The sequence below is a fragment of the Phycisphaerales bacterium genome (assembly GCA_035627955.1).
In the GTDB taxonomy this organism is placed as follows: Bacteria; Planctomycetota; Phycisphaerae; order Phycisphaerales; family UBA1924; genus JAEYTB01.
In genome coordinates, this window is sequence record DASPKU010000001.1 from 345,396 (window position 1) to 538,975 (window position 193,580).

A 193,580-nucleotide genomic window follows, 5' to 3' on the forward strand; every position below is an offset into this window, starting at 1 on the left:
CAGCGGAGCGGGATGGCGTGCTGCGTGGAGGCGGTGCCGTTCGGGCCGCGGGAGGGCGGCGGGATCCTGCCGCACGAGGAGACGTTCAGCGGGCCCAAGGAGGACCGCTTCGCGCTGATGAAGGCGACCAGGGCGCAGCTGTCGCCGATCTTCGGGCTGCACGCGGACGAGCGCGGGGCCGCGACCAAGCTGCTGCAGAGCGTGATGGGCAAGGGCAAGCCCGATATCACCGCGGACATGGGCGACGGCGTGCTGCACGAGGTGTGGACCGTCACGGATGAACAGACCATCCGCGCGTACCAGCAGGCGCTGGCGGGCGAGGACGTGTTCATTGCTGACGGGCACCACCGGTACAACACGGCGCTGAACTACATCAAGCACATGGAGGGTCAGGGCGCGGTGCCGGCGGACCATCCGGCGCGCCGCTGCATGATGGTGCTGATCGGGATGAGCGATCCGGGGCTGGTGATTTGGCCCACGCACCGGGTGCTGGGCGGGATGAAGGACTACTCGTGGGATGCGCTGCTCAAGAGCGGCGCCGCCCATCTGAAGCTGGAGCCCGTCGCCGGCACCCTCGCGGACCTGGAGAAAGCGCTGCTGACGAAGGGCAGCGGCGGTGAGCCGCGGGTTGGGCTGTACGACTTCAAGAGCGGCAAGATGGCGGTCGCGAATCCCGCGACGCCCGATCCGCTGAAGGCGCGGTTCGGGAGCAAGCCCGAGGCGTGGCGGAAGCTCGATGTGGCGTTCACGCAGTATGTGATCGTGGAAGAAGTCTGCCAGAAGGCGCTGAATGGTGGAGCCGCGGTGAAGTGGGCGTTCCCCCACACGCTGCGGGAGGTTGAGGAGATTGGGCGCGGGGCGGAGACCGGGGCCGGTGGCGGCGCGGGGTTCGCGCAGCTGGCGGTCATCGTGCGGCCGACGCCGCTGGAGGCCGTGCGGGATGTGAGCCGTGCCAACGAGCTGATGCCGCAGAAGAGCACGTTCTTCTACCCGAAGATCGCGACGGGGTTGTTTGTGAATCCGTTGGAGTGAGGGGGAAGGGTCGCTCGCGGAGACGCGGAGACGCGGAGGGGAGTCGTCGTGGAGAGGCCGCCCCGTGCGCTGATCGAGCGGGAGGTGCTCCGGCTGTTGCACGCCGTGGGATGCGAGTTCCCCGCTGACCTCGGAATGGAATCGGAATGGGGGGCTGTCTGGGACAGCCTTGACGAGATTGACTTTGTCCTGCGTGTCGAACTGGAGTTCGACATCAGCCTGCCGGATTTTCCCAGCAGCGGGGTGCAGCGCGAGATCTGGGAGCGGCGGCCGTTCCGTCTGCGCGACTTCGTCGACCTGATCGAGGTGCAGTGGGGGACGGGGTGCCCCGGGGAGCCGCGGTGCGGTGAGTGTGGGTATGGCCTCGCCGGCGTTCCGCCGGGGCGTTGCCCGGAGTGCGGTGCGGCGTTCCGGCGGTTGTTCGTTCAAGGGGAGTGAGCGCGCCGCGGGCGGCGTTCCATGCGAGGACCTACGGCGCGGTGGATCGAGTTCGCGGAGCAGGCGTGTGCAGGCGCGGAGTTGGTCGGCCCCGGATTTGGCGGTGGCGATGTCGTCGTCGAAGCGGCGGCGGGCGAACTGGATGCGCGCGTGCTCGGCGTCGAGGCGCTGAAAGCGCTCGGCGAGGGCTTCGAGATTGGCCAGGGCGGAGGGCACGAGCGGAATGTACGGGAGATATAAGGGGTGTGCAAGAGGATTTGCGGGAAATGTTCGGTAGTTGGTGTAAGGCGTTGGGTGGAGGGTGGTTGCGGCGTCCGCGATCGGGCGCAGTGAGGGTCCCGGGTCGCGATTGGAGGGAGGGGCGCCCCTTCGGGGGCTCCGGTTGCATGCGTCCTCAACCCAGGGTTGCGCTCGCGGACTCGCTTCACCCTGGGCTACTTCAAGGCGCCCCTGGCGGGGCTCAGGGAAAGAAGCCCGGAGCAGCACGGGACACAGCAGCCCCTAAGTTGCACAACATTCAGCATCAGTCCGCATGAGTTGCACAGAAGTCGGGGACCGACAGGCGTCGCGGTCTACCTGTTGCGGGCGGCTGGGGCTGCGCGGGTGGTGAGTGGTTAAGGGCGTGGAAATCGGGGGGTGTGGGGGGCAATGGGGCGGATCGGTTGTATGGTCTGGCCTGAGAGATGGCCGGGGCCCGAGAGGGACCTGGCCTGAGTGGTTCGAGGGAGCGTCCCATGCATATCGCGGTGGCCGCGGACAGGCGGTTTGATCTTGGGCTGGTGGTGACGGTGCACACGCTGCTGCAGCGGACGCGTGGGCCATTCACGCTGTCGGTGCTGACGGGGGAGGACGGGCTGTTGCCGCGGGCGCAGGCGTTCGTGGAGCGGCGGTGCCGCGAGGCGGGCGTGACGCTGGTGATCCACAGCATCCCGCGGAGCTTCGGGGCCAGTTACCGGGCGCCGTGGGCGCACCACTCGACGGCGAACTTGTTCCGGCTCATGCTGCCGGAACTGCTGGCGGACCACGAGCGGGTGCTGTACCTGGACTGCGACCTGGTGGTCGCGGATGACGTGCGGGCGCTGTGGGATTGGGACCTCAAGGGGCACGCTGTGGGTGCGGTGCGGGACCTGTGGTTCCCGACGATGGAAGAGGCGGACGCGGGTGTGGCGGCGCGGCGGGAGCTGGGCTTCCGCGGGTCCACGGCGTACTTCAACAGCGGCGTGCTGGTGATGGACCTGGACGTGTGGCGGCGCGAGCAGGTGGCGCAGCGGACGTGCGAGCTGCTGTGGGCGCACATGGACGTGTTCGACATGGCGGACCAGGATGCGCTGAACCTGGTGCTGCAGGGGGAGTTCGCCGAGGTTGAGCCGCGGTGGAACGTGCAGATCGCGGCGATGCGGGCGCTGAAGACGCTGAAGCACCCGTTCCACCGGGAGCTGGAGCGGATGCCGGAGGTGCGGCGGTCTCCGGGGATTGTGCACTTCACGGGGCCGCACAAGCCGTGGAACGCGCCGGGGGGCCTTAGGAATCTGGAGCGGTCGCGGTACTCGCGGGCGCTGGTGTCGTGCGGGTATCTGTCCGCGGGGGAGAATGCGCGGCGGGCGCTGCGGACGTGCGCGGCGTATGCGCGGATTGTAGGGGGGAAGGTGGTGCCGTCGCTGCGGCCGGTGGAGTCGCACATGAGACGGCGGGAGGCGGTTGGGGTTGGGGTGGGGGCGAAGTCGTGATCATCAGGTCAGGCAGGTGATGATCGCTGTGATTGTGTGATCGCCGCGGGAGTTGAGCGATTCCATAGCGACGAAGACGTCGCCGTGGCACGCGGTGACAGTTGGTCGTTACACGACGATTTCGCCCAATCCGGGACTTCGCCCAGAGCGGCTCAGTCCCGGCGTCGTTTCAATCTGTGGTGAGCTCTTTGAGTTTGCGGAGTTGGTCGAACGCCTGGAGGGGGGTGAGGGCGTCGAGCTTCACTTCCTTGAGGGCGTCGATGGCGGGGTGCTGGAGGTACTGGGTGAAGAGGGGGAGCTGGCCGTCTTCGTCGATGGGGCGGGGCTTGGGCACTCGCTTGGTATCGGGTTTCGCCGTGGTGCTCGAGGGGGCGTTGATAGGTAGCGAGCTTGAGGTGCCGGCAGTGTGGACGGCGAGGGAGGCGAGGACTTCGCGGCCGCGGGAGACGACGGTGGCGGGGATGCCGGCGAGCCGGGCGACATGCAGGCCGTAGGACTGGTCGGTGCGGCCGGGGAGGATGCGGTGGAGGAAGACGATCTGCGCGTGGTCGTCGCCGCCGGGCCACTCGCGGACGGCGACGTGGAGGTTGGTGACGCGGCCGGGGAGGCGTTCTTCGAGGTCGGTGAGCTCGTGGTAGTGGGTGGCGAAGAGGGTGCGGGGGCCCGACGAAGTCGGAAGTCGGAAGTCGGAAGCCGGAAGTGAAGGCGATGTGGGATGTGGGATGTCGGATGTCGGATGTGAAGGCGAAGCCAAGTGCTCCACGATGGCCCAGGCGAGGGAGAGGCCGTCGAGGGTGCTGGTGCCGCGGCCTATTTCGTCGAGGACGACGAGGGAGTGGGGCGTGGCGTGGTTGAGGATGTTGGCGGTCTCGATCATCTCGACCATGAAGGTCGACTGGCCCGCGTGGAGGGCGTCGTCGGCGCCGATGCGGGTGAAGACGCGGTCAACGAGGCCAATGGTGGCGCGGTCGGCGGGGATGTAGCTGCCGGTGTGGGCGAGGAGGGTGAGGAGGGCGGTCTGGCGGATGTAGGTGCTTTTACCGGCCATGTTGGGGCCGGTGATGAGGGCGAGAGCGGGGAAGTGGGAAGTGGGAAGTCGGAAGTCGGAGCCGGAGGGGAAGGCGAACGCGCTGCGGTCGCCGAGTTCGATGTCGTTGGGGACGAAGTCGCCGCCGAGGGATTCGTCGAGAACCGGATGGCGACCGGCGTGAATCTGGAGGGCGGGCTGCTGGACGATGGTGGGGCGGGTCCAGCCTCGGCGCTGGGCCTTGTCGGCGAAGCCCAGGAGGACATCGAGCTCGGCGACGGTGTCGGAGAAGAGGGAGATGGCGGGGAGGGCGGTGGTGGCCTGCTCGCAGAGCCTGGTGAAGATGTCGCGCTCGCGGTCGAGGGCTCTTGCCTCGGCGCTGGTGACCTTGGTCTCGTACTCGCGGAGCTCGGGGGTGGTGTAGCGCTCGGCGTTCTTGAGGGTCTGCTTGCGGGTGAGCTCGGGCGGGGCATTGCGGGACTGGGCCTGTGGGAGCTCGATGTAGTAGCCGGAGACCTTGTTGAAGCCGACCTTGAGGCCGGGGAGCTTGTGGCGAGAGGCGAGGGTGCCCTGGTAATCGGCGAGCCAGGAGGTGGAGTCCTTCTGGAGGGCGCGGGCTTCGTCGAGGGCGGCGTCGTAGCCGTCGCGGATGAGGCCTCCCTCGCGGAGGTGGGCGGGTGGCTCTTCGATGCACGCGGCGAGGATGGCGCTGGCGATTGGCGTGATGGTGTTGCGCGACTGGCGGAGGCGCTGCTCGATGGTGGCGAGGGCGGGGACGCCTTCGAGGGCTTCGAGCAGGGCGTCGGCCTTGTCGAGGGAGCGGGCGAGGCCGACGAGGTCGCGGGGGGTGGCGCGGCCGAGGGAGACGCGCCCGGCGATGCGGGCGATGTCCTGGACATTGCTCAGGGTTTCGCCGAGCTGCGCGGCGAGGGTGCGGTCGTCGATGAGGGTGGCGACGGCGTGCTGGCGGGCCTCGATGGCGGCGAGGTCGCGGAGGGGGCGGCAGAGCCAGTCGCGGAGGAGGCGCTTGCCCATCGCGGTGCGGACGACGGAGCGCGGGCCGGTGACGGCGGCGAGGAAGACGCCGAGGAGCGAGCCCTCGAGGCTGCCGGAGGAGGCGGAGGTCTGGCCGCGGATGGTGCGTTCGATCTCGAGGGAGCGGAGGGAGACGGCGTCGATGGTGACGAAGTTGTGGGGGTCCTCGCGGCGTGGGGGGCGGAGGTGTTTTAAGCTCGCGCGGCTCGCGGCGAGGCCGGCGGTGGCGGCGGTCTTGGCGTCCTCTTCGCTGAGGGTCTGGGTTTCCTGGAGGTAGCGGATGATGGCGCCGGCGGCGGGGATGGCGGGGTCGTCCTCACGGAGGCCGAAGCCGGCGAGGGTGCTGACCTGGAAGTGGTTGGTGAGGGCCTCGAGGGCCTCGCTGACGCGGAACTGCCAGCTCGCGCGAGGGGTGCCGGAGAGGCCGAGGCGGTCGAGGACCTTCTTGACGCGCGGGGCGGGCTTGAGGTCGGCGGCGGCGTAGAGGAGCTCGCGGACGCCACGGCGGGCGAGCTCGTCGGCGATGGTGGCGTGGCTGCAATCGATCAGCGTGAACAGGCCGGTGGCGACCTCGACCACGGCGAGAGAAGCGGGGGAGTCGTCGCCGTCGCCGGTGAAGACGATGGCGGCGAGGGTGGTAGGGGCCTCGGACTCGAGGAGCGATTCGTCGACGAGCGTGCCGGGGGTGAGCACGCGGGTGACGGCGCGGGGGACCAGACCCTTGGGCGCCTGCGAGGCTTCCATGAGCTGCTCGCACACGGCCACCCTGAAACCCTGGGCAATGAGGCGCTTGAGGTAGGTGTCGAGCTGGTGGTAGGGCATGCCGCACATGGGCACGCCCTCGGTGCGCTGGGTGAGGGTGAGGCCGATGGCGCGGGAGACGGTGACAGCGTCGTCGTCGAAGAGCTCGTAGAAGTCGCCGATGCGGAACAGGAGCACGCAGTCGGGGTGCCGCTTCTTGAAGCGGTAGTACTGCTGCATCGCGGGTGTTTCGCGGGGGTCGGACGCCATGGGAGGAACAGGGTACCGCGCGATGTCGGATGTGGGATGTCGGATGGCGGATGTGACAGGAACCGACAGGCGGAATCAGCCGTGCGGTCCCCTGAGAAGCTGGGCGATTTCGTGGGCCATTGCCTTGGCGGCGTGGGCGCGGTGGGAGAGGGCGTTCTTCTGGTCCTTGGGGAGCTCGGCGGAGGTGAGGTGAAAGTCGGGGGCGACGAGGAAGAGGGGGTCGTAGCCGAAGCCGTTGTGGCCGCGGGGGACGTGGGGGGGCGTGCCGATGCGGCCCTCGAAGGTGCCGCGGGTGAGGGCTGCTGGGATAGGGGAGTTGGGGAGGGCCAGGGCCATGACGCAGACGAACCGCGCTGAGCGCTGCTCGGGGGGCACACCTTCCAGTTCGCGGAGGATGCGGGCGTTGTTGAGGCCGTCTCGCTGTTCGCGGGGTTTGCCGTCGTCGTGGCCCTCGTTGTAGTAGTGGCTGCTGATGACGCCGGGACGGCCTTGCAGAGCGTCGATCTCGAGGCCGGAGTCGTCGGCGAGTGCGGGTAGGCCGGTCTGCTGGGCGTAGCTGAGGGCCTTGATGGTGGCGTTGTCGGCGAAGGTACTGCCGGTTTCGTGGGGCTCGACCGTGTGGGCGGGGACATCCTTGAGGCCAAGAAAGCGGACGCCTTTGATGCCCGCGTCGGCGAAGATCGCGCGGAGCTCATCGACCTTGTGGGGATTGCCGGTCGCGAGGACGATCGTGGAGAGGTGGGCGTAGGCGGGCATGCTGACATTGTTGTCATACTCTCGCGGCATGAGAGAAAGGCAGCAGATTGCGGGTGCGGCGGCGGACGCGCTGGAGGGGCTGGCACGCGAGGGCAAGTTCAGGCCTGCGCTGATCGGGTTCGATGGGTTTATCGATGCGATCACCGAGGCGGTGGACACGCGGCACGATATGACCCCGCGCGGGTACACGCGGATGCGAACGATCACGCAGTTCGCTGCGCGGGCCGCGGCGGCCGCGGGGAAGAGCACGAACATTGAGCTGGTGGTGACGGAGGAGCGGTTCGGGGGGAATGGGCCGCTGATGGCGGGGGCCCTTGGCAGAGTGGGTGTGCCGGTGACGTATGTGGGGGGCGTGGGGGCTGGGGCAGGGGAGGGAGAACGGAGAGCGGAAAACGGGGGGAAGGCAAGCCCCGCTCTCGGCTCTCCGCTCTCCCTGCCTTTGCATCCCGTCTTCCGGCCCTTCGCGCGGCGCTGCCGTGCGGTGTACCCGATCTGCCCGCCAGCGCACACCGATGCGCTGGAGTTCGATGACGGCAAGATCATGTTCAACCGGCCGGCGAACGCGCAGGCGGTGACGTGGGAGCGGATCGTGGAGGTGCTGGGGCTCGACGTGCTGGTGCGGCTGGTGGGCGAGGCTTCGCTGCTGGGGATCGTGAACTGGTCGCTGCTGGGGGGTGTGGAGGGGATCTGGCGCGGGCTGATGCGGGACGTGCTGCCGAGGGTGCAGGACGCCAGGAGCAAGCGGGTGTACATTGACCTGTCGGACCCTGCGAAGCGCACGGATGAGGATGTGCGGCGGGCGATGGGGCTGCTGCGCGAGTTGAACGAGCACGTGCCGGTGACGCTGGGGCTGAACCTGGCGGAGGCGGAGCGGATGGCAAGGGTGTTCGGGCTTGGAATCAGAGAGGGTGGGAGCGGGGGGGCGGGCTTTCAGCCCGCAGCGGAGGTTCTTGGAGACCTCGGAATGCGTGTGAGGCGGACGGAAGAAGAGGAAGATTGCGGGCTGAAAGCCCGCCTCCCCGGCCTGAAGGTGTTGGTGCCGGAACTCGCGGCGGCGCTGCGGGGCTCCATGCGGCTGGACACCATCGTGGTCCACCCGCGCGAGGGCGCGGCCGCCGCGAGCGAGGACGGCGCCGCGTGGTTCGATGGCCCCTTCACCAGCACGCCGCGGCTGTCCACGGGGGCGGGCGATCACTTCAACGCGGGGTTCGCACTGGCGCAGGTGCACGGGTTGCCTCTGGCGCAGTGCCTGGCGGTGGGCTGTGCGGTGAGCGGGGCGTACGTGCGGGACGCGGAGTCGCCCTCGCTGGAGCGGCTGGTGGGGTTCATGCGATCACTGCCAGCGGCGGAGTGATCGGCTTGATCGTGAGGGATCACTCCACGTTGAGGCCCGCGACGTAGTTGTTCAGGTCCGCCTCAGCCTTGCGGAGGGCTTCGCGGGCTTTGTCGAGGTCGTTGGCGAGCTGCTCGACCCTGGTTTCCTGCTCGGTGAGCTTCTTGAGGTAGTTGGCGTACAAGGTGGAGGTGCGGTCGATCGCGGCCATGTTCTGCCGAATACGGTTCTGGTCGGTGTCGATCGCCTGCCGCTGGGACTCGAGGTCTGCGATGCGCTGCTGGGCCTGGCTGACCAGCGACTGGAGGCGCTGTGCCTCGCGGAAGGCCTGGATCACGGCGTCGCTCACGACGCCGTTGCCCTGCTGCTGGTAGGCGAGCAGCGTGGGCAGGTCGATCGAGAGCACGCCGATGGTGCGGCTGCTGATGAGCTCCTGGGCGATCTTGATCGTGCTCGCCTTGGTGGCCTCGACGGGCACCTCGAAGCGGTAGAGGGTGTCGGTCTGCTCGGCGGGCTGCTTGGGCTGAGCGAGCGTCCAGCCGCCGCCCAGGCGGGGCTGCTCCACGACGACGAGGCGGTCGCGGGCCTTGTCCTTGTTGGTGAAGGTGTACGACACGGCGTTCTGGTAGAGGCTGGTGATGTCGAAGGCGCCGCGCACGAGCTTGACGCGGCGGATGCGCTCGTGGCTCTCGTCCTTGCGGAGGACGTTGACGTCGAGGTCAACGGAGTACGCGAGCAGGCGCTTGTCACCCGCGGGGACGTGGCCGATCTGGGCGTCGCCCGCGTAGGCGCCGCCGTCGAAGACGCTGATAGGGCCGGGCATGAACTGGAGGTTTGATGTGTTGCGGATCTCCAGGCCGCGCATCGGGTGCTCGCCGCCGTCGGAGGGGTTGAAGATGCTCACGCGGCGGCCGTCGATGCCGGCGTTGAGCAGCGGGATCATGGCGGAGCGCTGCCGTTCGACGGTGACGGGGTGGTCGACCTGGTACATGAAGACCTCGCCGGCCTCGACGGCCCCGCCCTGGGCGCGGGCGGCGTAGCCGGTCATGTCTTCGGCGGACAACGGCTCGGCGACTTCGGCGACAGCGTTGTTATCACGGAAGGGTGACTGTCCGCCCGCGGCCTTCGAGGCGGGAGCCGGTGCCGGGGCCTCGCGGCGAGCACGGTCGCCCGGTCGACCGAGCGTGCGCTGCAGGTCCATCTCTGGCGCGTTGGTGTAATCGGTGCCCGCCGCGTACTGCCGCGGCAGCACGCCCGGCACCATGGGCACGGGGATCTCGGGGCGGAAGACGTAGAGCGGCTCGTACAGGTCCATGCGGAAGCTGACCGGGCGGCCCGCGACGAGCGAGAGCGTGACGTCCTTCCAGTCCTCGTCGGTGGTGTTCTCGACGATGGCCCAGGCCTGCATGGTGAAGCGGTCGTCGTTCTTCACCGGCTCAGCCTTGTCCTTGCTCTTCTGGGCGTCGGGCAGGACCAGGCGGTAGCTGGTCTTCCACATGGGGGCTTCCTGCACGTACGCGACGACGCACTCGCGGGCGCCCTCACCTGCGAAGTGGACATCCACGGTCTTGGTGCGGTCGGCGCGGTACTCGGCGACGGCGGCGAGGGCGCGGCCGAGCTCGGCGTTGAGGGCCTGGTCCTTCAACTCGACGGAGTTGGCCAGCGAGAGCTTGATGGAGCGGATGCCGGCGCTGGTGACGATGTTGAGGTACTCGACGGGGACGGGCGGGGCGTCCTTGGTGACCGGCTCCATCTTGGTCTCGACGCCCAGGATCACGCCCTCAACGGTGGCGTCGGCGAAGGTAACGCGGACCTCGGTGCCGCGGAGCGCGGCGAGCAGCTGGCCGAGCGTGGGGTTGTTGGAGATGTCGACGCCGAAGCTGGCGAGGCGGCGGCTGAGCGGTTCCTTGCTGCCGTAGCTGATGCCGTCCACCGTGCCCTGGCGGGAGAGGTCGAGCGCGACCATGGACTTGAGGATGTCGTTGATCTGCTCGGTCTTGAAGCGGAGCTGCACGGCGGCGTTGCCCTGCACGAGGCCGCGGCGCTCGAAGGAGCCGACGCCGGAGCGGTAGAGGGTGATGCGGCGGATGGGAAGCTCGTCCTGGCCTTGCGACACGAGGGGGCGGCCCTCGGTGCGCAGCTCGTTGCGGCCGCCGTCGGCACTGTCGCGCTGGGCGAGGGCGGTGGGGGCGGCGAGGGCCAGCCCGGCGACGGCGGCGAGCACGGCAGTGCGGGTGAGGCGGAGGGCACGGGTGGCGAGGGCGGTCGAGGGCATGAGGGCTCCTTGGAGGTGTCGGGGTGTGCAACTCAGTGGTGCTTGGCGGCGGGCTCATCGGCCCGCGTTCGCCGCGTCTGTTTAGATCGCGGCGAGTGTGTTTGGTTCGCGCCACCAATGTATCCGTGCGGCGTGATCTTCGTGCCGGTTACATGGGTGTGACAGTCCGGCGTGCTCCCGAACGGAGTGCTTATCATCGGCCCGATGCCGCAGTTGCCCGTTCTTTCGACAGGTTCTCGAGGCTACGAGCTGGAGGGGCTCGCGCGCGAGCTGGCCAACAGCATCGAGGGTGAGGTGCGGTTTGACCTGCACAACCGCATGCTGTACGCGACCGACGCGTCGCTGTACCAGGTCGAGCCGCTGGGGGTGGTGATCCCCGCGGATGTCGAGGACGCGGTACGGGCGGTGCAGTTCTGCGGGCGGAATGAGCTGCCGATCCTGCCGCGGGGCGGGGGGACGAGCCTGGCGGGGCAGTGCACGAACCGGGCCGTGGTCATCGATCTTTCAAACCGGTGCAACCGGCTGCTGTCGGTGGATGTGGCGGGGCAATCGTGTCTGGTGGAGCCGGGGATCACGGTGGATGACCTCAATGATCAGCTCGGGGCGACGGGGCTGTTCTTCGCGCCCGACCCCGCGACGAGCCGGCACGCGAACATTGGCGGGTGCATCGGGAATAACGCGGCGGGGGCGCGGTCGATCCGCTACGGGCGGACGAGCGAGAGCGTGCTGGGCGTCGAGGTGTGCCTGGCGTCGGGCGAGCGGGTAACGCTCGACCAGGGCGCGGCGCTGCGGGATCCGCGTGTTCGCGCGATCACCGAGCGGGTGGTTGAGATCGTTCAGCGGCACGAGCGGCTGATACGCGAGCGGTTCCCCAAGACCATCCGTCGCAACGCGGGGTATGGGCTCGACATGGTGCTCAAGCAGCTGGACCTCGCCGCGAAGGAGGGCGTGGACCCGCTCGCGAAGGTGAACCTCGCGCACCTGCTGTGCGGGAGCGAGGGCACTCTGGCGGTGACGCTCGGGGCGAAGCTGAAGCTGCATCCGAAGCCGCAGGCGCGCGGGCTGGCGGTGCTGGGGTTCGAGTCGCTGGACGCGGCCATCGACGCGGTGCTGCCGATCCTGGTGACGAACCCGACGGCGGTGGAACTGCTCGACGATACGGTGATTGACCTCGCGCGGGCGAACATGGAGTACCGCAGGTACGTGGACCTGATGCCGCAGCCGGCGGCGGGCAAGACGTTGAAGGCCGTGCTGTACGTGGAGTACTTCGAGCTGACGGCGGACCGCGTCGCGGCGAGCTTCGACGCGCTGCGGGCGGTCGCGGCGGGAATCCCGCTGCAGGCCCACACGGACGCCGCGGCAATGCTGAACGCGTGGAAGCTGCGGAAGGCGGGCGAGCCGCTGCTGCACGGCATCCCGGGGCACAGGAAGCCGATCACGTTCATCGAGGACAACGCGATCCCGGTCGAGCGGCTGGCGGAGTTCGTCAAGCGGCTGCGCGGCATTGTCGCGGAGCACGGCACGCGGGCGGCGTTCTATGCGCACGCGAGCGTGGGTGTGCTGCACGTGCGGCCGCTGCTGGATGTGCACGAGGCGGACGACCGCGAGCGGATGAAGGCGATCGCGGTGGCGACGGCGGACCTCGCGAAGGAGCTGGGCGGCGTGATGTCCGGCGAGCACGGCGACGGGCGGGTGCGCTCGCCGCTGCTCGAGCGGTTCTATGGGCCCGAGCTCATGGCGGCGTTCCGCGAGGTGAAGCGGGTGTTTGACCCCAGGAACCTGCTGAACCCGGGGAACATCGTGGACCTGGACGGCGCGAACCCGCGACCGATCGCGTCGATGGCGGAGTCGCTGCGCGTGGAGCCCAAGCCCGGGCGGCCGGTGCACGTGCCCCCCGAGGTGCAGACGTACTTCAGCTACGACGATCAGCACGGCTTCGACGGGGCCGTGGAGATGTGCAACGGCGCGGGGGTGTGCCGCAAAAAGCAGGGCGGCACGATGTGCCCGTCGTACATGGCGACGCTGGACGAGCGGCACGCGACGCGCGGGCGCGGGAATGCGCTGCGGCTGGCGATCACGGGGCAGCTGAACGCGGACGGGAACGGCGGCACGAACACGCCGCTGTGGGACGACCCGGGCACGCTGGAGACGCTGAGGCTGTGCCTGTCGTGCAAGGCGTGCAAGACGGAGTGCCCGAGCAACGTGGACATTGCGCGGCTGAAGGCAGAGTACCACGCGCAGCGGTACAAGCAGGAGGGCGTGCCGCTGCGGGCGCGGCTGTTCGGGGCGGTACGGGAGCTGAACCGGGCGGGAGCAGTGATGCCGTGGCTGGCGAACGCGGTGGCAGCGAGCGGGCTGGGGAAGCTGGGCGCGAAGTGGCTGATGAATGTTGATCCGCGTCGGACGCTGCCGCCGTTCGCGAAGCCGCTGGCGAAGCAGTGGGGCACGGACGAGCCGGGTTCGGACAGGCGGATCGGCGGCGGTACTGACGCGACTGCAAAGCCACGGGTGGTGCTGTTCGGTGATTGCTTCACGTCGTACAGCGAGCCCCGGATCGGGCTGGCGACGCGGCGGGTGCTCGGTGCGTTCGGGTACGAGGTCGAGCTCGCGGACGCGGGGTGCTGCGGGCGTGCGAAGATCTCGATGGGGCTGCTGGAGTCCGTGATCGAGGAGGCGGACGCGACGCTCGCGCGTTTGCAGCCGTTCATTGAGGACGAGGGCGTGCGGGCGATCCTGTTCATGGAGCCGTCGTGCCTGTCGGCTATCAAGGACGACTGGCTCACGCTCAAGCTACGGACGCCGCACTCAACGCGCCAGAAGCTCGCGGTCAAGTCGTACCTCGCCGAGGACTTCCTCGATCGGCAGTGGGAGGCACATCCGCGAAGGCCGCAGTTCCGCGCGCCCAAAGACGGCGTGATCCTGCACGGGCACTGCCACCAGAAGGCGCTGTGGGGTGCGGAGACATCGGCGCGGATGCTCAAGCGGGCCGCGGGCGACTGCGTGAAGACGCTGGACACGGGCTGCTGCGGGATGGCTGGGTCGTTCGGGTTCACGCGCGACAAGTACGAGGTATCCATGAAGATCGGCGAGCTGTCGCTGTTCCCGGCGGTGCGGGCGGCCCAGGGCGCGTGCGTTGCCGCGCCGGGGACGAGCTGCCGGCATCAGATCCACGACGGCACAGGCGTCACGGCCAAGCACCCGATGGAGTGGCTGAGCGAGTGGCTGGAGGGAGCATGAGTCTGAACGTGCGGGCCGCGACACCGGGCGATGTGCCCACGATCCTGCGTTTTATCAAGGAACTCGCCGACTACGAGCGTGCCCCCGATGAGGTGATCGCCACGCCCACGCTGCTGAATGAGGCGCTGTTCGCGGCAAGGCCCGCGTGCGAGGCGTTCATCGGGGAGATCGACGGGCGGCCGGAGGGCTTCGCGCTCTTCTTCCACAACTTCTCGACGTGGAAGGGGCGACGCGGGGTGTACCTCGAGGACCTGTACGTCACGCCCGCCGCGCGCGGGAAGGGGCTCGGCAAGGCGCTGCTGTCGCGCGTGGCGCAGGTGGCGGTGGAGCGCGGGTGCCCGCGGCTGGAGTGGGCGGTGCTTGATTGGAACACGCCGGCGCTGGAGTTTTACCACGCGGTGGGCGCGGTGCCTATGACTGAGTGGACCGTGCATCGGGTCACCGGGGACGCGCTCACGAGATTAGCGGCAGGCACCTGACACCGGCGGGTTCGACGCGAAGGAAGACTCCGGCCCGCTCGCTTCGTTCGGGGCTCGTTTCGAACGGCGCTGAAGACCTCGGCCACTACTGCCCCTGCGCGAGCGAGTAGCCGCGCACGCCATCAAACGTCCGCAGCAGCTCGTAGCTGCACACCGTGAAGCGCGTCGCGACCTTGTCCATGAGGGCCACGGCCGCGGCCTGGTTCTCAAGGCCGCCGGGCTGCTTGAGCTCGAAGCGGACGCGGTAGTAGTCCACGCACTCGGTGTAGACGCTGCCGGTGGGCCAGATCTGCGTGCCGCGGTTGCTGATGATCGAAAGCTTGAAGGGCGTGCCCTCGGCGACCTCGGACATCGCACCCGCGAGGGCGGTGGGGGAGAGCTCGGTGTCGAGGTAGAGGTCGCAGCCGACGACCTGCGTCTTGACGCCGCGGAAGGTGTGGATGATCTGCTGCTGGCTGGGTCGCTGGGCCTTGGGCGCGGTGATGGTGTTCGCGGCTGGGACGGGCACGGCCGGAACGGTCTTGGGCGCGCTGCCAAGGCGATCGATGATGCCGCGGGTGAACTCGGCGGTGCCGACCGGGCCCTTGTAGCCGGGCATGGAGGGGTCGCCGAAGTCGCCGGTGTGAACGCCGCTCTCGAGGGCTGATAGCAGGGCGTTCTCGATGACCGCGGGCTGCCTGAGCAGGCCGATGTGTCGGAGCATCATGAGGCCGCTGAGGATGAGCGACGTGGGGTTCGCGAGGCCCTTGCCCGCGATGTCGGGCGCGGTGCCGTGCACGGCCTCGAAGATCGAGATGTGGCGTCCGATGTTGGCGCTGGGCGCGAAGCCCAGGCCGCCGACGAGGCCGGCCGCGAGGTCGCTGACGATGTCGCCCTGCAGGTTGGGCAGCACGACCATCTGGTACTGGAGCGGCTTGAGCACCATGTTCATGCACAGCGCATCGACGATCACGTCGGCGAGCTCGATGCCCTGGTATTCGGCGCCGATGGTCTTGAAGCGCTCGAGGAACAAGCCGTCGGTCATCTTCATGATGTTGGCCTTGTGGCCGCAGTGCACGCGCGTGACGCCGAGCTTCCTGGCCATCTCGAACGCGTAGCGGTGGACCTGATCGGAGCCGGGGGCGGAGATCAGGCGCTTGCACTGCACGACGTCGCTGGAGAGGCGGTGCTCGATGCCGCCGTAGGTGTCCTCGATGTTCTCGCGGACGATGGAAAAGTTGAGCTGGATGCCGGCCTTGCTGTAGACAGTGGGGACGCCGGGGAGTGAGCGGAAGTGTCGGAAGTTGGCGTAGGTGTTGAAGAGCTTGCGGAGAGTCACGTTGATGGACTTGCCGCCGCCGCCCTTGGGCGTCTCCATCGGGCCTTTGAAGAGGATGCCCGCGTCCTCGACGGCGCGGATGGCGGCGTCGGTCATGCCGCGGGAGTCGCCCTTGTCGAACACCGTCTTGCCCATCTCAACGGGCACGAAGTCGACGTGGTCCATCACACCGGCGGCGCGGAAGAGTTCCAGGGCCGCGGACATGATCTCCGGGCCGATGCCGTCGCCGGGCGCCTGCGCGATAACCACACGTGACATGCTCGAGTGCTCCTGGTGTGACCTGGCCGATGAGGGCCGAAGTGGGGCCGAAGGATAGACGCGCGAGCCCGAACATCGGCCTGAATGCGTTTGCACTGAACGTGCGGGTTCACCTACCTTGGCGGCCCAAGGAGGTCAGCGTCATGCCAGAGTTGTCACAAGTGTCGCAGCGCCAGCGTTCTCTCGAGTCGCTCAGGTTTGCCCACTCGATGACGGAGAGCCTGCTCAAGGACTTCCCCGAGGCGAAGGCGTGCCACCAGCCCAGCCCGACCGATAACCACCTGCTGTGGAGCCTGGGGCACCTTGCGGCCACGTACGCCTGGATGCTGTCCCTGATCGGGAAGCCCTCGAGCCTGCCGGAGTCGTACTCGAAGTTGTTCGGCTGGGGAAGCAAGCCGACGCCGGATGCCACCGCCTACCCGCCGCTGGCCAGCGTGCGGGAGGCGATGGAGTCGGAGCTCGCGGCCTTCCTGCGGGCGATCGCTGAGATGCCGGAAGCGCAGCTGTCGCAGCCACTTGCGAAGGACGTTGGCAAGTTCGCGAAGGACGCGATCGAGCTTGTTGATCGCGCCGCATGGCACGAGGGGTGGCATTCGGGGCAGATCAGCTCCCTGCGCCGGTCGCTCGGGCTTCCGTACCTGATGGGCTGATTTGGGGGTGGGCTAACTCTGGCCGAACTGTGAACTTAGGGTGTTTTTGTCATGCGAATGCGATTTCGCGCTTCCAAATGGCACCTCACTGTGCTCTAATAGGGGTGTCCACGGGCTCCGTATCGGGGAGGATCCCCCGCGCGAGCGCCGTGGATCCGCGCCACCAGCGCGGGGTGTTGGTGAAGGGAAGAGAATGAACCGCCTTGCTCTGATTGCATCCACGGCTGTGCTCGCCGCGTCCGCCGCGCACGCCGCGTCAGTGAACGTCGAGCTCACGCTGCTCGTTGACGTGTCGATCAGCATCGACTCGACGGAGTACGCGCGTCAGCGCGTCGGGTACCGGAACGCGTTCCAGAACCTGAACTTCGAGGCCATCGTCGGCGCGGGCAACTCGGTCGCCGTGAACTACATCGAGTGGTCGGGCACCGGGCAGCAGAGCATCCGCAGCATCAATGCGGCGCACCCGGACGGCTGGTGGCTGCTGACGAGCCAGGCGGACTGCAATGCGTTCGCCGCGCACCTCAACACGCTGACGCACAACCCCGGCACGACGACGGCGCCCCAGAGCGCCCTGCAGTACGCGGTGACCAGCGGCGGGATGTTCACGAACTCCTACACCAGCGCTCGCCAGATCATCGACGTGTCCGGCGACGGCCCAGCGAACTCGGGCCTCACGGGCACGCTGGGGCGTGACGCCGCGATTGCGGCCGGCGTTGATCAGATCAACGGCCTGGTGATCGGCAACGAGGACAACGTCCTCAACTACTACCTGAACAACGTGCAGGCCGGCGAAGGCTCGTTCACCATGCAGGCGAACAGCTTCGACGTGTTCCACAAAGCGATCCTCGACAAGCTGCGGATGGAACTGGGTCAGTCGATCCCGCTGCCTGGCGCGGCGGCGATGGGCTTCCTGGGCATCGGCGCGATCGCTTGCCGGCGGACGCGCGACCGCCGCTGAGTGGTTGCTGCTGGCGGGTTGGAATCGAACCTAAGACGCCGCTCCTTCTGGGCGGCGTTTTTTATTGTGTGGGGGGCGTCGAGGCGCGGGTAAGGCGATCAACGATCGCGCTCCAGAGGCTGGCGTCTTCGGGTGACGCTCCGTGCGGGGCGGGGCTGATGACAATGATGCGGTCGGCGCCGGAGGTGTCGGCCTGGCGGAGGGCGCTGTAGAGCTCGCGGGCGTAAGCGTGCGGGTCCGTCGGCATGCGGAAGAGTGTGTGCGGCGGCTGCACGTGAAGGTCCGTGGTTGAGAGGACGGCGGCGCGGGTGCTGTTGTGGAGTGCGCGGGAGAGATCACTCGCGGGGATGAGGCGTGTGGGGGTGAGCGGGGCGTAGTGGCTGGCGAGCTGGCCGGGGCTTTCGGGCGTCGCAGTCAAAGGCGAGCCGGTGAGGACCGGGCGGTTGAGGACGCGGGCGATGGCCTCGGGCGTGATGAGGCCCGCCCGCAGCACGCGTATTTCATCCCCGAGTTTCACCACGGTGGACTCGATGCCGCCGGTGCAGGGGCCGCCGTCGAGGACGTAGACCTGCGCGGGCGTGAAGGACTCACGCACGTGGGCCGCGGTGGTGGGGGAGATGCGTCCCGACGGGTTCGCGCTCGGGCCGACCAGCGGGCCATCGAGGGCGCGGAGCAGGGCGAGCGTGAGGGGGTGATCGGGGCAGCGCACGGCGACGTTGGGCCCATCGGCAGTGACGACCGACGGCACTCCGCTGGCCTTTGGCAGGATGATCGAGAGCGGCCCCGGCCAGAAGCAGTCGGCGAGCAACTGAGCATCCCGTGGCCATTCTGCGACCACACGCCTTGCCATCGCGGGGCCGCTGACGTGCACGATGAGCGGGTTGTTCGACGGGCGTCCCTTGGTCTTGAACACGCGGCGCACGGCCGCCTCGTCGAGGGCATCGGCGCCCAGGCCGTAGACCGTCTCGGTGGGGAAGGCCACCAGCCCTCCCGCACGGAGGCGCTCCACGGCGTGCGCGATGTCGCGTTCACGATCGTCCACGGGCAAGCGTAGGTGCGGCGTGCGCGATCACTTCACACGGCCACGGTCGTGCTCGACCTTGAGCGCGGGCTCGCCCGCCCAGCCGCGGGTGCCGCGGGCGCCCTCGAGGGCGTCGTCGACAGTGGGGACGACGAACTGGATGTTGTTGCGCTCCAGCGTGGTGCCCATCGCCTGGAAGAGGGCGGAAATCGCGGTGTTGTAACGCACCAGGGCATCAACGGCGCCTCGCTCGGCGGCGGCCAGCCGCTCCTGCTGCTGGAACTCGAGGTTGAGCCGCTCGACCGTGTAGCCTGGGCCGATCTCCTTCTCAACCTGAAGGACGCGGAGAGCCTCGGCGGTCGCGAGCACGTTGGTGCGAGATGACTCGATGCGCTTGTAGAACAGCTGCACCTGGAGCAGGGCGCCGAGCACCTCTTCCACGGTGGTCCGCACGGTGTTCTGGTACGCGAGCACGCTCTGCATCCGCTCCAGCACGCGCCGGCGGTACTCGCCCTCCGCCCTGCGGTTGCCGATGGGTGCCTCGAAGGTGAGGCCAATGACGTAGCTGGCGAAGTTGGTCGCGAAAACGTCGTTGTAGGTCTCGTGGATCTGGTCGTTGAGGCCGCTGTACTTGGACTGGAGTCGCAGGCTCAGGTCGGGCAGGCGGGCGTTGCGTGCGACCGTCTGGCGGATCGAAGCGTCGTCGATGCCGATGATCGCGGACTGGATTTCGGGACGGTAGCGCAGGGCCGAACGGATGGACTCCGACAGGCTGTACTGCACCGGCTGGTCGATGGGGAAGTCCGCCGGGATCAGCAGCACCGTGGAGCCCACCGAGAACTCAGGGTCATTGACGAGGGACTTGATCTGGTTGCTGATCAGGGCGAGCTGCGTCTGGGCCGCGAGCAGGTCGTCCTGACGCGTGGTGACGCGGGACATCGCGTCAGCGATCTGCGCGGCGTTGGCGTCGAGGGGTGCGCGCTGGATGAGCTGGTCGCGGACGCGGATGCCGCGCTCCAGCAGCCGCTGCAGGACAAGCACGTCCTGGTGCGCCTGCACCAGCTGCCAGTAGCGTTCTTCCGTGTCGCTCACCACGCGCATGAGGTCGCGCCGCAGCGTCTCCACCGCGTTGCGCTCGGCGTTCCGCAGGACACGGATTTCCGCCTGTGTCACCTCGGTGCCGAAGTTTCGCAGCAGCGGCTGGTCCCACTGGAACGTCACCGCCGAGGGGAACACCGCCTGATTCGTGGTGGTTGCTCCCGTCGGCTTGCTCTCGAAGTAGCTCAGCTCATTCTGGATGGTGAGCCGGCCGCCGCTGACCAGCGTGCGTCGGAGGCCGAAGCTGGATTGATAGGTCTGGCTCTGCGAGGCCGCGCTGCCGATGTTGGGCTCGTTGGTGTTCTGGAAGCTGAGGTTGGAGAAGAAGGTCCAGTCGAAGCTGCCCTCGGCGGCGAGCACCTGCGCGGAGCTGACGGCGGGCCCCAGGCGGGCGAACTGCACGGCGATGTTGCGCTCCACCGCCGACTTCACCAGCCGCTCGAGGCTCACGTGCACGGTCTGCGCCGGGGCGCCGGTCAGGTCCTCGGGCAGCGGCAGCGGCACGCCTGTGTACGACTCGATGCCTGCCATCTTCCGAAGCTCTTCGATCTGCTCGGGCGTCATGCCCAGGGCTGACTGCCCATCAGCACGGGTGGTGGTGACCGGCTGCGGGTGCTGGTCGGCCTGGCGCAGCTCGCGGCGCGCGGCGTCGATCATCGAGCGGCGGAGGTCGGACTGGAGCTTGTCCTGGAACGGGGAATGGCGCGGGGAGGCGCAGCCGGCGAGCATGCAGGCCACCCCCGCCGCGGCGATGAGGGCGGGGGCCAAGGCCGGTGCAAGCGACAACTTTTGGACAAACCCTTCGGATCGGGGGCGTGGCATGGACCCTCAACGTAGCGGTGGGGGGGCGGTTGGTCAAAGGAAGGGCGCGGCCGGGACCCCGTGGGGGGCTTGCGTGGACGAGCGGCGGTGCGCCCTAAACCGGGGCAAACCTGTCGCTTGCAGTACGGTTTTTTGTGTTCCGCGGTTGCGGATTGTGCCGATGCGCAACCTTTGCCACTCCTGTTTACACTCGCCCCGCGCCGGCCTTGGCGGGGGGCTGCACGGAAGCGGTCGGCCGCTGGATTGGCCGTGACATGCCTTGACACGCGTAGACAAGCGCACTTTTTACGAGGAGCTGCCTCCCATGCCTGGAGACAGAGTGACCACCGGAGGGTTCGTGTTCGCCATGCTGTCCCGTCTCTCGCCCGTCGCCGCCCTGGCGTTCCTGACCCCCGCGGCCATCGTCGCCACCGCCCATGGGCAGGTGCAGACCGTGACGCCCTACTACGCCTCGGTCACGGTCGACAAGGCAACGGTGCGGTGCGGCGACAACGACCGGTTCTACAAGGTCGGCGAGCTCGCCACCGGCGACATCGTGATGGTGGACGGCGAGGGCAGCTCGTGGTCGCGGATCTCCTACCCATCGAACCTCTACGCATTCGTGAAGGTGGAGGACGTGAAGGTGGACGGGGGCAACGCGACGCTGACCACCGCAAGCAAGCTAAAGGCGGCGAACGTCACCGCCGGCTTCCAGCCCTCGTGGAAGTCGCTGCTGGATGTGCCGCTCGCGCAGGGCGCGACGCTGAAGGTGCTGGAGCCCGTGAAGGAGGGCGAGTCGGTCGTCGGGTACAAGGTCGCGGCGCCGGAGTCGGCGCGGGCCTTCGTCGAGACGCGCGTTCTGCGGCGGGCCACCGATGCGGAAGTCGCGGCGTTCAAGACCAAGGGCGGCGTGCCGGCGCTGCCGGCGGGCACTCCCTCCAACCCCGGCACGACGACGCCAGCCAAGCCCACGACGGACGTGGTGCCTGGGCCCGGCAGCCCGGTGAACGCGCCCAACGGCAACCCCGGCGTGGTGCCATCGAGCACGCCCGTGAAGCCCGTGATCCAAGATGGCCAGGGCGTGACGCCAGTGGTCAGCCAGCCCGTCGATGCCACCGGCGAGAACAAGCCGATCGCCGCGACCGAGCCAAAGGAACGGCCGGTGAGTTCGCTCGAAGCCCTCGATGCCCGTTTCAAGGAGGTCTGGAAGCAGGCGCAGGTCTCGTCCGAAGTTGGCGAGATGCTGGCCGAGTTCCAGCGCACGCTGGACGAGACGCCCGCCGATCAGGTGGGGCGTCGGCGCGTGCTCCAGAGCCGCATCACGGCCTTGCAGACGCGCCTGGACCTCAACAACCGCATCCGCGAGCAGGAGGAGGCCCGGGCAAAGCTCGACTCCACCAAGACCGAGCTGCAGAAGCAGATGGAGGTGTGGGAACGCGGGCGGGTGTACACCATCGTTGGCGAGCTGCGTCCCAGCACGGTGTACGACGGCAAGAACCTGCCGCTGATGTACCGCGTGGTGTCGGTGGGCAGCACGAACGTCAAGACGCTGGGCTACCTCAAGCCCACGAAGGACATGGACCTCACCCGCATGCTCGGGCAGGTGGTGGGCGTGATCGGTGACGCGACGCTCGACCGCTCGCTCAAGCTGAACATCATCTCGCCGGTCAAGGTCGAGGTGCTGCGGTCCTCGCCGACTACTGAGACCGCCGCGCCCGCGACGGCCGCCACGCCTGAGAAGACCGAGAAGACCACCCCGGCCAAGACCGCCAACGTCGAGGAGGGTGGCGACACCCCCTCGATGGACAAGTAAACCGCTCGATGGACCGAGCGACTGGGGCACGCTCCGGCGTGCCCTTTTTTCTGCGCCCGATTCCTACACTCCCCCCCGTGCAAGCCACACCACCCAAACTCGAGCTTCGCATGGGCGCCGGGCTATCCACGGCCGCGGATTCAACGCGGGCCGCGGAGAACGCGTGCGACCAGTGCCTGGATGCCCTCGGAGGCGGGTCGGTGGACACCGCGTTCCTGCACTTCTCGACGCAGCACGTTGAGCACGCGGCCGACATCGCGGCCGTGGTGCTGCGGCGGCTGGGTGTCAAGAACCTCGTGGGCATCTCCACCGTCGCGGCGATCGGCGGCGTGAGCGAGTTGGAGGGCACGCCGGGGCTGTCGATCCTCGCGGGCTCGATGCCGGGGGTGACGGCCAAGACCTTCACCTTCGAGGAGCTGCCGGCGCTGCCGGATGATGAGGCCGCGGGACGGGAGGAGACCCTCGCGGCGATCGGCGAGGTGATGGGCGCGGGGCCGGACCTGCGGATGACGCTTCTGCTGGTGGACCCCTTCAGCGTGCCGCTGGTGCGGATGCTGCCGGCGATGAACCGGGCGCGGGGGGCGAGCAAAGCGCCGATCTTCGGCGGCATGGCCTCGGCGTCGACCTCGCCGGGCGGCAACGTGCTGGTGCTGAACGACCGCGTATTCCGCTCGGGGGCGGTGGGCCTGTCGCTGCGCGGCAGCCTGCATGTGGACACGGTGCTCAGCCAGGGGTGCCGGCCCTTCGGCCCCACGATGGTGGTGACGAAGGCCAAGGGCAACATGATCTTCGAGCTGGGCGGGCGGCAGGCGCTGGAAGTGGCGCAGGAGACCGTGCTGGACCTTGGCGAGGGTTACACGGAGAAGCTCGCGGGCGGGCTCTTCATCGGGCGCGTGATCGACGAGTACAAGGGGCGGTTCGGGCGCAACGACTTCCTCATCCGCAACGTGGTGGGGGTGGACCAGAACCGCGGCGCGCTGGCGGTGGCGGACCGCGTGCGCGTGGGGCAGACGATCCGGCTGCACTGCCGCGACGCGGTGACGGCGCACGAGGACCTCGCGTTGCTGCTGGACGCGCAGAAGCTGTACGACAAGCCCAAGGGTGTCATGCTGATCACCTGCAACGGGCGCGGACGGCGGATGTTCAGCGCGACCGACACGCCCAACGACCACGACGCGCTGGCGGTGGCGCGGGCATTCTCACAAACCCAGGGCGGCGAGTTCCTCAGCAAGCCCGGCAAGCCCTTCGAGCCGCAGATCGAGGTGCCGGTGCCGCTCGCCGGGTTCTTCGCTAACGGGGAGATCGGGCCGGTGGGGGACGAGAGCTTCGTGCACGGGCACACGGCGTGCCTGGCGCTGTTCCGCGATCCATGAGTTGCCGCAACAGTCAATGAATCCTGTGGAATGGCTTCTTGCGGGACCTCAGCGTCGCTTCCTACGGGATGTGCGGACGCTGATCGCGCGTGAGCTCGAGGCGGTCGCGCCAACAAGGATGCGAACGAGGTACTCCGTCTGCGGTGCGTGGGCCTTTATCGATTGCGGCTCCGTCACCATCGAGGTGAGCTACGAGATGGAGTTCCGAGACGGGGTGTATGTAGCGGCGTGGCCGTGCGACGACTCCGTCGAAGGCGACCGACCTGAAAGCGCGACCATTCTGGGCGACAGCGGGCTCGATGCGTTCAACATTGAGGAGCGGCGCAGGTTCTTTGCATGGCTGGGGCGTCGCCTCGCAATGGATCTTCCAGAAGTACTCGCGTCGCGGAGTGGCCTCGGGCAACTCGCGGGGCTCGGCACGGCCTATACGGGTTGGAAGCGGGAACTCCATCCATAAGCGTTCATGCCGGTTTTGCACGGTTGCTGGCCCGCGGGTGCACTGTGTGGCATGCGCCAGTTCATATCTCTCATTGGGTTGCTGCTTGTGCTGGCCGCGGCGGTGCTGGTGCCGGGGTGCACCGCGGCCGATCGCGACCTGGGCACCGAGGACGAGGGCGACCGCATCGCGGATACCGCGCCCGGACAAGACAACCGCTCGCATGCGAAGCGGTGGTGACCTTGATGATTGAGCTGGAGTGAGTCAGCTGGTGACCCGGTGATCCCCGTGGTTCCTTTGTGCTGGACGGGAGCGGTCGGGTTTTGCTACCCTTCCCCTCCGCACAGGGGTGATCTACAGGGGAACAACGCTCGTGAAGTCCATGACAACCCGTTCGCTTTCGTACGCGGCCTGCCTGAGCCTCCTTGCCGGCCTGGCCGCGCCGGTTTCGGCGCAGAACAACCAGCCCAAGCAGGATGAGCCCGTGGGTGCGATGCTGCGGCTCCCGGATGTGAGCAAGGACCGCATCTGCTTCGTGTACGCCAATGACATCTGGACCGCGCCCAAGGCGGGCGGCGAGGCCACGCCGCTGGCGAGCCCGCCGGGGACCGAGTCGTTCCCGCGCTTCAGCCCCGACGGGAAGAGCATCGCGTTCGTGGGCAACTACGACGGCGGGCGCGACCTGTACACGCTGCCCTTGAGCGGCGGTCTGCCGACGCGCGTGTCGCACCACCCCGGCGGCGAGACGCTGTCGGACTGGACCGCCGACGGCAAGCTCATCTACCTGATGAGCGGCATGGCGGGCCTGGGGCGGCAGTCGCAGCTGTTCACGGTCGGCAGCACCGGCGGCCTGCCCGAGCGGCTGCCCGTGCCCTACGCGGGCTTCGGGTCGATCTCGCCCGACGGCACATGGCTCGCGTACACGCCGCACTCGACCGACACGCGCACGTGGAAGCGCTACCGCGGCGGCATGGCGACCGACATCTGGCTGTTCAGCCTCAAGGACAAGTCCAGCAAGAAGATCACCGACTGGGAGGGCACGGACACGATCCCGATGTGGGTGCCCAGGAGCGAGGACGGCAAGCGCAACGGCAGCACGGACGTCGTGTACTACCTGAGCGATGCTGGCCCGGAGCACCGGCTCAACGTGTGGAGCTACGACGTCAAGAGCGGCAAGAAGGAGCAGATCACCAAGTACACGGACAACGACGTGCGCTGGCCGAGCATCGGGCCAGGTGACGGCGGCAAGGGCGAGATCGTGTACCAGCTGGGCAGCGAGCTGCGGCTGCTGGACCTTGGCAGCAAGAAGGACCGCGCCATCAAGGTGACGATCCCCGGCGCCAAGCCGATGATCAAGCCGCGCCTGGTGGATGCGTCGAAGAACATCACCAGCGCGAGCATCAGCCCCACGGGCAAGCGCGTGGTGATCGAGGGGCGCGGCGACGTGTGGTCGGCCCCCGCCAAGGAGGGCGTGACGCGGAACATGACCCGGAGCGACGGCGTGTTCGAGCGCAGCCCCGCGTGGTCGCCCGATGGCAAGTGGATCGCGTACCTGTCGGACGAAAGCGGGGAGTACGAGCTGTACATCCGCCCCAGCGACGGGCGCACGGCGGCGGAGAAGAAGGCGGACAAGGACGCCGGTGATGAAGCGGAGAAGGTTGAGCCGTCGGCGCTGACGCGCAACGGCGAGCCGCGGAAGCTGACCAGCTTCGGCGCGGGGTTCCGCTTCAACCCCACGTGGAGCCCCGACAGCAAGCACATCGTGCTGACCGACCGCGCCGGCAAGGCGTTCCTGGTCGAGGTGACCACCGAGGGTGAGCCCAAGGAGGTCAAGGAGATCGACCAGGACCCGGTGGGCGAGCGGCTGAACCCCACGTGGTCGCACGATTCCAACTGGCTGGTGTACAGCCGCGGGGACGAGGAGTCGCGGCTCAGCTGCATCTGGGTGTACAACGTCAAGAGCGGCGAGAAGACCCGGCTCACGAGCCCGATGTTCAGCAGCCAGAACCCGGCGTTTGACCGCAAGGGCGACTACCTGTACTTCACGAGCAACCGCGCGATCGAGAACCCGACGTACGCGGATATCGATACGACCTTCGCGTACACGGGCACCGAGCTGCTGTACGTCGTGCCGCTGCGGGACTCGATGAAGAGCCCGTTCCTCCCGAAGAGCGACGAGGAGGAGTACAAGAAGGACGAGCCCAAGAAGGACGAGAAGAAGGAAGACAAGAAGGACGAGAACGGCGACGCCGAGAAGAAGGACAACGGCAAGGACGAAAAGGAGGACAAGCCTTCCGAGAAGGCCGCGGCTCCGGACGACGGCGTCTCCGGCACCTGGGAGGGCAAGGCGACGGGCGGGGGCGAGGGCTTCCCGCCCGAGGGCATCGCGTTCTCGATGAAGGTGACGCTGCACGCGGACGGCAAGGTCACCGGCAGCGTGACCAGCCAGATGGGCACCGGCAACGGCGAGGGCACGTTCGACAAGGGCAGCGGCGCATTCACGCTCACCTTCACGGTCAAAGAGGCGACGATCACGCTGACCGGCACCATCAAGGGCGAGGAACTGAGCGGCGACTGGAGCGACGCCCAGGGCGGCGTGTCCGGCAAGTGGACCTGCAAGCGCACGGCCAAGGGCGGCGAGGGCGGCGGCAAGCCCGAGGGCGACAAGGCCGGTGATAAGGCCAAGGACAAGGAGAAGAAGCCGCTCAAGATCGACCTCGAGAACTTCGAGCGGCGCGCGATCCAGGTCCCCGTGCCCGCGGGCGCCTTTGGCAACCTCATGGTCACGCACGATGGCAAGCTGATTTACCTCAAGTCGAGCGGCCGTCGCGGCGGCGAGACCGCCATCAAGATCTTCGACATCAACTCCGACGAGAAGGACGAGAAGAACGTCATCGCCGGCGGCGGCGGGTTCGAGCTTTCCGCCGACGGCAAGAAGCTGCTGCTGATCCGCGGCAGCAACATCCAGGTCATGGACCCCGTCGCCGGTGGCGGCAAGCCCACCACCGTGCCCACCAGCGGCATGAAGACCACCATCAACCCGCGCAACGAGTGGAAGCAGATCCTCGCCGACGTGTGGCGCCTCAACCGCGACTACTTCTACGAGCCCACGCTCCACGGCGTGGACTGGCCGAAGATGCGCGAGCACTACGGCAAGATGGTGGACGACGCCACCAGCCGCGAGGACGTCAACTGGATCATCGCCGAGCTCATCAGCGAGCTGAACATCGGGCACGCGTACGTGACCAGCCCAGGCGATGTCGAGCAGCAGCCCTCGCTGTCGGTGGGCATGCTCGGGTGCGACTATGAGCTTGTGAAGGACGGCGACAAGAGCGCATACAAGATCACGAAGATCCACGAGGGCGGCGCGTGGGATGTGGATGGGCGCGGGCCGTGCAGCCAGCCGGGCGTGAACATCAAGGAGGGCGAGTACCTGCTCGCGGTCAACGGCGTGCCCGTGGACACGAGCAAGGACCCGTGGGCGGCGTTCATCGACACCGCCGACCGCGCGACCATCGTCACGATCGGCAAGAACCCGGTTATCGACGACCAGTCCCGCGACGTGCTGCTCAAGCCCATGGGCGGGGAGCAGGGGCTGCGCACCCGCGCGTGGATCGAGAAGAACCGCAAGTACGTTGAGGAGAAGTCGGGCGGCAAGATCGGCTACATCTACGTGCCCAACACGGGCGTCGATGGGCAGAACGAGCTGTTCCGCCAGTTCGTGGGCCAGCGCGGCAAGGCGGCTCTCGTCATCGACGAGCGCTGGAATGGCGGCGGGCAGATTCCCACCCGCTTCATCGAGCTGCTCAACCGCCCGGTGACGAACTACTGGGCGATCCGCGACGGCAAGGACTGGGTGTGGCCGCCCGACAGCCACCAGGGCCCCAAGGCGATGCTGATCAATGGCCTCGCGGGCTCGGGCGGCGACGCGTTCCCGTACTACTTCAAGCAGGCCAAGATCGGCAAGACCATCGGCACCCGCACCTGGGGCGGCCTGGTCGGTATCCAGGGCTACCCGGGCCTCATCGACGGCGGCGGGATCAGCGTGCCGTCCTTCGCCTTCTACAAGCTGGACGGCACGTGGGGCGTCGAGGGCCACGGCGTCGACCCCGACATCGAGGTCGTGGACGACCCGGCCAAGATGACCGACGGCGGCGACCCGCAGCTGGACGCCGCGATCGCGCACCTGACCGAGGAGCTCAAGACCAAGGCGTTCAACCCGCCCAAGCGGCCGACGAGCCCGAACCGTGCGGGGATGGGCATTCCGCCCGAGCAGCGGTAAGCCGGTAGGACGAGCAACAAGCAACCCGGGCCTGCAGGTCACACGTGGCCTGCAGGCCCTTTGCATTACGCGGCCAAGCTTGACCGAACCTTCACGATGCGCGGATAGACGGAGCGGCGGGTTTGTGGGATACTCAAGCGCAGGCACTGAGAGCACCGCGTCCCAGGGGGTTCACCATGGACGAGCGTCAGGCCAATCTTTGGGTTCAACTGGAAGCGTTTGAGATCGGCGGGCGCGACGCCGCGCTCACCTTTGAGCGCCGGCTCGCCCGCGAGAACGGCTGGTCCGAGGCGTTCGCACAGCGAGTCACCGCGGAGTACAAGCGGTTCCTGTTCCTGATTGCGGAGGCTGGACACCCGGTCACGCCTTCGGAGCAGGTGGACCAGGCGTGGCACCTGCACATGGTCTACACGCGGTCGTACTGGACCGACCTGTGCCAGGGCGTCGTCGGCCGCCCACTGCACCACACGCCTACGGAGGGCGGGCCCGGCGAGGACCGAAAGTTCGAGCAGTGGTACACCCGCACGCTGGAGAGCTACCGACGCCTCTTCGGCGAGGAGCCGCCCGCGGACGTCTGGCCGCCGGTCGAGGTGCGGTTCGGCACCCCGCCTGCCCGGTGGGTGAGCACCGGCTATCACTGGATCATCCCGAAGCCAAAGGTGAAGCGGTGGGGCCTGTTCGGCGCGGGCGCGGTGTGCGCGATCGCCCTTGGCGGGTGCACCCTGCTGGCGGAATCTGAGAACGACGCACTGGTTGCGTTCGCCGCGATCGGAGTGCTCCTGGTCATCGCGGCGATCGCGCTCTGGGCAAGGCGCGGCCGCTCCGGGAGCGGGTGCGGCGCCGGTGGGTGCGGGGCCACCGGCTGCGGCGCGAGCACCGGGTGCGGCAGCAGTGGCTGCGCAAGCGGCGGGTGTGGGGGTGGCGGCTGCGGTGGCGGCGGAGACTGACCTAAGTTCCCGCTCGTCACCCCCGCATCGTCTTCAGCGCCGCCGCCCACTTGTGCGTTTCCTCGAGCAGCGCGGCCGCGCCCTTCTCGTGGTGCTCGTTGGCCTTGAACACCTTGGCGCCGCCCTCGTCCGCGAGCAGCCCGTTGACATTGGGGATGGGCACGCCCTCGTACATCGGCATCATCTTGAGGGTGGTGACGAGGAGCTTGGTCTGCTGAACGCTGCGCAGGCCGCCACTGATGCCGCCGTAGCTCACGAAGCCGCAGGGCTTGTAGCACCACTCCTTGTACAGGTAGTTGAGGGCGTTGGTCAGGGCGGGCGTGGGTCCGAAGTTGTACTCGGGCATCACGAAGACGTACGCGTCGAACTTCGCGACCGCCGCGGCCCACTTCTTGGTCGGCTCATGCTGGTACTGCTGCATGACCGGGTGGTTGGGCTCGTTGTAGACCGGGAGGTTGAACTCCGCGAGGTCCACGAGCTGGGCGTCGAACTTGCCGTGCTTCTGGGCGGCGCCGTGGAACCAGTTGGCGACGGCGGGGCACACGCGCCCGGGGCGGGTGGAGCAGATCAGCGTCATCAGTTTGAGTTTGTCCATGGGCCAAGCGTATCGCCCTGGCCCCGGGGAGGTCAGGGCCCAAGGTGTCGCTGGTTGGAAGTGGGGGAGGTACGCTTGCGGCATGCCCGACCAGCCTTCCCCGCCCGCCCGCACGCTCGCGCTCCGCATTGCCACGCTGCCGCGGGACACCAACCACTACGGCACGATCTTCGGCGGCGTGGTGCTGTCGTACATCGACCAGGCGGGGTTCGTGGAGGCGAGGCGGCACGGCACGCACCGCTGGGTCACGGCCGCGATCGACCGCGTCGAGTTCAAGGCCCCGATCCACGTGGGCGACGTCGTCAACCTCTACGCGACCTGCACGCGCTTCGGCACGAAGTCGGTCACGATCCTGATCGAGGTGCAGGCCGAGCGGTTCACGACCGGCGAGACGGTGCCGGTGACGGCGGCGACGATGACGATGGTCTCGGTGGATGCAGCGGGCAAGCCGATCCCGTTCCGCTCGCCGCCGACGGTGTGATTCAACCCGGTGAGCCCCTGTTTGCTCCATGTTCGACCCACGTCCACGCGGGCGGGTTCATACTCCACGTGCAACCACACACGGAGCGACGCATGGCACGCGGCACACAGCGATCCACCCCGTCCACCGACGGCACCAACGTCATCAAGGCGACCGGCGCCAGCAAGGGCAAGGCCCAGAAGATGTCCGACCACGCCCGCCCACGCGGCGTCGCCCGGCCGGCCCGCATGACCGACACGCGCCAGGGCGGCAGCCCCAAGGGCTATGCCCGCGGCGATATGGGCAACACCGACACTGCCCACCCCAGCCAGCGCGGCGGCGCCAACGCCCTGGGCAACACGCTCGCGAACCCCAACATCCGCAAGGGCAAGCAGGCCGGCAAGGGCCGCTCCGACCGCGGGCTCACCAAGGCCTCCAAGGAGAGCACGAGCCGGCCCGGCACATCGCGCTCGGGCTCACGCTCGCGCCGCGGCGTTCGGAACTCCGACGGCACCCGCCAGCGCCGCTCGCCGGGGCGATAGGACAAGGGCATTACCGCGGAGTTTCGCGGAGTCGGCAGAGTTGCGCGGAGTTTGATGCAGGAATGGGCGCGGGCGTCGAGCACTCTCCAGCCACGTGATCGGTGAATCCGCGTTCCGTTTCCCGCTTCGCCCGTTCCCTGGCCTTTCTCCGCGGAAATCCGCCCGCTCCGCGCAACTCCGCGGTAGACGCCTTTCCCGCAAACCGCAGGCTCCTACCCTGATCTCCCCGCCCACGCGGGAGCACGACCAAAGGAGCCGGCATGGCCGCGAACACGACGAACGACAATATCGACCTCCTCAAGCGCCTGTGCGAGACCCCCGGCCTGCCGGGGCGTGAGGAGCGGGTGCGGGCGCTGATCGAGAAGGAAGTGAAGGGGCTCTTCGACTCGGTGGTGACCGACGCCCTGGGCAACCTCATCTGCCGCCGCAACCCCCGTGGTGGGAGCAGCAACAACGGCAAGCCGAGTAATGCCCCCGGCAAGGACCGGCCCACCCGCGTCATGCTGCTGTCACACATGGACGAGATCGGCTTCTACGTCACGCACGTGGACAGCAAGGGCTGGCTGTGGATGAACCCCGCGGGCGGCTTCGACCCGCGCACGCTCTTCGCCCGGCGAGTCACCGTCGTCACCGACAACGGCGACCTCAAGGGCGTCATGAACCCAGGCGGGCGCCCGCTGCACATCTCGCTCCCCAAGGACCGCGAGAAGATCCCGGAAGTGAAGGAGTTCTACGTCGATATCGGCCTGCCCGCGGACGAGGTCAAGAAGAAGGTCAAGGTCGGCGACTACGTCGTGCCCGATGAGCCGCTGGTCGAGGTCGGCAACAAGATCGTGAGCAAGGCCCTGGACAACCGCGTCGCGTGCTGGCTGGGCATCGAGGCCGTGCGCAGGCTCGACGCCGCCGGCACCGGCCACAGCTGCGAGATCGTCGTCGCCTTCACCACGCAGGAGGAGGTCGGCCTGCGCGGCGCCAAGAACGCCAGCTTCCAGGTGCAGCCCGACATCGGCATCGGCCTGGACGTCACGCTCAGCTGCGACACCCCCGGCGTGCCCGAGGAGGAGGCCGTGACGCGCAACGGCGAGGGCTTCGGCCTGCACATCAAGGACGGCTCCTTCATCAGCGACCACACGCTGGTCCGCGAGTTCGAGGAGCTGGCCAAGAAGAAGGAAATCCCCTACCAGCGCTCGATCCTCGCCGCCGGCGGCCAGGACGGCGCGGCCGCGCAGCAGTCCGCCGCGGGCGCCCGCGCCATCGGTATCACCGTGGGCACTCGCTACATCCACACGATCACCGAGATGATCGACCGCAAGGACCTATTTGCGGCCCGCGACATCCTGGTGGCGTACCTGGGACAGGTGCAGTAAGCCGTCCGCTGCGTCCGATCACGGATGCTGGGTGCCACATTGGACAGCCCGTTGTCGCCGGTGTTCGAGGAACATTCGGACCGGTAACGTATAAACACGTGTGTGCGCGCCCCATGCGCCCGGCGCGCACTCCATGACACGAGCGGCCCACCCGGCCACGACGAGGGCACCTGTTCACACGTGTGGCGCACAGGGTTACACCGCGCGCGCACCCGGCGGCTGGTGTGGCGGCCCCTCTCACACGGCGCGCGCACTCTGTGGCATGAGTGGCCGAGTGCGCGCGGGGCGTCGTGGAGTGCGCGCGGGGAGTGCGAGCCTGCGCTCACCGTCAATAGGGGTGCGCTCAGGGGCGCGGCGGGGGCGCGCCCGTCGCCCCAGCAAGACCCCCCCGGCCCCCGTGCGGTTACACTGCCCGCATGCCCGTGGACACCTCGAAGATCGACCGCCGCAAGGTCCGCTACGCCTCGCCCGCCGACCTGCACGCCGACGTCGCGAAGCTCGTGGCCGCCGACCGCGCGGGCACGCTCACAGCCTGCGGCAACTGGACGCTGGGCCAGGCCCTCGGGCACCTCGCGACGTGGATCAACTTCGCGTATGACGGCTACCCCATCAAGCCGCCGTTCTTCGTCAAGTGGATCCTCAAGGGCCGCAAGGACAAGTACCTCCACGGCAGCCTCCCCGCGGGCGTTCGCATCCCGCGGGTGAAGGACGGGACGCTCGGCATCGATGTGCTGCCAACGGACGAAGGCCTGCGTCGCTTGAACGCCGCGTGGTCGCGCCTCGAGGCCGCCGCGCCCACGATCGAGAACCCCATCTTCGGCCCGCTCAGGCACGATGAATGGCAGAAGATGCACCTGCGGCATGCGGAGCTGCACCTGGGGTGCTTCAGTGCGGAAACGCGCGGAATCTAACGCGAAGGTCGCGAAGGAAGCGCGAAGGCGCGAAGTGGGGAAAAGTGACCAATCTCCTCTTCGCGGCTTCGTTCCTCTCTTCGCGATCTTCGCGTTCAACCTGATAGGCTTCCCGACGAGGACCCGCCATGAGCACCACACTTGCCCCCGCCCAGCCCCATGACCACGCCGCCGTCTCGCGCCTGATCTCGCTCGCCTTCGGCAGCCCGATGGACGGCGTGTCCACGTGGCTGGAGAACGCGGGGCTGCACAACTTCCGCGTGATGCGCGCCAACTCTGAGGCGAGTGGGGGGGCAATGCCGATTGCCTGCGCACTGCGGGTGCCCATGGGCCACTTCTTCGGCGGGCGCTCCATCAGGAACATGGGCGTCGCCGGCGTAGCCGTGGCGCCCGAGGCCCGCGGCGGGGGGCTTGCCACAACGCTGATGGCCGAGTTCCTGCGCGAAGCGCGCAGCGAGGGCTATCCGCTCGCCTCGCTCTACCCCGCGACGCTGCCGCTGTACCGGCGCGTGGGCTTCGAGCAGGCGGGCTACTGGTGCGAGTACCGCATCAACCTGAAGCTGCTCAAGCTCGACCCGTCGCTCGAGTGCGGCGGCGACCGCGACCTCAAGGTGCGTGCCTTTGACCGCGAGCGCGACCTCGACGCCGTGCACGTGTGCTACCGTGCGTTCGCAATGCAGCACGAGGGCATGCTCGACCGCGGCGACTACATCTGGGGCCGCATCTTCAAGCCCCGCCAGGGCGAGGCGACTGGCCTGGTTGTTGAGCAGCAGGGGGGTGACGGCACGAAGAGCGTGGTCGGCTACATCTTCTTCCGCCAGGAACGCACCCCCGCCCTCGACCACGATGTCATTGTGAGCGACATGGCCGCGACCACGCCCGCCGCGGCCCGCCGCTTGCTCGACATGCTCAGCGACTTCCGCAGCGTCGGCGCCGAGCTCAGCTTCAACGGCGGGCCCAACCACCCTTTCGTTTCGCTGCTCGCCGAGCAGAAGCTCACGATGAAGCTGCGCGAGTACTGGATGCTGCGCGTGCTGGACGTGGAGGCCGCGCTCACGCAGCGCGGCTACAACCCGCACGTGTCCTGCACGTTCACGCTCGACGTCCGCGACGCGACGTTCCCCGAGAACGCGGGCCCCTGGCGCGTCGAGGTCCACAACGGCAAGGCCGGCGTGAGCAGGGGGGCTGCGGCTGGTGGGTCACGTGCGAGCAGCGATGACACGCTCACCCTCGACGCCCGCACCCTCGCCGCGATGTACTCCGGCTTCCACACGCCCCAGCAGCTACGCTCCGTCGGGAAGCTGCGGGGGGGTGACAGGGGCGTGCTCGCCGCCGCCGCGGCCTTTGCCGGCGCAACACCCTCGCTGCAGGACATGTTCTGATCCCTGGGTACCCCGTCGCTCCGCGGCGGTGCTTTTGCCAGCGTTCGTGCGATCAGCACCAGTCGCGTCCGTGAATCAGCGAGGTCACACCAAGGCCGCCGCGGAGCGGCGGGGTACCCAGGCTACAGCCCGTTCGGCTGCCAGCTCTCGTACTTCGCGAACGGCGTCAAGCGCGTGGGCACCTCATCGCGCTGCTCGGGTGTCAGCACCGCGTCGATCTGGCGGCGGAAGTCGCGGTCGATCTCCAGCCGCTCGCGCCGCGTGGCGTTGATTGGGTGCGACTCGGGCAGCCACGAGCCGTTGTACTGGTTGTGGCGGTCGGTCCTGTCCTTGGTGATCGCTTCCTCCAGCTGCACGCGCCGGTGCTCGGTCTCGAACTCGCGCCATGCCTTCGCGGCCACCTGCCGGTGCTGCCACACGCGCTCCTCGTACCTGCCCGCGATCGCCTTGAGCTGCGACTTCTGCTCGCCGGTGAGGCTCTGCAGCTGCTGGGCGTCCTTGAGGTATTCGTCGAGGCGCGTCGGGCGGCACACCATCGGGTAGCAGCGCTCGAACCACGCCCGCTCGAACGCCTGCTTCTTCTCCGGCGGAACCTGGGCGGCGATCAGGCGTGCATAGCGGTCGTTGAGCGCCTGCACCGCGAGGCGGGCGTCGTTCACCGCCTTCCACGCCTTGCGGGCCTGCTCCGGGTCCTCCTTGAGGCCCTTGCTGTAGAGCTCGGTGTTCTCGTCCTTCGCCTTCTTGCGGGCGACAAGGGCGTGGTCGAGCTCGTCGCTGTAGCGGTTGAGCAGCTCGGCCAACTCCCCTGTCGCTCCCGCCTCTCCGACGACATCCTCTGTCAGCCGCACGAGGTCCACGTTCTCGCCGGTCAGGAGACCCGCGCTCACGTGCCGGATCCGCCGCAGCTCGCGCTCGACGATCGGCCAGCGCGACTCCTCCTCGCGCGTCAGCAGGCTCTTGAGGTCGTCCAGGAACGTCTTCTTGATCTGCTCGGACCGCTTGTTCCACTGCTCGATCCGCTCGTTGGCGGGCTTGAGCAGGTCGACGTTCTGCAGGATTTCGGACTTCTCGATCACCTCCGCCACATACTCCCGCACGGCCGCGCCCTCGCTCGCCAGCGTGCCCGCGTAGCCGTCGTACAGGTTCTGGAGCGCCGTCAGCGACTCCCCTTTCAGGCCCAGGACCCGGATGATCACCTTCAGGTCCCGCTGGGTAAGGTCGGGGCGGAAGCTGTTGGTGCCGCCCAGGAGCGCCATCGACATCGAGCCGTTCTGTGCGAGCGATGGCGTGCTGATTCCGCCCACCGCCAGGAGCGTCGAGACCGCGAGAGTGAGAAGCGTTGATCGCATGCGAGTCCCCATTGAGATTGCCGCCCGAGCGCCGGGCTCACCACGCATGGATGCAGCACGCGCGACTTTCGGGCAGTGGATCAGACGCCGTGGTCCCGTCGGGCTGGCGCGTGAACGGCGCGTCGCCCAGAGGTTTGTCAGCAGGCAAAATCTTGTGTGCTCGCTTCCTGGGCGTGGAGGACGTCACACCGCTACACCGCTCGCTCAATCGCTCCGCACCTGCCTAGGACCAGTCCGATACCGCAGCTCGGCACCTCGCCCACCACGCCAAGCCTCCCGCGAACACCTTCCCAGCAGTGCAGTTTTACATAACCTATCTTATAGGACCTTGGATTGATCGGTCAGATTCCACCCTTAAGGCTCAAAAACAAGAGCACGCGGCCATCCATGCCGCGTGCTCTGACCCTCACGTTCTCTCCGCCAGCATGCGGCGGTGTGGTTGGTTAGCGGGTGGCCTTGGGGTTCATCGCGCCCGCAGAGGCCTCCGCGCTCAGTCGCCGGTTCGCCGCGGTGCGGGTGTCGACATTGGCCATCGAGTTACCGACCCAGCCTGCGATGCGGTCGGACTGCCCGGGCAGGAAGTAGAAGAGCAGGCAGTGGCCGCCGAGCATGGTGACCTTGTCGGGGTTGTTGAGCCGCTCGCTCAGCACGCGGCCCGACTCGGCCGGGACCCACTTGTCCCACTGACCCCAGTACTGGAGCACGGGCTTGTTGGCGAGCACGGTGGCCGTGCGGTAGGGGTCCAGACGCGAGTGCTTGAGGTACGCCCGCTTAAGGCGCTCACGGTCGGCCTTACCCCCCCTGCCCGGGCCCCACTTGAACTTGATGCCGCCGTCGGAGAGGTCGCTCTCCATGGCGATCTCCAGCAGGTTGGCCCCGCCGGCAATCAGCACGGCCGACTCCACGTCATCGCCCAGGCGGGCGGCCGCGGGCGGCACCACCAGCGAGCCGGCGCTGAAGCCGATCACGCAGACCTTGTCGGTGGGCAGGTCGGGGCGGTGCTTGCGGCAGTACTCCAGGGCCGCCTCGGCCGCGTACGCATGATCCGCGAGCACGTCGTCGATGCGGCGGGCGATGGACTGGGCCGCGGTGTCCAGGTCGGTGTCGTTGTTGATCTCGTAGGAGCGCCCGCCACCGATGACCCGGGGGTTGGAATCGATGTCGATGATGGCCCAGCCCTCGCTGCGGAGGCGGTCAACCACCTTGGTCTCGTACTCGTTGCCCATCATGGCGACGAAGTGGATCAGCAGGCCGCGGGGCTCGGTCTTCTGCACGGGCGGGAACCCCATAGGGATTCCCTCGCGCATGGCGGTGTCCAGGTCGGTGTTGTTCCACTTGACGCCGGCCGTGGGGTTGCCGGCCTCGTCCGCGGCTCGGCGCATGCGAGAGCGGGCCATGTAGCCGGGGCGGCGGGGGTCGCTCAGTGACAGCGAGGAGAGGAACCACGCGTTGGGGCGGAACCCCTGCTTCTTGTCGTACTCGCTCTTGAGCACCGCGGGGTCGTTGCCATCGGGGAAGTCCACGATCCGGAGGAGCCCCTGCCCGACGATGTCGTTGAAGACGACCTTCATCATCGGCTCGGTCACCAGGGCCTGGTGCCGCTTGCTGAGCTGCTCGAGCGGCTTCTCGCCGGTCATGTCGAGGCGGCGGTACACATTCGGGGTGGCGTCACGGAGACGCTCCATCTGCGCGAGGTCGCGGGCGGGCCAGTCCCCGGGGGTCATCTCGGCGATCTTGACGTTCTTCTGGGCCGTGCGGTGGCCGGCCTTGTAGGACATGCAGCCGCCCAGGCCGCTCGTGCCCACGGCCGCGCCAACGATGAGGGCCGCGACGGCCGCCCGGCGCAGAACCCCCCTACCCAAGGCCCCGGTTGTTGCTCCGTCCGCTTTCTGGAACACTCCGCTCATGACCGCTCCTGTCCAGGCCCTCATCCTCGAGCCCAAGCCACTGACCATCGGCGACGTGGTTGCTGTCGCCCGACACGCACGACGTGTTGAGGTCGGCCGCTCCGCCCTTGCCGCTCTCGCGGCCTCGCGTGCCGTTGTCGAGCACGCGCTGGGCGACGGTCTCCCCCATTACGGCCTTAATACAGGATTCGGTTCCCTCTCACGCCAGAGCATTCCTACCCATGCCGTCGCGGAACTGCAGCGGAACCTCGTCCGCTCGCACGCGTGCGGCGTAAGTGAGCCGCTGCCAACCGATGTCGTGCGGGCGATGATGCTCCTGCTCGCCGCCAGCCTCTGCCGCGGCATGAGCGGCGTTCGTGCTGTGATTCCAGAGCAAATCGTGAGGCTGCTCAACGCGGGGCTGACGCCGCTGGTCCCCTCGGTAGGGTCCGTCGGCGCGTCGGGCGACCTCGCGCCGCTGGCGCACGTTGCCCTCGCGCTCATCGGCGAGGGGTTCATTACCCAGCACGGAAAAACCATCCCCGCTTCGGAGGCATTGGCAAACGCCAACATTTCACCCGTGGCGCTCGAAGCCAAGGAAGGGCTCGCGCTCATCAACGGCACGCACCTCATGGCCGCCCAGGGCGCCCTGCTCTGCCACGACGCGGACCTCACCTTCGACGCGGCCCTGGTCGCTGCCGCCATGTCGATCGACGCTAGCCGCGGCACCGACGCGTTCCTGGACCCCCGCGTGCACGAGGCCCGCCAGCAGTCGGGCCAGCAACTCGTCGCGTCGCGCCTGCGCTCCCTGCTCGAGGGGAGCGAGGTGATCCCCAGCCACCGCGAGAACGACCCCCGCGTGCAGGACCCATACTCCCTCCGCTGCACGCCGCAGGTGCTGGGCGGGGCCTTGGACTGCATGCTCTATGTCGAGCAGTCGATCAGCGACGAGCTGGGGGCCGTCACCGACAACCCGCTGGTTTTCGCCCCCGAACCCGGGCAGGCGCCCGACCCCCACTCATCGATTGTGTCGGCGGGCAACTTCCACGGCATGCCCCTCGCTATCCCGCTGGACGCCATGACGATCGCACTCGCGCACGTCGCGGGGATCTCCGAGCGCCGCACGTTCTGGATGCTCAGCAACTTTGACCCCGAGGCCCACTTAAAACCCTACCTCACGCCCAAGCCGGGGCTCAACAGCGGCCTCATGATCGTGCAGTACACGGCCGCCGCGTGCTGCAACGAGATCATCACCCTTTCCACGCCCGCGAGCGTGAGCAACGTGGTCACGAGCGCGGGCATCGAGGACTACAACAGCTTCGGCCCCCGCGCGGCCGCCAAGGCCCGCCGCGCCCTGGAACTCACGCAGACGGTGGTCGCGATCGAGCTGCTGTGCGCCGCCCAGGGCCTCGAGTACCACCGCCCCCTCAAGAGCGGCGCCGCGGTCGAACGGGCCCACGCCGCCATCCGCGCCAAAGTCCCCGCCCTGCAGGACGACCGCGTGCTCGCGCCCGACATCGATGCGGTGCTGCGACTCGTTCAGGCTGGTGCGTTCTCCTGAGAAGGCATTTCTTAACGCGAAGGTCGCGAAGGGAAGAGCGAAGACGCGAAGGGGTAATGGAAGTGAGAGGCAATGGATCGTCGCCTTCTACTCCATCTTCCGATCTTCGCGCCTTCGTGCCCATCTTCGCGCTCTTCGCGTTAAGTACTTCCTTCTTCTTCGCGCCTTCGTTCGCCTCTTCGCGACCTTCGCGTTGAAACTCCCCTTCTTCGCGTTGGACCGCAGGGGCGAGTACCCTGAGCACCCATGACCGCCAAGATCCCCCCCACCAAGCTGCCCAAGAGCGTCAAGCTCAACCCCGACGGCACCGAGCAGAAGACGCTGTGGGACAAGGTGCTCACCTACACGCCCGTCGTGATGACCGTCATCGCCACGCTGCTCGCGGGCCTCAGCAACAGCGAGCTCAACGCGGCCCAGTACGAGCGGGCGTGGGCGGCGCAGCTGCAGTCCAAGGTCGCCGACCAGTGGAACTTCTTCCAGGTGAAGCGCATCCGCGGCTCGGCCCTCGACAACACGCTCGAGCTGCTCCAGAACCTGGCGCACACGGTGCCGCTGGACGCCGGCGCGTTCAAGGCCTCCATCGCGGCCCTGCCGCCCACGGGGGAGCCTGATGCGTTTGTAAAACTGCGCGAAGCGGTGAGCGCCCCCGCTGCCGCAGAAGCCCTCGAGACCGCGGCCGCGGGCACCGGGCCCATCGTGCAGATCAAGAAGTACGACAACCCCGCCATCCGCGCCGCCATCGCGGCCATTGAGGGCCGCAAGCCGGAGTCCGAGATCGCGCCGCTCGTGCGGGCCGTGCCGCAGGCGGACATCGAGGAGGCGATTACGGTTTCCCAGGACAACGTGGCCGCGTTCGACGAGGCGATCGGGCCCACCAACCGCGCGCTGGACACGATCCGCGCCGCCTTGGCCGCCGCCACCGCTGGCGCCAACGCGCAGGCCCGCAGGTCCCCCACCGCCGAGTCCACCGCGCTCCGCGACCAGGTCGAGCAGCTCGCCAGCGACTTCACCGCGGCACGCCTGCGCTATAGCGCCCGCCGCTACGACCTCGAGGCCAGCCTCAACAAGGACATCGCGCAGCTCACCGAGATCAGCGTGCGCAAAACAAACCTGCTCGCCGACCACCACAAGGGCCGCAGCCAGCTGTTCTTCATCGGGATGATCATCGCGCAGGCCGCGGTCATCGCGTCGACCATGGCCCTGGCCGTCAAGAAGAAGAGCCTCCTGTGGGGCCTCGCGACCGCCGCGGGTCTGATCGCCGTGGGCTTCGGGGCATACGTGCGGTTCTATGTCTAAGGGACGGGCAATGGCGCAAGTGATCCGCACCCTGCCACCGCACCCGGTAGTGCTCGTGATGGGTCAAGGCGAGCGTGACATCCCAGGAGATCTGAATGGCCCTGTGGTTGTCACCCCAACTTGTATAGCTATCGGCACCGACGCTGAAGAAGACATCGAGATATGGCTTGCTGCCTCCAAAGTAGAACTGCCGCCAGCACTGCGGGATGAGCTCTCCCAGGTGCACGATGGAGAACTTCACACCCCGACACGCGTGGTTTCCATCTACGACACCGCGCTGACCGCTTTGCTCCGAGCAAGCGTGAACAGTGTGCGTACCCGCGTGCGGGTGCTCACGAGTGGGACCCAACCGACTCATGTGGCAGTGATTGTCTCCGCACCGCCTCACGCGTGAGTGCGCCAGCGAGTTGAGAAGAGCCGGGGAGGTTCCATTTGAACTCCTCCCCGGCCCGCATTGCGATGCTCGCTGCTCAGCGGCCGCTGCCTCCACCGCTGCCTCCACCGCTGCCGCCACCGCTCCCGCCGCCGCCCATGCCGCCGCTGGTGGTGCTGCCGCTCCCGCCCGTGCCGCTGCCGCCCTGGGTGCCGCCGCCCGCGCCCCCACCGCTGCCGCTTCCGGCGCCGCCGCCTGAGCCGCCGCTGCTGTTACGCCCCTCGCAACCGACGCTCAGCATCATCGTGCTGCACGCCAGGCCCAGGCACACGATCCAACGAAGTGACTTGGTCAACATGATCAGAACTCCTTCTGCTGTGGAGCACCAGTCTTCGCCCGCGCGGATGATCGGCCGGTGAGGGTCAAGGCGCGCCGTGGCTCACCGACAGAAGCGAGCCGGGTGCATCGTGCGTCCCTCCAGCACCCGCAGGGCGTCGCCTACTCGGAGATGACGCACGTCGAAGTTGGTCCGAGCACCGCCTCGATTCGCCGTCGGAGTTCCACGGCGCACGGGGTGGCGACGAGCCGCTGCTCGAACGCGTCGGGGTCCGCCGGCGTGCCGTGCCCCCAGAGGTACACGGTGAACGAAGCGCGCCCAAAGAACCGGCCGAAGGGCTCGCCCAGGCATTCGAAGAGGTCGTGCCACCCGGCCCGCAGGCCCAGCGAGTTCGGGATGCAGCCGCCGTGGACGGTTTCGGGGATCAGCCGACGGAACTGCTCGTCAGCCTCACGCCAGTGCGACCACAACAGATCCACCTGCAGGCACCTTCCGAGCCTGGCCAGTGCTGGAACGTCCGCCAGGGGCAGCGACCAGCCGAGGTTCTCCCATTCATAGAGCTGGATGCTGTCATCAACCCGGATGACCTTGGAGCTGGTCGTCCACCCAGGATCGGTGGGGCGCGAGATGCGCCGGCAGAACTGCTCCCAGCCACGCTCCTCGCGGTCCGTCCTCAGCACCAGGTCGGTGCCGTCGCAACCGATCGCTGCGAGCACTGCGGGCAGCACCCCGGGCCGCAGCGCCTCCGCAGAGCTTGTAAAGAAGCAGACATTGGTCCGCATCGTCATCGGAGACTCCACACTGAAACAACAAGGGCCGAGCTCACGCCCGGCCCTTGCCTTCATTGATCACTCTAAGCGAAGACGGTGATTACCAGCCGCCGCGGCCGCCGCCGCCGCCACCGCCGCCCCCGTAGCCGCCGCGGCCACCACCGCCGCCGCCGCCACGCCCGCCGCCGAAGCCGCCGCGACCGCCACCACCGCCGCCGCCGCCCTCACGCGGACGGGCCTCATTGACGGTCAGGTCGCGACCGCCGATGTTCTTGCCGTTGAGAGCGTTGATCGCGGCGCGGGCCGCGTTGTCGTCAGCGAACTCGACGAAACCGAAGCCGCGGGGGCGGCCGGTGTCGCGGTCCATGACGAGGGACGCGGAGGTGACCTCGCCGTACTGCGAGAACAGATCACGCAGTTCCTGCTCGGAGGTCTGGAACGAAAGATTGCCGACGTACAGCTTCATAGCTCTGCTTCCAACTTGCCCACTGAACTTTGACCGGCAGCTTGAACCTGGGCAGGAGGAAGCGTCGGGGACCAGACACCCCAGGACTCGAACTCGAGGCGGGGACTGAGAGCCGTCCCAATCATACCACCAAGTTACGGGACGGGCCGGGGAAGAACGGGGGTGTGCACAAGCAAGCCCCGGAAAGCGGCCGGGGATGTCGGGAATCAAGCCCGCCCCACGGGCCTTCAGGTCCCAGGGGCCGACGATCAGCCGTCGGCGCTGGAGGATCAAGGCTTGGCGTCCGGGCGCCAAAGCTTGGCGCTCCAGGATCAAGGCTCGGCGCGCCCGGTTCAGGGCCCGGATCCGTTGGATCAGGGGGCGGCGCTCTGGAACCAAGCCTTGGCGCTCGAGGATCAAGCGTTGGCGCGACAGGTTCAAGCCTCGACGCTCGAGCGCCGGAGGTTGGCGCTGGCGTGCCAAAGACCGAATCTTGGTTCCTACTACCCTGCGAAGGCTTCAACGGGAGCGGCTGGCCCGTCGCCGCGGCAGTTCCCGGTCCACAACCCCCCGGACCAACCCGAACTAAATACACTTTCACCCGCTCCTCAGACGACCACTGTGGGTGTGTGAGTAGCCTTTCAAGCCCAGCCGGGGACGGTGCGCAGGACGCGGCCACACCCGGCGGAGCAGGCCGGACCTTCCATGCCAGAAAATAGAGACCAGATCGTCACAACCGGTGTCCAGGGCCTCGACATTGTCCTCAACGGCGGGCTCCCCGCCGGGCACGTGTACCTCGTCGAGGGCACGCCGGGCTCGGGCAAGACCACCATCTCCCTCCAGTTCCTCCTCGAGGGCGTCAAGAGGGGCGAGAAGGCCCTCTACATCACCCTGAGCGAGACCAGGATGGAGATCGAGAAGATCGCCCGCTCCCACGGCTGGGACATCAAGGGCATCGAGATCTTTGACCTCGCCGCCAGCCTCGGCACCATCACCGAGGAGGACCAGTACACCGTCTTCCGCCCCAGCGAGGTCGAGCTCGGCGAGACGAGCAAAAAGATCGCCGATGAGATCGAGAAGCACAAGCCGACGCGCGTGGTGATCGACTCGCTCAGCGAGATCCGCCTGCTGGCCCGCGACCCGCTGCGTTACCGCCGCCAGGTTCTGGGGTTTAAGCACTTCTTCATCGGGCGTGGGAGCACCGTGCTCCTGATTGACGACATGACGGCCGCGGACGGGGACGACCAGCCGCAGTCGATTGTGCACGGCCTCATCCAGCTCGACCGCGTGGGGTCGGACTACGGCGCCGAGCGCCGCCGCATCCGCGTCGTCAAGCTCCGCGGCGCCGCCTTCCGCGGCGGGCACCACGACCTCCTCATCAACAGGGGCGGCATCGAGGTCTTCCCGCGCCTGGTCTCCAGTCTCCACGAAGTCCAGTTCGAGGACCGCCCCGCCTCCAGCGGCGTCGCCGAGCTCGACCAGCTCCTCGGGGGCGGCGTCGACCGCGGCACCAGCACCCTCATCACCGGCCCCGCCGGCACCGGGAAGTCCGCCATCGCGACTCAGTTCGCCTACACGGCCCTCAAGCGCGGCGAGAAGGTCGCCGTATTCGCCTTCGAGGAAAACCAGCGGATCGCCTGCCGCCGCTCCAAGGCCTTGGGCATGGACATTGAGCCGTTCATCAAGAACGGCCAGTGCTCCTTCCGTCACACCGACCCAGCCGAGCTCTCGCCCGGCGAGTTCGCGGCCCTCGTCCGCCGCAGCGTCGAGCAAGACGGTGTCACGGTCGTTGTCATCGACAGCCTCAACGGCTACCTCAACGCCATGCCCGAGGAGCGGTTCCTGACCGCGCAGCTGCACGAGCTGCTCGCCTACCTCAACCATCGCGGCGTCGTCACCCTGATGGTCCTGGTGCAGCGGGGCATGATGGGTGCGGGGATGGCCCCGCCCGTGGACGTCAGCTACCTGTCGGACACCATCATCCTGCTGCGTCACTTCGAAGCCTTCGGGGCCGTGCGGAAGGCGATCTCCGTGGTCAAGAAGCGCTCCGGCAGCCACGAGGACACCATCCGCGAGCTGCGCTTCGAGCCCGGGCGCGTCCGCGTTGGTGAAACGCTCGAGCGATTCCGCGGCGTGCTCACGGGCGTCCCGATGTACGTGGGGACCGAGGGCGGACTGATGAAGGACGATCGCGTGAACCGCGCCCCGGAGAGCGACGTGTGAAGCAGCGGCGTCGCCAAGTAGCCGCCCCTCCGGGCATCCTCGCGGTCTGCGCCCCCAGCGGGAAGGACGCCGAGATGATGCTGCAGGCACTCCTGAAGGAGGGGCTGCAGTGCCGCGCCTTCGCGGGGATGGCGGGCCTGTGCGCGGCCCTCGAGGCCGGGGCCGAGCTGGCGATCGTGGCCGAGGAAGTACTGAACCAGGACTCGGTCACCCTGCTGTCCGCGGTGCTCGAGACGCTGCCCAGCTGGTCCGACCCGCCGGTCATCGTGCTGGGTGCGCCCAACCGGGAACCCTCGCCCAAGCTCATGGCGTACCTCGGCACGCTGGCCAATATTACGGTGGTCGAGCGTCCCACCCGTCCGCTCACGCTGCTCGCGGTGGTGCGCTCCGCCCTGCGAGCACGAGCACGTCAGCATGAGACCCGTGAGCTTTTCGAAGAGCTCAAGGCGTCCCGCGAAGAGATCTCCCGCCACCGTGACGAACTGGCCGACGCCGTTCGCCGCCGCACCGAGGAGCTCCAGTCGGTCAACGCGGCCCTGCGGCTGAGCGAGCGCATGGCCGCGATCGGCACGCTCTCGGCGGGCATCGGCCACGACATCGCCAACCTGCTCCTCCCGGTGCGCGTGCACATTGACGCGCTCGAGCAGAACGCCAACGGCAAAAACAATGGGGTCCACACGAGCCCCTCGGACCACATCCCGGCCATCCGCGCCTGCATCGGCCACCTCCAGCGTCTCAGCGCTGGCCTGCGGCAGATGGCGCTGGACCCCGACGACACCAGCGCCGCCGGCCCCGGCACCGAGGACACCGACCTGACGGAGTGGTGGCAGACGGCCGAACCAGTCATTCGCAACACGCTGCCCAAGGGCGTCCGCCTGGAGGCCGATATCGCGCCCGGGCTGCGGGCCTCCATCGCCGCTCACCAGCTCAGCCAGGCCATCGTCAACCTCGTTCAGAACGCCGGCGACGCCATCGCGAGCAGGGGCGGCAAGCCCGGCGGCATGGTCCGCGTGTGGGCGCGCCCCGGGCGCGAGGGCGTGCCTCCGCGTAGCGGGCAGCCCACGATGTGGGGCACGTGGCCCGGCGAGGACCGTGTCCGCGTCGGCGTGACCGACGACGGCCCCGGCATGTCCGAGGAAGTCCGCCGCCGCTGCCTCGAACCACTGTTCACCACCAAGACGCGCCGCCTTTCCACCGGCCTGGGCCTGGTGCTCGTGAAGGGCATCGTTCAGCGCGCGGGCGGCGAACTCTCGATCCACAGCGACAACAACCCCAACTCCACCACCCACGGCACCACCTTCACGCTCACGCTTCCCATCCCAGCCGGTGCCCGCGCCGCTCGCCCCAAAGCCGCGGTGACCGTGCGCGATCCCCGCTTCCGCGGCTTCATATCCTCCACGCTCAAGTCGCTCGGTTACGAGCCCGACCCTTACAGCCCCGAACTCCTCGCGGCGACCACCGCCGCGGCGCTGTCCACGGCCGCGCGGGTCCGCCAGAGCTCAGGTACCGCTCTCCTCAACACCCCCACCGCCAGCAGCTCCACAGGTCATGTCAACGCGGCGTCACTGGGAGAGGCTTGCCTCTGGATCACCGATCCGGACGTCACCACCCCCGGCGATGTGCACGCCTTCGCGGCGTCCGGGCGTGATCGGAAGGTGCTGGTCCTTGGTCCGGGGGGCCTTGCTAAGTCCAGCGCGACCGCCTTGGATGACGTCATGGACCGCGTCGTTGACTTCCCCAGCCGCCCGGGCCCGACACAGGTGCGCGAGGCGCTCTCGTCTCTGTGCGCGAGATAACTCGCGGAACTGAAGGTGTTTGCGGTTGTGGGCACGTCCGAGAACGCATTCTGCATTCAGATCTTTTCAAGTTTCACTCACCACTCCCCTACTGACGATTGCAAACCCGCGTAGGGGGGGTACTGTCCCCACGCGTGTCCGCGGGCATTCGTTCCGCCCGCGGGAGAGAGTTCGTCAGAGAGGGAAGGTCCGCAATGCTCCGTTCCATGATCGTCACCGCCGGCGCGGGCGCGCTTTTCGCGTCCACCGCCGCCGCAACCCCCGTGTTTGTCGGTTTTATCGAGTTCCGCGACAGCTACGGCAGCACCGGGGGCGGCGAGTTCCGCGCCACCGGCAAAACCGGCTGGAGCATCGAGGTCAACCGCACCGGCACCGCCTTCCAGGGCGGCATCGCCTCGGCCCCCGGCATGTTCGAGACCTTCTGCCTGGAGGACTTTGAGAACCTGCCCTTCGAGGTCACCAACTACAAGGCCGATATCAACACAGAGACCGTCGCCCAGGCTTCGGCCTACGCCGGCGGCAATCACGGCGGTTTCAACGACGCCCTCGACCCTCGCACGGCCTACCTCTACCACCACTTCCTTGCCGGCACCCTCGCCACCCCGTACGACTACGTGAACGAGGCCAACCGCATCGACGACGCCAACGCCATGCAAACGGCGATCTGGTTCATCGAGCAGGAGCGCACCGACGCTCTCTCCGGCAAGGCCCTCGCCCTCTTCAATGAGGCTGACGCGGCCGTGACCAGCGGCGCCTGGGTTGGCCTGGGCAACGTCCGGGTGCTCAACATCTACACCAACACCGCCCGCGCCGACTACCAGGACGTGATCGTCGAGCTCGTCACCATCCCGCTGCCCACGGGCGCGGCGATGGCCGGCGTCGGCCTGGCCGGTCTTGGCCTGGTCCGCCGCCGCAAGTGATCCGCCAACACGATCGATCCACAAGGCCCCGGACCTCAGGGTCCGGGGCCTTGTACATTTGCTCCGATGCAAGGCCCCGCCGACCACCCCACCACTCTCCCTGACGGGCTGCCAGTGCCCACCGATGACGGCCTTGCGCTTCACCTCGTCCACGCGCGACTGCCGTCCCTCCCGCTCCCTGGGACTGACGGTCGCGAGCACATCCTCGCGGAGCTGACCTCCCCCACTGTTCTCTTCTTCTACCCGCGCACGGGCGTGCCGGGGCAGCCGCCCAACCTTGGCTTCGCGGGCGAGCCGTGGGAGTCGATCCCCGGGGCCCGCGGCTGCACGCCCCAGAGCTGCGGCTTCCGCGACCTGCACTCGCAGTTCCAGCAACTCGGCGTCGCCGTGCACGGCGTCTCGACTAACACCACCGAGCACCAGCGCGAGTTCAAGCAGCGCAACCACGTGCCCTTTGAGTTCCTCAGCGACTCCTCCCTCGCCCTTACGCGCCACATGCGGCTCCCCACCTTTGAGTTCCCCGTCGAGAGCGGCGGGCCAAGCACGCTTATTCGCCGCATGGCGTGGTACTGCGACGGCGGCCGCATCCTGAAGGTCTGGTACCCCGTGTTCCCGCCCGACCGCAACGCCGCCACGGTGCTGGAGTGGCTGCGGGCGCGCGACCGCGTCCGGCTCCGGCCGATCAACGCCACCGACCACAGCTACCTCGAGCAGGAGATGACCCGCCATTGGGGCGGCACGCAGATCTGGTCCCGGGGCGAGATGTACGAGGGGCTCGAACTCACCGGCCTGATCGCCGAGGTCGACGGCGAGCGCGCCGGCGCGATCACCTGGAGCGTGCTCTCGGGCGGCTACTTGTTCGAGGTGGTCACCGTCAGCACCACGCTCGAGAGCGCCGGGGTAGGGGAAAAGCTCCTCGACGCCGCGGTGCTCGAGGCGCAGCGGCTGGGGTGCTCCCGGGCCTTCCTCACCACCACCAACGACAACATGCGGGCCCTGCGCTTCTACCAGAAGAGGGGGTGGCGGATCTGCATGCTCCACCGCGGCATGGTGGACGAGGCCCGCCGCCGCAAGCCGTTCATTCCTCGAGTGGGGCTGGGCGGCATACCACTACGGGACGAGATCGAGCTGGAGCTGTGGCTGGAAGAACCGCGGGAGGACGTGCCGTGAGCGACGCCAGGCTTGACGTGCTGAAGACCTACAAGCTGCACATCGACGGGCAGTTCCCGCGCAGCGAGTCCGGCCGCTCGTGGCCGGTGACCGATGCGAAAGGCAAGGTGCTCGCGCACGTCGCCAAGGCCTCCCGCAAGGACCTCCGCGACGCGGTTGAGGCGGCACGGAAGGCCCAGCCCGGCTGGCAGAACGCCACCGCCTACCTCCGCGGCCAGATCATGTACCGCATGGCGGAGATGATGGAGGGCAAGCGGGCGGAGTTCGCCGGGGCCATCGACGCGGTGAAGGCGGCGAAGCCCGCGGGCGAGACCGGCAAGGGCAAGCCGAAGGCCGCGCGCACCAAGCCCCTCAGCGGCGACGCCGAAGTGACCGCCGCGATCGACCGCCTCGTGCACTACGCCGGCTGGGCCGACAAGTACGCGCAGGTGCTCGGCTGCAACAACCCCGTCTCGGGCCCCTACTACAACTTCACGGTAACCGAGCCCACCGGTGTGGTTGCGGTTGTTGCGCCGGACGATGCGCCATTGCTGGGCCTGGTTTCGCTGCTCGCTCCCGCGGTGTGCGCCGGCAACACGGTGATCGCGGTCAGCAGCGGGGCCAACCCCGTTCCCGCCGCCGTGCTGGGCGAGGTCTTCGCCACCAGCGACGTGCCCGCGGGCGTCGTGAACATCCTGACCGGCGACCGTGCCGAACTGATCCCGTTCATCGCCGGCCACCGCGACATCGACGCCGTGCACGCGGCCAATCTCTCCGGTGATCAGGCGACCACGCTGCGCGCGGGCGCCGCCGAGAACATCAAGCGTGTGACCGTCCGCGACGGCATCGAATGGATGGACAACGAGCAGTGCCAGTCACCGTGGTGGATCGAGTCGTTCGTCGAAATGAAGACGGTCTGGCACCCCGCGTCTGTCTGACCACTCACGTTGTGATCAACGACCGGATGAGCGCGGGCCGCTCCGGGCTGCCCGTCCGCGCGCTCAGCATCGCGGCGTGCGCAACCGGCAGGATTGACTGCACGTTCAGCGGGCCCGGATCGGGCAGCGCGTCGTCGAGCACGCGCCACAGACTCTCGCACAGGACCTCCGCCGCGTGATCCGGCGCGGCACTTCCACGAATGCGCGCAGGGTCGCGATGCTCATCACGCTTCATGCCGTCGGGGCCCAGCCACTCGAAACCATCGTCGTAGAACCGCAGCCGCCCCTGCTCCGACAGCAGGGTCACGCACAGATTCCACCGCGGCGCGGCGTTGCTGACCGCGATCAAGGCCGACCGCCCGTCCACGGTCCGGATCGTCGCGTTCAGGTCCCCGGCGACCGACGAAGGCGCTCCCTCCAGCAATCGGCGCGAGCCAACGCCCGTCGGCACGTACGCCGCGTCGATCGACTCCGTCTCCCCCACCAGCCAGTGCACAAGGTCGATGGCCCCAACCAGCCGCGCTCCCAGCGAGCCCTGGTGCGGCGCGGCCCAGTGCTCCACCAGCACGCTCCGGGCCGCCCCGAACGCCCCCAACGTCTCCTGCGCCTCCCGGAACACGCGGGACAGGCGTGGCAGCCCCAGAGTCCGGATCGACGCCGCTGGGCTCGGCGTCAGCGTCGTCCAGCCGCCCGCCTCCAGTTCCAGCGCATTCCCCGGCAGTGGCTCTGCTGACAGCACGCGCACGCCACGCGCGTGCGCCGCTGCCACCGCACCCGCATCCTCCGCCGCCGCACCGGCGCCAAAGTCCCCCACCGCCAGCAGCAGCACCAGGTCCGTGCGGCTCTCGTGCAGCACGCCGCGCAGATCGTCGGCAGCCTTCGTACCCAGGCCCGCGGCCACCGCCCCCGACTGCCCCTTCTGCGGCGACCCCGCGGCCACAAGCTCCAAGCCCGCCCGCTGTACCAGCGCCCGCGCAAGCTCCAGCTGCGCCGGGTTAGCCCAGATGACCGTGGTATGCAGTGGAGCCGCCATGCCCGTCCATGCTACCGGCTGTGGTCCGAGAACGGCGAATCCGACAGCCCACGCAGGAGAACCTAGAATGACGCTCAGTGCGGCAAGGCGGCCGCGGGCTCCGGGCAACCGGGCCTGAGGAAAGTCCGAGCACGGCAGGACACGGTGGTGGGTAACGCCCACCCGCCCGCGGGCCAGCGGGCGAGAGACAGTGCCACAGAGAACAGACCGCCGATGGCCTTGGGTACCCCGCCGCTCCGCGGCGGAGATCCTGGGCTCAGGCAAGGGTGAAACGGTGGGGTAAGAGCCCACCGCTCCTCCGGCGACGGAGGGGGCAGGGCAAACCTCACCGCGTGCAAGGTCAAACAGCTCCCGCTTGAGGCCGGTCCGGCCGATGGGGGCGGGTAGACCGCTTGAGCCCCGCGGCAACGCGTGGCCCAGAGAAATGGTCGCCCACGCCGGAACGTCCGACCCGAGCCCCCGTCAAGGTGGGTCGGATACGACCGGCGGGACAGAACTCGGCTTATCAGCCGCACGGCCACGACGCGGGCCTCTGGGAACACCGGGGGCTCGCGGCCTTTTTGCATATCGGCACGGCCCGTGCATGCGTCGTTCGCCCGCGGTTCGTGAGCACAACCCTCCCCCTGCTCAGAGGGAGGCTTGACACGCCCCCCCAGGTAAGTACTGTGGGCGCGGAGAGATTCAGCGCCACGCGCCCTTCGGCGCGGCACAAGGAGAGATTCCCGGGGGATTGCAGACGAAGCGCACGCACGCCGATAAACAGCGGCGCGCGTCGCCGCATGTGCGAAGTTCACCAGTTTACAACCGCCGTGCTCGTGTGGGCACGGCGTGCGGGATCATTGGCCGCATGTCGCGGTCCGGGTTTGTGGTTCGTGGGTCTGTCGAGGAGAACTCTGTGAGTCATACGAAGAACTGGCGGGGGCAGCGGCTGGTAGGGACAACGGCGGCGGCGCTGTGCTTGATGGCCGGGGTGGCGAGCGCCCAGATCGTCGACACGCAGGTCCCGCTCAACTACAACTGGCACGGCATGGCCACCAGCGGCGAGGTCGTCACCGCGGCCACGCCCAGCAACGCCGACAACATCCAGTACCGCGCCATCTCCGACCGCGGCCTGTACTTCGAGCCCTTTGACCCCGACTCCATCGCGGGTGCGGCCCTGGTGTCCGCCACCGGCATCACCTACGGCTTCTACAACTCCCTCGGCTACGCCAACGCCACCGATCCCAACGCTCCCACGTACAACTTCGACATCGTGCACCTGGGCGCCCGCGGCCCCTGGTACCGCAACTGGGACAGCAGCACCACCACCGATGCCGGCCCTGCGCCCGCGTGGGCTGATCCCTCCGGCCTGATCGACCACACCGGCCTGCAGACGACCGTGCTCGCAAACCCGATCACGGTGGACGGCGCGACCGAGATCGGCGTGCTCTACACCGTCAGCGACGGCGGCGGCCAGTTCGAGTGCATCCTCACGTTCTGGAACGGCTCGACCGAGACCAACGTCCCCGTGCGGCTCAATGCTCCCGACTGGTTCGGCGCCGCGTCCGACCCCGGCATCGTGTCGCCCTTCGTCACGGTGCAGAAGCGCCTTGCCCACACCAATGGCGCAGCCACGTACGTGACTTTCCGTGGCGTGCAGGGCGCCGACAGCGCCCACCTGCCCGGCTTTTCCACCACGAATGCCGGGCCCAACCTCAACGTCATCGAGGCCGTGATCAGCGTGCCCCGCATGGTGGCCAACGGCATCAACGTGGCCGGCCAGCAGCTCACCAAGATCACCTTTGGCAATGCGATGTACCCCGCCGTCGCGGTGACCGGCTCGAGCGGAAACGGCACCACCGCCACGCTCACGACCGGCACCCAGACCTATGTCGCCGGCCAGCCCATCGTGGTGACGGGCCTCAACCCCAGCACCTACAACTACAGCGGGCCGCTGGGCGGCGTCATCAGCGGCACGCAGTTCAGCTTCCCCAGCACAGCGACGGGCACCAGCACCGCCCAGATGCAGCTGAACAGCTCGATCCAGATCACCAGCCTCACCGGCAACGGCACGGTCTCCACCGCGACCACCGCCGTGCCCCACGGGCTCTCGGTGGGTGACTACGTCACCATCGGCGGCTGCACGCAGGCGGCGCACAACGGCCGCCAGCGGGTCAACAGCGTGCCGTCCGCCACGCAGTTCACCTTCACCTGCCCCGTCAACGGCAGCAGCGGCACGCAGCGCCAGGTCTACCGCCAGGGCGTCAACCGCGGCTACATGATCTACTCGGTCACGGCCCGGACCGGCCAGCCCGCCAACTCCACGCCCGCGAACGCGCAGCAGGTCTTCGCCGGCGACACCCTGACCAACAACAGCCACGCCTTCGGCGCGGCTCCCAGCGGCTGCGGTGTCGATGACACCTCCGCCGTGTGGTACTCCTACACCGCCAACACCACCGGCGGCGTCGAGGTCCGTACGTGCGGCGCCGGGTTCGACACGACGCTGGCCGTGTACACCTCCGGCCTCTCGCCCATCGACTGCAACGACAACGGGTGCGGCGCGGCCTCTCGCCTTACCTTCAGCGCCAGCAGCGGCAGCACCTACCTGATCCGCGTCGCCGGCCGCCAGGGCGCCACCGGCAACTTCACCCTGCACATCGACGACCCCGCGCACGTCGACATCACCATGCCCCTCCAGTTCAACTGGAACGGCATCTGCCACGGCCCCAGCGAGCAGACCGTGACCACCCCCGTGGCTCACGAGAACCGCTCGGACCTCAACGGCTACCGCGCCATCGCCGACCGCGGCCTGCTGTGCGACGGCGTGCAGAGCAACGCCCTCAACTTCGGGGGCACGCTCGGCCACGAGGGCATGATCTACAACGTCTACGCGACCGCCCTCCAGTCCGACATGGTGCACCTGGGCGACCGCGCTCTCGCGGCCGGGGGCATCCGCAACTGGTCGGCCCCCGGCACGACCTGGCCGCCCTCCACCAGCGACAACGGCCTGCGCCCCGCCTGGCTCAACCAGGACAGCCAGCCCACGTCGACCTCCAGCATGTCTTCGCTCAACGCCGTGTTCGGCCCGTCGACGCAGATCGGCGTGCTCTACCACATGGCCAACGGCGGCTCGAGCTTCGGCTCGATCGACATGACCCTCGCATTCACCGACACCACCTCGGTCACCGTCACACTTGATGCCACCGACTGGTTCGAGACCAACGTCACGGCCATGCCGGCAGCCCGCACCGGCGTGCTGCTCCAGCGCAAGACCGGCCCCTGGCGCGCCGTTCAGAACACCGACCGCGCCACCGACGCGGGCGTCGCCTCGGGGCGCCTGTGGGTGAACGAGGCCGTGGTAACCACAGGCTCGCTCCAGGGCCTCGGGTTTGATGCCACCGGCAAGACGCTCCAGAGCATCACCTTCGGGAACGTGCGCTCGGCCCCCAACGGCGCGGGCGACCCGGTGACCTCCGCGTTCGGCGTGTTCGCCGCGACGCTGCGTGACCCGGCCAGCTACAACATCGTCGCCGGACCCGGCGGCGTGGGCACCGTCACCCCCAACCAGCTCGTCGTCGGCGCCACGGGCAAGATGACCGTCTCGGTCTCCCGCGGCACGGGCTCGCCCAACAACATCACCTCGGTGATCGTTGACGGCAGCTCCATCGGTGTGGGCAACATCACCCTCAACGACAGCGGCACCAACGGCGACACGACCCCCAACGACAACGTGTTCAGCCGCTCGCTCGCCTTCCCCGTGAACACCACGCCGGGCACCGTCACGCTGCCCTTCACCGTGACCGACGCCCAGAGCCGCACCGCCTCCGGCAACATCATCTTCACGATGACGCTGCCCAGCGGCACCATCACCCCCAACCCCGTCCGCGCCGGTGATCCGGCGGTCGCGACCATGACGCTGCCCAACAACGGCAACATCGCGGGCGTGACCCTCGACCTCGCGCAGGTCGGCGGCACCTCCCAGGCCCTCAACGACAGCGGCGTGAACGGCGACGTCACCGCCGCTGACGGCGTGTGGAGCGTGGCCTTCACGATGCCCACCGCTGCCGCGGGCGGCACCTACAACCTGCCCCTGACGGTCACTGACGTGAGCAGCAACAGCGCCACGGGCTCCGCCTCCGTGCGTGTGATCGCCGCCCCCGGCAACGCCGCCGACCTCGGCACCCTCGCCAACGGCGTGACCACCTTCAGCGACTCGCTCACGACCACCGAGGTCAAGTGGGTCAAGTTCACCATCGCCAATGAGGTGGGCGCGAGCACCTTCCTCGACATCGACACCGAAGGCTCGGCGATGGCGCCGAACAACGACACCGAGCTGGGCATCTACGACAGCAACGGCAACCTCGTCGCCACCGACGATGACGACGGCTCCAACCTGCTCACCGCCCTCTCCTTCGGCGCCGCCAGCCCCGCCCGCCCCGCCTTCGGCAACGGCGTGGCCTACAACGGGCGCGACGGCGCGACCCTGGCCGCGGGCACCTACTACATGGCCTACGCCGGCTTCAACTCCGTCTTCAACGCCACCGAGTGGAGCGTGACCTCGCCCTCGACCTACGCCGGTCCGGTGCAGATCAACCTCCGCCTGGGCGCCGTGCCCACCGGCGGCGTCCCCACCACCTTCACTGACCTCGGCACGATCGGCACCAACCCCGTCGTCGGCAACGGCGCCATCAACGCCCCGGGCGGCACGCAGTGGTTCCGCTTCATCGTCCCCACCGATATCAACACCGCCAACCGCACCTACCTCGACATCGACACCGAGGGCTCGGGGATCACCAACACCGTCATCGGCCTCTTCCGCGATGACGGTACCGGCACCCTGGTCTCCCAGGACGACGAGGACGGCAGCGGCAGCTACAGCCAGCTCACGTACGGGCGCGGCACGCGCAATGCCGTGTTCGACGGCCTGGCGTACAACGGGCGCGACGGCGCGACCCTGGCCGCGGGCACCTACTACCTCGCGGTGACCGAGGCGACCGCCGCCTTCGGTAACAACTTCATCGTCTTCTTCAACTCCGGCACCAGCACGGGCCCCGTGACCGTCAACATCGGCCGCGGCGAGATGCCCCCGCCCAGCCTGCTCCTCATCGCCGGCCCCATCCACAACGACGCCAACAACTCCGACTACTACCTCTACGACCGCGGCCCCGCCGGCCCCATGCTGTGGACCGACGCGGAGGCCTTTGCCGTCTCGCTCGGCGGCCACCTCGCCAGCATCGCAGACGCCGAGGAGAACGAGTTCGTGCGTTCGCAGGTCGTCAACTTCGGCGGCGTCGACCGCCGCGCCTGGATCGGCCTCAACGACGCCGCTTCCATCAACAACTACGTTTGGAGCGACGGCACGCCGGTGAACTTCCTCAACTGGGCCGCGGGCGAGCCCAACCACGCCAACGGCACCGAGTTCTACGCCGAGATGCTCGGCGGCAACGGCCTGTGGAACGATCAGGACAACGACGGTCCCACCGGCCCCGGCTGCTTCACCATCGTCGAGATCGCCGGCGTGGCCTGCCCCGGCAACGAGTGCGGCCCGCAGGACTACAACGGCGACGGCGACAGCGGAACCGACCAGGACATCGAGGCCTTCTTCGCCTGCCTGGGCGGCACCTGCTGCGAGACGTGCTTCTGCCAGGGTTCCGACTTCAACGGTGACGGGGACTTCGGCACCGATCAGGACATCGAGGCGTTCTTCCGCGTCCTGGGCGGCAACCCCTGCTGATCCTGACCCGCAACTGAGCTGACCAAGGGCCCGGGGCGCAACCCCGGGCCCTTTTCATTTGAGAATGTGCGCCTTGATGCAGCCTGCCTGGATGCCTTCTGACGCGACCTCTTCGCGCTGTCAGTCGCGCCGGCCGACCACATACACCACGAAGTCGGCGTCGATCTCGTGCTCCTCTACCGCACGCACGTGCACGCGACCCTCGTGGTCGATCGCCGCGCCCATGCGGTCGTGCACCTCGGTGGAGCGGAACCCCGCCTCCGACATGGCGTCGCGCAGTTCTGGGATCGACCACAGCCGCCAGTCGTAGGTGAACGCGTCCCTGATGGTCTCGACCGTCTTGCCGTCCACGCTCACGCGGAAGTGGATCGAGTTGAGCACCCGCATCGTCAGCGGATCGACGCTCCGCTGGTGCCATGTGTAGTGCAGCACTCTGCCCGGCCCCAGCGGGATGCGTTTGGACCGCCGTCCCGGCACGAGCGCCGTCGGCCCGCCGTACAGGTCGGCCACGAAGACTCCGCCCCTGTTCAGCCGCGAGCGAACGTGCCTCAGGTACTTGACGAGCTCGCCGCGCGTGTGCCAGTAGCACACCGGGAAGTTGGTGGCCCCGATGATGTCGGCCTTGTCGCGGACCTTCAGCACATCGCCCTGCACCTTGGCCAGCCGTAACGACCGTGGGATCCGCACCAGCGTTGGCCCGTCCAGGTCCACCGCCACCGCCCGGTGCCGCCGGTCCAGCCCCAGCCACCCGCGTGACAAGGCCGCCGTGCCCGAGAAGTCCTCCCCCAGCACCCGCGCCCCGCGCCCGTGCAGCGCCATCAGGAACCGCGCCAGCGGCTCCGCACTCGTCACCGCCAGCTCGTAGTAGTCAAACCGGTCCACGGGGGACTCCCCTTCCTACTCCGCTTTCCGGTTTCCGCTTTCCGGTTTCCGCTTTCCGGTTTTCCTCACGCCATCCGCACCCACTTCACCAGCGTCGCCAGGTTCGGCGGTTTGCCGTACATCAGCACGCCCACGCGGAACACCTTGGCCGCGATCTTGAGGGCGACGTACACCGTCACCACGCCGATCCCAAGGGCCACGAACAGCTGCCACTGCGGCGGCGGCTGGCTGCTGCTCATCCGCAGCACCATCACGAAGGGGCTGATGGGCGGGACAAAGCTCATGACCGTCGCCATCATCCCCGAGGGCGCCGAGATGATCGGCATCATCAGCAGCATCGGGATCATCACCACCAGCATAATGGGCATCATCAGGGCCTGGGCCTCGTGGATGTCCGTCACCGCCGACCCCACCGCCGCCATCATCGCCGCGATCGTGAAGAACGCGATGAAGAAGAACGCCACCAGGAACCCGAAGCTCGCCCCCTCCAGCAGGTCGCCGCGGTTGAACAGCAGCAGCGAGGCGATCCCGAAGCCCGAGTACACCGTCATGATCAGCAGCCCCGCCCCCATCTGCCCCACGATTTTCCCGGTCATCAGCTGCATGGGCGACACCGCGCTCAGCAGCACCTCCATGATGCGGTTGCTCTTCTCCTCGATGGTCGAGGTCATCAGGAACTGCCCGCTGGTGAACACCGACACCCACAGCAGCATCATGAAGCCCATCGGCAGCAGGTACTGCTGCAGCTCGCCGCTGGACTTCTCGCCGGTTTTGGTCACCGCCAACGCCTTGGGCCGCTGGAGGCTGGTCATCGCCAGCACCTGCTCGGGGTCCTCGCCGTTCACCTTGAGGCGCGTCTGCACGATGGCCTTGCCCACCTGGTCGGTGATCAGCCGCTGCGCCCGCGAGTCCAGCTTGGGCTTCACGTACAGCTGGTAGCCGCCGAAGGCCTTCTCGCCCTCGCCCCGCCGGATCGCGTTCTTCTCGATCACCACCAGCGCCAGCCGCGAGCCGTCGAAGGTCGTCCCGCTCATCAGCGGCTGCTTGGCCTGCTCCAGGTCCGTCGTCGCCGGCAGCTGCTCGGGCTTGATGTCGGGCACCTTCGCGTCGCCCGTGAGCTTCAGGGCCTCGTCCACCTGATCGGCCTGCGCCGAGCCCATCTTGTCCGCGACCGTCTCGCGGATCACCTTGGCGTCGTCCGCCTTCTGCCGCTTCTGCTGCGCCGCGATCGCCTCGGGGCTCAGCAGCTCCATCACCGCCTTCGCCGCCTCCCCGCCCCGCTCAGCGTCCCCCGACAGGTCGATGATCGCCACCGTCCCGTTCACGTCCGGGCTCTTGCTGGACACCAGCAGCCCCGCGATCGGGATCGTCGCCGTGAGCACGACCGGCAGGATGAACACGCCGATCAGGAACGCCTTGGTCAGGACGGTCGCGACAAACTCACGCTTTGCGACCTGGAGCATCTTCCACATATCAGTCACCCCCCTGGTCGCCGCTGCTGCCGCTAGCGGTCACCAGCGCCGCCGCGGCCGGCGCCACCGTCTCCTCGCCCGGCGCCCCCGCGCCCTCGGGGTGCAGGCTCGCCAGCAAGGCCGCGTGCTCGGCCGGGTTGTTGCTCGTCTGCACGATGGAAATGAAGATGTCCTCCAGGCTGGGGCGGATCAGCTCCACCTTCCGCACCGGCACCAGCCCCGCCAGCACCGGGATCAACGCCGCGACATCCACGCGATCCCGCGCGTGCACCTGCCACTGCCGGCCCACTTGCTTCACGCTCTCCACCTGCGGCACCGCCTCGATCCGCGCCAGGTCGCTCGCCGACAGCGGCCGCACCGGCTCCAGCGCCACGCTCCGCGGGTCGAACCGCGAGTGGATCCGCGACGGCGTGTTGTCCAGCACCTTGTGCCCGTGATGGATCATCACCACGCGGTCGCACAGCGCCTCGGCCTGCGACATCTGGTGCGTCGAAAAGATGATCGTCTTGCCCTGCTGGTGCTGCTCGTCGATCAGCGCCCGCAGCATCCGCGAGTTCACGGGATCAAGCCCGCTGAACGGCTCATCAAGAATGATCAGGTCCGGGTCATGGATGATCGCGGCGATGAACTGCACCTTCTGCTGCATGCCCTTGGACAGCTCTTCGCACCGCTTGCGGTACGTCCCCTCCAGGCCCACCCGCTCCAGCCACGCCCGCACCTTCTTCTCCATGCCGTCGCTGGGCACGCCCTTCAGGCCAGCCATGTACTTGAGGAACGGCCCCACCTTCATCTTCTTGTAGATGCCGCGCTCTTCGGGCAGGTAGCCGATGCGGTCCTTGCTCTCGATCGCCGAGCGCTTGCCCAGCACGGAGATGTCCCCGCGGTCAGGGAACAGGATCGACATGATCATGCGGATCGTCGTCGTCTTGCCCGCCCCATTGGGCCCGATGAACCCGTGCAGGCTCCCATCCTCGATCACCAGGTCCAGGTCGTGCACGGCCACCATGGGCCCGAAAGTCTTCCGCACGCCCTTCAGCTCGATCGCATGTGCTGGCACAAACTGCTCCAGAAGCCACCCACCCCCACCTCCACCCCCACCACCCCGCCCGGGCCGCCGTGCCCGGGGAATCAACGGAAGCAGACGGCGATGGGCTGGATTATTGCCGCACGCGAACACCCCTGCCGGGGGCCTCACGTGAAGGGGGGAAGGTGCCTAGGCCGGGTGCACCGGCTTGGGAACGTGAAACCTAAGGGCGCGAAGGGGGAGCGAAGGCGCGACGTGTGCTGGTGTGAGAAGAAAAGGCAGGAACGCGGAGTGGCACGGAGGTCGGCCGAGTGCGTGGAGAGATCGCCTGCACCGTCGAGCCTTCCGCCTGCGGGATGATCCACGCCCACAGCGTTGAGCGACGCTCCCACTCTTGGGAGAGCACCGCAAACAGCAGGGAACGCCGCGGAGAGCGCGTTCAATGAGCGGGGAATAGGAGTGAACGCCGCTGAGACCGCAGGGAACGCGGCTGGAACAGCTGTGAACGGGGCTGATTCAGCGTTGAGCGGGCCTCATTCAGCAGGGAACGCCGACGAAACAGCAGGCAACGCGGACGAAACAGCAGGCAGCGCCGGTCGCTCCGAGGGCACTCGCGATCCTCGCACCGTTGAAATGGGGCCGCGGCCTTGCAGCGGCGTTCTTCCCGGACCCGCACCAATCAACGCGGCCATGGGTGCCGATCACCCCCTCCTCCCCTCTCCCACCCACCCCCTCTCCCCTACCCTCCCCCGAATGGACCTTTCTCTCACCGGCAAACGGGCCCTCGTCGGCGGCAGCTCCCAGGGCATTGGCAAGGCCGCGGCCATCGAACTGGCGGCGCTGGGCGCCTCGGTCACGCTGCTCGCCCGCGACGAGGGCCGCCTGCGCGAGGCCCTCGCGACGCTCCCGCGCCCCGACAAGGCCCAGCAGCACGCCATCATGGTCGCCGACTTCAGCGACCCCGCGAGCCTGAAGGCCGCGCTCGCCGAGGACTCCGCCTTCCACATCCTGATCAACAACACCGGCGGCCCCAAGGGCGGCCCCGCCCACGCCGCGGCCCCCGAGGACTATGAGGCCGCGTTCCGCATGCACGTGGTGTGCGGGCAGCTGCTGGTGCAGGCCCTGCTGCCGACCATGAAGGCCGCGAGGTTCGGCCGCATCGTCAACATCATCTCGACCAGCGTGAAGGCCCCCATCCCGGACCTGGGCGTTTCCAACACCATCCGCGCCGCCGTCGCCAACTGGGCCAAGACCCTCGCGGGCGAGCTCGGCCCCCACGGCATCACCGTCAACAACGTGCTCCCCGGCTTCACCGAGACCGCCCGCCTCTCGCAGCTCTTTACCGGCAAGGCCGAGAAGCAGGGCCGCACCCTCGACGCCGTGCGCGAGGAGGCGATCGCCACCATCCCCGCCCGCCGCCTGGGCCGCCCCGAGGAGGTCGCCGCCGCCGTCGCGTTCCTCTGCACCCCCGCGGCCGCGTACATCAACGGCATCAATGTGCCCGTGGATGGCGGGCGCACGCCGAGCCTGTAATCTCCCTGGGTACCCCGCCGCTCCGCGGCGGTCTTCGTTGGACGCCGCCAAACGCTCATGCCCACCACCCTCTCCAACTTCATCAACGGCCAGCACGTCCCCCCGCGCAGCGGCCAGTACCTCGACAACTTCGAGCCCGCCACCGGCGAGGTCTACGGCAAGGTCCCCGACTCCGACGGCACCGACGTCGGCGCGGCCGTCGCCGCTGCCAAGGCCGCGTTCCCCGCATGGGCCGCGACGCCCGCGGAGCACCGCTCCAAGGTGCTGCTCAAGATCGCCGACCTGATCGATGCGAACCTCGAATCGCTCGCCCGTGCGGAGTCCATCGACACCGGCAAGCCGCTCACGCTCGCCCGCAGCGTGGACATCCCCCGCGCCGCGGCCAACTTCCGCTTCTTCGCCACCGCGATCCTCCACAGTGAGTCCAGCTTCCACGAGACCGGTGCGAGGGATAGCGAGGCGATTAACTACACGCTCCGCAAACCCCGCGGCGTCGCCGGCCTCATCTCACCCTGGAACCTGCCGCTCTACCTCTTCACGTGGAAGGTGGCCCCCGCCCTCGCGACCGGCAACACCGCCGTGGGCAAGCCCAGCGAGGTCACGCCCGTGACCGCCGCGATGCTCGGCGACATCTGCAACGAGGCGGGCCTGCCCCCCGGCGTGCTCAACATCGTGCACGGCGGCGGACGCAAGGCCGGCGGCGCCCTCGTCACGCACCCCGACGTGCCCACGATCTCCTTCACCGGCTCCACGGCCGTGGGCCAGTGGATCGCCGAGCACGCGGGCCCGATGTTCAAGCGGCTCTCCCTCGAACTCGGCGGCAAGAACCCCAACCTCATCTTCGCCGACGCCGACCTTGACCTCGCGGCCAGGACAGCCGCCCGCGCCGCCTTCACCAACCAGGGGCAGATCTGCCTCTGCGGCTCGCGCGTGTTCGTCGAGCGCAGCGCCTACCAGCAGGTCGTGGACCGCATGGTCGCCGAGGCCAAGGCGCTCCGCATCGGCGACCCGCTCGAAGCCGAGACGCAGTTCGGCGCCCTGACCTCCGCCGCGCACCGCGACAAGGTCGCGAGCTACATCGACCTCGCCCGCACCGAGGGCGGCAAGGTGCTCTGCGGCGGCAACGCTATTGCAGGGAGAACCGATCGCACCAGAGGCGGCTACTTCTTCGAGCCCACCGTCATCGCGGGCCTCGACTGCAAGTGCCGCACACAGCAGGAAGAGATCTTCGGCCCCGTCGTCACCGTCACCGCGTTCGACACCGAGGCCGAAGCCCTCGCCATGGCCAACAGCACCCCCTACGGCCTGGCCGCGATGATCTGGACCAGGGACCTCTCCCGCGCCCACCGCGTGGCCGCGCAGCTGGAGAGCGGCATCATCTGGGTCAACTGCTGGATGCTCCGCGACCTCCGCACCCCCTTCGGCGGCTTCAAGCAGAGCGGCGTCGGCCGTGAGGGCGGCTGGGACGCGCTGAAGTTCTTTACTGAGCCGAAGAATGTGTGCGTGAAGCTGTGATATCGCGCTAGACACGCCTGATACAATGGATTCATGAGCCCGGACCCCATCTTCCAGCAGGCACTCTCGCTCAGTCCTGAGGATCGAGTGCGCCTCATTGATCAGCTGATCAAGAGCGTTGTCGCGACTCCTCGGTGCGACGAACTCGACCAGAAACAGAAAGCCGAACTACTCCGTCGGCTCGCAGAGGATGATGCCGATCCGGATTCGGCGCTCCCGTGGGACGAGGTGTTGAAACAGTTGAAGCGTCCGGCATGAAGCGCAGGCTGACAGTTCGCAGGCAAGCCCGTGCGGACATTCAAGCAGCGATGGCTTGGTATGAATCAGAGCTACCGGGACTGGGGGACCTGTTCCTAAGCCGAGTCGAGGAGCGAATGCGTGTGCTCGCCGAGACGCCGCGCCTGTACCCGCAGGTACTCGAATCGATCCGCCGCGCGCCCGTCAGTCGGTTCCCCTATGGAATCTACTATCGCGAGCGACCGGACCGGATCACTGTCCTTGCGGTCTTCCACTTCAAACAGTCCCCCGATCGCCTGCGAGAGCGGGAATAGTCCACACACAGGGATCGACCTCATGGACCAGAGCATCAACTCCACCCGCGCCCCCGAGCCCGTTGGCGCCTACCCCCACGCCCGCCGGGTCGGCAACCTCCTCTTCCTCTCCGGCCAGGGCCCGCGCCGGCGGGGCGACAAGAACATCCCAGGTGTGACGCTCGGCCCCGACGGCCGGGTGCAGACCTACGACATCGAGGCCCAGGTCCGCGCCTGCTTCGAGAACATCCGCGCGGTCCTGGAGGAGGCGGGCTCGTCCTGGGACAAGATCGTGGACATGCACGTCTTCCTCACCGACATGCAGCGCGACTTCGCCACCTACAACCGCATCTACGCCGAGTACTTCCCCCCCGGCCCCAACCAGCCCACGCGCACGACGGTCGAGGTCGGCGCCCTCCCCACCGCCGGCAACGCCCCGATCAACTTCGAGTGCAAGGTGATCGCGACCATCTGACGTGCCACCGAGATGTCTTCGTCCCGGTGGTCCCACGCGGGCCGTCACCCCCAGACGCTAACCGTAGACGAGACCGGAGCGCAAGATCCGGACGAGTCACCCGCGCCCGCCACCCACGGCCACACGCATACTCACGATCTGGTGTGCGCCGACCGAGAACTCCGTCACCCCACCCGCGGTCACCACGCCCGGATGACTCATCGCCCGCTCGAGCAAGTCCACCGGCTCAACAGCCTCAACCGGGACCGTCCAGTCGACGCGGCAAGTTCCCGCACGCCCGTTCGACTCCACGACTCGCACGATTACCGCGTCCCCATCCTCCGCCCGCTTCACCGCCACCACCCGCACCGCCGCGCCCCCGCTGCACTCGATCTTGAACGGCGCCCACTTCCGCACCTCCCCCGCCCGCCCAGCGACGAGCGGCACCGCCCACACCCCCCGCACCATCAACTCCGCCTCGCTGTCCACTCCCGCCGCGCGCCAGTCCCCCTGGTGCGGCATCAGCGAGTACCGGAAGCGGTGCACCCCCATGTCGGCCTGAGGGTCCGGCCACTTGCAGCTCCGCAGCAGCGACAGGCCCATCACGCCGGCGTGGCACGAGTGCCCGTACTTGCAGTCGTTGAGCACCGCCAATCCACGACCCTGCATCGACAGGTCCATCCACCGGTGCGCCGGCACTTCAAACCGCGCCTTCTCCTCGGCGGTCTCCCGCCGGGTCGCCCGCGTCACATGCCCGAAGGGAATCTCGTACGTCGCCTGATCCGCAGCGATGTTCGTCGGGAACAGCGCCCGTAGCAGCGTCCGCTCCTCGCGCCAATCCACATCGGTGTCGATGTCCAGCCGCGCCGAGCCTGGTTCCAGCGAGAATGTCTGCGTGATCCTGCTGTGCGTCCCGAGCGCACGCGTCACCCGCAACGCCGGCCGCCCCGCGCCCACCGTCACCACCTCCGCAATCCCCTCCGCGTCCACCACCCGCGGCCGCTCCATCGCCTCCGCGTCCAGGTCCCAAGCCTCCCAGTACTTCGGGTGGTCGTCGTACAGCGCCAGCTGGTTCAGCGGCTCCGCCGCCACACTCTCGCCCTCGCGCAGGTGCAGCTCGACAACTCGGCCGTGCGAATCAATCCGTGCTGACAGGCGATCGTTTGCGAGTTCAAAGAACTCGCCGCTGACCCCGCGAACAACAGGTGAATGGTTGCGGGCTGAAAGCCCGCCCCCCCGGTCCGCATCATCGACCACCTTCACGCCGAGCGCGGGCACATCCTCGGCCCACACACCGCGCGTCTCCCCGCCCTCCTGCCACTCTACCCACTGCGACCTTGGCCCCGACCCGGGGTTGAACACCGCCACCGGGCGCGTCATCCCCCGCGTGTCCAGCCGCGTGCAGATCGCCGCCACCGCCCCCGCCTCCACCTCCGCGCACAACCGCCGCACCTCCGCGTGATCCCTCGCCGCGTCCTCGTACACCTCCCCGATCGATGACCCCGGCAGGATGTCATGGAACTGGTTCAGCAGCGTCAGCTCCCACGCCCTCCTCATCGAAGCCGAAACTGAGCCGCTCCCCCCCGATGCCGGGACTGAGCCGCTCTGGGCGAAGTCCCGGATTGGCGGCGATCCGGCAATCACGCTGAGCCATTCCACCACCCGCAGCGACGCCTCCGCCCACGCATTGTCTCGCTTCACCCGCGCCTGCGTCGTGTACGTCCCCCGGTGCCGCTCCAGGTACAACTCCCCCTCGTACACCGGGAAGTCCCGCCCTTCGCGCACCAGCTCACCTCGCCGCGCGTGCAGCGCCTCAATGAACTCCGCGCACCCGCTCACCTCCGCTTGCGGCAGCCCCTCGCTCCCGCGCGACAGCTGCGCGTTAAGGATGTTCCAGTCCGTCGGCCCACCGCCGCCATCCCCGAACCCGAACGGCTGCATCCACACACCCACTCCCAGATCGTCCTTCCGCGCCGCGATCTTCATCCCGCGCCGCAGCTCGAACGGCGTGTTCGTCGCGTTGTACTCCTGCCCCGGCGTCAGGTGGCTCACGATCTCCGTGCCGTCAATGCCGCGCCAGCGGAAGTACAGGTGCGGGAACTCATTCGTCTCGTTCCACCACAGCTTGTTGGTGATGAACGTGTCCAGCCCCGCGAGCCTGAAAATCTGCGGCAGGCTCGCGGCGAACCCAAAGGTGTCCGGCAGGTACGCCAGCCGCTGCCGCCCCCGCGCGCCGAACGCCGCCTCCATCCACCGCGTCCCGTACAGCACCTGCCGCACGAACGACTCGCCGCACGGCAGGTTCCCGTCGGGCTCCACCCACATCGAACCCATCGGCTGCCACCGCCCCTCCGCCACCCGCCGCGCGATCTGCGCGAACAGCCCCGGCGCACTCTCCCGCACCCACGCGTACTGCTGCGGCTGGCTGCACAGGAATCGAAACTCCGGAAACCGCTCCATCAGCCGCAGCGCGTTCGCGAACGTCCGGTGCGCCTTTCGACGCGTCTCCGCAAGAGGCCACATCCACGCCGTGTCCAGGTGCGCGTGCCCCACGGCGAAGCACCGCTTGCTGCTCCCCGCAACTGCGCCCGCCCCGTCCTTCTCCAGCTCCTCCCGCCGCTGCACCTCGAAGGCCGCCTCCCGCCACTCCCGCCACGCGGCCTCATCAAACACCGCCAGCTCGCACAGCAAGAGCCGCCCCGGCGTCGGCGTCGACCACCGCGCCTCCACCTCCGGCTTGTCCCAGAAGAACCACCCCACACCCAGCGGGTGGTTGCACGCGGCCTCCACCAGCACATCCACCTCCGGCCCGAACCCCTCCGGCAGCAACGCCGCGTCGCGGTTCAGATCAAACCCGTGGTACGGCTCACCGCCAATCCACAGCAGCGCTTCCGTCCCCGAATCAAACCGCAGCGCCCACCGGCATCCCTCCGCCGCCGCGCCAGGCACCCGCCCGCGGACGCGGAACCACGCCGTGGACCACTTCGGCCCCCACTCCCACCCCGCCCCAGCCTTCACCGGCTGAAACCGCTCGCCGACCACCGCCGCCAGCCGCCGCCGGTCCGCGCACTGGAACACGCCGACATCCAGCGGCACCGCCTCCTGCCAGACCCGCGGCGCCAGCACCTCATCACAGTGCTTCTTCAGTTGCTCGATCGATACGGACGGCATCGGAACCAGAATAGCCGTTCGTAACGAGCCCCGAACGGAGTGAGCGGGCCGGCCTCACTCAACCCTGGAACACGCGGCAGCAAACGACGTCTTCTGCTCCGACATACCCGTCACTGCGTTCCGGGCTCGTCGGCAACGGCGTCCGCCTTCTCCGCGCCCCCACGTCTCCGCGAGAACTTTCTCACTCCCCCTCCGGCCGCCCCAGCTTCTTCACGGTCCCGCCCTTGCACTCCACCAGCACCTCGTCGGCCTCGTACAGGAACAGCCCGTGGTCCACGATGCCCGACACATGGTCGAGCTCGAGCGCCAGCTCCTCAAGGTCGCGCTCGGGCAGCCGGATGTCCAGCACCACGCCGCCGCCCTCGGAGATGTAAAGGTTCCCGTCAAGGTTGTAGCGGGCGACGCCCACCAGCCCCATGTCCCGCAGCCGCCGCCGGATTGACGCGATGCCGAAGGGGATGATCGTCACCGCCAGCAGCGCCTTGCTGCCCAGCCGCGGCACCAGCTTCTCCTCGCTCGCCAGGTACACGCACCTGCGGCTCGCCTCCGCCACCAGCCGCTGCCGGGTGATGGCGCCGTGCTGCCCCTTGAGCATCCGCAGCGAGTAGTCCACCTCGTTCGCGCCGTCGAACAGGTAGTCGACGACCTCGATCTCCGCGAAGGGCACCGTCGGCAGCCCCAGCTCGCGGGCCAGGTCCTCGGTCGCCTTGCTCGTCGACACACAGTCGATATCGAGCTTCTCTTCTTTGACGCGGTGCGCCAGGGCGCGGATCGCACGGTTGGCCGTCAGCCCCGTGCCCATCCCGACCACCATGCCGCTCTTGATCTCCGCCACCGCTGCCTTCGCGAGACAGTCCATACCTTGGCACCCCGGCAGCACGACCTGCATCGACGGGCACGCGGGCACCGCGTGGGCCGGCGCCTTCCCGAAGCTGGGGTTGGCCTCGCCCGCGGTCGTGGGTTGCGATGGGTTCTGTGGGTTAGTCAAACCTGATCCCCTGTGCAAGCTTGAGCTGTGTTCCAAAGTTGATGGTGCACGTCTGGCGGCGCATATACGCCTTCCAGGAATCCGACCCTGACTCTCTGCCACCACCCGTCTCCTTCTCGCCGCCGAACGCGCCGCCGATCTCGGCCCCGCTCGTCCCAATGTTCACGTTCGCGATCCCGCAGTCACTGCCCCAAGGCGACAAAAACTGCTCCGCCGCGCGCAGGCTGTCGGTGAAGATCGCCGACGAGAGCCCCTGGGCCACCGCGTTGTTCTGCGCGATCGCCCCCGCGATATCGCTCGTTCCACCCTTGTCCCCGAACGTGCTCACGTACAGGATCGGCGCGAACGTCTCCTCGCAGCTGATCGGCAGCACCTTGCCCGCGGGCATCCTCACAATGGTCGGCTCGACGTAGTTGCCATTGAGGCCATCCACCTTCGCCCGCCCGCCGCCGACGACCACCGTCCCGCCCTGCTCCTTCGCGCTCTGCACCGCCGCGAGGAAGCCGTCCACGGCCTTGGCGTTGATCAGCGGCCCCACCAGCGTCCCCTCCTTGAGAGGGTCGCCGATCCGCACCGTCTTGTACGCCGCCGCGAGCTTCGTCACGACCTCGTCCACGATCGACTCGTGCACGATCAAGCGGCGCGTCGTCGTGCACCGCTGCCCCGCCGTGCCGATCGCCGCGAACACCACCGCCGGAATCGTCAGCTTCAGGTCCGCGCTCTTGTCGATGATGACCGCGTTGTTCCCGCCCAGCTCCAGCAGGCAGCGGCCCATCCGCTCCGCCACCACCTGCCCCACGGCCTTGCCCATCCGCGTCGAGCCCGTCGCCGAAATCAGGGGGAACCGCGCATCCGCGACCATCCGCTTGCCCACAACGTCATCGGTCCCGATCACGAGCTTGAACACGCCCGGGTGCCCCATCGCCGTCGCGACGCGGTCCGCGATCGCGTTGCTCGCCATCGCCGTGAGCGGCGCGAGCAGGCTGGGCTTCCACACCACCGTGTCCCCGCACACCGCCGCGAGCATCGCATTCCACGCCCACACCGCGTTGGGGAAGTTGAACGCCGAGATCACGCCCACCGGCCCCAGCGGCAGCCACTGCTCGAACATCCGGTGCTGCGGCCGCTCGCTCGGCATCGTGAGCCCGTACAGCTGCCGCGACAGGCCCACCGCGAAGTCCGCGATGTCGATCGTCTCCTGGACCTCGCCTAAACCCTCCTGCCGGATCTTCCCGACCTCGAGGCTGACAAGCTCGCCCAGCGCCGCCTTGTGCTTGCGAAACTCCTCACCGATCGCCCGCACCACCAGCCCGCGCTCCGGCGCCGGCACCTCCCGCCACCGCAGGAACGCCGCGCTCGCCTCCGCCACCACCTTCTCGTAGCTCTCCGCCGTGTCCAGCCTGATCCCCGCGATTGCCTGGTTCGTCGCGGGGTTCACGACCGTGACGATCCCCTTGTCCTGGCTGCCCGCTTGGAGAGCGTGGGGGGCAACGAACCGCGGGTCCTTGTCCAGCCCAAGCTGCGTGATCACAGGGTGAAGAGTGGAGGTCGTGGGGGTCATCGCATGAGTCTAGGACCCGGGGGGGCGGGCTTTCAGCCCGCAGCTTTGCTCCCCCTTCCCCTCTCCAACCTCCCCCACCAAGGCATTCTGACGCGGGCCCAAAGCCCGCCCCCCGCCCCCCCCGCACCGCGCACGGCCCGCCTGATGAGGTACTCTCCAATGGAAGGAGACGCGCCATGCACGCGAAAGTCCTCTCGGCCCTCGCCCTCACGCTCCTCGCCCTCCCCGGCTGCTCCGGCAACCGCTGGTCCGAGTCCTTCCAGCCCGACCGCCTGCACGCCGACGCCCTCGCCGCCCCCGGCCTCATCCGCCCCGACGTGCGCGTGGTGCCGCCCGAGCGCATGCTCGAAGCGATCGACGCGGAGACGAAGTTCCTCGCCGACCACTCGCGCACGCGGGCCAACATCTCGCCGCGCCAGCAGCGCGACCTCCAGCGCCTCCAGTTCCCCATCCTCGGCCTGCTCAACGACCCCGACACCACCATGCTCCTGGGCACCGCCGAGGTCACCTCCGACAAGCCCCTCGAACCCACCGACCCCGCCATCGCCGCCGCCGCCCAGGACGCCGGCGCCTCCGTCGCCGTCGTCACCGTCTTCCCCCCCGACACCCCCGGGGGTATCACCACCGCCCCCACCGCCGCCCCCACCGAGGGCACCCGTTTAAAACCCCGCTGGCGCGGCCTCGCCTGGTACTACGCCCCCGCGCGCTAAGCAGCGCGCAAGCCCGCGTTTGCTCCCGCCGCGGACGCGGCGCACGGCCCTCGCCGGGGGTGTCGTCCGCGACACCCCCCACCCCCGGCCCGCCGCCCGCGCAACCACGCCGCCCCAGCGGGGCGGGTGTCGCCCACCTGTTACCGTGTTCCAATGCCGGCGATCCAGAACAAGGAACTCGTTGAGGCGGCGGTCGGCCGGTGGCACGCCGGGGACGTTGCCTGGGTCTCGGCGGTGCACCTGCGTGAGGATGCGACACTCGTTCTCACGGCCCTCATGCAGCGGCGGGATCATGCCCTCAAGGGCTGGCCCGCGCGGGATCTGCCTGTCCATCAGGTCACAATGGAGTTCGGCGGTGTCCGCGACCTGTCACTCCTGGCCCCCGGCGGGCTGCCGGTGCAGATCGGGGGGTTCGATATCGAAGATTGCTCAGATGCGCAGATGGAGGGCATCGCGTTCCGCGTGAGCGACTATGAGCACGGGCGCCTCTCTTTCGCGTGCTCGACCATCCGGGTCGCCTCCGTGGCCGCGGCCACGCACCCCTAGGGTGGCGTTAGTTACCATGCTCTGGTGAACCTCTCGCAGCTCACATCAGGGGAGCAGCAGACGCTGGACCACTGGGTCTCGCGTGTACTCGGGCACCGAATCCCGTTCACCGATCCGCCCGCGCTCTTCGTGAAGGACATCAGCGAGCGGTTCGCCGCGCACTCCTGCCGCATCCTGACCGGGGTTGCACCACTTGCGGCGGTGGTCGCAAACAAGCGGGTTGCCGCCATCGAACACTTAGTGATTCTGAGCGGTCCGGTGGAATCGTCCATCGTGAACACCCTGCGGAATCGGCACTGGCTTGATTCCCCCGTCGTGTTCGCGGGGGAGCCATCGATCGATCTCTACCGCAACCCTGATTACCCGGAGCGGATCAGGTCCAACATCGCGCACAACGGCTCCTGCCTGGGCTCAGCCGAAGTAGCGCCCGGGGTCGAGCTCGAGGCCGGCGTGTGGGAAGGGGAAGAGCAGTGGATGTTGGCCGTCTTCAAGCAGCGGGGGCTCCGCTGGTGAGTCATCGCGCCCTATGCGAGCGGTGCAACTTCACACCCTCCCGCACTCCGGGCACGCCGCGCCAACCGCAACCCCCGCGCGGTCGTAGCCGCACCACGGGCACCGGCCCTTGCGCCGCCGCGCCCGCCGCCGCCACGCCCCCGCGCCCTCGGTGAGCGTCAGGATCACACCGGCCGCGAGCAGGGTGTTGAGGGTGAAGCCGAGGGGGAGGATGCCGACGCCCAGCACAACATCGTCGGGCCGCCTTATCCATTCTCCGCTCCCGACGATTGCATCATCGAACGCGTACCCCATCGAATCGCTCGAGGTGTAGTAGCTCACCGCACGCGCGGGCCACCCGCTCTCGTATCGGTGCAGGTAGTGCTGGTACCCAGAGGTCCACGTGCGGCGGGTCGTCGCGTGCCCGGCGTACACGGAGTACCAGGTGGCCTCGGGCCACTCGCGCATAGGGACTCCCCATTGCGGTACGGTCCCGGAGTCGATGTATTCCTGCTCGTCCATGTCCTCGCCGCCAGGCGCCAACAGCTCACACCCCCACGCCACCGCCCACGTGACCACCGCGCCCGCGAGCAGGGCGAGTGTGATCTTGAGCGTCCAGCGCTTCACGCCACCCTCCCGCACTCCGGGCACGCCGCGTCAACCGCAACCCCCGCGCGGTCGTAGCCGCACCACGGGCACCTCCCCTTGCGCCGCCACGCCCGCCGCCGCCACGCCCCCGCGCCCTCGGTGAGCGTCAGGATGATCGCGGCCGCGAGCAGGGTGTTGAGGGTGAAGCCGAGGGGGAGAACTTCCAAGGGTAGAGCAGGACCGGCGGACAAGGGCCTTATTACCCAACCACGTTCTGCAACGACCTTGCCGTGCCTCAGACCAAGCCTGACAGCCAAGCACCGCCAGGGAAGCCCAGCAGCCATAGCGCCAAGCTGAAAGTCCGCATCGGAAACTTCACCCGACCAGGTCGGTCGCGTGATAGTGGGCGACCCGTCGGGCCAGTTCTCGCGTGACGGTAGCCAAAACTCACGGCCCACGTGGCGACTGAGCCATCCTGGCTCAAGGGAACCATCATCAGGGTTTACTGCCAAGACCACCTCTGAACCGCCGGTGGTCGCTTTCGGTACCGGATACGCACACCCCCACGCCACCGCCCACGTGACCACCGCGCCCGCGAGCAGGGCGAGGGTGAGCTTGAGCGTCCAGCGGCGGAGGGGTGAAGAGTTGCGGGGACGCGTCACGGGCACACCCACAGCCTACCGCGCCGTGGTGGTTTCTCTCCGGGGAGGCTCCGCCCAGGTGTCGGTAGGACGCAACCCGCGCCCCGGTGCAACCTGACCGACACCAGTTGGGCCGAGGGATTCCGTTCCTGAGCACCGGAGGTGCGGGCAGCCGGTAGCCCGGGGCGCGAGCCCCGGGTCGGCGTGGCGCCCAACCCGTCCTCCTCTTCGCCTTTGAGCCCCGGACGGGGCGGCACTCGTTGCATGGCCCGCGTCGATGGTGCCGCCCCTCGGGGGCTCCAAGCCCACCGCCCTCCCCCGCGTACCGCCGCCATTCCCACCGCGCCCGCCCACCCGGACCGCGGTCCGCCCGCCCGGCGCGCCCCGCTCACCACCGCACACACCGCTCCCGCGCACCCGGACCACGGTCCCACGCCCCCGGACCGCGGCCCGACTCCGGGGCGCGCCCCGCTCCAACCCTCACACGCCGATGCCGCGCAACCGGACCGCGGTCCGGCGCTCAAGGACCGCGGCCCCCAAGCCGAAGACATGAGGCCGCGGCCCCGCCACGCGCCACGCCCGCCCGGAGACACGCCGATGCGCACCTCGTTCATCCCCCGCGCCGACGCCGCCTTCGTCAACATGTCCCGCGCCTTCAGCACGCGCCTCTCCGCCGACCCCGCGGCCTTCCACGTCTCCGAAACCGACGCCGCCGAGGTGGCCGCCGCCGTCGCCGCCTGGCACGCGGCCTTCGCCGCCACGCGTAACCCCTCCACCCGCACCACCCCCGCCGTGCACACCAAGGACCAGCGCCGCGCCGACGCCGAGCGCGTCATCCGCCGCGTGGCCGCCCTCATCCGCGTCAACCCGCTGGTGAGCAGCGCCCTCAAGGTCGGCATCGGCATCCGGCCCCCGCCGCGCCGGTTCCCGCTGAACCCCGCGCCGCACGAGTGCCCCAGCCTCAAGATCACCAACGACTCGCACGAGCGGCACCTGCTCCGCGTCATCAACCCCACCTCCCCCCGCAGCGCCCGCCCTCACGGCACCGTCGGCCTGCTGCTAGTTCGTGTCATCAGCGACGGCCCCGCCGCGGGCCGCGAGTCGGCCGAGTTTGTCGCCGTGCTCACCCGCGACCGCGTCACGCTCGACGCCCCCCGCGCCGCACCGGGCACCCACGTCACCTACTTCGCCGCCTGGATCGGCACCCGCGGCGACCTTTCTCCCTGGAGCCAGGGGGCGTCGGCCCACATCGCGCCGTGGCTGCGGGGCGGTGCGTGCAGCCCGAAGCGTGCCGGCGACGAGGACGCGGGGCCGGCCAAGCTCGCGGCGTGAGCCCTTGTACCCGAGCGTCCTCGCTGGGGACCGCGCCGCCATCCCCGCACCTCCCCGCCGTGCACAAGACCACTGCGTAGTGGTAGGATTCTGCCCCCCGGAAAGGCGCAACACGCCCCGGGACAACGCGAAAGGAGTCGCCCGATGAAGGCCCTGCTTGTGATCCTGACCGCCGTCGCCGCCTGCGTCCTGCTCACCGCCTGCAACACCATGGAGGGCCTGGGCAAGGACACGAAGAAGCTGGGCGAAAAGATCGAAGAGAAGGCCGCGCGGTAAGCAGTCCCGCAGCGCTGACGAGGCCTTCGGGACTGGAAGCCTTGAACGCGGAGGATGCGGAGGGAATAACGCGGAGTCGCGCGGAGAAGGGCGTGGAGGACTGACCGCCCGCAAGGTGCGGGTCATGAGATCCAACCCCGCGATCCCCCACTATTTCCCTTCCGTACCCTGTTCCTAAGGCTCCGACTCTGCATTCTCTGCGTGCTCTGCGGTTCAATCCTCATGCCCAAAGACCTGCGCAACCTCCCCATCGCCATCACCGGCGCCTCCAGCGGCATCGGCATGGCTACCGCCGTGGCGTGCGCCCGCGCGGGGATGCCCGTCGCCCTCGGCGCTCGCCGCGAGGACAAGTTAGAGAGAGTTGCTGAGCAGATCCGGCGCGAGGGCGGGCGTGCGATCGTCGTGCGCACGAACGTGGACTCGCCCGCCGACTGCGAGGCCCTCGTGGAGCGGACGATCGCGGAGTTCGGCTCCATCTACAGCGTGTTCGCCAACGCCGGCTACGGGGCCGACACACCCATCGCCCCGCCCAACGCCGCCAGCGACGCCGACATCCGCGCGATGTTCGAGACCAACTTCTTCGGCACGCTCAACACGATCCGCCCCGCCCTGCCGCACATGCTGAAGGCGGGCCGCGGGCACGTGCTGATCTGCTCCAGCTGTCTCAGCAAGTTCGCCCTGCCGTGGCACACGGTGTACTCCGCCACCAAGGCCGCCCAGGACCACATCGGCCGCGGGCTTCTGGTGGAGCTCAAGCCACGCGGTATCGCGGTCTCGACGGTGCACCCCATCGGAACGACCACCGAGTTCTTCGAGCAGTCCGCCGCCCGCTCGCACAAGGCCGCGGGGGCCGCAGACGGGCCGAAGCCGGCGGAGATCCGCACGCCGCGCTTCATGATGCAGCCCCCCGAGACCGTCGCCAACGCGATCGTCAAGAGCCTCCGCAAGCCCCGCGGCGAGGTCTGGACCAGCCTCCCCGTCCGCCTCGCCTTCGCCACCCTCACCGCCTTCCCCGGCCTCCGCGACGCGGTCACGGCGAGGAAGTACGCGCGGCCCTAAACTTCAGCCATGACGATCAACGTCCCCGACGACATCCTGAAGCAGGCGGGGGTGACCGAGCGGGACCTCCTGATCGAGCTCGCGTGCCGCCTGTTCGACGCCGAGAAGCTCGTCAAGGCCGATGCCGCCCGCCTCTGCGGCCTCGACCGGCCCGCGTTCGAGAACGAGCTGCACAAGCGGCGGCTGCCGCTCTACCACACCTCGCTTGAGGACTACGAGCTCGACCGCGCCGGGAAGAAGGCGGGCTGATGCTCGTTGTCAGCGACACCTCACCCCTGCGTTCACTGCAGGCGCTCGGCCTCGTGCACGTTTTGGAAGCGCTCTATCAGTCGGTGGTGATCCCTCCTGCGGTGATGACGGAGCTGCGCGTCGATGTCGCCGGGCTAGGCCCATTCGATCCGGCAACGTTCCCGTTCATTCGAGTGCAGGCGCCGAGTGCCATCCCAGCGGCCATCGCCTTGGACGCGCAGCTGGGCCCCGGCGAGGCCGCGGCGATCGCCCTCGCGCTGGAACTCCGTGCCGACAAGCTCCTGATCGATGAACGTCGCGGCCGCGGGGTCGCCAGCAAGCTCGGCGTCCCGACGACGGGCGTCCTGTCCATGCTCGTGGATGCCAAAGCGGCGGGCTTGATCCCTGCGGTTGCACCCCTCCTCGAGAAGCTGCACGCCACCATCGACTTTCGCATGTCCCACGCCCTTCGTGACCGCATCCTGAGCGATGCCGGCGAGCGTTGACCCACTCCTCCACCGAACTCCCCTTCTCATTTGCCCTTTGCTATTTGCCCTTTGCACTTTCTCCCTCCCCTACCCTTCCGCCCCATGCTCACCCTCGACTTCACCAACTGCCTCGCGACCCATGTCGGCTCCCACGGCCTGGACCCCGACCTGCTCGCCCCCGGCTCCGAGGTCCACAACGCCATCGCCGCCGCCACCAAGCGCCTCGCGGGCAGCCGCGGCAAGGGCTGGGAACGCTGGCGCGAGCTGCCGTTTGAGCCCATGCGCTCGCAGCACGTCAGCGCGGTCACGACGATCGCCGAGCAGTGCAGGGGCCGCTTCGACACCATGGTCGTGCTGGGCATCGGCGGCTCGGCCCTGGGCAACATCGCCCTGCAGTCCGCCCTGAACCCACCGACGTGGAACCTCTCGGACTCCGTCCGCAAGGGCGCCCCCCGCCTCTTCGTCGTCGACAACGTCGATCCCGCCTACTTCGCCAGCGTGCTCGACTTCTGCCAGCAGAGCACCGGCAACAGCGGCGGGCTCTCGAGAACCCTCTTCAACGTCATCAGCAAGTCCGGCGAGACCGCCGAAACCGCCGCCCAGTTCATGGTCATCCGCGACCTCCTCAGCCGCACCCTCGGCAAGGACTACGCCCAGAACATCGTCGCCGTCACCGACCCCGCCAAGGGCACCATGCGGCAGATCTGCGAGCGCGAGGGTTTCACCACCCTCCCCGTCCCCGACGGCGTCGGTGGCCGCTTCAGCGTGCTCTCCCCCGTCGGCCTCTTCTCCGCCGCCATGTGCGGCATCGACAGCGACGCCCTCCTCACCGGCGCCGCCGACATGGACAAGGCGTGCGGCAACCCCGACCTCCAGCACAACCCCGCGGCCATGCTCGCCGCGCTCCTCGTCGAGCTCGGCACCTCCAAGGGCAAGACCAACCACGTCCTCATGCCCTACAGCAACGCCCTCTACCTCCTCGCCGACTGGTACCGCCAGCTCTGGGCCGAGAGCCTTGGTAAGGAGCACGACCTCCAGGGCAACCGCGTCTTCGCCGGCTTCACGCCCATCAAGGCCCTGGGCACCACCGACCAGCACTCGCAGGTGCAGCTCTACCGCGAGGGCCCCAACGACAAGGTCATCGGCCTGATGGAAGTCGGGCAGTTCGACCACGACGTCACCATCCCCACCGGCCTCAACGTCGAGGCGATCGGCTACCTCGAGGGCAAGAAGATGTCCGCCCTCCTCAACGCCGAGAAGCGTGCCACCGAGTACGCCCTGCTGGAGAGCCAACGCCCCAACTTCACCCTCAAGTTCCCCAGGATCGACGCCTACCACGTCGGCCAGTTCATCAACCTCTGGCAGATCGCCACCGCCTACGCGGGGCTCCTCCTCAACGTCGACGCCTACGACCAGCCCGCCGTCGAGCTCGGCAAGCAGGCCACCTGCGGTCTCATGGGCCGCAAGGGCTACGAGAAGCACCTCTCCAGCGTTGACGAGGCCCTCGGCGGCGACCGCCGCGTTATCTGACGCTTCCTCCCCCGTGGGGGGAGGGCCGCGGAGTGGTTGGCGCCTCCACGCTGCAACTTCCGCAACAAACCAACCACCCAAAGCCGTAAACTCCCCCCATGGCCCGCTGGTTCGGCCCATACCGCCTCGTCCGCGCCCTCGAGCCCACCCGCGTGGGCCCGCGCGAGAGCAACCCGGTCCGCTCGCCCCAGGCGCTGCGCTGGTCCGCCGTGCACGAGCGCGAGACCTCCGGCCACCTCGTCTACACCCTCGAGCTCGCCAAGCACCGCCTCAACGCCCGCCGCTTCACCAGCGCTCTCGAGGCGATCTCCGTCCTCCGCCACGCCCACGTCCTCCCCATCGAGACCTACGCCCTCGACGAGCAATGGGGCGGCGTCGTGGTCTCGCCCTACCTCGGCGACCCCGGCGGCGTTGTCACCCTCGACGAGCTCGTCGAGGCTAAGGGCGGCCGCATGGACCCCTTCGAGGTCCAGCGCTCCGCCACCCACATGCTCGAGGCCCTCGCCGCGGCCCACAGCTGCGGCCTCGCCGACGGCAACCTCTGGCTCGACCGCGTCCACGTCGACCCCCGCGGCTCCCTCCACATCGAGCTCCTGGGCCTCTGGCGCGAGATGTGGCGCGGCGGCGACGTCGCCGAAGTCGTCGCCCGTGACGACGTCCGCTCCGTCGCCGCCATGGCCTTCCGCATGCTCACCGGCGTCGAGCACGGCACCGGCCCCGGCGCCCCACTCGACCGCCGCTGGGAGCACTGGCTCCGCCGCGGCCTCGACCCCATCGACGGCTTCACCACCGCCGAAGAAGCCCTCCGCGAGCTCCCCTCCGGCCAGGCCGTCGCAAAGTCCATGGGCGCTTCTGGCGCACTCCGCACCGCCGCCGGCCGCGTCCGCGCCGCCCTCTTGAGCCTTTAGCAACACACCGCAAACGCCGCGCTCACCCACCCGGCTTCGGGTTCTCCGCCGCACGTCTCGCTTCGTCCGCCGCGTTGATCTCCGCCCTCAGCAGGTCCAGCGTCGCCCGCTGCTCCATCGTCAGCACCGACGCGAACCGCTGCTCGATCTCCGCCAGGATCGCCCCGCCCTGCTCCTTCGAAGCCGCCAGCTGCAACCCCCGGATCCACGCCTCCGCCGGCACCTGGAATGGCCGCGCCAGCTGCACCTGCCCAAGCCCCAGCAGCGCCGCGCACCGCACCGAGCTCAGCCGCTCCGACTCCACCAGCAGCTCCGCGAACGGCGCGTTGTCCAGTGCCGCCAGCGCCGCCTCCGGCTGCCGCTCCGACAGCTCCAGGTCCGCCAACTCCACGACCCCCTCGGCGATCGCCCGAAGCATCTCCGGGTCGGCCTTCTCGAACATCAGCCGCGTTGGCGACGTCAGCAGCGTCAGGAACCCCCGCCGCAGCCCCGCATCATCGATCGACCGCGAGATGTCCAGCAGCTCCCGCGCCGTCAGCGCATTCGCCGTCCGCAGCAGCGTCGGCATCGCCAACTCCGCCGAAGGTCGCGGCAGCAGCAGCAGCCACCGCACCGCCCCCTCCGTCGGCTCCGCGGCCAGCACGCTCCGGCAGGCGACATCGAACAGGTCCGCGTCCGAGGCAGCGGCCTCCAGGATCGCCTCGCTGAACTCGGGGTACCACACCAGCGCCTCGCCCGCTGCCTGCCGCGTGGCCGCACGAAGAGACCGCAGCAGTGGCACGATCCGCGCACGGTCCTCATCGGTTCCCAGCGCCGACAGCAGCGAAATCGCCGCGGGCGTCAACGCCTCCTCCCCCGCCGCCCGCGCCGCGCTCAACACCGCCGCGGCCGCCTCCCCCTGCAGCAACCCCGCCCGGAACAGCCACCGCGCCGCCTCGAAGGCCGACTCCCCCGCCCCGCTCCCCGGTGCAACCCATCGCAACACCGCAGCCACCACCTGCTCGCTCGGCCAACGCGCCGCCGCCAGCAGCAGGTCCGACGCCGCCGCCGAGTCCGTCTCCCTCGCCAGGGCCCGCGCAATCGGTTCGGCCGCGCCGTCCGGCGCCAGCTGCCGCACCAGCACCGCGGCGCTCGCCCGCGTCCGCGGGTCCGCGTGCTCGAGCAACTGCAGCGCGGCCACGCCGACAGGTCCGTCCATCCGGCCCGTCACCGACATCTCGCGGCTGACCAGTTCAAACCCGAGCGTCCGCACCTCGGATGCGTCATTCAGCAGCAGCGATGCCAGATACGCCGGCCGCTCCTCCGCAGGCGTCGCCAGATGCAGCTTCCGCAGCGCCTCCACCAGCTGCCCGATCGCCAGCTGTCGCGATGCCTCCGTCCGCCGCTCCTTGGCCGTGAGTGCATCGAGCAGCCGTGCCCGCCACTGGCTGTCTGTCAGGGCCTCGTGCTCGGCCACGAAAGCGGTCCACCGCCTCGCTTCCGCTGGGATGTCGTCCCGCGCTGAAAGCCGCGTCAGCGCCCCCACGGCCGCCTGCTGAAGCCGGGGCTCGACACCCTCCGCCAGGTACCGCCCCAATATCCGCACCGAGTCCCGCGTCCGGTACGATCCCATGACCTCGATCAGAACGAAGGCTTCATCCGAGGGCGCCGAAGCCAGCCGCTGCGTCACGCAGGGGAACAGCCGCATCGGCGCATCCGCCATCTCCGACAGGGCACTCAGCACGCCCCGCCACGCCGGCCCAGCGGGCCCAGACACCACCCGCTGAATCTCCGCCCGCACGCCCGCATGCTCTGCGAATGCAATCAGTTCGCGCCCGGCACTCAGCCGTGCCGCCGGGGTCGCTTCCGGGTCGTCCAGCACCGCCATTGCCGCACGCGCCGCACCCGGCAACTCCGGGGCCGCCTGGATCGGCCGGAACGGCTGCACCGCAGGCGCCGGCACAGCGAGCCCCGCGCACGCAATCACCGCGCCCGCGGGCGCGAGCCACAACGTCCCAGCCCTCAGCACCCTTTTGCTGATGCCCACGACCATGCCGACACTCCGGCCACTCGCACGGGGCGCCCCCCGCACGCAACATCCTACACCTGGTTCAGAAAAACCCTACGCGCGATTCGACAACTTTGACACGAGTTCAACGTCTTTGTCGCCGCGCCCTATCAGATTGACCACGATGTTCTGATCCGCCTTCATCTCGCCTGCGAGCCGGAGCGCCTCCGCCAGGCCGTGCCCCGCCTCGATCGACGCGATGATGCCCTCCGTGCGGGCCAGTAGGGTGAGGGCGTGGATCGCCTCGTCGTCGCCCGCCACCGTGTACTTCACCCGCCCCAGGTCCTTCCAGTACGCGTGCTCCGGCGGGGCGAAGTGGTACTCCATCGCCTTCGATATCGACGATACCGGCAGCGTCATCCCGCCCTCCATCGAGAGGGCGTACGTCGTCTGGCCCAGCACCGTCTCACGCCGTCCCATGCTCAGCGGGGCCGCGTGATCGCCCGGCGCGCCCGACTTTCCACCCGCCTCCACCCCCACCAGCTTCACGCCCGTGTCATCCACGAACGGGTAGAACAGCCCCGCAGCCTCGGCCCCCACGCCCACGCAGGACACGATCACGTCCGGCAACTTGGTCAGGTTCCGCAGCGACTGCGCCTTGGTCTCCCGCCCCAGGATTGACTGGAAGTCCCGCACCATCGCCGGGAACGGGTGCGGCCCAACCGCCCCCGACGGCACCAGCATCGCCCCGCCGGGGTTCCGCAGCCACTCCTCCATCGCCCCCGTCAGCGCCGCCGTGCGGTCGCCGACCTCGCTGACCTTCGCCCCCAGGAACCGCGCCCGCGCGACGTCACTGATCCGCGCCTCATCGGCCGGACACAGCACCTGCGCCTCGAGCCCGAAGTGCGCCGCCGCCGTCGCCACTGCCACCGCGTGCGGCCCGCCCCCGCTCACCGCGATCAGCCGCTTCCGCCCGCTGCTCGCCGCGAACAGTGCAAATCCCGCCGCGTGGTTGATCGCGGCAGAGCCCGGGTACGCGAGGTCCTCTCGCTTCAGCCAGATCCGAGCCCCTTCGCCCTTGGGCAGCCGCGACCGCGCCTGGGCCGTCAATCCCGCGGCCTCATACAAAGGCGTCGCCCGCCCGGCCAACGTCCGCAGGTGCACCAGCAACTCGTCCCAGAACCCCGCATCCGACGCCGCCCGCGCGTACGCCGCGTCCAGCTGCTGGAGCGGCCCCTTCGCCGCCTCGGGCACGAACGCCCCGCCATACGACCCGAACATCCCCTCCGGAGAGGGCACATCCGAGACCTTGGGCGGCGGCGCCGGCTTCGGTGGAATCGAATGGGCAGCCCCGTTGGAGGGGTTCCGGGGGGTCTGGGCGGGGGGCCTCATATCAGTGGTATTCATCGCCGGGCCAGCTGGTTCGGCTTGAGAACCCTCCAGCTGGTTTTTTCCTCCGGTCAGGCCCGTGCGGGCCGGCAGTCACCGGGACCCAGAGTCCGCTGAGCGGCGGGTCGGTGCAAGCTCGGTGTCCCGGGCCAGATACCGGGCTCCGCGGTACCAGCACACCCCCGCGAGGAAGATCGTGACCCCCACCACGTTGAACGCGAGGTTCATGTTCCCCCGCCCATCGTCCGTTTTGAACCGATCCGTGATCGCCCCGATGAGCGGCGGTGAGATCGCGTCCCCAAGCGCATGAAGCACCAGGATGGCAACCGCGTACCCGGTCGCTCGCATCCCCGGCGGCACCACGTTCGCAATCACCGTATTCGTCGGCCCCGTGTTCATAAACGCCAGGAAAAGGCACGCCCCCATCGCCACCCACGCCCACGGGAACGGCGCGTGGAGCACCAGCAGGAAGAACGGGAACGCCGCCATCATCGCCCAACCCGACAGCTTCAGGTAGGCACCCCCGCCCTTGAGCCGCGGCCTCAGCCAATCCCCCAGGTAACCTCCGACGATGGTCCCCGCCAGACCCGTCACCACCGTGATCCCGCCGAAGATCAGGTTGATGTCCGCGAGCTGAGCCTGCCCCGCCGCGTCCGTCCCTCCCCGCATGCGGAACTCGTGGATATACGTCGGCATCCAGAACGACATCCCACCCACCGCAAACGTCATCAGCGTCATGCCCGCAAGGTTCCACAGGTACGACGGGATCTTGAACAGCAGCAGCGCATCCTGGAACCGGAACCGGTGCGTGCTTGGCACCTTTTCCGCTGCCCCCCGCGGCGGGTCTTTCCGGAACAAGGCCCATGCCCCCAGCAGCAGCCCCGGCGGCATCACGATCAGGAACGCCCAGCGCCAGCCCTCACGCGCGTCCAGCCCGATCTGCGGCCCGTAGCCGTTCATCAGCTTTGCCACCTGCCCGCCGATCACGTACCCCAGGGCGCTCCCCACCGGCAGCGCAACGTTGAACCACGCCAGCACGGTGCCGCGCTTCTCAACCGGGTACATGTCCGCGATCACCGTCGGCGCGATCGGCCCCCAGGCCGCCTCCCCCACCCCGACCAGGATGCGGAAGAACAGCAGCATGCTGAACGACGACGCCAGCCCGCACGCCCCCGTCGCCAGCGACCACAGCACCACCCCGACGCCGATGATCGTCCACCGCTTCATGCGGTCGCCCATCCAACCAAAGAGCGGCGCCGCCAGCATGTACGTCACCAGGAACGCCGTCGCCAGCAGCCCCATCTGCCCCTTGGCGTTCGGGTCACCCTTCTGAAAGAACGCGTCCCGGACCAGCGGCTCCACCGACGACAGCACGTACCGGTCGATGTAGTTGATCAGGTTGATCGCGATCAGGATCGCAACCGACACCCGCGCCACCCGCAGCGGAACAGACATCCCCGTCGGCGTCCCGATCACACTCATCGGGCGGGAGGGTATGCGGGTGGCACGCCCCGCCCCCGCGATTGTGCTTACCACTGGCCTTCACACGTACTTCTTCAGAAACTCCACCTGCAGGTTCTTCGCATCATTACTCACCCGCCCGAAGCCGATGTGCTCCTGCGGCGCCCCCGTCTCGGGCCAGGTGTGAAGTTGCACCAGCCCAGGGTCCGCGTACGCCTGCTTGTACCGCCCCCGCAGCGCATCCACGAACGACCGCATCGAAGCAACCGGCACCACCTGGTCCGCCTCGCTGTGCAGCGCCAGCAGCGGGATCGGCCGGAACCCGCGCAGGTGCTGCATCGCATCCACCTCGGCGATTTTCGCGGCGTCGTGCCGCGCGTGCCAGCCCTTCACCGGCGTCTCTACCTCCGGCGAGTGCCCGCCGTACAGGCTCATGAGGTTCCCCGTTGTCCCCTCCACCGCCGCGGCCTTGAACTCGTGCGCCTCGCACAGCCGCCGCAGCGTCACCATCCCCCCCAGCGACATCCCCCCGATCGCCATCCGGTCCAGATCGAACGCCCCGCCCCAGTTTGGGTCCGCGAGGTGCTCGATCACGCGGTCGACCTCCCCCACCGCCTGCCGCAGCACGTCCAGCGTCGCCTCGGGCTTCTGCATCTCCGGGTCACCCCGCTCGCCGTGCCCCGGCAGGTCCACCGCGCACGCCGCGATCCCCGCGCGGACCCACCGCAGGTACCGCCCCGGATCCAGCTCCTTGTTCGCCGTGCGACCATGCAGCCAGATCACCGTGGGCGCGGGCTCCCGCCAATTCGGGTCCGGGTGGCACAGCAGCACCGGCACCTCACCAAACCGCACCGCACGACTCTGCGCGGCCAGCGATGAGGGAAACTGCTTGAAACGGTTCTCTACCACCAACCACCCTAGCCCCCGCCACCCGCTTCGTCACTCCGTCAATTCGCCACTCCCTCACTTGCCTCACAGCATCAGGTTCCGCCCGAACTCCCCGGGCTCGAACCAGTGCGCCTCCTCCATCGCCGGCGCCAGCACCGCCACGCTCCCGGTTCCCAGCCCCGCGTGCGACGGCACCCGCGCCACCAGCGCGTGCCGCCCAGTCGAGCAGTACACGTCCATCGCCTCGCCCAGCGGCTCCACCACCCGTACCGGCAGCTTCCATGCGTGCCACGCCCGATCGCCCTCTACAGGGATCGGCGACGCCTCGCGCAGTGCCTGCGGCCTCAAACCCAGGACAATCGGCTTCCCGACATGCGCCGCCAGCGTGTCCGCATGCCGCGGGCTCACCTTCAGCCGGTACGCCCGCCCCTCCGCATCCACCGACCCCTCCTCAAACAGCATCCCACCCGCGACAAGCACCAGCCGCCCCTCGATGAAGTTCATCGGCGGGCTGCCCACGAACCCCGCCACGAACCGGTTCGCCGGCCGCTTGTACACCTCCAGAGGGCCCCCGATCTGCTGCACCCTGCCCTTCGACATGACCACGATCCGGTCGGCGAGCGTCATCGCCTCCTCCTGATCGTGCGTCACATAGATGCTCGTCGTCCGCAGCCGCTGGTGCAGCGCCTTGAGCTCCGCCCGCATCGACACCCGCAGCCGCGCGTCCAGGTTCGACAGCGGCTCATCAAACAGGAACGCCCGCGGCTCCCGCACTATCGCCCGCCCCACCGCCACCCGCTGCCGCTGCCCGCCCGACAGCTCCCGCGGCTTCCTCTCCAGCAGTTCCTCAATCCCCAGCGTCCGCGCCGTGTCCTTCACCCGCCGATCAATCTCAAGCCGCCCCACGCCCCGCATCTTGAGCGCAAACGCCATGTTCCTGTACACCGTCATGTGCGGGTACAACGCGTAGTTCTGGAACACCATCGCGATGTCGCGGTCCTTGGGGGCCACGTCGTTCACGATCCGCCCGCCGATGGCGATCGTCCCTCCGGTCAGCCCCTCCAGCCCCGCCAGCATTCGCAGCACCGTCGACTTCCCGCACCCGCTCGGCCCCACCAGCACGATGAACTCACCATCGCGCACCTCCAGCGAGAACCCCTCCACGGCCGCCGTCCGCCCGTCGTACGACTTGCTCACGCTGTCAAACGTCACGCTCGCCATGGGGATTCAACCACAGAGACACAGAGGCACAGAGTCAAGACCCAGAGAATAACAACTAGACAGCACAGGCCGGCCCTCCCGCCTCCCTGTCCAGATCTTCTTCTCTGTGTCTCTGTGTCTTCGTGGTTGAATCACAGTTGCCAGAGGCTGCTGCCCCACGTCAGCCCGCCGCCGAAGGCCACGAACATGACCTTCATCCCCGGCTTCACCCGCCCCTGCTGCACCAGTTCGTCCAGGCACAGCGGCACCGACGCCCCCACTGTGTTCCCCACCCGGTCGATGTTCACGTACAGCTTCTCGGGGGGCAGGCCGAACCGCTCCCGCGCCGAGTGCAGAATCCGCGCGTTGCTCTGGTGGCACACGAACATGTCCACCTGCTCGGGCTTCAGGCTCGCCTTCTCCAGCGTCTCCGCGATCAGGTTCGAGAACGTGCCCACCGCGAACTTGAACACCGCGGCCCCGTTCATCTGCACGTAGCCCTTGAGCTCCTCATCCGGCGCCATCCCCGCCGGGAAGTCGCGATCCTCGTACGGGATGTAGATGTCCTTCCACCCCTTGCCGTCCGCGTGCATCGCCTGCGCCAGCACCCCCAGCCCCGCCTCATCCGTCGCCCGCAGGATGACCGCCCCCGCCGCGTCCCCGAAGATAATCGCCGTGCCCCGCCCCGCGGTGCAGTAGTGCATGTGCTCGCTGAGCGTGTCCGCCCCGATCAGCGCGATGTTCCGGTACGCCCCGCCCTTGATCAGGTCGTGGCACAGATTGAGACCGAACACGAACCCGCTGCACGCGGCGTTCAGGTCCATCGCCCCCGCTTTGCCCGCGCCAATCCTCTCGCTCACCAGACACGCCGTCGCCGGGCACGGCATCTCCGGCGTCATCGTCGCGCACATAATCAGATCAAGCTCGCCCGGCTGCATCCGCGCCGCGTCCAGCGCCTTCCGCAGCGCCTGCGTGCTCAGCGCCGCCGTGCTCTCCCCGGCCGTCTTGTCGATGATGCGACGCTCGCGGATCCCCGTGCGCTGCACGATCCACTCGTCGTTGGTCTCCATCAGCTTCTCGAGGTCCGAGTTGTTCAGCCGCTTGCTCGGCAGCTGCGAACCCGTCCCCGCGATCCGCACGCCCACGCGCCGTTGCCCGCCTGGCAAGGCCGCCGTCATACCTTCACGCCCTCGTCGGCGTTCTCGCTCTTGACCACTGTGGACCGCGGCATCACCTGCTCGATCTCCGCCAGCCGCTTCACAATCGCCTCGTTCACGTGGTTCCGCACATACGTCCGGCAGTTGCGGATCGCAGCGCGAATGGTCCGCGCCTCGCTGCTCCCGTGCGCGATGAAGCACGCCCCGTTCACGCCCAGCAGCGGCGCCCCGCCGTGCTCGTGATAGTCGTTCTTCGCGTAGATCGCCTTCACCACCGGCTCGAACTTCATCACCAGCGTCGGGTCCTGGTGCATGATCTCCGCCGCGATCGCCTTGAACAGGCTCTTCGCCATCCCCTCCGCCGCCTTCAGCAGCGTGTTGCCCACCAGCCCATCCGTCACCACCACATCCGCGGCCCCGTCGAAGAAGTCCCGCCCCTCGATGTACCCGATGTAGTTCAGCCCCGGCGTGGCCTTGAGCAGATCGCGCGTCTGCTTGATCAGCCCCGTCCCCTTCGCCTCTTCGCTGCCGATGTTCATCAGCGCGACGCGCGGGTTCTCGATCTTGTGCGTCTGCCGGCAGTACACGTCCGCCATGATCCCGTACTGCCACAGGTGCTCGGGCTTGGGCTGCGGGTTGGCCCCCGCGTCCGTCAGAACCACCGGCCCGTGGAACGCCGGCACCGTCACCGCGATGCCCGGCCGTATCACGCCCCTCAGCCGCCGCATGCACAAACTCGCCGCCGCCACGCACGCGCCGGTATTGCCCGCCGACAGCACCACGTCGCAGTGCTTCGCGTGCCGCAACGAGCCCATCTCCGACATCCGCACGATCGACGAATCCGTCTTCGTCTTCACGGCCTCCACGGCCGAGTCACCCATCTCGATCACTTCCGTGCAGTCCACGATCTCCAGGCGCGGATCGGTGTCCTTGATCCCGCGCTCAATGAGCATCTCGCGGATCAGCACGCCCGGCCCGACCAGTACGATCTGATCGCCCTCGGGCAGCTCATCCAGCGCCATCACGCAACCCTTGAGGATCGCGTCGGGCGCGTGATCGCCGCCCATGATGTCCACGGCCACCCGGACAGGCTTGGACGAACTCGGCCGCTCCATGGAATGTGTGCGGTGCATGGATTGTTCAGCTGTGCGCAAGGGGGCGTTGAGGCGCGTCCCTGGCTATGACGCCGCGTCCCCCCGCAGACCGGCCTCATGCCGGAAGAGCCGGGGACTCAGGACTTCGCGACGCCGATGCCCAGCTTGGGAACCTTGATCTGCAGCCCGGCCCGGACATACCCGGAGTCCTTCGCCGCGCGGTGGTGCAGCTTCGCCATACCCGTGAGCGGGTCCACCGAAGGAGTGATGGGCTTCAGCGCGTGGTGGCTGCGGCGACGGCGGGTACGACCAGGGCTGACGCGATGTGTAGGTTGCATCGAACTACTCCCGCCCTACCCCGCACCAATCGCGGCCAACCGGGCGAACCAGAGAACATCCAGGAACTCAACCGGAAGCCCGCCAAGCCTTCACCTGGCCCGAACTTCCAGCCATCCCAACAGGGCCGAAACGGTAGGGGGTTGGCTGGTCAGTGTCAATCTGGACACTCCCACCACTGGACCCCCGCATCGACCCCGATACACTACCCCTCCCCAGCCCACGCGGTTCGCCCTCACCGGCCGCCCGCTTCAGGCACCGGGGCAAATCCAGGCCTCCCTAGCTCAGTTGGTAGAGCAGCTGACTCTTAATCAGCGGGTCGAAGGTTCGAGTCCTTCGGGGGGCACTTCCGCGTTTCGCCGCGCCATCTTGCGCCGCGTCGCTCGAACCCGTAAAACGCAAGGGTTTATGGTCACCGATGGGGTCGCTCCCGGAGGTCTCGTCGTTGCGCCACGCCGCGCCCTCTGGTGCCGTTCCGCGCTCAGAGTGCGGGCTTTTTTGCGGGCGTGTGTCTGCGTCGTCGGTGCCCGTGGCGCGAAGGGTCTGTGCCTCAGTCCTCGGCCCTTGGTTCGCACCGGGCAGAGCCTCCAGCACTCGGGTGAGGTTGTGCATCCCCAGCTTGGCGTAGGTCTTCAGCGTCAGCTTGGGGTCACTGTGACGGGCCAGCTCCATGGCTTCCTTGACGTTCGCGCCCGCCTCCACCACCCGTGACACGTAGTGCACCCGCAGACCGTGGAAGTCCACGACGCGGCCCGCACTGTCGGTAGACCGCAGGAAGTCCGACTTCTCGCGCCGGACCCGCTCAGGCACGGAGGTCGCCTCGTTCACCCACGCCTCCCGCGCCGCCTCCATGTCCGCGCGTAGCAGGAGCGCCGCCTTCCCTTCCGGGAGCGGGCAGACGCACTCGCCGCGGGGCTTCCCCTCCAGCCACGGCCGGAGAGTGTTCGCGAGGTCCGCACGGATCGGCTGTTCGTCCCGCCGCTTGCGCTTCGAGTACGCCGCCTCCACCGTGATCGTCGGGATATCCGCGTCCAGGGCAAAGCTCTCTGGCGTGAGGCTGGCGACCTCGCCGGCCCGGAACCCAGTCCCGGCCGCGATTCGGTACGCCCAGGCGCGGTCGGGATAGCTCATCTTGGTTGATACGTGACGGAGCTCGCCGTCGCCACCCCGCGTGGGCTTCTGGACGACGACCGTGGGCGCCCGCTCCGCCGCATCGATGATCCGGGCAAGTTCGTCCAGGGAGAGGTCCCGCCGCACGCGACGCCGGTCGGCCTCAAGGTTCCGGGTCCCCACCATCGCCATGGGATTCGCCGCCAGACGGTTGGTGCGGGCGCACCATCGACCGAAGGCCCGCCACGCCGTCACCGCCGCGTTGAAGGTTCGGGCGCCCGTTCCCCGCTTCTCAGCCTGCTCTGAGAGGTAGGCCACAAGCGTGTGGGCATCGATGCTGGCGAGAGTGGTCCACCCCAGCGCATCGGCCAGCTTCCGCAAATACCGCGTCGTACCTTCGATGTGCCGGGCATCCCGCTCCAGAGACTCGAGATGCGCGGCGTAGTCGTCGAAGTGCTCGGTCAGGGGCCTCGTGCGCTCAGCGGCCAGCCGCTCCGCGACCGGGTCCACCAGCCCCCGCGAACGCTCGAGCTCCCGGTCCGACCACTCAGCCGCGATGCGCTCGGCCAGCCGCTTGTCGGTGGTGCCGCTGGCCCTTTCGCGGCGCCGACCCTCGTGGTCGAAGTACGAGATCGTCCACCGCTTCTCGCCCTTACGCTTGAACACGCTCGCCATGGCTCACCGCCCCTTGCGGGCCTCGCCCGCCTTCTTCTTCGCCGACAGTTCCAGTCCCAGGTAGGCGCACAGCTTGTCCATGTTCTCCGACCTCAGCCCCTGCCCGTTCGCCACGAACCGTGATAGGACCGACGCCGGCACGCCTGTCGCCTTGCTGATCTGGTAACGGGTCTCCCCGTACTCTTCGACTGCTCGTCTCAGCTGCTCAGTAACCGTCATCGCTCGAATGATACAGCAGGCGTTCCTGTAGTGCAACTATTACGGAGCTCTGATCGAGACTTCGGCAGCACTCCCGAGATGCTCACCCGGTGCCCAGTGATCACCTTCGGTGCATTTCAGCCAGATTCCTCGGCATCGCGTCCAAGGTGATCACCCTTTGGAGGACGATCACCTTCGATGATGTCCTTGGGGGACTTCGTAGAGTCCGGTGGCAAGATCCACTGCCACGCTCCCCCAAATCCCGACTTCTCAGACTTCACCCCGATCCTGCTCTTCGCGCGCCTCACGGTGATGATCGTGAATCCGGCCTCGCGCGCCTCGTGTTCCAACTCCTTGACCAACCTCGGTCCATCTCGGAGGACTTCCCGTAGCCAATCCGCCGCATCGTCGCGCTCGGTCCGCCCGTCGTCGTTGTCATCGCCCTGCTCCGTCGCCAGGGCCTCGTCCGCGCTCATCCTTACGGGGTCCGGCTCCCAATCTACCAGCGCCGTCGTCCCGTCACCCACTGGGGTGAGCCGATAGGCCAGCCCGCCAGCATCAGGGCCGATGTTGTTCTTGATGGCGAGCAACAGCCTCCGCTCCGGGTCGTTCCGGTCTTTGCTCACCGACCAGGCGGCCCGCGCTGCGGCGGTGAAAGCCAGCGAGCCCATGGCCCGGTAGATGGCTGGACCCGCCCCGGACTTGTTGAGGTGGGTCACTGCCACCATTGCCACACCGTACTGCTCGGCGATAGCGCTCAGCGGCGCCAGCAGCCCGCGGACCTCAGCGTTGTTATGCGAGTTTGCCTCGCCCAGGTACGCGGTCACTGGGTCAATGATGACCAGCCGGCAGTTCCCCACCCGCTTGATCGCCTCTTCAAGCGCGGGCAGGTCACGCGCAAGGTTGAACGTGCGCGCAGACGCGCGGCCATTGCCGCGGACTTGGTGTACTGCCGGAAGCGCGATGATCCGGTTCAGGTCGGCTCCTGCGGCGAGCAGCCGCGGCACGACGGTGTCGGCCATCCCATCCTCCGCGCTCAGGAGGACTACCCCGCCAGGTTCCCGCAGCTCGCCAGTCCGGTCGGGCCAAGCCCTGCCGGTGGTCACCCGCGCCGCCATGTCAAGAGTCAGAAACGACTTGCCCAAGCCAGGGTCACCCGCGATCAGCGTCAGCTTCCCGAGCGCGAAACGCCCGAACCACAGCCAGGCCACGACCTCTGGCTTCACGTCGGAGAGCCTCACCAGGATCGGTGCCCCGTCCACCAGCGTGGTCGGGGGCGTGTATATCTCAGCTCGGGCGGACAGATCGGTGAACGCCCGCAAGGCCGCGCCTCCCAGCACCGCGGCCCGCGCGTCCTTGGCGCCATCGGGCGGGGGGATGATCCGCACCGACGGGCAGGTGCGCACCAGTGCCGCCGCGATCTTCTGCGCCCCCCGTTCCCCGGCTTCATCGGCGTCTGCGATGATGACGACGTGCCGGTCCTCGAGCAGCTCCGCGAGCCACTCGCCGCACTGGCCCGCCATCGGCACCCCCACGGCGTCAACATACAGCCCCAGCATGGCGCCGGTGTCGCTGGCGCCCTCGCACACCCACACGGGACGGTCCTGACTCGTACCCGCGTAAGGGTCCAACGGCCACGGCAGGATCAGCCCACGCTTCCCGCCCTCGCTGCACAGCTTCCGCTTCGATTCGCCTGGGTCTCGGAATGTTGTGCCCACAACCTCGCCCTGGGCGTTCCGCTCCAGGATCGCCCAGCGACCGCCCTGCGCAGTCGCCAACTTACACCAGGCCCAATCAGGGACGCCCGGAGGAGGCGCGAGGGTCGGGCCAGTGTTGGGGGTGCCGCTGAGCCTCAGCGCGCCAGCGGTGCCGGGGTCAGGGAGCGGGCCACTGTTTGGGCGCGGTGTGTCCATAACCCGCGCGGAGAGGTTCCCCCCGCCCCGCAGGCGATCAGTCCTGAGCTCCCATGGCTTCAGCCCCCCCCGGGCTTGATCAGCTTTTTGGCCCGTCTGCCGCCAGGGCCGCCTCCCTCATTGCGTGCCGGATTTGCTCCCCCGCCCTCGAGTCCGTCGGGCACCCCAAGGCCACCCACGCTGCCAGCTCCTCGGGCGAGTAGCGGACGGACTTGCCGATCTTCCGGGACGGAATCGCCCCGCAGTTGGTGAGCATCCAGAGCCGCCGCTCGCCCATGCACAGCATTACGCGGGCGGCCTTGGCGTCGATCAGCAGCGGCGCGGTGCTGGTGGTGGTATCACTCGCCACGGGCCACCTCCTTGGTGCAGGTGCCTTGGAGCTGCTCGACCACCTTGGCGAGCGGGAACATCCGCTGGCGGCCCGCCATGATGCTGGGCAGGCGCCCGGCTTCCGCCTCGCGCCGCAGCCACGCGGCCGGCAGGCCCGTCTTGCGGGCGAGCTCCATCAGGGTGACGAACTTCTCCGGCGTTTCCATACGGCCATCTTCGGCATCATGAATCGCCCGGAAAGGCCCTCACCGTGAGTTGTTCGCCAGCGTGCGCGTCCGTGCGCAATGATGCGCTGCTTGGCGTACGTCAGCGTGGCAGGTGCACAGTGTGCTCGGGGTATAGGTCAATCACCTGTGCGCGCCGATAGTGAAGCAGCTTCCCGATCTTTTTGGACTCCAGAGCCCCTCTTCGAGCGGCCGCGCGGAGCCGCCCGGCTGAGAGCCCGCACTCGTTCATGAGGGTTGACGAGGACACCCACATGCTCGGCTTGCCCTTGGGCTCGAGGATCACAGGAGCGGACGCGGTTGCCGGAGGCTCCACAGCGCGTTTTGCCCTGACCTTCGCCCTGAACATCGAGGTCACACTCTGCACCCATTGCGTGATGTCTTTTCCTCCAAGCCGCGTCTCCGCATTCATCTTCTTAATGTGCACAAACCAGCGGGGCTGCTTCGAGAAGGTCGAGCCCTCCGGGAGCGCAAGCAGCGAGGCGGGAACAGTGGTGAACTGGGGTCGCTTGTGGTCATGAACCCAGCAGAGGTCCATGAGGCTGAGAACGAATCGGTCCGCCATGGGCACGGCGTGCGCTTCGTCAGGGTCCTCCTTTGAGGGGTTGATCGGCTTGGGTGGAAGGCAGAGAGACACCGCTAAGAAGGCCGACGCGAACTCCCCGTCCAGTTGCTTGGTGCCGCCCTGGAGTTGGAACTCGGCCTCCTCACGCAACCAGGTCGTCAGCATCCGCAGCGCCGCCTTCGCGGCTTTCGTGCCCAATTTCTCAGGATCGTCGGTGTTCAGGCTCGCCTCGCACGCACGCGAGACCTTGACCGGGATGTTCCAGTGACTCGCAAACTCGGTCGGCTTCGGGTCCTCAGACGAGACCGGCACCTCGTAGACACCGAGCCGCCCCGGAAGCATCCGTCCTTCCCGGCAGGCGAGCACCAGCCGCTCCCAGGCGTGCTTCGTCCAGGCGGCCTCGGCTGCCCGGTAGGCCATCGTGATGCGGTGATAATCCCGCCCACACTCATCGAGGATCTGTGCTCCCGCCGGAGTTTGGGTCAGGTCGAAGAAGTCGGCCAGAAGCTGGTCGAGGTCACGCTGCGCCATTGTGCGCTCCTTGAACAAGGGGTCAGATCCGGCCACCACTCCGGGGGCGGTCTCAGCTATGCTGCTTCCACTCCGGGGGTTGCCGCAAGCGTCGGGCCCCAACCGACAGCTTCAGCACCGGGCCCGCCAGCCACGATTCCGACGGGGGATGTGTTGCCTTCAGGTCTGCACACAGGACAAATGACCCCCGCCGCCTTCGTTGCCAAGTGGTCCCGCGTAAACCTCCCCGAGCGGGCGGCCAGCCAGGAGCACTTCATCGACCTGTGCAGGCTGCTAGGGCAGCCCACGCCGGCCGAGCACGACGCCACGGGGGCCGAGTACGCGTTCGAGAAGGGGGTGGAGGTCGCCGGGGGGGCGAGCAAGGGGGCCAAGGGCGACCGCGGCTTCGCCGACGTGTGGTGGAAGGGCAAGTTCGGCTGGGAGTACAAGCGCAAGGACAAGTACAAGACCCTAGATGACGCTTACCGACAGCTTCTCCAGTACCGCGAGGCCCTCGAAAGCCCGCCGCTGCTGATCGTTAGCGACATCGCCCGCACCGAGATCCACACCAACTTCACCGCCACCAGGAAGGAGGTCCACACCGTTGCCCTGGCGGACATGGACAAGCCCGAGGCCCTCGCCCTCCTCCGCCGTGCCTTCACCGACCCCGAGAGTTTCCGCCCCAAGGTCACGGCCCAGAAGGTCACCGAGGAGGTCGCCAAGCACCTGGGCACGCTCGCCCAGGCCCTCCGCGACCGCGGCCACGACCCGCACACCACCGCGCACTTCCTGATGAAGTGCATGTTCTGCCTCTTCGCCGAGGACGTGCGGCTGCTCCCCAAGGACCTGTTCAAGACCCTGCTCCAGAAGTGCCACCACCACCCCAAGCAGCTCACGCCACGCCTGACCGAACTGTTCGCCAAGATGCGGACGGGCGGGGCCTTCGGCACCGAGGACATCGCCTGGTTCAACGGCGGGCTGTTCGACGAGGAACCCGCCCTCGAGCTCACCGAGACCGAGATCGGGCTGCTCCTCGTGGCCGCGGGGCAGGAATGGGGCAGCGTCGAGCCCGCCATCTTCGGCACGCTGTTCGAGCGCTCACTCGACCCCGCCAAGCGCTCCCAGATCGGCGCCCACTACACCAGCCGCGAGGACATCCTCCTCGTGGTCGAGCCGGTCATCATGGAGCCGCTGCGACGGGAGTGGGACGCCGTCCGCACCGAGTGCGAGGAACTGGCCGCACAGCGGGCCGAGGCCGCCCGCCGCGAGTACAGGAAGGCCCAGAAGAAGGGCGATGTGAAGGCGTCCACCCTCACCAGCCGCATTGAGAAAAAGCTCCGGGCGTTTGTGGACCGGCTTTCAGGCGTCCGCGTGCTCGACCCCGCGTGCGGCTCGGGCAACTTCCTGTACGTCGCCATCCAGCGGCTGCTGGACCTGGACAAGGAGGTCATCACCTTCGCGTCCCGGCCCGACATCGCTGTGCCCCTCTTCCCGGGCGTCCGCCCCACGCAGCTCTACGGCATCGAGATCAACCCCTACGCCGCGGAGCTCGCGCAGGTCGTCATCTGGATCGGCTACCTCCAGTGGATGCGCGACAACGGGTTCAAGGCGCCCAGCGACCCCGTGCTCGCCTCGCTCAAGACCATTGAGAACCGCGACGCCATCCTCAAGGTCGGCAAGAACGGCGAGCCCCTGCCCCACCCCGCGGAGTGGCCCGAGGCCGACTTCATCATCGGCAACCCGCCGTTCCTGGGCTCCAAGGTGTTCCGCGCCAAAGGGTTGGAAGAGCCGTACATCCAGGCGATGTTCGCCGCTCACGATCTGCCGAAGACTAGCGACCTCTGCTGCTATTGGTTTGAGCTTGCGAGGCGGGCCATCGTCGGCCACTCCACAACACGGGTTGGTCTACTCGCGACTCAGGGCATTCGGGGAACCAACAACCGCACTGTGCTAGAGCGGCTCACGGGTCCAGCGGCGATGTTTGACGTGTGGTCTGACCGACCCTGGGTCCTTGATGGTGCATCAGTGAGGGTGTCGATCATCTCGTTCGGCAGCCACGATGGGCCCAAGCGTGTAGACGGCACCATCGTTGAATCGATCAACCCGGACCTCTCAACGGGAACCTCCGCCCATTCCGCAGCCGCACTAAAGGAATGCGAAAAGGTCTCGTACATGGGGACCACCAAGGGGGGAGCGTTCGACATCGAATGGCAGCAGGCCCGTCAACTACTTGGCATTCCGAACGCATCGGGCATGGCCAACGTTGACGTGCTCCGCCCGTGGGCGAATGGCGACCACATCACACAGCGAGAGGACCCGAAGTGGATTATCGACTTTGGGCCCAGCGCGTCGCTGGCCGAGGTTGCCAAGTACGAGGCTCCCCTCAAGGTGATCGAGACGCTTGTCGCTGCCAATCGCAAAGAGGTCCGAGACCAAGGCCCTGCCTCGCGCTGGTGGCTACTGAACCGTCCTCGCCCGGACATGCGACGAGCACTTGCCCCACTTCACCGCATGCTGGCTACCCCCAGGGTGGCCAAGCACCGGCTATTCACTTGGATGGCGACTCAGGTACTGCCCGACAGCCGACTTTTCGTTTTCGCCCGGTCCGATGACTACTTCTTTGGCAACATGCACTCTGCGGTCCACGAGCTGTGGAGCCTACAGATGGTGGGCTGGCACGGTGTTGGCAACGATCCGACCTACAACAACACAAAGTGCTTCGAGACCTTCCCCCTCCCCTGGCCGCCCGGTAAGGAGCCGGTGAACGACGCGTGCTACAAAGTCATCGCGGCCGCGGCGAAGGAGCTCGACGCGCAGCGGGAGCGGTGGCTGAACCCGCCTGAGTGGATCGCGCCCATCGCGGCCCGCATCGACGCGGCGGACCAGTTCCTCGACGTGCCCGAGGCGGCGCGGCCGCTGATCCGCCACTCCGCCATCATGGCCGCGGCCGCGCAGGACCCCAGGCTCAAGAAGCGGACGCTGACGAACCTGTACAACGAACGCCCGACATGGCTCCGCCTCGCCCACGAGCAGCTCGACCGCGCCGTCCTCGCGGCGTACGCCGCCGTGGACCCGCAGGGCGGCTGGCAGGAGGACTGGGCGGAGGTGTGGACCGAGACCGGCGCCGGCCAGCCGCTGCCCGATGGGCATGCGCTCGCGGCCAGGCGTGCGGAGGTGGAGGAGCGGGTGCTGGGGAACCTGCTGAGGTTGAATGGGGAGAGGGCGTAGACCCGCCCAGGGACTTGCTGTTAGCATTGCCCCCGGCTGCATGGGGGCCGAGCTTTGGCGAACACCTCTCCGTTCCAATTCGACATGTATCGGCTCAACCTCGAAGACGAGGAGCCGTCCTTATACCAACCTGACCTAAAGGCACTGAGAAGTGACGCAGACATCGAGCGGGTAATCGAGCTGGCCTGTACGGAAGGCTTCGATGAGCGGACCGCGACTGAGACCACTGAGTTGACGTGGGCGCTGCGGTCATTCACGCGATCAACCGCAGACGATGGAGGTACCCTAGTCGTTGTGCAGTTGATCCGCGCTTTGAGGTCAAAGGTTGCGCCAACTCTCACCGACGGTGGTGTCGTTGAAGACCGAACGGAGTTCCACCCGGCTCCGGCGGAGTATGTGCACCTGATCTTCCGTATGAGCAGACATGCGGTGGCGGTTGAGTACAGGTCAGCGCTTCTCGGAACCGAGGCGTGGCGAGGGTCGCTGCAACGCATACTTGGGAAGTCTGCGGCCGAACTCGGCTTCGGCACGAGGATCGAACTAGAAGCGATCCCCGAGAAGAACGAGATCATGGAGGCATTCGCCTCGTTCGACAAGCTGACGCGGATGAAGGTCGTGCTGCGACTCCCGAATCCTGAGATCTCGCGCAGCGCTCAAGACATCTACAAGCGGATGCAGGATGGAGGAGTCCGCGAATGGGTGCAGAAAATGTACAACCCTCGCGGACTCTCACAGGCCTCTGGACAACTGCCTCATGCCTCTGCTGAGCTGGCACAAGCTGGTTACAAGAAGGGCGGTGTTGAGTTCCAAGGTGTGAAGAACGGGGAGCGTAAAGCTGTCAAGACGGGACGAAAGGCTGCGCGAGGTTCAATCGATACCGCTCGCGATGTGGCTCGCGGAATGCTTGCGAACGCGCGGACGAAGGAGACAAAGACTTGCCTGGAACAGCTGATTCGTGAAATGGACGCTGTCAGTCCGCCGCCAAATGGCTCAACCAAGAAGATGAAGATCGGGAACACAAAGAAGGGGCGCAAGTGAGCCACCCCCTCGCAAGGTTCCGACCTCAACTCTCCTGGGGCATTTTGGTCGAGTGCATCCTCGCCGGCGTGGTGTACGCCATTCTCCGGGCATCCTTCGAGTTCGCCGCACTCTCAAAGTTCCTGGAAACTACGGTGGACCTTTGGACCGCGCTGGTAGGGGTGCTGTTCGGAGGAGCACTTGCAGCATGGGCTGCGTTCGCTGCGGCAGTCGCGGGCCCTTTTGGCGAATACCTGGAGCACGAGGGCAAACTCCGTGCCTTCTCGACCGTCTTCCTCATAGCAGCGGCGGTTTTCTACGCCTCGACGGTCCTGCTCATCGTCGCCAAGGGCGTTGATGTCGCTTGGTTCAGGCACTGCGCGATTGTCGCCATTGTGTACTCCCTCGCGAACGGGATCACGTTGCTCACCAACTCGGCGCACGTCTTGGTGATGCACTCGGGATTCCAGCGCGAATACCGAGACGCAATGAGCCAGTTGGAGCGCGAAAAGAAGGACGGCCTGGGTCGTTGAGCAAAGTCGGAGTGTATCGATGACCTGTCCCCTCCCCTAGCCCGCGCACATGGAGCTGCTGGGGTGGAGGAGTTCACAGTCATGCCCAGTAACGGCATTGCTGTCCCGTTCCCTGATAACCCTGGGACGAAGCCCAGCAATCCTGCCCAGCAACCGCGAGTTCCTGCCCAGTTCCCCGTCGTCACGGGGCGGGAATCGGCAGCCATGGGGCTGAAGGATGCGGTTGCGGGGCAGCGGCGGGGCCGTGATAGGCGGTTTCTGATGGATTCGGGGCAGAAGGGCTGAAGCGGGTGGGCGTTCTGGACGACCTGTGAGGTGTAGCGCGGTGCGGCAGGCCCGGGCCGCACCGTCAGCAAGGACCCATTTGCAGGAGCACCACCCCATGGCCACCGTCAACAACAACCCGATCCCGCGTTCGCCGCGGCCGGCCGTGCAGGCGTGGGGCAGGGCGCACGCACCGATCTTCGTGGGCCAGGCCGAGCAGCTGGGGTTGCCGGAGGAGCAGGCGGCACTGTACAAGGCCGCGGTGGACGAGCTGGACGCGGCGGTGCGGGCCCAGGAGGCGGCCCGCAACGTGTACCGCACGGCGACCACCAACGCAGAGAAGGCACTGGCCAGGCTGCTGGCGGTGCAGGGCGACACGGTGCGGATCATCCGCGCCTACGCCGAGAGCACGGACAACCCGCAGGCGGTGTACTCGGCCGGGCAGCTGCCCCCGATCGCCACGCCCACGAAGATGGCCGAACCCGCGCAGCCGCGGAGCGTGACGGCGTCTCTGGTCGCCACGAGCGGCGCCATCGAGCTGCGCTGGAAGGCCAAAAACCCCGAGGGCAGCAGCGGGACCAGCTACATCGTGCGCCGCCGCCTCCCCGGCGAGGCCGCCTTCACCATCGTGGGCATCACCGGCAAGAAGCGCTACACCGACAGCACGCTCCCCGCGGGCCACGGGCGGATGGAGTACACGATCCAGGGCCAACGGAGCGACCTGTCGGGGCCAGTGTCGGCGTTGATGACGGTGAGCTTCGGGGCGGTCGAGGCTTCCAGAGCAACCCGGCTCGCGGCGTAAGGACTGACGGTAGCATGCGGGCCGATGCCCCCCAACACCCTGCAACTCGCGGCGGACCGGCTCGGGAACTCGCTGAGGCTCTACGCAGAGTCCTCCCTCACCACGCCCGCGCTGGCCAAGGTCGATCTCGAAGAGGCGGTTGACAACCACGACCGGGCGTTCGACGGCGTGCTCGGGGCGATGGCGTCTGCGCACGACGCCCTGGGGACCTCCACTCCCAAGGTGCTCAACTTCTACGCGTTCGGGGACACCACGGCGGTGCTCCTGGTGCGGAACGCCCGTCATCACAACACCGGCGGGCTCTTCCAGAGCTGGAACGCGCTGATGCTCAAGCACGGCGGCCTCAAGCAGCGCGCAGGGGCTGAGTTCCTGATGGTGGACTACACGCTGCTCGCCGGTGAGGGCACGGTGTCGAGGTACTACCTTCTATGGGATGACTTCAGGGCGGTGCTCGCCGACCCGACCGCGCGCATCCGCGACCGGGGGGCGTCAGCTGTACTCCTGGATCAGGAGTGCGGCTTCGACGCCATCAGAGTGAAGGCGGCGGCCGAGGGCTACCCCGCCAATCAGGTGTTCGTCAACCTGGTGCCGATCATCATGAACGCAGCGACGCGGGTGTTTGCAGCGGTGGCAACCTCCGGGACATCAATCGTCGGGTTTGACTCGGGGGTGTATTCGCGGCACTTCGCGTCAGGCCCGCTGGCGGACCTTCGGAAACCCACGTTCACGAAACTCCGCGCACCTCTGGCTTAGCGGGCTTATCGGAAGGCGCCAATGGCCTAGTCCTGGATGAACTGCTCGGCCATGCCGCAAGGGGCCTTTGGTTGCCGGGTGGACCAGCCGTTCACCTCCCACTCGCGGGGGTGTGGTACGCTGGTTCCGGCCGTCGTTGGCCCGCGGCTGCCGGCCATTTCAAAAAGCCGCTTCTCCCAAGGCAGTCAACAGAGGACCCACCATGAACACCCGCGTGCTCGGCCTTCTCGCCCTGGTACTCGGTTCGTTCGCCGCGACGGCCTCCGCTCAAACCGGCGCCTGCTGCCTCATGAGCGGCGGCGTGCTCCAGTGCGTGCAGACCACGCACAGCAACTGCGCCGCCCACGGCGGCACTTTCCAGGGGTCCGGCACCGCCTGCCACAGCAACACCTGCGTGCCGCCCGCCAACGGGGCCTGCTGCCTGCCCAACCACACCTGCGTGCAGACGACGCACACCGGCTGCGCCAGCCACGGCGGCGTGTTCGATGGCGCGGGCTCCTCGTGCGCGGCCGCGTGCCCGCCGCCTCCCGCCACCGGCGCGTGCTGCGTGGGCACTACCTGCTCCGTCCGCACGCACGCGGAGTGCGGGCACCTGGGCGGGGTCTACCACGGCGACCACACCGCCTGCACCGCGACCACTTGCCAGCCGCCAGCCCTGACGGGCGCCTGCTGCATCATCGGCGGCGGGGTCGCGGCCTGCCATCAGCTCGATGCCGCGGCGTGCGCCGCCCACGGGGGCACGTTCTCGGGCGCGGGCACGTCGTGCGCCCATGTCCAGTGCGTTCCGCCGGCGCCGCACACGGGCGCGTGCTGCATCAACGACCACTGCTTCCTGATGACCGCGGCAGACTGCCACGCCCACTCGGGGGCGTACGGCGGGGACGGCAGCGACTGCCAGCACACTCATTGCGGCGAGCCCCGTGGCGGGGTGGGCTGCACCGCCGACTTTAACGGCGACGGGGACATCGGCACCGACCAGGACATCGAGGCGTTCTTCGCCTGCCTGGGCGGGACCTGCTGCCAGACGTGCTTCGCGCGGGGCTCGGACTTCAACGGCGATGGTGACTACGGCACCGACCAGGACATCGAGAGCTTCTTCCGCGTGCTTGGAGGCGGGAACTGCTGAGAACGCAAGGGTGACGACCGGGCGGGCGGGTGCTGCGGCGTGCTCGTCTCTCTGAGCAGCAAGGTCGGCCGCAAACCGGGGGGTCTGACGATGGGCTGCAAGTGCAAGAGCGTGGCGGTAATGGCCCTGGGCGCAGTGGGGCTGATCGGGGCGGGTGCGGTGGTGGGCCTCGCGGGCGGGTGCTCGTCGGCCAGCTCACGCTCGGAGATGGGCGCCGTCAACGATGAGCGGCCCGACTGCCCGGGCAAGATCGTGTGCCCGCTGACGGGCGAGACGATCTGCGCCGACCAGTGCCCGGCGAGAAAGGCGAACTGATCGCAAGATGCGGGGGGGGCGTTAGTCCTCGAGACGCTCCCAGGTAAGCCGAATCACCCAGCCGCCCATGCTTTCGGTCATGGGCAGCAACCCGGACGCCTCCACGGCCGGGGCAAAGGTGTCGGGGTCGTCCACATCAAGGCACTCGTGATTGCCGGCGCGTAGGGCGCCGCTTGCCGCGTCGGAGGGGCGTGTGAACTCGAGCTCGACTTGCCAGAGGTCGCACTCTGAGTCGTCCCGCCATGGCTCATTGACCCACCAGTTGGCGCAGCGGAACGAGACATAGAACCGCCGCCCATCAGGTTCGTCCTGCGTACCCCAGTCGAAGAACAGCTCTCCTGCCCGCAGGGCCTTCGCTGCCGGGACGCAGGTGTCTCGGAACGTGGGCCAGGCGGTCGCGGGTGAGGAGCCCGCCGCCGGCCCCGCATCTGTGAGGGCTCTCTGGAGAGCGGCATGGAGGTCCTGAGGTTTCATGACTCGCTCGAAGTTGTTGCTGATCGAAGTGCATCCAAGGCACTCGCCCAAGTAGCGGGGACCTGTTGCGATCCCAGTCGCACCTTGGGCTTGTTGCTGCCGTGGTAGTCGCTGCCGCCACTGGTCAGCACATTCCGCTCTCTCGCGAGCACGGTGTACTTGGCCGTCAGCTCGGGCGTGTGATCGGAGTGCAGAACCTCGAGGGAGTCCAGGCCCATGTCGCGGAGGCGGGTTACGGCGGTGCGGAGTTCGGCGTCGGTGCCGCATTTGAGCTGCACCGGGTGCGCAAGCACGGCGACGCCGCCCGCGGCGTGGATGGTCGTGATGGCCTCACGCGGGTGGACGAACTCTCGCGGCGGGTTGGCAGGGCCGTGGGTGCCGATGTACTTCTGGAACGCTTCGGCGATCGACGCCACGTAGCTGTGGGCGAGGAGCGCAGCGGCGACGTGCATGCGGCCGATGACCTGCCCGCCCGAAAGGGCGGCGACCTCCTCCATGGTGACGGGCATGCCGAGGGCTGCCAGGGCGGCGAGCATGCGGGGAACGTGCTCGTTGCGGCGGTCGCGCTGCTGCTGGCAAAGCGTGAGCAGGCCGGGGTCGTTATGGCGGATGAAGAGGCCCAGGATGTGGAGGACGCCATCGGACTCGCCCGGCGGCGAATCGAGAATCGCGTCGATGTCGCACGAGAGCTCGGTTCCGGGGACGAACTCGATGCCGAGGGCGGCGCAGGCGGCGGCGCACTCCGCGAGGCCGGCGGTGGTGTCGTGGTCGGTGAGGGCGAGGGTGCGCAGGCCGACGCGGTTAGCCTCATGGGCGAGCTGGGTAGGGGTGTCGGTGCCATCGGAGGCAGTGGAATGGGCGTGCAGGTCGCAGTAGCCCTCGAGGGGTGCGGACGGGTCGGGCACGGCGGAGGTGGTGGTTTGCATGACGCAGGCTAGGAGCAAAGGGCAGCTCTCTCCAATGGGTGACAGCAGTACGTCAGTCTACGTTTCTCGACAGTGTCGAAGCGTTGACTTATGAGAATCACTGTGTAGACTGGCGATGGAGGTGCCAGTGCAAAGCACGCTGAACCCTGCCGTCCTCCCCCTCCCCGAAACCCTCAACTCGGCCGACCAGAAGCCCCGCTGGCAAGCCCTGCGGCGGCTGCCCGACGGCCCGCTCGACCTCGTCGGGGACATCCACGGCGAGATCGACGCCCTCCGCGCCCTGATGCGGCTCCTCGGCTACGACGGGGATGGTGGGCACCCGGAGGGCCGGACGCTGGTCTTCCTGGGCGACCTGATTGATCGCGGGACGGACAGCGCGGCGGTGGTGCGGCTGGTCCAGAAGCTGGTTCAGACAGGCCGGGCCTGCGCGGTGATGGGGAACCATGACCTCAACGCGGTCGCGGGGGCACGCCGGGACAACAACGGTTGGATCTTCGGCCACAAACCCCTGCGGCCGGGAGAGCGGCCCGCCACCGCAGCGGAACGAGAAGAGGTCCTGAGCTTCCTCGCAACCCTGCCCCTCGCGATGGAGCGGGAAGACCTGCGGGTGGTGCACGCACACTGGGATGACGCGGGGCTCGCGATGCTCGCGGGCGAAAGCGGTCCAGCCGAGGCGCTCGCCCGCCACGCGGCCCGGGTGAAGCAGGAACTCGGGGACGAGCCGAACGAAGTAGTGCGAGGGCTGGCAAAGCAGAACCGTAACCCGATGAAGCTGATCACATCGGGCCCGGAGGTGGCGGCGCCCAACCCCCACTACGCCGGCGGGCAGTGGCGCAACGAGCAGCGCAACCCCTGGTGGGAGCGGTACGACGGCGAGAAGTGGGTGGTCTTCGGGCACTACTGGCGCCTGCCGGTCACCGGAATCCAGCAGGACGATGGTCTGCTCTCGAAGTACGCGGTGAATGAAGCCCTCGGGAACGGCCGCGCGATGTGCATCGACTACTCGGTGGGCGGGAGCTGGTGGGACCGCAGCGAGGGGCGGTTCGCGGGGCCCTTCGTCGGGCGGCTGGCCGCAATGCGGTGGCCGGAGCGCGAGCTGGTCTTCGACGACGGCGAGCGGATGCCGGTGGTCCCGCCTGCGGGGAGCCGGGGATGAGCCCGCGCCCGCAGCAGAATCCTTGGCTCGACCCCGAGCGCACGATGGCTGGCTCCCCTGCGGCCAAGTACCTCTCCAGCCTGGGCAAGGGGTCACGCCGCACGGTGCAGGAATCGCTCGCACGCCTGGCCGCGATGCTGACAGGCATCGAGAAGGTGGACCCGTTCAAGGTGCGGTGGGAGCGGCTGCGGCGCGAGCAGACGGTGAAGCTCCGGGCGGAGCTGATGGAGCAGCTGGCACCAGCCACGGCGAACAAGGTTCTGTCGGTCCTGCGGGGCGTGCTGCGGACCTGCCGCGACATGGGGCTGCTGGGAGAGGGCGAGTTTCAAACCGCCGCCAGCTTGGAGAGGGTGAAGCCGAAGCCGCCCGCGGAGGCGGTGCCGGTGAGTGAGGCCGTGCTGCGGGTGATGTTCAAGGCGTGTCTCGACGACAGAACGGCCTCGGGACGGCGCGACGCGGCCCTGCTGGCGCTGTTCGCGTCGACAGGGCTGCGGCGGGCGGAGGCCGTTGCGCTTGACGTCGGCGACTACGACCCACGAAGCGGCCAACTGCACATCCGTGGCGAGCGCCCCGAGTACGACCGGCTGGCGGTACTGGGCAAGCCGGCACGGCAGGCGATGGCAGACTGGCTCGAGGTGCGCTCGCGCGAGCCGGGCCCCCTACTGCTGCCGGTGGACCGCGGCGGCCTGATCCGCTTCCGCCGCATGACCGACCAGGCCATGTACGACATCGGCGGCCGTATCGCGGCACGAGCCGGGGTGCCGAACGTGACGCTGCGGGACATCAGACGTGCGTACGTCATGAGCCTGATCCGCGCCGGGAAGGAACTCGCGGAGGTTCAGTACCTTGCCGGGCACGCGAGCTGGCTGACCACTGCCAGCTACCAGCAGCTTGGTGCAGAGAAGAAGCACCCGACCTACAACGTGGCGAACCTGCCTTATCAACCCAGGAGCACACCATGAACGAAGCCGGGCATGCGATGGTGGTGGCGGACGACGACGTGATCGCGGGGATGATTACGCGGGCAAGGCGGCGCGTGATCGTGGTGGCGCCGGGGTTGAGCGAGGACCTCGCAGAGGACCCCGCTGAGTGCTGGCTGCTACTCGGCCGGGATGCGGTCTCGATCACACTCGATGTCGACCCCGAGGTGTGCCGCCTCGGGTACGGCGACATTAAGGCAGTGCGACTGCTCCAGACTACCGCCGCGAGGCTCGGGGCAACGCTGAACACGCACGCGGGCATCCGCATCGGCGTAGTGATTGCGGACGACGAGACGCTGATCTTCGCCCCCACGCCTCTGAATGTCGAAGCCGCGCCGGCCAGCAACGCGGCCACTTTGAAGCCCAACGCCATCCGCGTGGGCTCGCCACCCCCGGAACTCCAGCGGGACCTTGGCGCCGGCCCCAACGGCGTGCGTGAGCAGATCGTGGGCCTGGACCCCGTGGACAGGCACGTCCTCCAAGCGGTCGAGGCGGATCTTGAGCGACTCCCCCCGGCCCCCGTCGATCTCTCGCGCATGCTCCGCGTTTACACCGCACGGATCGAGTTCGTGGAGCTGAGGCTGCTGGGCTGCATGACCTCACGCAAGACCATCAAGATCCCCGCCGACCTCGTCGGGATTCCCGACGAGAAAACGGGCAATCTCCTGGAGAGCACGTTCCGGCTGATCGACGAGGCCGACGCCGGCGTTTGGGGGACCGAACTGACCCGTATCCGCGACTTCATCGTCGCCCGCTTCCTGGTTCACCTGCCCACCTACGGCTACATCCTGCGGCTGGCGGATAAGCCAAAGTTCGAGCTCGCGGTGCGGACCCTGGTCAAGATGCTCAACCGGGCCCGCCGCCGCAAGGGCGGGCACCTCCAAGCCGCGATGAACCGGCGGCTCGAGGTGCTGCACGCGGCACTCCTCCCCGCCGTGAGCGCCCACCCCCCGGAGCGCTGGTACGTAACTGCGACTCACTCGGACATCCCCGAACTCCTGCGCGAAGAACTGCACGAGCTCGCAGGGACGGCGGAGGAGATGCTAGAGGGAGCCCGGGTCGAACTGCGGTACAAGGGGGTGACCTACGAGACCCTCACCGATGAGGGGTTCTTCGCGCTGGTGAGCCAGCGACTCTCTGATATGCCCGTGCTGCTCGACGAGAGAGAGGCCGTCGCGGTCACCGGTCGAGCCTCAAGCTGACCGGTTGGGGCGGCGGGTGCTCGCGCGCTTCCGTCGCCAAACCAGATTGAGCTGCTGCATCAGGGCGCCCGCGCTGGTGTCAGATCGGGGCCGGGGCCAGGCATGTGTGCCTGGAGGGACCGTGCACCTCCATTCCGGAGGATCGGGCCAGCGGCACAGCCCGCCCCCTGGCCTGTGGGGCCACTCGTAGGCCGCGCAGGTGCATGACGGGCAGTTTGTCCGGCACTGCGGCCCAGACCATCCCGCGGGCCTTCGGCCCCCATGCGAGGCACACCGACCGAGCGAGTCTCCCCAGACCGCCCACCTCGTGCACGGGCAACCATTCCGCATGGTTGCACGGCATCGTCTCACTTCCGCTGCTCGATCGCTGTACGCCATTTTCCTACACTTCACACAGCGTTCCCGGGTGTCGCCTCGAATCGGGTTCCAGTTTACCGGCGCTTCGAGAAGAGATGGATCAGTATCGATTCGAGGAGCCCGGAGCCCAAGTTGAGCCGGTCCCGACCCGTGTGTGCGCCAGAGTCTGCGCCGCAATCTCGAGCCCGTTTGATTCCCTGATTTTCCGACCTGTTCGAAACTCGCGGTGATTAGGAGCCGGTTCCGAGCGGCGTTCGACGCAGCCGCAGGCTGTTCAGCACCACCGACACGCTCGAGAATGCCATTGCCCCGCTGGCGATGATCGGGCTGAGAAGCCATCCGGTCGCCGGGTAGAGCACGCCCGCGGCAATCGGGATGCCCACGACGTTGTAGATGAAGGCCCAGAAGAGGTTCTGGCGGATGGTCCGCATGGTGGCCCGGGAGAGGGCGATGGATTCGGGGATGGCATTGAGGTCGCCGCTGAGGATGGTGATGTCCGCGGCCTCGATCGCCACGTCGGTGCCGGTGCCCATGGCCAGGCCCACGTCGGCCTGGGCGAGGGCGGGGGCGTCGTTGATGCCGTCACCCACCATCCCAACCGCGAGGCCCTGCGATTGCAGCTTGCGGACGTGCTCGGCCTTGTGCTCGGGAAGGACCTCCGCGAAAACGAGCTCGGGAGGGAGGCCGACCTGAGCAGCGACCGCCCCGGCGGTGTGGGCGTTGTCGCCGGTGATCATCGCGACTCGCAGGCCCATGCCTTGAAGGCGGGCTATCGCGGCTCGTGAACTCGGCTTGATGGGGTCGGCGACTGCGACGAGCCCCGCGGCCTTGCCGTCGATGGCCGCGTACATGGGGGTCTTGCCGGCGGCCGCGAGCTCCTTTGCGATCGGTTCCAGCGGGGCCGTGTCGATTCCGCGCTGAGCAAGGAGCTGTCGCTTGCCCGCGAGCACGCTGTGCCCATCGACCGTGGCCTCGATGCCGTGGCCGACCACCGCGTTGAACGACGACGGCTCCGACAGCTGGATCCCTCGTTCAGCTGTCCCGCGCACAATCGCGTCCGCAAGAGGGTGCTCGCTGCGGCGTTCGGCGGAGGCGACCAGACGCAGGAAGCTGGGCTCGTCGAACCCGGGCAACACTCGGACATCGGTCAGCGCGGGCTTGCCGCGGGTGATGGTGCCGGTCTTGTCGAGGATGATTGCAGAGAGCTTGTGGGCGGTCTCGAGCGCTTCGCCACCCTTGATGAGGATCCCGTGCTCGGCACCGCGGCCCGTGCCCACCATTATCGCGGTCGGCGTCGCCAACCCGAGGGCGCACGGGCAGGCGATGATGAGGACCGACACAGAGGTGAGCAGGGCCATGTTCAGGCGGATCTCGGGCGGCGAAATCGCGAACCACACCACGAATGTGACCGCCGCGATCACCAGCACTGCCGGGGTGAACACGCCGCTGATGCGGTCGGCCAGGCGGGCGATCGGTGCCTTGCTGCCCTGGGCCTCCTGCACGAGCCGGACGATCTGCTGGAGGGCGGTATCCTCGCCGACCTTGGTGGCGGTGAACCGGATGGCGCCCGTCCCGTTGATGGTCGCTCCGAAGACGGGGTCGCCGGCGTGCTTCTCGACGGGCACGCTTTCGCCGGTGAGCATGGACTCGTCCACGGAGGTGGAGCCATTCTCGATGCGGCCATCCACCGGGATCTTCTCGCCCGGGCGGACGATCACCGCGTCACCGACAAGCACCTGCTCGACGGGGATGTCCTGCTCGACCCCAGCGCGGATCACGCGGGCCGTTCTCGCTTGGAGGCCAAGGAGCCGCTGTATGGCCGCGCCGGTACGTCCAGTAGCCTTGGCCTCGAGCAGCTTGCCGACGAGGATGAGAACGATGATGGCGGCGGCCGCCTCGTAGTACACGGGCACCATGGGCGCGCCGTGTTGCATCCCGTCATTGACCTGTGCCGCCGCGAAGAACCCGGGCCAGATGGTGGCGGCGACGGAGTAGAGGTACGCGGCCCCGGTGCCCATCGCGACCAAGCTGTCCATGTTGGCGCGGAAGTGTTTGAGGCCCTTCCATGCGCTGCGGAAGAACTGAGCACCGCACCAAAACATTACGGGGGTGGTCAGGGCGAGCTGGAGCCAGTTGATCCAGGGCTTGTTGAGCGCCTCGATAGCCCCGTGCGACATCGCGATCACCAGGACCGGGATGGAGAGAACAGTGCCGACGATGACCTTCCAGAGCAGGGTGCGCTGCTCGTCGGCGTTGACGTGCATGTGCTCAGCGTGCTCGTCCCCGCCGGTGCCGTGGTGCGAGTGGTCGTGATGGGAGCTGTGGGCGACATTCGCGCCAGCGGCGGGTCGCCTGGGGGAGGGGAGCTTCGCCTCGTACCCGACATCTCGGACGGTCTCCACCAGCTTCGCGGGCGAGGTCGCCGCTGCGTCATAGTGGACCGTGGCCGTCTTGGTCGCAAAGTTCACGTTGGCGCCGGAGACTCCGGGGGCCTTCGCGAGCGCCCTCTCGATCATGTTGGCGCAGGAAGCGCAGGACATCCCGCTGACTGGGAGGTCCAGGCGTTGAACGGCCGGAGCGGCGACGGCCGCCTCAGCCCCCTTGTGGCCGTGATGGTGATCGTGGGTGGGCGCAGGAGGAGCGCCCGCCGTGGACGCGGCGTGATGTCCGTGGTTGTGGTTCATGGCTTGCTCGGTTGGTGTTACCTGGCGATCTTCGACATGAGGTCGGTCAGCTCGTCGATCATCTCGGTCTGGGCTTTCGCGTCGCCGGAGGTGAGGGCCGCGGAGGCGCAGTGCTTCATGTGGTTCTTGAGCAGGTTCTTGGCGACGACACGCAGTGACTCCTGCACCGCCGTGATCTGTGTGATGATGTCCGCGCAGTATCGATCCTGCTCGATCATCCGGGCGATGCCGCGCACCTGACCCTCGGCGCGCTTCAGGCGCAGGGTGTTGGCTGCCTTCAGGTCTGCATCAACGGCGTGAGCGAGCCGCTCACCGGGCGCGGCTGGATCAGAGTGGCACCCGCAGGCGGGGCTCGGAGTCGAATCGTTCTTGGAGGGCATGGTTGTGCTCCGGGTTGTGGCTGAGTGGAGGCGTCTGAGAGTCAGTTGCAGCAGCAGCCGGTCCCGCACGACCGCGCCGGCTTCGTTTCATTTTCCGGTGCGACGGCTGCCTTGTACCCGACGCTCGCTAGCTCATCGACTGCCTGCTTGAGGGCGTCTTCCGAGGCCGCGCGGACCGTGGCACTGCCCACCTGGACATCAACAACGGTCAGGCCGGGGATCCCGGACAGGGTGCGTGTAACCCGGGACACGCAGTGGCCGCAGGTCATTCCGTCGATGGTCAGGGTTCGGGTGGCTGACTGGGAGAGGGTGGACATGATTGGCTCCTTTGAATTGGCCTGTTGAGTATACCCCCACAGGGTATATCGTCCAATGATCCGTCCCCACAATCCAGACGGATGCACAAAATAAGGGCCCAAGGCGGCGACTTCGTGAGTTCTCGGTGGCGGCAGTTGACCGATTCGAATGACGGGGTATGCTCTCTCCGTCCGATATACCCCCCGGGGGCTCCCATCTGGACCCGCGGGACCTCCCGAAGTGTGCTAGCCTCTTGAGAGTCACCGATGGCACTCGCCTCCGTCATGTTGAGACTCTTGCTCGCGGTCACCCTGGCGTGCTGGATGCCGCTCTGCATGTGCAGGACGGCGGGGGCGGCCGAGGTAGCCTCCGCCTGCTGCTCCAAGCGCACAGAGCGCGCCTGCTGCCAGAGTGAAGACAAGCAGTCCGGCAAGCCATGCAAGCACGACGGTTCCTGCGCGTGCAGCAAGCGGGCGTCGTACGTGGGCCCGCAGGTCGATCAGTTCACGCCCGAGCTCCCGGTCCTCCTCCAGGTGCTGACCTGGCCACCGGCGTACATGCGGGTACTTGCCCCGGCAGAGTTCAGCCCTCCCAGTGTGGCCGCGGTGGCTCCGCCGATGCCGCCGACTTCCCTGTTGCGCCAGCACTGCGCGCTCGTCGTGTAGCAGGCAGGTAACCCTGCCCTCCCGCTCTAATCCCAAATTCTGACTGGTGTGTGGCCCTTCGCGCCCCGCCGCGACCAGTGCCCACGCTGAATGCTCAACCTCCAATCGAAAGGTCCCGCGATGAGTCTGTTTCTTCGTCTCGCGTCTGTCTCGGTCGTTCTCTCCATCCTGGGTTTGGCGGGCTGCGCCAGCCGCGCCGTCGAGGCCCGTCCGGGGCAGGTGGCACAGTCCAGTGCCGGACCGCTGGACGCCGCTTCGGCCACCCTGATTGTGCACGGCATGAGCTGCCCGCTGTGCGCCACCAACGTGGACAAGCAGCTCCTCGAGGTTCCCGGCGTGGCGGATGCCTCGGTGGACATGGGCACGGGGCAGGTGAAGGTGACGTTCGTGCCCGGCGCGAGCGTGACACGCAAGCAGCTTGAGGACGCCGTGTACAAGAGCGGGTTCACCCTTGCCGAGGTGCGCATCCCATGAGACGCCCCACCCTGACAGCCGCTGCGCTCGCGCTGGGCCTCCTCCCGGCCGTCGCGCTCGCCCAGGAGGCGACAAACACCCCCGCGGCCACGCAGCCCAGCCAGGGCAAGTGGTACGTGCGCGAGAAGCTCCAGTACATGCGTCTGGGTGACGATCCATCGCCGCATGACCGCGAGATTGAGGAGGTCGTCGCCACCACGGCGCTGACCTATGGCGTCTCACGCGAGCTCTCCGCGACCGTCACCGTGCCCGTGGTCGCCTCGTGGGAGGAGGGGCACATGGGCGACGAGGACCGGTTCGGCACCTTCGACTCCTCGCTCTCACTGAAGTGGCGCCCACTCCAGTGGGACCTGAGCCCGGTGGACTCGGTGCGGGTCGCGTTTTTCGGCGGCGCGGAGCTGCCGACCGGCACGGGGGACCTATCGAGCCACTCGCTCGACCCCTTCGTCGGGACCGTGTTCACGGCCATCCTGGGGAGGCACGGGATCAACCAGTCCCTCCAGTACAAGTTCAACACGGGTGGCGATGAGTTCAACATGCGCCCGGGCGACGGCCCCGACGACGCCCTGCGGTACGACACCGCGTACCTGTTCCGGCTGGCGCCGGAGCAATACTCGGCGGACACCACGGCCGCGACCTACCTCACGTTCGAGCTCAATGGCCTCTACGAGACGGGGGGCGACAACGAGGTGCTCATCGGCCCCGGGATCCTCTACGAGGCCCGCACGTTCGCGCTGGAGGCGAGCGTTGGCTTGCCCGTGATCCAGGACGTAGACCAGCGGCCCGAGACTGACTTCGTGCTCACGCTCGGGTTCCGCTTCCTTTTCTGACACTCTGCCCACGCGAAAGGACCACCATGACACGGATCCTCTCCCTTACTGCCATTCACCTGCTCGCCGGCTGCTCCAACCACGGCGCCATCGCGACCTCAGCTGACCACCCGGCGAACCCGGATGCGGGCGGGCACGTCGATACACAACGGCAACGTCCAGCGGCAACCCCACCCTCCACAACCCATGACCACGCAGCCCATAAGCAGGCGCACCCTCCCACGTCCGCCGCTGAGCCACAAGCGGGGACCTTGTACATGTGCCCGATGCACTCCAAGGTCACCAGCCGCAACCCCGAGGACCGCTGCCCCGAGTGCGGGATGAAGATCAATCAGCCAGTGCCGCCGGAGACCCCCAAGTGAGAGCTCACATCGCTGGCATTCTCCTCTCGGCTGGCGGGCTCGTTGGCTGCGCCCGAATGACACCCGGGCTCGGCTTCGACGAGGTCTCGCGAGGGATCGAGTCACGCACCGAGGCCCGCGTGGCGTGGGACCGCGGTACTGGCGAGGACCAGCAGGCCAGGGCTGCGGTCTCTGAACTCCTGGGCAAGGAGCTCACGGCCGATTCCGCAGTCCAGGTCGCCCTCCTCAATAACCGTGAGCTTCAGGCCATCTATGAGGACTTGGACATCGCGCAGGCCGACCTCGTCCGCGCCGGGCTGCTCCAGAACCCCGTGTTCAGCGGGACGCTGCGGTTCGACACCGAGGGGGGCGGCACCGGCATGGACCTCGATGTGTCGCAGGAGTTCCTGTCGCTGCTCACGATGTCGCTGCGGAAGTCGCGGGCAGGGGCGGCGTTCGAGGCTGCCAAGGTACGGGTCACCCGCGCGGCGGTGGACACCGCCTTCGAGACCAGGGCCGCGTTCTATGAGTGGCAAGCAGCGGAGGAGGTGAAGGGTCTCCGGGGGACGATTGAGCAGGCAACCGCCGCGTCCGCCGAACTCGCCCAGCGACTCTTCGATGCGGGCAACACGCGCGAGCTCGACCTACTCAGCGAGCGAGCCCTCCACGAGCAGGCCAAGCTCGACCTCGAGACGGCCGCGGCGAACGCGGTTCAGGCACGCGAGCGGCTTAACGCCCTCATGGGCGTTTGGGGCGCGGACCTTGGTTGGACAGCGGCCTCCCGTCTCCCACAGCCGCCGGCATCCGACAGCGACTTGGAAGGCTTGGAGCGGCGCGCGGTGGCGGAGAGCCTCGAGCTCGCGGAGGCGCGGGCTCTGGTGGAGCAGGCCGCCGTGGGTGCTCGGCTCGCTCGCCCTCTCGCCTGGCTCAACGAATCGGAGGTGGGAGTCGCCGCCGAAAGGGAGATCGAGGGCCACTGGTCCGTCGGGCCGTCATTCAGTGTCCCCATCCCAATCTTCGACTTCGGGGGTGCGGCGGCAGGTGAGGGCGGCGCCCGTTTGCGGCAGGCGGTTCAGCGCTACTACGCCGCCGCGGTCCGGCTCCGGGCCTCCGCCCGGGCGGCCGAGGCGGCGCTGCAATCAGCCCGGGCTCGCGTGCTCCAGCACCAGACCGTCATCCTGCCCCTTCACGAGCGCATCGTGAATCACGCGCAGCTCCAGTTCAACGCGATGCAGGTTTCGGGGTTCCAGCTCCTCCAGGCCAAGCGGGACCAGATCAACGCGGCCGCGGCGTCGATCGAGGCCCTGCGAGACTACTGGACGGCTCGCGCGGGCGTTCAGCGGGCCATCGCGGGATCACCCACCACTCTCTCATCGGCATCGTCGAGCACCTCGGGACGCACCACAACCGGCGCCGGCAGCGGCGCAGGAGGGCACTGATGAACGCCTCACAGCCGCATGACGCGCATGCTCCCGGGCTCACTCGCAGGACCCTTCTTGGCGGGGCCGCTCTCGCCGGTGGTGCCTTCCTCGCGGCGCGGGCTTCGGCCCAGGTACATCAGCACCAGCAGCACGGCCCTGCTCAGCCTGGCGAAACAAACCCAGCCCGTGACAACGTACCGGCGCAGAACGCGGTGCAGCCCCCGGGCGAGCCGGGGAAGGACTACACACCGGTCATCGTCCCCAACGGTTGGACGCTCCCGTACAAGGTCGTGGACGGCGTGAAGGTGTTCCACCTTGTGGCCGAGGAGGTCGATCACGAGTTTGCGCCGGGTCTCGTGGCCCGCTGCTGGGGGTACAACGGCTCGGTGCACGGGCCAGTGATCGAGGCCGTAGATGGGGACCATGTCCGCATCTACGTCACCAACAGGCTCAAGGCGCCGACAACGGTGCACTGGCATGGCGTGCTGCTCCCCAGCGGCATGGACGGCGTGGGCGGCCTCTCCCAGAAGGCGATCATGCCCGGGGAGACGTTCCGGTACGAGTTCACCCTCCGCCAGCACGGCACGCTGATGTACCACTCGCACCACGACGAGATGACGCAGATCGGGCTCGGGATGACCGGGCTGTTCGTGATCCACCCCCGGCGGCAGCAGGGCCCTCGCCCCGACCGTGACTTCGCGATCCTGCTGCATGAGTGGTTCATCCCCGTGGGCGCCAGCCGCCCCGACCCGAACGAGATGACCGACTTCAACGTGCTCACAATGAACGGGAGGTCATTCCCGGGCACAGAACCGCTGGTTGCCAAGCTCGGAGAACGGGTGCGCATCCGCCTGGGGAACCTCAGCCCCATGAGCCACCACCCGATCCACCTGCACGGCTACTACTTCGATGTGACCGAGACAGACGGCGGGGTCATCCCTGAAGCGGGCCGCTGGCCCGAGACGGCCGTTATCGTGCCGGTCGGCAGCACGCGGACCATCGAGTTCACCGCCGACAACCCCGGCGACTGGGCCCTGCACTGCCACATGACGCACCACGTCATGAACCAGATGGGGCATGGCGTCCCGAACATGGTGGGCGTTGACGCGGCCGGTCTCGACGAGAAGGTGCGGCCGCTGCTGCCCGGGTACATGACCATGGGCCAGGCGGGCATGGGCGACATGGCGGAGATGGGCATGAAGGTGCCCCCAAACAGCATCCCCATGGTCGGCGGGGCCGGGCCCCACGACACCATCACCATGGGCGGTATGTTCACGATCCTCAAGGTCCGCGAGTCACTGCCCAACGGCTATGAGGACCCGGGCTGGTACGAGAACCCGCCGGGGACGCAGTCGGTCGCCGCGACGCCCGAGGAGCTACGCCGGGACGGGATCAGGGACGACGCGAGCACCGCCCCGAGGCCGGCGGCACGCCGCGTCAGCCCGCCACCGCAGGCAGCCCCCAAAGAGCCACCGCCCTCCGGCCATCACCACGGCCATTGATCACACCCGCCCGACTTGTGACCGGTGTCTCAATAGATGACGACCCACCTGCCGTTGCTGAAGGCGGCCGCGGAAGCATTCCAGGTTTGAAGCCCCTCGGCTCCCTCGCGTTGGCCCCTTTGGGCCGCAACGGGGGTGCCGTTCTTCTCGAAAACCTGCCAGCACACATCCCCGCCCTTGTTCCACCCAGTCCCCTCGGCCCAGGCGAGCAACACGCGCCCGTTTGGGTCTACCGCAACAGCGGGGTGCTTGCGGTTCTTGGGCGCCCCCTCCGGGCTGATGGTCTTGCCGACCTTGCCGGCCTGAGGGTCCGCCCGCGCAAAGGCGACTTGGCCCTGTGTCTCCCATGCGAGGACAACCTGCCCGTCTCCTGCTTGACTGATCGAGGCGGAAGACATGGGGCACTGGTTGGCTTTCCACGCCTGGAGCGGTTCGGCGCTGAACGCCGCGCCATGGTCAGCCGAGTGCAGCCACTGCATGTCGCGGTGCTCATTGTCCTTGGCCGCCCGGAAGAGGAAGTGAACGCGCCCGGAGCTGTCGGCGAACCCGGCCGTGCCGCAGCAGGCGCAGGCCCCCAGCTCCTTGGGGCTGACCGCGACCTCCGGCGCGAAGGTCCGGCCGTCATCGGTTGAACTCGCGACCCAGAACTGCCGGTCCGCCTCTTTACCGGGGCCGGAGGGCTGTGCCGCGTGCCAGCCCACGAACACCCGCCCCTCCTGGTCGGCCGCCACGCAGCCGCCCCCGTCAAGAGCGGTCGATGAGGCAGCGACGCATCGCTGCGGCTCGAACGCGGTGCCGGCGTCGTTGAGACGCGCGTAGAGCATCGGGGCACTCCCGGACCCGCTCGGAGCCTTGGGGCCCTTGGGCTCTGCCTTCGACGACCCGTTCCAGGCAACATGCACGCGGCCCCCGCGCCCGAGGGCCAGCTGAGGTCCACGGATGGTCCCTACGGCGACCGCGCTGTGCTCCTGTGAGCTGACGCGGATGGGCGTCGTGAGCTCACCCTGCCCGGGCCTCAGGGTCCCATACCAGAGGTCGCCAGCGCCCGGATCGCCCTTGAAGTACACGACGTGAACAGTCCCCGCGGCGTCCGCCAGGCAGCGGGGCTGTAAGCCGCCCGTGGGGAGGCGCACAACCTCAATCGGCGCGGTTGCAGGCGTCTGGGCGAATGCCGCTGGTGAAAGGAGGCAACCGACGATCAGTGCCGTGACGATGCTGGTGCGGTGCATGCCTGACCTTAGCAGGGGCTCCCCCGAGGACCCTGAAGAAGCTCTCGATGTCCTGATCGGTCCCCACATCGCCGTCGCCGTTGAAGTCGGCAGTCAGGCATGTAGGGCAGCAGTTCCAGCCCAGGCAGGCGAAGAACGCCTCGATGTCCTGATCAGTGCCGAAGTCGGTGTCGCCGTTGAAGTCCTGGCTGCACCCGGTGACCACCTGCACGATGCGCGCGACCGATGGGATGTCGTCCACCATGGCGAACCGCATGTAGTACCCGGCGGGGACGAGGTTGGGGTCCTGCGGGATGTCAATCTCAGCCGTAGGTCCGTTCTGGTTAACGGGGAGCACGACCCGCCGTTGCGTGCCGGTATCGACCCAGTGGGTGTGTGTGCCCGTGCTGACGAGCACAGCGCTGGTGAGGGTGGTCGCGGGCGCGATGTTCATGGTGACCCCACGTCCGCGCTCCAGGCGCGTCGCCCAGATGGACGTGATCTGAGGTCGAACCCCTCGGAAGAGGTAGGGCGGCACGAAGCCCTCGATGTCGGCGCTCGTCGGCCCGACCTGGAACTTGATACGGGTGCCCCCCGTGGTGATCACCCGCCCATCTGGGATGAGCAGCGTGACCGCGTGGTACTCGCGGAACCAGTTCATGTCGGCTACCCGCCGCCAGCTACCGCCCGGACCGCCCTCGGGGTCGTACAGGTCGCTCCACTTCACCACGCCCAACGTGTGCGGTACGCCGGGGTTCGAGGTGCCCGTATCGGCCTGCCCCGCGGCCCCCACCTGACGGAAGAGCTCCCGGGCCTCGAGCACCTCGGACGCCGCGGAGCGCCCTCGCCCCACCGCGAAGTTGGAGAAGCGCACGAAGGAGGCCCGCGTCATGCCGTGGTTCTCGCGCCGCCACTCCTGGATGAGCCCCTCGAGGGTGGCCAGCTGCCGGAGCGTCAGCAAGCGCCCGGCGAGGGTCTGCGATTCGTCGGGGGCGTGCCGCATGGCGTCTTCGAGCGGGGCAGCCCGCTCACCGAAGACGGCGCGGGCGTGCCCGTCCTCCACCCACACCAGGCTGAGCAGGCGCGTGACCACCACCATGTCCAGCAGGCGGGTGAAGGCGTCGGCGTTGCTGGCGATGTCGTAGATGTTGCCCGCGGCGTCCACCAGCAGCGTGGTCGCGGCCCGACGGCGGGCGGGTCGGGCTCCGCGGCCTTGACCTCGTCGCACGCGGAGGCCAGCAGGCCCACGTAGCGGTCGGCGAAGGCGCGCGTGAGCTCGTCAAGCTCAGCGGCGGAGACGCGCTCACCGCCCGCGCCGGTCTCGGCGTCGCTCACGACGCGCTCGGCTTCGGTGGCCTCACCCCCACCCCCGCGGGGCTGGAAACCGCCGCACCCGGCGGCACAGGCGAGCCACACCGCCGCCGGCAGGAGCACCCACGGGCGCACCGGGACCTTTCTCCACGCTGCGAACACCACGCCGCACCGTACCGCGGCCCCATGAAGATCAGGGTAAAACAAGGAACCAGCATGCGGAGGTGTTGGGTCTCCGACATGCTGGTGCGAGGCTTGGGCGCAGCGGCGGCGCAGGCTTAGTGATGACGCCCCGCGCAGACGGCCGAGAGGAGGGAGATCAGGTCGGCGCGTGTCGCGTGCGATGGAGGGGCGAGGCCGTAGCACTCGGCGAGCACGAGGAGCTCGCTGTCGTCGAGCAGGCGGAGGGCTTCTTCGATTGGGATAGGGGCGGAGACGCCGCAGGCGGGTGCGTGACCAGGTTTGCGGGTCCTCGCTGCCGGGGCAGACGACGACGACCCAGGCGACCAGCTCGGCGCGGTCGGGGTGGACGCGGGCCATGGCTCGTGCAAGGGGGGTTGCGCGCTCCATGACTGCCCTTGTAGGCCGGGCATGCTGAAAAGGGGATCAATGGACGCTGGCGGGGTGGTCTGGGGCGGGATGTGACCAAGGGGGAACGAGGAATTCGGCGGGGGATACGCAGACCCGGGTCGGCCTTGTCCTTAAGCGGGCTTTCATCTGCTTAGGGGATGCTCGTTCCTAATCTATACCAATCCCAGCCAGGCCCGCGCGGCGCCGTTGTCCGGCGAGCCACGCGTTCCCCGCCGGGGCAGTGTTTGTCCTTGCACGCGCACGGAACGAAGAGGGAGCGCCGCCCATGAGTCAGGCCGCAGTCACTGATAGCCGCTGGGCGACGGTCCCGGAGCGCGACCACTTCGTGCAGTTTTATGAGAGCGACGCCTGCCTCCTGGAGGCGATGGCCGGGTTCATCGCCGGGGGCCTCACCAGGGGTGACGGGGCGGTGGTCATCGCCACCCCCGAGCACCGCGCCCAGCTGGCCGAGCACCTCGCCGCATCGGGGGTGGACACCGCCACGCCGATGGCGGTGGGCCGTTACGTGGTGCTGGACGCGGCCGAGACCCTGGCCAATTTCATGGTGAACGGGGAACCCGACTACGCCCGGTTCCGCGCGGTCATCGGGCCGGTCGTGGCCCAGGTGGGCACGGCCCCCGACAAGAGCCGGCGCCTGGTGCGCGCCTTCGGCGAGATGGTGGCAATCCTGTGGAAAGAGGGCAACCGCGCGGCCGCGGTGCAGCTGGAGCAGCACTGGAACCGGCTCGGCGAAGAGCTGGCCTTCTGCCTCTTCTGCGGCTACCCGCTCAACGACTGCGCCCTCCCCGAGCACGCCGAGCACTTCGGGCACGTCTGCGCCGGGCACACGCACGTCATCCCCGGCGAGAGCTTCACCAACGCCAAGACCCCGCAGGAGCAGGCCCGCCTGGTGGCCCAGCTGCAGCAGCAGGCCGCGGCCCTCAAGGGGGAGATCTCGGCCCGCCGGGCGGTCGAGGCCGAGCTGCGGATGCGCGAGCGCGAGCTGTCCGACTTCATCGAGAACGCCAACGAGGGCATGCACCGCGTGGGGGCGGACGGGACCATCCTGTGGGCCAACCGCGCCGAGCTCGAGATGCTGGGGTACGCCCGCGAGGAGTACGTTGGGCACAAGGTGGGGGAGTTCCACGCCGACCAGGAGAACTGCCGCGAGATCCTGCGGCGGCTGAAGGACGGAGAGACGCTGCACAACCACCCCGCCCGCCTGCGGTGCAAGGACGGCTCGGTGCGGCACGTGCTGATCAACTCCACGACCTTCAGAGAGAACGGCGAGTTCGTCTACACCCGCTGCTTCACCCGCGACGTGACGGCCGAGGTGATGGCGCGGGCGGAGGCGGGGGCGGCCCAGCAGCGGCTGGCCACCATCCTGGACCTGCTGCCCGCGGCGGTGTACGCCTGCGACCGCGAGGGGCGGATCATCTACTTCAACAAGATGGCCGAGAAGCTCTGGGGCTACCGCCCGGAGATCCCCAGCGACCAGATGAAGTTCTGCGCCTGCTACAAGGTCTACCACAACGGCCAGTACCTGCGCCCCGAGGAGACGCCCATGGCCCTCGCGGTGCGCGATGGGCAGGCCTTCCGCAACCTGGAGCCCGAGTTCGAGCGTGCCGACGGCACGCGGATCCATGCATGCGTCAACATCGACCCGCTGTACGACGCCCGGGGCAATCTGGACGGCGCGGTAAACGTGTTCCAGGACATCGGCGAGATCGTCGCGGCGCGGGAAACGCTGCGGGCCCACAGCGAGCTGCTGGCCAAGGCGGTCGAGGAACGCACCATGGAGCTGGCGCAGACGCACGAGAAGCTGCGGCTGGGCGAGCGCATGGCGGCCCTGGGCACGCTCAGCGCCGGGCTGGGGCACGACATCGGTAACCTGCTGCTGCCCGTCGGCGTGGCGGTCGAGGCCCTGCGGCGGTCGGGCCTGCCCGCAAAGCTCAGCGGCGAGGTCGAGACCATCGCCAGCAGCACCGAGTACCTGCGGCAGCTGGCCGCGGGTTTGCGGATGCTGGCGGTGGACCCCAGCCGCGAGCACGGCGATGAGGCGATCGAGCTGCGCGAGTGGTGGAAGACGGCGTGCTCGGTGCTGAAGGCCACGCTGCCGCGCGGCGTGGAGCTGGAGGGGAGCTTCCCCAATGGGCTGCGCGTGAGCATGACCCGCCCGGCCCTGGCGCAGGCGGTGTTCAACCTGGTGCAGAACGCGGGCGAGGCGCTGCGTCCGCGCGGGCGTGGGCGCGTGCGTGTGAGCGCAGCTGACCGCGGCACCGGGATGGTGGACCTCACCGTCAGCGACGACGGCCCTGGCATGACCGAGGAGGTCCGCCGCCGCTGCATGGAACCCTTCTTCACCACCAAGACGCGGGGCATCTCCACGGGCTTGGGTTTGTCGCTGGTGTGCGGCCTCGTGCGCGAGGCCGGCGGGACGGTGGATGTCCGCTCGGGCGTGGGCGAGGGGACGGCGTTCGTCCTCACGCTGCCCGCGGGGCAGGAGGAAGCGAAGGTGCAGGTGTATATCGACGTGAGCGACGCCCGCCGCCGCGCGGTGCTACGGGCCGAGGCCCAGGCGCAGGGCGCGGTGCTGGTGGACGACGCCCAGCGGGCGCAGCTGGTGGTGATCGACGACGCCACCCGGGCCGGGTCGGTAGCGGGGAGGGGCCGGCGCGTGCTGCTGATGGGCGGGGACCCGCAGTCGGCGCAGACGGGTGTCGCGGTGCTCGGGGCCGCGGCCAACCCGGCCGAGGTCAGGTCCGCGCTCGTCGAGGCCCTGCGGGCCAGCCAGTCCGGCCAGGGTTCATGATGGCCGCGGCCGCCCAGCTTGATCCCTCCGCCGCGTCCACCTCAAACAGGGTCCGCGTGCTGTGCGTGGAGGACAACGAGATTGTCGCCGACGCCCTGCGCTCGCGCCTGGGGCTGGAGCCAGGCATTGAGTGGGCGGGGTGGCTGGCCAGCGCCGACGACCTGGTCGCGGCCGTCGAGGGCGAGCGCCCGGACATCATTCTGCTGGATATCGACATGCCCGGGCGCGACCCCTTCGAGGCGCTGCAGGAGGCGCTGGCCCGCTCCCCGCACACCCGTGCCGTCATGTTCACCGGGCACGTCCGCAAGCCGCTGGTGGACCGCGCCATCGCCGCGGGGGCGTGGGGCTACGTGTCGAAAGAGGACGGCGCCCAGGCGCTGGTGGACGCGATCACGCGCGTGCTCAACGGCGAGTTCGTCTTCAGCCCCTCGGTCCAGGCCCTCATGCGGCACTGACTGAGTAACCGCCCTGTCTTGCCGACGCGCGGCCAGGTGGCATCACCTTCCCTTGGCGTGTGCCATCACCTTCGGCTCTGAGAAGGTGATGGTCTGAAGGGTCAGCGTGTGGCTGGCATGATCGAAGCAACCGGCAGCTTCAGCGTGCAGGCGCACCCTTTCCCAGGCGCGGATTCGATGGTGAGGGTGCCGCCCCGGCGTTCGACGGCGGTGCGGACGAGGGCGAGGCCCAGGCCGGAGGCTTGTTCCTTGGGCTTGGTTGTGGCGAGGGTTTCGGCGTCCATGCCGGGGCCGTCGTCGCGGACGTGGAGTTCGACGGAGTCGGGGCCCGCGGGCTTGGCCTAAACCCAGATCGATAACAGGAGGTTAAGGCGTTCATCCACGGCCGGAAGCATATGTGGCCCACCAGCCCGAACAAAAAAGGCCGCGGCGGAGGGGGGTTCCGCCAGCGGCCCCTGCACGGACGCTCACGCGCCCGCCGGCCATGAAGAGGAGGTAGAAAACGGCCGGACCACCCACGAGGCAACCCGGCCGCTGACAGTGTTGCAGGAGTGGCATCGGGCGGAAAGGGGGCGACCTTGAGAGAGGTTTGCTGGCTCGCGCGCCTTGGGGCCGCCCATGGACGCACGATGCTGTGCCGGTCCGCCCGGCAACCGCCCACCCCCGTGTCCCCCGCCCTTCTTTCCCACACGGTGAACCCGCAAAGCCCTCGACTCTCGAGCCGGTGCAGTTAAGCTGGGCAATCCCGGCGACGTCGCCCGTGCGGGACCTCGCCCACACCCCGGGAACCCGCATGCCCCCCCGCCATAATCCGCCCACCCAGCCCCTCCACTTCCCTCCCCTCCGCCCCCTGGAGGTCCTCACCGCGGCCATCGCGGACCGCTGCGCCCAGCCGCCCCTGCCACCCCACCGCCTCTTCGAGATCATGGGCACGGCGTGGGTGCTCTGCGGCCTGGACCCCGCGCGGGTGCGGGCCATGGGCCGCGCCCGCGGCCTGGAGGACGCCACCCTCGCCGACCTCGCCCGCCGCATGTCCGCCGAAGAGCTCTGGACCGAGCTGAGCGCCCAGGAACGCGTGGGGGCGCTGTGCGCGCTGGAGCGGCTGGCGTAGAGGGTGACAGGCAGCGCCACCCGCCCCCAAGTGAAAACGCCCGAATCCGCTCCGCGCCCACACCCTTTACGCGCACCTCCCGCACTCCGGCCACGCCACATCAACCGCAACCCCCGCGCGGTCGTAGCCGCACTACGAGCACTTCCCCTTCCGCCGCCGCGCCCGCCGCCGCCATGCTCCCGCGCCCTGCGTGAGCGTCAGGATCACAGCGGCTGCGAGCAGGGTGTTGAGGGTGAAGCCAAAGGGGGGTACGCCTTGGGAGAAGACCCGAGCGGGTGATGATGCACTCGGGGTTGTGCGGAATGAGCCTCCCGCCGCTGACGGTTCTAGTCACCCAGGCCCGGCAGTAGGACTGCATGTACATCGCCCGCATGGGCGAGCCGACCAAATCGCCGTGGTCTGGGGGCGCATGGGGCTGTGAAGCCGCGACCGACGCCGCGCAAGCGGCTGCTCCGCGAAGTCGAGTTGCCCAATCTCTGAGGGCAAGTAATGCCGCACAATCCATTGATCCGCAAGCGCGGACCTCTGGATCCCCGGCTCTAGCCGCGGGCACGCCGTCGATGGAGACGCGGAACGAAGCCGTGCGGGTGGGCGGCGCAGCGCCTGCACATGCGGTAGTCCAGAAAACCGACCTCTGCGCTCACAAATGCCGGAGCCGGCCAGCACAGTTCGACGCTCGCATGCTGCCCCACGCACCGAGCACGTTGACGCACAGAGTCACGCGCGAGTGCTAGCGCCAGTCGTGCGCAGCAACAACGCTCATTCCGACAAGTGGCCGCCGACCCTTGTACGCCACATTCTGCCTGCCGCTATCCCCTTCACGTCCTCATTAGGCACCTTTCATAGAGACGTTGCTAACCTGCCCGCCCTAACACAGGAGCCGCACACCGCGGGTCGGGAGGGGCTCGTCGCTGCCCCCGGACCGCAGCCATGGCCGGGAGTTTGTTCGTGCACACCGGAATCTACGGCGTTTTGTCCGCCCTCCCCCCTGCCCGCGCCGCCCAGGTGGCGGGAGAACTCGCAGGGCTGCCCGGCCCCCACCCGGCCCCACTGTCCTGGGCCACCACACAGGACATCCTGCTCAAGCCCTGCGGCGATGTGCTGGTGCGACTTACGCGCGACGAACTCGACGCTCTCGCCGCCCGCTGGGGCGTCCCCGCCGATGGCCCCATCGATCACGCCGGGCTGGTAGCCCGCCTGGTGAGTTACCGAGAAGCGCGCGGCTACCGCGGCTGACCGACTATGCGCCGTCGAGCTCGTTCAGTAGCCGTTCCCGCACCACCCTGCAGAAGACCACCTCTCCGCAGGCTACCCGCTGAATGGCGCTGAGCAGCTCCGGCTGCTCGGTGCCCTTCGCCACATAACCCGTGACTCCAGCGCACAGAGCCTGCCGCACATTCCCAGGATCCGCGTACCCGCTCAGCACCAGTACATGAGTGCGCAGCCCCGGCGCGTGCGGCGCGCGACCGCCATCCTTCTCCCGACCCGCCAGGGCAAGGTCCGCCGCGAAAGCGAGCGGCGGCTCCCCGTCCATCATGAGGTCCAAGAGCACGACATCCGGTGTCGTCTCGGCCACTCCCTTCCTCGCGGCGGCAATGTCGGCTGCCTGGCCCACCAGCTCCAATCCTGTCTGCGCCGCCACCCACCGGGTGAGCGCGGCCCGCTCGCCGTCCTGATCCTCCACCACGAACACTCTGAGCGATGCCTGCTGCGCCATCAGCCGCTCCCCTTCCTTGATGGCCCACCACGCCGGCAAGGGCCGAGGGCTCAGGATTCCCGGGAGGGCAGGCTTAGCCGCCAGTGATGCTCGGGGATGCTGCCGGGCTGCCCGCACGAACCGGGCCGCCTCTCAATCCTATTCGAATACAAGCACCAACAAGAGTCGCAAATCCTCGCTCTGCCTGCCGGTCCCTGATCCAACTCGCGATGCCCTCAGTTGCTCCAGCAGGGAGACGAAGCGCATCCCGCCAACGCCCGCGACCGATCTCTAATGAGCCGTTGCGGCCAACTGCTCGGCCAGAGTTGGTGACTCGGCGTGGTTCCGAAGCACTGGCCCTGCGACTTGACACACTGTTGACCGATCGCCTAAAACGTTTGTGCTGGGAGGGACTTAGATGAACTCGGATGTGCCGGGTGTTTTTCTAATCGATGACAGCCCACTCACCACAGCCTGGGTCTCCAAGATTCTGCGGGCGCGCGACGATGTGCGGTGGCTTGGGTCGGCAGCGTCCTGTGCCGAGGCGGAGTTAGGTCTCGCGGGGCAGAACCCCGACGTGCTGATCCTGGACCTGAAGATCCCGGGTGAGAGCACCACGGGGTTCATCCAGAAGCTGCGTGCAGCGAGCCGGCGGCCATTCATTCTGATGTTGAGCGGCTACGTGACCTCCAACGACGTGCAGCGTGCGTTATCTGCTGGGGCTTGGGGCTACCTCGGAAAGGAGGTCGGGCCTGAGGAACTGGTCGAGGCGATTCACAAGACCGCCAGGGGTGAGGTGGTGTTCTCCGACTCCGCCCGCCGCGCCATCATGGACCTCTAGGAGAGGGCGGCGACGTCGCGGATCGCACGAAGGACCGCGTCAATGGGCTGGTTCTTGGAGACCAGCGCCCATGCCCCCGCCTCGAGTGCCTGATTGATCGTCTCTGGGTCGTCGTAGCCGCTGTAGGCGAGCGTCTTGACGCCCGGAAACGCGTCCGAGAGTTCCCGTACTGCTTCCAGCGGCTCCTTCCCGGGCATGGTGAGATCGACCACCGCCACGTCTGGCTGGGTGCGACGCACCTCGTCCACGAGCTGATCGGCACAATCGATGCAGGCAACCATCTGCAGGTCGCCAGTCCGATCAATGGACAGACGAAGTACCTCCATGAGGTCGGCGTTATCGTCAAGGCAGAGGACGCGGATGGGCACGCCTGAATGTAGACCACCAGGCGAGCGGGCTGCTTTGGGTGCGCAATAAAGGAGATTCATCCGCGGCCAGCTAGCTTCGCCACCGCCCGAACGAGGTCAGGGGCATCGATCGGCTTCGGGACGTGCGAGTGAAAGCCCGCGGACTGCGCGGCCGCGGCGTCCTGAGAGCGGGCAAGCGCGGTAAGGGCGATCGCCGGGAGTGACCTGCCAGACCCGGTTTCCATTGCGCGCACACGGCGGATGAGAGCGTAACCATCCTGCTCGGGCATCCCGATGTCGCTCACGAGCACGCCCGGCGACCCGCTTCGGATGGCCACCAGAGCGTCTTCGGCGCTGCAGGCCATGGTGACTGAAGCCCCCGCTTCGGTGAGGATGCGAGAGATGACTTCGCGTGCGTCGGGGTCGTCATCGACTGCAAGCACTTGAACACCGGCGAGGCTGGGCAGCGGTCCGGTGGGGACCGGGCGCGGCTCGGTCTGCATGCTGACCTTTAGTGGCGAAGGCGGAGGACGCGAGGCGCTGATGGGGAGTTCGAGAGTGAACGTTGAGCCTTGGGCCAAGCCGGGGCTGGTGGCTCGGATGCTGCCGCCGTGGAGCTCGGCCAGGCTCTTCACGACAGAGAGCCCAATGCCAAGCCCCGCATGGCGGCGGGTGGTGGAGGCGTCGGCCTGGCGAAAGCGGTCGAATATCGATGGCAGGAACGCGGGATCGATTCCCTCTCCGCTGTCGGTCACGCTGATCTCGTAGGTGTGCTCATCCGCCCGAAGGCGCACCTGGATCATCCCGGCGCGGGGCGTGAACTTCAGTGCATTGGTGAGCAGGTTCCAGACGATCTGCTGGATACGGGTGGGGTCCCCGATGATGGGCGACACGGGGGGCGTGAGCGTGCGCTCCAGCCGGATGCCCTTTGCGTCCGCGGCGAGCCGAACCGACGCGATCGCGTTCTCGATCACGGCGACGATGTCAACGGTCTGAACATCCAGCCGCATCTTGCCCGAGAGAATACGGCTCATGTCGAGCAGGTCTTCAACCAGCTGCAGCTGTGCACGCCCGTTGCGCTCAATGACCTCAAGACCCTTGGCAACCAGTGTGGCGTCATCAGGCTTGGGCTTGAGGATGCCGATCCACCCGAGAATCGCCGTGAGAGGTGTGCGGAGCTCGTGCGAGAGAGTGGCCACGAACTCGTCCTTGGAGCGGTCGGCCCGCTCGGCGCGTTCACGGGCGGCACGCTCCTGCTCGACGAGCCGCTTGAGCTGCTCTTCGGTGGCGCGGAGGCCGCGTTCGGCGGCGCTAAGACGGAGCATGGCGCCAACTGTGGCGACGAGGACGCCAGGGTCGATTGGCGCGGTGAGGTAGGCGTCGGCGCCACCTTCCAAACCGCGCACGCGGTCTGCAGCGCCGACGAAGGAGGCGGAGTTCTGGATGACGAGGGTTGAGGCGGTCTCGGCACTGCTCTTGATCTGGCGGCAAACCTCGATGCCGTTCATGTCGGGCAGCTTGACATCGAGCAGGACGACATCTGGCTTGCGGTCGCGGACCAGCGCGAGGGCTTCCTCGCCGCGGTTGGCCTCGATGACGTTGAACCCAGCGGAGCGGAGGATGCGCGTCTTGGCGTAACGGCCGGCGTCGTGGTCGTCCACGTTCAGGAGCAGGACGTCGGACTTGGCGGGCTGGGTGCTCACGCTTCACCCCCACCCACGTGCGCGGTGAGCTGCTCGAGCAGCCAGTCTCGGCGGAGGGGCTTCATGCAATACGCGTCGGCCCCCAGCATGCGAGCCTTCGCCTCGTCATCATTGGTCGTGACCACGAACACCGGCACGCCGGACAGCCTGGGGTCCCGCTTGATCTCGGTAAGCAGCCCCCAGGTGTTCTCCTGACCCAGCATCACGTCGAGCAGGATCGCCGCGGGCTTCCACTCCCGGAGTGATCGGCGGGCCTCGCTGACGTTGGGCACCGTCACGGCTTGGAAAGCCGTGCCCCGGAGGTACTTCTCGCACACCATCTGGTCGACGGGAAGGTCCTCGATGACGAGCACCGGCGCCTTCGCGGGGTCGCGGTGGATCACCACGGGGGGCATGTCGGGCTGTGGGCGCACGCCTTCGTACGAGGTTGGGACCGTCACCTGGAACGTGGAGCCCAGGCCCGGCTGGCTCTCGACACTCACGGATCCGCCCAGCAGTTCGGCGAGCTTCCGTGTGAGAGGAAGGCCCAGGCCGGTGCCGCGGTGCTTGCGTTGGAGGGGGCTGTCCACCTGCGTGAACTCCTGGAAGATAGTTTCCAGGTGCTCCGGGGGGATGCCGATGCCGGTGTCCTGGACGTGGAACGAGACGCGTGGCTCGTCGGGGCCGCCGTCGAGCGACGCCCACACCCGGACCTCACCGCGCTCCGTGAACTTCAGGGCGTTAGAGATGAAGTTGCGGAGGATCTGCGAGATCTTGGCTTCGTCAGTGAAGAGCGGCGGGAGGTCGTCGGCTTCCTGGAAAACGAGGTGGACGGAATCAGCGACGAGGAGAGGTCGGAGCATGCCTCGAAGGGCGCCGAACAGCTCTGAAACACGAAAAGTCGTAGGCCGGACCTCGACCTTGCCGGCCTCGACCTTGGCGAGATCGAGCAGGTCATTCACAAGGGCGAGCAGCTCGCGGGCCGAGCTCTCCATCAGTGTGACCTGCTTGGACTGTTCCTCGGTGAGGGGGCCGTCGATTTGGGCGAGCAGGATGCGGGAAATGCCGATGATCGAGTTCAGCGGCGTGCGGAACTCGTGGGACATGTCGGAAAGGAAGCGGGTCTTGAGCTCGTCTGCTCGCCGGAGGTGGTCGGCCTTGTCGTCCAGCTCGGCGTAGAGGGCGACCACGCCGCGGTTGGTGTCCTCAAGCTCGCCATTGAGGCGGCGGAGCTCCTCCTGCCGCTGCTGGAGCTCATCGAGGGCGGCGAGCAACTCCTGGTTCTGCTGCTGGACCTCCTCGAAGGCGCCGCCGGGCCGGTTGCGGGCGAGGTCGTCGGTGATGCGGGCGACCTCGCGCGGGCCGTAGTGCTGAGCCGTTCGGGGCAGGATCTTCTTGAGGGTGACCGTGGTGCCGTCGGTGGTGCTCTGGATGTCGAAGCCGTCCATCATGCGGCGGGTGCCGATGAGGCCCAGGCCCATACCGGTGGTTGACTGGTAGTTGCCCGAGAGGACGTGCTCGAGGTTGCGGATGCCCGGGCCCTTGTCGGATACGCGGATCATGAGCACCTGCGGGGGCGTGTTGCCCTCGAGGGAGAGCTCGACCTTTCCGCCCCGCGCGTAGCGGAAGGCGTTGCGGGCGAGCTCGGAGATGGCCGTGGCGATGCGGGTCTGGTCCTGCGGGTCGAACCCGATAAGGCCCGCGACCTGACGGCCGCGCTGGCGCGCGAGCACGACGTCGCGTTCGTCGCGGACGGCGACTGTGAGCAGGGGCAGGCTCATGCGCCGCTCCTGACGACGACCACCGTTGTGTCGTCGCGGCCGCGGGAGTGGTCGCGGTAGATCGCCGCGGCGATGAGTGCAGGGTGTTTGCGGAGCAGCTGGGGCTGGCTGCTCACGGACCAGCGGGTGGTCACGCCGTCGGAGGCCATGATGAGCACGCCGTCATCGGACCAGGGGTAGTTGAACTCGGTGCGGACCTTGGCTTCGAGGCCCAGGATTCCGCTCTGCGAGACCATGTGCCGCTCGCCGCCATCGCTGGCGAGCACGCCGGCGATGTTGCCGATTCCGCAGTAGGACACGGTGCGGCGGGCATGGTCGACAACGCAGACGGCGCCTGCGCCGCCGCGGGTTGAGCGCAGCGCCCCGTGTAAGACCTGCATCTGCTCTCCGGCGGCGCGGAGGGGGGACTGCTCAAAGGCGTCAATGCCCGCGCGCGCGGCCTCGGAGGCGGCGAGGCCATGGCCGAGGCCGTCGATGACAAGGACGGCCGTGAGGCCGCGTGAGTGGTGCACAGCCCATGCGTCCCCGACGTGCTCCTCGCCCTTGATCGGCAGGTTCACGACGCCGACGCGGGGAGCGGTGATCGGCGAGGTCGCGAGGCGCGCGGGTGCGTTCCAGACCTCGGAGAGGATGATCGTGCCCTCGCCGGGCTTTGAGTAGATGTCGAATACCTGCGACTGCCGCTGCACCGCGCCGAGGCCATTTCCGGGGGTGCCCGCCGTCGAGTAGCCGTCGGAGAGGCTGCGCGGGATGTTCGCGATTCCTGGCCCCTTGTCGATAGAGAGGACCTCAAGGCCAAGGTCGGTCGAGGATGCCCCGCTGAGCGGGCGGAACAGCAGCTGGCCGCCACCCGCGTGCTTGACCAGGTTGGTCGCCAACTCGGTGACGACGATCGCCACATCGCTCACGGCCTCCTCGGTGAGCCCGTGCCGCTGCGCGATGAGGGTGGCGTTGCGTCGCGCCTCGGCGACCTGGCTCTGGTCCTGCACAGGCTGTCCGTAGCTTCGCGGCACGCAGTACCTTACTTCCACTTGAACGCGGTAATGGTGGTTCCTTCGCCGACTTTGGACACAATGTCGAGCTCATTCATCAGGCGCTTGGACCCGCTCAGGCCAAGCCCCAGGCCATTTCCTGTGGTGTAGCCGTCTTTGAGGGCGAGGCTGATGTCGGGGATCCCCGGGCCCTTGTCCGCAAAGATCAGGCGGAGCCCCTTGCGCCCGGCGTTGGTTACAAGGTTGATGGTGACGGTGCCGCCGCCCGCATAGATCACCGCGTTGCGGGCCAGCTCGCTCGCGGCGGTCACGACCTTGGTCTGGTCCACGATGGAGAAGCCGACCTCGATCGCCCACTTGCGGACGGCCTGGCGGATGAGAACGACCTCGTCGGGTGTGCGGACCGAAAGGACCTCACCCTTGCCGACGTCCATGGACACTCCTTTGGACGGTCGAGCCGCGGATCATGTCCATGCCGCGCTCAACGTCCAGGGCGGTGCGGACGCCGGGGAGGGACATCCCCAGCTCCACCAGCGTGATCGCGACCGCGGGGCGCATGCCAACGACGACTGTGTCGGCGTCGAGCACGCGGGCCATGCCGGCGATGTTCGCGAGCATGCGGCCTATGAACGAGTCCACGATCTCCAGCGCGGAGATGTCGATCAGCACGGCCTTAGCCTTGGTTTTACTGATCTTCTCGGTGAGATCGTCCTGTAATGCGAGGGCCATCTGGTCGTGCATGTCCACCTGCACGGTGACGAGCAGGCAGTCGCCCATCTTGAGGATCGGGATGCGGTCCATGGCTCAGGCCCCCGCGCCGGCAGCGCCGGAGGTGTAGCCGATCTTCTGACCGGTGCGCTCAAGGGCGACGCGGAAGGCGTCAGCGAGCGTGGCCTTGGTGGTGACGTTGCCCAGGTCCACGCCCAGGTGCACGATGGTCTGCGCGATCTGCGGGCGGATCCCTGAGATGATGCAGTCCGCGCCCATGAGCCGCGCCGCTGCCACCGCTTTGAGCAGGTGCTGGGCCACTAGCGTGTCCACGGTGGGCACACCCGTGATGTCGAGGATGGCGATCGAGGCGCCCGTCTCGACAATCCGCTGCAGCAGGTTCTCCATAACGACCTGTGTGCGGGCGCTGTCGAGTGTGCCGATCAGCGGCAGGGCGAGCACGCCGTCCCACAGCGTGACCACGGGGGTAGAAAGCTCCATGAGCTCCTGCTGCTGACGGACGATGACCTCCTCGCGGCCTTTCTGGTAGTACTCGGTGGTGAGCAGGCCCAGGCGATCGAGCAGCGTCGTTGCCTGCCACGTCTCGCGGGCGAGAGCGTCCACGTCCTTGCCAAACTCGTGGCGGATCCGCGCGAAGAGCGGCTCCTTGAGCGAGAACACGAACATGGCGGTCTCGCCCGGGCTGAACCCCATCTTGGCCCTTCCACGCGAGAGCGTCGCGAGCTCCTCCCGGACCTCGGCCCAGGCGGGCGAATCGATGTCGGCGAGTTCGCCCGACTGCGCTGCCCGACGCATCAGCCCGATGAAGCGGCCGCTCTGCTCGCGGAGTTCGGTGTCCTTGATGAGGTCCCCGCGGTGGCGCGTGGCCGCGAGCTGGAGACGGACCCACTCCTGGAGCAGGTCGGCCTCATGCCTCTGAAGGACCTCAGGGAGCTTGCTCGATTGAGTGGGCACTTTGGGGACTCCTGCGTAGTTTCGATGCTCCCCCGTTGTGGAGGGCGGCATTCTACCCATGCGGCCCGGCGTTGATGCACAATGCCTACAGCGACGCGGTGCTCGGACCTCCGTGAGGCGACCGCGATGTGCGGGCCGCGAAAGTTCCATGGACCCCTGAGGAGAGCGGTATGCGTTATTGAGCTGAACGGGCCGGGATACCGCGCCCGTTGATCGAGCGTCGCTCGCGTGTTGCATCCGAGAATCCTGAGCTGAATCTGGTCGGTTCGCCTCACCTCTGGCCTCGGCGGGGCCGATGCACTCTCAATGCACCCTGTTGGCGCTCCTATTCTGCGGAGATCGCGCGCGGCCGCCATACTCACCGCGATCTGGCTCGTTGGGCTCATCGGCGGCACCCTCACCCTTGCCGCCTACGAGCAGACGCCGAGTTCGGCCTTTGTTGCCAGTTACGGACCTGATCGGATCTCACAGGTTGCGCAGGCGGCGCTCCACCAAAAACTGAACAAGGACGGCCCGACACTGATCATGTTCGCACACCCGTTCTGCCCATGTACTCGTGCGAGCGTTGCAGAGCTCCACAAGCTCTGCTCGCGCAACCCGGGCGCGGCGGCGCATGTCCTGTTCTTCAGGCCCGAGAAGAGCGAGAAGTTGGAATGGGGTGACTCAGCGCTGCACGAAGCCGCGCGAAAAATACCCGGCGCCACATTGGGCGAGGACCGAGATGGGCGCATCGCTGCATCTTTAGGAGTCTCGACTTCCGGCACGGTGCTGGTCCTCTCATCGGCGGGCCAGGTTCTCTTCGTTGGAGGCATCACAAGTGGTAGGGGGCACCAGGGTGACAACGCTGGAGCGGATGCGGTCGAGGCGGCCCTTCGGTCGCAAGCACCGTTCGTAAATCCAATGCCCGCCTACGGCTGCTCCCTCATCACGCCCGACTCTTGCGCCCGTTGCGACGCGGGCGAGGAGGCGGGAACATGATCGCGCCTGCCGAGCGAATGCAAGCAGCCGACGTCATCGCGTCCCGCACCGACGAGTTGTTCCGGCAGCACCTGCATGCACTTCACGTCCGAACTGACCGATTGTTCGCCTGGCTTCTCGCCACTCAGTGCGCGGCAGGGTTCCTGGGCGCTTTCCTGCTGACTCCAAGGACATGGTCCGGCGCGGATAGCTCCGTGCATCCGCATGTGTGGGGCGTGCTTCTGATGGGGTCGATCATCACGATCGTGCCCATCCTGCTCACTCGGCTTGCGCCCGGGGCGGCGCTTACAAGGCATGTGATCGCGGCATCTCAGGTCAGCTGGTCCGCGCTGTTCATCCACATTACCGGCGGACGCATTGAAACCCACTTCCATGTGTTCGGATCACTCGCGTTCTTGGCGCTTTATCGGGACTTCCGGGTGACGCTGACAGCGACGGCAGTGGTGGCGATCGACCACCTCGTCCGCGGGCTGTGGTTCCCCCAATCGGTGTTCGGAATCGTGGATGCGAGCCAATGGCGCTGGCTTGAGCATGCAGCATGGGTGCTGTTCGAGGACGCGATCCTGATCCCCTCATGCCTGCGAGGGCTCAAGGACATGCGGTCAATGTCAGAGCGGCAGGCTCAGCTTGAAGCCAGCAACGCCGCGACCGAGGAGGTCGTGCGAGAACGGACGCAGGAGCTGAAGAAGGCCTATGAGGATCTGCGTCAGGCTTCGGCCGAGCGCGAGGGGCTCTATGGGCGGCTGGTATCTGCCTCCCGCCGGGCTGGCATGGCAGAGGTTGCGACCGGCGTTCTTCACAATGTTGGGAATGTGCTCAACAGCGTCAATGTTGCCGCGCATCTGATGGCGCAGCGGCTGCGAGAGAGCGAGATCCAGAATCTCGTCCGAGTTTCCGAGATCCTTCAGCAGCATCAGGCGGACCTGGGGCAGTTCCTGGAGAAGGACCAGCGTGGCCGGCATGTCCCAACGTTCATCATTGAGGCAGCTCAGTGCCTGGCGCGGGAACGTGACGAACTGGAGGGCGAACTGCGGTCCATCATGCAGGGGGTCGAGCACGTAAAGCACGTCGTCACGCTTCAGCAGGAGCATGCAAAGAGTCCGAGCATGATCGATGCGGCACGGCCTCGCGAGGTGGTGGACGCTGCGCTCGAGCTGGTGCGTGAATCGATGATCCGGCATGGCATCGAGGTCGTCCGCAGCATCGAGACGGATGCGACTTTCGCTCTGGACAAGCATCAGGTGATTCAGATCCTGGTAAACCTGATCACAAACGCGAGGCAGGCGATGAATACGAGCGCTGTCAAGCGGATCACCATCCATGTGAGCCTCCAGGGCGGCGACGGGAAAGAGGAGGTCCGCTTCAGCGTGCTCGACACCGGCGCCGGGATCGCGCCCGAGCACCTCACCCGCGTGTTCCAGCACGGATTCACGACCAAGGCGGACGGGCATGGGTTTGGTTTGCATAGCGCCGCAACCGCAGCACAGGCTATGGGCGGCTCGCTTTCAGCGAACAGCGAGGGGCCGGGGCGGGGCGCTCAGTTTGTGCTCACCCTCCCGGCAGTTCGCACACATGGAGGTCCAGCGGCGTCTGGGACCAACGTATGCATCGCATCCTGATCATCGACGACAACCAGGCGATCCACGACGACTTCCGGAAAATCCTGACGCCGAAGCTCGCGTCGTCGAGCCTCGCTTCCGCGAGGGCGGCACTCTTTGGAGAACCCACCGCTGGCCCGAGCTCCGAGGTCACCTTCGAGGTTCACTCGGCTCTTCAGGGCGAGCTGGGATTCGAGATGGTTCGCAAGTCCATCGACGAGAAGAGGCCTTACGCGGTGGCATTCGTGGACATGCGGATGCCCCCTGGCTGGGACGGCCTTCACACGGTCGAGAAGCTTTGGGGTGTTGATCCTTTGCTGCAGGTGGTGATCTGCAGCGCCTACTCAGACCATTCCTGGGAGCAGATCCGCCAGCGGCTTGGCCTTACGGACCGGCTGCTGATCCTGAAGAAGCCGTTTGATCCGGCTGAAGTCATGCAGCTCGCATCCGCTCTCTCGGCCAAGTGGCAGTTGAAGCAGCAGGCGTCCGTGAAGTTCGAAGAGCTCGAGCGGCTGGTGGCCCAGCGGACAGAGGCCCTCGCTGTCGAGGCTGCACGCGATCGGCTCACCGGGCTGCCGAACCGGTCCCAACTCCGTGAGTTCCTCACGCTCGTGATTGATCGTTTCCGCGATGAAGCGCTGCCCTACGCGGTGCTGTTCCTGGACTTTGATCGTTTCAAGGTAGTCAACGACAGTCTGGGGCATGAGGCGGGGGACCAACTGCTGGTGGAGATCGCAAGACGGCTCTCAGCGACATTGAAGGACCTGCCGCATCACCATTCCCTGGCCGCGAGACTCGGAGGTGACGAGTTCGTCGTTGCTGTGCAGGGGCCCCAGGCCGCCGAGCTGGCGGGCTCCGTCGGGGATCTCCTGCTCGTCAGGCTGGGCGAGCCGTACATGGCACGCGGCTACAACATCACGACCACGGCCAGTATCGGCATTGCGACGAGCGCGTGCAGGTACGAGACGGCGGATGAGCTACTCCGCGACGCCGATATTGCGATGTACCACGCCAAAGCGGCCGGCAAGGCGCGGTGCGTGACATTCGATCAGAAGATGCACCAGCAGCTAAAGGATCGTCTGGCGCTGGAGAGCGATCTGCGGGGGGTCACCGAGCGGGGCGAGCTGGCGTTGTACTACCAGCCCATCGTGGAGGTTGAGTCCGGGCGGCTCGAAGGCTTCGAGGCACTTGTACGCTGGACGCACCCGGTGCGCGGCTTGGTGAGTCCAGCGGAGTTCATCCCGGTGGCGGAGGAGTGTGGCGAAATCCATCGGATCGGGTTGTGGGTTCTCAACAATGCCTGCCGGCAGCTGTCGCAGTGGCGGGCCCGCTTCCCGCGGCACGAGAATCTCTGCGTGAGCGTCAACGTGTCGGCCAAGCAGCTCAGCTCGCGGAACATCGTATCCGATGTGGCTCAGGCGCTCGCGTCTGCACAGCTGCCACCCCATGCGCTCGCGATCGAGATCACAGAGAGCGCCGTGATCGAGGACCCCGAGTTCGCCATCGCTGTGCTTCGATCGCTGTCAAACATGGGCGTCAATATCCACCTCGATGACTTCGGCACCGGGTACACGTCATTTAGTTATCTGCACAAGCTGCCGCTCAACCGGTTGAAGCTGGACCGGGCGTTCATGAGGAGCGTCAGCGAGCGTCGGGATTACGCGGCCGTGGTTCAGGCGATCGTGTCTCTCGCGCACAACCTCGATATTGAGGTGGTTGCCGAGGGTGTGGAGACGATGGAACAGGTTGCGATGCTGCTGGCGATCGACTGCACCTACGCCCAAGGTTACCTGTTCGGGAGACCCGTGCCATCGCAAGAGGCGGCCACATTAATCAGTGCGGAAAGCCATCGGGTAGTCCGACCTGAGTCTCTTGGATAGCACCCGTCGGGCGGCGTCTAACCGATGGGATGTCGTCCACCATGGCGAACAGCATGTAGTACCCCGCCGGGACGAGGTTGGGCTCGTGTGGGGTGTCGATTTCAGCCGTGGTTCCGTTCTGGGTTACCGGGAGGACCACCCGCCGCTGAGTGCCTGTATCGACCCAGTGGGTGTGGGCGCCGGTGCTAACGAGCGCGGCGCTGGTGAGGGTGGTTGCGGGCGCGATGTTTATGGTGACCCCGCGCCCACGCTCCAGGCGCGTCGCCGAGATCGAGGTGATCTGAGGCCGGACCCTTCGGAAGAGGTAGGGCGGCACGAAGCCCTCGATGTCGGCGCCGGTTGGCCCCACTTGGAACTTGATCCGGGTCCCTCCCGTGGTGATCACCAGCCCGTCGGGGATCAGCAGCGTGACGGCGTGACACTCACGGAACCAGTTCATGTCGGCCACCCGCCGCCAGCTGACGCCAGCTCCGACCTCGTACAGGTCGCTCCACTTCACCACGCCCAGGGTGTGGGGCACGCCGGGGTTCGAGCTGCCGGTGTCGCCAGCCGCCACCAGCGTTCCCGTCGGGCAGCTGCACGACCTCCGCCTGGAAGCGGCGCAAGGCGGGGCTGGTCCCGGCAGACCATTGCTCGGTGGCCGGGTTGTAGATCTCGGACATGGCGGTGTAACCGTTCGTCCCGGCCCGGATTCCCAACGCCACCACGCGCCCGTCGGCAAGGACCACAATGGAGTGGTCGCTGTGATCGGGGAACCCGCGGCTGGGCTGTGTGAAGTTGCCAGTAGCCCTGAACACGCCCGTGGTCGGGTTATAGAGCTGCGGGGGAGCACCTCGCCCGTTTGCAGCAGCGCCGTGGGGGTGAACTCGCTGGCATTCAGCGTTCCCGGTGAATGACCATTCCAATGTCCCACCGGCCGGGGTGGGTCTCGGCCCGAGGGTGAAGTCGCGGGTGACCATTCCGCCCCCCACGGCCACATCCACCTGCTGGTACTCACGCCCGCGCAGGGCGGCACCCAGGCGATAGGTTCCCGCCGGCAGGTCCGCGACCATAAACGTACCGTCGCCACCGGTCCGGACCTCACAGAAGGTGCTGAGGCCATCATCGAAGGCCGTGACGCGGACGCCCGCCAGAGGCATCAGCCCGTTGCGGACAGTCCCCTGGACCGTGCCGCCATGGCCTGACCTGCCAGGCAGACAAGCAGGAGCACCGCAGCGGAACCCGTGCAGTTCATCATGCACCTCCTGCCCCACTGTACCGACCCTGTCTAGCTCCCAGTGCCTTCCACGCCACCTCGATGATCACCTTGGTCGCATTCCGGCACAAAGCAGAGGGATTCCGTGGAGGCGATCAGCCCTCCATACATGAGCATCTTCGCTGATCACCTTGGAACAGCGCCTCACTCCTTCAGGAGGAGCGATCTCAGCAGCCGAACGGCATGGTCATCCTCCCCGAAGCTGGCAGCGACCGACGCCTGCACGTTGATGACCCACGCGGAGGCGAGTTCCTCAGCATCGTTTTCGGTCTCCTCCGGCGTCGGTCCCATCTCGCGGAAGTCCATACCATCCTCCGCCGGGCGCGAGCCCTCCTGACACCGAGGTCCGACCGCCATCGCGAGCACCTTCTCTATGCCCGCGAGGTTCTCGGCCAGGCACTCTTCGGACTTGGCGTAGAGGAGCCTGTTCCCGTCGAAGTACGCCTCGGAGATCCGCCGCACCGCCGCCTGGAGGCAGAGCAGCCGCCGTCTGTGCTCGACGGCGCTCGTGAGCCAGAGCTCGAGCTGGTCCTCGGGAGTCTGTTCCTCCCGATTCAAAATGAGTGCCAGGTGCGCGGAGAGCAGAGCCGTCATGAGGGCGAGTTCCCGCTCCTCCTCCGCGATCTGCACTGAGACCTCGTTGCCGAGCTGCCCGAGGAACTTCCCCTCCCGCTGCGCCTCACGGATAAGGTGGGTGCGGAGGAGGCGATCGGCGCCGGGGTTCGTCGCCTTAACCGACTCCGCGATCCGGTCCATGAGCGTGGTGCGGGGGATTCCGGTCTGTGCCATGGCCTGCCCGCTCTCGAGGAATGACCGGTACTTGCTCCGGGATTCCACCACGTCCATGATCACGAGCTGCCTGGGGCTAAGGTGGCGTTCGACCTTCGAAAGCCTGTTGTCCACGCTCACTGCTGACCTCCCTTCCTGGGTGGCAGGAGCGGAACCCTTGACCCGCCCCCGACCGGCTCCTGCCGGCCTGTTGCTGATTCCAACGACCTGATCCGTTCCTCCAGTTCACTGACCTCCATCGAGCGGAGGAGCACGCCCGCGAGGTATCCGATAGTGCTGGCGATCTTGGGATCCAGTGCCCCTTTCCGAACGCGATTGATGGTGTCCGCAAGCAGCGGCGGGACGTCCCGGGGTCCGGCCAGGCGCAGATCCTGCACCTCAGGAGGCACAACCGTCCGCGGGGTGGCCCGCTGCCGCCCACCCTCGGCCTTCGCCTCGCGCTGGGCGCTCGCGGCGGCCGGGTCATGGAAGAGGCAGTAGGCCGATCCTGAGCGTGCCTGGCCGCCGCACGGGGACCCATCGCTCTTCACTGCTGCACAGGCTCGCCGGGCACTCATCGGCGACCTCCAGCCCTGCTAGCAGGAGGGTGGGAGGGGGGCTGCACACACCCCGTGCCGGTGACAATCCGGGTGATCGCAGTCCGGAGAACTTCGGGGAGCGACGGCCAAGCCTCCACCACCGCCGCGAGCCGGGGATCCTGAGCAGGGCGAACCCCCCCTTCCCGACACTGCGGGCTCTGGTGCGGGCAGTTGGCACTGGATGCTGTGATTCCAGTGTTTCCCCGCTGACTCTTAATCAGCGGGTCGAAGGTTCGAGTCCTTCGGGGGGCACTTCTTCATCGCTCAATCTGGCTGTTCCCACGCCACCGAGATGCCTTCATCTCGGTGTCTTCGTTTTTGGTCCATCACGCGACCATCTCTCGACCCATTCACCAAGGTCCCGTGGCCCCCAGCGGTTCTTAGCAGTTCCCCCCTCCAAGCACGCGGAAGAAAGACTCGATGTCCTGATCGGTGCCGATGTCGCCGTCCCCATTGAAGTCCGCCCCACCGCTGAAGCACGACTGGCAGCAGTGGCCCCCCAGGCACGCAAAAAAGGCCTCAATGTCCTGGTCGGTCCCGAAGTCCCCATCCCCGTTGAAGTCGCTTGTTCCGCAGCAGGGCCCGCCGAAGCTGTAACGCGCGAAATAGGCCGAAACACTGCCTCCCGCGGCAGTGAAGTAACCCCCTGCCACCAGGTCGCCGCTTGGAAGTACCGCGAGCGCCCGCACGGTGCCATCAGTCCCGCCCAGCGCGGACCATGCGGTCCCGTTCCATCGTGCGATGTACCTGGCCTCTACGCCCCCGGCGCTGGTGAAGTACCCACCCACCACAAGGTCGCCGCTCGGAAGCACCGCGATCGCATACACGCTCGGCGCATAGATGCCCTCGATGCTCATCCCCGTGCCCAGCGGAGACCACGAACTGCCATCCCAGCGCGCGATGGAGTTAGCCGCGACGCCCCCGGCGGTGGTGAAGTGCCCACCCACGATCAACTCGCCGCTCGACAACACCGCCAGCGCGTTCACTGTTGCATTGGTCCCACCTACCCCGGTGCCCAGCGGGGACCACGAGTTGCCGTTCCACCGCGCGATGCCGTTAGCCGCGACGCCCCCAGCGGTCGTGAACTGCCCTCCCGCGATGATGTCGCCGCCCGGCAACACCGCAACGGCGCGCACAGGGCGGTTCACCCCCGCGCCGAGTGATGACCACGAGCTCCCATTCCACCGCGCAATGTAGTTGACCGCGGCGCCCCCGGCAGTCGTGAAGTCCCCGCCCGCAACAAGGCCGCCCCCGGGGTGCACCGCCAGCGCGGACACGCTGAGGTTCAAGCCCGCGCCGAAGGACGACCACTCAGTGCCGTTCCACCGCGCGATATAGGGAGCCCCCACCCCACCGGCTGTGAAGAAGTGCCCTCCCACTGCGAGATCACCCCCCGGGAGGACCGCAAGCGCGTACACATCATTGGCCAGTCCAGACCCCAGCCCCATCCACGAGGACCCGTTCCACCGCGCGATGCGGTCGGTCCCCACGCCCCCAGCACCTGTAAACTGCCCTCCAGCAACAACGTCGCCGTCCGGCATCAATGCAATCGCCGAAATGTGCGCGTTCAACCCCGGTGGCCCCACAGGCGACCAGGCTGTCTCGTCCCACCGCGCAATGTTGCTGATCGGCGCGCCGTTGGCACTGGTGAAACTGAAGTCCCCGACCACCATCAAGTCGCCCCCGGGAGGAACCGCGATCGCGTTCACTTCCACGTACGAACGCACGTTGCCGCTGCCTGATGGATGCAATCCAGTGCTCAGAGGTGACCACGCGGCCCCATTCCAACGTGCAATGCAGCGAGCAGACACGCCACCCACGTTGAAGAAGACGCCGCCCGCGATGACGTCCCCGTTCGGCAGTGCCGCGAGGGCGGTCACCCCCCCATCCATTTCCCCGCCCATCGCCGACCAGGAGGTGCCGTTCCAGCGCGCGATGTACCGCGCCGGCACGCCCCCCGCACTCGTGAAGTTCCCAGCTGCCACCACACCACCGCCCGGAAGCGCGGCCAGTGCATACACGGACGGGTTCGACCCGCCCACTCCCGTGCTCAATGGGCTCCACGCGTTGCCGTCCCACCGGGCGATGCGGTTGCACGACACACCTCCTGCGTTCGTGAAATCACCACCCGCCACCACCTCGCCGTTCGCCAGGACACAGACCTCGCGCACCGCCGCGTTCATACCGGTTCCGAAGGTGGACCAACCGGCCCCATCCCACCGTGCGATGCGGTTACAGGTAACGTCACCCGCCGAAATGAACGGGCCTGCCGCTACTACATCACCGCTCGGCAACACGGCGAGCGACCACACATTGTCCGACACCCCAGTGCCCATCGCAGACCATGCGGCGCCATCCCAGCGGGCGATGCGGTTACAACTCACACCGCCCGCACTGGTAAACACTCCGGCGGCCACCAGTTCGCCGCTCGGCAGGGCCGCGAGCGCGTACACGATGTCGTTGACCCCCGTCCCGAGCGCCGACCACTGCGCCGTCGCCGGGTCATACGCCGCGATGTTGCTGACCTGCACGTTGCCGGCCAGCGTGAAGAGGCCTCCAACCGCGAGCACGGGCGTGCGAGGCCCGGGGCCGTCAGGATCCCACATCACCGCCGCCTTGACCGCACCCGAGACGCCAGGCACACCCTCTCCCGAGAGCCAACCCGGCGCAGGGCACTGTCCTGCGACGGGCGTGCCCCTGAGCGCTAGAACAATCAAGGCCCCGACGACAGCTCTGAACATCCTCATCAGGGCTCCTCTGCAAGGTGGCGCACAGCACCGCAACCACGGTTCTACCGGCAACATCCCATCAGGCTGCAATCAAAACACGCGTGCTCATTGCTCGTGGGCTGCTCAGCCGTCATTACGAGGGCGATGGTTCGCAAGGCCCCCATGACTCCCATGAGTCCGAACCGCCCCACCCCACGTCAGCCCACAAATCACAGCCCCAACCCCCACCCGCGCGCAACTCCCCTCCACCTTTGCGCGTCAAACCGCGCAAACACCCCCCACCACAACCCCCTTTCCTCCCACGACTTCCGCGCGCAAATCCACGTTTGTGCGCACAACCCAGCCCGCCCCAACCCAAATCTTCCAACTTCTACAAATTCTTTTCTCTCGGCAATCACAGCCCCGATCCCACCTCACCCCCGTGCGCAAGTCTTCAACGCGCGCACAAACGTGACCCACGGCCCCTGGGGTAGAGGCCCACCATGCTCCCACACCCCGCCGCGACCACCACCGAAACTCAATCCGGTCCCCTCCCCTGTGAGGGGAGGGCGAGGGAGGGGTTGGCCGAACCACCTTCGGAAGCTCAGCCAACTCGCGTGAACACCCCGCTCCCACACGCGCCCAACGCCTCCAATCCCCACCCGTCCCCCACCGACTCCGCTGTCCGGTCTCCGGCTTCCGGTTTCCCGCCCCTCACCCCACGCGACAACGAAATCATCGAGGCCTGGTTCGACCACGATTCGCGCCTCCCGCACCTCGCCCACAACCTCAAAACCTCCGTCGTAGCGCTCGCACGCTGGGCCGCGCAGCCTCACATCAAGGCCTTTCTGGACCAGATCACCACCATCGCCAACCAGCGCACGCGGACCCTCCACGCCGAGTCCGTCCACGCCGCCCTCGCCCGCCTCACCCACATCGCCCAGAACAGCGAGCACGAAGAAACAGCCCGACGCGCAGCCACAACGATCATCCGCGCCACCACCTCGCCGCGCCCACTCGCCGGCGCGGTGCCGACGAGTTCGCCCGATACACCCGCCCAAACGGCAGCAACCTCCAGAACGACGCACCCACGCGACACCACCGATGGTGTCACGCGAGATGACCACGACCGCACAACCTCCGATCAACGCCGGCCGCTTCAGGACGTGGCGTCTCACTCCCATGCCGACCGCCAAGAACACGTGGAATCCCGAGTGTACAACTCGGCTTCGCCCGCTACCCTTGACCAGCCGGGCTCGCTGATTCCCCCCATCAGCGCGGCCTGTGCGCGGGCCCGGCCCTTGTGGCCGGGCCCTGCTTTTTTTCAGCATCAGCAAACGGGTGCACTACCGAGCTGCCGTGGCCTGCTGCTCAAGCAGGGTCGCGCGGTACGCGACGAGCTCGGACGCGGCGTCGGATCGCTCGGTGCTTGCCGGGAAGCGGCGTGTCAGTTCGGCCTGCAGTGCATCCAACGCAGCCACAGTCTGCTTCACAGCGTCGGGCTCCTCAAGTGCACGCAGGGCTGCAAGCCTGCGACCGCAGAGGAGGCTGGCCTGGAGGACCGCGTCACTGGGGATGCCGTTGCCCCCGGCCATGCGCCGGGCGGTGTACGTGAGGACTTTGTCGATCTGCGCGACCGCGTCGGCGAACCTGCCCCCCTCGAACGAGTGGCTGCTGAGGTGGTTGTAGAACTCGATCAGGTCGGGGTCTTCGTAGCGGGTCTGGCCGGTGTTTGCCGCCAGAGTGCGCTCGATTTCCAGAGCGCGTTTTACATAGGGCTCCAGGTCGATGGACTCGGTGTGGGGCCCGCGGGCGGCAAGCAGCCTCGAGAGGATCCGCAGGTAGACGCTGTGGTGAACCGTCGAGGCTGGATCGAGCTCGATCAGGCGTGCGGCCGCCTTCTCCCCGCTGACCAGGGCGGTCACGCTCTCAGCGCTCCCCATCCCCGCGGCGCGCGCGCGGTCGATGCAGGCGCGGACGTGGGCGTCAAGGGAGCGCCAGTCGTCTGGCGCGATCGCCATCATGCGGTCGGCGGTGCTGCGGGCGGCCTCGTAGGAGGCCGCGGTCTGAGGCAAGTTCTTGTCGGAGTGCGCCGCGACCCGCACCTGGCTCCAGAACAGGTTGCTGAGGAGGCGCAGGTCGTCGGGCGCGCGGGCGGCGAGGGCCTCATCAATGGCGAGAGCGCGCCGGTATTCGGAGACCGCTCGGTGAGGTCTGCGGGAACGGTCGAGCGCATCGCCGTGCTTGACGATCGCGATGGAGTACTCGTGCCCGATCGCCGGGTCATGCTCGCTGAGGTCGTAGAGCGTCTCCCAGGCGCTGACCCCCTCCGCGATTGCAATCAGGGCCAGGTCGTTGCGGGCACGGTCGCGGTAGATGTCGGACTGCGCGGTGCGCAGCCCGGCGTAGACCTTCACGACCCGCGGATCGCGAGAGGTCTGCGGCTTCATCGCGATGACATCAGCCTCAATGGCTGCGAGGAGACGTTCGCGCTCCTCCAGCGTGCCAATGCGGGGCCCGAGCGGTGAGAGCAGGCGCGTCACCACCGCGTCCAACGCGTGCAGGGCGGCGTCGCGATTGCGGACCTCACGCCGCAGCGAAACCGCTGCATTGACGATCGAGGCGCTGACCAGCACCAGCCCGATGCCCATCGCCCAGACGACGCCCCGCTTGCGGGCATAGAGCTTGCGCGCCCGGTAGAGCGTGCCGGCACGCACCGCGGTTACGGGCAACTGCTCGACCAGGCGGCGAAGGTCCTCGGCGAGCGCGCCAGGCCCGCTGTAGCGCTGCGCTGGATTGCGTTCAACCGCCTTCGCGAGCACCGCGTGGAGCTCTCGCCCGAACGAAGCACCCTTCGTGTGCGGGAGCCTCAAGGGCGCGCTCTGAAGCTGGTTGACCGCGTCAGCAAGGCTCGCGCCCGCCGCCAGGTACGGGTGATCACCCAAAAGCAGCTCGAACGCCAGGACGCCCAGCGCGTAAGTGTCCGACCGCTCGTCGACGTCTTCGGCGCGACCCACCAGCTGCTCGGGGCTGATATAGCGGAGTGTGCCGATGATGCTGCCCGGGAGCGTCAGACGCTGGTCACCCCGAAGCTCGGCGGCGGCGTCGCAGGCAAGGCCGAAGTCCACGATCTTCGGCACGCCCGCGCCCGTGACGAGGATGTTCTTGGGCGCAAGGTCCCGGTGGAGCACGCCGCGCTGGTGGATGTGGGCCACGCCGTCGCACACCTGACGGAGGAGCGCGATGCGGGCAGAGGGCGAGAGCGCATGCTTGGCGACGAACGCGTCGAGCGCGACGCCGTCCACGTACTCCATCACGATGTAAGGCCGGCCGGACTCGTAGGCGAGCTCCAGCACGGCGGTGACGTTCGGGTGATTGAGGCGTGCGAGGGCCGCGGCCTCAAACTCGAAGCGGCGGCGTGCGGCATCGTCCGCGCCCGGCGGGAGGAGCTTGATCGCGACATCGCGCTCGGGGTTGGACTGGCGGGCGAGGAAGACCGAGCCGAAACTGCCGCGGGCGATAGGGCGGAGGATGCGGTACCGGCCGATTGTGGCGGGCGTCGGGCCGTCGATGAGCGGCTCGACGAGGCCTCCGGCCACGCGCTGGATGGGCTGGCCCAGAAAGATGTCGGTCGGGCTGTCGTGTGCGAGGAGGTCGCGGACCTGATCGCGGTCGACGTCGGTGAGCGTGTGATCAGCGCGGAGCAGCCGCTCGCGATCATGCGGCCCGCACGCGCGGAGGCGGTCGAAAGCGTCGGCGACTCGGGACTCGGCCGGGGTCACGGGGCGGGGCTCCCGGTGAGGTCGCGGGCGAGGTAGGCCTTGGCGCGGTTCCAGACGGTGCGCGTGTGGGCAGGGCTCTCGCCAAGGGCCGCGGCAGCGGCGTCGAGGTCCATGCCGCCCCAGAGCCGCATTTCGGCGACGCGGGCGGCGACAGGGTCGCGGGCGGCGAGGGCCTCCAGTGCATCGTTGAGCTCGAGCGCGTCGACCTGGCGAGTCTGCACGGCCTGCGGCGCCGCGAGGTGCAAGGCGACACGGGGCAGGTTGCCGCCGCGTTTCTCGGCGGTCTCGTGGCGGGCGATGTCGACGACGATGCGGCGCATGATGGTGGCGAGGACGGCGGTGACCCGGGCGGAGTCGTTGAAGTTGACGGTTTTCTGGTCAATGAGGCGGATGACGGCCCGCTGGACGAGGGAGCTGGCCTGGACCCACTGGCGGGCGCGGTCGCCCTCGAGGAGCTGCTGGGCGACTTCGCGGGCGCGCCCGTAAACCAGGGGCAGGACTCGGTCGATGGCGCCGGGGCTGGTGCGGAGGAGGGAGAGGCACTCCTCAAGTTCTTGCTGCGTGGGGGGTTGCTGCATACCCGTGGCCTCGTTGCGTGCGGGGAGACTACCACGCCGAGAAAGTTCTTGAAAGAACCAGCGGATTTTCCGTGCGGGGTACCGGCGGTTTACGCCAGAGGTTGCAGGGACGTGCCGCGAGGGGGTCGCGTCCCACGCATCCACACTCGGCAGCGCCGGTCTCGGGGGGAGGCCGGCGTTGTCCTTTTGTGCTCATGCCCATAGCCCGCGCTGCCGGGGCCGTGTGGAAGGGACCTGAGAAGGGGAAACCGGGGAAATCTGATCTGAGTTGGTGGACTTTGGTCCGGTTGGTCGATATGACTACCTAGAACTCTATCATTCGGAGGCAGCCATGACCGGCCTCAGCCCCAACGGCCACGCTCGATCGCCCCGCTCGTCCCCGGCTTCTTCTGTTCGGCCGCAGCAGGTCATGGACGATCCGGCGGGGTTCAGGCGTCTGGGGCAGTGTGCCGTCATAGCAGTGGCGATGGCGGCTCCGATCATTGGGATCGGGGCGTTCGTGCTGTCGGCGCAGGTGCGGGAGCAGGAGCAGAAGGCCGCGGCATTCGTGAGGGCGGCGGGCCGGTGGGAAGACATGGTTGCGGCGCCCGCCGGGGCCATGCTGCCGGCGGAAGAGGCGAGCCGCGGGCGGGCGCTGTTCCGGGCCGCGTGCGCGGCGTGCCACGGCGTGGATGGCAGCGGGGGTCTGGGGAAGAACCTGAGCCAGAGCGACTTCGTCGCGGGGCTGGGTGATGATGCTCTGCGTGAGTTCATCCGCGTAGGGCGGCCGAACGCCAAGCCGCTGCCCATGCCCGCCAAGGGCGGGCGGGAGGACCTGACGGACGGGAACATCGCGGAGATCGCGGTGTACATCCGCGGGCTGCAGGACCCACGGCGGATGCCTGTGCTGACGGAAGTGGCGAGCGCGCCGGCGGCGGCGCCGAGCGCGGACGAGAAGGCCGCGGCATTGGCGGCAGCGGGCGGGGACGAGGAACTGGCGGAGTACATCGCGAGCGGGCGCACGCTGTACAGCGGCTCGTGCCTGGCGTGCCACGGGCCGGGCGGCAGCGGCATCAAGGGCAACGGCAAGGCGCTGGCAAAGAACAGCTTCATCGGCGGCCAGGACGACGACGCGCTGCTGGCGTTCATCAAGAAGGGGCGCGACCCGAGCGACCCGAAGAACACGACGGGCGTGGGCATGCCGGCCAAGGGCGGGAACCCGGCGCTGAGTGACGACGACCTGCTGGACATCATCGCGTACCTCCGCAGCCTGCAGGACAAGCAGGCCGCGGCGAAGTGAATGGACACACCTGCGCCGTGCTCCGCGTCCTGTGGACCCGGGGAACCGGCGAGCTTGCGGGAGACCAGTGATGCTTGGGGCCAATACACGACGTGCCGGATTCGCGGCGATCCTGACCATCCTGTGCGCGGGCACGGTGCTGGAGATGACTACGGCACCCGCGGCCGCGCAGCAGGAGGGGCGGCGTCGCCGGCGCTCGCAGCAGGAGGAGGCCAAGCCCATCGAGCTCACCGCCGACCAGGTGGCGCAGCTGACGAAGGTGGCTAACGAGCGGAAGCTGAACCTGGACGACCTGCTGGCGGCGGCCAAGACGTACATGCCCAGCGGGCGGCACGACGAGTACGTGCTGTTCTCCTCGGGCGGGCAGAGCGGGCAGGTGTTCGCGATCGGGGTGCCGAGCATGCGGCTGCTGCGGTCGATCTCGGTGTTCACGCCCGAGTCGTGGCAGGGGTACGGCTTCGCGGGGGAGAAGGACCAAGTCATCGAGCAGCTGAAGATCAACGGCAAGCCGGTGCTGTGGGGCGACACGCACCACCCCGGGCTGTCGGAAACGGGCGGCGAGTACGACGGGCAGTTCCTGTTCATCGGCGACAAGGCCAACGCGCGGCTGGCGGTGATCGACCTGCGGGACTGGGAGACCAAGCAGATCGTCAAGAACCCGCTGACGGTGAGCGATCACGGGGCGTCGTTCGTGACGCCCAACACCGAGTACGTGGTCGAGGGCGGGCAGTACGCGACGGTGCTGGGCTACGGCTACGCGCCAATCGATGAGTACAAGAAGTCCTACCGCGGGATGGTGACGTTCTGGAAGTTCGACCGCGCCAAGGGGCGGGTGGACGAGGCGAACTCGTTCGCGCTCGAGCTGCCGCCCTACTGGCAGGACCTGGCGGACGCCGGCAAGAACGCGAGCGACGGCTACGTGTTCATCAACTCGTTCAACGCCGAGATGGCGGTGGGCGGGGTGGAGAAGGGGAACCCGCCCTTTGAGGCGGGGGCCAGCAAGCGGGACATGGACTACCTGCACATCATCGACTGGAGGAAGGCGGAGGCCGCTTTCAAGGGGGGCAAGGCGAAGAAGATCAACGGCTTCCCGGTGCTGATGATCGACACGTGCGTGGCGGAGGGGATCCTGCACTTCGCGCCCGAGCCCAAGAGCCCCCACGGCGTGGACGTGACGCCCGACGGCAACTTCATGATTGTGGCAGGGAAGCTCGACCCGCACGTGACGGTGTACTCGATCGACCGGATCAAGGCTGCGATCGCGGGCAAGAAGTTCTCGACCAAGGACGAGTACGGCGTGCCGGTGCTGGACTTCGACGCCGTGAAGGAGGCGCAGGTCGAGCTGGGCCTGGGGCCGCTGCACACGCAGTTTGACAACAAGGGGTACGCGTACACATCGCTGTTCCTGGACTCGGCGGTGGCGCGGTGGAGCCTGGGCGGGAGCTACGACGCCCTCAACCCCGAGCAGCCGTGGAAGCTCGTGGCCAAGACGCCGGTGCAGTACAACATTGGTCACCTGTGCGCCGCCGAGGGTGACACGGTGAGCCCCGACGGCAACTTCCTGATCTCGATGAGCAAGTGGTCGGTGGACCGCTTCCTGCCGACGGGCCCACTGCTGCCGCAGAACTTCCAGCTGCTGGACATCGCGGCCCCGGGCACGGTGATGCCGGTGCTGTTCGACATGCCCGTCGGCGTGGGGGAGCCGCACTACTGCCAGATGATCAAGGCGGACAAGCTCAAGACGTGGAGCGTCTACCCCGAGGTGGGCTGGAACCCGCACACGCAGGCGCTGGACCCGCGGGCGCCGAAGGTCGGGCAGGAGGGCGTCATCCGCAACGGCACGCAGGTGACGGTGAACATGACGGCCATCCGCAGCCACTTCACGCCCGAGCACGTGGAGGTGAACGAAGGCGACACGGTGACGTGGCGGATCGTGGCGGCGGAGACCACCAAGGACGCGACGCACGGATTCTGCATCGGCGGGTACAACATCAACCTGTCGCTGGAGCCGGGTGAGTTCACCGAGGTCGTGTTCACCGCCGACAGGCCGGGCACGTACCCCTTCTACTGCACCGAGTTCTGCTCGGCCCTGCACCTGGAGATGATGGGCTACCTGCACATCAAGCCGAAGAGCGCGGGCGGGACCCCCACCGCTTCCGCGGCCGCCCCGACTGAGAAGTAACCCCAACGCACGCTGGTTGCGCGACGGAAGCCGCGCAACCGGCTTCTCTCCCCCTCATGCCAATCGCGCGCGTCGGCGCCGGCAGCAGCAAGGAGGCCCATCATGTCACGGTTTGTACAGCACCTCCTGGGGCCGCGGGTTCCGGCGGATGAGCTGCGGGCGCGGCCCGCTCGGTACGTGGTTCCTTCGTTCATTCTGATGGCGGCGCGGGTGCTGCTGCTGGTGTCGGTGTTCCTGCCCTACTGGCACATGGAACTGGATGCACCGCAGTACCCCGACGGGCTGTTCCTGACCGCGTACGTGAACCACCTTGACGGTGACGTCAAGGAGATCAACGCGCTGAACCACTACATCGGCATGCGGCCGCTGGAACAGGCCGCGGTGTTCGAGCGGGCGGCTTCGGTGTGGCTGGTGGTGGCGATGGTGCTGCTGATGGAGGGGGCCGCGCTGGTGCACAGCCGGTGGGCGGTGCTGCTGGCGCTGCCGGCGCTGGGGTTCCCGGTGGGTTTCCTGCTGGACCTGCAGTGGTGGATGGCGCACTTCGGTCAGAACCTGGACCCGGCGGCGCCCCTCTCGTCGTCGATCAAGCCGTTCACGCCCACGGTGCTGGGGGAGGGCGGGATCGGGCAGTTCAAGACCTACGCGGAGATGGGAACGGGCTACTGGATGGCGACGGCGGGGGCGGTGTGCACGCTGGTGGGGTTTGTGTTCCACAGGCGGGCGTACAAGCCGCTGTATGACCGGATGATCGCGAAGGAGGCGTTGTGAAGACGCTCATCGCCATGCTCGTTGTGTGCGCAGGCGCGGCCCTGGGGACGGGTGACGGCGGGGAGACGCGGGAGTCCGCGCGGGGAGTGCACGCGGAGCCGGCCTCTCATGCGGCTCCGTCGACTGGAGAGCGCGAGCTGGGCGTGATCGGGCGGATGATCGACGCGGCGGCGGCGGGCGCCACGCTGGAGGTGCCGGCGGGTGTGTACACGGAGCGCCTGCGGATCGGCAAGCCGCTGACGCTGGTGGCGCAGGGTCGGGTGGTGATCGACGGCGGCGGGAGCGGGGACATCGTTGAGATCACGGCTCCTGATGTGACGCTGCGCGGGTTCACGGTGCGGAACACGGGCACGGACCTGGACAAGGAGAACGCGGCGATCCGGTCAACCGGCGCCCGCACGGTGCTGGAGGACAACACGCTCGAGGACATCCTGTTCGGGATCGACCTGCGGGAGGCGCCGGACAGCGTGGTGCGGGGGAATCGGATCGGGGGCAAGGACCTGGGCATCGCGCGGCGGGGCGACGGGCTGAAGCTGTGGCGGGCGGACCGGTCGGTCGTCGAGAACAACACGATCCACGACGGGCGGGACGCGATCCTGTGGTACTCCAAGGGGATCGTGGTGCGCGGGAACGTGGCGGAGGACTGCCGCTACGGGCTGCACCTGATGTTCAGCGACGAGGTGACGATCGAGGACAACCGGTTCAGCCGCAACTCGGTAGGCGTGTACCTGATGTACAGCGCGGGAGTGACGATCCGGCGGAACCAGTTGATCGCAAACCGGGGGCCGAGCGGCTACGGGCTGGGGCTTAAGGAGACGGACCGGTTCAGTGTGACGGACAACCTGATCACGGCGAACCGGTCGGGCGTGTACATCGACGGCTCGCCCTTCACGAGCGCACGGCCGGGCGAGTTCACGCGGAACACCATCGCATACAACGACGTGGGCTTCACGTTCCTGCCCTCGGCCAAAGGTAACGAGCTGACGGCGAACAACTTCATCGACAACATCGACCAGATCGCGGTTGCGGGGCGGGGCGACCTGTCGGCGAACGCGTTCTGGAAGGGCGATGTCGGCAACTTCTGGTCGGACTACACGGGGTACGACCAGGACCGGGACGGCGTGGGCGACTTCGTGCACGAGTCGCAGACGCTGTTCGAGAACATGATGGACAAAGAGCCCAAGCTGCGGCTGTTCCTGTTCAGCCCGGCGCAGCAGGCGATCGAGTTCGTGGGGCGGACGCTGCCCGCGGTGCGGCCCGAGCCCAAGTTCTGCGATGAGGTGCCGCTGATGCGGCCGGTGGAGATGCACATGGCGGTGGCGCCCGCACGGGGCTCGCTGGCGGGCCTGGGTGTGACCGGGGGCGCGATGCTGGCCCTGGGGGGCGGGCTGATCACCGTCGCTGGGCGCGGGTACGTCGCCGGAGGAGGGAAGCGATGATCACGATTCAGAACGTCACGAAGAAGTTCGGTCGGGCCACCGCGGTGGAGGGCGTGAGCCTGGACATTCCGGCGGGGGACAGCGTGGCGCTGTGGGGCGGGAACGGCGCTGGAAAGACGACGCTGATCCGCTGCGTGCTGGGGCTGATCCGGTGCCAGGGCACGGTGAGGGTGGGCGGGTTCGACGTGCGCAAGCAGGGGAAGCAGGCGCGGCGGCTGATCGGGTATGTGCCGCAGGAGCTGGGGTTCTACGACGACCTGGGCGTGGCGGACGCTGTTGTGTTCTTCGCCAGGCTGAAGGGCTTGGGTCGGCCCGATGTGACGGAGGTGCTGGGGCGCGTGGGCCTGTGCGGGCACGAGCGCAAGCGGATCCGCGAGCTCTCCGGGGGCATGAAGCAGCGGCTGGCGCTGGCGGTGGCGCTGCTGGGGGACCCGCCCGTGCTGGTGCTTGACGAGGTGACGGCGAGCCTGGACGCGTGTGGGCGCGAGGAGTTCGTCTCGCTTCTGCACCAGCTCTCGGGGCGGGGCCGCACGATGCTGTTTGCTTCCCACAGGGTCGAGGAGGTCACGACGCTGGCGCGGCGGGTGGCGTTCCTCGAGGATGGACGTCTCGGCTCGGTCGCGGACGCCGCGGCCTTCATGGGGCACCTCGGCTCGGGGCCGGTGCTTCACCTCACCATGGCGGCGGGCGTTCGCGATCGGGCGATGTCGGTGCTGAGCGGGAGCGGGTTCGCGCCCAAGCTCAATGGGGTGGGGCTGCTGGTGCCGGTGATGGAGGAGCAGAAGGCGGCGCCCTTCCGGGTGCTGGCGGATGCGGAGATCAAGGTGGAGGACTTTGAGGTTCTCTCGGCGGCGCAGATGCGGCGGATGGAGGTGCACACATGATGGCTCTGACGAAGCTTGAGTTAGACGTGGACGGGTTGGCGGCGCCCGGCGCCGCCCGCAATGTGCTGACGATCGCGGGACGGGAGCTGCGTGAGGCGGTGCGGAGCCGCTGGTTCCTCCTGTACACAGTGGCGTTCGCGGCGCTGGGCCTGGGCATCTCCTACGTGTCGGCGGCGGGCGCGGGAGGGGCGGGGCTGGCGGGCTTCGGGCGGACGACGGCGGGGCTGATCAACCTGGTGCTGCTGGTGTCGCCCCTGATGGCGCTGACGGCGGGCGCAGGGTCGATCGCGGGGGACCGCGAGCGGGGGATGCTGTCGTACCTGCTGAGCCAGCCGGTGACGCGGACCGAGCTGATGTTCGGCAAGTACCTGGGATTGGCGGGAGCGCTGCTGGCGTGCCTGTGCCTGGGGCTGGGGACGTGCGCCGCGGTGCTGGCGCTGAAGGGTGAGGCGACGCGGCCGGCAAGCATCGTGTGGCTGGCGGGGCTGGCGTTCGCGTTGTCGATGTCGATGCTGAGCGTGGGGATGCTGATCTCGGTGCTGGCGAGGAAGGCGTCGGTGGCGGTGGGCACGGCGATCTTCGCGTGGCTGACGCTGGTGTTCGTCACGGACCTGGGGCTGATGGCGGGCACGATGGCGCTGAAGCTGCGGATTGAGCAGCTGTTCACGCTGAGCCTGGTGAACCCGCTGCAGGTGTTCAAAATGTGGTCGCTGCACGCGGTGGACGCGACGCTGGATGTGCTGGGCCCGGCGGGGCTGTACGCCGCGGAGGAGTATGGATCGAGGCTGCACGCCATCTTCGGCGGGTGCCTGGGCGCGTGGATCGTGCTGCCGCTGGTTGTGTCCGCTGTCATCTTCTCACGGAGGTCGCCGCTATGAACCGTGTCACGCTGGGTGTGTTGCTGTGTGTGGGCGCGTGGGTGCTGCCGTCGTGCGTGAAGAACGACGCGGACGGTCCGCCGAACCTGCGGCTGGGGCGGGACGAGTGCGTTGAGTGCGGGATGATCATCAATGAGGACCGTTGCTCGAGCGCGATGGTCGTGAACAACGAGGGTGTGAAGGAGGCGAGGCTGTTCGATGACATCGGGTGCATGCTGGACTACGCCCATGAGCATGCGGACAAGGCAGAGCCGGCGGGGTTCGTGCACGACCATGGCACGCGTGGGTGGGTGAAGATGGACCAGGCGTGGTTCGTGCTCGCGGACGAGGAGAAGCTGAAGACGCCGATGGGGTCGGGGCTGGTGGCGTTTGCCGGCAGGGAAGAGGCCGAGAAGGCCGCGGCGGCTCACGGCGGGACGGTGATGGAGTATGCCAAGCTCTCGGCTGCGCGGCGGGCGTGGATGGAGGCGCGGTACGGCAGCCCGGAGCGGGCGCCAGCGGGTGGAGCGACAGGAGGTGGGAAGTGAACGCACGCACGGATTGCACGCTGACGCTCGGGCAGCTCGCGGCGACGCGGGCGGGCGCGATCCCGGTGTTCGAGCGGTATGGGTTGGATTACTGCTGTGGGGGTGGGCGGACGCTGCGGGAGGCGTGCGCCGCGGCCGAGCTCTCGCCGGATGCGGTGGTGCAGGCGATCCACGATGAGGAGCAGGAGCATCGGGGGATTCCGCGGGAGCGGCCGTGGACGGACGCGACGATGACGGAGCTGGCGGACCACATCGAGCGGACGCATCACGCGTTCGTGCGAGATGCGCTGGCGCGGCTGGCCAACATCATGCCGCGGGTGGTGGCGGCCCACGGGAAGAGCAACCCGGCCCTAGCGGAGCTGGCGGCGGTGTACGGGCAGTTCGCGGAGGAGATGCGGGACCACATGGTGCGGGAGGAGCGGGTGCTGTTCCCGTGGCTGCGGCGGCTGGAGCGGCCGACGGAGGTCCAGAGCGGCCCGCCGTGGAGCGTGCGGCGGCCGATCAGCTGCATGGTTCATGATCATGATGATGCGGGGGCGGCGTTGGCGCGGATGCGGGAGCTCACAGGCAACTACACGCCGCCGGAGGGTGCGTGCGCGACATACCGGTCGATGCTGTCGACGCTCGAGGCGCTGGAGCGGGACACGCACGAGCACATCCACAAGGAGAACAACATCCTGTTCCCGGCGGGGGTGCGGGCGGAGGACGAGGTTGCGGCACGGGCGGCGGCGAGGGCCGGTGGTAAGGGGGCGTCAACGTGATATACAAGCTGCTGGTTCTGGGGCACCTGCTGGGGGCGATGGTGTGGGCGGGTGGGCATGTGGTGCTGGTGCGGACGGTGCTGCCGCGGGCGCTGCGGGCGCGGGACACGGGGCCGATCCTGGAGTTTGAGCGGGCGTTCGGAAGTCTGGGGCTGGTGGCGTTGGTGGTGCAGCTGGGGACGGGGCTGATGCTGGCGCGGCATTGGCTGGGCGGTGATTGGGGGCGGCTTCTCTCAGAGCCCGGCACGGTGGAGCGGTTGATCCTGATGAAGGCGGGGATGCTGGTGGCCAGCGTCGGGGTGAGCGGGTTTGCGCACCGGCGCCTGCTGCCGCGGTTGAGCGGGGAGAATCTGCGAGGCTTCGCGCGGTTTGCGTGGTTCACCACCCTGCTGGCGGTGGGGATGGTGGTGGCGGGGGCGTGCGTGCGGCTAGGGGGGCTGCCGTGAGGGGTACAGTTCTCCAGAATCCACGGAAGGGACTCCATGATTTCGCAGACCACCGAGTATGCCCTCCGCGCCATGGTGCACCTGGCAGCGCTGCAGCCGGGCACGACCGTGAACAGCGAGGTGCTCGCAACGTGCACGAAGGTGCCGCAGGGGTATCTGTCGAAGATCCTGCGGGACCTGGTGGTGGCGGAACTGATCACGTCGCAGCGGGGGCCCAATGGCGGGTTTGCGCTTGCGCGCGGGGCGGGCGAGGTTTCGATGCTGGATGTGGTGAACGCGGTGGACCCGATCCAGCGGATCAGGAAGTGCCCGATCGGGAACCCGGCGCACCTGAACCTGTGCCCGCTGCACCGTCGGATCGATGATGCGCTGGACCAGATCGAGCAGAGGTTTCGGGAGACGCTGCTGTCGGAACTCCTGAGCGAGCCGCCGGTGGCGGGGGCGCGGTGCATGGGCGTGGCCGCGACCGTGACGCACAGGGGACGGACGGTCGACGATCGGCCGAAGCGCGGGCCGGCTGGGAAGCGGTGAGGCGGCTCTTTCAGACCGCGCGCTGGAAGGCGAAGTGGGCGGCGCCGACGCAGCCGGCGTCGTCGCCCAGGGCGCTCTGAACGATCTTCACACCCTGGCAGCGGTCGGGGAAGATGGTCTTGCGTGCCGCCTGACGCACCAGCGAGAGGAAGCCGCCACCGAGCGCTTCGGTGAAGCCGCCGCCGACAACGACGCGCCCGACCGAGAGCAGTGTGACGGTGCCGCCGATGGCGGTGCCGAGCACCTGCGCTGCGTGCTCGATGACCTCGACCGCGAGCGGGTCTTTGGCGCGCCAGGCCTTGGCGAGGACCTTCGAGTCGATCTCCTCGGTCTCTCCCTTCTTGAGCTTGGTAGCGTCGCCGCCGATGAGCTTGGTGATCAGGCTCTCTCGCCCGCTGCGGATGAGGCGCTCGAGGGTCTCGGCCACGCCGGTGCGGGAGCAGACCTGCTCGAGCGAGCCCGCTCCGGGCGGGGCCCAGGGGAGGACGACGCCGCGTCCGATCTCGCCGGCGGTGCGGAAGTGGCCGTGGTAAACCTCGCCATTGAGGATGAGGCCGCCGCCCAGGCCGGTGCCGAGCCAGACGCCGAGAAGGTCGCGGGCGTTCTCGCCGGCGCCGTAGAGGTTCTCGCCAAGCACCGCGAGGGTGACGTCGTTGTCGACCGCGACGGGGACGCCGAGGCGCTTACGGAGGATCGAGCGGAGCTGCACGTCGCGCCAGCCGAGGTTCACGGCCTCGAGCACGACGCCGTGCTCGGCGTCGACCGCGCCGGGCGCGCCGACGCCGACGCACGCGAGGCGGTTGGTGCCGGTCCCAGCTTCGGCGCAGGCTTCGCTGAGTGCGCCGAGGGCGCGGACCAGGACGGACTCCTGGCCTTCGTGGGCGTCGGTCTTGACCGACGCGCGGCCGCGGACGTTTCCCTTGCGGTCAACAATGGCGACCTTGATGCCGGTGCCGCCGATGTCGATGCCGCCGGCGAGGGTGGAGCGGGCGCGTGCGGTTTTCCTGGCCATGCGGGCACAGTGTGCCGCGCAGGGATGAGGGCGGATTCAGCGGCTCGTGCGATCGGAGGCTTGGCGATGAGTCTCAACCGCCGGGGGCGGAGGGCTGCTTGGTTGGCTGGGCCGCGGGCTGCTGGTTCTTTGGGTCGCTCACGCCCTGCACGGGCTGCACGGGGATGTTGACGGGCGGCGGCGCGGGGGCGCGGAGTTTCAAGGCCGCGGCCTGGGCCTGGCGGGAGAACTCGATGGATTCGCCGAGGATGGTGGAGGCTTCCTGGTCGGCGTGGAAGCCGGCGCTGTTCTCGCTCTGGATGAAGTCCAGCCGCCACATCGCCCGCTTCTGGAGGTCGTAGATGGGCGCGAGTGCCTGGTCGCTGGCGCCCGCTGCCTTGGCCTCGCGGATGGCGTCGAGCATCTCGGTCATGGCCTTGGCGGCGACTTCCATGAGGTGGTTGGTGCGGTTCTGGATGGCCGCGACCTTGTCGCGCAGCTCCGCCTCGGGCACGTTGTGGCAGGTCTGGCAGGCGTTGTTGATGTTGAGCAGGGGGCTGCGAACCCAGTGACTGCTGACCTTCATGGCTCCGGTGCGCTCGTAGGGCATGTGGCAGTCGGCGCAGGCGACGCCGCTGCGGGCGTGAACGCCCTGGGACCAGAGCTCGAACTCGGGGTGCTGGGCCTTGAGAACGTGTGCGCCGGTCTCGCCGTGGGCGTAGTCGTAGAAGGGGGTGCCGTCGGGGAACTTGTGCTGGTCGTAGAAGGCCTCGATCTGGCCGGCCTTGAGGCCGTTGTGCCAGGGGAAGAGGAGGACCTCCTTGGGGCCGCAGTAGTACTCGACGTGGCACTGCCCGCAGACGAAGGAGCGCATCTCCTGGCGGGTGGCGTCGGTGTTGGGGTCGTAGTCCTTCGACTTGCTGCCCTTGCGCCAGCGCTCGACACTGGGCAGGTGGGGCACGGGGTCGTCGCTCTTCGCGAGGTTGGCAATGCCGATCACGAAGCCCGGGCGCGTGACGCGCAGGTGCATGGACTGGGGGTCGTGGCAGTCGATGCAGCTGACGGGGTGAGCGTCGCCGATGTGGTGGGCGTCGGGGGCGGGCACAGGGCCGGACTTGGTGGCGGGGGTGGTGACGGGCTGCCCGCCGGGGAACGTGGGCGCTCCCCCACTGCTGCTGCCGGCGCCGGGGCCGCTGCCGTCGGGGGTCTTGAAGAGCTCGGCGTGGGCCGCGGAGTACTCCATCAGGCTGAGCTTTTTGAACCCTTCCATGACGGCGGGCCAGTTGAAGCCGGCTGCGAGGGCGTTCGCGTCGGCGGTCTGGCCCATGGACTCCAGGCCGATGCGGCGCCACGTGGTGGTTGCGGAGGCGTGGCAGTGGAGGCAGGCGCCGACCTGGGGCTTCTTGACGACGCGCTCGGTGACCTCCTGGTCGTAGAGCATGTAGGCGTGGCCGCGGGCTTCGCGGTAGTCGATGCTGAAGGCGTAGCCGGCGTAGAGGCGCTTGAGCCAGGGGTGGGACTCGAGCTTGCTCATGGGCATGGCGGAGGAGCCGCCGAACTGGGTCTCGGAGTCGTCGACGGTGCGGCGGTAGGTGTCGAACTGGCGCGGCCAGTTGGCGCCCCAGGGGGCGGGGTCGGTGGAGACCTCGTTGACGTCAACGACGCGCACGAAGGGGCGGCGCGACTCCTGCTTGTGCTCGAACATGGTGACCAGGGTGAAGGTCACGGCGAGGGTGGTGATCGCCGCCACGGCGAGGACCAGGCCCATGATGACCAGGCGTTTTTTGCGGCTGACTTCTTCGGCCATGTTGAACCTCTACTCGGTGAAGCGGTCGTTGCCCCGCCCGGAGCGGGCCTTGTGGGCGTGGCCCACGTCGCTGTGGCAGTGGATACAGGAGGGGGCTTCCTCGTCAACGTCGTCGGCCCCGACCGCGACCATCTGGTGGACGATGTCGTCGTGGCAGCTGAGGCATGCGCCCTGCGTGACCTTGCGGTTGCGCTTCTTGATCTGGATGGGATCGTGGTAATCGCCGGTGGTGAAGGCAAGGGAGTGCCAGAAGCCGTTGTCGCTCTTGACGTACATCTTGCCGGGCAGGTTGTGGGGCAGGTGGCAGTCGTTGCAGGTGGCGACGTGCTTGTGGCTGGAGCCCTGCCAGGTGTCGTAGTGCTCCTGCATCACGTGGCAGTTGGCGCACGCAGCGGGGTCGTTGGTGAGGTAGGCCCAGCCCTTGCCGTAACCGAAGGTGAAGGCGCCAACGCCGCCGAGAATGCCGAAGACGAGGGCGATGGCGAGGGGGAGCAGACCGATGCGCGCGATGGCGGTGCCGAGGCCGTGTTTGCGCGGGGAGTCGGGAGCTGGGCTGGGGGCAACGGGCTCGGCCAATGGGGGCACCCCTTCGAGTGCTCGAATGTACCGAGGCGCCAGAGGGTTCGCCAGTCGGGGTGGCGTGAAGGGCCTTTCAGAGCGCGGGGTTGCGCGGGCGAGCCAGGGCAAGCGAGGCAAGGCCGACGTTGAGAAGGACGAAAGCGAGGAGCCAGAAGGCCGCGGAGTCCATGAAGCCGTAGGAGTGCAGGCCGACGCCGAGCATGTTGGTGCCGAACCAGCTCCATGCGACAACGATGTTGCCCAGCACGGCGAGAGCGGCGATGCCGGGTGCGCGGACCAGGCCGCCCCAGCGGGCGTGGAGGATGACGGCGTTGATGAGGACGACGAGGGCCGCGCCGTTTTCCTTGGGGTCCCAGCCCCAGAAGCGGCCCCAGGACTGGTCGGCCCAGATGCCGCCGAGGACGGTGCCGATGAAGCTGAGGAGGGTGGCGAAGCAGACGACGGCGTAGGTCATTGAGGCGAGGGGGCGGGCACGCTGCTCGGTGAAGGTGCGCGAGGTGGCGCGGATGAGGAGGTAAGTCGCGCCGAGCAGGCCCGCGAAGAGAGAGGCGGAGTAGCCGAGGGTGATGGTGACGACGTGGGTGGCGAGCCAGAAGTTGGTGTCGAGCACGGCCTGCATGACGCCCATGGTGTCGCCGTCCTGGCCCAGGTTGTGGGCGACGATGAGGGTGCAGAATCCGATGGAGCTGGCAGCAAGGGCGGAGAGGGCGATGGGGAACCAGCGCTCGAGCAGAAGGCCCAGGCCCACGGCCGCCCAGCCGACGAAGACGGCCGAGGAGTAGAGGTTGGTGACTGGCGGGCGGCCCTGAAGGTACATGCGGGTGATGAGCGCGGCGGTGTGGATGAGGAGCGCACCGGCGATGAGGCCGACGCTGATGGTGCGGCAACGCTCGCCCGTGGGGCCGTTGCGGTTGCGCAGGAGCAGAGCGGCGCACAGGACAAGAAAGGCGAGGACGTACACGACAGAAGCGCCGAGGAAGGGTTGGGCGCGGTTGAACCAGAGCTCCAGGCGAGCCTTCGTGGACGCCCCGGGCGCCCCGGCATCGACGATGCTCGCGTGCTCGGCGAGGACGGTGTCCAGCGTCGACTGATTCGAGTCGTGGTACGCGGCCATGACGCGGGCGATGGTGGCGGCACCGGCGCCCTCGGGGCGGTTCAGGCGGGCGTCCTGGAAGCCAACGTGGAAGGGACGCCACTCGCCGCCCGGCGCGGCCGGCGGGACCCAGTAGGGAGAGCCCATGCGGGCGATGGTGAGGAGCTCGGCAACACTGCCGAAGAGTTTGACAAGGGCGCGGTGGTAAGGGTCGCGCTGCTTGGGCGGGAGGGCCATGGCCTTGTCAGCCTGCTCGCCGATGGTGGGCCAGTGCGGCTCGATCTGCACGAGGGAAAGTCGCGCGGGCTTGGTGGGGTCGGCGCCCAGCAGAGTGAGGAGGTCGGGATGATCGACCTTGACCACCGGGACGTCCTTCACGCGCTCGGGGCGGGCGATCAGGTCCAAGACATAGGCCGTGGCGGCGTACTCGCGGTCGCTGTCGCGGAGGGTCTGGCGGCCGCTGGCCGCGAGCACGGCCGCGCGGGCGTGGGTGTCGAAGGGTTTGGTGCGGCCGCCCGAAGACACGGGCACGGCGGCGACCGCGGAGATGTCAAGGTCGTGCGCGGGTTGCGGGCGGGCCGCGGGGGAGAGGGCGAGCGCAGCGCCGATGAGTGCCGCGGCGATGGGCAGAGCGGGGAAGCGGCGTTGCTCGGTGGTTCCTGCGTTCGGGGCTGGCGCCCGCCGGCGGTTCATGAAGGTGGCGAGACCGATCGTGAAGTGCACGATGAGGCCTGCGCCCACCATCACGCACGAGAGGTATGGCAGCAGCCAGCCGGGGTTGCGAACGACCTGCAGGACGGTGCCGGTGTTGTCGGGTTTGAAGGACGCCTGGTAGAAGGTCTCGCCCTCGTAGCGGAGGGGCTGGTTCATGGAAATGAGGGCCTCGCGCTCCACGGCGCGGGAGGGGTCGACTAGGCGGACGTGGCTGGAGAAGTTGCGGGCGATCTCCGTGCCGGTGAACTTGTCGTGGCTGAAGTCGAGCAGGTGGAGCGTGTAGGGCTTGTAGGTGCGGGTGAAGCGGAGAGCGACGTGGTAGGTGCGGCCACCGGCGGTGATGGGCTGGGGGTTCAGAAGGTTGGCGGAAACGAGATAGACGCCGAGGTCCTGGTTGGCATGCCAGAGCTGGACGTAGGCGGAGGGGAGGTCGCTTTCAGCGCCGTCAACGCCGCGGGCGGGGGGGCGGGCGATGGGGCGGAGGCGCTGAGCGAGGCCGCGGTGGGATGGGTCGGGCGTGTCGTTCGCAACGAGGCCGGAGTTTGGGAGCCAGGAGACGACGGTGATGGAGAAGGGGAGGTCGGGGTGAGTGATGGAGTCGCGGCGTGCGGCGTGGCGCTCGAGGAGGTGCTGGGGGATGACGGTGACGCGGTCCTGTGTCGGGTCGCTGGGGTCGATGATGGCGAGTTCGACGGAGCGGACGTCCTCGATGTAGCTGCTGGAGGCGCCCTCGTCGATGCGCATGACGCCCTCGCGGGCGGTGAACGCGGTGACGAACTCCCCCAGGAGCAGGACGATGAGACCGGCGTGGAGCAGGATGACGCCGCTGCGGCGGGCGGTGAGCTTGAAGCGGAGGGCGTGGGCGGCGAGCAGATTGACGAGCATTGCGCCGGCGATGAACAGGCCGCCGGGGATTGGGAACGAAAGATTAAGGTTGCTGAACGCGCGCGGGACGAAGAGGCTGAGGGGGATCCAGGCAAGGGCGCTGCGGAAGTAGGTGTCCACCACGTGCCAGATGCCCTGGTTGGTCTGGGCCAGTGTGCCGGCGAAGATGAGGACCATCGCCATCGCGAGCAGGGCGACGGTGAGGCGGAGGGACGCGAACGCCGCGAGTGCGCGGCGGGCGAGGGTCACTCCTTCCCCCACTGCTCCGCGATCGCGTGGGCGAATGACTTGAAGGCGGGCTCGTGCTGGTCGGCGGCGGCGGGAGCGCCGGTGGCCTTGAGGAAGCGGGTGCGGTTGAGCTTGGGGTGGTGGAGGATGGCGCCGAGCATGTGCTGGCTCGGGCCCCGGAGACGGAGGAGGTGGACAGTGACATCGTCGTGCTGAGTGGCAGGCGACTCGGCCTGGAAGGCCTCGAGGGTGGTGGGCTCCAGGCCGACCTGGCCGCGCCAGCGGTTGACGTTGGCAAGGAGGCCGCCGGTGTCACCGGGGAACTCGGAGAGGGCAACCTCAAGGGGGTTGTCGGGGCCGGCGCGGAAGGTGGCCAGGCGCATCTGGCGTGGCATGGGGTCGAGTGTCCAGCCCTGCGGGGTCGGCCAGGAGGTGGTGCCGGCGGCGGCGGGCGCGGGGGGTGCCGGTGCGACGTGCGGGCGCGGGGCGGGTGTCGTCGGCTGCGCGGGGGCGGACGACTGCTTGGGGACGGTGTAGGTGTTGACGGCGGGCTTTTCGCAGGCGGTGAGGAGGAGGGCGGCGGAGGTCGTGCAGATGAGGAAGGCGCGGTTCATGGGGGATTGGTAGGCAGGGTGGAATGAGAAAAGGCCCGCGTCGGAGGACGCGGGCCCTTTGTGCAGGTGGAGGAAGGAAAAAGCCCAGGGATCTTAATCCCTGGGCTTTGGATGTCGGAGTCTTGCTTGATCAGACGGTCGCGGGGGCGGGCTTGTCGCCGGCAGCGGCGATGATGCGGTCCTTGACGGTCTCGAAGTTGCGCATGGAGTAGAGGTGGAGGTAGAGGAGCTCGAGCTCGTCATTCTTGGCCATCGTGGTCAGGGCGTCGGCGGGGAGGTTGCGGAGCTTGTTGCGGCTGATGGCGTGGAAGCCGCTGAGGGTCATCTTGGCGCCGGCGGGGGTGGTGACCTGGGCCTGCATGGGCTCGAGGATGTTGAGGTCCTTGATGCGCTTGCAGAAGGCGCGGGTGCGCTCGTACTGGGCCTGGTACTCCTGGAGGAACTTGAGCACGCCCTCGAGGTAGGCCGTGGGCTTGCCGTCTTCGTTGAAGAAGCGCTGGCCCTTGCCGTCCTGGTTGAGGCCGGGGTAGGACTCGTCGATGCAGAGGGTGAGGGTCTTGTTGTCCTGGCTCGCGGCGAAGACGAAGGGGTAGCGGCGGACGAAGGCGGGGACGTAGCGGGCCTTCCAAGTCGAGTCGGCGTTGAGGTAGAGGTTCTCGTCGGACTTGATGCCAAGGACCACCGCGGGGGTGACCTCATCGCCGGCGATAGTGAAGACGATGGCGTACTCGGAGGCGGCGGGGAGGAACTCCACCGCCGTGAGCGGCACGGCGTTGATGCCGGCGCTGAAGCCGTAGCCGCCGGAGGGCTCCACGGCGTATTCCTTGTGGCGCGCCGAGGAGATGGGGACGGCGGACTTGTAGATCAGCAGCTGCTTCGACATTCGTTGGCTCCAGTCAGACAGAACGGATATTGGACGCTGTGTTAGTGGGGCTCCACGTTCAAGGTCGGTCCGGTGAACCAGACCTTCCCGGCCGTGCCCGCCCCGAGCACATCGAGGCTGGGGTGAACGATGGTACGGGCGACGAGGCCTCCCGCACGCTTCATTGTCAGGGTTTCCTTCATCTTCCGGTGGTTGGGGAGCAGTCGCGTCCCCGGGTCCAGCGGACGCAGGTCGCTGAAGTCCCCCAGCGTGGGGCCCGAGGTCGGGGTGGTCGGGCCGGTGTCGGCCGGGCCGCCCATGATCGGGGGCGGGGGCGGCTCGGCCTGCGGCGCTTCGGCGGCGTCGAGCCCGCCGCCGGTTTGTGAACCGGGCAGGGAACCGATGCCGGAGCCATCGACCTCGACGAGAATGGCTGGCGTGGGCGTGGTGCGGATGCCAGGGACGATGGCCTGGTGGGTGACGCGGTCGGCGCCGTTGTCCAGGCCCATGGCGTGGCCCATCTCGTCGGCGATCACCGAGAGCAGGTCGATGCGCTCGCTCGCCAGGCCCGACTGTGCCGCCCTGTAGTGGCCGCGGTCGAGCGGGTACTCGGCGTCGTCGGTGATCGTGGAGTCGATGAACCAGCCCCAGCCCGCGGCGTCGGTGTCGATGAAGATGATGCCGTCCTCGTAGCGGCTGAGGTCGTTGCCCTCGAGGTCGATCACGCGGACCGTGAGCGAGTCGAGGAGGGAGAGGCGGTCGGCGCCGATGCCGGCGGCGGCCCAGCGTGCGCCGGCCTCGTCGAACGCGGCGGTGATCGCCGCGGCCGGGAGGGTCTGCGCATCGGGGTTGATGACCGGCAGCTGGCCGTAGGCGGCCTCGTCGGTCTTGGCCTGGATGTAGTCGAAGGAGGTCTGGCCCGAGGTGTTGCCGCGGATGCTGAGGAGGCCGAAGCGGCCCTCGGTGACGGACTCGTTGTAGAGGTGGCTGGCGACGACGGCGTTGTCGCGGATGACGTTGACCAGGCCGCCGCGGACCTTGACCTCGAAGGTGTAGTCGCGCCCGGCGATGACCGGGACGGCGACGCTGGCGTCGATGGTGACATCGGCGCCGCTGACGTGGCCGATGAGGACGCGGCCGGTGTCGGCGACCATGACGGCGAACTTGAAGTAGTTCGCGCCGTGGTAGTCGAACACGTAGCCGCCCTGGCCCCAGGTCTTCATCATGCTCTTGAGGTGGAGCAGGGCGCCGTTGGTGACGGGGAGCGAGCCGATCGTCATGAGGTTGATGGCACGCTCGCTCGCGGTGGCGGTCGCCATGAAGCGGGCATCGGAACCGCTGACCCACGTGCCGCCGCTGGGCGTGCCGAAGAACTGGCTGGCCGGGCTCAGCGGGGTGAAGTGGGTGGTGCGGTCCAGGGTGATCGATCCGGGCGGTGCCTGGACGACGACGTTGTCGAGCTGGGCGCCCGAGTCCTTGGCACCGATGCCGACGATGCCCTCGTTGATGAGGTGGGTGACGCCCTGTGCATCGACGCGCGGGGCATAGGTCCAGGAGACGGACTTGGTGCCCTGCGTGAGGGTGACCTGGCTGCCGTTGACCTTGAGGAGGACGACGTAGTCGGTGTCAGGACGCAGCTGAGCGTTCGCGACGTTGCGGACCATCCAGCCGCTGACGGTGCGCTCGCCGATCTCGAGCTTGTTGGTGGAGATGTTGATGCCGGCGAACTTGTAGTTCGTCGGGCTGATGTAATCGAAGATGAGGTAGGAGTTGGACTTCATGCCCGCGATGGGACGCATCGCATTGATGGTGGCCTGCATCTCGAAGTAGGTGGGGATGACGGTGTCGGACTGGTCGAAGAGCGCGAGCGCTTCGCCCGTGGTGCCGAGGCCGTTCTGGGGCATGACCTGCACGCGGCCGCCAGTGACCGTCCAGCTGCCGGACACGCGGTTGAAGCCTTGGGCGCCGCCGTCATCGAAGCTGGCGGAGCGGAGGACATCGCGCTGGCCGCCAGGGATGTTGCCGGCCTGCGGGTCGGCGGGGCCGCCGTGCGTGTCGGTCCAGGCGTCGTCGTGCTGGAGGACGAGGCCGAGCTCGCCGCTGGGCTCGCCGTTGCGGGCGATGGCGTCGGCGGTGGGCGCACCCGGGGCCGCGGCATCACGTGCACGGGTCATGTCCACGCCGTCACTGGCTGAGAGGGCGTAGAGGAACTCGGGGAGCTGGGGCTGGACGGTGCGGCTGACGGTGGCCATGCCGTAGGGCGCGAAGGGGACGAGGTAGGAGTTCATCTCGCCCGTCCAGTCGATGAGGCGGTCGCCGCCGGTGTTGCCGACGAGCACGTCGCGCCCGCCGCCGCCGTAAGCGCGGTCCTCGAAGTAGGGCTGGGTGTCGTGCATGTTGTTGGCGAGCGGGTTGTTGGTGGCGCCCGTGGACGAGTGCTTGTCGTCCATGTTCATGAGATCGTTGCCGAGGCCGCCGTAGGCGTCGTCGCGGCCGGTGCCGCCCACGAGCCAGTCGTTGCCGGTGTCGCCGAAGAGCTTGTCGGCGCCGTCGTCCCACGCCTGGGCGTAGGGGATGGTCTGGTTGCCGTTCCCCGGAGCGAGGCCTGCCGGGCGGATGACGCCCTCAGTCTCAGAGAAGTTGAGGAGGAACTCGTAGACGGTTCCGTTGGGAGCGGCCGCGACCATGATCTTGCGGAGCGGGTTGTACTCGTCGTAGAGGGCGAACTCGCCGGCGCGGTTGCGATTGGCGTGCTGCGCGTCCACGTCGATCGGGTTGAAGAAGAGGACGTTGCCCGGGTTGTAGGGGCGGAGGAAGCCGGAGATCGTGAGGTTGTCGACTACCACGACGCCGGTGATGCCGCCGACGGAGTTGGGCTGGGTTGCTGCGCGGGTGCCGGCCGCGGCGGTGGGCAGGGCCTCGCCGCCGGAGATGGCGTCGTCGCCCGAGCCGCCGTGGATCCAGTCGCTGTTGAGGCCGCCGAAGATGATGTCGTCGTTGACGTGGCTGGGCTGGGTGCCCATGCCGCTGGTGCCGTTGCGGCCGACGGTGCCAAACTCGTCGCTCGTGCCGTTGAAGCCGGTGTCGGAGCTGAATGGAGTGATGTCGACGGTCTTCTTGAGCTCGTGCTCGAGGTTGAGCCAGGCCTGCTGGATGTTGCCGGGGGTGTAGATGAACTCGTTGAGGACGTTGCCGTTGGAGAAGCGGTCGTCGGGGTCGGTCGCGAGCAGGGCGGAGATGCCGTAGAGGGGCTCGCCGTAGCTGGCGCTGTTGCGGCTGGTGAAGATGCGGCCGTCGTCGCCGATGACGCCATCGTTGCCGGCGCCGCCGGAGATCCAGTCGTTGCCCCAGCCGCCGACGATGTCGTCGTCCTGACCGTCGCCGAAGAGGCGGTCGTTGCCCTTGGTGCCGTAGATGAAGTCGTCGCCGGACTCGCCGTGGACTTCGTCATCACCGCCGCGGTTGGTGAGGGCCGCGGCCGAGTAGTTGGGACCGCCCTCGGTGTAGTCGAGGAGGCGTGCGGCGCGGGGCACGATCTTGACCGAGCCGTAGTTGTCGTAGTTGAAGGTGAGGAACGCGGGGGCGCCCGCGGCGACGGCGCCGTTGAGGCCCACGAGGCGGAAGATGTTGCCGTTGTCGGCCAAGATCATGTCCGAGTCGTCGGCATGGCCGGTGGCGGTGGTGGTGATGACGCCGGTCGCCGCGTCGAAGGTGGCAGCGCCGACGTCGTTGCGTCCGGTGTTGACGCCCGAACCGCCGAAGAGCAGGTCGCTGCCGTCTGGGCGGGTGTTGGGGCCGGTGCCGGGGACGGCGGAGATGCCGTCGGTCTTCATGTAGAAGTTGGAGCTGCCGCCGACGATGTCGTCCTGGCCCTGGTTGCCGAAGACGGCGTCGTTGCCGCCGCCGCCCTCGATGTAGTCATGGCCGTTGCTGGTCGCGTTGAACGAAGCGAACCAGACGAGCAGGCCGGTGGTGCCGCCGCCGTCGGCGCCGCGGGACGCGCTCACGCGCCCACGGATAGACGGGTTGGTGACCACGTTGCCGTTGGCGTCGTACTCGCTGCGGTAGGCGATGAAGTCGATGGAGCCGTCGCCCTGGACGACGTCGTTGCCCAGCTCGCTGAAGACGGTGTCGTCATCAGCGCCGCCGGCGATGTAGTCGTTGCCATGGAAGGCGGCCACCGAGTCGTCGGTGTGGCCGACGAGGGTGATGGTGAAGTCGCCCCAGACGGGTGCGTAGACGCGCTTGACGCGGCCTTCCGGATCGCCGCGCGGGTCGAGGCGGGCGACGCCGTCCACCAGGTCCTGGCCGGAGTTGGCCGGGTTGGTGCTGTAGATCTGCGTTCCCTGGAGGGCCTCGAAGCGGGCGTTGGTGAAGACGTTGAGGGTCGCGGTGCGGTCGAGGCGGGCGTGGTCACCGAAGACCACGTCCATGCCGACGCCGCCGTCGATGGCGTCGTTGCCGGTGCCGCCGAGCAGGACGTCCTGACCGCCGTTGCCGTACATGTAGTCGTCGGCGCCGTTCTGGGCCGAGAGCGACACGATGACGCGGGAACGGAGCGTGGTCTGGAGGGACTGCGGGAGGGTGGGCACGTTCTTGGTGGTGTCACGCGGACCGGCGACGTCCTGAGTGACCAGGCCGTGGTCGCCGATGATGACGTCGTCGAAGTCGCCGTGGATGTTGGAGGAGGTGGAGCCAGGGGCGTCGCCCTCGAGCAGGTCGCTGCCCGCGATCACCGCGTCGGTGTTGGCCGGGCGGTTGAGCGGGTTGGCGATGTCGCTGGCGGCGGTGCTGGCCATGGAGAGCTGGCGGGTGATGAAGTCGACGTTGACGCCCGAGTCGCCGTAGATGAAGTCGATGCCACGCTGGCCGTGGATGGTGTCGTTGCCCGAGCCGCCGGCAAGGTGATCACCGGCCTGGCTGCCGATGATGAGGTCGTCGCCCATGCCGCCGTAGGCGGTGAAGCCAACGCTGGGCACCTGGCCCGCGGGGATGGCTGCGAAGAGCTGCGACGCGTCGATGACGTCGTTGCCGGCACGCAGGTAGGGGTTGGCGAGGGGGAACACGAAGAAGTCGGTGTTCTGGCCCAGGCGGTTGCGCTGAACGATGTTGTGAGCGCCGTTGGTGAGACCGGCCCACAGGGCGGAGAGGTCCGCGTCGGTGGTGAGGTCCTTGCGGATCAGGATCATCGTCTGGCTGCCGTCGCCGTTGTCGACGATCTGGCTGACGGTGCCGACAAGCACGCCGTCAACGGTGATGAGGCCCTCGGGGACGAAGCCTGCGTCGATCCAGCTGCCGCTGGCACGGGTGATGGTGCCGAGCGTCTGGCCCCACATGCTGACCGAGCCGAAGGTGACGGGGAGGTTGTCCTCGTGCGGCTGGGGCTTGTTGGCGAACTTGCCGAGCGAGAGCTTGTCGGGCTTGCCGTTGTACCAGACGGCGTCCTGGCTGGTGTCGCCGTAGACCACCAGCGGGGAGTTGATGACGACAGTGGCCCCGAAGCTGCCGGTCGCGAGCGGCGTGCCGCTGACGAGCAGCGTGAGGCCGTCGGCGCTGAAGCCGGTGACCACGAGCTGCGCGGAGGTCTCGCCGTTCTGGGTGAGCCACGGGACGCCGGCGGCGAGGCCCATGCCGGTCATGGTGAGCTGCTGGCCGATAGCGAAGTTGAGGTCGGTGTCCCAGCGGACGCCGTCGGTGCGGGTGACCTGGCCGGGGGCGACGCTGTAGGTGCCGTTGAAGGACGGGGAGGCGCCAGTGACGTTGATGGCGTCGCCGCCGACGCGGACGATGCCGACAACGAGGTTGACGGTGCCGACGTTGGCGATGACGCCGCCCTCGATCGTGAGCGTGCGCCCGTCGGCGCTGATGCTCTTGACCGTGAGCGTGTCGGGCTGGCCGGTGACCATGATGTCCTGACCGGCGGCGAAGCCGTCGGCGGTCCAGCTGCCGCTGGCGCGGAAGATGGTGGTGGGCGTGGTGGTGAAGGCGCCGGAGACATTGAAGCGGCTGGCGCGGGCGACGGTGCCGTTCACCGTGCCGGGCGTGAGCGTGTTGCCGGTGAGCAGCATGGCGCTGCCCAGGCCGGCAAGACCGTTGTTGTCGAAGTCGGTGATGGTGTAGAGCTGCGTGACGCCGCCCGTGGTGAACGCGACGGTCTGGCCGATGGCGAACCCGAGGTTCTGCCACGGCAGGTTGTCGTTGCGGATGACGCGGTCGCCCTGGACGGTGAAGGAGCCGGTGACCGAGAGGTCATCGACGACCGACACCATGCCCTTGAACTCAACCGCCTGCGTGCTGACCGCCCCACTGCCGCCGGCGAGCAGGAGCTTGCTGCCGGTGCCGCCGGGCTGGTTGCCGAAGCCGACCACCGTGAACGCGGCCGAGCCGCCGGGGGTGGAGACGACGACGCGCTGGCCGATCTTGAACCCGTACTTGGCCCAGGAGAGGCCGTCGGCGCGGGCGAGCTCGGCGTTGCCGCTGCCGGTGTTGGCGAAGGTGTAGTCGGTGGTGACGGTGAGAAGGGCGTTGCCGCCGCCGTGCACGGCGGTGATGCCGCCGTGGTTGGAGACGGTGGTCTCCTCGCCGGTGAGGGGGTCGTGGTCGGGGCCGGGGCGGAGGGTGCCCTGGATGTCGAGCTTGTCGTTGCCCTGGCCGAGGAGGACGTTGAGGACCTCGATGGTGGAGCGGCCGGTGTCGGTGGTGAAGTTGCCGTCGTTATCGAGGGCGATTGAGCCGAAGCTGATGCCGCCGGGGTAGATGCCGGGCTCGCCGAAGGGCGCGGTCCAGGCGCTGTTGGGGTCGCGGAAGTCGAGGGCGGAGCCCATGTTCAGGCCGGTGAGGGCCGTGGAGGTGAGGACGCCGGAGAGGTTCTCGCGGCTGCCGTCGGCGTAGATGTTGAGCGTGTCGACGCTCATCTTCTCGGGCATCTGCGTGGGGACATTGAACTGCGGGCCGTTGGCCTCGCCCGCGAGCATGATGGCGGGGCGGAGCGAGCGGTCGGCGGCGGTGGCGCCGCCCTCGACCGAGAGGGGCCCACGGATGCCGTCGAGCCTGTGCTCGCGCTTGGGGAAGGAGCGGAAGTTCTCGTGGCCGGGCTGGACGTCGTAGCCCGGGTCGGCGAGGACGTTGACGGTCTTGGCGATGTGCCAATCGGCCGCGCCGGAGATGGGGTCGTTGGGATCGGAAGGCGCGATGAAGGTGGCCACGGCGGCCCACTGGGTAAGCGTCATCACGCTGGTGCCGCTGGTGGTGAGCTTGGCGGCGCCGGGGATGGTGGTGACGTTGGCGGGGTCGGTGATGACCAGGAGGTCGAGGATGCCCGGCGCGGTGCCGGTGATGAGACCGATCTTGAAGGTGCTGCCGCCGAAGGCGGTGCTGCGGAAGATCTGACCCTCGAGGAAGCCGCTGTCGAGCCAGCTGCTGCCGTCGGTGCGGCGGAGCGTGCCGAGCATCTTGCTCGCGCTGGTGTAGACGCCGTTGGTGGCGCCGCCGCTGGTGGTCATGGTCTTGCCGTCGGCGGAGAAGCCGGTGACGGTGAACTTGCCGGTGCTGCCGTCGCCGACGATGACGGTCTGACCGACCGCGAAGCCGTCGTCGATGAAGCTGCCGTCGCCGCTGCGGGTGATGGTGTTGCCGCCGCTGACGGTGACGCTGCCGGCGAAGAGGAGGAAGGCCTTCTCGGCGGCGCGGTACTCGATGTCGCCGGTGTAGGTGCCGACCTCGACCAGCTGCGAGACGATCGCGTCGGTGAGGTTGGCCGTGCCGTTGCTGGTGTCGAGGGTCATCGACTTGCCGTCGATGGAGATGGCCGTGACCTTGCCCTCGATGTCGGGCTGGCCGCTGGCACTGATGCGGACCCGCATGCCGACGGTGAAGCCGTCGGCCGTCCATGTGCCGAGCTCGGAGCCGGCGGCGCGGGCGACGTTCTGGCCGCTGATCGAGACGTTGCCCTTGAACATCTGGACGGGGCGGAGGCCGCCCACGGCCTTGTAGGTGATGCCGGGGCCCGCGACGATGTCGGTCTGGCCGTCGGTAACGAGCGCGACATCGACGTTCGCCGAGGGCGGGCTCGTGAGGCGGAGCGTGTAGCTGTCGCCTGTGCCGGGGCCGCCGTTGGCGGTGCCGGCCTTGACGAGCGTGCGGCCGGCGGACTCGACCTGGTAGAGGCCGGGGTTCTCGTCATCGACGACGAGGGCGTCGAGGCGCTCGGTCTCGACGGGCTGCGAGTAGGAGGTGCTGGTGGTGAAGGCCGCGTCGACCTTGTGCGTGATGGTGGTGTTGTGCGGGTCCTCGGCGGCGCCGTCATTGCGGGCGATGACGCGGATGAGGACGGGCTGATCCCAGTTGGCGGTGGTGAACTCGACGTAGTACTTGCCGGGGGTGTCGGCCGTGGCCGGGATGAGGGTGTGGAAGCGGTTGAAGGGGTCGCTGGACTCGAGCACGGCCTCGCTGTCGCCCATGTCGATCACGATGCGGACGACGCCCGCGCCGGGGTCGTTGGCGAGCTCGACGGCGTAGAGGTCGCCCGCGCCGGTGACCGAGGTGCCCTCGAGGGTCTTGGTGGTGTTGTCGATCGGGTGGTTGTTGTACTTGGCCAGGCCGCCCGCGCTGGTGGGGTCGAGCTGGGTGACGATGATCGACGGCTTGTCGTCATCGCGCACCGTGGCCTCGACGTTGCGGACGATCGCGCCGTGGAAGCGGGCGTCGTCACTGACCACGGAGTGGCTGATGGTGACGGTGCGGTCGCCCTCGGCGAGGGTGTCGTCGACGGCCTCGACATGGACCGTCTTGGGGCTGTTCCAGTTGAACTCATCGAAGACGAGCACAATGGCGCGCTTGGGGATGTGGACGAGCACGCCGTCGATGTAGACCTCGCGGTCAAAGTCGGCGGCGACCTCGGAGACGAGCAGGCTGTCGCCGGTGCCGAGGTTGTCGTGGATGTCGCCGGCGGAGAGGAAGCCGGCGTTGCCGTGCTCTTCCTGCGGGCTCATGGCGGCGGAGACGGTGACGAAGACCTTCTTGCCGCTGCCGGGCTTGACCGCGAGGGAGACGAAGTAGGAGTCGACGACAGTGCCGTCCTCGCGGACCTCGGTGAAGCCGTCGGTCTCCTCGATGACGATCTGGCCCTGCGTGCCGCGGGCGACGCTGGTCACGATCCCGTCGGCCACCAGGCCGTTGTAGTCGCGGTCGGCGGAGGTGATGCGGTTGTTGATGACGCCGCTGGTGCCCTCGATGTCGCGCGAGACGACCTCGCCGGCAACGTCGCCGGCGACGTTGATGGCGTCGTTGCCAAGGCCGCCGATGACGCGGGTGGCCACGCCGGGCTGGGTGGAGAGGACATCGATGGTGTCGTCGCCCTCGAGGGCGTCGACTTCGAGGACCTCGACGTTCTGGTAGGTGACGGTGAGGCCGGCGCCGAAGATGCCCTTCTCGGTGACGACGAGGTGGTCGGCGAACTCGGTGCCGAGCACCACGAGCTTGTCGAAGCCGTTGCCGCCGTCGACGGACACCGGTGCGTTGATGTTGTACTCGACCTGGTTGTTGCCGGCGCCGGTGCGGATCTCGGTCTCCGCGGCAGTGCTGAAGCCGGCGGTGAGCTTGGGACGGGCGATCAGGTGCTCGGGGTCGATCCAGTCGATCTCGCCGGTCGCGGTGGTCTCGGCGAGGGCGAAGGCGCGGACCGTGAACAGGTCGTTGCCGTCGTCACCCTCGAGGCGCACCACGGCCTGGTTGCTGTAGACGGTGAAGGTGTCGTCGCCGACGCCGCCCTGCGCCAGCAGCGGGCTGGTCGCGCCGGCGCTGAGCCAGCCGCGCGTGGTGGCGACGGTGCCGTACACGCTCTGGGGCGTGAGAGAGTTGGGCAGCTGCGGGAAGAGGTCGCTGGGGCTGACCAGCGAGCCACCGCTGGTGTCACCGATGGGGCGCGGCGTGGGCGGCTCGGAGCCGTCACGCTGGATGCCGTAGAGCTGGCCGACCTGGAAGGTGTCGTTGCCGGTGCCGCCGTCGAGCGTGGTGATGGCGGCGTTGTCATCGACCGCGAACACGTCGTTGCCGCCCTGGCCGAAGACCATGACGCGCCCGTTCATCGCATTGCTGTAGTTGATGCGTTCGAGGGTCTGGTTGCGCACGGCGCCGCTGTTGTTGGGGTCGGACGCGGTGGCGCGGGTGAGGTCGTCGTGGATGACGGCGACGAAGCCGGTGGTGTCCGCGTAGACGCCGGGCTGGCTGGTCTCGCCGGCGATGCCGCGGGTGCGGCGGAGGAGGAAGATGTCGTCGGCGGGCTTGCCCGCACCCTCCTGGCTGGGAGCGGCGTTGCGGCCCCAGATGGCGAGCATGTCGACGCCGTCGTCGGGCGCGCCGGTGTCGAGGACGTTGATCACGTAGTTGCGGTCGACGCCCTGAGAGCCGACGGTGTTGATGACCACCGAGTCGCTGCCGGCCTGGCCGTCGATGGTGAGGGTGTCGCTGCTGGCGTCCGCGGCGGCGGTCTGGACGTAGGCCATCGACTGGAGCTGGTTGACGATGACGAAGTCCTCGCCGTCACCCGTAGGCGCGAAGGCGCCGTGGGCGCTGGGCGCGTTGCTGCCGTAGACGCGGGTCTTGCCGCCGCTGTAGTTGGTGATCGCGCCGCCCTGCGGGATGGTCTGGCCCAGGCCGCCGGGGAGGAGCGCGTTAATGGCGCCCAGGAAGGTCTGGTGGAAGTAGATCTTGTCGGAGTCCTCGTTGCCGAAGATGCGGGTGAGGGCGCCGCTCGCGGTCGGGCCGTGGGCGACCACGCCGCGGAAGTTCATGGTGCTGCCCCAGCGGCCAAGGTCGCTGAGGCCGACGGTGTCGATCCCGATGCGGCGGTAGTCGCCGTAGATGTCGATGTTGCTGCCGGCCAGGATCTGGCTGTTGGCACTGGTGTTGATGTTGTCACCGACGCGGAGCACGATCGAGCCCGCGGGGGTGTTGATGAGGCCGTGCACGAGGGACTCGGGCGAGCCCTCGAGCAGGAGGACGCTGCCGCTGGCGAGGAGGTTGAGGTTCTCGCCCTGGATAGAGCTCTCGCGGACGGTGAAGCGGATGTTGCCGGTGAGAGCTTGGAGGAGCGGGACCTGCGCGTCCTCATCGACCTCGGTGAGGAAGATGTGGTTGCTTGCCCGCGCGGCCACGGTGCCCGCGGCGTACTCCTGCGAGTCGACCTCGAGGTCGTTGTTGGCGTTGTCCTGCGGGGCGAGGCTGCCGGCGGGGCTGCCGACGCTGCCGCCCAGGGCGTAGAGGTTGATGGTGTTGCCGATGACGTTCGCGGCGTCGTCGCCCGCGCCGCCAGCGCTGGCGTCGAGGATCGAGCCCGCGGCCGTGGCGAGGGTGACATCGCCCTTGGAGTGGACGACGTCCACCTGCATCGCGCCGGTGGTTTCGGTGAGGAAGATGCCGTAGGTGCCGGCGGTCGCCGGGTTGAAGGGTGGCACCAGCTTGTTGAAGGTGGTGGTGTCGGAGGCCGTGTCGGTGACGTTGAGGACGCCCAGGGCGCCGCCGTTGGCGTCGACGTTGATCTCGAGGAAGTTGCCGGGCGTGCCCACGCCGCCGCGACCGGCCTTGTCGGAGGACCCGCCGGTGATCAGGTTGTCACCCGCGGTCATGGTGATGTTGCGGCCGGTAACGTCGGCGGTGCCGGGCAGTCCATCGTCGAGTGCGTCGATGATGGCGGCGGGCGAGTTGAGGGTGACGTTGCTGGCGGTGGAGCGGATCTCGCCCACGCGGAGATCATCGACCTTCTCGCTCACGATGATGAAGCCGTTGGTGAGGACGTCGATGTGGTGGACGTCGGCGGCGTTGGCGACGAAGCCGGTGCCGACGATCTCGGTGATGGCGCGGACGTTGATGATGTTGTCAGCGCCGGCGTTCGGGGACGCGGCCGCGATCACGATGTTGCGCTGCGAGGTGATGCCGGCGCGGGTGCGCCCGCCGGTCGCGTCGAGGGCGCGCATGTCGTAGGTGCTGTCGATGTGGCTGGCGCTGGAGCCCTGGTTGGCGAAGACGCCGGCCTGGAGGGCCGGGGCGCCGGCCGCGCCCGCATCGGGGGTGTCGAAGAAGGTGAAGTGGCGCTCGCCCGAGGGCTCGCCGCTGTACTTCACGAGGACGCCGCCGGTGCGCCCGGCGCTGCCGCCGGGGTAGGTGACGCCGTTGACGCTGGTCTCCTGCACGCTGCCCCGGAGCAGGATGTTGGCGTCGCCCTGGGTGTCGACGGCGTCCATGATGACGCTGTAGGACGCGCCGGCCTCGCGCTTGCGGGCCTTGACGTCGAGCCATGCGAAGCCCTCGCCGCCGGCGACGTCGCCGCGGGCGAAGACCGTGAAGCGCTGGGCGGGCGTGAGGGTGTGGCGGACCGTGGCGCCAACCGTGGTCGGGTCGAGCGCGATGGGCGTGGTCGGGCTGTTGACGCTGGCGAGCTGGACGTGCAGGCCGTCGACGGCGATGACGTAGTAGTAGTTGCCGTCGACCAGGCCGCCGATGGCGGCGCCGGTGCTCTGGTAACGGACGAGCTCACCATTGAAGAACTGGTTGGGCCCGAGGTTGATGGAGCCGTCACCGCTCGCCCGGGCGGTGATGAAGCTGGTGGCGCTGGGCATGCCGGCGCTGTCGACCACGTCGACGTTGATGCGGCCGTTGCTGGCGCCGACGCGACCATCGGGCGTCTCGAGGGCGATGATGTTGGTGCGGATGAGGGCCGCGGGGTCGTTGTTGCCGTCGGCGCGGCTGCTGCCCGAGAGGATGTTGCCGTGGTTGTTGAAGACACGGGTGGTGCCGATGGGGTTCTCGATCAGCCCGTTGATGGTGATGTCGCCGCTGTTGTGCCGGGCCTCGATGCCGACGTAGGTCGGGGCGACCGTGCGCACGATGTTGAAGTCCAGCGTGCGTGAGTCGGTGTCGAGCAGCTCGACGATCGGGTCGACGGTGGTGTTGACGACGTTGACGCCGTTGATCTGGATCGGCTTGTCGGAGAAGTTGGTGATCGTGACCCGCTCGAAGGTGTCGCGGAACTCCCACGTGCCCGTGCCGTCGGTGTTGCGGATGGAGGTCTGGCCCGAGGTGCCGGTGGCGAAGTAGACCTGGCCGGGGTCGTCGTTGGCGATGTTGTTGACCCGGATGATGCTGTCCACGATGCCGCCGCTGGTCTTGGCGGAGTTGCCGCCTGCGATGTCGTTGACCGTGACGTTCACCGCCTTGGCGATGTTGCCGCTGGCGTCGATGATCAGCTCGGGGTTGCGGCCCGCGAGGATGAGCACGTCGGAGCTGAAGTCGATGGTCGCCTGCGGGTTGGTCGCGCCGAGGTTGCTCTCGTCGGTGTTGTCGCCGCCGGTCGCGAGCGAGCGCTTGCTGGAGTCAGACTCGCGCCGGACGACGAGAGAGCCGTTGTTGGTGTCCACGAAGAACGCGAGGTGGTCGAGCGTGCCGACGTTGGCCAGCAGACGCTGCGCGGCGTCCCAGCTGCCGGTCGCGCCCACATCGCGCGGGCCGGCGGTGACGAGGGCGTCGCCCTTGCCCGTGACGGACGAGGACAGCGTCGTGCTGTTGAACGAGTCGGAGCTGACGTGGCCGAAGAGGCCGGTGGCGCGGGAGAAGGTCTTGGCGCGAGAGTCGACGTTGTCGTAGCGGGCGCGGATGTCGACGCCCTCGAAGCCGGTGAGGAACGCGTCGGCGTCGAGGTTGACGATGTTGTGCAGGGTGCCCGAGGCGCTGGCGTCGGCGGTGCCGATGGCAACGAAGCCGCCGCCGCGCCCGTCGGCGTTGGCGCTGACGTTGTGCTCGGAGACGGTCGCGGCCAGGAGGGCGGTCTTGCCGCTGGCGGAGGCGCCGGTCTGGATGTCGGCCTTGGTGGTGCCGCCGGCGCTCACGGTGGTGAACGCGTTGCCGTCGCCGCCGAAGCCCAGGCCCGTGGCCTTGGCGTTGGTGTACTGCACGGTGCGGGTGTCGGCGGTGACGCGGAGGGCGCCGCCGGCGAGCACGTCGGAGTTCTGCTTGAGGGTGACGGTGGTGTTGTAGGAGATGACCGAGTCGGCATCGGCCACGGCCACGCCGACGAAGCCGCCGGTCTTGGCGTTGGCGGCCGCGGACGCCTTGTTGCTGGTGTAGGCCTCGACGGTGACGTCACCGCCGGCGACCACGCGGGCGCCGGTATCGACAAACGCGCTGTTGTTCACCGACTGGTTGCTGTCGGAGGCGGGGTTGCCCACGCCGACGAAGCCGCCGGTGCTGTTCTTGGTGCTGGCGGTGCCGTTGGTGGTGGAGAGGCCGGTCACGCGGACGTTGGAGCCGGCGGTGAGGGAGCCGCCGATGTTGGCCTCGACGGTGGGGTTGTAGTCCAGGACGCTGCGGTTAATCTGCACGCCGATGAAGCCGCCGCCCGAACCATTGGAGGTGGCGGAGGAGATGCCGTCGCCGCTGGGGGGCGAGACCACGTTCAGCGGCACGCCGCCGGGCCCGAAGACCTGGCCGGTGACGCTGTTGGTGAGGTCGATGCGGATGATGTTGTCGCCCGAGCCGGCGCTGAGCAGGCCGACGTTCTCGGGCCCGATGCGGTGGTTGCTGCCCGCGCCCGAGGCCGCGGTGAGCGAGAGCACCGAGCCGCCGGGGGTGAGGGCGAGGCTGAAGGTGTCGCCCGAGGGGTTGCGCACGTAGAACGTGCGGTCCTGCATGCTGACGTTGGTGAACGTGCCGGTGTCGAAGAAGCGAAGCGGCGCGTCGGTGGCCTTGGTGAGGTTGTGCGACGTGGCGCGACCATCAGCCGTCGCCTTGTCGGGCGAGAGGGCGATGGTGCTGCTCTCGATGGTGGGGTTGGCGGCGCCGGCGCTCACATCGTCGTCGGTGTTGAGCGTGAGGGTCGAGTTGCTCACGCCGGTCAGGGTGTAGGTGCCGTTGTTGCTGCCGGCGTTGGTGATGGTGATGGTCTGGCCGACGCGGAAGCCCGCGTCGAGCCAGCTGCCGCTGGCGCGGGTGATGCGGTCGTTGGCGCCGCCGCTCCCGTCGTTCACGAAGTTGACGGCCAGGCCGTCGACGAACGCGTGCAGGCGGATGGTGCCCTCGCCGTTGTCAACGTCGGCCACGCGGTAGGTCTGGCCGCTGGTCAGGCCGCCGATGGCGACCACCGGGCCGCCGCCCTCGCGGCTGGCGGTGTAGAGCACCACGTCGCCGTTGGCGAAGCCGGAGGGGACGGGGTGACCCTCGTCGGGGTGCTCCTCGATGGTGTTGACGAACTGGATGTTGTTCGCACCGCTGTCGTTGTCGAGCTTGGCGACGCCGTCCTCGGTGTCACCGGTGACGTCGGCCTGCTTGCTCGCGAAGTTGCGGCCGGTGGGGCCGTGGTAAGTGACGGCCTGGCCCTCGGTGTAGGCGGTGCCTGGGGCGGTGATGGTGGTGCCGCTGGCAGGCGTGAAGTTGGTCAGGTTGTGGAGCGGGGTGGTGAGCGGGTTGTAGGTGGCCAGGCGGATGGTGCGGCCATCGACCTTGATCACGTAGTACTGCCCGTTGACGTCGGCGTTGTGGATGTTGACGCCGGTGGAGCCGCTGGGGACCACGTAGCGGATGCGGTCGCCGGTCTCAAGGTTGTGGTCGGTGTCGAAAGTGATGGTGCTCTTGGCCACGTCCACGCCGGTCGCGCCGTCGAAGACCGAGCCGAAGCTGAACTCGTTGTTGCCAGTGACGACAACGCCGTACTCGCGCCCGCTGCTCAAGTTGTTGCCCGAACCGACGAACTGCACGACGTCGCCGGTCTCGAGGCCGTGGTTGGCGACGGTCACGGTGTCGTTGCCGGTGCTGCTAGAGGTGATCTGGTAGGTCGGGGTGGCGTCGCCGGCGGGGGCGGCGTTGGCCTGGATGGTGACCGAGCCGCCCGCACGGCCCACGCCGGCCTTGAAGGAGGCCTTGACGTTGGGGGCAACCTCCGCATCGGAATCCGAGCCGCCGAGGTTCACGAAGCCGCCGCCCACGCCCTTGGTGATGGCGTCGGCCTCAGGATTGGAGAGGGCGTCGACAGAGATGTTGGACGAGAGGTTGATGGTGCCGTTCGTGTTGACACGGGCCTCGACGGTGGGCTTCGAGGTGGCGCTGGAGAAGTTGATCTGGCCGGAGAAGAGGCCGCCCGTGACGGCCTGCGCGGTGGCGCTGGCGGTGTCGGTGGAGGTCGCGTCAACTGAGAGGTTGGCGCCGCCGGAGTTCGCGCCGTTCCTGATCTGGCCGTCGAAGAGGGCCTTTGTGGAGCCGTTGGTCGTGGAGCTGGCGCTCGTGGCGCCGATGCCGCCCAGGCCGCCGGCGATACCGCTGGAGCGGGCGGTGGCGCGGTTGTTGCCAATGGCGTTGAGCGTGACGTCGCCGGAGTTCGAGACGGTGAACGCGCTGCCCACCGAAGCCTCGGTGACGGAGTTCATCGTGGCGCTGGTGAGGGCGCCCGACGCCGCGGCGACACCGCCGGAAGCGGCGAAGGCGCGAGCGGTCGCGCCGAAGCTGGTGGGCTCGCCGGCGTTGACCTTGGACTGGACGGTGAGGTTGCTGGCGTGCAGCGAGCCCTTCACGAGCTTGCTGGTGACGGTGGGGCTGATCGTGACCGAGCTCTTCGAGAGACCGCCGGCGATGGCGCCAATGTTGGCGCCCGTCGTGGTGGCGTCGCCGTCGACGACCATCTTGGCCTCGACCAGGGCGTTGCCGCTGACGGTGATGTCCGCGCCGGTGGCGCCGTCGCCGATCTTCGCGACCACGTCCGGCGTCACGGTGATGAAGGCGAAGTTGGCGCCCACCGAGCCGATACCGGCGGAGACCCCGACAGCGCTGTTGTTGGCGTCAACCAGCGAGTCGGCCCGGACATTGAGGCTGCCGACGTTGTTGCCCGCGCCCTGGCCGATGTCAACGTTGTTGCCCACGTAGGCCAGCACGTCGGTGGCCGCGTCGTTGTGGACATCGATCTTGGTGAAGGTGACGCCTGCCGCGACGCCGCCGAAGGTCACGCCCAGCGCGAGCCCGGTGATGATCTGGTCCGCGTCAGCGGTGACGTTCACAGCCGAGGCGTCCTGGACGACCGCGTTGTCGATGATGCCGGCGGTGGTGGTGCTGGTGTTGGTGACGACCATGACACCCGCGCCCAGCCCGACGAGACCGGCACCGCCCGCGAAGGCGACGTCATCGATGTTCTCGTAAAGGTTGGCGGTGATGTCGATGGCTCCGCCGGCGGAGAGCGTGCCGCCCGCGGTGGCCGAGACGTTGGAAGCGATGTTGAGGACGCCGATGCCGGCGCCCGCGCCGGCGAAGCCCACGCCCACGCCGCCCTGCGTCATGGACATGCGCAGGTTCTCGACCGCGTTGACGTTGATGTCGCCGGTGGTGGTGGTCACCTCGGCGCTGCCGCCAATGGCGGCGTTGGTGCCCACCGACGGGCCGTCGAGCGTGCCGAGGAGCGCGGCCTGGTTGGGGGCCTTCGTGGTGAACCCGCCGGTGCCGCTGAGGGCCTGATAGGCGATGGCCGAGCGGCGGTTCTCGAAGGTGCTGGCGGTGTTGGGGTTGGTCGAGCCGTTGGTGAGGCCGACGTTGTCGCCGTCGCCGTTGATGATCCGGCCGATGTTGCTGCTGGCATCAGCGCCCTGCTGGGTGGCGTCGGCGTCGGCGGTGGCGCTGGGGTCATCGTCGTCCGCGAGGGCGTTCTCGGGGGCGCCGCCGTCACCGGAGTAGTTGCGGTCGAGCTGCTCGCCTACCGACCAGACGCTGACGGCGCCGGCGATGCCGACAAGGCCCAGCGAGCCGCTGGCCGTGATGCTCTCGATGTCCTTGATGCCCAGCGCGTTGACGGTGACCGAGTCCTTGGCGGCGACGCGGGCGTTGCTCTGGATCTCGGCGTTCGTGTTGTTGCGGACGACGCCGATATCGATCGCGCCCGAGAGGGCGCCGGCGCCCACGGCGAGCCCGCCGGCGTAGCTGGAGATGCGGGCCTCGTTCGCGGCGTTGACCACGACGTCCTGGCCGCCGCTGGCGTTTCCATTGTCGGTGATGTTCACATCGGCGTCGCCGATGTAGGCGTGCGTGTCGCTGTTGAGCACAGTGACGGTGACGCCACCAGCCAGGCCGATGAACCCGCCGCCGATGGCGACGTTGAGGTGGAAGATGTTCTCGCTGGAGTCCGCCTCGACCACCAGGCCACGGGCCGTGCCGGTGTTGAAGCCGTTCGCGTTGTTGCCGCCGTTGAGAGTGCCGTCAAAGACGCTGGTGTTCGCGGCGTTGCCGCGGGCATGGATCACGGCGCCGTTGCCGACGAAGGCGTTGGTGTGCTTGTTGATGGACATGACGCCGACGGACGCGCCGGCGCCGCCCAGGCCCACGCCCAGGGCGCCGTCGACCACCGCCACGTCGGTGTCGTTGATTGCGCGGACCTGCACGTTGCCCCAGGCGTCAGCGCCGCCGGAGACCGAGGCCTCCGTGGTGTTATTGACCACGAGCACGCTCACGCCGCCGCCGATGCCGACCGTCGCGCCGGCGATGCCGAACCCGACGAGGAGGATGTCTTCCTTGCTGTTGGCCTTGACCACGATGTCGCCCGCGGTCGCGTCGACGTCAGCGCCGCCCCGGACCTCGGCCTTGGTGGTGTTGGTGACCACACTGACATCCACGGCAGGAGCCACCGCGCCACCGCCGGACACGGCGACTGCCGCGGCGACGGCCAGGTGGTGGAAGTCGCTGGAGGCGCCCACGTCAACGCTGGGCGCCTCAACGTCGGCGTTGCCGCCGACGTAGGCGCGGGTGTCGTTGTTGATGGCGTTGACCACCGCGGTGACCGCGACGGCGGCGCTGCCGCTGCCCGCGAGGCCCGCGGCGACGCCATTGATCTGGTCGTAGTTGGTCGCGCTCAGCGAAATGCCGGTGTAGTTCGTATTCCCGGCGGAGAGCTGAACGCCGGCGCCGTTGAGCATGCTGCTGCTGGTGCTGCGGTTGGCCGGTCGGTTGTTGCCGTCGCCATCACTGACGGTCGGAGCATCGGCGTTGGTCAGGCTCGGGGACTTGACCTTGCCCTGCGAAGCCAGGGTGTCCGCATTGGGCTCGCTGTTGATGGACTCGGGGTTGATGTCGCCCTGAGGACCGCCGTTGGCAATCGGGGTAAGGGTGAAGCCGCCAGTGCCGGCCGCGACGGCGGAGTTGCCGTCGGCGGTAACGCGGGCGCCCGCGCCGATGAACGCGCCGGTCTGCTTGTTGGTGACGGTGACGACACCACCCGCGGTGACGGCGGCGCTGCCGGAGAGGCTGAGCATGCCGACGATGGCGTTGAGCTCGGTGTGCTCGTCGGCACGGATGCTGATGGAACCGCCCGCGTGCACATCGCCCGCGCCGGCTGAGTCTTGGCCGGCGTCGATTGTGGGCGTGGTGCTGCCGAAGAGGAAGTCGGGGTCATCGCCGACGAACGAGCGCGTGGTGACGTTCAGCACGTGGATGGAGGCGTCCACCGTGACGGCGGCGCTTCCGCTGGCGGCGATGCCCGCGGCCACCGAAGTCAGGTTCTCGAAGGAGTTGGCCTTGACGCTGATATTGCCGTCCACGTCCGCGTCAACGTTGGACTCGATGAACGCGTCGGTCCGCTTGGTGATGATGCCGACGTCGGCGCCCGCGCCCACCGCGGCGTTGCCGGAGATGGACAGGTTGCCCGCGACCGAGACGATCTTGGTCTGGTCGTCGGCGTGGACAGTGAGGTTGCCGCCCGCGTCGATGCTTGCGGAGCGATCAACGAAGGAGCGGGTGGTCTCGTTGAGGATGTTGATCACGGCGGAGCCGGCCACGCCGGCCGTGCTGGCGAAGCCACCGGCCGCGCCGATGGCGACCACCGTCTCGGTGGAGTGGGCATTGACGCTGACGTGGTTGGCGCCCGCGGGGGTGGTGACGTCGGCGTTCTGACCGATCCAGGCCTCGACCTTGTCGTTGTGGACCATGGTCGTGACGGCCGCGCCGACGCCGGCGCTGCTGCCGCCGCCGATGGAGCCCGCGATCTGCGTGGTCAGGAACGTGCCGCCCGCGTCGACGTTGACGCTGCCGGCGGTGATGATCGCCCCGCTCGCGCCGCCCTCGACGTAGGCCTGCGTCTCGGTATTCACGACCTGCACGGCCACCGAGCCCGCGACGCCGACGTTCTGGCCGATCCCCGCATTGCCCACCACGGTGAGCAGGTCCTCGCTGGAGTTCGCAGTGACGGAGGCGAGGCCGCTGACATCGACGTCAGCGCCGCGCCCGATCATGGCGTCGGTGTTCTTGTTGACGACCATCACGTCGAGGCCCGCGCCCACGCCCGTGCCGCTGGTGCCGACGCCGATGGAGCCGGCGACCGAGTTCCAGTCCAGCGTGTCATTCGCCGAGACAGAGAGCGAGCCGGCCTTGGAGGTGCCGCCCGTGAAGCCCTCGACCGTGCTGCCGCGCCCCATGCTGGCGAGCGTGCGGGTGGTGAACCAGTTGATGCCGACGGAGGCCGAGACAGAGACACTGCCGGTGCCACCCGCCGCGGCGACCGAGAGCGAGCCGAGCGAGAGGCTCGGGTCGTCGATGCCCTCGTCGTTGACCTTGGTCGGGAAGTCGATCGTGCCGGTCATGCCCATCACGTGCGACGCGTTGACATTGACCGCGCCGCTGGCCTGGACGATCGCGCCGTTGTCGTCACCGTCAGGGTCGCCAATGGCGGCGAAGGTGTTGGATCCGCCGGTGCCGGTGCCGACGATGTTGATCGCGAGCGTCGCGCCGATGGCGGTCTCGGTGGAGACCGCGGCCGAGGCCGCGACCGCCTGCAGGCCCATGTTGTGCTCGGCGGTGACGTTCACGTCGCCGCTGGACTTGACGGTCGCGCCGTCGCCCACGATGGCCATGGTCTCGACGTCGATCACGTTGAGGGCGATAGCGCCCGAGGCGGCGAAGCTGTTCTTGTTGCCCGAGGCGGTGTACGCGGTCGCGACGAAGTCGTTGCGCTCGCTGCCGGTGGTAACGGCCTCGATCGTAACGCCGTTGCCCTGCACGGCGGAGTTCGCGCCCACCTTCGCCGTGTTGCCCACCGACACGAAGTTCATCGCGACGGCCGCGCCGATGCTGGTCTCCTGGCTGAGGTCGACCGCGAGGGCGTCAGACTGGGCCTTGCTGTCGACGCTGGCCTGGGCGCTGATGGCGAGCGCGCCGCCGGTGGTGATGTCCGCCCCGCCGAGAGTCTCGACGGTGTTGGTCACCTTGATGTAGCCCATGGAGATGGACGCCGCGACGCCGACGCCGCCCGAGCTGTCGCCGCTCTGGCCGCCGCTGTTGCCGCTGTTGCTGCTGGCGGTGCTATTAGCGGAGTCGGTGTTGTTCTTGGCACTCGCAGAGCTGTCCGAGCGTCCGCCGCCGGAGGTCGCGTTGTTGTTCTTCTCGCCCTCGGCCTTGGTGTCGGCGTCCTCGGAGTCGTCGTCATCACCGCCCGCGGCGCTCGCGGTGACGTTGAGCACGCTGGTGAGGGTCATGCCCGCGCGCAGGGTGCCCGCGCCACCGGCATCGATATTGCGCCCGTCGAGCTGCGCCTTGTTGGTGTCGGTGACCCAGGTGACGCCCACGGAAGCGCCCACCGCGGCGCTGTCGCCCTTGGCCTCGGACGCAACGTCAAGTGCGATGTCGTGCGAGTGATCCGCGGTCAGGTTCACGTCCCCGGTGGAGTTCAGGGTGGTGCCGCTGCTGCCGATGCGGGCCTTGGTATCGCTCTCGCTGATGAACACTGCTACGGCGGCGCCCACGCCCGTGCCGCCGGCGGCCCCGTTGCTGGCCTCGGTGGCAGAGGTGTGATCGCCGACCGCTTCGACAGCGATGCTGCCGGCGGAGCCGGTGATCACGCTGTTGTTGAGGATCTCGGCAGTGGTGTCGTGGAGGGCGAGGCTGAGGGCGAAGGAGGCGCCCACGCCCACGCTGTCGGCGACGGCGCCGTTGCCCTCCGGCAGTGCGCGAGCCTCGTTCAGGGTGTGCGACTCGGCGCGGACCTTGAGGGCGCCGATGCCGCTGCCGTTGTCGGCGCCGTCCTGGAGCGTGACGGTGCCGGCGGTGTTCGCGGTGGTAATGATCTCCGCGCGGTTGATGGCGACCGAGCCGGCGACGCCCACGTTGGACGCGCCCGCGCCCGACGTGGCCTTCGCGATGGTGCTGTGGGCGACGTCCGCGAGGAAGTCGTCGTCATCGACGTCGTCGCTCGTAAGGGCGATCGCGGTGCCCTCGAGAGCGTTCGCGCGTGAGGTGGCGAGCTGCGCCCGCTCCTCATCGAGCATGATCACGTAGTAGGTGCCGCCGTCGGTGAGGCCGCCGATGGCCGCGCCCTCACCCTTGTGGTAGACGACCTCATCCCCGGTGTTGAGGCCCTTGTTCTTGCCAACCTCGAAGATGCGCACGGTGTTGGGGTTGGGGTTGAAGGTGATGTCGTCCTGCGGGAACGACAGGTCAAACTTGTGACTGCTGCCCGTGCCCGAGGAGGTGAGGTCCTTGCGGCCGTCCGTGCTGTCGGTGTCCTTGGCGTGGGCCTCGGTGTCGTAGAGCTCGACCTTGCCGCCGCCAATGTCGCGCACGTAGTAGGAGGTGCCGTCGGTCAGGCCGCCGATGTCATCGCCGCCGCCGTTGTCGTACTCGACCTCCTGCCCGGTCGCAAGGCCGTGGCCAGCGCCCAGGAAGATGGTCTCGGCGGTGGTGTCAACCACCGGGATGGTCGCGGTCTGCACGCCCACCTTGCGCTCGGTCATGAGCGCCTCGACCGTGAGGCCATCGCTGGTAATGGTGCTGGTGCCGAGCTTGGCGGTGTTGTCGACGTCGACGGTGTTGACCGCCACGGCGGCGCCCACCCCTGCGCTGCCCGCGTCCACCGCCTTGCCGTCGGCCTCGGAAGCGCCGTCAACGTTGCTGCGGGAGCGGATGGTCAGCATGCCGCCTGCGGTGATGATGCGGCCGTTGCCGATCTCGGCCTTGCTCTCGCTGTCGACGATGCTGATGGAGATGGCCGCGGCGACGGCGACGGAGTTGCCGTCCTGCCCGTCGTTCTCGCCGGAGGTCTCGGCCTTGGCCTTGGTCTCGGTGCCGGAGCCGTCGGCGCCACCGGAAGCGGCCCGGTCGTTACCCGCCGTGCGCTTGCTGTCGCCCTTGCCCTGTGCGTCCTGGCCGTCTTCCTTGGCGCCGCTGGCGCTGGCCTTGGAGCGGGTGCTGTTCTGCCCCACGGCGGATGCAGAGAAGGTGATGGCGCCGCCGGCCGCCACGTTGCGCAGCGTGGTGGAAGTGGTCGAGTCGTTGCTGTAGGTGAAGGACACGGCCGCGCCCACGGCAGCGCTGGAGCCCGCTGCCTCGCCGTCGGCGAGCGTGTTCACCTTGCCCGCGTACGTGGACTCTGCGGTGAGCGCGCCCGTCAGCGTCAGCGTGCCGCCGGTCTCGAGGATGGCGTTGGTGTCGTAGTTGGTGATGCCAACGGCCACAACGGGCGTTACGCCCACCGAGCCGCCGGACGCGCCACCCTTGGCCTCGGTGGTCGCGGTGTGGTCGGCGTTGGCGGACAACTTGAGGTCGTTGGCGCCCGTCAGCGTCGCACCCGTGGTCAGCTTGGCGAAGGTGTCGTTGTCGACGATGTTGATCGCGACCGAGGCGCCCACGCCGGTGGCGTCGCCGCTAACGCCGACCTTGGCCTTCGCCTCGGCCTTGCTCTCGGTGGTGGACTTGGACGTGGCGATGATGTTCGCGCCATTGGCCTGCACCGAGCCGCTCACGTTGGCGACGGTGTCCATCACCGACACGCCCAGGGTGAGCGAGCCGGCGACGCCGAGGTTGTCGCCGCCGCCGCCGGAGGTCGCGGTTGCGGTCTGCACGCTCTTGGGCGTGGTCGCGTTGATCTTGACGTTCGTGCCATCGACGATGGCGGTGCCGCCCAGGGTGGCGATCACATCGACGACCGCAACGTTCACGGCAACGCCGACGCCCACGGCCGTGCCGCCGGTCGCCTTGTTCGATCCGTCGCCGGTCGTGGTCAGGGTGAGCTTGCCGCTGGCGTCAAGGTTGACGTCGCCATTGGAGGCCCGCACCGCGCCTCCGGTGATGCTCGCGGTGGTGTTGCCGGTGGCGACGCCCACGGCCACGGCGGCGGCGAAGGTCACGCCGCCCTCGCCGGTGGTCGCCTTGTCGGAGTTGTTGCCGTCCTTGTTGGGGTCCTCGAGCCGCTTCTCGGATTCGTTGCTGCCGCCGCCGCTGCTGTTGGCGCCGCCGACGGTGGCCTTGGCGATGCTGGTGCCGTTGCGGTCGCTGTTGGCCTGCATCGTCACGCTGGCTGCGTCAACCGTGCCGCCGGTCACGGCCAGGCTCGTGTCACCCAGGAAGAGCGTGAAGGCAACCGTGCCGCCCTTGTCGCCGGTGAGGCCGTCGGCGGTGTTGCTGGCGGTGACGTTGTTGGTGGACTTGAAGGTGGCGGTGCCCGTGGCGTCGATGTCGCCGCCGCTGATGTTGATGCCCGTGGTGCTGTCGAGCACGCTGCTGGCAATGGCCGCATCGACGGTGTCGTCGTCGTCGTTGCTGTCATCGGGCAGGGTGGAGAGCGTGGAGTTGACGGTGTTCTTGGCCTCGACGCTCAGGTTGCCGCTGGCGTTGATGATGCCGCCGCTGATGTTGACGGTGGCGTCCGCGTTGGCGATGGCGAATGCGATGTTGACGTCGCCGGGGCTGAAGTCGCTGGTGGTGATCGTGATCGTGGACTCGGCCAGCAGCGTGATGTTGGCGCCCTGGAGCTGGGCGTTGCCGCCGCTGACGTTGATAGCGCTCTCGGCCGTGAACAGCAGGCCGTCGACGCCGGGCAGGCCCTCGGTATCGGTCGCGCTGGACTTCAGCGAGATGTCCTCGGTCGCGAAAACCTTTCCGGTGACGTTGATGTCTTCCTTCGACTGGACGTCGAGGCTCTTGAGCTGATAGCCGCCCGTGCCGACGATCGTGACCTTGTCGTCCTGGCCGATCAGCGGCAGCACGCCGCCGCCGTCGGTGATGATCTGGATGTCGTAGCGGTCGTCGCCCGCGACCTGGCCGGCGTTGTTGCTGAAGTCGATGGTGAAGCGGTCGCCCAGGAACTCGTTGCCGGTGACCGTGAGCTTGTTGACGCCGTCGTCGTTGAGGTCGCCCTCGGCGAGGATGCTGCCGTCCTCGGCGAGCAGGCGGAGGCGGTCGACGCCGCCGACGTCGGCAATGACGATCGAGTAGCTGTTGTCGTCCAGGTCGCCGTCGTTGAACTTCAGGAGGTCGCCCGCGGAGTAGGTGTAGCTGATGTCGGCCGCGAGCAGCGTGCGCGACTCCATGGCCTCGAGGGCGTAGGTGTGGCCGCGTGCCGCGTTGCCCATGGAGGCGATCGCCGCGCGGACGTGCCCGACCACGCTCTTGGGCTGACCGACGAAGGCGGACAGCAGGGAGGGCTTCAGCGACTTGGAGAACTTGCTCATGACTGGCTCCAAAGAGATCAATCAGCGACCGGAGAATGCGGGCACTGCGGCAGACACAGGTGCAGACACAGGGGACCAAAAGCGGCCACGGCGCGGAGCCGGGAGGAACCTCCCGCCCGCGCCCGACGATGACACGCGACGAACAACACCGACCTCTCGCTCACACGGAACCATCCGTGATGTGCGAGTGAAATCTGTCAGACTTTCCGATTCAGGCGATACACAGGGATAGAGAGGGGGCAGGGACCCCGTCGCCGCGCTCCGCGCGAGCAACTCTCTCGGCTGAGTTCTCATCCCTACCCCCGACAGCGCGCCCTCCAGGCGCGATCACCCTCTCGTCATAGAAACCGGAGCTTCGCCTCCGCGAAGACGCAGCGTCATTCCACCATGCAGGAGGCAAGGTTGTCAACGGGTGCGAAGTCTTTGCCGCGCAAAATTCTGACGAAAGCGCTGACATTCCTGCGCATCGCCCGGCGGGGCTGTCGGTTAGCTGCGCAGGTCGATCAGCCCCGCCGCGGGCTGGTATCCACATGAATGCACACCCGCGGAGGTGTGCGCGTTTGTGAAGATGGGCAGTTTGCGCGCGGGCGAGTTGTCGATGTGCGCCTGCACGTTGCAGACCAATCAGATTTGTAAGCCACGCGTTGAGTGCATGTTGCGCGCTCGCAACGACAGCGCCCCCCCCATCAGCTCGGTGGAGGCTGGTCGTCCGTGTCGTCGTCCTTCCGCTCGGCCGTGGGCTGCCGCTCGGTCGCCACCACCGGCGCGGTCCCCCCGGCCCGGGTCTCAAGCCTGACCCCGTCGGGGAGCTGGCGCGCGATCTGGGCGACGACGTCACCCTCCAGGGTGCGGGAGAAGAAGCCGCGCCGGCTCTTGCCCATGATGAGCTCGTCGCACCCGAAGGTGACCGTGTAGTCCAGAATCTCGGCCGCGATGTCGGTCGCGGTGATGTAGATGGGGAAGAACGGCACGTTGTTCTGGCGGCAGAGCATGGCGGCGAGGCCCAGGGCCGCCTGCGCCTGCGGGTCGTCCTCGATCTGCGGGATCTGGCCGGGACGAACGTCCAGCACGCGCAGCACCCGCACGTAGATGGCAAACAGCACCGCTCCGCGCTTCCTGGCCCGCTCCACCGCATAATGGACGTTCTCGTGCCCTCGCACGGCCACCATGATGCGGGGGCCGCCGGTTGGAACCTTCGGCGGTGCCTGGCGGAGCTGCGCGAGCCAGCCCTCCTGCGGCACGTGCACCACCGGCGGGGCGTGGCGGAACTGCCGCAGCAGGAATCGCGCTCCCAGGACCACGACGAGCGAGATGCCCGCGAAGAGCGTGGCCTTGGGCTTAGCGATCACGATGGTGATCTCGATCGCGGCCATGAGGCCGCCCAGGGCCCACAGCCCCCACCGCTCCCAGCGCTTCACCTCGATCGCGCGGTTGTACGCGCAGGAGAGCAGGTTCACCGCGATCGCGCCCACCACGCCGATGGCGTACAGCTCGCTCAGGGTCTTGACGTCGCTGGTCAGCAGCACCAGGCCGCTGGGCAGGATGCAGGCGATGATCAGCCCCTGCCAGGGCACGCCCGAGTAGTTGAGCTTGGCCAGGCTGGGCGGCAGCTCGCGGTCGCGGGCCAGGGCATAGATCACCGAGACCATAGCCATGATGGCGGTGTTGGCCGCGCTCAGCAGCAGCAGGGCGAACACCACGCCCGCCACCATGCCGAAGACCCGCCCCACGCCGTCGCCGAAGAACCGCGACGCCGTCACCGTGGCCAGGCCCTTCACGGCGGTGTCGCGGTACTGCCTCACCTCCGCGGGGACGTTGTCGGAATCGACGCCGTTGTGGACCTCGTAGTGCTCGTAGTCTGGAGCGGCCGGATCGCTGGGCTGCATCACCGCAGCTGTGGGCCCCGCCCCGGAGCCGTTGCCCCCTGCCCCTTGGCCGGTCGCGGGCACGGTTACCGTGTCGGGCGAGCGCGTCGCGTGCACGGGCGAGTGGATGGCGTTGAGGGCCACCGCGAACACCAGGTTCAGCACGATGACCTCGACCAGCACCGGCCAGATGGTCCGCTTGGCGGTGCGGTCCACCGGCTGCTTCATCATGCCGGTGATGTTGGCCACCGCCTCCACGCCCGAGAGCGCCAGCACGATCCGCACCAGCGCCTCCCAGCGCTCGCCCGCGGAGCTCACCCCCGGTACCGTCGCCACGGAGTTCTGCAGCCCCTCGCGCAGGTAGGGCACGCACAGGAGGCCGATGATCGCCGAGGCCCCCACCGACACCACCGCAATGATGATGGCCAGGCGTCCCGCGCTGCGGGCCCCCAGCCAGTTCACCGCCCCCAGCAGCGCAATCGTGCCGATCACCGCCGGCACCACGTAGTCCTCGTGCACGCCCAGGTAGTGGAAGCCGTCCACCGCCGAGAGCGTGACCGTCACCATGAAGTTGCACAGCAGCAGCGTGCCGCCCACGACGCTCAGGGTGTGGTTGATGGGCCGGGCCGCGGTGTACACGCCCCCGCCGTCGGGGAAGGCCCGGCACACGATGGTGTACGCCCAGGCAACCGCGGCCATGATCACCGACATCAGGGCGAGGTAGAGGAGCGAGGCGTGCCCGCTGTAGTAGAAGGCCAGGCCCAGCACGTACAGGCGGCTGGTCCCCCAATCCCCGAACAGGAGGGCGCCGGCATGACGCCAGGAGAGGGTGCGGGGTCGGCTCTCGGCCGTGAGCATGGCGGGGACTGTAGAGGAAGTGGGAAAGTGACGGAGTGACGCAGTGACGGAGGCGCAATCTGTTCGGTTGCGGTACGGAGAAGGCCGGTGCCGGAATGACAAAACCCGCGTTCCTGGCCCGCAAACGCGGGTTCGGGGCGGCAGCAGTCCATTCTCCGCCGGCGGAGACTCAATCTCCGCCGTCAGCGACCGGTCCGCTGCGCTCAGTGGACGGCCCGCTGCCGTCAGGGACTGAACCTCCGCCCCTCCGAGATTGGTTCTCGGAAGGCAGGAACCCGGCCGCCGCCCCCCGCCGCCCGTTTACTGGCCTCTGGTAACGGCCCGCTGCCCTGCGGGAGCCCGAGCTTGGAACGCGAAGGTCGCGAGGGGGGAGCGAAGACGCCAAGAGGGAAGCGGAAAGAGGGGGGGCGGCAGTCCCGCTGGAACAGTCCGATCCATTCCACCTTCGCGCCTTCGCTCCTCTTCGCGACCTTCGCGTTCAAAGGCCCCGTGCCTTCCTCTGTGCCCCTCTGTGCGCCTCTGTGTCTCTGTGGTGAACACTTCATTCCGCGTGGTGAACACGCCGGCGCGTCGTAGACTGAAACCATGCCAAGAGTGACCCGCGCCGCCCTGATCCAGGCCAGCAACCCGGTTTCCGACACTGCCGACCTCCAGAAGATCAAGGAGGCGATGATCGAGAAGCACCTTGGGCTCATCGCCCAGGCCGCGGATAAAGGCGCGCAGGTGTGCTGCCTGCAGGAGATTTTCTACGGGCCCTACTTCTGCGCCGAGCAGCACGTGAAGTGGTACCAGACGGCCGAGCGCATCCCCGACGGGCCCACCATCAGGCTCATGCAGGAGCGGGCCAGGAAGCACGGGATGGTCCTCATCGTGCCCATCTATGAGGAGGACAGCAGGGTCAGCGGGACCTACTACAACACCGCCGCGGTGCTCTCGCACACCGGCGAGTACCTGGGCCGCTACCGCAAGCACCACATCCCCCACTGCCACCCCGGGTTCTGGGAGAAGTTCTACTTCACCCCCGGCAACGGCGGCTACCCGGTCTTCGAAACCCCCTTCGGCAAGCTCGGCGTGTACATCTGCTACGACCGCCACTTCCCCGAGGGCGCTCGCGAACTGGGACTGAATGGCGCCGAGATCGTCTTCAACCCCTCCGCCACCGTCGCGGGGCTCAGCGAGTACCTGTGGAAACTCGAGCAGCCCGCCCACGCGGTGGCCAACCAGTACTACGTCGGGGCCATCAACCGCGTAGGAACGGAGGCCCCCTGGAACATCGGCGAGTTCTACGGGCAGTCGTACTTCTGCAACCCGCGCGGGCAGATCATCGCGCAGGCCTCGCGGGACAAGGATGAGGTCGTGGTCGCGGACCTGGACCTGGACATGATCCAGGAGGTGCGGAACGTGTGGCAGTTCTATCGGGACCGGCGGCCGGAGAGCTACACGCAGATCGCCGGCCCACGCTGACCGTCGCGACGCACCTACACCGGAGGCCGCTCGTCATCTGCAGGCAGCGGCCAGTTGACGATCGCCTGCTCGATCGCCACGATGAGCGGCTGCATGTCCTGCGTGGCCGTCGCCCAGATCTTCGTCCGGTTCACGCCCCAGTACACATGCACCAGGATGTGACGGGTCTCCACCACCTGCCCCCACGGTACGCCGGGTACACGGGCGCGCCCGGCGTCGCTCATCCGCGCCGCGGCTTCTCCAATCTCCTGGAGCGCGTTCAGAACCGCCCTCAGAAGCATCGGGTCGGTGTCCAGGTCCTCACGTCGACGTCCGTGGACGAACTGCACCACATGGCGGGCGGCTTCCAGGATGTGCTGGACGCGGATGCGGTCGCTGATGGCGGGCGGGTCCCTACGCGGCATACTGGACCACCGCGTGACGCATCACATCGTTGCGGAAGTACCGCGAGAGGTCCTCGGGCGTGCGCAGGTCCACACGTCGGCCCAGCATCGCCGTGAGTTCCATCTGCATCCCCGCGAAAGCAAAGAGGCCGGGTGTGCGCCCCGGCAGGAACTCCACCAGCACGTCGATGTCGCTGGCGGGCGAGAAGTCCTCGCGCAGGATCGAGCCGAAAAGGGCCAGTCTGGCGATGCCGTGTCGCGCGCAGAACGACGCGATTTCATCGGGCGGGAAAGTAACTCCGTGCAACTGCATGGGCGCTCCGGTGCGGGTTCATTGTAGAATGCGACATGACCACCGCCAGCCCCAAGACCGCCGCCCCGCGCCCGACCGCCCCCGCCCCGCAACTCCCCCC

General features: G+C 68.2%; 145 protein-coding genes, 2 tRNA genes, 1 other RNA gene and 1 pseudogene (1 of these 149 only partly in view). 82 read left to right on the forward strand and 67 right to left on the reverse strand.

Translation table 11 applies throughout. The features are described from left to right. From VD997_01400 to VD997_01415, 4 genes are all read left to right on the forward strand, one after another. Positions 1 to 1,032, forward strand: partial view of a DUF1015 domain-containing protein gene (locus VD997_01400; GenBank protein ID HYE60626.1) — the 3' portion only. 309 nt of this gene lie to the left of the window's left edge; only the last 1,032 of its 1,341 coding nucleotides appear in the window; its start codon lies beyond the left edge, outside the window; its stop codon occupies positions 1,030 to 1,032. Between the two features lie 48 nt (positions 1,033 to 1,080). Then, on the forward strand, positions 1,081 to 1,470 hold the full coding sequence (locus tag VD997_01405; protein ID HYE60627.1) for a hypothetical protein: 390 nt from the start codon (positions 1,081 to 1,083) through the stop codon (positions 1,468 to 1,470). A gap of 21 nt (positions 1,471 to 1,491) precedes the next feature. Then, positions 1,492 to 1,710, forward strand: coding sequence for a hypothetical protein (locus tag VD997_01410; GenBank protein HYE60628.1), 219 nt, complete (start codon positions 1,492 to 1,494; stop codon positions 1,708 to 1,710). Between the two features lie 494 nt (positions 1,711 to 2,204). Then, the gene (locus VD997_01415; protein ID HYE60629.1) at positions 2,205 to 3,197 is read left to right on the forward strand and encodes a glycosyltransferase family 8 protein; all 993 of its coding nucleotides are present in this window, start codon (positions 2,205 to 2,207) and stop codon (positions 3,195 to 3,197) included. A gap of 169 nt (positions 3,198 to 3,366) precedes the next feature. Here VD997_01415 and mutS read toward each other — a convergent pair whose 3' ends face one another. Then, positions 3,367 to 6,270 carry a DNA mismatch repair protein MutS gene (gene mutS / locus VD997_01420; protein ID HYE60630.1) on the reverse strand — a complete coding sequence of 968 codons (2,904 nt, stop codon included), beginning with the start codon at positions 6,268 to 6,270 and terminating at the stop codon, positions 3,367 to 3,369. A gap of 75 nt (positions 6,271 to 6,345) precedes the next feature. Further along, on the reverse strand, positions 6,346 to 7,026 hold the full coding sequence (locus VD997_01425) for a non-canonical purine NTP pyrophosphatase (protein HYE60631.1): 681 nt from the start codon (positions 7,024 to 7,026) through the stop codon (positions 6,346 to 6,348). A gap of 28 nt (positions 7,027 to 7,054) precedes the next feature. Between VD997_01425 and VD997_01430 the strand changes: the two genes are divergently transcribed. Next, positions 7,055 to 8,380 carry a PfkB family carbohydrate kinase gene (locus tag VD997_01430; GenBank protein HYE60632.1) on the forward strand — a complete coding sequence of 442 codons (1,326 nt, stop codon included), beginning with the start codon at positions 7,055 to 7,057 and terminating at the stop codon, positions 8,378 to 8,380. A gap of 19 nt (positions 8,381 to 8,399) precedes the next feature. Here the strand turns inward: VD997_01430 and VD997_01435 are convergent, their stop codons facing one another. Next, on the reverse strand, positions 8,400 to 10,634 hold the full coding sequence (locus VD997_01435; GenBank protein HYE60633.1) for a hypothetical protein: 2,235 nt from the start codon (positions 10,632 to 10,634) through the stop codon (positions 8,400 to 8,402). Between the two features lie 204 nt (positions 10,635 to 10,838). Between VD997_01435 and VD997_01440 the strand changes: the two genes are divergently transcribed. Continuing rightward, entirely contained in the window at positions 10,839 to 13,871 is a 3,033-nt protein-coding gene (locus VD997_01440) for an FAD-linked oxidase C-terminal domain-containing protein (protein HYE60634.1), read from the forward strand. Next, positions 13,868 to 14,350 carry a GNAT family N-acetyltransferase gene (locus VD997_01445; protein ID HYE60635.1) on the forward strand — a complete coding sequence of 161 codons (483 nt, stop codon included), beginning with the start codon at positions 13,868 to 13,870 and terminating at the stop codon, positions 14,348 to 14,350. Before VD997_01440 ends, VD997_01445 begins: the two co-directional genes overlap by 4 nt. Before the next feature lie 85 nt (positions 14,351 to 14,435). On the opposite strand, the gene VD997_01450 is transcribed toward VD997_01445, so the two are convergent. Continuing rightward, positions 14,436 to 15,926, reverse strand: coding sequence for an isocitrate/isopropylmalate family dehydrogenase (locus VD997_01450; protein ID HYE60636.1), 1,491 nt, complete (start codon positions 15,924 to 15,926; stop codon positions 14,436 to 14,438). A 143-nt stretch (positions 15,927 to 16,069) separates the two neighbouring features. Between VD997_01450 and VD997_01455 the strand changes: the two genes are divergently transcribed. Both VD997_01455 and VD997_01460 read left to right on the forward strand, forming a co-directional pair. Next, positions 16,070 to 16,576, forward strand: coding sequence for a DinB family protein (locus VD997_01455; protein HYE60637.1), 507 nt, complete (start codon positions 16,070 to 16,072; stop codon positions 16,574 to 16,576). Between the two features lie 193 nt (positions 16,577 to 16,769). Further along, entirely contained in the window at positions 16,770 to 17,534 is a 765-nt protein-coding gene (locus VD997_01460) for a DUF1194 domain-containing protein (protein HYE60638.1), read from the forward strand. A 61-nt stretch (positions 17,535 to 17,595) separates the two neighbouring features. Here the strand turns inward: VD997_01460 and VD997_01465 are convergent, their stop codons facing one another. Together VD997_01465 and VD997_01470 are read right to left on the reverse strand one after the other, a co-directional pair. Beyond that, the gene (locus VD997_01465; GenBank protein ID HYE60639.1) at positions 17,596 to 18,576 is read right to left on the reverse strand and encodes an L-threonylcarbamoyladenylate synthase; all 981 of its coding nucleotides are present in this window, start codon (positions 18,574 to 18,576) and stop codon (positions 17,596 to 17,598) included. Between the two features lie 27 nt (positions 18,577 to 18,603). Continuing rightward, positions 18,604 to 20,421 (reverse strand): TolC family protein, encoded by a 1,818-nt coding sequence (locus VD997_01470; protein ID HYE60640.1) that lies wholly within the window; start codon positions 20,419 to 20,421, stop codon positions 18,604 to 18,606. 358 nt (positions 20,422 to 20,779) lie between these two features. Between VD997_01470 and VD997_01475 the strand changes: the two genes are divergently transcribed. From VD997_01475 to VD997_01500, 6 genes are all read left to right on the forward strand, one after another. Further along, positions 20,780 to 22,267: a hypothetical protein gene (locus VD997_01475; protein HYE60641.1), complete on the forward strand. Its 1,488-nt coding sequence runs from the start codon at positions 20,780 to 20,782 to the stop codon at positions 22,265 to 22,267. Positions 22,268 to 22,344: 77 nt separating this feature from the next. Then, on the forward strand, positions 22,345 to 23,640 hold the full coding sequence (locus VD997_01480; GenBank protein ID HYE60642.1) for an FIST N-terminal domain-containing protein: 1,296 nt from the start codon (positions 22,345 to 22,347) through the stop codon (positions 23,638 to 23,640). Between the two features lie 70 nt (positions 23,641 to 23,710). Continuing rightward, positions 23,711 to 24,097, forward strand: coding sequence for a hypothetical protein (locus VD997_01485; GenBank protein HYE60643.1), 387 nt, complete (start codon positions 23,711 to 23,713; stop codon positions 24,095 to 24,097). Positions 24,098 to 24,148: 51 nt separating this feature from the next. Further along, positions 24,149 to 24,316, forward strand: a complete 168-nt coding sequence (locus tag VD997_01490) for a hypothetical protein (protein ID HYE60644.1) — start codon at positions 24,149 to 24,151, stop codon at positions 24,314 to 24,316. A gap of 142 nt (positions 24,317 to 24,458) precedes the next feature. After that, the gene (locus tag VD997_01495; GenBank protein HYE60645.1) at positions 24,459 to 28,358 is read left to right on the forward strand and encodes a S41 family peptidase; all 3,900 of its coding nucleotides are present in this window, start codon (positions 24,459 to 24,461) and stop codon (positions 28,356 to 28,358) included. Between the two features lie 176 nt (positions 28,359 to 28,534). After that, entirely contained in the window at positions 28,535 to 29,305 is a 771-nt protein-coding gene (locus tag VD997_01500) for a hypothetical protein (GenBank protein HYE60646.1), read from the forward strand. Positions 29,306 to 29,321: 16 nt separating this feature from the next. On the opposite strand, the gene VD997_01505 is transcribed toward VD997_01500, so the two are convergent. Then, positions 29,322 to 29,900, reverse strand: a complete 579-nt coding sequence (locus VD997_01505) for an NAD(P)H-dependent oxidoreductase (GenBank protein ID HYE60647.1) — start codon at positions 29,898 to 29,900, stop codon at positions 29,322 to 29,324. Positions 29,901 to 29,982: 82 nt separating this feature from the next. On the opposite strand from VD997_01505, the gene VD997_01510 reads away from it, so the two are divergent. The 5 genes from VD997_01510 (at position 29,983) to VD997_01530 (ending at position 34,562) form a co-directional block, all read left to right on the forward strand. Then, positions 29,983 to 30,381 carry an acyl-CoA thioesterase gene (locus VD997_01510; GenBank protein HYE60648.1) on the forward strand — a complete coding sequence of 133 codons (399 nt, stop codon included), beginning with the start codon at positions 29,983 to 29,985 and terminating at the stop codon, positions 30,379 to 30,381. Positions 30,382 to 30,473: 92 nt separating this feature from the next. Beyond that, entirely contained in the window at positions 30,474 to 30,902 is a 429-nt protein-coding gene (locus tag VD997_01515; GenBank protein HYE60649.1) for a hypothetical protein, read from the forward strand. A gap of 260 nt (positions 30,903 to 31,162) precedes the next feature. Beyond that, positions 31,163 to 32,269 carry a M20/M25/M40 family metallo-hydrolase gene (locus VD997_01520; GenBank protein ID HYE60650.1) on the forward strand — a complete coding sequence of 369 codons (1,107 nt, stop codon included), beginning with the start codon at positions 31,163 to 31,165 and terminating at the stop codon, positions 32,267 to 32,269. 416 nt (positions 32,270 to 32,685) lie between these two features. Continuing rightward, on the forward strand, positions 32,686 to 33,180 hold the full coding sequence (locus VD997_01525) for a DUF1569 domain-containing protein (GenBank protein HYE60651.1): 495 nt from the start codon (positions 32,686 to 32,688) through the stop codon (positions 33,178 to 33,180). Between the two features lie 128 nt (positions 33,181 to 33,308). Beyond that, positions 33,309 to 34,562: a GNAT family N-acetyltransferase gene (locus VD997_01530; protein HYE60652.1), complete on the forward strand. Its 1,254-nt coding sequence runs from the start codon at positions 33,309 to 33,311 to the stop codon at positions 34,560 to 34,562. Positions 34,563 to 34,684: 122 nt separating this feature from the next. Here VD997_01530 and VD997_01535 read toward each other — a convergent pair whose 3' ends face one another. Then, positions 34,685 to 35,911, reverse strand: coding sequence for a hypothetical protein (locus VD997_01535; protein ID HYE60653.1), 1,227 nt, complete (start codon positions 35,909 to 35,911; stop codon positions 34,685 to 34,687). Between the two features lie 443 nt (positions 35,912 to 36,354). Beyond that, positions 36,355 to 37,818 (reverse strand): hypothetical protein, encoded by a 1,464-nt coding sequence (locus tag VD997_01540; GenBank protein HYE60654.1) that lies wholly within the window; start codon positions 37,816 to 37,818, stop codon positions 36,355 to 36,357. Between VD997_01540 and hutH the strand changes: the two genes are divergently transcribed. From hutH to VD997_01555, 3 genes are all read left to right on the forward strand, one after another. Further along, positions 37,817 to 39,358 carry a histidine ammonia-lyase gene (hutH, locus tag VD997_01545; GenBank protein HYE60655.1) on the forward strand — a complete coding sequence of 514 codons (1,542 nt, stop codon included), beginning with the start codon at positions 37,817 to 37,819 and terminating at the stop codon, positions 39,356 to 39,358. The genes VD997_01540 and hutH overlap by 2 nt on opposite strands. Positions 39,359 to 39,604: 246 nt before the next feature. Beyond that, positions 39,605 to 40,654, forward strand: a complete 1,050-nt coding sequence (locus tag VD997_01550) for a DUF4337 family protein (protein ID HYE60656.1) — start codon at positions 39,605 to 39,607, stop codon at positions 40,652 to 40,654. Positions 40,655 to 40,664: 10 nt separating this feature from the next. Then, positions 40,665 to 41,048, forward strand: a complete 384-nt coding sequence (locus VD997_01555; GenBank protein ID HYE60657.1) for a hypothetical protein — start codon at positions 40,665 to 40,667, stop codon at positions 41,046 to 41,048. A gap of 76 nt (positions 41,049 to 41,124) precedes the next feature. Here VD997_01555 and VD997_01560 read toward each other — a convergent pair whose 3' ends face one another. The 3 genes from VD997_01560 to VD997_01570 all read right to left on the reverse strand — a co-directional run bounded on the left by VD997_01560 (position 41,125) and on the right by VD997_01570 (position 42,600). Beyond that, positions 41,125 to 41,385 (reverse strand): hypothetical protein, encoded by a 261-nt coding sequence (locus VD997_01560; protein ID HYE60658.1) that lies wholly within the window; start codon positions 41,383 to 41,385, stop codon positions 41,125 to 41,127. Between the two features lie 140 nt (positions 41,386 to 41,525). Next, a complete protein-coding gene (locus tag VD997_01565; protein ID HYE60659.1) occupies positions 41,526 to 42,152 on the reverse strand; it encodes a hypothetical protein in 627 nt (208 codons plus the stop codon). Between the two features lie 82 nt (positions 42,153 to 42,234). Further along, a complete protein-coding gene (locus VD997_01570) occupies positions 42,235 to 42,600 on the reverse strand; it encodes an RNA-binding protein (protein ID HYE60660.1) in 366 nt (121 codons plus the stop codon). A 684-nt stretch (positions 42,601 to 43,284) separates the two neighbouring features. On the opposite strand from VD997_01570, the gene VD997_01575 reads away from it, so the two are divergent. The 5 genes from VD997_01575 (at position 43,285) to VD997_01595 (ending at position 49,605) form a co-directional block, all read left to right on the forward strand. Further along, complete coding sequence (locus tag VD997_01575; protein ID HYE60661.1) at positions 43,285 to 44,802, forward strand: ATPase domain-containing protein; 1,518 nt, start codon at positions 43,285 to 43,287, stop codon at positions 44,800 to 44,802. After that, positions 44,799 to 46,598: an ATP-binding protein gene (locus tag VD997_01580; protein ID HYE60662.1), complete on the forward strand. Its 1,800-nt coding sequence runs from the start codon at positions 44,799 to 44,801 to the stop codon at positions 46,596 to 46,598. Before VD997_01575 ends, VD997_01580 begins: the two co-directional genes overlap by 4 nt. 194 nt (positions 46,599 to 46,792) lie before the next feature. Beyond that, entirely contained in the window at positions 46,793 to 47,518 is a 726-nt protein-coding gene (locus VD997_01585; GenBank protein HYE60663.1) for a VPLPA-CTERM sorting domain-containing protein, read from the forward strand. Between the two features lie 66 nt (positions 47,519 to 47,584). After that, on the forward strand, positions 47,585 to 48,688 hold the full coding sequence (locus VD997_01590; GenBank protein ID HYE60664.1) for a GNAT family N-acetyltransferase: 1,104 nt from the start codon (positions 47,585 to 47,587) through the stop codon (positions 48,686 to 48,688). Then, a complete protein-coding gene (locus VD997_01595) occupies positions 48,685 to 49,605 on the forward strand; it encodes an aldehyde dehydrogenase family protein (protein HYE60665.1) in 921 nt (306 codons plus the stop codon). The genes VD997_01590 and VD997_01595 overlap by 4 nt, the downstream gene beginning before the upstream one ends. A 4-nt stretch (positions 49,606 to 49,609) precedes the next feature. Here VD997_01595 and VD997_01600 read toward each other — a convergent pair whose 3' ends face one another. Then, on the reverse strand, positions 49,610 to 50,638 hold the full coding sequence (locus VD997_01600; GenBank protein HYE60666.1) for a hypothetical protein: 1,029 nt from the start codon (positions 50,636 to 50,638) through the stop codon (positions 49,610 to 49,612). Between the two features lie 75 nt (positions 50,639 to 50,713). Here VD997_01600 and rnpB point away from each other — a divergent pair. Beyond that, positions 50,714 to 51,159: RNase P RNA component class A (rnpB, locus tag VD997_01605), an RNA gene on the forward strand. 374 nt (positions 51,160 to 51,533) lie between these two features. Further along, entirely contained in the window at positions 51,534 to 56,351 is a 4,818-nt protein-coding gene (locus tag VD997_01610; protein HYE60667.1) for a lectin-like protein, read from the forward strand. 120 nt (positions 56,352 to 56,471) lie between these two features. On the opposite strand, the gene VD997_01615 is transcribed toward VD997_01610, so the two are convergent. From VD997_01615 to VD997_01625, 3 genes are all read right to left on the reverse strand, one after another. Further along, on the reverse strand, positions 56,472 to 57,233 hold the full coding sequence (locus VD997_01615; GenBank protein HYE60668.1) for a hypothetical protein: 762 nt from the start codon (positions 57,231 to 57,233) through the stop codon (positions 56,472 to 56,474). A 65-nt stretch (positions 57,234 to 57,298) separates the two neighbouring features. After that, complete coding sequence (locus VD997_01620) at positions 57,299 to 58,705, reverse strand: ABC transporter permease (GenBank protein ID HYE60669.1); 1,407 nt, start codon at positions 58,703 to 58,705, stop codon at positions 57,299 to 57,301. 1 nt (position 58,706) lies between these two features. Then, positions 58,707 to 59,762: an ATP-binding cassette domain-containing protein gene (locus tag VD997_01625; protein ID HYE60670.1), complete on the reverse strand. Its 1,056-nt coding sequence runs from the start codon at positions 59,760 to 59,762 to the stop codon at positions 58,707 to 58,709. Between the two features lie 720 nt (positions 59,763 to 60,482). Here VD997_01625 and VD997_01630 point away from each other — a divergent pair. From VD997_01630 to VD997_01650, 5 genes are read left to right on the forward strand one after another with little or no spacing between them, the layout of a single operon-like run. Beyond that, a complete protein-coding gene (locus VD997_01630) occupies positions 60,483 to 61,262 on the forward strand; it encodes an SDR family oxidoreductase (GenBank protein HYE60671.1) in 780 nt (259 codons plus the stop codon). A 57-nt stretch (positions 61,263 to 61,319) separates the two neighbouring features. After that, on the forward strand, positions 61,320 to 62,777 hold the full coding sequence (locus tag VD997_01635) for an aldehyde dehydrogenase (protein ID HYE60672.1): 1,458 nt from the start codon (positions 61,320 to 61,322) through the stop codon (positions 62,775 to 62,777). 33 nt (positions 62,778 to 62,810) lie between these two features. Beyond that, positions 62,811 to 63,035 (forward strand): addiction module protein, encoded by a 225-nt coding sequence (locus VD997_01640; GenBank protein HYE60673.1) that lies wholly within the window; start codon positions 62,811 to 62,813, stop codon positions 63,033 to 63,035. Beyond that, complete coding sequence (locus VD997_01645; GenBank protein HYE60674.1) at positions 63,032 to 63,328, forward strand: type II toxin-antitoxin system RelE/ParE family toxin; 297 nt, start codon at positions 63,032 to 63,034, stop codon at positions 63,326 to 63,328. The genes VD997_01640 and VD997_01645 overlap by 4 nt, the downstream gene beginning before the upstream one ends. A 22-nt stretch (positions 63,329 to 63,350) precedes the next feature. Next, the gene (locus VD997_01650) at positions 63,351 to 63,782 is read left to right on the forward strand and encodes a RidA family protein (protein ID HYE60675.1); all 432 of its coding nucleotides are present in this window, start codon (positions 63,351 to 63,353) and stop codon (positions 63,780 to 63,782) included. Between the two features lie 96 nt (positions 63,783 to 63,878). On the opposite strand, the gene VD997_01655 is transcribed toward VD997_01650, so the two are convergent. The 3 genes from VD997_01655 to VD997_01665 all read right to left on the reverse strand — a co-directional run bounded on the left by VD997_01655 (position 63,879) and on the right by VD997_01665 (position 69,481). Beyond that, positions 63,879 to 66,932: a glycoside hydrolase family 38 C-terminal domain-containing protein gene (locus VD997_01655; protein ID HYE60676.1), complete on the reverse strand. Its 3,054-nt coding sequence runs from the start codon at positions 66,930 to 66,932 to the stop codon at positions 63,879 to 63,881. Between the two features lie 181 nt (positions 66,933 to 67,113). Beyond that, positions 67,114 to 67,920 (reverse strand): ribose 5-phosphate isomerase A, encoded by an 807-nt coding sequence (rpiA, locus tag VD997_01660; GenBank protein ID HYE60677.1) that lies wholly within the window; start codon positions 67,918 to 67,920, stop codon positions 67,114 to 67,116. Then, positions 67,913 to 69,481: an aldehyde dehydrogenase family protein gene (locus VD997_01665; protein HYE60678.1), complete on the reverse strand. Its 1,569-nt coding sequence runs from the start codon at positions 69,479 to 69,481 to the stop codon at positions 67,913 to 67,915. Before VD997_01665 ends, rpiA begins: the two co-directional genes overlap by 8 nt. A gap of 176 nt (positions 69,482 to 69,657) precedes the next feature. On the opposite strand from VD997_01665, the gene VD997_01670 reads away from it, so the two are divergent. The 3 genes from VD997_01670 to VD997_01680 all read left to right on the forward strand — a co-directional run bounded on the left by VD997_01670 (position 69,658) and on the right by VD997_01680 (position 71,250). Then, positions 69,658 to 70,191, forward strand: coding sequence for a hypothetical protein (locus VD997_01670; GenBank protein HYE60679.1), 534 nt, complete (start codon positions 69,658 to 69,660; stop codon positions 70,189 to 70,191). A gap of 153 nt (positions 70,192 to 70,344) precedes the next feature. Next, positions 70,345 to 70,737: a hypothetical protein gene (locus VD997_01675; GenBank protein HYE60680.1), complete on the forward strand. Its 393-nt coding sequence runs from the start codon at positions 70,345 to 70,347 to the stop codon at positions 70,735 to 70,737. A gap of 24 nt (positions 70,738 to 70,761) precedes the next feature. Next, positions 70,762 to 71,250 (forward strand): hypothetical protein, encoded by a 489-nt coding sequence (locus tag VD997_01680; GenBank protein ID HYE60681.1) that lies wholly within the window; start codon positions 70,762 to 70,764, stop codon positions 71,248 to 71,250. Between the two features lie 30 nt (positions 71,251 to 71,280). On the opposite strand, the gene VD997_01685 is transcribed toward VD997_01680, so the two are convergent. Further along, positions 71,281 to 71,856 (reverse strand): hypothetical protein, encoded by a 576-nt coding sequence (locus VD997_01685; GenBank protein HYE60682.1) that lies wholly within the window; start codon positions 71,854 to 71,856, stop codon positions 71,281 to 71,283. After that, positions 71,853 to 72,044, reverse strand: a complete 192-nt coding sequence (locus tag VD997_01690) for a hypothetical protein (protein HYE60683.1) — start codon at positions 72,042 to 72,044, stop codon at positions 71,853 to 71,855. The genes VD997_01685 and VD997_01690 overlap by 4 nt, the downstream gene beginning before the upstream one ends. A 1,011-nt stretch (positions 72,045 to 73,055) precedes the next feature. Here VD997_01690 and VD997_01695 point away from each other — a divergent pair. The 7 genes from VD997_01695 (at position 73,056) to VD997_01725 (ending at position 78,279) form a co-directional block, all read left to right on the forward strand. Beyond that, a complete protein-coding gene (locus VD997_01695; protein HYE60684.1) occupies positions 73,056 to 73,790 on the forward strand; it encodes a hypothetical protein in 735 nt (244 codons plus the stop codon). A gap of 144 nt (positions 73,791 to 73,934) precedes the next feature. Continuing rightward, complete coding sequence (locus VD997_01700; GenBank protein ID HYE60685.1) at positions 73,935 to 74,066, forward strand: entericidin A/B family lipoprotein; 132 nt, start codon at positions 73,935 to 73,937, stop codon at positions 74,064 to 74,066. 222 nt (positions 74,067 to 74,288) lie between these two features. After that, positions 74,289 to 75,125, forward strand: a complete 837-nt coding sequence (locus tag VD997_01705; protein ID HYE60686.1) for an SDR family NAD(P)-dependent oxidoreductase — start codon at positions 74,289 to 74,291, stop codon at positions 75,123 to 75,125. A gap of 9 nt (positions 75,126 to 75,134) precedes the next feature. Further along, entirely contained in the window at positions 75,135 to 75,374 is a 240-nt protein-coding gene (locus VD997_01710) for a UPF0175 family protein (protein ID HYE60687.1), read from the forward strand. Next, the gene (locus VD997_01715) at positions 75,374 to 75,859 is read left to right on the forward strand and encodes a DUF3368 domain-containing protein (GenBank protein ID HYE60688.1); all 486 of its coding nucleotides are present in this window, start codon (positions 75,374 to 75,376) and stop codon (positions 75,857 to 75,859) included. Before VD997_01710 ends, VD997_01715 begins: the two co-directional genes overlap by 1 nt. Before the next feature lie 84 nt (positions 75,860 to 75,943). Further along, positions 75,944 to 77,371 carry a glucose-6-phosphate isomerase gene (locus VD997_01720; GenBank protein HYE60689.1) on the forward strand — a complete coding sequence of 476 codons (1,428 nt, stop codon included), beginning with the start codon at positions 75,944 to 75,946 and terminating at the stop codon, positions 77,369 to 77,371. A gap of 98 nt (positions 77,372 to 77,469) precedes the next feature. Then, positions 77,470 to 78,279, forward strand: a complete 810-nt coding sequence (locus VD997_01725; protein ID HYE60690.1) for a hypothetical protein — start codon at positions 77,470 to 77,472, stop codon at positions 78,277 to 78,279. A 22-nt stretch (positions 78,280 to 78,301) separates the two neighbouring features. On the opposite strand, the gene VD997_01730 is transcribed toward VD997_01725, so the two are convergent. From VD997_01730 to rpmF, 8 genes are all read right to left on the reverse strand, one after another. Next, positions 78,302 to 80,311: a hypothetical protein gene (locus VD997_01730; protein HYE60691.1), complete on the reverse strand. Its 2,010-nt coding sequence runs from the start codon at positions 80,309 to 80,311 to the stop codon at positions 78,302 to 78,304. A gap of 69 nt (positions 80,312 to 80,380) precedes the next feature. Beyond that, entirely contained in the window at positions 80,381 to 81,565 is a 1,185-nt protein-coding gene (locus tag VD997_01735) for a pyridoxal-phosphate dependent enzyme (GenBank protein HYE60692.1), read from the reverse strand. A 183-nt stretch (positions 81,566 to 81,748) separates the two neighbouring features. After that, positions 81,749 to 83,137 carry an MFS transporter gene (locus tag VD997_01740; GenBank protein ID HYE60693.1) on the reverse strand — a complete coding sequence of 463 codons (1,389 nt, stop codon included), beginning with the start codon at positions 83,135 to 83,137 and terminating at the stop codon, positions 81,749 to 81,751. Between the two features lie 60 nt (positions 83,138 to 83,197). After that, positions 83,198 to 84,025: a prolyl oligopeptidase family serine peptidase gene (locus VD997_01745; protein HYE60694.1), complete on the reverse strand. Its 828-nt coding sequence runs from the start codon at positions 84,023 to 84,025 to the stop codon at positions 83,198 to 83,200. A gap of 63 nt (positions 84,026 to 84,088) precedes the next feature. Continuing rightward, positions 84,089 to 85,225: a sn-glycerol-3-phosphate ABC transporter ATP-binding protein UgpC gene (ugpC, locus tag VD997_01750; GenBank protein ID HYE60695.1), complete on the reverse strand. Its 1,137-nt coding sequence runs from the start codon at positions 85,223 to 85,225 to the stop codon at positions 84,089 to 84,091. Between the two features lie 131 nt (positions 85,226 to 85,356). Continuing rightward, the gene (locus tag VD997_01755) at positions 85,357 to 86,370 is read right to left on the reverse strand and encodes a beta-ketoacyl-ACP synthase III (protein HYE60696.1); all 1,014 of its coding nucleotides are present in this window, start codon (positions 86,368 to 86,370) and stop codon (positions 85,357 to 85,359) included. Between the two features lie 8 nt (positions 86,371 to 86,378). Then, on the reverse strand, positions 86,379 to 87,494 hold the full coding sequence (gene plsX / locus VD997_01760) for a phosphate acyltransferase PlsX (GenBank protein HYE60697.1): 1,116 nt from the start codon (positions 87,492 to 87,494) through the stop codon (positions 86,379 to 86,381). Between the two features lie 98 nt (positions 87,495 to 87,592). After that, the gene (gene rpmF / locus VD997_01765; protein HYE60698.1) at positions 87,593 to 87,793 is read right to left on the reverse strand and encodes a 50S ribosomal protein L32; all 201 of its coding nucleotides are present in this window, start codon (positions 87,791 to 87,793) and stop codon (positions 87,593 to 87,595) included. 271 nt (positions 87,794 to 88,064) lie between these two features. Between rpmF and VD997_01770 the strand changes: the two genes are divergently transcribed. Beyond that, positions 88,065 to 88,137: transfer RNA gene (locus tag VD997_01770), tRNA-Lys, on the forward strand. Positions 88,138 to 89,579: 1,442 nt separating this feature from the next. Here VD997_01770 and VD997_01775 read toward each other — a convergent pair. From VD997_01775 to VD997_01795, 5 genes are all read right to left on the reverse strand, one after another. Further along, entirely contained in the window at positions 89,580 to 89,795 is a 216-nt protein-coding gene (locus tag VD997_01775; GenBank protein HYE60699.1) for a helix-turn-helix transcriptional regulator, read from the reverse strand. A 116-nt stretch (positions 89,796 to 89,911) separates the two neighbouring features. Then, positions 89,912 to 91,552, reverse strand: coding sequence for an AAA family ATPase (locus tag VD997_01780; protein HYE60700.1), 1,641 nt, complete (start codon positions 91,550 to 91,552; stop codon positions 89,912 to 89,914). 214 nt (positions 91,553 to 91,766) lie between these two features. Next, positions 91,767 to 92,036, reverse strand: coding sequence for a hypothetical protein (locus VD997_01785; protein HYE60701.1), 270 nt, complete (start codon positions 92,034 to 92,036; stop codon positions 91,767 to 91,769). Then, complete coding sequence (locus VD997_01790) at positions 92,026 to 92,223, reverse strand: hypothetical protein (GenBank protein HYE60702.1); 198 nt, start codon at positions 92,221 to 92,223, stop codon at positions 92,026 to 92,028. Before VD997_01790 ends, VD997_01785 begins: the two co-directional genes overlap by 11 nt. 100 nt (positions 92,224 to 92,323) lie before the next feature. Beyond that, positions 92,324 to 93,337: a hypothetical protein gene (locus VD997_01795; GenBank protein HYE60703.1), complete on the reverse strand. Its 1,014-nt coding sequence runs from the start codon at positions 93,335 to 93,337 to the stop codon at positions 92,324 to 92,326. A gap of 180 nt (positions 93,338 to 93,517) precedes the next feature. Between VD997_01795 and VD997_01800 the strand changes: the two genes are divergently transcribed. From VD997_01800 to VD997_01830, 7 genes are all read left to right on the forward strand, one after another. Further along, positions 93,518 to 96,544 carry a DNA methyltransferase gene (locus VD997_01800; protein ID HYE60704.1) on the forward strand — a complete coding sequence of 1,009 codons (3,027 nt, stop codon included), beginning with the start codon at positions 93,518 to 93,520 and terminating at the stop codon, positions 96,542 to 96,544. An 84-nt stretch (positions 96,545 to 96,628) separates the two neighbouring features. Beyond that, complete coding sequence (locus VD997_01805) at positions 96,629 to 97,582, forward strand: hypothetical protein (GenBank protein HYE60705.1); 954 nt, start codon at positions 96,629 to 96,631, stop codon at positions 97,580 to 97,582. A 44-nt stretch (positions 97,583 to 97,626) separates the two neighbouring features. Then, the gene (locus VD997_01810; GenBank protein ID HYE60706.1) at positions 97,627 to 98,094 is read left to right on the forward strand and encodes a hypothetical protein; all 468 of its coding nucleotides are present in this window, start codon (positions 97,627 to 97,629) and stop codon (positions 98,092 to 98,094) included. 382 nt (positions 98,095 to 98,476) lie between these two features. Beyond that, positions 98,477 to 99,160 (forward strand): fibronectin type III domain-containing protein, encoded by a 684-nt coding sequence (locus VD997_01815; protein ID HYE60707.1) that lies wholly within the window; start codon positions 98,477 to 98,479, stop codon positions 99,158 to 99,160. Positions 99,161 to 99,184: 24 nt separating this feature from the next. Next, positions 99,185 to 99,913 carry a hypothetical protein gene (locus VD997_01820; GenBank protein ID HYE60708.1) on the forward strand — a complete coding sequence of 243 codons (729 nt, stop codon included), beginning with the start codon at positions 99,185 to 99,187 and terminating at the stop codon, positions 99,911 to 99,913. A gap of 202 nt (positions 99,914 to 100,115) precedes the next feature. Next, positions 100,116 to 101,039, forward strand: coding sequence for a hypothetical protein (locus tag VD997_01825; protein ID HYE60709.1), 924 nt, complete (start codon positions 100,116 to 100,118; stop codon positions 101,037 to 101,039). Positions 101,040 to 101,078: 39 nt separating this feature from the next. Continuing rightward, the gene (locus VD997_01830) at positions 101,079 to 101,354 is read left to right on the forward strand and encodes a hypothetical protein (protein ID HYE60710.1); all 276 of its coding nucleotides are present in this window, start codon (positions 101,079 to 101,081) and stop codon (positions 101,352 to 101,354) included. A 21-nt stretch (positions 101,355 to 101,375) separates the two neighbouring features. Here VD997_01830 and VD997_01835 read toward each other — a convergent pair whose 3' ends face one another. Both VD997_01835 and VD997_01840 read right to left on the reverse strand, forming a co-directional pair. Further along, on the reverse strand, positions 101,376 to 101,828 hold the full coding sequence (locus tag VD997_01835; protein HYE60711.1) for a hypothetical protein: 453 nt from the start codon (positions 101,826 to 101,828) through the stop codon (positions 101,376 to 101,378). Continuing rightward, a complete protein-coding gene (locus VD997_01840) occupies positions 101,825 to 102,754 on the reverse strand; it encodes a PHP domain-containing protein (GenBank protein HYE60712.1) in 930 nt (309 codons plus the stop codon). The genes VD997_01835 and VD997_01840 overlap by 4 nt, the downstream gene beginning before the upstream one ends. Before the next feature lie 127 nt (positions 102,755 to 102,881). On the opposite strand from VD997_01840, the gene VD997_01845 reads away from it, so the two are divergent. The 3 genes from VD997_01845 to VD997_01855 are packed head-to-tail and all read left to right on the forward strand — an operon-like array spanning position 102,882 to position 106,092. Next, positions 102,882 to 103,910: a metallophosphoesterase gene (locus VD997_01845; GenBank protein ID HYE60713.1), complete on the forward strand. Its 1,029-nt coding sequence runs from the start codon at positions 102,882 to 102,884 to the stop codon at positions 103,908 to 103,910. Next, a complete protein-coding gene (locus VD997_01850) occupies positions 103,907 to 104,872 on the forward strand; it encodes a site-specific integrase (protein HYE60714.1) in 966 nt (321 codons plus the stop codon). Before VD997_01845 ends, VD997_01850 begins: the two co-directional genes overlap by 4 nt. Further along, positions 104,869 to 106,092, forward strand: a complete 1,224-nt coding sequence (locus VD997_01855; protein HYE60715.1) for a hypothetical protein — start codon at positions 104,869 to 104,871, stop codon at positions 106,090 to 106,092. Before VD997_01850 ends, VD997_01855 begins: the two co-directional genes overlap by 4 nt. A gap of 587 nt (positions 106,093 to 106,679) precedes the next feature. Here the strand turns inward: VD997_01855 and VD997_01860 are convergent. The 3 genes from VD997_01860 to VD997_01870 are packed head-to-tail and all read right to left on the reverse strand — an operon-like array spanning position 106,680 to position 109,830. Further along, positions 106,680 to 109,133 (reverse strand): heavy metal translocating P-type ATPase, encoded by a 2,454-nt coding sequence (locus VD997_01860; GenBank protein ID HYE60716.1) that lies wholly within the window; start codon positions 109,131 to 109,133, stop codon positions 106,680 to 106,682. Positions 109,134 to 109,150: 17 nt separating this feature from the next. After that, positions 109,151 to 109,513 carry a metal-sensitive transcriptional regulator gene (locus VD997_01865; protein HYE60717.1) on the reverse strand — a complete coding sequence of 121 codons (363 nt, stop codon included), beginning with the start codon at positions 109,511 to 109,513 and terminating at the stop codon, positions 109,151 to 109,153. A gap of 41 nt (positions 109,514 to 109,554) precedes the next feature. Beyond that, positions 109,555 to 109,830, reverse strand: a complete 276-nt coding sequence (locus tag VD997_01870; GenBank protein HYE60718.1) for a heavy-metal-associated domain-containing protein — start codon at positions 109,828 to 109,830, stop codon at positions 109,555 to 109,557. A 264-nt stretch (positions 109,831 to 110,094) separates the two neighbouring features. Between VD997_01870 and VD997_01875 the strand changes: the two genes are divergently transcribed. The 5 genes from VD997_01875 (at position 110,095) to VD997_01895 (ending at position 113,559) form a co-directional block, all read left to right on the forward strand. After that, entirely contained in the window at positions 110,095 to 110,475 is a 381-nt protein-coding gene (locus tag VD997_01875; protein HYE60719.1) for a hypothetical protein, read from the forward strand. Between the two features lie 120 nt (positions 110,476 to 110,595). Continuing rightward, positions 110,596 to 110,949 carry a heavy metal-associated domain-containing protein gene (locus tag VD997_01880; GenBank protein ID HYE60720.1) on the forward strand — a complete coding sequence of 118 codons (354 nt, stop codon included), beginning with the start codon at positions 110,596 to 110,598 and terminating at the stop codon, positions 110,947 to 110,949. After that, on the forward strand, positions 110,946 to 111,779 hold the full coding sequence (locus VD997_01885; protein HYE60721.1) for a hypothetical protein: 834 nt from the start codon (positions 110,946 to 110,948) through the stop codon (positions 111,777 to 111,779). The genes VD997_01880 and VD997_01885 overlap by 4 nt, the downstream gene beginning before the upstream one ends. A 257-nt stretch (positions 111,780 to 112,036) precedes the next feature. Next, positions 112,037 to 112,141 (forward strand): heavy metal-binding domain-containing protein, encoded by a 105-nt coding sequence (locus VD997_01890; GenBank protein ID HYE60722.1) that lies wholly within the window; start codon positions 112,037 to 112,039, stop codon positions 112,139 to 112,141. A 56-nt stretch (positions 112,142 to 112,197) separates the two neighbouring features. Continuing rightward, positions 112,198 to 113,559 (forward strand): TolC family protein, encoded by a 1,362-nt coding sequence (locus tag VD997_01895; GenBank protein ID HYE60723.1) that lies wholly within the window; start codon positions 112,198 to 112,200, stop codon positions 113,557 to 113,559. A gap of 8 nt (positions 113,560 to 113,567) precedes the next feature. On the opposite strand, the gene VD997_01900 is transcribed toward VD997_01895, so the two are convergent. Further along, positions 113,568 to 113,693, reverse strand: a complete 126-nt coding sequence (locus tag VD997_01900; protein HYE60724.1) for a hypothetical protein — start codon at positions 113,691 to 113,693, stop codon at positions 113,568 to 113,570. Between the two features lie 60 nt (positions 113,694 to 113,753). Here VD997_01900 and VD997_01905 point away from each other — a divergent pair, with 60 nt between their 5' ends. Then, entirely contained in the window at positions 113,754 to 115,043 is a 1,290-nt protein-coding gene (locus VD997_01905; GenBank protein HYE60725.1) for a copper oxidase, read from the forward strand. Positions 115,044 to 115,072: 29 nt separating this feature from the next. On the opposite strand, the gene VD997_01910 is transcribed toward VD997_01905, so the two are convergent. From VD997_01910 to VD997_01920, 3 genes are all read right to left on the reverse strand, one after another. Further along, positions 115,073 to 116,272: a hypothetical protein gene (locus VD997_01910; protein ID HYE60726.1), complete on the reverse strand. Its 1,200-nt coding sequence runs from the start codon at positions 116,270 to 116,272 to the stop codon at positions 115,073 to 115,075. Continuing rightward, on the reverse strand, positions 116,181 to 117,479 hold the full coding sequence (locus VD997_01915) for a galactose oxidase early set domain-containing protein (GenBank protein HYE60727.1): 1,299 nt from the start codon (positions 117,477 to 117,479) through the stop codon (positions 116,181 to 116,183). Before VD997_01915 ends, VD997_01910 begins: the two co-directional genes overlap by 92 nt. Before the next feature lie 361 nt (positions 117,480 to 117,840). Further along, positions 117,841 to 118,113 carry a hypothetical protein gene (locus VD997_01920; GenBank protein ID HYE60728.1) on the reverse strand — a complete coding sequence of 91 codons (273 nt, stop codon included), beginning with the start codon at positions 118,111 to 118,113 and terminating at the stop codon, positions 117,841 to 117,843. A gap of 305 nt (positions 118,114 to 118,418) precedes the next feature. On the opposite strand from VD997_01920, the gene VD997_01925 reads away from it, so the two are divergent. After that, entirely contained in the window at positions 118,419 to 120,944 is a 2,526-nt protein-coding gene (locus VD997_01925) for a PAS domain S-box protein (GenBank protein ID HYE60729.1), read from the forward strand. Continuing rightward, positions 120,944 to 121,399, forward strand: coding sequence for a response regulator transcription factor (locus tag VD997_01930; GenBank protein ID HYE60730.1), 456 nt, complete (start codon positions 120,944 to 120,946; stop codon positions 121,397 to 121,399). Before VD997_01925 ends, VD997_01930 begins: the two co-directional genes overlap by 1 nt. 101 nt (positions 121,400 to 121,500) lie before the next feature. Here the strand turns inward: VD997_01930 and VD997_01935 are convergent. Then, positions 121,501 to 121,710 (reverse strand): annotated as a pseudogene (locus VD997_01935) (HAMP domain-containing sensor histidine kinase). A gap of 482 nt (positions 121,711 to 122,192) precedes the next feature. Between VD997_01935 and VD997_01940 the strand changes: the two are divergent. Next, entirely contained in the window at positions 122,193 to 122,510 is a 318-nt protein-coding gene (locus VD997_01940) for a hypothetical protein (protein ID HYE60731.1), read from the forward strand. A gap of 948 nt (positions 122,511 to 123,458) precedes the next feature. Further along, positions 123,459 to 123,746: a hypothetical protein gene (locus VD997_01945; protein HYE60732.1), complete on the forward strand. Its 288-nt coding sequence runs from the start codon at positions 123,459 to 123,461 to the stop codon at positions 123,744 to 123,746. A gap of 4 nt (positions 123,747 to 123,750) precedes the next feature. On the opposite strand, the gene VD997_01950 is transcribed toward VD997_01945, so the two are convergent. Further along, the gene (locus tag VD997_01950) at positions 123,751 to 124,227 is read right to left on the reverse strand and encodes a response regulator transcription factor (GenBank protein ID HYE60733.1); all 477 of its coding nucleotides are present in this window, start codon (positions 124,225 to 124,227) and stop codon (positions 123,751 to 123,753) included. Between the two features lie 397 nt (positions 124,228 to 124,624). Between VD997_01950 and VD997_01955 the strand changes: the two genes are divergently transcribed. Continuing rightward, on the forward strand, positions 124,625 to 125,047 hold the full coding sequence (locus VD997_01955) for a response regulator transcription factor (GenBank protein HYE60734.1): 423 nt from the start codon (positions 124,625 to 124,627) through the stop codon (positions 125,045 to 125,047). Here VD997_01955 and VD997_01960 read toward each other — a convergent pair. Genes VD997_01960 through VD997_01990 form a run of 7 tightly spaced genes read right to left on the reverse strand, consistent with a single transcriptional unit; the run spans position 125,044 to position 131,532 of the window. Next, positions 125,044 to 125,415, reverse strand: coding sequence for a response regulator transcription factor (locus VD997_01960; protein HYE60735.1), 372 nt, complete (start codon positions 125,413 to 125,415; stop codon positions 125,044 to 125,046). The genes VD997_01955 and VD997_01960 overlap by 4 nt on opposite strands. 56 nt (positions 125,416 to 125,471) lie before the next feature. Beyond that, positions 125,472 to 127,097 (reverse strand): response regulator, encoded by a 1,626-nt coding sequence (locus VD997_01965; protein ID HYE60736.1) that lies wholly within the window; start codon positions 127,095 to 127,097, stop codon positions 125,472 to 125,474. Beyond that, positions 127,094 to 128,857: an ATP-binding protein gene (locus tag VD997_01970; GenBank protein ID HYE60737.1), complete on the reverse strand. Its 1,764-nt coding sequence runs from the start codon at positions 128,855 to 128,857 to the stop codon at positions 127,094 to 127,096. Before VD997_01970 ends, VD997_01965 begins: the two co-directional genes overlap by 4 nt. Further along, positions 128,854 to 129,870 carry an ATP-binding SpoIIE family protein phosphatase gene (locus VD997_01975; protein ID HYE60738.1) on the reverse strand — a complete coding sequence of 339 codons (1,017 nt, stop codon included), beginning with the start codon at positions 129,868 to 129,870 and terminating at the stop codon, positions 128,854 to 128,856. Before VD997_01975 ends, VD997_01970 begins: the two co-directional genes overlap by 4 nt. Before the next feature lie 8 nt (positions 129,871 to 129,878). Next, on the reverse strand, positions 129,879 to 130,283 hold the full coding sequence (locus VD997_01980) for an anti-sigma regulatory factor (GenBank protein HYE60739.1): 405 nt from the start codon (positions 130,281 to 130,283) through the stop codon (positions 129,879 to 129,881). Then, positions 130,264 to 130,650 (reverse strand): STAS domain-containing protein, encoded by a 387-nt coding sequence (locus VD997_01985; GenBank protein ID HYE60740.1) that lies wholly within the window; start codon positions 130,648 to 130,650, stop codon positions 130,264 to 130,266. The genes VD997_01980 and VD997_01985 overlap by 20 nt, the downstream gene beginning before the upstream one ends. Before the next feature lie 3 nt (positions 130,651 to 130,653). Beyond that, entirely contained in the window at positions 130,654 to 131,532 is an 879-nt protein-coding gene (locus VD997_01990; protein ID HYE60741.1) for an STAS domain-containing protein, read from the reverse strand. A gap of 306 nt (positions 131,533 to 131,838) precedes the next feature. Between VD997_01990 and VD997_01995 the strand changes: the two genes are divergently transcribed. From VD997_01995 to VD997_02005, 3 genes are read left to right on the forward strand one after another with little or no spacing between them, the layout of a single operon-like run. Then, entirely contained in the window at positions 131,839 to 132,510 is a 672-nt protein-coding gene (locus VD997_01995; protein HYE60742.1) for a hypothetical protein, read from the forward strand. Beyond that, positions 132,507 to 134,129, forward strand: coding sequence for an ATP-binding protein (locus VD997_02000; protein ID HYE60743.1), 1,623 nt, complete (start codon positions 132,507 to 132,509; stop codon positions 134,127 to 134,129). Before VD997_01995 ends, VD997_02000 begins: the two co-directional genes overlap by 4 nt. Further along, the gene (locus tag VD997_02005) at positions 134,114 to 135,988 is read left to right on the forward strand and encodes an EAL domain-containing protein (GenBank protein ID HYE60744.1); all 1,875 of its coding nucleotides are present in this window, start codon (positions 134,114 to 134,116) and stop codon (positions 135,986 to 135,988) included. Before VD997_02000 ends, VD997_02005 begins: the two co-directional genes overlap by 16 nt. Here VD997_02005 and VD997_02010 read toward each other — a convergent pair. Together VD997_02010 and VD997_02015 are read right to left on the reverse strand one after the other, a co-directional pair. Next, positions 135,942 to 136,544: a galactose oxidase early set domain-containing protein gene (locus VD997_02010; protein ID HYE60745.1), complete on the reverse strand. Its 603-nt coding sequence runs from the start codon at positions 136,542 to 136,544 to the stop codon at positions 135,942 to 135,944. The genes VD997_02005 and VD997_02010 overlap by 47 nt on opposite strands. Before the next feature lie 843 nt (positions 136,545 to 137,387). Continuing rightward, positions 137,388 to 138,152, reverse strand: a complete 765-nt coding sequence (locus VD997_02015; GenBank protein ID HYE60746.1) for a hypothetical protein — start codon at positions 138,150 to 138,152, stop codon at positions 137,388 to 137,390. Between the two features lie 616 nt (positions 138,153 to 138,768). Between VD997_02015 and VD997_02020 the strand changes: the two genes are divergently transcribed. Further along, positions 138,769 to 138,859 (forward strand) — tRNA-Lys (locus VD997_02020). Between the two features lie 131 nt (positions 138,860 to 138,990). On the opposite strand, the gene VD997_02025 is transcribed toward VD997_02020, so the two are convergent. The 3 genes from VD997_02025 to VD997_02035 form a co-directional block, all read right to left on the reverse strand. Then, positions 138,991 to 141,252 carry a hypothetical protein gene (locus VD997_02025; GenBank protein ID HYE60747.1) on the reverse strand — a complete coding sequence of 754 codons (2,262 nt, stop codon included), beginning with the start codon at positions 141,250 to 141,252 and terminating at the stop codon, positions 138,991 to 138,993. Positions 141,253 to 142,664: 1,412 nt separating this feature from the next. Then, a complete protein-coding gene (locus tag VD997_02030) occupies positions 142,665 to 145,100 on the reverse strand; it encodes a serine/threonine-protein kinase (protein ID HYE60748.1) in 2,436 nt (811 codons plus the stop codon). After that, positions 145,097 to 145,678, reverse strand: coding sequence for an ECF-type sigma factor (locus tag VD997_02035; protein HYE60749.1), 582 nt, complete (start codon positions 145,676 to 145,678; stop codon positions 145,097 to 145,099). Before VD997_02035 ends, VD997_02030 begins: the two co-directional genes overlap by 4 nt. Positions 145,679 to 146,009: 331 nt before the next feature. Here VD997_02035 and VD997_02040 point away from each other — a divergent pair, with 331 nt between their 5' ends. The 10 genes from VD997_02040 (at position 146,010) to VD997_02085 (ending at position 155,373) form a co-directional block, all read left to right on the forward strand. Further along, positions 146,010 to 146,957: a c-type cytochrome gene (locus tag VD997_02040; GenBank protein HYE60750.1), complete on the forward strand. Its 948-nt coding sequence runs from the start codon at positions 146,010 to 146,012 to the stop codon at positions 146,955 to 146,957. Positions 146,958 to 147,027: 70 nt separating this feature from the next. Further along, positions 147,028 to 149,139 carry a Sec-dependent nitrous-oxide reductase gene (gene nosZ / locus VD997_02045; GenBank protein HYE60751.1) on the forward strand — a complete coding sequence of 704 codons (2,112 nt, stop codon included), beginning with the start codon at positions 147,028 to 147,030 and terminating at the stop codon, positions 149,137 to 149,139. A 102-nt stretch (positions 149,140 to 149,241) separates the two neighbouring features. Beyond that, on the forward strand, positions 149,242 to 149,907 hold the full coding sequence (locus tag VD997_02050) for a hypothetical protein (protein HYE60752.1): 666 nt from the start codon (positions 149,242 to 149,244) through the stop codon (positions 149,905 to 149,907). Further along, positions 149,904 to 151,346 (forward strand): nitrous oxide reductase family maturation protein NosD, encoded by a 1,443-nt coding sequence (locus VD997_02055; GenBank protein ID HYE60753.1) that lies wholly within the window; start codon positions 149,904 to 149,906, stop codon positions 151,344 to 151,346. The genes VD997_02050 and VD997_02055 overlap by 4 nt, the downstream gene beginning before the upstream one ends. Further along, on the forward strand, positions 151,343 to 152,230 hold the full coding sequence (locus VD997_02060; GenBank protein ID HYE60754.1) for an ABC transporter ATP-binding protein: 888 nt from the start codon (positions 151,343 to 151,345) through the stop codon (positions 152,228 to 152,230). The genes VD997_02055 and VD997_02060 overlap by 4 nt, the downstream gene beginning before the upstream one ends. Further along, entirely contained in the window at positions 152,227 to 153,108 is an 882-nt protein-coding gene (locus VD997_02065) for an ABC transporter permease subunit (protein HYE60755.1), read from the forward strand. Before VD997_02060 ends, VD997_02065 begins: the two co-directional genes overlap by 4 nt. Continuing rightward, on the forward strand, positions 153,105 to 153,635 hold the full coding sequence (locus VD997_02070; GenBank protein HYE60756.1) for a nitrous oxide reductase accessory protein NosL: 531 nt from the start codon (positions 153,105 to 153,107) through the stop codon (positions 153,633 to 153,635). Before VD997_02065 ends, VD997_02070 begins: the two co-directional genes overlap by 4 nt. Further along, entirely contained in the window at positions 153,632 to 154,396 is a 765-nt protein-coding gene (gene ric / locus VD997_02075) for an iron-sulfur cluster repair di-iron protein (GenBank protein HYE60757.1), read from the forward strand. Before VD997_02070 ends, ric begins: the two co-directional genes overlap by 4 nt. Next, positions 154,393 to 154,842 (forward strand): hypothetical protein, encoded by a 450-nt coding sequence (locus VD997_02080; protein HYE60758.1) that lies wholly within the window; start codon positions 154,393 to 154,395, stop codon positions 154,840 to 154,842. The genes ric and VD997_02080 overlap by 4 nt, the downstream gene beginning before the upstream one ends. A 36-nt stretch (positions 154,843 to 154,878) precedes the next feature. Further along, positions 154,879 to 155,373 (forward strand): Rrf2 family transcriptional regulator, encoded by a 495-nt coding sequence (locus tag VD997_02085; protein HYE60759.1) that lies wholly within the window; start codon positions 154,879 to 154,881, stop codon positions 155,371 to 155,373. A 10-nt stretch (positions 155,374 to 155,383) separates the two neighbouring features. Here the strand turns inward: VD997_02085 and VD997_02090 are convergent, their stop codons facing one another. From VD997_02090 to VD997_02125, 8 genes are all read right to left on the reverse strand, one after another. Further along, entirely contained in the window at positions 155,384 to 156,385 is a 1,002-nt protein-coding gene (locus VD997_02090) for an ROK family protein (protein HYE60760.1), read from the reverse strand. Positions 156,386 to 156,458: 73 nt separating this feature from the next. Next, positions 156,459 to 158,171, reverse strand: a complete 1,713-nt coding sequence (locus VD997_02095) for an ammonia-forming cytochrome c nitrite reductase subunit c552 (GenBank protein HYE60761.1) — start codon at positions 158,169 to 158,171, stop codon at positions 156,459 to 156,461. A gap of 9 nt (positions 158,172 to 158,180) precedes the next feature. Beyond that, positions 158,181 to 158,747 (reverse strand): cytochrome c nitrite reductase small subunit, encoded by a 567-nt coding sequence (nrfH, locus tag VD997_02100; GenBank protein HYE60762.1) that lies wholly within the window; start codon positions 158,745 to 158,747, stop codon positions 158,181 to 158,183. Positions 158,748 to 158,823: 76 nt separating this feature from the next. Continuing rightward, a complete protein-coding gene (ccsA, locus tag VD997_02105) occupies positions 158,824 to 161,691 on the reverse strand; it encodes a cytochrome c biogenesis protein CcsA (GenBank protein HYE60763.1) in 2,868 nt (955 codons plus the stop codon). Next, positions 161,688 to 162,284: a hypothetical protein gene (locus VD997_02110; protein HYE60764.1), complete on the reverse strand. Its 597-nt coding sequence runs from the start codon at positions 162,282 to 162,284 to the stop codon at positions 161,688 to 161,690. Before VD997_02110 ends, ccsA begins: the two co-directional genes overlap by 4 nt. A 130-nt stretch (positions 162,285 to 162,414) precedes the next feature. Further along, the gene (locus VD997_02115) at positions 162,415 to 163,167 is read right to left on the reverse strand and encodes a SapC family protein (GenBank protein ID HYE60765.1); all 753 of its coding nucleotides are present in this window, start codon (positions 163,165 to 163,167) and stop codon (positions 162,415 to 162,417) included. Between the two features lie 41 nt (positions 163,168 to 163,208). Then, positions 163,209 to 188,597, reverse strand: a complete 25,389-nt coding sequence (locus VD997_02120) for a hypothetical protein (GenBank protein HYE60766.1) — start codon at positions 188,595 to 188,597, stop codon at positions 163,209 to 163,211. Positions 188,598 to 189,283: 686 nt separating this feature from the next. Beyond that, the gene (locus VD997_02125) at positions 189,284 to 191,320 is read right to left on the reverse strand and encodes an amino acid permease (GenBank protein HYE60767.1); all 2,037 of its coding nucleotides are present in this window, start codon (positions 191,318 to 191,320) and stop codon (positions 189,284 to 189,286) included. A 585-nt stretch (positions 191,321 to 191,905) separates the two neighbouring features. Here VD997_02125 and VD997_02130 point away from each other — a divergent pair. Next, on the forward strand, positions 191,906 to 192,784 hold the full coding sequence (locus VD997_02130; protein ID HYE60768.1) for a nitrilase-related carbon-nitrogen hydrolase: 879 nt from the start codon (positions 191,906 to 191,908) through the stop codon (positions 192,782 to 192,784). 14 nt (positions 192,785 to 192,798) lie between these two features. Here the strand turns inward: VD997_02130 and VD997_02135 are convergent, their stop codons facing one another. Continuing rightward, complete coding sequence (locus VD997_02135) at positions 192,799 to 193,188, reverse strand: HepT-like ribonuclease domain-containing protein (protein HYE60769.1); 390 nt, start codon at positions 193,186 to 193,188, stop codon at positions 192,799 to 192,801. After that, the gene (locus VD997_02140; GenBank protein HYE60770.1) at positions 193,178 to 193,480 is read right to left on the reverse strand and encodes a nucleotidyltransferase family protein; all 303 of its coding nucleotides are present in this window, start codon (positions 193,478 to 193,480) and stop codon (positions 193,178 to 193,180) included. Before VD997_02140 ends, VD997_02135 begins: the two co-directional genes overlap by 11 nt. Positions 193,481 to 193,580 lie beyond the last annotated feature (100 nt).

Coding starts and splice junctions, on each gene's coding strand:
- VD997_01410 (HYE60628.1), top strand. CDS start 1,492: ATGCGAGGACCTACGGCGCGGTGGATCGAGTTCGCGGAGCAGGCGTGT.
- VD997_01415 (HYE60629.1), top strand. CDS start 2,205: ATGCATATCGCGGTGGCCGCGGACAGGCGGTTTGATCTTGGGCTGGTG.
- mutS (HYE60630.1), bottom strand. CDS start 6,270: ATGGCGTCCGACCCCCGCGAAACACCCGCGATGCAGCAGTACTACCGC.
- VD997_01425 (HYE60631.1), bottom strand. CDS start 7,026: ATGCCCGCCTACGCCCACCTCTCCACGATCGTCCTCGCGACCGGCAAT.
- VD997_01430 (HYE60632.1), top strand. CDS start 7,055: ATGAGAGAAAGGCAGCAGATTGCGGGTGCGGCGGCGGACGCGCTGGAG.
- VD997_01435 (HYE60633.1), bottom strand. CDS start 10,634: ATGCCCTCGACCGCCCTCGCCACCCGTGCCCTCCGCCTCACCCGCACT.
- VD997_01440 (HYE60634.1), top strand. CDS start 10,839: ATGCCGCAGTTGCCCGTTCTTTCGACAGGTTCTCGAGGCTACGAGCTG.
- VD997_01445 (HYE60635.1), top strand. CDS start 13,868: ATGAGTCTGAACGTGCGGGCCGCGACACCGGGCGATGTGCCCACGATC.
- VD997_01450 (HYE60636.1), bottom strand. CDS start 15,926: ATGTCACGTGTGGTTATCGCGCAGGCGCCCGGCGACGGCATCGGCCCG.
- VD997_01455 (HYE60637.1), top strand. CDS start 16,070: ATGCCAGAGTTGTCACAAGTGTCGCAGCGCCAGCGTTCTCTCGAGTCG.
- VD997_01460 (HYE60638.1), top strand. CDS start 16,770: ATGAACCGCCTTGCTCTGATTGCATCCACGGCTGTGCTCGCCGCGTCC.
- VD997_01475 (HYE60641.1), top strand. CDS start 20,780: ATGCCTGGAGACAGAGTGACCACCGGAGGGTTCGTGTTCGCCATGCTG.
- VD997_01490 (HYE60644.1), top strand. CDS start 24,149: ATGCGCCAGTTCATATCTCTCATTGGGTTGCTGCTTGTGCTGGCCGCG.
- VD997_01495 (HYE60645.1), top strand. CDS start 24,459: ATGACAACCCGTTCGCTTTCGTACGCGGCCTGCCTGAGCCTCCTTGCC.
- VD997_01500 (HYE60646.1), top strand. CDS start 28,535: ATGGACGAGCGTCAGGCCAATCTTTGGGTTCAACTGGAAGCGTTTGAG.
- VD997_01505 (HYE60647.1), bottom strand. CDS start 29,900: ATGGACAAACTCAAACTGATGACGCTGATCTGCTCCACCCGCCCCGGG.
- VD997_01510 (HYE60648.1), top strand. CDS start 29,983: ATGCCCGACCAGCCTTCCCCGCCCGCCCGCACGCTCGCGCTCCGCATT.
- VD997_01515 (HYE60649.1), top strand. CDS start 30,474: ATGGCACGCGGCACACAGCGATCCACCCCGTCCACCGACGGCACCAAC.
- VD997_01520 (HYE60650.1), top strand. CDS start 31,163: ATGGCCGCGAACACGACGAACGACAATATCGACCTCCTCAAGCGCCTG.
- VD997_01525 (HYE60651.1), top strand. CDS start 32,686: ATGCCCGTGGACACCTCGAAGATCGACCGCCGCAAGGTCCGCTACGCC.
- VD997_01530 (HYE60652.1), top strand. CDS start 33,309: ATGAGCACCACACTTGCCCCCGCCCAGCCCCATGACCACGCCGCCGTC.
- VD997_01535 (HYE60653.1), bottom strand. CDS start 35,911: ATGCGATCAACGCTTCTCACTCTCGCGGTCTCGACGCTCCTGGCGGTG.
- hutH (HYE60655.1), top strand. CDS start 37,817: ATGACCGCTCCTGTCCAGGCCCTCATCCTCGAGCCCAAGCCACTGACC.
- VD997_01540 (HYE60654.1), bottom strand. CDS start 37,818: ATGAGCGGAGTGTTCCAGAAAGCGGACGGAGCAACAACCGGGGCCTTG.
- VD997_01550 (HYE60656.1), top strand. CDS start 39,605: ATGACCGCCAAGATCCCCCCCACCAAGCTGCCCAAGAGCGTCAAGCTC.
- VD997_01555 (HYE60657.1), top strand. CDS start 40,665: ATGGCGCAAGTGATCCGCACCCTGCCACCGCACCCGGTAGTGCTCGTG.
- VD997_01560 (HYE60658.1), bottom strand. CDS start 41,385: ATGTTGACCAAGTCACTTCGTTGGATCGTGTGCCTGGGCCTGGCGTGC.
- VD997_01565 (HYE60659.1), bottom strand. CDS start 42,152: ATGACGATGCGGACCAATGTCTGCTTCTTTACAAGCTCTGCGGAGGCG.
- VD997_01570 (HYE60660.1), bottom strand. CDS start 42,600: ATGAAGCTGTACGTCGGCAATCTTTCGTTCCAGACCTCCGAGCAGGAA.
- VD997_01575 (HYE60661.1), top strand. CDS start 43,285: ATGCCAGAAAATAGAGACCAGATCGTCACAACCGGTGTCCAGGGCCTC.
- VD997_01585 (HYE60663.1), top strand. CDS start 46,793: ATGCTCCGTTCCATGATCGTCACCGCCGGCGCGGGCGCGCTTTTCGCG.
- VD997_01590 (HYE60664.1), top strand. CDS start 47,585: ATGCAAGGCCCCGCCGACCACCCCACCACTCTCCCTGACGGGCTGCCA.
- VD997_01600 (HYE60666.1), bottom strand. CDS start 50,638: ATGGCGGCTCCACTGCATACCACGGTCATCTGGGCTAACCCGGCGCAG.
- VD997_01620 (HYE60669.1), bottom strand. CDS start 58,705: ATGTGGAAGATGCTCCAGGTCGCAAAGCGTGAGTTTGTCGCGACCGTC.
- VD997_01630 (HYE60671.1), top strand. CDS start 60,483: ATGGACCTTTCTCTCACCGGCAAACGGGCCCTCGTCGGCGGCAGCTCC.
- VD997_01635 (HYE60672.1), top strand. CDS start 61,320: ATGCCCACCACCCTCTCCAACTTCATCAACGGCCAGCACGTCCCCCCG.
- VD997_01640 (HYE60673.1), top strand. CDS start 62,811: ATGAGCCCGGACCCCATCTTCCAGCAGGCACTCTCGCTCAGTCCTGAG.
- VD997_01645 (HYE60674.1), top strand. CDS start 63,032: ATGAAGCGCAGGCTGACAGTTCGCAGGCAAGCCCGTGCGGACATTCAA.
- VD997_01650 (HYE60675.1), top strand. CDS start 63,351: ATGGACCAGAGCATCAACTCCACCCGCGCCCCCGAGCCCGTTGGCGCC.
- VD997_01655 (HYE60676.1), bottom strand. CDS start 66,932: ATGCCGTCCGTATCGATCGAGCAACTGAAGAAGCACTGTGATGAGGTG.
- VD997_01665 (HYE60678.1), bottom strand. CDS start 69,481: ATGACCCCCACGACCTCCACTCTTCACCCTGTGATCACGCAGCTTGGG.
- VD997_01670 (HYE60679.1), top strand. CDS start 69,658: ATGCACGCGAAAGTCCTCTCGGCCCTCGCCCTCACGCTCCTCGCCCTC.
- VD997_01675 (HYE60680.1), top strand. CDS start 70,345: ATGCCGGCGATCCAGAACAAGGAACTCGTTGAGGCGGCGGTCGGCCGG.
- VD997_01695 (HYE60684.1), top strand. CDS start 73,056: ATGCGCACCTCGTTCATCCCCCGCGCCGACGCCGCCTTCGTCAACATG.
- VD997_01700 (HYE60685.1), top strand. CDS start 73,935: ATGAAGGCCCTGCTTGTGATCCTGACCGCCGTCGCCGCCTGCGTCCTG.
- VD997_01705 (HYE60686.1), top strand. CDS start 74,289: ATGCCCAAAGACCTGCGCAACCTCCCCATCGCCATCACCGGCGCCTCC.
- VD997_01710 (HYE60687.1), top strand. CDS start 75,135: ATGACGATCAACGTCCCCGACGACATCCTGAAGCAGGCGGGGGTGACC.
- VD997_01715 (HYE60688.1), top strand. CDS start 75,374: ATGCTCGTTGTCAGCGACACCTCACCCCTGCGTTCACTGCAGGCGCTC.
- VD997_01720 (HYE60689.1), top strand. CDS start 75,944: ATGCTCACCCTCGACTTCACCAACTGCCTCGCGACCCATGTCGGCTCC.
- VD997_01725 (HYE60690.1), top strand. CDS start 77,470: ATGGCCCGCTGGTTCGGCCCATACCGCCTCGTCCGCGCCCTCGAGCCC.
- VD997_01730 (HYE60691.1), bottom strand. CDS start 80,311: ATGGTCGTGGGCATCAGCAAAAGGGTGCTGAGGGCTGGGACGTTGTGG.
- VD997_01740 (HYE60693.1), bottom strand. CDS start 83,137: ATGAGTGTGATCGGGACGCCGACGGGGATGTCTGTTCCGCTGCGGGTG.
- ugpC (HYE60695.1), bottom strand. CDS start 85,225: ATGGCGAGCGTGACGTTTGACAGCGTGAGCAAGTCGTACGACGGGCGG.
- plsX (HYE60697.1), bottom strand. CDS start 87,494: ATGCACCGCACACATTCCATGGAGCGGCCGAGTTCGTCCAAGCCTGTC.
- rpmF (HYE60698.1), bottom strand. CDS start 87,793: ATGCAACCTACACATCGCGTCAGCCCTGGTCGTACCCGCCGTCGCCGC.
- VD997_01775 (HYE60699.1), bottom strand. CDS start 89,795: ATGACGGTTACTGAGCAGCTGAGACGAGCAGTCGAAGAGTACGGGGAG.
- VD997_01790 (HYE60702.1), bottom strand. CDS start 92,223: ATGGAAACGCCGGAGAAGTTCGTCACCCTGATGGAGCTCGCCCGCAAG.
- VD997_01795 (HYE60703.1), bottom strand. CDS start 93,337: ATGGCGCAGCGTGACCTCGACCAGCTTCTGGCCGACTTCTTCGACCTG.
- VD997_01800 (HYE60704.1), top strand. CDS start 93,518: ATGACCCCCGCCGCCTTCGTTGCCAAGTGGTCCCGCGTAAACCTCCCC.
- VD997_01805 (HYE60705.1), top strand. CDS start 96,629: ATGTATCGGCTCAACCTCGAAGACGAGGAGCCGTCCTTATACCAACCT.
- VD997_01815 (HYE60707.1), top strand. CDS start 98,477: ATGGCCACCGTCAACAACAACCCGATCCCGCGTTCGCCGCGGCCGGCC.
- VD997_01820 (HYE60708.1), top strand. CDS start 99,185: ATGCCCCCCAACACCCTGCAACTCGCGGCGGACCGGCTCGGGAACTCG.
- VD997_01825 (HYE60709.1), top strand. CDS start 100,116: ATGAACACCCGCGTGCTCGGCCTTCTCGCCCTGGTACTCGGTTCGTTC.
- VD997_01835 (HYE60711.1), bottom strand. CDS start 101,828: ATGAAACCTCAGGACCTCCATGCCGCTCTCCAGAGAGCCCTCACAGAT.
- VD997_01840 (HYE60712.1), bottom strand. CDS start 102,754: ATGCAAACCACCACCTCCGCCGTGCCCGACCCGTCCGCACCCCTCGAG.
- VD997_01850 (HYE60714.1), top strand. CDS start 103,907: ATGAGCCCGCGCCCGCAGCAGAATCCTTGGCTCGACCCCGAGCGCACG.
- VD997_01855 (HYE60715.1), top strand. CDS start 104,869: ATGAACGAAGCCGGGCATGCGATGGTGGTGGCGGACGACGACGTGATC.
- VD997_01860 (HYE60716.1), bottom strand. CDS start 109,133: ATGAACCACAACCACGGACATCACGCCGCGTCCACGGCGGGCGCTCCT.
- VD997_01865 (HYE60717.1), bottom strand. CDS start 109,513: ATGCCCTCCAAGAACGATTCGACTCCGAGCCCCGCCTGCGGGTGCCAC.
- VD997_01870 (HYE60718.1), bottom strand. CDS start 109,830: ATGTCCACCCTCTCCCAGTCAGCCACCCGAACCCTGACCATCGACGGA.
- VD997_01875 (HYE60719.1), top strand. CDS start 110,095: ATGTTGAGACTCTTGCTCGCGGTCACCCTGGCGTGCTGGATGCCGCTC.
- VD997_01880 (HYE60720.1), top strand. CDS start 110,596: ATGAGTCTGTTTCTTCGTCTCGCGTCTGTCTCGGTCGTTCTCTCCATC.
- VD997_01885 (HYE60721.1), top strand. CDS start 110,946: ATGAGACGCCCCACCCTGACAGCCGCTGCGCTCGCGCTGGGCCTCCTC.
- VD997_01890 (HYE60722.1), top strand. CDS start 112,037: ATGTGCCCGATGCACTCCAAGGTCACCAGCCGCAACCCCGAGGACCGC.
- VD997_01895 (HYE60723.1), top strand. CDS start 112,198: ATGACACCCGGGCTCGGCTTCGACGAGGTCTCGCGAGGGATCGAGTCA.
- VD997_01910 (HYE60726.1), bottom strand. CDS start 116,272: ATGCACCGCACCAGCATCGTCACGGCACTGATCGTCGGTTGCCTCCTT.
- VD997_01925 (HYE60729.1), top strand. CDS start 118,419: ATGAGTCAGGCCGCAGTCACTGATAGCCGCTGGGCGACGGTCCCGGAG.
- VD997_01930 (HYE60730.1), top strand. CDS start 120,944: ATGGCCGCGGCCGCCCAGCTTGATCCCTCCGCCGCGTCCACCTCAAAC.
- VD997_01940 (HYE60731.1), top strand. CDS start 122,193: ATGCCCCCCCGCCATAATCCGCCCACCCAGCCCCTCCACTTCCCTCCC.
- VD997_01950 (HYE60733.1), bottom strand. CDS start 124,227: ATGGCGCAGCAGGCATCGCTCAGAGTGTTCGTGGTGGAGGATCAGGAC.
- VD997_01955 (HYE60734.1), top strand. CDS start 124,625: ATGAACTCGGATGTGCCGGGTGTTTTTCTAATCGATGACAGCCCACTC.
- VD997_01970 (HYE60737.1), bottom strand. CDS start 128,857: ATGAGCCTGCCCCTGCTCACAGTCGCCGTCCGCGACGAACGCGACGTC.
- VD997_01980 (HYE60739.1), bottom strand. CDS start 130,283: ATGGACGTCGGCAAGGGTGAGGTCCTTTCGGTCCGCACACCCGACGAG.
- VD997_01985 (HYE60740.1), bottom strand. CDS start 130,650: ATGGACCGCATCCCGATCCTCAAGATGGGCGACTGCCTGCTCGTCACC.
- VD997_01995 (HYE60742.1), top strand. CDS start 131,839: ATGCACCCTGTTGGCGCTCCTATTCTGCGGAGATCGCGCGCGGCCGCC.
- VD997_02000 (HYE60743.1), top strand. CDS start 132,507: ATGATCGCGCCTGCCGAGCGAATGCAAGCAGCCGACGTCATCGCGTCC.
- VD997_02005 (HYE60744.1), top strand. CDS start 134,114: ATGCATCGCATCCTGATCATCGACGACAACCAGGCGATCCACGACGAC.
- VD997_02035 (HYE60749.1), bottom strand. CDS start 145,678: ATGCAGCAACCCCCCACGCAGCAAGAACTTGAGGAGTGCCTCTCCCTC.
- VD997_02040 (HYE60750.1), top strand. CDS start 146,010: ATGACCGGCCTCAGCCCCAACGGCCACGCTCGATCGCCCCGCTCGTCC.
- nosZ (HYE60751.1), top strand. CDS start 147,028: ATGCTTGGGGCCAATACACGACGTGCCGGATTCGCGGCGATCCTGACC.
- VD997_02050 (HYE60752.1), top strand. CDS start 149,242: ATGTCACGGTTTGTACAGCACCTCCTGGGGCCGCGGGTTCCGGCGGAT.
- VD997_02060 (HYE60754.1), top strand. CDS start 151,343: ATGATCACGATTCAGAACGTCACGAAGAAGTTCGGTCGGGCCACCGCG.
- VD997_02065 (HYE60755.1), top strand. CDS start 152,227: ATGATGGCTCTGACGAAGCTTGAGTTAGACGTGGACGGGTTGGCGGCG.
- VD997_02070 (HYE60756.1), top strand. CDS start 153,105: ATGAACCGTGTCACGCTGGGTGTGTTGCTGTGTGTGGGCGCGTGGGTG.
- VD997_02085 (HYE60759.1), top strand. CDS start 154,879: ATGATTTCGCAGACCACCGAGTATGCCCTCCGCGCCATGGTGCACCTG.
- VD997_02090 (HYE60760.1), bottom strand. CDS start 156,385: ATGGCCAGGAAAACCGCACGCGCCCGCTCCACCCTCGCCGGCGGCATC.
- VD997_02095 (HYE60761.1), bottom strand. CDS start 158,171: ATGGCCGAAGAAGTCAGCCGCAAAAAACGCCTGGTCATCATGGGCCTG.
- VD997_02110 (HYE60764.1), bottom strand. CDS start 162,284: ATGAACCGCGCCTTCCTCATCTGCACGACCTCCGCCGCCCTCCTCCTC.
- VD997_02115 (HYE60765.1), bottom strand. CDS start 163,167: ATGTCGAAGCAGCTGCTGATCTACAAGTCCGCCGTCCCCATCTCCTCG.
- VD997_02120 (HYE60766.1), bottom strand. CDS start 188,597: ATGAGCAAGTTCTCCAAGTCGCTGAAGCCCTCCCTGCTGTCCGCCTTC.
- VD997_02125 (HYE60767.1), bottom strand. CDS start 191,320: ATGCTCACGGCCGAGAGCCGACCCCGCACCCTCTCCTGGCGTCATGCC.
- VD997_02130 (HYE60768.1), top strand. CDS start 191,906: ATGCCAAGAGTGACCCGCGCCGCCCTGATCCAGGCCAGCAACCCGGTT.
- VD997_02135 (HYE60769.1), bottom strand. CDS start 193,188: ATGCCGCGTAGGGACCCGCCCGCCATCAGCGACCGCATCCGCGTCCAG.
- VD997_02140 (HYE60770.1), bottom strand. CDS start 193,480: ATGCAGTTGCACGGAGTTACTTTCCCGCCCGATGAAATCGCGTCGTTC.